Here is a 230,686-nt window from a genome sequence, read left to right as displayed (position 1 = left end):
CGTTCCCGACGAGGCCTTAATCATTGGAGATTCGCTCAGCGCGGACATCAAGGGGGGACAGAATGCCGGCCTGGATACTTGCTGGTTCAATCCGGACGGCAAGCCGGCCGGCTCCGGCATCGTACCGACGTACGACATCCGCGAGCTGGATGAGCTGTACGGCCTGCTCGGCGTGGACAAGCCGTTCTGAAGCTCCGGAGCCGTTTTTTACCGATAGCGGCATTGCCCCGGCCGCCTGCTATCGCCTATACTGGTGGTAAAGGGAGGCTGGTAGCGATGGCAAATCACATTGCCGGGAATAGCTTCACCCATGCAGAGCCTGTTTAAGGGGCGATTCTTTGCATGGGGCTATTGAGGAAGGAACGAATACCAATCGCCCGATCGATCGTTTCCATAAATGGGCTTTGCACCTTATTTGCTTGAATCCAAAAAATAAGGGGCTGAAAAGCGATGGGCCAACCATTTATTCGAAACCATGAATTCAATCTTATTCAAAAACAAGTCAAGCTTCTGCAAAATACTTGTACGACCGTCTCCGATCCGAAGGTGGTGGAGTCGGTGCGGATGAGCGTGCATGCCGTTCTGGATGAAGCTTTCCAGGCTGCCGATTCCGATCAGCGCTTGCTGGTGCTGGGACTGGCGGAACTCAGCTCTCCGCAGCAATTCGCGCAAGGTGTGGAGGCGCTTGAGCACTACCGCTTGAGTTTCCCAGCCGTTACTGAAGGACAGCTGAAAAAGCTGTTCCCAAAAGCGAAAAAGCTCAAAGTGCCCGATTTGGACAAGATCGATTTCCGGAAAGTCACGTATCTCGGATGGACCGATATCGGCAGCGGCAAGATGTTCCTCGTGCATGAGCTGGACGGCAAGCCGGCCGGAATCGAAGGCAGGTTCTCGCCGGCAGGCACGAAAAAGAATACGTGCTTCCTATGCCGTGGCCACGGCGAGGTCGCGCTGTTCACGGCGGTGACCAAGCATCGGCCGCTGCATGCCTCGCCCGATTATTACAAGGCCATCGGCAACTATATGTGCCTGAGCAGCGACAGCTGCAATGCCCGGCTGACGGATTCGGCAGTGCTGGACCAATTTTTCCGGGAGGTGCTGACCAAATAATTCGCTGCACCCGTAGGGCATGTCCTTGCGGGTCTTCTACATGGTGCCGATCATTTTGGGATAGACGAAAGCGCGCGAGACAGTTAAGTGGGATATTAAGAAAAACAACCTTAGTCCGGTGCATCACCGTACTAGGGCTGTTTAAAGTTGATATAACTTATTTATTTTAACTTGTTTTATTAAATTCCCGTTCTAAATCTTCATCAGTAATCTCTATGTTCCCATAAAGTGAGGCATATGGATAGTAACTGTAATTTTGATCATTCAATTTATACTCAATTTTCGGCCGTATAATAAAAAACATATCTGAGGCGGGTTTTCCTTTAATTTTATTAATCGTTTTCAAAGTTGTTTTTGGGTTGATAGTATAGTTTGATTTTTCAAACTCAACAGATTTTAATTGAATCTTAACGTCTGAAATACTAATTTTTTCATTCGATTTATTGTAGAAGTTTAAACGGTACCCATCGAATTTTGGAAAGACAACTCCATAATCTTTTCCCATTTCTAAAAATTCCTTATTTGATGATTCGGGTTCTATATTAAATATCCAGTTTCCAATTGGAAATGTTATAGGATTACCCTTGGTGAAATTAATAGTTAGCTCATGAACTTCTTCTTTACCTATTTCCGGAAAGCTTAAGTTTAGTTCTATATTAGATATTGAATATTTTTTTGAAGGATTTGATTCATAGAATTTATAATTTTTAATTTTAACAAGTTTGTCTTTACCAAATTGAATCGAAGTTACATTCTCGGGTTTTATGACACTTTTTGAATTTCTTGTGTTTAAATATGAAATTGATAATGGATACTCAGAATCTTTTTCTGCATAGAAAGACGCGTTGTATTGTATAAAATGGGGCTTTTCCGTTACTTTATCTGAACACCCATTTATGATGACTGAAATTGTTCCTAATAACATAATAAAGAAAAATTTTTTAATGAGGGCCATTTTCTTCTCCAATCTTACGTATATAGACTCATCATCCGAATTTGGTTGACGAGTCTATATTACGATATTGCGATCTAATGATTACTTATAACTAACTAATAGATATGTTTGTGGAGTGGGTTCAATATATGTTGTGTATTCCCAAGGACCATAAATAATTTCTGAACAAATAGTAGTACATACTTGGTATTGTTTTTGATAATTAATTGATTGAGTATACACATCAGCTGCAAATGTAAGTTTACTTAACTTGTTTGAGTCGGCGGGTATTGTGGTCCCAAGTGCGTAAGTTTGGGAAACCTGTGCTGTTAGACCAAATTGTGCTTTAATTGCATCCGTTGCATCTGCTGTTACGGATGTTGAAAAGCTTAAGCTTGCGGTATTTGTCTTGGTCCATGTATAGCTACTTGCATTGCTCCAGGAATCAGACAAGTACCTAATTAAATATTTCGAGTTATAATATTTGGGTCCAAGAGCATTCATATCCCAGTATGTGAAGGTGTAGTTTGGTGTTATTTCTGGTTTACCCTTCGGTTCTTCTTTGTCAATTTTTCCAGTAAAGGAATATGCCGGGCCGGTAGTCGTTCCATCAGGAGAATTCCCGATTGTCACCTGATCTGCGGCTGAAACATGAGGCATATTTAAAAAAGATAAAGTCAATACACCCGTCGCCAAAACTTTTCCAATAAATAAATTTTTCATTAGAACCTTAAAGTGTGTAGCATGGAAACTAATAGATCCATGCTCGCTTCTTATTATATAATACAATTTATGGAATAACACTGATTTTATGTAATTAATATTCAAAAAGGTTATATATACCTATATAATGTGAAATAAAGGCCTTTAATTTCAGTTTTACGGTACTATAGACCTATCAATAATTTATGTCTGATCCATTAATGAGGTGAGGAAGAGGACAAGGTGCATAATAAGGCCATTTTACATTGATAAGCATAGAATGAGAAAGGAATATAATCAGATTTGAAGAATACCTAGGTAATCAATTAAAGAGTCTAAAACCATCATTTATTATAAATAATGATTGAGCCTACGAAGAAAAGGTCATTACATTAATTATGTTCACAGAAAACCCCGTTGAAAATAAATTCATTAATTTGTTTTATACGACACTAAGGTTTATCTTTATTATGGCAACCACGGGCAATCTGTTGAACGTTTCAATACAACATTTCCTACTATAACTCAATTAGGCAAAGCGTATAATAAATCAATTATAATTATCAGCAATCGGCTGTTAATACGGTAAAGGTAGTCTCATAAATAATGGCCTGTTCTATGCAACCGACAGATGCGTTTAAATCGCAATGCGATCTAAATGTGAGTCAAATGATAAATGAAGAAGGACAAAGTACGGAATAAGAATATTGCTCTTGCATTTTTGGAGTGTTGAACGAATCAAAATTTTTTCGATAGAAATAGATAAAGGAAGTGGACTCATGTTCATCCGCGAGCTTGAAGAACGCGACAATGCCGCCATAGCGTCGATCATCCGCCAATGCCTGATCGAGTTCGGAGGGAACCGGGAAGGACTAGCCTGGGCGGACAAGAGCTTGGACAATCTGAGCGGTTATTACGATGCCCCGGGGCGCAAGTATTGGGTCATTGAAAACGAAGGGACTATCGAAGGCGGATGCGGCATCGCTCCATTCGCGGATTCCAACGAGGTGTGCGAGCTGCAAAAGATGTATCTACTGCCCGGCGCAAGAGGCTCCGGCATGGCGGCGAAGCTCATGGAGGCCGCGCTGGACTTCGCAAGCGTCCATTATGAACGCTGTTATCTCGAGACGCTGACCTCGATGAAGGCGGCCGCACGCTTTTACGAAAAGCATGGCTTCACCGGGCTGGAAGCGCCTCTAGAAGGCTCGGAGCACTATGCCTGCGATGCCTGGTACATCAAGGAATTGCAGCCGTTGAAGTCGTAATGCCCGTCCTTCCAAAAACAACAACTAGCAAAGCAAGCTGAAGCCGAAAAAGGGGCTTTCCCATCCGTCATGAACATGACTGGGAAAGCCCCTTTGCTTATTTATAGACTCGGGTTACCCGTGCATCTCTGCAGAACCTGCTCGATTCCTCAGCCCGATGCCGGCAAAAACTGCGAGGCTGACGAACGTAACGATCGCGCAATAGAGGAACACCGTCTGCATTCCGGCGGCTTCGCTGGCGAATCCGCCCGCGTAGCTGCCGATAATCCGGGCCGCGCCGAGATTGAGCAGGGCGTTCAGCGTCTGCCCGCTCGCGCGCAGCTCCTGCGGCACTTCCTTGTTGATGAAGACGGACATCGTCACCGAGACGACGATGAAGATCATGCCGTGCAGAGCTTGCACGGGCAGGATGGCAAGCGGATTGTCGATCAACCCGAACAGCAGCCAGCGAACGGCTGCGGCTCCTGATGCAACAAGCAGAATGGATGAAATGCTGAACCGGCTGAACAGCCGGGACGACAGAAGCAGGAACGGCACCTCGCTCAGCGCCGAGATGACCATCGACCAGCCCAGCAAGCCGTTGTCTGCGCCCAGCTCCTTGTAGTATAGGGGGAAGAACGCATAATAGTATCCCAGCGTGACGTTGACGGCGAAGCAGATGCCGAGATAAAGGACGAGCTTGCGGTTTTTGAACAGCTCCCAGATCCGCATCCGCCGGCCTGCGAACTGATGGCCTCCGATCGTCGGATAGCGGAGCAGCAAAAGCAGGGAGACCAGCATGACGGCCGCATAGACCGGGAACATGCTGTCGACATGCGACTTGGCATAAGAGCCGAATACAATCGACATCAGCGCGAAGCCAAGCGTTCCTCCGAGCCGGATGATGCCGTAGCTGGATGCCTGGCTGCCGAGCGCTTCGAGCGTAATGGCGTCGCCGATGGCCCCGGTCGACGTCTGGAACAAGGTGAAGACGCCGATCAAAATCATCAGGTAGACGAAGGCATCCGAAAGCGGGTACAGCAGCATTGAGACGCCGCTGCCGATCAGCAGAATCTGCAGCACCCGGTTTTTGGTGCGGGACTTGTCGCTGACCGACCCCCACATCGGCTGCGCCAGGACGGCGATGAACGGCCCGATGCTGAGCAGGGTGCCGATCTGGGAGGCCGAGAAGCCCTTGTCCTGGAAATAGACCGGAATGAAGGTGCTGTAAAGGGCGTTCCCCATGAAAAGAATGAAGTAAAACGAGAAGAACAATGCGACGGAACGGTTCATATCAGGATTCCTTGACGTAAGTTCTCCATGCATGCTTCGGCTGCCAGCCGAGCAGCTTCTTCGCCTTGGCATTGCTGAACAAAGTCTCATGGCCGTCCAGCGGGTGGCGGACATCCTTCACATTCGGGTAGCGGGCGGCGAGAAGCTCCCGGCTCGGAATGGCGCTGCTCGTATCGTCGGCCGCCAGATTGAGCGCGACCGATCCCAATCCGTCTGTCTCGACAGCCAGGCGGCAGGCTTCGGCGATGTCCCGGGCATCGATATAGCTCCACATGATCGTCTCCCGCTGTTCCGGATCATGGATGAAGGAAGGGAAATCGGCGTAGCGCTCCGGAATGATGACGTTGCCGATGCGCATGGATACGACCTGCATCCCGGTGCGCCGGTGGAACATGTCCGCCGTCTGCTCGTTGACGACCTTGGAGAGGCCGTAGCTGTCCTGCGGCAGCTGCGGATGCTCCTCGTCGATCGGCACATAGGCCGGTTCGAGCCTGTTGACGGCAAATACGATGCCGTAGGAGGACTCGCTGGAGGCGATGACCGCCTTGGCGATGCCCAGGCCGGCAGCCGCTTCCAGAACGTTGTATGTCGATACGACGTTGTTCTCGAAGGTGACTTCAGGCGTCCGGATATGGGCGGCCGGGATCGCGGCCAGATGCACGACGGCATCGGCCCCGGCGAGAACGCTGTAAACCTCGCCAAGGTTGGTGAGATCCGCGATCAGGGTAGGGCAGATATGTTCCTTGGGACGGACAGCATCGACGTTGAGCACGTCGTAGCCTTGATCGACAAAATGCCGCAGCACATGCTGACCCAGCATTCCGCTGCCACCGGTAATGACCACTTTCGGCATGATGATACCTCCTGAACGGTAACGATAGAATGAGTTAAAAACGCTTGCAAAGCTTGTCTTCATTATAGGCATTGGTAGCCGATTCCGATAGTAGTGAAGAAGTTTTACGTTAAGTATCACTGGTATACCTACTATACTTTTATGTATCGGATCCATCCTGGCATCGGATTTAAGAAAAACCTTATCTTTTGCCGAGCGTGGCTTAAGCTTTCTCTCTTATGCTTATCGGACAACCGAAGACGAAGGAGAAGCTCATGCCCATGACGATACGAAAAAAAGCGCCGATGCTTATGCTGCTGGCCGCATATCTGTACCTTTTGGTTAAAATCATTCTGTTCAAGTTTGGTCCTGTAGATCTCCGGTTATTGGGGGAGCAGCTGATGCATATCCCAGAGAGGGCGGAATCGATCCGGGGCCGCTTCGCGGCGACGGCGAACCTGACGCCTTTCCAATCCATCCGTCAAAATCTGCATCATCTTCAAAGCAGCCATCAATTCATCAACTTCACCGGCAATATCGCCCTATTCATCCCGCTGGGCTGGTTTGCCCGGCAGGAGACGAGACTGAACGCTCTCGGAGCGGCCGTCATGTCGGCAGCGGCAAGCTTGCTGCTGGAAAGCTCCCAGGCTCTGTTCATGATGGGAACCTTCGATGTGGACGACATCATCCTGAACGGATTTGGAGGGCTGCTCGGCTACGCGGTCTTGGCGGCGGCTGCTTCGCTCGGACGGAAGCGGCCTGCCGGGAAATCGACGCTGGCCGGTCCGGAAGGCAGCGCCGGCTGAATTCCGAGGAGAAGAGGAAGCGCTTGATTGCTGCAGACAGCGTCTAACGGTTGAAGATATGTGCCTGAAGGCGGAGCGAGCATGGAAAGCAGGGACTTGAACAAGACAGGGACAGGTACCTGGAGGTGCTCCAGTGACCTGGAAGTGCGGACTTACGGCATCATTCGATAAGCTCCATAATCGGCTTATGACAAGTCAAGGAGCTGAACGAAATTGAAGGAAAGCCAGGACAGCAAACGCAAAGTCGCTCTGGTAACAGGAGCTTCTGGAGTAATTGGCCGCAACCTGATCGAACATCTGGCATCCCTGCCGGACTGGGAAATCATCGGAGTGTCGCGCAGAGGCGGCGAACCGTCGGCCCGTCTCCGCTATATAGCCGCAGACCTGCTCGACCCCGCCGATTCAAGAGAGAAGCTCGGGGGATTGAGCGGCGTCACGCATATCTTCTATGCCGCCTATCAGGACCGGCCGACATGGGCGGAGCTGGTGGAGCCCAATGTGGCGATGCGGATCTCGTCGTAGGAAATCCGTCTCACGATGCCGGAATGCTGAAGCTCCCGCAGCTGCTGGGTCAGCACCTTCTGGGTGATGTCCGGGATGAGCCGGAGCAGCTGGCCGTTTCGTTTCATACCGAAGGTGAGATGAAACAGGATGACGGGCTTCCACTTTCCGCCGATCGCTTCCAGCGCGCCCTCGACAGCCGTACGGAAGACTTTGGGCTCTTGCTTATTCATAACGGTCACCTGCGTTTCGAGAAATGGATATGCCTTCATGCTAACAAAGGTCGCAGGGAAGGACAACAGCCGAAAGACGTCAGGGGGCGGATCCGATGCCGGATCGATGCCGCACCCGAAATCCAGTGACCCTAAATAATGGGAATTTACTTTTATGGAGATAGGTTCATAATAAAATAGCATCCGTTATTAGTTTCCATTTTTCGATAGGGAGGTGCGAAGAGCCTGAAGGGCGAACAACTGAATCCTTTTGAAAGCGCTTCATAATTAAACGGAAGAGGAGGAAATGACATGAAAGCAAAAACGAGAATGAGAACGATTGCGATGCTTGCGATGGCCGTCGTTCTTCTGATCAGCCTGGGAGGTGTCCGCATGCCTTCAGCCCAAGCGGCGCCGACCTGGAACCTGTCCTGGAGCGATGAATTCAACGGAGCGTCCGGCTCCGCGCCGGATGGCAGCAAATGGGGCTATGACATCGGCGGCGGCGGATGGGGCAACAACGAGCTGGAATATTACACGAACAGCCGCAACAACTCCTACCTGGACGGCGGCGGAAATCTGGTCATCAAAGCGATCAAGGAAAACGTCGGCGGCATGTCCTACACTTCCGCCCGCCTGCTGACCAAAGGCAAGTTCAACCAAGCCTACGGCAAATTTGAAGCCCGCATCAAGCTTCCTTACGGCCAAGGCATCTGGCCGGCCTTCTGGATGCTCGGCAACAACATCGACTCTGCCGGCTGGCCGGGCAGCGGCGAGCTCGACATCATGGAGTACCTGGGCCATGACACCAGCACCGTTTACGGAACCGTGCATGGTCCCGGTTACTCCGGCGCCGGAGGCATAAGCAAGGCCTACAAGCTTCCGAGCGGCTCGTTCAAGGACGCCTTCCATGTGTTTGGAGTCGAGTGGGAGCCGACGCAAATCCGCTGGTATGTAGACGGCAATCTGTATCATACGTTCAACAAGAGCCAGCTCGGAGCGGGCCAGACATGGGTGTTCGACCATCCGTTCTTCATGATCATGAACCTCGCTGTCGGCGGCAACTGGCCGGGCAACCCGAACGCTTCGACGGTATTCCCTCAGACGATGACCGTCGATTATGTCCGTGTCTATACGCAAGGAACGTCGACCTCTTCGCCGATCGAAGCCGGAGCCGTCTACAAGCTGATCAACGTCAACAGCAACAAGGCGCTTGATATTTATGCAGCAGGAACCGCAGACGGCACCAATGTCCAGATCTACACGGACAACGGAACCGGAGCCCAGCGCTGGCAAGCAGTCGCGAATGCGGATGGAACGTTCAAGCTGATCAATCCTGCGAGCGGCAAGGCGCTTGACGTCGCTGGGGCGGGGACAGCCGACGGCACGAATGTGCAGATCGCGAATCAGAACGGCAACAACGCTCAGAACTGGAGAATCATCGACAATGGGGACGGCAGCTTCAAGGTCATCGGCGTCGGCAGCAACAAGGCGCTTGATGTCGCCTCGTCGGGAACCGCTGACGGCACCAACGTGCAGATCTGGACCGACAACGGCACGGGTGCGCAGAAGTGGCGCTTCGTGAAGGTATAAGCAGGACAACGAATGCCAGAAAGAACGCTGCGGACTGCGGCGTTCTTTTTTTGTCTGCATAAGCTGAAATTCCGCGCTTGAAGTACGGCAAGAGTCATCCTCGGGCGACTCCATCAGATTGGCGATGAAGAAGCCGGACGCTCTCCTTGTATGCCCGGTATTGTTGAGAGCCATGGAGAGATACACCTTCAAGGCCCGATTGCCGGGAAATTCCGCTACTCCCTGACGCAGAACACGCACAGCCTCGGAATAACGCCTCCAATATCGGTATGTGCTTCCCGGTCCGGTCCTGAGAGTCCTTGCTCCAGAGCCTTTTCATCCTATGGAATGGCCTTGATCACTACCAGATGTCAATCACGCCGGATAGGGAACATTCGCCTATAACAGAGTCGGCATTGCCAACCGCTGCGTATTGATGGAAGATAAAAGGAGGAGCATCATTCGCCGCAGCTTGCGGCGGCCGAGATGGCCAAAGGAGGAGGCAGGTTCATGGGAGAGATGGACGAATCCCGCATTGACGCATTCATGGAGCAGGAGGTCAGGGACGGACATTTGCCGGGAGCCGTGCTTGCTGTAGCCGCCCAGGGACAGCCTGTCCTGAGGAGAGCCTACGGCTGCAGAGCCGTCTATCCGCAAAAGGAAGCCATGGAATGGGACACCGTATTCGATATGGCTTCCTTGACGAAGGTGCTGGCCACGCTGCCGGCCATTCTCAAGCTGGCTGGAGATGGCAGGCTTTCTATCGACGACACGATAGGCGGCCATATCCGCGGGTATGCGGATTACGCCGAGCATCCCATCACGATCCGTCATCTGCTGACCCATACATCCGGCCTTCGAGCCGGACTGCCTATGAAGGAAGTGATGGCGATGAACAGGGAAGAGCTGCTGGAGCGCGTGCGGAGCGAACGTCCGTTGAGCACGCCGGGCAAGGAGGTCGTCTACAGCGATCTCGGCTTCATTCTGCTGCAGCTTATCGCGGAGCAGGCGGCCGGGGAACCGTTTACTTCGTTTTTGGAGAGGGAGATCTACGCTCCTCTGGGGATGAAGGATACGGGGTTTCTTCCGTCATTCGAACCTTCCCGATACGCCTCCACGGAATACTCCGAGGTAGCAGGAGCTTACAAGCGCGGCGTCGTCCATGACGAAAAGGCGGAGCGGATGGGAGGAATAAGCGGGCACGCGGGATTGTTCTCCACCGCGGAGGATGTGCTGAAGTTCGCATCCATGATTCATGCCGGAGGAAGGCATGAAGGAAGGGAGATCTTGGCGGAATCATGGCTGGCAGAAGCTCGGCGGAACCAGACTCCCTTCGCCGGCGAATTCCGCGGCTTGGGCTGGCAGCTGGCCAATCCGGACAGCCCGAATTCCGCAGGAAGCCTGCTGTCGGCGGCATCCTATGGCCATACCGGCTTTACGGGGACGAGCATTTGGTTCGATCCGGAGCGGGAGCTGCAGATCGTCCTGCTGACCAACCGGGTCCATTTCGGCCGCACGGACGCTATTCTGCGGATCCGGCCCCAGCTTCATGATCTGATCTCGTCTTGTTTCTAGAGACGCGGATCCAAAAAAGCGATTTGGAGAGGCCCGATGCCATAGGCATCGAGGCCTTTTGTTTTCCTCCGGCGCCATCGTCGGGAAAAACATAGAATCGCACCTCTTTTCCGTAAGATCGCGACTCCATCATGGGGCAAATCAACCTTTATAATGAGGATGCATGTCCGTGAAAGGAGGATCGCCAACCAATCATCCCAGCAAAGAAGGTGATGGCAGCCCAAGAATTGAAAGCGCTTTGAATTTGGAATATACGGATTTGGCCGACCTGCTGATTCAGTCGTATTCAAGCGATTATGCCGCGAACCAATCGAACCCGAGGAGGACTATAATGCGTATCCGCACTAAATATATGAACTGGATGTTGGTGCTCGTCCTGATCGCCGCCGGCTTCTTCCAGGCTGCCGGCCCCATCGCTCCCGCCACCGCTGCAGGAGGCGCGAATCTGACGCTCGGCAAAACCGTCACCGCCAGCGGCCAGTCGCAGACGTACAGCCCCGACAATGTCAAGGACAGCAATCAGGGAACTTACTGGGAAAGCACGAACAACGCCTTCCCGCAGTGGATCCAAGTCGACCTTGGCGCCAGCACGAGCATCGACCAGATCGTGCTCAAGCTTCCGTCCGGATGGGAGACTCGTACGCAAACGCTCTCGATACAGGGCAGCGCGAACGGCTCGACGTTCACGAACATCGTCGGATCGGCCGGGTATACATTCAATCCATCCGTCGCCGGCAACAGCGTCACGATCAACTTCAGCGCTGCCAGCGCCCGCTACGTCCGCCTGAATTTCACGGCCAATACGGGCTGGCCAGCAGGCCAGCTGTCGGAGCTTGAGATCTACGGAGCGACGGCGCCAACGCCTACTCCCACGCCTACTCCAACACCAACGCCAACACCAACGCCAACCCCTACAGTAACCCCTACGCCTTCGGCCACGCCGACTCCGACTCCTCCGGCAGGCAGCAACATTGCCGTAGGGAAATCGATTACAGCCTCCTCCAGCACGCAGACCTACGTAGCTGCAAATGCAAATGACAACAATACATCCACCTATTGGGAGGGAGGAAGCAACCCGAGCACGCTGACTCTCGATTTCGGTTCCAACCAGAGCATCACTTCCGTCGTCCTCAAGCTGAATCCGGCTTCGGAATGGGGGACTCGCACGCAAACGATCCAAGTTCTTGGAGCGGATCAGAACGGTGGCTCCTTCAGCAATCTCGTCTCTGCCCAGTCCTATACGTTCAATCCCGCAACCGGCAATACGGTGACGATTCCGGTCTCCGCGACGGTCAAGCGCCTCCAGCTGAACATTACGGCGAACTCCGGCGCCCCTGCCGGCCAGATTGCCGAGTTCCAAGTGTTCGGCACGCCAGCGCCTAATCCGGACTTGACCATTACCGGCATGTCCTGGACTCCGTCTTCTCCGGTCGAGAGCGGCGAAATTACGCTGAACGCCGTCGTCAAGAACATCGGAACTGCAGCTGCAGGCGCCACGACGCTCAATTTCTACCTGAACAACGAACTCGCCGGCACCGCTCCGGTAGGCGCTCTTGCGGCAGGAGCTTCTGCAAATGTATCGATCAATGCAGGCGCCAAAGCAGCCGCAACGTATGCGGTAAGCGCCAAAGTCGACGAGAGCAACGCCGTCATCGAGCAGAATGAAGGCAACAACAGCTACTCGAACCCGACTAACCTCGTCGTAGCGCCGGTGTCCAGCTCCGACCTCGTCGCCGTGACGTCATGGTCGCCGGGCACGCCGTCGCAGGGAGCGGCGGTCGCATTTACCGTCGCGCTTAAAAATCAGGGTACGCTGGCTTCCGCCGGCGGAGCCCATCCCGTAACCGTCGTTCTGAAAAACGCTGCCGGAGCGACGCTGCAAACCTTCACGGGCACCTACACAGGTTCCCTGGCAGCAGGCGCATCCGCGAATATCAGCGTGGGCAGCTGGACGGCAGCGAGCGGCACCTATACCGTCTCGACGACGGTAGCCGCTGACGGCAATGAAATTCCGGCCAAGCAAAGCAACAATACGAGCAGCGCGAGCCTCACGGTCTACTCGGCGCGCGGCGCCAGCATGCCGTACAGCCGTTACGACACGGAGGATGCGGTGCTCGGCGGCGGAGCTGTCCTGAGAACGGCGCCGACGTTCGATCAGTCGCTCATCGCTTCCGAAGCATCGGGACAGAAATACGCCGCACTTCCGTCCAACGGCTCCAGCCTGCAGTGGACCGTCCGTCAAGGCCAGGGCGGTGCAGGCGTCACGATGCGCTTCACGATGCCCGACACGAGCGACGGCATGGGCCAGAACGGCTCGCTCGACGTCTATGTCAACGGAACCAAAGCCAAAACGGTGTCGCTGACCTCTTATTACAGCTGGCAGTATTTCTCCGGCGACATGCCGGCTGACGCTCCGGGCGGCGGCAGGCCGCTCTTCCGCTTCGACGAAGTCCACTTCAAGCTGGATACGGCGTTGAAGCCGGGAGACACGATCCGCGTCCAGAAGGGCGGTGACAGCCTGGAGTACGGCGTCGACTTCATCGAGATCGAGCCGATTCCTGCAGCGGTTGCCCGTCCGGCCAACTCGGTGTCCGTCACCGAATACGGCGCTGTCGCCAATGACGGCAAGGATGATCTCGCCGCCTTCAAGGCTGCCGTGACCGCAGCGGTAGCGGCCGGAAAATCCCTCTACATCCCGGAAGGCACCTTCCACCTGAGCAGCATGTGGGAGATCGGCTCGGCCACCAGCATGATCGACAACTTCACGGTCACGGGTGCCGGCATCTGGTATACGAACATCCAGTTCACGAATCCCAATGCATCGGGCGGCGGCATCTCCCTGAGAATCAAAGGAAAGCTTGATTTCAGCAACATCTACATGAACTCCAACCTGCGTTCCCGTTACGGGCAGAACGCCGTCTACAAAGGCTTTATGGACAATTTCGGCACTAATTCGATCATCCATGACGTCTGGGTCGAGCATTTCGAATGCGGCATGTGGGTCGGCGACTACGCCCATACTCCTGCGATCTATGCGAGCGGGCTCGTCGTGGAAAACAGCCGCATCCGCAACAATCTTGCCGACGGCATCAACTTCTCGCAGGGAACGAGCAACTCGATCGTCCGCAACAGCAGCATCCGCAACAACGGCGATGACGGCCTCGCCGTCTGGACGAGCAACACGAACGGCGCTCCGGCCGGCGTGAACAACACCTTCTCCTACAACACGATCGAGAACAACTGGCGCGCGGCGGCCATCGCCTTCTTCGGCGGCAGCGGCCACAAGGCTGACCACAACTACATCATCGACTGTGTCGGCGGCTCCGGCATCCGGATGAATACGGTGTTCCCAGGCTACCACTTCCAGAACAACACCGGCATCACCTTCTCGGATACGACGATCATCAACAGCGGCACCAGCCAGGATCTGTACAACGGCGAGCGCGGGGCGATTGATCTGGAAGCTTCCAACGACGCGATCAAAAACGTCACCTTCACCAACATCGACATCATCAACGCCCAGCGCGACGGCGTTCAGATCGGCTATGGCGGCGGCTTCGAGAACATCGTGTTCAACAACATCACGATCGACGGCACCGGCCGCGACGGGATATCGACATCCCGCTTCTCGGGACCTCATCTTGGCGCAGCCATCTATACGTACACGGGCAACGGCTCGGCGACGTTCAACAACCTGGTGACCCGGAACATCGCCTATGCAGGCGGCAACTACATCCAGAGCGGGTTCAACCTGACGATCAAATAGGCTGCAAAAAAAGGAAGCTCCTCGGAGCTTCCTTTTTTTGCTTGTACGCGGCGGGATGAGGGATAATGGCTTCGAGGAGCGTCGTCATCCGCAATCGATGTGAAAAGGAGAAATATGATGAAGGAGAAATTCAGTCCATCTCTGATTGAAAGAATGGAGAGCGAGGAACGGAAGGAGCAGCTGCCTCCCGGCAGGCTGCTTCAGGCTCTGAGGATCGGGAACGGCATGACGGTGCTGGATATCGGGGCAGGAACGGGCTACTTCTCCTTTCCGGCGGCATCTCTCACAAGCGGGCAAGTTGTCGCGGCCGACCCGCAACCGGAGATGATCGCGTATATGCAGGCCAAAGCGAAGGAAGGGAACCTGCCTCAATTGCGGCCGGTGCTGGCATCCGCAGAACGGCTGCCGCTGCAGGACCGATCCGTCGACCGGGCTATCGCCTCGCTGGTGCTTCACGTGACCGACACGGTCGAACAGCCGATCCGGGAGCTGGCCCGCGTTGTGAAGCCAGGCGGCCTGCTGTTCATCCTCGAATGGTTGAAGAAGCAGGATGAAGCCCGGATTCCGCCTCCGAGCCGTGTCGAGCCGCAGGAGATGGAGGAGATGCTGCTCCGATACGGCTTCAAGGTCATTAGGCTCGATTATCCGACGGATAGGCATTACCGGATGATCGCCGAAAGGGAGATGGAGAAGGGACGGTGAGAGAAGGTCCGTTGTTTCTCTATGCGCATTCGCATACAGGCTCAAATCGTGCATGGCAAGAGCGCAGCACCACCCCGCAGCGGGCTGCCGGGAGGGCGGCACAGCCGTGTGCGAGCAAGCAAAGGTTCCCGATCAAAGAGCCGTGTCGAAGACGCGGCTTCTTCAGGATGTACCGGTGAAACCCGATCGATGTCGGCTGCCTGGCCGTATCATGTTCGGTGCCGGGGGCTTTTTTTGGGCAGTGTCCGGAACCGGCCGCGGACAGCTTCGGCCCAATCATAGCCACGCTATCAAAAAGTTGTCCGCCTCAGGGAATGGTCTAAAGGATGGCCTCACGAATGTCGATATAATACTATCCCAACATGAGAGGTTGCCTATTAGAATGAAAAAATACCGGTTCTTGCCCAAACGAAGTCTGATTCGAACGAGCGTGCTGCTGCTGGCTGTCCTTTTGATCGGGGTGATGAGCCTGACCGCGGCTTTTGCCTATCAGAGCCAGAAAAATGAGTTCCACAACCAGCTGCGCGAATTGGGCAAGGCCATGCACGGTCAAGTACAGCTCAATGCTGGAAAAATCGCGGAAGCATCGGCCGTGCTGAACCGCAAGGAAGCCGCCACGACAGAAGCCTTCAAAGTGCTCAAGGCGCAGCTCGTCGCCATGTCCGCCGAAGATCTCGTCATCAGCAACGCCTATCTGATGCTGCCCGAAGCTTTGGAAGCCGGCGGCAAGCGAACCCTTGTCAATCTGCAGGGAAATACGGATGGCGACGCAATGCAGCCGGGCTCTGTCTACGAGATGTCCGATGTTTTTGAAAATGCCTTCAAGCAGGCGATGAAGGACGGCTACGCGTTGACGGTTCCTTATACCGATTCCGAAGGCGAGTGGGTATCGTATTTGTCTCCGATCAAGGACGGTCAAGGCAAGACGCTCGCCTTGTTCGGCGTCGATTTCCATTACGATGACGTCAAGACAAGCCTGTCCCGGATGTTGTGGAAGGATATTTTGGCCGGAGGCGGATTCACTATTGCTGCGCTCCTGCTCATCATCTATTTCGTGAACCGCACGCTCAAGCCGCTGAGGCAGCTGGCGGAAGTGTCGATGCTGGCGGCGCAAGGCGACCTGACCCAAGAAATTCCGGTCAAAAGCGAAAATGAAATCGGACAGGCAGCCGCAGCCTTCAACCGAATGATCGCCAGCCTGCGGGAGCTGACCGGCAACATCCAGCTGGCAGCGAGGAGCGTGTCCAGCTCCGCCAACCGGCTGCAGGACAGCTCAAGGCAAGCCGTGGAGGCGACGAATGAGATCGCCGCATCGACAGGCCAGGCGGCTGCCGGCTCCGAGCAGCAATTCCAGAGCACGAGAGAATGCCAGACGGCGATGACGGAAATGGCGATCGGTATTCAGCGCATCGCCGAATCCACCTCCATCGTATCGGAGCTCGCCGCCGAAACGTCGGAAAAAGCGGCAGATGGCGAAGGCGATATGGAGCGCGTCGTCGGGCAGATGAGAAAAATCGAAATCGATTTGAACGACACGGCAGCGATCATACGGGAGCTGGAGGAGCACGGGGGCAGAATCGGAGAGATCATGGCGATGATCTCGGAGATCGCGAGCCAGACCAATCTGCTCGCGCTGAACGCTTCGATCGAATCGGCTCGTGCGGGCGAGCATGGCAAGGGCTTCGCGGTCGTCGCCCAGGAAATCCGCAAGCTGGCCGAGCGTTCGGTGTCCTCTTCCAAGCAGATCACGGAGATTTTGTCGGCAATCGGCAGCGGCACGGGCGCGGCGGCGGATTCGCTGGAACGCTCGGCCCATGAAGCGAGGTATGGGACGGAAATCGCCCAGCAGACCGGTCTGACGTTCAGCTCCATCGTAAAGTCGATTCAGGATGTGAACAGCCAGGTGCAGGAGGTATCGGCTTCTTCGGAGCAGATGTCGGCTGGAACCGAGGAGATCGCCGCCTCGCTCGACGAGCTGGAAAGGATCGCGGTTACCGCGGCTAAGCTGTCTGGCAGCATCGCTGCGGCGGCGGAGCAGCAAACCGCGGCCATGGGCGAAGTAGCCGGCTCATCGGAGCAGCTGAAGCAAATGGCGGAAAATATGACCCGAATCGTGAGCAAGTTCAGGATCTGATTTCTTCATCCAGGGAACAGCCTTTTCAGCCGCGCGCCTTGCGCGGCTGTTTTTCTGCTGTCCGCATGGCTAGATTTCGAAGATGCGAGGACTTGGAATCCGCATAAATCTCGATGAAGCGAGGAAAGCGGGCCGTCTCAGGGTATAATAAGGAAATGATGCCAAAATTCGAATTCCAATGGAGATGTTATGAAAGAAACGGATAGCAAGACCAGCTATGGCTGGAACTTCGACAACAGCTACGCCCGCCTGCCGGAGCTCTTTTTTACTCGGCTCGATCCCAAGCCTGTATCTTCCCCGAGCTTGATCGTGCTCAACGAGCGGCTGGCGGCTGCCCTGGGACTGGATCCCGAGGCGCTTCGCGGCGGGCGGGGAGCTGAATTCCTCGCCGGCAATGCCGTTCCGGAAGGAGCGGAGCCGCTGGCCCAAGCCTATGCCGGCCATCAGTTCGGGCATTTCAACAGGCTCGGCGACGGCAGAGCGATCCTGCTCGGAGAACAGATCACTCCTGAGGGTCATCGGATCGATATCCAGCTGAAGGGGTCCGGACCGACGCCTTATTCCCGACGCGGCGACGGCAGGGCGGCTCTGGGGCCGATGCTGAGGGAGCATATCATCAGCGAAGCGATGCACGGACTCGGCATTCCGACGACGCGCAGCCTCGCCGTGACCGCAACGGGAGATGACGTTTATCGCGAATCCGTGCTGCCTGGAGCCGTCCTGACGAGGACGGCTGCCAGCCATCTGCGCGTCGGAACGTTCCAGTATGCCGCTCAGTGGGGGACGATGGACGAGCTCGAGCGTCTGTCCGACTATGCCTTGCAGAGGCATTACGCCGGACTCTGCAGATCGGACGACGCCGGCCGCCATCTCGTCCTGCTCCGGGGGGTCGTCGACCGCCAAGCTGCGCTGATCGCGAAGTGGATGCTCGCCGGCTTCATCCATGGAGTGATGAATACCGACAATATGGCGATCAGCGGGGAAACGATCGATTACGGGCCATGCGCCTTCATGGATGCCTTCGATCCGGCCACCGTGTTCAGCTCCATCGATTCGCAAGGGCGGTACGCCTACGGCAGCCAGCCGCACATCGGGGCATGGAACCTTGCCCGCTTGGCCGAGTCGCTGCTGCCGCTGCTGCATGACGACGAGGAAGAAGCGGTCCGGCTGGCCGAGCATGAGCTCAGAAGATTTTCCGATTCCTATGGCTCGCACTGGCTGAACGGAATGCGCGCCAAGCTGGGTCTGTGCAATGAAGAGCCTGAGGATCAAGAGCTCGTGGACGAGCTGCTGCGGCTGATGAAGGAGGAAAAGGCCGACTATACGAACACTTTCCGCTTCCTGACGACCGGCAAGCGGCTGCAGGGCGATACCCTGTTCGATTCGCAGGCATTCTCGGCCTGGATGGCCAAGCGGCAGGCGAGACTGGACAGGCAGCCGCAGTCGTCCGAGCAGTCCGCCGCTCTGATGCGCGCCAGCAATCCGGCGGTGATTCCGCGCAACCATCGGGTGGAAGAAGCGTTGGCGGCGGCGGAACAAGGAGATCTGAGCGTCATGGAAAAGCTGCTGTCGGCGCTGGAAAGCCCTTACGCCCATCGTCCCGGCCAAGACGAGTTCGCTGTTCCATCCGGACAGACCGCAGCCTCCTACCGGACATTTTGCGGAACCTGATTCCGGCTGCAGGACAGAGTCGAATTTTCGAAACATTACGGGCAGCATCAGCGTATAATCGCTTCAGTTTGGAAATTACAGGAGGAAACGCATACGATGAGCACCGATTCGACGAAAACCGGCTTTTGGCAGCTAGTGAAGAAAGGAAACACTTCGTCAGCGACAGCGGCGATCGGGAATACAGGCCTTGCCGTCGTCAAGGGCATCGCCGCAGCAACGACGGGAAGCGGCGCCATGTTCGCATCCACAATGCATTCCATCGCCGATGCGATCAATCAGGGGTTTGTGTTCGCAGGCAGCGTCCTGGCCGAGAAGAAACCGACCAAGCGCTTTCCGACCGGATTCGGACGAGTCATCAATCTGTTCTGCATGATCGCGGTTCTCGTCGTCACCGTCATGGCGTACGAAACGATCCGCGAAGGCTTTCATCTCCTGGCGCATCCTGTGCATTCGAGCGGCTTCTGGCTCAATCTGATCGTGCTGCTCCTGTCTTTGGCGGTGGACGGATTCGTACTCGTCAAGGCGATGAAGGAGATCATGCATGAAGCCCGGGTTGAAGCCAAGGGAACGGGAATCGTCGCCGCAGCCTTCCGCAACGTAGGCAGGGCCGCGCCTCCGACCCGGCTGGTCTTCTACGAGGATCTCGTCGCCACGACGGGCGCGCTGCTCGCGCTGATCGCGGTCATCGTGACGTCGCTGACGAGCTTCGAGCTGCTGGACGGCATCTCGACCATCCTGATCGGCTTCCTCATGATCGGCGTCGCCTTTCGGGTCGGCTACGACAATATGGTCGGCTTGATCGGCGTGGCCGCGCCTCGGGATGTCGAGGACAAGGTTGCCCGAATCATCCTGGCGCATCCTCAAGTTCTGGACATCTTCCAGATGAGGATTCTTCAGGAAGGCCGTTATTATCATGTCGACGGCACGATCGAGCTGGAGCCCGGCCTTACGCTTGCGAACGCGGACGACATCATCTTCAAGGTCAGGGACAGCCTGCTCAGCGATCCCGATATCGCGGATGTCGCCATCAGCATCATCGAGGATCAAGGCGTCCCCAACTGGAAGTTCGAGACGCAGGAGTAAGCATCGGCAGACTTGGCAGACATGCGGAATTCCCTTCCGCATGTCTTTTTATTTGGCCTGTTGATGCGGTCAAGAACGGTTCCGGCTCCGCCGCCGAATTCATTCCTCCAGCCGAAAATACCGATGGCGGATGAAGCGATAGTTCGATAGTATAGGGATTAAACGTCTTCAGCTCGTTATTTCACGGTTGGAAGGCTAAGTGTCAAACAAATTAAAAGAAGCGGCGGCAGAGCAGCCGTGTCAATGATCTCGGAGGAGTGGGCCTATGGAAGTCAATTTTTGCTCTGCGTGCGGGGATGCCATGGAGACGAGGGATATCAACGGAACGCCTAGAAGGGCCTGCGTTTCGTGCAGCTTCGTTCATTGGGGCCATTACAGCATCGGAGTCGGCGCCTTGGTGGAGCGCGGCGGCAAGCTGCTGCTCGTGCGGCGTGCCCAGGAGCCGGGAAGGGGATACTGGACCAATCCCGGCGGATACGCCGAACAGCTGGAGCAGCTGCATGAGACCGTGCAGCGGGAGGTGCTCGAGGAGGCGGGCATTCATGCCGTCGTCACCGGAATTGCCGCCCTGCGCGATCAGCCGCGGCAAATTCATAATGTGTACGTGGCGTTCTCGATGGACTATGTCGGCGGCGAACCGGTTCCCGATGGCGTGGAGGTCGATGCGGCCGGCTTTTTCAGCCTGGAGGAAATGGCGGAGATGCATGTAGCTCCATTCACGCGCTGGCTCGTCGACGTCGCCCTGAACGGCCGGTCGGACGGCTTGATATCGGATCCCGATCCCATCGTGCCTCTTGCCGGCTACGGATTGTTCCGCATCTGACTCCAAGCGGGAACCGCGCCTCGCCAACTTTTTATCCGAATGGAAAGCGGGCGACGGTTTCGTACATAGGAAGCCGATGCATATGCGTCCGGTACAAGACGACTTCGTCGACGGTCCAGGACATTGAGGCTGAGGAGCAGTCCGCAGGCCGGCCTTCGGTTCCTTTGGAATTCCCGGCATCCGACGCTCCCGGACGCAGCTGGAGCCTGGGCATCCGAAACGGCTCCGTTCCCCGGTAGTTTCGGGCAATTGTAAGATGGGGGCTGTAAGCCCGCTCTTCGGCCTTGAATCCAAGGGCGGAAACAGCTTCCGCGACGATGTTCCTTGCTTGATGCAGCCCTTCTCTATCGCCGCCGATTCCTGCCCAGAACACTTTCGGCCGCTCGGGAATGCCGAATGTGCCCGTGCCGCTCAAAGTCAGGACGAACGGCCGAATTGCGCCGGACTGCGCGGCCGAAGCCAGTACGGACCGCAGCTCCGACACTCGCTCCGGCAGCGTATCGCCGATGAATTGAAGCGTGATATGCAGATCCGCCGCATCCGTCCATTTTCGGAACGGATAGAGGATGCGCAGCTCGTCGGACCAAGCTCCGATCTCTTCCTTCAAAGGGCCCGGCAGAGGAACGGCGACAAAAACGCGCTGTCCGTCTCGGGCAGGTTTTGTTAGATCTCTCTGATGCAAAGATGCAGACCTCCTTTGGATGAATTCTCTTTCTATTGTAACCCAAACCCGGATTTCTCAGGCGAAGCGGGGAAACGAGCGGCCAACGAGGATTGTCCGGGAACACAATCCGAATGCAGCGATCATGTTCGAGCATCGCTCCGATTACGTCAGCGACAGCGATCTGCTCCGGTGCTACGAATGGGTGCGGCAAGCAATGGCCGGAGATGTCGAGAAGCCTGCCTAGCAATATCCGCAATCCATGCGGTCCTTCACGCTGTCAACCTATGGAGCTGGCTGCCGGAGCTGGAAGCGAAGCCCCCCATCATGATACAATATGTATCATGATGGGGGGCTTCGTCTATGCAGGCAAGAACATCGGTATCCGGTTCGGGCTTCAAATTAGGAAACGCTGTTATGAAGTGGCTTCTTCTCGTTCTATCCGTTTTCGACGCCGTCGCGACCGATGCGGGCATCCGGCTTAACGCCATACAGGAAGCCAATCCGTTCGCGGCTTTATTGTACGGGACGCATCCCGCGTTGTTTTACGGGTACAAGATTGTGCTGCCGTCGCTCCTTCTGCTCATGGGAGGAAGGACGAGCTCGATCCTGATCTCCCGATTGATTCTCTTCGCTGCGGCCGTTTACGCCCTGCTTGCCGCTTATCATCTGGCGTGGATCGTTCTGGCTGCCGGCACCGGCTGAGCTGAGCTCCCGCCGTCCGCCCATCGGCGGTCGGCGTGCCGAGGACAGCAGGTAATCGCCGCCATACTGGCAGTTTCCGCTGAATTTTGATAACCTAATTCCAAATAGCCCGGCATTTCCTTATGGCGAGAGGATCGACACTTCATGGAGAAAAAGCTTCTATATATTCGTGTCAAAGAAGAGATTGAACGGAGAATCAAGAGCGGAGAACTGATGCCTGGGGACAAGCTTCCTTCCGAGCCCGCATTGGCGAAGGAATTCGAAGTAAGCCGCCCGACACTCAGGGAGTCGCTGAAGATGCTCCAGAGAGAAGGCGTGCTGCTAAGCAAAAATGGCGTCGGCACCTACGTGAACGAGCAGGGCTCCCTCATCATGAACCCGCTCAACAAGCTGAGCAGCCTCGGAGAGATGATCAAGCGTGTCGGCTACAAGGACAGCGAAGCTTATGTGAAGATCTATTCGCAGGAGCCGGAGCCCGACTGGTCCGAAAAGCTGCAAAGCGGGGATCCGGTCGTCGTGCTGGAGAGGCTGAGAACGGCCGACGATCAGAAGGTGGCTTTTTACTACAACATCTTCCCGAAGGATATTGCGGCGAGTCATTTCGAAGAAGGCTTTTCCGGCGCGATTTTCGACTTCCTGCAGGAAAAGCTGGGCATCCGCATCTCGTACGCCCTGACCGAGATCTGTCCCGTCGGCGCCGCTCAGGAAAGGGACCGCAAAGCTGCCGAGATGCTCGGAGGGGACCTCATCCTGCTGAAGCAGCTTCATTTCGGAGAGGACGACCGTCCCGTCTTTTACTCGCTCGATTATTTGAAAAGCAGTGCTTTCAAGCTGTATGTCAAACGGGATTGAACGACTTTCCCATGAACCGCTTGCCCTCGACTGGGGCGATGCGGTTTTTTTATGTTCGTTCATAAAACCTTAACGACTCGATTATGTTCCGCAAACATTTGTTTTTTAAAGTTATAGATGTCAGACAGCTTGTCAGATGAATGAGGAGGATGGAGCATGCTAAAAAGTTGGGGGAAAAGAAAGAAGCATTCCTTGGGGCTGGTCGTGCTTGCTGCGGCAACCGTTCTGAGCGCTTGCGGACAGAACAACACGGGCGGAGCGGAGGCGAATGCGCTGAAAGGCGCTGCGGAGAGCAATCAAGCCGCGGCAGAGTCGGGCACGCCGAAATCGGACAAGCTTGTCGTTTATTCCGCCTTGAACGAGGACGACATGATTCAGCTGAAGCAGAAGTTCAAGGAGGATACGGGCATCGAGATGGAGTACTTGAATCTCGGCAGCGCAGGCGAAGCAAGCACTCGGGTCCAAGCCGAGAAAAGCTCGCCGAAGGCGGACGTGCTCGTAGGCGGTTCCGTGGAGTTTTACCAGCCGCTGGCCGAGCAGGGCATTCTGGAGAAATACACGTCCCCGAACGCAGCCGATATCGATGCCAAATTCAACGACCCGAACGGATATTGGCAGGGCTGGTACATGGGCGTTCTCGGCATCGTGCTGAACACCGAGAGATACCAGAAGGAGCTGGCGCCAAAAGGCGTTCAAGAGCCCAAAACCTGGGATGATCTGCTCGATCCGGCCTATAAAGGCCAATTCATCACCTCCAACCCGGCAACTGCGGGCGGCGGCTATATCTTTGTAGCGGACCAGCTGTTCCGTCTCGGCGAGCAGCAAGGTTGGGACTACTTGAAGAAATTGAACGCCAACGTCCACCATTACACGCCCAAAGCAGGCGACGGCATCCAGCTGACCGCTACCGGAGAGTTCATTGCCGGCATGTCCTGGGCACACGATATCGTGAAATCGGCCAAGCAGGGCTATCCGATTCAAGTCATCGTGCCGGAGCAGACCGCCTATGAGATCGGCGGAGCCGGCATCATCCATGGCGGAGCCAACACGGACAACGCCCGGAAATTCATGGATTGGCTGCTGACAAAGGAAACCGGAGAGCTCAATACCAAGATGTCGAACCGTTATTCCGTACGCAGCGACGTAGCGCCGCCGGAAGGAATGATCCCGGTATCCGAAGTGGATCTCGTCGATTACGACCGGGCCAAAGCGGCCGCCATGAAGGCCGATGTCGTGAAGCAGTTCACCGAAATGGCCGGAACGAAATAAAGGGCTGACCGTCGGCCTGGCTCGCGGGAACCTTCCAGCCTTGCGGCGAGCGGAGCGTTCCCGTCTCTTTTTCCGCAATGTCCTGGAACGGAGTGAACCTAAATGTCAGCATCAGCGTTATCGGACGCATGGAAGCAAGTCAAAAAAGTAAAACAGGAGCCCATTCTGGCGGCGGTCCTCGCAGCCGCCCTGCTCATTACCGGTTTTTTTGTGCTTTGGCCGATTGCCAAGGTGGTCAGCTATCCGCATCCAGCGGACTATGCCCAGCTGTTCACCAACTCCAGATGGCTGCAGGCGGCCCTCAACAGTCTGATGATGACCGTGTTGTCCACGTTCTCCTGCACGGCGATCGCTTTTTTGTTTGCCTTTACGGTTGCCCGGCTGGATGTGCCGCTCAAAGGGCTTTTTCGATTCGTGACGCTGCTTCCTATCGTTTCTCCGCCCTTTATCGTGGCTTTGTCCTATATTCTGCTCTTCGGCAGGCAAGGACTGGTCACCAAGCAGCTGCTTCACTTCAATGTGGATATATACGGGTGGCACGGGCTTTGGCTCGTCCAGACGATTACTTTTTTCCCTTACGCCTATGCCGTCATCTATGGCGTGCTGCAATCGTCCGCCGTCCATCTGGAGTATGCCGCGCATAATCTCGGCGCGACGAGATGGCAGGCGTTCAGGCATGTCTTTCTGCCGCTGTGCAGGCCCGGCATCGCCGGAGGAGCATTGATCACAGCGATGAACGTATTGGCCGACTTCGGAAATCCGATGATCATCGGGGGCAACTTCACGCTGCTTCCTACCGAGGCCTACATGCAGATGTCCGGCTGGTTCGACCTCTCCTCGGCCGCCGTGCTGTCGACGGCTCTGCTGCTGCCTGCTCTCGGCCTGTTCCTGGTCAACCGGCTATGGGTCGGAAGAAGCTCCTACATCACCGTAACCGGCAGAGAATCCAGCCTTCAAGCCTACCCGGCCGCTCCAGGGGTCAAGTGGACCCTGTTCGCATGCTGTCTGTCGATCTCCTTATTCATCCTTGCCGTATATGGGGTGCTGGTTTATGGCGCTTTCACGAAAACCTGGGGCTACGACTGGAGCTTCACCTTGGACAATCTGAACTACGTCACGGCAAAACAGCAGGAGCTGTACAACAGCATCCGCTATGCGCTGCTGTCTTCGATAGGGGCCGCGGTGCTGGGCTTGATTCTTGCTTACATCGTCCACCGCAAGCGGATCGGCATCAACCGGCTGCTCGACTTCCTGGCCATCCTTCCCGGCGCCGTCCCCGGTGTCTTCCTCGGCCTTGGCTTCGCGCTGACCTTCAATCAGCCGCCGATCCAGCTCAGCGGAACATCCGCCATCATGATTCTGGCCTTGATGTTCTGGAATTTGCCGACCTGCTACAGCGCTTGCTCTGCCGGGTTCCAGCAGATCGGCCGTTCGCTGGAGGACGCTTCGCACAACCTCGGAGCGGGGAGCTTCCGCACGCTGCTCGGCATTCTGCTTCCGCTGCTCAAGGGACCGTTCCTGTCCGGAATCTCGGTATCGTTTCTCCGGTCCGTCACTTGCCTGAGCGTCATTATCTTCCTCTATTCCGCCCATACTTCGGTCGGCACGGTATCCATACTCGGTCTCGTTCAAAGCGGAGCATGGGGTGGAGCCTCGGCATTCACTGTCGTCCTCATTTCGATAGCCTTCGCCGTGCTTGCCCTGTCGCGGCTTATCCCGTTCACCCAGGATCGGAGGAAACGATGAATCCATCTCAAGCCCATATTCAAATTGAACATGTATCCAAATCATTCGGCTCGTTCGCCGCTATCCGCAACGTAAGCCTTGATATTCCGGCAGGCAGCTTCACGACGCTGCTCGGGCCGAGCGGCTGCGGCAAAACGACCCTTATGAGGCTCATAGCCGGATTCAACGAGCCGGACAGCGGCATTATCCGGATCGATGGCCGGCCGGTAAACGGACTTCCTGCTTTCAAGCGCCAAACTCCGCTCGTCTTTCAGGATTACGCGCTCTTTCCCCATATGACCGTGGAAGAGAATATCGCTTACGGCTTGAAGCTTCAAAAGGCATCCCGCAACGAAAGCCGGCGCAAAGTGGACGATATGCTCGGCATGTTCGGGCTGGATGGCCTGGGAAGCCGCTTGCCCAAAGAGCTGAGCGGCGGCCAGCAGCAGCGGGTCGCCTTTGCGCGCGCGCTCGTAACCGGACAGAAGATTCTAATGATGGACGAGCCGCTCAGCAATCTGGACGCCAAGATGAGGGTCGAAGTCCGGCAAGAGCTGCGCGAGCTTCAGCGCCGGACCGGCATTACGGCCGTATTCGTCACTCATGACCAGGACGAGGCTCTGTCGATGTCGGACCGGATCGCCGTATTCGAGCAAGGAAGCATCCGCCAGGCCGGAACTCCATGGGAAATCTATTTCAAGCCCAACGATGCGTTCGTCGCTTCGTTTGTCGGTACGGCCAATTTCATTCGAGGGCAAATAGCGGAGATAAAAGGCGGCGATCTGATCGTCCGCTGCGAGCCCTCGGTGATCCGAATCCCTTCCCATGGCCGGCACTATGTCGTCGGCGAAGAGATCGCGATGGTGGTGCGTCCGGAATGCATCTCGATCGGCGCCGACGGGGAAGGCGGTATTGAAGCCGTTCCTTGCTGGAGCGGCGAGATCCAGAGCAGCAGCTTCCTCGGCCGGATGATCCGGTATGAGGTCCGCTGCGGCTCGGCCACCTTCCTGGTCGATGATGCCGATCCGAGTGCGCGCGGCTTTCTGCAGGGCAGTGTCACCTTGCGGCTGGATCCGGAGCGGATCCATGTTCTCCCTGGCAGCGGAAGGAAAGAGTAAAGAGGAGGAATTAGTTTGCCATTGCATGCTGCCGTTCATTTCCTGAACGTCGGGTGGGGAGACGCCCACCTGATCCACGCCCCGTCGGGGAATGTGACCTTGATAGACGGTGGAGACGGCCTTCTCGCCTCCCACCGTGATCATCCGCTCTCCTGGCTGAAAAGGGAGGGCTTCGAACGACTGGATTGGATGATCCTGACGCATCTTCACGAAGACCATCTGAACGGCCTGCTGGATGTGGCCCGGAGCCTTCCAGTCGTCCAAGCCGTCCTTCCTTACGAAATTCCCGTGATGGACATGGAAGCCCCGGAGTCGGAGGCAGCGGGCTTGGAACTGAGCTCGCCACAATCCCGGGTCCTCGTCATCCTGGCCGCTTACAGGGAGCTGATCCGGCTGCTGAGAGAGCAGGGGACGGCGATCCGGTGGAGATCCGAATACGGGTCCGCAGGCGGCTCGACGATATGGGAGGAAGGTCCTTATCGGCTGGATCATTTGTATCCCTGGGCGGCAGATCCGCTTCCAGGCTTGGAAGTTCTCAGAGAAGCCGCTCGCGGTGGGAAGCTTGCATCGGAAGAATGGCTCGCGCAGCTGGAAGGCTTTTTTGACCGCTCCAACGACGACAGCTCCGTCTACCGGCTGGAAGAAGCCGGCGCAGAGGGGAAAGGAATCCTGTTCGGAGGGGATCTGCTGGCAGCCGGCTGGGAACGCCTCTCCGAGCGGACCGATTTGAGCTGCTGCGTGCTTAAAGCTCCTCATCATGGCCTGGACGATGCTTTCGATGGCCAGCTGTTGTCGGCTGCGGCTCCTGCGCATGCCGTCATTCCTATCTCCATCGACCGCTCGCAGCCGATGGAGGAACGCTGGAGCGAGCTGTGCTCCCCGCGCGGAACCGCCTATCACCTTACAGGCGCGTCAGCGCCTATGGAGAAGAAGAGATTGATCTCCGGATCCATCGAAGCGTGGATTGGAGGATGACGATGAACGCAAGGTACGATCGGGAGCATGAGGAGCAGCTGCTGGCATCAGCGATTGCGTATGCGAGAGAAGCCGGAGAGCAGATTGTGCGGCGGATGAAAGAACCTTATACGCTCGGAGACAAGGTCAACCGGAGCGATCTGGTGACGGAAGTCGACCTGCTGAGCGAGGCCCTTATTCGGAAAAGGATCGGCCTCGATTATCCGGACCATTGGATTCTATCCGAGGAGCAGGACGGTTCCGGGGATTGTTTCGGCTTTATCGGCGCTCCCCCTCCGGGTTGCGGGTGGATCGTCGATCCGATCGACGGAACCGTCAATTTTGTGCACGGCATTCCGCATTTCGCTGTCTCCATCGGTATCGTGAAGGACGGAATTCCCCTTCACGGAGTCGTGTACAACCCGGCAACAGGCGAGCTGTTCCAGGCTACAAAGGGAAGAGGGGCTTTTCTCAACGGAATCCGGCTTCAAGCCGATTCGGAAGGGGATATAGCCTGCTCGCTGCTTGCCACTGGATTCCAGGCTTCGGATTGGAGGCAGGATTCCTTCGCGGCTTCCCAGGTCGCGCGGGTCGCGGGCGTTTCGCGAAGCGTGAGGATATTGGGGGCTGCCAGCCTGGATTTATGCCATATTGCAAGCGGCCGGCTGTCGGGATTTTGGCATGACGGGCTTTACCCTTGGGATGTGGCGGCAGGCCTGCTGATCGTGCAGGAATCAGGGGGTGTCGTAACCAATGACCGGGGCGAGCCCTTTGCTCTGCAGCACAAGAGGCTGGTCGCCTCCAATCCGAATCTGCAGCCTTCGCTGCTTTCTCTGCTGTTTACATAAGCTTGAGAAGCCGATGACGCAAACGTTACAAACGGCCTTTATGATGAATAATCTGTCTGACATCAAGATGTCAGACAGCAATACAAATCAGGAGGTAATAGGGATGAAGCAGCTTCGCAAATGGTTGGGATTGGTGTTGGCAAGCGTCATTTCCTTGTCGATGGCGGGACTTGGAAATCCGGGCCACGCTCATGCGGCTTCGGAACGGGAGCTCGCCGCTTACTGGGCGCCGGAGTTCTACCAGGACGTCAACGACACCTACGGGTACCGGGCCGATTATGTGACGAATTTCAATTATGACGGCGATTGGGTCGGCAACAACAACTGGGAAAATATCGATCGCTTTCCTTTGAAATCGTACATCTATTACTCGGTCGTCGAGACGGAGAGCCATTACTTCATCGGGTATTACGACTACCATGCCCGCGACGACGGCCCCTTGAGCCTGGACAAGCACGAAAACGACCTCGAGGGCCTGATGGTTGTCGTGCGCAAGGACGGAAGCGCGTATGGATCTTTCCAGCTCATGGAGACGGTGGCGCACAACCAGATGTATCAATACAGCAATCTGCCTCTGACAAACGGATCCGACAATCTGGACGGTGGCGTCCTGTTCAACGGCTCCCATGCGAAGGTATTCATTCAATCCAACGGCCAAAGTCCGATCGGGGGACACGGCAACCACGCTTACGACGGCACCGGAGCACCTGGCGGAGACGGCATCGTCTATTATTACGGAGCCCGTGCCGATGTCGTCACGGACGCTTCGGGAAGCTATACGAAACGATACAGCTACGACTTGCTTTCCTTCGACGACTTCTGGAACCGCCGCTATGACATTGGAGACGGCCGCACCTTCGGCAGCTGGGGCAAGCTCGACGGCGACAATTATCAGCCTGACTCCGCCGCCATGCCTTGGGTTTGGGACGATCTTGACGACGGCCCGACATTTGCCGGCGATTTTCTCAGCGATCCCGCTCATATGGTGGATACGCATTTGAACGGGCTTGGCAACTTCTCGCATGTATATGTACGCCATCCGTATTATTCCCATCGCATTCAAGTCCAAAAAATGACCAGCTTGGCGAACCGGGATCCATTCGGAGGAAGCAGCGACATCTATGTCAAAATCCGCGCCAACGGAAGCGGGGTTTCCGACGACAGGCTATGGAAGAAGAACGATGCGCCGATTGGCCAATCCTTCTCCGTTGCATGGGGAACGCTGGACGCTACCTTCGCGAATCAATACAGCTCGGCCTATAACGACCGCTACGTCAATGTTCCTGCCGGCAGCGCCATTTCCATCGAGATCAATGATTCCGACGGAACGAGCGGCGACGATGCGATGGGCTCGCTGACGGCCTCTCCTCAGCCGGGCCAGGTCGTCACCTGGTCCGATGCTCTAACCAGCAGCGGCGAAGCCAGAGTGACGGCAACCATCTGGGCGGTCAACTAACCGGCCTGAAGGCAGGCTGCACGCTTGACCCCGCATGAACGCAATTCTCTTCATGGGCAACTCCCTAGCGAAGAAACGAAAAAACCGCGGATATCCGCGGTTTTTTCGTTTGGTCACTTCGGCAAGGATTTGCTCTTGGGTGCCGCACTGAGGGAATAGATCTGCTCCTCGATCACGTCGCTCGCCTTGCCCAAAAACTCTGTAATGAGCTTGAGCTCTTCCGCCGTATAGGAAGCAGCCAGCTCGACCATCTTCGCATGCAGCGGATCGTACGTCTCGCTGACTTCTTCCTTATCCTCATATTGGGGAACGATGATCACCTTGCGGCGGTCCTTCGGATCGGTCTGCCTGCGCACGAATCCGTTTTTCTCGAGCCGATCGATCAGCGCGGTGACGCTGCCCGTCGCAAGACCGGTGAGCTTGGACAGCTCGCCTGCGGTGATCGGGCCTTTTTCGTGGAGAATGTCGATGGAAAGATAATCGTTATTGTACAGCCCTAGAGAAGAGGCGACATATTGCTGGTAAAGGACGGTACGGGTGCCAAGGCTCCGCATCCGCAGGGTGAATTGCTCCTGCTCCGCGGTCGGCTGGTCATTTCGTTCGCTTGACAAAAGGGAACCCTCCTTTTACTATACATATATCTCGATTACCAAGATATTAGTCAGACGAGATACTTGATGAATTTAGATTAATTGTACCAAAACGAGATTCAATTGCAAAGAAATCCGGAATGGCCGAGATGGGAAGCGGGGAGCCTGCCGCTAACGATGGAATTGGGGAAGATGGAACTGCAAGAGATCGACGAGAGGAAGAGAAGCCATGGAAAAACCTAACAAAGTCGGCGTAATCATCGCAGCCCTGCTGCTGGCCACGCTTATGGCATCAATGGACAACACCATCGTCGCGACGGCGATCGGAACGATCGTAGGCGATCTGGGCGGCTTCGACAAGCTGATGTGGGTCACATCCGCCTATATGGTCGCAGAGATGGCCGGCATGCCGATCTTCGGCAAGCTGTCGGATATGTACGGCCGCAAACGATTTTTCATTTTCGGCCTCATCGTTTTCATGATCGGCTCGGCCCTATGCGGCACGGCGGAGACGATCGTGCAGCTGAGCATCTACAGGGCGATCCAGGGAATCGGCGGCGGCGCGCTCGTGCCGATCGCCTTCACGATCATGTTCGACGTAGTCGCGCCGGAGAAAAGAGGGAAGATCGGCGGCCTGTTCGGCGCTGCATACGGCATCTCCAGCATATTCGGTCCGCTGATCGGCGCCTACATCACGGACTGCATCAACTGGACCTGGATTTTCTACATCAATTTGCCCGTCGGAATCATCGCTTTCTTCATGATCGTGTTTTTCTACAAGGAGTCCGTCGAGCACGCCAGGCAAAGGATCGACTACTTCGGCGCCTTCACGCTGGTCGCCTCCATTCTCTGCCTGATGTTCGCGCTTGAGCTCGGCGGCAAGGAGTACGCCTGGAATTCCGGCATGATTCTCGGCCTGTTCCTCGCCTTTGCCGTTCTCATCATCGGTTTCGTCTTTATCGAGAAGCGGGCCGAGGAACCGATCATTACGTTCGGCATGTTCAGGAACCGCCTCTATTCCACGAGCACTATCATGGCCGTCTTCAGCGGCGCCGCATTTATCACGGCATCGGTGTACATCCCCGTGTTCATTCAAGGCGTATTCGGCGGCTCGGCCACGAACTCCGGACTGGTGCTGCTGCCGATGATGGTCGGTTCCGTCGTAACCGCGGCTGGAGGAGGCTTCCTGCTGGCCAAGTTCACCTACCGCTCGATTATGATTTCGACACTGACGCTGCTGGCCGCCGGCATTGCGCTGCTCGCTGGGCTCGCATCCAATACTTCCCGAATCGTCGTCACCCTGCTCATGATTCTGGTCGGTCTTGGCATCGGCTCTTCGTTCTCCGTCCTCAGCAATGCGGCGATCCATGGGTTCGCAGCCAAGCAAAGGGGATCGGCCAGCTCGACGCTCAGCTTCAGTAGGGAGCTTGGGATGACGCTTGGAATTACCGTGTTCGGCATCGTCCAGAGCCATTTGTTCCTGAACAAGCTGTCCGCTTCCTTCGGCGGCCCGGGCGGAACGTCGGACAGCGTGGATCTGAGCGATCCCAGCAGCATCCTGACTCCGGATACGAGGGACAAAATCCCATCCGATATTTTGGACAAAATTACGGATGCGCTCTCCTCCTCGCTCTCGCACACATTCGCCTGGGCGATCATTCCGGCCGTCATCGCTCTTGCCGCCGCATTCGCCATGGGCAGGGAACGGTTCGATCCGGCAGCCGAAGAAGAATATACGGCAGCCCACTGAGCAGGCCATGGCGGCCATAACGCCGATGGGGCTGGGCGAACGGGGTTCTTCCGGGTAAACTGGGAAGAGATAGGCGGGAGGTGGGAGTCTTCATGCTGGAATGGATCAAGTACACGCTCGAGGATATGGACAAACAGCTGCAGCGCATCCTGAAAAGCATGAACCATCTCGACGAGGAGCAGATATGGCAGCGGCTGAAGTCTTCGACGAACAGCATCGGCAACCTCTGCCTGCATCTGGCCGGAAACGAATATCAGAGCATCGCCAGCTCCATCGGCGGCAAGCCTTTCATCCGGGAGCGCTCCAAGGAATTCACTGCCGAGGGCGGCAGGACGAAAAAAGAGCTGGGCAGCCTGCTGGTGGAAACGAGAGCCGAGTCGACGAAAATTCTGTCCTCTTTGACCGGGAGCGATCTCGGCAGGGAAGTCCGGATTGTCTACCGGCTGGAAGACTGGAACCGGATGCTGAAGGTTCAAGCGGACGCGGAGACGGCCTTCGAGACGAGAGAGATCGGCCGGTTGCTGATCCAGGTGGCCGCCCATTACGGGTATCATGCAGGCCAGATCGTGCTCCTCTCCAAGCTGCACAAGGATATCCCGGAGCCTATTGCCGGGCAATACCATTAATTCCTTACTATGAACTCCTCCTGCTGCAGAAGATCAAAAAAGTCATCCATTATTATGCCGCTTTCCGAAGCGGCTTTTTTAGTTTCCATTCTTTTGCTGCGAACAATTGAACCTGTCCTAAAGAGTGGCGTGAAAGAAACATTATTTACATGCCTAAATTAATTGAGCGCCAAGAAAAAACGTTTCTCTAGACCCACTCGCTCCTTTCTTGTTACCATAACCAGGTTGATTGGAAGAGGGAGTCGAGGGGAGTCAGACCTACAGATGGAAGAGCAGCAAAAGAGATACGATAATCTAAAATTGGGAGAGCGCGGGGCGGTCATAAGCATTCTCGCCTATATCTGCCTGTCGGCGCTCAAGCTGATCATAGGGTATGCATCGAATTCGGAAGCGCTGCGCGCGGACGGATTGAACAATGCGACCGACATCGTCGCCTCGATCGCCGTATGGATCGGACTGAGACTCGCTCAAAGGCCTGCCGACGAGGATCATCCGTACGGACACTGGAAGTCGGAGACGATCGCTTCCCTGGTCGCGTCGTTCATCATGATGGCGGTAGGCTTGCAGGTGCTCTACGAAGCCGTCATGTCCATGTTCGAAGGCAAGGAGCAATCTCCGGATCTGATTGCCGCATGGACGGGTCTGGCCAGTGCCGCCGTCATGTACTTCGTGTACCGGCACAACAAAAAATTGGCGGCGAAGATCAACAGCCAAGCCGTCATGGCGGCCGCGAAGGACAATATCTCCGATGCCTTTGTCAGCATCGGCACCGTCATCGGCATTATCGGCTCCCAGTTTCATCTGCCATGGCTCGACCCGCTGACCGCCGTTCTGGTCGGATTCATCATCTGCAAGACGGCCTGGGACATATTCCGCGAAGCGTCGCATCATCTATCCGACGGCTTCGATGAAACCCGTATTCGATCGTTCAAGGAAATCGTGCTGAACGTTGCCGGCGTCCGCGGAGTCAAGAGCATCCGCGCGAGAAATTACGGAAACAACGCGGTTGTCGACATTGTCATTCTTGTAGCCGCCGATTCCGATTTTCAGACGGCGCATGATATCGCGACGGAAGTGGAGGAGGAGCTGATCCGTACCGAGGATGTGTACGAGGTTCATGTTCATTACGAGCCGACCCGGCCCTCCAAGCCGAAACAAATTCGAGAGACCTAAAAAAGCTCGCTCCTGCGTGGACCGCCTGAGGCGGACATTCGGGAGTGAGCTTTTTTCCGGCAGCGCTTTGAGCCGGCTGCCGTACCAGGAAGACGTTATCGCAGTCAGGTGCCGAACCGCTTGCGGTAGCCGCATTTTCGGCATAATTCCTCGACGGCTTCGCGGCGGGAAAACCCGTCGTACAGCTTGTTCGCGCGGTCGCCCTCGATAATCTCGGCGAACGGCTTCTGGTTGATGTTGCCCAGGTTGATGATTCCTTCGCCGTCCAGGCAGCATGGAACGACCGTTCCATTGGCGAGAATGGCGGCTTGGTTGCGGAGGCCATGGCAAAATCCTTTGCCGTCGTCCTCTTCGGCGTCCAGATCCGGCCATTCGAATTCGTGGTCCTGGTTCAGATAGAGCCGTTCGGCGATTTTGAGTCCCGAGCCGCGCTGGAACTTCTCTTCGATCTGATAATCCAGATTGAACTCCCGCTCAATGATCTCGAGCACCTGGCGGTTGCGCTTGATTTCCTGGTTGGTCGCGTTGTCCGTACGCAGATTCCAGAGCCGGAGCGAGAATAGAATGTCCGTCGACTCCAGAGCCTCCTTGATGAACGACAGGATCGTCGATACATACGCTTCTTTGTTGGTAGAGCCGATATGGCCGTCGAAGCTGTGCAGGGAAAAATTCATCTGGCGAAGCGCAGGCTTGTTCAGCAGCTTGGCTTTATTTTTCATGATCAACGTTCCGTTGGTCGTAATATTCACCTTGAAGCCGCGCTCATGGCTGAGATCGAGCAGCTGATCGATTTTGGGATGAAGCAGCGGCTCTCCCTTCACATGAAGATAGATATAGTCGGTATGAGGCTTGATTTCGTCCAGTCTCTTGACAAAGTCATCGACCTTGATGAAGCTGGCCTCCCTCTTGGTCGGAGGGCAGAACGTGCACGCGAGGTTGCATACGCTCGTAATTTCAATATAGAATTTTTTGAATTTCTTCAAGACGGATCCTCAATTCTCTCTATGCGGATGCAAGTTGATGATTTCAGGACAGATATGAATCTATCATAGCATCTTCATTCTCTATAATCATCTTAATCTATAATTCTGGCTGCCGCTGAGCCGGACGGAGAAAAGAAGGCCGTCAGGAAGGGGGTGTGGAGACCGAAGGAGAATATATTGCTGTTGGACCAACTCCCAAACAGGCCACGCCTAGCCTTGAAAAGGAGAACATGGACTTGCTATGAATAGCCGGACTATACGGCTGTACGAGCCTTCCGATGACCGATGCCGTTGCAGGTCACATCGCGCCGACTACGACAAGGCTCTAGGGCTGTATCGGCAGTCGGGCCGAGCAGCGTCAAAAAAAGAGAGGTGCTTACCGATGAATGAACAACATCCTGCCCGTTTCGTGAATCCGGACAAGCTGGCTCCTACTTTCGGTTATACGCATGTCGTAGAGACGACTTCCCGCAGAACCGTGTACGTCTCGGGGCAAGTGGCATTCGGAGAACAAGGGCAGCTGATTGGAGATGGGGACCTTGCCGCCCAGACGAGACAGGTGTTTGAAAATATCGCCGCTGCGCTTGAGGCCGTCGGCATGACCTTCCGGGATGTCGTGAAATTGACCTTCTTCATGACCGATATTTCCGGCATGCCGGTCGTCCGAGAGATTCGGGATCAATTCATCGACACGACTCAGCCCCCGGCAAGCTCTGCCGTGGAAGTCCGCCGGCTGATCCGGGAAGAGCTGATGATCGAGATCGAAGCCATTGCCGCCGGCAGCTGACCGTTAAGGAATTCCTTCTTCATCCATGGTATAATTCTTCTGATCGATAGGAAAAAGGACGTGAACAGCCTTGATAAGCATCACCATTCCGACACCGGAAGTCACCATTACCAAACAGAGCAATCCCGACCAGAGCCATATTTTCGGGTTTACGGATTTCCACCTGATTACGAGAGAAAAAGGCGGCATCTTCATGTTCTACAACGCCAAGGACGAGCTGCTGTTCGTCGGCAAGGCGCGGAAGCTGCGGCCTAGAATCAAGAAGCATTTCGAGGACTCTGTATCGCCTATGAAGAAGCATCGCGACGAAGTGGCCAAAATCGCGGTCTGCGTCGTAGAGGACGCGGTCGACCGGGACATTTACGAAACCTATATCGTCAATAAGTTCAAGTCGAAATACAATGTGGACAAGCAGTTCTACAACTGATCCACCCAACGAATCAACACGAAGCCCCCGTGCAAGATACAATCGTATCTTATGCGGGGGCTTTACGTTGTTCCTTATGCCGGCGGCGGAAGCCGAAAAGGCATGCCTGATAGGCTCTTGGTTAGTGCTCTTGGTTAGTGCTCTTGGTTAGTGCTCTTGGTTAGTGCTCTTGGTTAGTGCTCTTGGTCATTTCTTCGTCGTGGAACCTTGTTTTCGTGCCGTTCCTGGCAGGCGGCCGTAACGCAGTATTTTTCGGTACATTTGTTTGTCCGGCAGCGCGTTGAAGATGGATTTGTCCGGCTTGGAATTCACTTCAATGATCCAGGGACGCAGCTTCTCGTCGATGCCGACATCGACTCCATAGGCGCGGAAACGCGGGAAGTAGGCGCCCACATGGCTGCTTGCCTGCAGTGCAAGCCGGTTCAGACGCTTCTCGTAACCGGGACGGTCCGCCTTCGGCACATGGGAACCGAGCAGATCCCACAGCGGCATCGGCTTGCCTCCGCTATGATAGTTGGTCACGATTTTGCGGGGGAGGGCAAGCCTTGCGACCGTTCCCGTTACTTCCCATTCATGCCGGGAATTGCGCTGCACCATGATTCGAAGGTCGAAAGGCCTTCCTTTGATGCGCATAAGCGGGATGCTTTTCTGAACCAGATACCGTTTTTTTTGCGACGAGGAAACGAATGCGGCATAAGCTTTTTCGTACTGCCCGAATAGACGGCTTCGAGTGCCGTTCTGAAGCCGGAATTTTCCGTTCTCCAGGGACAGCTTGAAGATGCCGAAGCCTCCTGTGCCGAGAATGGGCTTCAAATAAACCGATCCATGCCGCTCCGCCATTCGCCGGACAGATTCTTTCGTGGCCGTTGCCGTAGGCGGCAAATGTTTGGCTAGCTCTTCCTTCTTCATCATAATCCGATGTTTGCCATACTTGTTGTTCCAAAAAGGCACAGGATCCCTCCGTCGTTGGTTGTCTCCTACCAACTATATTCGCGATAGAGAAGGGTGACCTGGACCATTCAACTAGCTGGGGAAAAAATATAGAATCAGTCCGTAGAGGAGAGGCACTTATCACGATGAAATCGATTGCAATCAAACCTGCGGGCGGATTCCCTTCCGGTACAGATCGGGCGACATGCCTGTGTATTTCTTGAACGTCTTGCTGAAATGGGATCCATGCTTGAAGCCGACCCGGTAGGCGATATCAGTGACCGGCCTTTGCCGGTCCATAGCGAACAGCACCTTGGCTTCATTTACACGTCGTTGGTACAAATAGTGGAACGGGGTGATGCCCGTCACTTCCTTGAACAGCTTCGCCAGGTAGTGCTTGTTCACATGCAGCTCCGCGGCCATGCCGTCCAGCGTAATGTCTTCCGCGAAGTTCGCCTCGATATACGAGATGACCCGCTGCGCGCCGGCTTGCTTGGCCGAGGCGGGAAAGGAGCCTTCTGCTTGAGGCTTCGAGGAAAGCTCGCGAATGAGCAGCAGCAGCTCGGTGAAGGCGAGGAGAAACCGGTCATGCGAGAGCGTGTCGCTGGCGGCATAGAGCAGGCAGAGACGCTGCAGCAGCGGCTCCAGCCTTTCCCGGTCGGATCGCTCCACGGAGAGGCGCATGTTCTTGCTTTCCTCGAACGGCTTCAAAATGTCGGTCTGGATGAATGGTGGCCGCAGCAGCTGGCCGGCAAACGAAGGATTGAAGTGGATGATCGTCCGAATGTAGCCGACCTGCTCATCCACTTTCGGATAATGCAGCGTCGTGCCGTTGAGAAGAATGAGATCGCCGGGCTCCAGATCATAGATTTTGTCTCCGATCAGATAGGTGCATCTGCCGCTGTGGAAATAGTAGATTTCGTAATCCAGATGGGAATGGAAGGTTGCAGGTATCCGCGAAGTATTATGAAGCGCTTCAATGGGAAGCTGGAACTGCTCGCGCAGCGTCATTTTTAGACGGCTCCTTATCGGGAGAGTTTCCTATTACCTTACCATAGCTTCCTTCTCATGACACCAATAAGATATAAATGAAAGGCCGAGCAAGCCAATGAAGAACATGCCGGGCAAGACCTTGCAATGTTACACTGGCCTTAATGCGAGAGATTTCGAAGATGAAGGAGAGCGACCACGATGATGACTTCAATCGGGCAACAAGCTTCCTCCGTGCGCGCCACCGTCATGCGGCTGGCCCGAACGATGCCGGTAACGGATATGCATACGCATCTATACGCACCTCAATTCGGAGACTTGCTTTTATGGGGAATCGACGAGCTCTTGATCTATCATTACCTGATCTCGGAATCATTCCGCTGGTCGGATGAAGACTACGACGCATTCTGGTCCAAGTCCAAGAAGGAGCAGGCCGACTTTATCTGGCAGCATCTGTTCCTCGATCATTCGCCCGTAAGCGAAGCCGCCAGCGGAGTCGTTTCCGTTCTGCATCAGCTTGGCCTGCCGGTCGCTTCCCGCAATCTGGACGACTATCGGCAAGCTTTCGCGGATCGGACGGCGAGAGAGCAGACGGACATCGTCATGAGGATTGCCGGCGTCAGCAGGATCGTCATGACCAACGATCCGTTCGATCCGGTGGAACGGGAGGTGTGGCTTGCCGGAAAGGGCTCTGAGGATGACCGCTTCCTGGCCGCCCTGCGGGTAGACGCTCTGCTCAATGATTGGCCGAATGCGGTGATCCAACTGCGCGGTCTCGATTATGACGTGCAGGAGGAATGGACGGAGCGGACCATAGAGGAGACCAGACGTTTCCTATCGGAATGGGTGGACCGGATGAGCGCGCTGTATTTGGCCGTATCCATGCCGGGCGATTTCGCCTATCCTGCCGACGATCATCGCAGCCGGATGATCGATGAAGCGATGATCCCGGTCTGCACGGACAAGGGCATTCCGTTTGCGCTCATGATCGGCGTCCGCAGACGGGTGAATCCGCAGCTTCAGTCGGCCGGCGATATGAGCATGCGTTCCGACAGCGGAGCTGTGGAGGCGCTATGCCGTAAATATCCCCGACAGAAGTTTCTCGTCACGATGCTCGCACGGGAAAACCAGCATGAGCTTGCCGTGCTGGCCCGCAAATTCAGAAACCTGATGATATTCGGTTGCTGGTGGTTCCTGCATATCGACTCCATGGTGGAGGAGATGACCCGGATGCGGATCGAGCTGCTGGGCACTTCCGTCATCCCCCAGCATTCGGATTGCCGGGTGCTTGAGCAGCTGATCTACAAATGGGGATATTCCAGGACGATCATCGGAAATGTTATGGCCGACAAATACGAACGGCTGCAAAACAGCGGCTGGACTCTCACCGAGCAGGAAATCGAAAGGGATCTGAACGACTTGTTCCATAAGAACTTCTGGCGCTTTCTCGGCAAAGCCTGACCTATAAGCGATCTTATTGCCAGGTTCAGATGATTCCGGTCAGCAGGCCTCCTGCCGCTCCGGCGATGACCACGATCCAAGGCGGCAGCTTCCATGACGTCAGCATGAGATAAAGAATGGAAACGAGAGCAAAGTCGGCGGGGCCGGCAATGGCGGCAGTCCACAGCGGATCGTACAATGCGGCCAGCAAAATGCCGACTACGGCAGCGTTGATGCCGGTCATCGCCCCTTGAACCCGTGGGCTTCGGCGAAGGGAATCCCAGAACGGCAAAGCGCCGGCGACGATCAGGAACGCAGGCAGGAAGATCGCGGCGGTAGCGACTGCCGCTCCGGATAGGCCTTTGGCCATCGCTCCCAAGTAAGCGGCGAAAGTAAACAGCGGTCCCGGGACGGCCTGCGCCGCACCGTATCCGGCGAGAAAGTCTGCTTGGCTTACCAAGCCTGCCGGAACCACTTCCCGCTCCAACAGAGGCAGCACGACATGGCCGCCTCCAAATACGAGGGAGCCTGCGCGGTAAAAACGATCGAACAGCGAAATCCATCCGCTCGGATACAGCCGGCTCAGCAAGGGGAGGAAGAGAAGCAATCCGACGAAGAGCGCCAGACATGCGGCAGAGAATCTGCGGCTGATCGGGACCGCCAGGCTCGGAACATCCGTACCATCGGATTTCCCGTACAGCCCTATTCCGGCCAAACCGGCCGCCGCGATCAGCAGAACCTGACTGAATGCCGCTTGCCACATCAGCGTAATGACCGATACGAGCACGACAATGGTTGCCCTGATCCTGTCAGGCGCCAGCTTCTGTCCCATGCTTGCAATCGCCTGGGCCACAATGGCCACGGCTACGATCTTCAAGCCGTGGATCCAGCCCATGCCTCCAATATCGAATCCCTTCAGCAGAAGGGCGAAGCCTGAGAGCGCGATGACGGATGGAAGCGTAAAACCGAGCCAGGCAACGAGGCCGCCTAACAAGCCGGCTCGGACAAGGCCGATTCCGATGCCGACCTGGCTGCTCGCGGGACCGGGGAGCAGCTGGCATAGCGCGACAAGATCGGCATAGCTTCGTTCGTCCATCCACCTGCGCTTGATGATGTATTCGTGATGAAAATAGCCCAAATGGGCGACCGGACCGCCGAAAGCGGTCAAACCCAGCTTCATCGACACTTGAAGGACTTCCATGAGAGCCCGCTGTTTGTTCAGCGGAACCATTTCTGCGTTCGTACCTGGATCCATCCGTTTCACTCCGATAGATTCATAGCATTCTCGATCGCGATTGACATGTCGACGAATCGGTTCTTCCATTATGGCATGAACGAGCCGAGGATAGATTCTCGACTTTTCTATAGAAGATTAAGATTTTGTATAGATGTCGATTCGAGAACATGCATGGCCAAACGGAGAGCGGGAGATGGGGGCTGGAAGGAAGCCGTGTCGGCTTCACGGAACGATCAGAGAGCTAGTTCAGCCTCCCGCTGCGGATCAGCTGCCGCATGCGCGCATGTCTGTAGACGAAAAACAAATATACGCCGATATAGGTGGGCCAAGTCAGAAGGCCATTGCTGAAATGAAGCTCATCTTGGAAGACGGCTGTTGTTCCCGACGATCCGGCATGTACCGCCATCGTATGCCTCCATGTTTTGATGATCGTGCCGGATTCATCCGTCGACAGGACCCGGCTGCGATCATCGATGGAGAGAAACGAAATCGTATGGCTGCCGAGCGGAATGAGCTTGAACAGATCCATTCGGAGTGGATATGCCCGCGTCGACCATTGTTCAGGCAGCCGGTCCCCGCCGAGCGGCTTGAAGCCCATGAGCGGAGAGGCGACTTTTTGAAAGGTGAGAGGGGATTTCAAATGGTTCCACAGGACGTCAGGAGAAATGGGCAGATTCGATTTCATGGAGATGATCATGGTTAAGGTTCCTCCTGGCTGGTCCGGATCAAGGATGAATGCTGCCGAGCCAAAATAAAGCGGGCCGCTGGAGCGGCTCGCTTTTTTGTCGATTCATCTTCAAGAGCCGCTGCTCCGAGTTTACATGGCGAACCGGATCGTCGCAACCGACGCGGGCGGTAGCTTCACCGCAAACCCGGACTCAATCGGTTCGATGCTGTCGAGCGGCTTCAGGACAACCCGCCCGGGATTTGAAAACGTATTGGCGGCATGGATGGAGTCGCCGGCCAGAAGCTGTCCGCTGCATTCGTATCGAACGCTCGATCCGCGCAGCTCCAGCGCAATGTCCGCCGGCTTCTCCGGATGGAGGTTGTACAGGCTCACATGGATAACGCCGTCTTTGCGGGAAGCCGTTGCCCCGACCTGCGGCATCGCTGCCGAGTCCGGGCCTGCCGCATACGATCCGAACTCTCCATGCAAGGCGAGCGCTTCGGCATCCTGATGCACGGCGTATATCTGGAACGCATGGTAAGTCGGCGTCAGCAGCAGGCGGTCGCCCTCGGTCAGGACGACAGCCTGCAGCACATTGACCATCTGGGCGATATTGGCCATCCGGACCCGGTCGCAATGCTTATGGAAGAGGTGAAAATGAATGGCGGCGACGAGAGCGTCCCTCATCGTATTCTGCTGGAAGAGAAAGCCGGGATTGCTTCCCGGCTCCGCATCGAACCAGTCGCCCCATTCATCGACGATGAGCCCGACCCGCTTTTGCGGATCGTACCGGTCCATGACGGTGCTGTGGCGCGTCAGAAGCTCATCCATATGGAAAGCCCTGACGAGAGTACGGGCGTATTCCTCGGCGCCGAACTCCGTTGCCGAGCCTTTCTCCTGCCACGTTCCCGGAACGGTGTAGTAATGCAGGCTGAGGCCGTCCATTTGTCCGGCGGCCTTCTGCATCAGCACCTCGGTCCAGCGGTAATCGTCGGAATTGGCTCCGCCGGCTATTTTGTACAGCTTGTTGTCCCCGTATTGGCGGCAGTACGTCTGATATTGGCGGTACAGGTCGGCATAATGCTCCGGCAGCATATTGCCGCCGCAGCCCCAGTTCTCGTTGCCGACGCCGAAGTAGGCGAGCTTCCATGGCTTATCCCGGCCGTTCTGCCTGCGCAGATTGGCGAGAGGGGACTCGCCGTCGAACGTCATGTACTCCAGCCACTCCGACATTTCCTGTACCGTGCCGCTGCCGACATTGCCGCATATATAAGGCTCGGCTCCGATCAGCTCGCATAGGCGGAAAAACTCGTGCGTTCCGAAATGATTGTTCTCGACGACGCCGCCCCAGTGGGTGTTGATCATCTCCTTGCGCGACTCGCGGGGGCCGATGCCGTCCCGCCAATGGTATTCGTCGGCGAAGCAGCCTCCGGGCCACCTCAGCACCGGAATATGGAGCTTACGCAGCGCTTCCAGAACATCGTTGCGGATTCCGTCCGTATTCGGGATGGGAGAGTCTTCTCCGACCCAGAGACCTTCATAGATGCAGCGCCCGAGATGCTCGGCAAAATGCCCGTATAGATTGCGGTTGATCGTACCCGTTGTCCAATCGGTATGTACGACGGCTTTCAACATGGTGATTCTCCTCTCAAATTTGAGCGTGCGCTTCTGCTTGAACGGCCAGTACCCAGCTTGCGCGCTTGCCGGCCGAAGGGTGCGGACAATGACTCGTCTTGAGCCTGGCGCGGATGGCAACGAGGCAGCCGCAGTGCATGCAAGTCGTCCCATAAGACAAGCTCTCGCATGAGCCGCACGCGGACAGCCGCTGTTCGTACAGAAATTCGGACACGCTGTCTTCGGGACGAATCTTGGCCAAGATTCTCGCTAGATGCGATTCCGGAACGGCGACGCTCTCGCGGCAGCCTTTGCACAAGCTTTCGCTGCCGGCTGCCCTATCGGCCTCTCGGGCGATGTTTCGGTCTCGGGTCTGCATGCTCTCCGACATGCTTCCAGCCTCCTTTTTGTATACGCTTTCTCTATCGTTCTGGTATGATTATATCGGTCTACAGCGGCTTTAAACCATCCATTATGATCTTCTAAAAACTGACCTATCGTGCTGAGAGAGGAGAATGTCAGCCTTGTTCCATCTGGTCAGCTGCGGATACCATTATGTACATCCAGGCGGGCTTGCCATCGATCGTCCCCGCGGCGCGGGCAACTTCGCGTTCGTCTTCTTCCGCAGCAAGTCGGAAGTCATCGTGGAAGGAGTCCGCACGGTCGTCCCGTCCGGCACCCATATTTTGTTCCATCCCGAATCTTCCCATCGTTATGCCGGAATCGAGCCGCCTTTCGTCAACGATTGGCTTCACTGCGAGGGCGCGGGAATGGAGGAATGGCTTCGGGATATCCACTACCCGATCAACCAGCCCGTAAAGGCGATCGATTCCCACCTCATCTCCAGATGCATCATCGAGCTGCAGAGGATCAGCAGCCATGGAGGACAGCTTGCAGCCTCCATACTGGATCTTGAACTCCGAAGCCTGTTCATGAAGATCTGCAATTCGAAGGGAGGCTGGACGCTTCCGGAAGGGCAGAACCATTACTACGGAGCATTTGTCGACTTGCGGAGCGAGCTCCATAATTCGCCTCAGATCCGAGTCTCCGTGGAAGAGCTCGCAGCGCGCGTCAATATGAGCAAATCGTACTTCCAGCATGTGTACAAGCAGTTTTTCGGGGTGTCGGTCATGGCCGACATCATCAGAGGGAGACTGGAGTATGCCCAGTATCTGCTCGTGAACAGCCGTCTGTCTGTAGCGGAGATATCGGGAATATGCGGATACGACAATGACACCCACTTCATGCGCCAGTTCAAGAAATTCATCGGCGTCACACCGAGGGGATACAGGGTGTCCAGTCTCGAAAAGAAGCCGTAACCGCTGCGGCGCTCCGCAACTGAATTCCGGCATAGCAGCTTACGCCTGCGCTCCGCTCAGCGATCGCCGATCGTCCGATGCTTCCTGCGGAATTCCCGCGGCCGGCAGCCGGTATGCTTGGCGAAGGTGCGCACGAAGAAGGGGAAGGAGCCGAAGCCCACTTCCTCGGCAATGGAGCCGACGGGCTCGTCGGTATGGATGAGGCGCAGCTTGGCCTGCTCGATCCGATACCGGGTCAGGTAGGACAGCGGGGTGCAGCCGAATACGCTGCGCATGCAGCGGGAGATGTAGTTCGGATGAAAGTGGACCGCCTGCGCCAGATCTCCATAGGAGATCGGCTCGCGGTAATGCTGGCGAAGATAGGAAGCCGCCTGCTCCGCTATCGCAAGACGAGGGTTCGCGGGCGGCTGCATAACGGCGCCTTGAAGCAGCGTCAGCAGCATGTCCTGGAATAAGTTCTGCTGCTTCAGACGGTCGAGCGCGGAAGGCTCGTCCAGCAGCTGGTTCAGCTGGCGCAGCAGGCTGTAGACGGAATCGGGCTGGAAGATGCTGCCGAACCGGGGAAGCTGAAAGGCGAATTGATGGATGCGGATGAAAGGATCGTCGGTCGTCACGGCGTGCGGCTCCACACTTTCGGCCGTCTCGCTCCAGGCTCCGAGAGTATGCAGATGAACCCAGAAAAAATGCGTTTCAGTGCTGCAAGGCCTGTAGGAGCGGTGAGCGCGATCCGGCCTCAGCAGCAAGTATTGGCCGGCAGCCACATCGAACGAAGACTGCTCTTCGGCGACATAGAGGCAGCCCTTCGCGACGACGAGAAGGTCGAACACGCCGATGTCCCTCCGCGCGGGATGGCTGCGTCCAGGCATATACGAATCTTCGCCGCTGAAGATGTAATGAGGCAGCGGCGGCGCGACAAAACGTATTTCCGACATAACCGTCTCCTTCATGCAAAATCAATTTGTCCAAGTAAATGCTTATTATATCAGAGCTTGTTGCTTCCGCTAAAGTCCAGATCGGACAAATAGATGTTGTCTTTCGATCTTATCGGCATGCATCGGCCTATGCTATATTCCCCTGGTAATCCTACCGAAAGGGGAATCGGGAATGAGCTTGAACAGTTCGGCATACGAGGCGCTGCCGCTTGGCCGCGTTCTGCCGCTTGGCTGGATGAAGGATCAGCTGCGGCTGCAGGCGGACGGCCTGACGGGTCATTTGGAGGAGCATTGGGACGATGTCGGTCCCGGCAACGGCTGGATCGGAGGCTCGGGGGAAAGCTGGGAGCGCGGGCCCTATTACTTGGACGGGCTCGTACCGCTCGCCTATCTGCTTCAGGATGAGCGCCTGATCGCCAAGGCCCGGCGCTGGATCGAATGGTCGCTGGCCAGCCAGCGGGAGGACGGCTCCTTCGGCCCGGACCGGATACAGTCTGTCAACGAGGATATCGATAAAAGCCAGGATTGGTGGCATTACATGATCATGATGAAGGTCATGATCCAGTACGAGGAAGCGACCGGCGACAACCGCATCGTTCCTTTCCTCATCCGATTTTTCCGGTATATGCATATGAACATGCACCACCATCCGCTCAAGAACTGGGCCGTTCCGCGCGGAGCGGAGCTGATGCTTGCCCTTCACTGGACATACGGCAGGACCAAGGAGCCTTTTCTTCTGGAGCTGTCGCAAACAGTTTCGGAACAAACGACGGACTGGACCGCCATTCTGGATCGTTTTCCGTTCTGGCGGAAGGTCGAGCACTGGGATCACCGCACGCATGTCGTCAACGTGGCGATGGGAATCAAGACGCCGGGCCTGCTCTACGAGCTGACAGGCGACGAGAAGCTCCGATCGGCCGTCCACCGCGGCATCGACAGCCTGATGGCTTATCACGGCCAGGCCCATGGCATGTTCTCCGGCGATGAATGGCTGTCCGGAACGCATCCTTCCCAAGGCGTGGAGTTATGCGCCGTCGTCGAGTACATGTTCACCTTGGAGCAATTGGTTCGCATTTTTGGGGATGGACGGTTCGGAGACATCCTGGAGAAGGTCGCCTTCAACGCGCTTCCTGCAGCGATATCGGCCGATTGGACTTCCCATCAATACGACCAGCAGGTCAACCAGATCATCTGCAACGTAGCCAAACGGGACTGGAGCAACGGCGACGAGGCCAATCTGTTCGGCCTGGAGCCGAACTTCGGCTGCTGTACGGCCAATATGCATCAAGGCTGGCCCAAGCTGGCCGCGCATGCCTGGATGTCGGACCGCCGAGGCGGACTTGCCGCCGTCTCTTACATTCCATGCATCGTGAAGGCCGTTGTCGGGAGCGGCAGCGAAGCCGAGCTGACCGTCGGCGGCGGGTATCCGTTCCGCGAGAACGTCTCCATCGGATTGTCGCTCGCCGGACCGGAGAAGTTCGCCCTGCATCTGCGCATCCCGGCTTGGTGCGCGGAGCCGGCGCTGTCCATCAACGGCAAGCATGTGCAGCTGCAGGTTGACCATGGCTTTGCGCTCGTGGAGCGGGAGTGGAACGACGGCGATGCCGTCGAGCTGAGTCTGCCGATGAAGGTCGAGCTGATCTCGCGCAATCTGTATGCGCTCAGCGTGGAACGCGGCCCGCTTGTATACGCGCTTCCCATTGGCGAGAACTGGCTGCCGCATATCTCTCGGGAGAAATTCAGCGATTGGGAGATCTATCCGACGACAGCATGGCGGTACGGGCTTGTCGAAGGCGCGGGCTTCGAATTCGCGAGCGGAGAGATTCCTTCCCAGCCTTTCCTCGCGGAGCAGTCTCCCGTCAAGCTGAAGACCAAGGGCAGGCTCGTCCGCAATTGGCCGATGGCAGGGAACAATGCGGATTCCCCGCCTCTGAATCCCGATGCGGAAGGGCAGAAGGAACAAGAGATCATCCTCGTTCCTTACGGCGGCGCGAAGCTTCGGGTCGGGGAGTTTCCAACCATTCGATCGCAACCGGATCGAGCTCAGCGACCGGCAAGCAGGGCAGAAGCTCATCTATGACGCCGGGACTTCCTATCGGCTATGGATGATTTGGAACAACGAAGCGGCCGAAGGCTTCTTCTGTCCGGAGCCCCAGATCAATCTGGTCAACGCTCCGAACGTCGGCATGGATCCCGAAGCCATCGGCCTCGTCTCTTTGAAGCCGGGAGAGATATGGGAAGAGACTTCACGCCTCTACGTCCTTGAAATGTAAGCCGCAAGGAAAGGACGATTGGCTGTGACAAGAGCTTGTTTTCGGAAGGACTAAAGCGATTCACGCAGCCAGACGGCCATCTCGCCAGAACGCCGGTTGCCCCAGAGAGCATAAGGGACAAAGGTGAGCCTGCAGGATTCGACAACGGGTGGAGAGTGACGATACAGGGAAGTTTCCTCCTCCAGCGGAGCACGCAGCCTCTCGCCGCGAGCCTGCAGCAGTACTGCTCCGGTGCTCCACTCAGAAGGAACCTCCGTAATCTCGGAAACTGAAGGCAGCGAGAGCGCGGCCAGAGGGGCCTCGTTGTCGGCTTCCTCCAGGCAGTAGATCATCGGACCGCGCTGCAGCGCTACCTTGCCGACATCAGCCCGAAGCTGCGGATGGCTGTAAATCCGCCGGGGCTCCATGGCAAAGCCGATGTCGATGACGTCGCCCTGCTCCCAGCGCCTGTACAGATAAGCATACCCGCTCCTGATGTCCGGATCGGCCTCCTGCCCGTTGATTTCGAGGCGGAGGGTGCTGGACCAGGCAGGCATCCGAAGCGCAATGGAGAACGGGTTGCCGGCTGGGAGATCCGTGATGGTCAGGCTCGCTTCCGGCTTCCACGGAATTCCGCTCTCCAGCTTGATGGCCGCCTTGCCGCCGACGAGCTGGACTTCAGCCTCGCTGCCGATATACAGATGAACATAAAGGTTCTCGTTATCCGATGTGAAAATATAATGTCCCAGGGAAGAGAGGAGCCGCGCGGCATTGGGCGGACAGCAGGCGCAGCCATACCAGGCTTGCCTTTCCGTTTTGATATGGTGCTTGCCGGGATTCCCTCTGCTGGCCTCCGGCCAGACTTCCATCGGGTTGACGTAGAAATAATGCTTGCCGTCTGCCGACATGCCGGAAGAGACCGTGTTGTACAGCGCAAGCTCCATAATATCTCCATACTCGCTGCTGACTTCGAGCAGAAGCATGCGCCGGGCAAAGAAGATCAGCCCGATCGAGGCGCATGTCTCCGAATAGTTCGTGTCGTTGGGCAGATCGTAGTCGATTGTAAACGCTTCCCCGATGGGAGTGGACCCGATGCCGCCCGTCACGTACATCTGCTTATGGACGATGCTGCTCCACAGCTTCCTGCAGGCAGCCAGCAGTCCTTCGTCCTGGCGCAGCCTGGCCAGGTCGGCCATCGCAGCGTACATATAGACAGCCCGGACGGCATGGCCGACCGCCGTTTCCTGCTCCCTGACGGGCAGATGGGCTTGATGGTAGTGCAGAGAGGGCGGGGTTTTCTGTACGCCTGGATGCCAGTGGCTGGTACGGCCGCGCTTTTCCCATTCCAGATGGAAGAAGTCCGGCTTCTGTCCTCGCTCGTCGATGAAGAAGCCGGCCAGATCCAAGTACTTCCGCTCGCCTGTGGCTTCGTACAGCCTGACGAGCGCAAGCTCGATTTCCTGGTGGCCGTCATAGCCGCGGAGCTTGCCCGGCTCGGGTCCGAATACGAAGTCGATATGGTCCGCGAGCTTGACGGCGATGTTGAGCAGGTCCGTCTTTCCTGTGCAGGAATAGCGGGCCGCAGCGGCTTCGATGAAGTGTCCCGCAGAGTACAGCTCGTGGCAGTCGGCCAGATTGGTCCACCTCTTGCCGGGTTCGGCCACCGTGAAGTAGGTATTGAGATAGCCGTCGGCCTGCTGGGCGGCTCCGATGAGCCTGGCCGCTTCTTCCACTTGACGCTCCAGCTCCGGGTCGAAGGCCGATCCGAGTTGATAGGATGCGGCTTCAAGCCATTTGTAGAGATCCGTGTCCTGAAAGACGAAGCCTTCGAAGCGTCCTTCCTGGAGCCCTGCTGCAATACGGAAGTTCGCTATCGCCCGGCTGGGCTCGGCGCCTGCGATCCGGTCATGGAGAGCCTCCCACTGATAGGGAAGAACGGTATTCCGCACCAGTCTCTGATAGGGGGTCCAGTAGCCATCCTCGACGCGGACGCTCGTTCCAGGCTTCGTCGCGTTATTATCGCTCATCGTGGAATTCTCCTTCATGCAAGGATTCGCGGCCGCTGCTGCGGCTCGCTGATTCCATCATAAAAAAACGGAGACGCCTTTGTCGGCAGGCAATCCCGTAGATTAAGTGTCAAAAACGGACTTCATGGCGGAAAGCCTCGGAGGTGGAGGATGGATTATTTGCCCTTGCATTTGCGTCAGCCTTACCGGTTTCATGAAGGGGGAAGGTTTATTTCCGACGAGGATTGGTCCCATATGGATCGAATCATTGAGGACCATGAACTGATGATCGGGGTTTCCGGAGTCGTATTCCTGGAAGTGGACGGCCGCTTGCTGGAGCTGAGGGAAAGCGACATCCTGATTTTGTTTCCAGGGCAGCGTCACCGCGGGTACAAGCTTTCCGCTCCTGGCGTTTCCTTCTACTGGTTCCACTTCGATCCTGCCGAGCCGCCATCGGGGGAGCCTCAAAGCCTGATCCCTCGCCATGCGCGCTGCTCCTTTCCGAGCCGGGTTCATATTCTGGCCAGGCAGCTGCTTCACGCGGCCAGTGGAGGATATGCCATCGCGGCTGCGGGCGACTATTTTCTGACCTCTCTGCTGATCGAGCTGGGAGAGCAGCTCCATGATTCGGCCGGGCTGCAGGAGACGGATCCGCGGCTGGCCGAGCTGCTGGCCTGGATAAGGCTGCATGCTCATGAAAGGCCGATCTCCCTCGAATTCGCAGCCAGTCGGATCGGCTACAACAAAGACTATCTGGCCCGCCTGTTCAAGCACAAGTTCGGGGTCAGCCTGCTGGCCTATGTCCACGCCTTGAAGCTGGACGCCTCCAAGAATCTGCTGGCAGGCAGCCGGCTCGGAGTCAAGGAAGTAGCGGAAAAAGTCGGGGCAGGGGACGACAAGCAATTTTCGAAGTGGTTCAAGAAAAAGACCGGTTTGACCCCGACAGCCTACCGGCTTTCCTTTTCTGGCACGACGCTGAACAATCGTTGAGGCTGAATCCATATGGGATAATCGATGTCTTTCCATGCATCCGACCAAGCAAGAAACCGTCGTCTTCGGTCATGCCTGCAAATGCTTTTCCAGCCACCCTGCAGGTGTTCAATCATTAAAAGCTAGGCTTGTTCTCCTTCGGCCGCCGCAGCCCGCTCGGCTCCTTGGCCCCGAAGCTTGCGGACAAGCGGGGGAAGAGAAGTCAAATAAAACGCGCTGACAGCCACCGTGCATAGGGCAACCGAATAATGCAGCCAAGCAATGGAGATCCAAGCCGGAAAAGCAAAGGCGATAAACCCGAGGGAAAGCGAATGGCCGAGCATCATGACCGGTTCGATCAAAGCGTTGACACGGCCCATTCGATCCGGAGGCACCAGCTCCGGCATCCAGCTCCCGAGCGCGATGTTGATCGGGGCGATGGCGATTCCGGCGAAAAGGATGAGGATGAAATAGATTTCGATTCGCTCGGCCATTCCGAGTCCGGCAATAAGCAGGCTGGAGAGGAATAGGCCGCCGATCAGAATCGGAGCTCTCGTCAGGCGGCGTATCATCCATGGGCCGAGCAGGCTGCCGATGAGGAAGCCAATTCCGAGGAAGACCGTAATCAGCGAGGAGTGGACGACGTATTGATCGGGACTCAGCTTGTATTTCATGGCAAAGAGGGGGAGCACGGCGAACACGCCGTTGACCAGGCCGAAAAACAGAAATCCGCTGATCAGGACCACTAACAGCCGATTGCCCATCAGATACCGGAGGCCTTGCCAAAATTCCTTGAGAAGCAGGGAGAAGCGGAGATCTCGGAGACGGCTCATTCCGTTCGGAGTGCGGGCATGGGCAGGGAAATCCCCCCTCGAAATCAACAGGCCGGAGACGAGGAAGCTGACGGCATCCACGATGATAGCGCCTTCAATTCCGATGAAATGATAGGCGGCCGCGCCGAGGCTCATGCCGAAAAGCATGAACATGCCCAGCACCATTTGATTGAGGCCCGATGCCTGTACATAAGCGTCCTGAGGGATGCTGCCTTGCAGCAGCCCCATTTCGGCGGGACCGAAAAACTTGGAGATCGCGCTGCGGAGAAACAAAACCAGAAAGCAGGCGAACAGCAGGTCGGAATGGACGAACAGAAGCAGCAGCGCGGTAAGGCCCGCCCGTATCCAGTCGCTGTACGCCGCGATGATCTTGCGGTCGAATCGATCCGCAATGACGCCGACGATCCAGAATACCGCCAGTGTCGGCAGAGAGTACATAAGCTCGGCCGTCGTCGCCAGCGAAGGCTTTTCGCTGTACCGGTCGACCAGATAGAAGGCGAATGCCATATTGCCGACTACGCTGCCCAGCTGCGATGAGAAGGCCGCGAAGAACAGCTTGTTGAACGTCGAATTGCGAAACAGCGTCTTCATAGCGTTTCCTCTCTGGATGGCCGGCGGCTGTCCGTCGCAGGCCGAAGCAGAGACTTCAAATAGTCCAGAAGCGCTTCGATCTGCATCGGGGAATTCGCCTTGGCGGCTCCAACCGCGTAGGTATGCGTTACAATGCCCTCTTGAAAAGAAGCGGCAAGCCGGGATATGTCCAGCACGCCCAGCACGGGATTGAATTCCCCGCGGTCGATGCCGGTTTGGAGAAGCTCAGCGAATTGAACGATGCCCTTCTCGTAGCGGCGGCGAAGAAGCTCGCGGCGCGCCTCATCTCTCCAGCCGACCAGGAAATACTCGTAGAATGCCGGCATGAGGCCGCGATCCGATGAACTCGCCCATTCATTCAACCGCATGGAATACGAAGCGGAGATCAGCTCCCATACCGATGTCGACGATGCCTCAAGCCCTGCAAGGTACCGTTCGTGATCGGCATCCTGATGGTCCAGGAGCGCCTCAAAAATTTCCTCCTTGGTCGGATAGTACAAATAAATCCATCCTCGGCTCATTCCGGCTTCCTCGATGATATCCTTGAGTGTCGCAGCTCCGAACCCTTTCTCGGCAAATACGCGCTTCGCCGCTTCAAGGATTTGTTGCCTTCGACGTTCTTTGCGTTCGTCAGATAGTTTGGGCGACATTCCTGTATCCTCCCACAAAATGAACTTCGTGTCATTTTGAGTATAGGGAAAACGGCTTCCAGTTTCAACTCTGTTTTCCATCCAAAACCAGTTGGCGGCATAGACAGCCATGATACAATGGTGATATTTGGAGATGCCAAGCCTGGATATATCCGGAAGGAGAGTGTTGATCATGTCGAAAATCTTGACCCGGTCCGAGGTCGACGCAGAGACGACTTGGGATTTGCGCGACATTTTTGAATCGAAGGAAGCCTGGGAGCAGGAATGGAATGCCATTGTGCAGGATCTGCCTTCCGTCACGAAATACGAAGGCACGCTGGGCGAAGGCGCGGACAAGCTGCTCGCCTGCCTGGTCGCGCAGGAAGAGCTGCAGAGCCGGATCAGCCGGGTATACGCGTATGCCCATCTGCATCAATCCGGAGACAGCATCGATCCGGACAATCAGATGAACGCCGCCAAAGCGCGCGATCTTTCCTCGCAGGCCGGCTCCGCCTTTTCCTTCATCAAATCCGAAATCATCTCGCTCCCGGACGGAACGGTCGCCGCATACATGAGCGAGCAGCCCGCTTTGCGGGATTTCGAGCGGAGCCTCGGCCTGCTGCTGCAGACGAAGCCCCATCGGCTGACGGCGGAGACGGAAAAGGTTCTGGCTTCCTTCGGCGAAGTGCTGGGCGCGCCATACCGCATCTATGAACGCGGCAAGCTGACGGATATGACCTTCCCGGCCGCGAAGGACGGCAGCGGGAATGAGCTGCCGGTTTCGTTTGCGCTCTATGAGAACAAATACGCGGAATCGCCGGATACCGAGCTGCGGCGCAATGCGTTCAAAGCGTTCAGCGGAACGCTGCGCAGCTACCGCAACACCTTCGCCGAAGCCTACGGCACCGAAGTGAAGCGGCAGGTGATCGAGTCGCGCCTGCGGGGATATGATTCCGTCACGGACATGCTCTTGACGCCGCAGCAGGTCACGACCGAAATGTACGCCAACATCCTGGACATTCTGCAGGAAGAGCTGGCGCCTCATATGCGCAAGTACGCGGCGCTCAAGAAGCGGGTGCTTCAGCTGGACGAGATGACGTTCGCGGATCTGAAAGCTCCGCTCGACCCCGATTTCAGTCCCGGCATTACGTTCCAGGAAGCGGGAGAGCTGATCAAGGAAGCTCTTGCCGTCCTTGGTCCCGAGTACGGCGAGATCGTGTCGGATGCGTTCCGGGACCGCTGGGTCGATTATGCGGACAACGCCGGCAAGAGAACCGGCGCGTTCTGCATGTCGATTCCCGGCGTCCACTCCTATATTCTGATCAGCTGGGCGGACAGCATGAGAGGCGCATTCACGCTCGCCCACGAGGTCGGGCATGCAGGCCATCTGATGCTTGGAAGCCGTTATCAGCGCCCGACGAACGCCAGGCCGTCGCTTTACTTCATCGAAGCGCCATCGACGATGAACGAGCTGCTGCTGGCGGACCATCTGCTGTCGCGCTCGGAGGATCCCCGCATGCGCCGCTGGGTCATATCCCAGCTGCTCGGCACTTATTTCCACAACTTCGTCACCCACCTGCTCGAAGGCGAGCTTCAGCGCCGAGTCTACGGCCTCGCCATGCAGGACGTGCCGATCACGGCCGTGAAGCTGTGCGAGCTGAAGGGAGACATCCTCTCTTCGTTCTGGGGCGGGGATGTCGTCATCGATGACGATGCCAAGCTGACCTGGATGCGCCAGCCGCATTATTATATGAGCCTGTATCCTTACACTTATGCGGCTGGACTGACCGTATCGACGGCGGCAGCGCAGCTCATCCGGGAGGAGGGACAGCCCGCGGTGGATCGCTGGCTGGAGGTTCTCAAATCAGGCGGCTCGATGAGTCCGCTTGAGCTGATCCGGCTCGCAGGCGTCGATATGTCGAAGCCCGATCCGATCCGTACCGCCGCAGCCTATGTCGGCTCCCTGATCGACGAGCTGGAAAGCTTGTACTGACCGGCCTCGCGCTGCGGGCCAACGATAAAAAAACCAGCTTTTGCCGACGGGATCGGCTGAAGCTGGTTTTTTTTGTCATGCATAGGATGAGCGGAACTCCGTCGGGCTGAGTCCCGTTTCCTTGCGGAAGCATTTGGCGAAATAGTGGGTGTCCGGGTATCCGGTCCGTTCCGCGACATCCTTGATGCTGAGGGAGGTGGAGGCAAGCAGCTTGCGCGCCATGTCCATCCGTTTGCGGCTGATGTATTTGGCCGGCGGCATCCCGAAGTGCTTCTTGAAGTACGAAATGAAATAGTTCGGGTGGAGATGAAGGGAAGCCGCCAGATCGTTGATGCTCAAGCTTTCCTGCAGATGGGATTCCACATAGTCCTGGATGATGCGGATTCTCTGCATGTCCTCGCTCCGATGGGTGAGCACCTGCACCGGGATGCTTTCCAGAAAGGAGGACAGGATTTCCAGCATGACCGCCTTCTCCCGGAGAAGCGAAACGAGGGAGGGGCTGGAATGCAGCTCCGCCAGCTCGGCGAACAGGCTCTGCATCCGCTGCGGGTCCGGCGCATCAATGCAGAGCGGGGCGTCGATCCACTGGAACAAGTCGAACGGGCCGACGCCGGCATTGAAGTGGCACCAGTATTTGGAGAAAGGCGGCTTGTCCGCGACAGCCGAATACGACTGCTTGACGAAGGCCGGCATCAGGCACAGCTGGCCCGGCTTCGGAAAGCACTCCCGGCCGTCCACCTGGAGCCAGCCTGTCCCGTCCAGGATGAAGTAAAGCCGGTTGAATTCCGGCACGAAGTCCAGATCCCGCCAGTCCGCCGTGCACTGGGTGCGGTGGGCGACCTGAACCCGAACCTGCAGATTGTCGAGCAATTCCAGCAGAGTGGATTCTTCTTGTCGAAGCATGATTCGTCCAGCCCCATTGCTTAGTTTTGTCCCCTAATCCCTTAGGAACTTCCATTCTCCCCCTCGGAACCGCGAACTATAATCAGTGTATCAGATTCCGGGAGGGACATCGATCATGACCAATAACCACAAGCCGGCTTTGCTCACAGACGAACAAATGAAAGCCTTTATCCGCGACGGAGTGCTGCTGCTCCAAACCGACTTTCCGCAGGAGTTCCATGACGGCCTGGTGTCTCAATTGAACGAGGTTTACAACGAGGAAGGCAATCCCGGCAACAACATTCTGCCCCGGATACGGGACCTGCAGAAAGTATTCGACCATCCGGTCGTGACCGGCGCGCTTACCAGCGTGCTCGGTCCCGATTACCTGCTGCACACCCACCGCCACGGCCACTTCAACGCCTCTCCGCAGCCGGGAGGCTGGCATAAGGACAGCTACTGGGGCTATGACCGGATGAGAAACCATCATCCCTGGTGGGCGATGATCATGTATTTCCCGCAGGACACCCCTGTTGAGCTCGGACCGACAGGGATCTTCCCGGGCACCCAGCTGCTGGAGTCCCGCATGTTCGAGGACGAGAATCCGAAGGAGGAAGTGACTGCGCAGGGCGGCGCCGGCACCTTCGCTCTCATCCATTACGACATCTGGCATCGTTCCACAGCCAACGTGCTTGGCCAGCCCCGTTATATGCTGAAGTTTGAATTCATGCGCACGACGGCGCCGTCGGCTCCTTCCTGGGACTGCCGGAATCCGATCTGGGCGCCTTCGAAAGAAGCGGCAGCCGCGGAATCTCATCAGGCTGTCATCTGGGAAGAGACGTGGAACTGGCTCTTCGGACGAATCGGCAGCCTGGCCGATACGCAGCCGGACGATGCGGAAGCCGTTGAAAGGCTTGCGGCCGCTCTGGCAGGATCGGATGAGCGCTCAGCCCTCAACGCGGCTTACAGCCTGGCAGCCAGAGGCCAAGGAGGAATCGCCGCTCTGGAGGAGGCTCTCCGGCAGGAGAACAGCCGAATTTCCCGATTGGCTGCCTACGGCCTGTCGGCTGCCGGAACAGGATCGGTCGCCGGCCTGCAGGCAGCGCTTGACAGCTCCGACGCCGCGACGGTCTGTCATGCCGCATTCGCCCTTGGCGAGCTGAGAGAGCTAGCCGGAGCTGCGGTACCGAGGCTTGCCGCGCTGTTATCCGGACAGTCGGCCGAGGTTCGCCGCCAGGTCGTCGATTCACTCGGAATGATCGGAAGTCCGGCGGAGCGCATCGTGCCGGCGCTCATCCGGGGCTTGCGCGACGAGGACAGTCAAGTCCGGTTCATGGCGGCTCTCTCGCTGCTGCGCTTGAAGGGAGCGGCGGCGGATGCCGTGCCTGAGCTGGCTGAAGCTCTGCAGGATCCGAACCGCTATGTACGAGGACATGCGGCGGAGGCTCTTCGCTACATCGACAGCCCGGAAGCGCGGGAGGTTCTGTTCCGCGAGCTGTTCAACCTGCGCTGGTGCTCCGATACGACCAAGGCCAGCACGTTCTGATCGCAGGCTCTGCCTGACTGCACAACTCAGCCCGATGCGGATGAAAGGAAGCAAGGTCACGAAGGGATGTTCAGGAGCGGCATAAGGCCGCTCCTGTTTTTTTATGCGCCTGTAGGAAAATCAACGGGCTTTATCCAATTGTAATATAGAGACTAAGAAAGGGTGGGGAACAAATGAAGGCTAGACATGAGGTGTTGTTCCAACAGCTGCACGCTTATCGAAGGGAGCTCCTGGAGCTTGCCGCGGAGGTGACGGAAGCGCAGGCCGAGGTGATTCCGGCTGGCTTCAACAATAACATCCGTTGGAACCTGGGCCACATTTTCACGGATCAATACGCCTGGATTCATGCGCTCACTCAAGAGGAGCAGCCGGTTGCCGCAGGCTTCAATCTGTGGTTCGGATACGGCTCAAGCCCGTCCTCGTTCACGACGGAGACGCCTTCCTTCTCCGAGCTTCTGCAGATGCTTGAGCAGCAGCCTGCCGAGATTCAAGAACGATATCGGGATCGACTGGATGAGGAGTTCCCGCCGACCGAAATGGGGATGCACACCGTCGAGCAGGTGCTTATCCGTACGATTTTTCATGAAGGGCTGCATATCGGAGCTATTCAGGCTCTAAAGAGACAAGCAGTCGAGAGAGCGCAATAGGACAGACGACAAGACTGCGCAAAAGAGCAGACGACAAGACGGAATGGACATGAAATCTCAACGAAACGATGCCTTTTAAGGGATCCCAGCCTGCAAAAAAAAGACATTATTCGCGGTTAAATGTTCGTTTCCGAATCAGGAAACGAACCGCCGAAAATCATCGCCAGTATCCACGAGCCGGACAAAAGCTTGATCGGAATGGAGGCAAGGGAGGCCGCTTCAACCCCTGGGAGATTTCGGAGCTTTGGGTAGGGGAGCTGCGCCGCTCTTTCCGCGCACGCCGGTAATTTGATTATGATTCGCTGCGGGCTGGGAAGAGAAAATAATGCAGATGGAGCGGCATCCGCTTAAGACAAGTATATCCGCTGCAGCCGAGGTCCCAGCCTGCTGAGCACCTCGTTCACAATCGTTCCGGCGGATGCCGCCACCTCTTCGGCCGCAATGGCTTCGGCTCCGTCCCGGCCGATCAGCGTAGCGGCATCTCCTTGCCTGACTCCTTCGATCTCCGTCACGTCGACTGTCATCTGATCCATCGAGATGCGTCCGACGATTGGCGCGCGCTTGCCATGCAGCAGAACCGAGCCGCCTGTCTCCGCCAGCCTTCTCGGGATGCCGTCGGCGTAACCGATCGACAGGGTAGCCAGCACAGTGGCGCGGGAAGCCGTGAAGCCCCGATTGTATCCGACCGCTTCCCCGCATTCGACCCGGCTCACCCGCGTCACGCTGGCCTTGAGGGAGAGAACCGGGCGCAGCTCGATATCGGCCGGAATCCGGCCTTCCGGAGCGGAATTCAAGCCGTACAAGGCAAGGCCTGGACGCGCTGTGTCGAAGCTCCATCCGAAGCCGTTGAGAATGCCGCTGCTGTTCTGGATATGGAGCCTGCCCGGGTCATGTCCTGCGGACCGGATTTTCGCCGCGACTTCCAGCAGCCGTTCATATTGGAGCCGGGTAAAAGCCCGGTCTTCCTCGTCGGGACTGTCCGCGCATGCCAAATGGCTGAAAGTGCCGATGACATGCAGATGGCTGTGTCTGTACATCGATAAAATTTTTTCCGTATGGCCGAACGGCTCTCCGAGGCGGTTCATGCCGGTATCGATCTTGATATGGACGTTGATTCTCTTGCCGGATGCCTGCAGGCGCTCGGCATCTTCCGCGCTTACGACGGTCTGCGCGAGATCGGCATGAAGAAGCTCGTCCAGCCGGTCCGACGGGGTGTAGCCCAGAACGAGAATCTCGCCTTGGATGCCTTGCCTGCGCATGGCGATCCCTTCGTCGATCTCGGCCACGGCAAAGGAAGAGATGCCGGCACTGTACAGCCGCTCGGCTACCGGTGCAGCTCCATGGCCGTAAGCATTCGCCTTGACGACAGCCATCAAGGTGGTGCCCGAAGGAAGGATGCGCTGCAATTCCTTCACGTTATGGTCCAGATTGGCCAGGTCGATCTCGGCCCAAGCGCGGCTGCGCGCGGCGGTTGTGCTTTTGAGCTTGGTGAGCATGATGACACCTCCTAACGATAGAGCCGCAGACGTTGCAGCGACCGCGATGAAATGGATCAGGCTGTTGCCGATGAGCAGAGCCTGCAAGCCAAGGAGCTTGGCTGTTCCGCGAACGGCAACGATCATCCATGGATGAACGACGTAGATCCAGGTGCTCAGCTGCCTGAGAAGAAGGCTTTTCTTGCCTCCCAGCCTCAATAGCAGATGGAAGAGGCTGTACATGGCAGGAACCAGAAAGACATACATGGCGCCCAGACGGGCGAAGTCCGCTTGCTTCAGCCAGATCCCTTCAATCAGAGTGAGCGCGAGGAAGAAGAGGAATGCAACGGCCAGCTTGGGAGCGGAAGCGGGCGGAAGAGGCCGTTGCGCAGCGCCGGCTCCCATCGCAATGAACAGCGGAGCGAACCAGATGCCGTTGCGCGTGTAGTCCGACCAATGGAACGAGGAGTTGAAAACCGCGGCAAGAGCGGGGCTTACGGACGCCGTAAGACCAAAGTAGCTGTCTCCAAGCAAGCCTATGGCATACAGTCCGGCCGCAATGCCTATGACAGCCTTGCCGGGAAGCGCGGCCTTCAGCCCAAAGACGATGCCGACTCCGATCATGAGAGCGGGCAGGTACCAGAGATGATAGAAGGTGCCGTTGAAGAAGAGGCCGCTGACATAAGAACCGAAATTCCGGGATGAGTTGAAATCCCCTGAATACACATTAAGGGGCAGATAAAGGAGAATTCCCAGCGCGTAAAGGAATCCGATCCGGGACATAAACTGTTTCAACGCGGCCCATCGGGACGGCTTGCGGGGCAGCGAACGGAAGAAAAAGAAGCCGGAGGCCATGAAGAAAAAGGGAACGGCAACCCTTGACAGAAGTCCGCTGAGCAGGAAATCGGCAAACGGACTGTACGTCGTCAAAGGGCTGGTATGGTTGGCAACGACGAGCATGCCGGCCAGGAGCTTGAACCGGTCGAGGCTGCCGAACCTGGCTTCAGCCGCCATGCCGTTTTCCGCCCGGATACGTCACCGTCACGACGAATCCGCTGCAGTTGTCGCCGGATATGCGCCAGCTGCCTTGATGCGCCGCCGGAATCGGAACCGAGGTCAGCTCGCCGGCGGCGGCCGCATAATAGATTTCAAACCTGTTGCCGACCGCGAGATGGTTGTCTCCGCCCGCAAACTGGCGGATGAACCCCGCATATTCCTCCAGGCACATATTCTCCCTCTCCATGATGGCCGCATGAGGAAAGCCGACATAGCGGTAGTGCCATGGCTCCCCGGCAATTCCCGTAAGCGATGACTTGCTCTCCTTGTATCTCTCGATGAATCCGTAATCGGCCGCCAGTCTCTTGAACCGTCCGCACGCTCCATCGGTGGGGAACGATGGACGGATATAATCCATGCCGTCGGACGCCAGGCCGACATCGACGGCAAGGCCGGTCTGGTGCTCGCTTGCGCCTGGCCTTGCCACGTAGCTTTCCGTAAAGGCGATCCCGTTTTTCCGTATGGAATTGTCGTACAGGTTCTGCTGCGCCTGCTTGGAACGGTAGCCGCTCACGACCGCGATGCTGTCCAAGCCCCGGCATGCTGCCAGCAGGGCGGCCAGCTGCCGTCCGCATTCGCTCTCCAGGGAACGGGTCGGCTCTTCCGCGTTGAAGGCCTGGATCATGCCGGATGGAAGCGGCGCCAGCTTCATCTCTTCCGTCCTGACCGGATAATCCCGATTGACGAGAATCAGATAGCCTTCATGCATCTGCTTCAAAGGGACCCGCACGCTCTCTGCCAGGGCTGATGCCGGTTCGGATCGCCATGGCGGACTTGTATCGGCCTTCATATACGCGGTTCCTTCAACGCATCATGGATCAAGCGGTCGAGCAGCTCGGGAAAGCCGATTCCCGCTTCGCGCATCATGCCGGGATACCTGCTCTTCTCCGTAAACCCCGGAATCGTATTGACTTCATTGAAATACAGCCGTCCGTCCTTCCCGAGGAAGAGATCCACCCGGGCGAGTCCGCTGCATCCCAGAATCCGGTAGATGCGCAGCGCCATTTCTTTTGCTTCCCGGGCTGTGCCTGCGTCGATGCGGGCAGGGAGATGGATGGAGGCCGTGCTCAGCGAATATTTTTCCGCATGGTCGAAAAACTCCCCGTGCAGCGCGATTTCATCGAGCTCTCCGGCAATCGGATCCTCATGGCCGAGTACCGAGCATCCCAGCTCGAAGCCCTCGATATGCCGCTCGATGACGAGGCGGCTGTCGTGAGCCCAAGCTTTCCCGATTCCGGCCAGCAGCTCGTCCCGCCCGTGTGCCTTGGTGATGCCGATGGACGAGCCTGACCGCGAAGGCTTGACATAGAGCGGATATCCGAGCTGTTCCGCAGCCGCGACGATATCTTCCATCGAATCGCCGGCTATGGCGCTGACAGATGGAGGGACGTTGATTCCGTCGGACTGAACGATGATTTTCGCCATCGTTTTGTCCATGCATACCGCCGAGGACAGCATGCCGCAGCCTACGAACGGAATGCCGGACAGCTCGAGAAGGCCTTGCATCGTGCCGTCTTCTCCGTTTTTGCCATGCATGACAGGGAAGAGGGCGTCGAGCGGGGTGAATCGGAATTCCGTGCCTGCAAGCTCGATCAAGCCTGGAAAAGCGCGGTTGGCGGACAATACAACGGGTACGCAGCTTGGATGCGACCTCCAGCGGTCCTCGCGGATCGCGCTGGAATCGCCGCCGTACCGGTACCATTCTCCTTGTCTGGTAATGCCGATCTTAACGATTTCATAGCTGTTCCGGTCCAAGCTGTCTATGACCGCAGCTGCGGAGGAAAGGGAAACTTCGTATTCAGTCGAGCGGCCGCCGAAAATGATTCCGATCATGGATCTTTTCATATGATTGTTTCACTCCTATGCATGTTTGCAAGCAGGACGATGGGCTTATTGTTCTCTTGCATGGATGTAGGAAAGACGGAGATAAATAAAAAAATGTATCAGGCGGAGTCCAAACAGACTTATAATCCAATCCATTTCATCAAAGGTCGAGCCCTTTTGCCGCGCCATTCGGGCTTTACGCCAAAAAAGGCCCTCTGCCTCGAACAACAAGCAGAGAGCCTTTTATGGAATTCAATGTGGCGTGCAGTCAGGTCAGCTATGTCTGGACGGTTTCCAGTCATATCTTTTTTTGCCTTCCGAAGCGGCCGGTTTCGCCGCTTCAATCGATTTGCCGGTCGCTGCAGCTACGGAGGCCTGCTCGTCCGATTGAGGGAGATCCACCGTACCGCTGCCGCCAGGAAGGACATGACGAGCGGTCACAAACGTGTTGTCCCAAGTACTGCCGGCAAAAGTCGAGACGGTGACGCCGATGCCGACACGGTAAGTATGAAGCAGCTTGCCGTCTCCGATGTAGAGGCTCACGTGGTTGATGACTCCGTCCCGATTCGTATCCGAGAACACGAGATCGCCCGGCTGCAGCCGGTCCTTCGCGACCGGCGTGCCGACAGCGGCTTGCTGCCTGGACGAGCGGGGCAGATCGATGCCGTTTTTCTTGAAAATATATTGCATGAACGAAGAGCAGTCGAAAGCATCCGTTGATCCGGAACTTGCCCCGAATTTGTACGGCACGCCCAAGTATTGCATTCCCGTTGCAACAACAGCATCGGCTGTGGAAGCATTCGCATTCCCATTTGCAGCCGCAGCATGAGTCGTGTTCGGATCCAAAAGCATAGCTCCGGAAAAGGCCATGGACAGGCTCAGCGCAACGCCTAGCAGCTTGGTTCTCACTCGATGGTTGCGAGGTTGCATGGTTGAGTTCCTCCCGCTCGGTATAGTAGGTTGATGATGGCTGTCGTGATCGCCTGGGAACACCATAACACAGCCGTAATCCCCACTACTTCCCAATGTGGACGAAAGTCCTGACCGCCCTTGCGGTTGAGCCCGTTTGTTAGAAAACCATGAGAAAAAAATCATCCAGGCCGTATTGACGATGAGAAAAAAGCCGGATCGCCAAGGCGGAGCCTGAAAGGGAAGCCGCCCGGAAATCCGCGCATCCTTGCGCTTCCCGCCAAAGAACGGCTGGAAAAGCTGTAGGCAGACAAGCCCATCTCTTTTATACTTAGTGGAAATATGGAAATCCTAACCGAAGGAGAACAAACATGTCCGAGAAAATAGCCTGGTCAAGCGGAGAATGGCTGACAAAGCCGTTGTCCTGGGAAGAAATCGATGGCAAGCTTCATGTGGAGGCAGTGGAAGGAAGCGACTTCTGGCAAAAAACGATGTACGGATTCCAGCGCGACAGCGGCCACTCCCTGCTTGCTCCATGGAATGGCGACAAGGCCATCGAGGTCGGATTCCGCCTTGACGGCATGGATCATCTGTACGATCAGGCAGGACTCATGCTGTGGAGCCATTCGGAGCAATGGATAAAAGCCGGCATCGAAATGAACGACGGCATCCCGCATGTGGGAGCCGTAGTCACTTCGGGACTGTCGGACTGGTCGCTTTCCCCGGTTCCGGAATGGGCGGGGGAAGTCGTGACGATCCGGGCATCCCGGCTGGAGGATGCGGTCATTGTGAGAGCGAGAACGGAGCGTCATCCCTGGAGAACGATCCGCGTCAGTCCTTTGCCGAGCCGCGAAGATTGGCAAGCCGGTCCCTTCCTCTGCGCGCCTACGAGCGGAGGACTCAAGGTCGCCTTCACCCGATGGGTGCTGGCCGAGCCTGATACGGATGTCCATGTCGAGCCTGTCGAGGACTGATCCCATCCGCCAGAAGCCCAGGGATCCCGCCTCGTTCCGGAGGCAGGATCCTTGGGCTTTTGTCTCATCTACGTAATCTGCTGCTCCATTGCCATCAGGCCTTCTTCTCCAGAACAAGCGGAGAGATCGGCAGCGTATGCCGGATATCCAGCAGCTCTCCATAAGCCGTTATGAGGACATCGGCCATGGCAAGGTCCTGGTTGCCGGATCCCGGATTGCGGAAGCCGATGCATCTCATCCCTGCGCTCTTCGCCGCCTGGACTCCATTGCGCGAATCTTCAATGACGAGACAGGAGGCAGGCTCCGCATTCAGCAAGCTCGCCGCGCGAAGGAAAATATCCGGCGCCGGCTTGCCTCGATCGACTTCCTCGCCGCTGACCACGACGTCGAAGTACTTGCCGAGCCCGGTGCGCTCCATGATGATCTCGATCAATGCCCGAGGGGAGGAGGAGGCGACAGCGAGCGGAACTTGCCTTTCCTGGAAATACCTCAGCAAGCATTCGACATCGGGCATGGCCTCGAGACGTTCGTGCCGGGCCAGAGCCGTCAACACCATTTCCTTGTGATGGGACAAAACCTGCTCGAGTCCGGCGTGGATCCGATGCTTGTCCAACACCCGCCGCCACATCGTTTCCAGCGTAATGCCGACATAGCCATGATGCTCCTCTTCATCGACGGAAGCGCCGAAGTGGAGAAACGAGCTTCGCTCGATTTCGAAATAAATCGGCTCGCTGTCGACGAGCACGCCGTCCATATCGAACAGCACCGCCTGTATCGGGCTTTCTTTCCAATCGGATAGACTCCATGCGTTCATGGCTTTCTCTCCCTTGATTCCCAGATTGATTGGTACGGATCAGCTGGATTGAAGAATGACCTTGATCGCATGGGAGGACGCACTGAGCGTTCTTTCGTTCAAGTCGCATCCGAGAGCGTGAAAGGCTTCCTTGTACCGGTCCAGCGGAAACGTATGGGTAATGATTTCTTTGGCGGGAACGATGCGCTGCTCGATCAAGTAATGGGCGGTCGAAAAGGTTCCCAATGAATCGATGGAGCCGATGATTTTCAAGCTCCGGTCCACGATTTCCTTCGGATTGAACGTGCTTGTGCCGTCTCTTAAGCCGACCAGCATCAGGTAGCCGCCGTTCGCCAGGTTGGAGATGACCTGAGTGCCGACCACGCCTGTCGTATCTACGATCAGGTCGACCTGCCGCCCCGACGGATCGGCCGCCTCGACGGCTGCCTGGAACGAATCATAGGCTTCCCAGCGAGCCGGAGCGATCGAGCCCGCCTTGAGCAGCCTTTCCTTGGAAATGTCCACCAGAGAACCCGTTACGCCTTTCGATGCGAGCGCATGGCTGTACAGAATGCCGATCGGCCCGGCACCCAGAACGATCGTCCGGAAGCTGGGAAGAAGGTTGATTTGGTTGATGCCGGTCAGAATGCAGCTGAGCGGCTCGGTCAAGGTCGCCTCCTCATAGCTGACATGGTCCTGCAGCTTATACAGAAAGCGGTCTTCGGCCACATAATAGTCGGTGAAGGTGCCGTCGGCGCTGACGCCCGTTTCCGTGACGGATTTATGGGCGCAGTGATTTTGCCGTCCCGTCCTGCACATCCCGCACTGGCCGCAGTAGTAGGTCGGATCGATCACGACCCGGTCTCCTGGCATAAGCGTCGTGACGGACTTGCCGACAAGGACCACTTCTCCCGCCGATTCATGGCCGAGGATGATGGAGGACGACGCCTGATATTTCCCGCTCACGATTCCGAGATCCGTGCCGCATACGCCAGTGGCCTTGATGCGGACCAGCACCTGGTTATCCTTCTCGATGGCCGGTACGGGCCTTTCTTCGAGAGCGACATCCCAAGCCGAATTGTACACCAATGCTTGCATCCGTTTCTCCTCCTCAACTGTATTCAAGACTGTCCAGAACCGAGTCCAATCTGCCGACGATTTCCACGAGCTCATCCGCGGTGACCGTCAGGGAAGGCCTCACCTTCACGACGTTGCCGAAGCCGTACCGCGATCCTCTCAAGATGAGGCGCTGATCGCTGAATGCCCGCTCGATGGCCGCATTTGCCTTCGCCACATCGGGAGCGTCCTCGCTGTCGACGATTTCAAGGCCCCACATAAGCCCTACGCCGCGCGCTTCGCCGATGCACGAGTGCTTTTCCGCCAGCTCGCCCAGCAGCTCGCCCAATATTTCGCCTTTCAGCTTCACCTCGTCAAGGAAGCCCGGCTCGGACACGACATCCAAGGTTGATTTGGCGGCTGTAACCGAGATCAGATTGCTGCCGGACGTGAAGGAATGCTCATGCTTCTCCAGCACATCCAAGCGGGATTGCATCAGCACCGCCGCCACCGGCACGCCGATTCCGCCGAGCCCTTTGGCAAGGGTGATCATATCGGGACGGATGTCGAAGAGCTCGCTTGCAAACATGTAGCCGGTGCGGCCGATGCCGGTCTGGACCTCGTCGGCGATAAGGATGAGGTTGTATTCATCGCATAATTTGCGGAGGCGCTCGAAGTAGCCGTCAGGGGGGATGATATTCCCGCCATTGCCCAGAATGGGCTCGATAATCATGCAGGCGACCGATCCCGAGCTCGCATATTCGATATGGTCGGAAATGGCTTCGATGCATTGAAACCCGCAATTCGGGCGCGAAGCGTTGAAGGGGCACCGGTAGCAATAGGGAGCGGGCACATGCAGGGAATTCGCGGCGGCGGAGTTGGGGAATTTCCTGCGCCGGAAAGCGTTGCCTGAAATGCCTGTCGCAAATTGGGTTTGGCCGTGATGGGACAAGAACAGGCTGATGATATCCGTGGACTCGGTATACTTCTGAGCGATTTTCGTCGCGCATTCGTTGGCGGTGGAGCCGGTGATATCCCGCATCCAGCCGGCATTGATTCCGTTGGGAGCATATTCGACCAGATGATCCAGCACTTCATTCACATAAGGCTCGGTAAAAGAAGAGGACATATGGGTAAGGTTGCCAACCTGCTCCTGTACTTTTTCCACGACATAGGGATGGTTGTAGCCGAGAGAAAGGTTGAAGGTGCCGGATACTCCATCGAGGTATTCGGCTCCTGAATCATCGATCAGCTTGATTCCTTTTCCGTACCTGAACCGGTCTTTTGTCAAGGTTTGCATGATTTTACCTCCACTATGAATAAGGATGATTTCGTCGGAGCCCCACGTAGTTGCGCATCACCTCCTCAACAATGACCTTCCGATTGAAATCCGAAGTCCCTACAGCTCCTTGCCCGGCTGGATCAGGGGAACGCTTCTATGCTCGGCGCTCCACTTGTCGGCTAGACCAATGGACAAAAGCAGCACAGCACTAAAGCCCGCAAACAGCCAGATCGTATGGATGGCGGCGCCTTGGGCCATGCTCCAGCCGATCAAATATTGCAGAACCGCGCCGCCTATCCCGCCCGAAGCGATCAGGATGCTGGTTGTTTTTTCGGTCTGTCCGGGAAGCAGCGTATTGGCATACACGAGAGCGATGGAGAACAGCCCCGACATGCATAGACCGACTCCGAACACGAGCAGATAGGGAGCCCATTCGCTGGAGATGACGGCCATGGCGGAGAGAAGCAGAAGCGTTCCAGCTGCGCTCCAGAACAAGAAAGGGATATATCGGATCGACTCCGCGATTCTCCCTACGAACAGCCGGCCGATCACCATGGCAGCCCACAGAATCGTAACGCTCAATGAAGCTGCGGAATCCTTGGCATGAATCGTCTCGATGAAAAGAGAAGGAAGGAAATTCATGAGTCCCAGCTCCAAGCCCATATAGACGAAAAAGAAAGCCGCGAATAGAATCAAGATCCGAAGGCTCCTTCCTGAATACCGGAGCTTCCGATGGCCGGGTTCCGCCGGAACGGCTTCATGAATACCTGCCGAGCTTGAGCCGGGAACCTTGCTCCAGAGCAGCAGCAGCAGGATGGTCATGGCCGAAAGGGTGAAAAAGGTGAAGCGCCACAGTTCGAGGAAGATGTACAGGCTGGCCAAGGCCGGAATCAGCAGCGCGCCGACACCGAAATAAACGTCCAGCTTGGTCATCGCAACCGCTTTTTGTTCTTCCGCGAATTCAATCGTGAAGGCTCCGATGGTGGATTCGATCATGCCGGAGCCGAAGCCTGCGGCTATGGTCATGATGAGGATCCAGGTCCAATCGGGCAAAAAGCCCATCACGAAATACCCAACGGCAATGGATGCCAAGGCCAGGATCAGCAGCCTCTTCCGTCCTAGCCGGGCCGACATGACAGGAGACGCCATCACACCAGCCAAAAAGCCGAGAAACTGCAAAAACAACAACGTTCCGCCATCGCTGTAAGAGCGATTGTAGGCGGTCAATAGCTGGGGCAAAAGAGAGCCCAAAACAACGCTGGTAACACCGATCAGGAAGTAAAATCCGCAGCTTAAACGAAAAATTCTTCTCAACAATCAATCCTCCCGCTCTTTTTTTAGTTTACAAATGAATAACAATACCAGTTGTTATTTCATTTCAAAACTAGTATGTATTGTACATTTAGAACTTGTCCAAATCATATAGACCGATTGAATCAAAATAAAAATCGATTTTCATGTCGAAATGAATCGTAAATAGATGGATTAATATCACATTAATATTATTTCTTCACATGTTGTCGACAGAGCGCGAAAACCATTGGCCGAGCCTTCCTTCCTGAGGTTGACCAGACTGAATGGCATTTATAAAACGGGGAAACCAGTGCGGTTTCCTCTCATGCCGGTGTCATAAGCGGAAGAAAAATATCCAACTGGGACTGAAGGCTCTTGTGCAGCAAGGCCGGGGCACAGGAACGCAGCAAAGGAATAGAACCGGCTTGATTCAGCGTGGAGCGCCGACGATGGCGACCCTATTCGACAAGGGCGATGACGGGCCGAGCGCTTCGAGGGCGCATGCCGACAACGCAGCGGACGGACCGCAGACATAGTCTTGTCCATAGGCAACAGACAAAAACGTTCATCGCATGCCGTCGAATGCATGAACGGGATGTCGATGCAGCTCGCCTGAAAGGCTCAAGAACGAAAAAGCGGATGCCCATAGGGGCATCCGCTTTTTCGTTACTTCCATGGATGATGACCAGGAAGAAGGATCGGTTCCGGTTCAGTTCATGCGTGCAGCAGGCTAAAGACGGGAGGGCTTCGTGTATTTTTGATTGAACAGGGTTTGAAGGCCTCTGGCAAGCAGCTGGAATCCCAGAATAAGGACGAGGTAAGCGGCGAGAGGAACAAACAGGATCCATGGGTAGACGTCCAGGCTGCTCCGTCCGGCCGCGATCAATCCGGCCCATTCATTGGTGCGGCTGTTGTATTCGATCGGATCGAAGGTCATGACTGTTCCTCCAACGAACAGATGGAAGATGGCCAATTGCCCGAACAGAGTCAAGACGAGCACGATTTCCTGGACGATCAAGATCAGGAAGCTGTCCTTCAAGTGGGGAAAGAGATGGGCGCCGATCATTTTCCGGTGGCCCGTGCCGATTGATCGAGCAGCGAGGATGAACGGCTTTTCTCGAATAAGCTCCGTTTTTTCCTTGATCGAGATGACAACCGACGGAATCCCGACGGCGGCAAGCACTGCTCCCATCACGACGCATAACCGAATCGGCGAAAGGCTGGAATTGATCGATAATCCGGCTAGCAGCAGCCAAATGACCAAAAAAATCGGAATTCCATTCAGCAGCTTCCAGGTTGTCGCCGGCTCTCGGCGTTTTGCGGGCTTCCTGGCGAAGTAACCCAGCAGCATGCCCGCGATTCCGCCGAAAAACACTCGGGCAAAAGCAATCGCGACGGCTAAGAAAATCGTGTACTTGGCGCCAACCAAAATCCGGGTCATCAGGTCATAGCCGTAATAGTCGGTTCCAAGCGGATAATCCTTGCCTGGAGGAAGCGGCGGCGCAACAATCGTTCCTTTTCCGCTGCTGTCGACTGCATAATGAATTTTCAACGGCTCGTCCAAATCATGCCGGATAAAAAACTTGCCGAAAATGGCTGCGCCTATAATTGCCGTTGTGAGAATCAAACCTGCCAGCAGCGTTTTGTTCATCGAGACAACACCTTTTCCCATCCCCATAGATAAGTTTTCAGCAACGTATAAATAACGGCGTATAGAAGAAGCAGCGTGAGGAGTCCATTCACGACAAGCGGGAATTGGTATCCGCTATAGGAGTAGACATTGCTGAACAAGAGCATCGTCAAGCCATGCAGATTATACAAATACTCCACGATAAAGATATTCCCGATCAAAATTCCCAGAAACTTATGCAGATCCGCTCGTATGAAAGGAAGCACATTGGGAAGAGCATGATAGAAAACGATGTAGAGTTTCCTTAATCCGCGGGCTTTGGCAAAGCCGATATAATCTTCGGCCAGCGTATATGTCATCTGCATCGTTACGTTTCGAATCATATAGCTGGCCGGAATGAGAATCGACGATACGAGGGGAAGCACGATCGCAGGCTCCTTGACCGATAAGGTCGCGATTTGAAAAAGGACGACTCCGGTTTTCGATGCCACGAATACGACCAGAAATTGAAGGAGAAGGATGGATACAAAATCGGGCATCGCGCCCAAAAATTCCACGGTCCGCTTCAGCCATTCCGCACGGGATAACGAGAAATAGATTCCGATCAGGACGCCAATCGTCGTCCCGATCAGAGCTCCGCAGGCGAGATAACCGAATGAAATGATGAAATAGCTTCCGATCTGCTCCCAGAAGGAAAGCGTGTTCTGTCCGGATAGAAACCGGAAGGAATCGCCGGTCGGGATGCCGGAAAAATACGCCTTGATGCTTGCTGCGCCCTGAGGCCAATCGAGCCGGATAGAGTGGCTCCCGTCCGGCTGCAGCAAGAGAGGCAGCTCGGCCATGATCAAGACGAGGATGAAGACCATTGGAATGCTTAAAACAATTCGGTTCATTTTTGACATCGCTATCGCTGGATTCCCTTCCTTTGGAAATTCTATTAAGTATATCTTTTAAATCCTTGAAAAGTCTAGATCCGTTTCGTTTCTATCGGCGGGAAGCCGTTTCCCGCTTGACTCTCTTCCATCTCTATCCTCTTGTGATAAAATAATCTAGCATTCAAAAGAAATAAAAGGGGAAATGTCGTCGATGAGAGAGTCGGGATGGAACAAAATTCGGAAAACGGCCTTGTTCGGCCTTTGCTTGCTGATGCTCGCAGCCGCAGGCTGTCAGGCGGTCGGAGGCCTGGACTTGAACGGCGCTATCGCCAAATCGCTTGCGACGCAATCCGGCGAAAGCCGGGGCAGCTTGATGCTGAGCGTGGATTTCAGCCGATTCGCCTTTGAAGATGTCAGCGCTCGCAGCGAGCAGGCAATGAAGCTGCTGGAAAATGTGCAGGTGCGCATCGATTCATGGAAAGTCGAGAACGAAAAGCGTCAATCGCTTCACGGCGCGCTGCTGTTCGGAAGCCGCAGCATCGGCTTTTCCGCACAAGCGGATGAACAGCAGGCCGTTATCCGGATCGAAGGACTTAAAAAGCCCTTGGTCATCCCTATGAATGACGAGGATTACAGCTACGGGGACAGCCTCGGCGCTTCCGCTGTCGGAATCGGCGGCTCGGTAGACCCGCTGCAATCCGCGCTGATCAGCCGCGAGCTGGTGGATAAGGCAGGCGGATTCTGGATCTCCAAGCTGCCGAACCCCGAACGCCTCTCCGTGCTTCCTGTATCCGCTGACGTATACGGCGGAGGCCAAGCAGCCTGGAAAGTGACGACAGAGTGGCAGGGCATGGAGCTTTGGAGCTGGCTCAAAAAATATGTAGCGGAGTTGGCGTCCGATCCCGACGGGCTGAATGAGTCCATCAGCGCCCTGTACGATGTCATGCTGGCGCATCCCGAGCTTGAAGCGGCCGATGACAACGGCGAGCCTTTGACCGCAGCGGGCAAGGACGAGCTCGTCGCCAGCGCGGTCGAGTCCATCCGCGACGGCCTTGCATCCGGTCTGGACAGCATGGACCAGGCGGAGGAGGAAGGGGGGCTCGAGGATCTGTTGACGAAGGGCTCCTCGCTCAAGGCGGAGCTGCTGCTGGATTCCTCTCTGCATATCCGCAGCTTGAGCGCTGCAGCCGTATGGCAGCCGGAGCAAGCCACGGTGGAGCGGGAGAAGCTTCCGATCCAAGGAATCAGCCTGGTTATCCAGCGGGAACAGTGGCATGTCAATGAAGAGGTGGCCGCGGACAAGCCGGCAGCCGGCAAGGACAGCTGGACTTCGGAGCGCTGGGCGGACGCCCCGAGCTTCCGGATCATGCAGGATTTCGATAAAGGAAGCGCCGCATACGAGATCCTCAAAAACGAGCTGCAAGCCGGCCGGCAAACGGCTCTGTTCTTCCCGTTCGGACCGGATTCGTTCATCCTGACGGCATCCGGCCAATCGCTGGTGCCGCTGAGAAGCGTTGCGGAGCGCATGGGAGGAACCCTTATGTACGATTCCTCAAAGAAGAAATGGAGTCTGCAGGATGCTGCGACCGGCAAGACGGCTTGGTTCCAAAAAGACAGCCGGTCGATTCAGATCGACGGGAAAAACGCAGAGCTTTCCTATCCGGCAACCGTCGTGAGGGGCAGCCTGTACGTCCCGGCGAGGGATATTGCCGTCATCCTCGGAGCTTCGATCAGCGTTCAGAAAGAAAGCTACACCCAATATGTCACACTTGAGCGCGAGGTCGGCTAAACGAGCTGCCGCAGCGCATGCCAGACGATTCGCCCAAGGCTTAACTCGCCCGTTTTGCAACCGATCGGTGATAGGGTTTCCTGCAATGACAAAGAAAGCGTTTCGGGATCAGGACAAGTCTTCCACGGCTTCCTGAACCGAACGCGTTCTTTTTTGCTTGCCCTCGCAGAGCGGAGCATCACATTAGGGGCCAATGGCATTTCGCCGCATCGCCGGCAGGTGACCGATCATGAGCTGCTTATCCATTCCATCGCCGGCAGGTGGCCGATCATGAGCTTATCTGTTGGCGATGCGGCGAGATGAAGCCGGCGCGGCCCAACGAACGTTCACATCCGCGCCGTCGTCAATTGCTCCACCGTGCCTGCATGGCCTTCCGGCCATGTCACTTGAATGGCGATGTCGGATGGCGCTTCGATCCGAAGCGAAATATACTTCCCTGCAACCCGCCAGCTGACGTTGATCTCGCCTCCGTCCGGCAGCGGCACGACGCCTTCGGCCCAGCTCAAGCCTGCAGGCTGGGGAGCGATCTCTACGGAACGCCAGCCTGCCGACAGCTTGCGGACGCCAAGAATGGACGCGCCGAGGAAATACCCGGGAGCGGCCGACCAGGCATGGCAGTGGCTGCGGGTAAGCAGATCGGGATTGGCCCGGTTCTCCGCGAAATCAGGATACATCTCCCAGCAGGTCGTCGCGCCATGCTCCAGCATCCGGCCATAGTGAAGGCGGATGTCGTCCAGCATGAGCTCATGGCGGCCCAGCTTGGAGAGCGCCTCATAATAGAAGAAGCTCATAAACGGGCTTCCGATCTGGACCCACTCAGCCGGCGGCTCCGCCAGGTATTGCTCCAGAGCGGCCAGGCGCTCTCCGTCCGCCGCCTCGCACAGGTAGGCAGCGACTTGAGTCTGCATGCTGAATACGGATGACCGCCTCCCGTCGGCATGGATGCAGTCCAGATAGGCCTGCTGCCGCTCATCCCAGAGGCTCTCGTTGACAGCGGCCTGCAGGGACGACGCCTGCTCCAGCCAATGATGGGCCGTGCCGGATTCGCCCGCGGTTTCGGCCAGCCGGGCCGCCTGGCGAAGCGCCTTGATCATGAACAGGTTCTGATGGGTGACGATGCCTTCGCCGGGCTGGTCGATCGGAGCCCAGTCGAGCAGGTTCCAGCCCCGCATGTTCAGCAGTCCTGAGCTGTCAATGTGGGAGGAATAGGCTTCGATCGTCCGGAGGATATGCGGCAGGATTCCGCGGGCGAACTCCAAGTCTCCCGTATGCTCCACGAACTCCTCGCAGGCGATGATCCAGAAGAACGTCCAGTTGGGAATGACGCTGCTCCAGCCGCTCGGCACCTGGTCCAAATACAGCGGCGTATCGGAGGCGGAGCCCGGAACCAGCTTCAGGCAGCGCTTCACGATCTCGGTCGCTCCGAAGACATAGTAGTTGACCAGCGCCTCGTTGCGCGCGTCGCCTACCCAGAACACCTGCTCGTACGAAGGGCAATCGACGAACGTATCTTCCATGCACAGCCTCGTCGTCCTGCGGCTGATGCGCCAGATCTCGTTCAGAAGGGCATCCGAGCAGCGGAAGCTGCCGTTGTCGGCTGCGGGATAAGAGCTTTGGAGGATATGAATCTCCTGCAGCAGAACGGGACGGTCTGCCGATCTTACGGTCAGGATCAAGTAGCGGCAGCCCCGCCGGACGGGGGACAAATAGCTCTGCCTGCCCTCGCGGCATATGTAGCGCAGCGTGTTGTCCAGTCCGTACGTATGCTGCCTGAAGTCATGCTGGATATGCTCGATGCCGTAAATATCCACGACCGTTCCTGCCGCAGCATCCAGCTCGAATCCGATGAAGCCGGAGCGCTGCTCGCCGAGATCGACGACAAGCTCGCAGTCCCAGCCGGGAAACAGCGGCAGCTCGGCCGGCTCCGGCACGGCCAGCACGGCGTTCTGAAGTGAGGCCGGCACGGCCAGCCGCTCATGCTCGCGCTGCCAGACGCTGAGCCCGAAGGCATCCTGCCCGGTAATCAGGCTGGGATCGATGCGGCGAAGCCAGCCTCTCAGATCGGGATCGTCCATAGAGACCTTGCCTCCCTTCAGGCGCGCATAGAGCGGATGATCGGTATCGAGCTCTCTGCCGGCTCGGTGATCGACATGCTTGACGGCGTCGAACGGTCCGATTGCGGCAAAAGGAGCCGTCGGGAAGGTCATTTCCGGTAATCGCGCAGCAGAAGCGGGATGGCGCCGCTCTCCTCCAGGCGCTTGCGCCGGAGCCGCAAGAGCGAACGGCACATCCGCATCCACGCCAAGATGGAAGCTGCTTCCGTGGTCGCCGGAGGTAACGTCGATAAGCAGCGTATGGGGGCCGGCGGCAAGCTCCAGATCGTAATAGCGTTCCGGCTGGACGCCCCGGTACGCATCGATGGAGACGCCGTCCACGACAATGCCCCCGGGCCGAGCTCCTCCGGGAAAACCGATCGTGACACGGCCCTTGTCCTCCAGCTGGAGCACAGAGGCCAGATATCCGCAATAGCTGACAGGGTTGGCGTGGCCGGCACTGTCCGGAACCATGATTGTCCGCAGATCGATGGCAGCCATGAAGGCAGGAGGCTTGACGCGGCTCAGCCCGGCAATACGGGATGGATATCGCTTCTCTTCCGTCAAGAACGGGATGTCGCGGGATACGAGCTTTTTCCAGGGTCCTTCTCCGGCAGCGCAGACAGCCGCCGCAGGCGACCAGTCCATGAGCCGGGATGCTCCCGTCGTCCAGCCTTCGTCCTGCCCGCCGGCATCGATGACTTCGGCGAATGCCTGCTGGCAGGACATCCGTGGCGAGCTGGGCAGCTGGCCTCCGAGCAGGGCGGTTTCCCAGTCCCCGCCGGTAGGCAGGCTGATCCCTGAGGGGGTTTCGAGCTCCGCAATGAGACCGCCTTGCCCGCGCACATAGCAGAAGTTCGAGATGCCGAAGTGGAGCACAAGCACGGCAATCGCGTTGCGTTGGCCGGGCTTCAGTAGGCGGCCGATATCGTAGCTGTCGTAGGACTGCTCCTCCGGCCAACACCTCACCGGCCCGCGGCCGGTCAAGGCGCCGTTCACATAGAGGACGTAGCGGGAGTCGGCGCTGATGTGAAGGGCGGCTTCCTTCTCTGCAGAGAGAGGATGGTCGAAGCTGCGGCGGAAGCAGCGCCATTCGTTCCGCGGACTCGCTTCCAAGCCTCCCCAAATCCATTGGGCTTGCCAGGTGCGCTCGGTCATGATTGCTCCGCTTCCTTTCGGGCTGGGATGGCCAAGCATGGCCTTGATGGCGTTGTCTTTTTCTTATTGTAAGCGCAGGCATTTGTAGAAAAGGGGTTGATCAGGCCAAATCGGTTGGTTATCCTGACAAAAAGGAGGGATTCGGATGGCGCAGCAGTCGGTTGCGGTCACGCCGGCGCATCTGTTCTTCGACGACAACCGCCCTTACTATGTCAACCGGGTATCGGAATCGTTCGAGCTGCAGCTGCACCGGCATGAATTCACGGAGATTTGTCTGGTAATGGAGGGAACGGGAGTGCATTACGTCGGGGAGCATTCCATGGATGTGCAAGCCGGGGATGTCTTTGTCCTTCCGCTCGGAACCCCTCATGTGTTCCGGCCCCGATCGACATCCTCCCGGTTTCCGCTCCTGATCGGCAACTTTATCCTTGTTCCCGGACAGGCGGAAGCAGCCCTGAGCAGCTTCCCCGGCCTGGACGAGCTGCAGTCGGCCCGGAGGGCGCTCAATCTGCTGCCCGGCTCACCGGAATGGTTCCGGTTGAAGGATGACAGGGGGGTTGTCCGCCGCATCATGGAGGAAGGACTGGAAGTGCTCCGGGATCAACGGCCGGGAGGAACGGCAAGACTGCATGCTCTGTTCATCCTTCTGCTGGCGGAGCTGGAGGAGCATTGCCGTGGAACAACAAAAAGCTATTGCCGGGAGAGCGGGAGCCGCCCCGGAATCGAAGCCGTTATCCGGAAGCTGCGCAGCGATCCTTGCATCCCGTTCCGGGCGGAGGAGCTTGCCGGCGAGGCGGGACTCAGTGTCCGGCATTTCCACCGTCTGTTCGCCGAAGCGGCCGGCAAGCCTCTCAGCCGCTTCGTGCAGGAGCTGCGCATTCGTGAAGCATGCCGTTTGCTCCGCAGCACCTCAATGGGCGTCGAGCGGGTCGCGGAGGCATGCGGCTACCAGGACCGCAGCTTCTTCTCGGTCCTGTTCCGCCGGCATACGGGGCTGACTCCGCGGGAGTACCGGGTGCAGCGATAGCCCCGTTCAACTCCGCAGGTAAATAGGACCGCTACGAGCCGAAAGACAAGCCGCTTCCGATGAAGGAAACGGCTTATTCGGCATGCGCAGAATGGGGCGGACGCGCCTGTCGGCGGAATACGCCCGGCGGGACATGCATCATGGACGTGAACGTGCGGGAGAAATAGTGGACGGAAGAAAAGCCGGCCATCTCGGAAATCTCTTTGATCGGCAGCTCGGATTCGTTCAGCAGGCGTGCCGCCTCGCGCACGCGCTCCCGGCGGATATAACCGGTGAAGCTCTCATGAATGCCGCCTGAGAACAGCCTCGACAGATGGCGTTCGGACACATTGAGCATCGCCGCCATCTCGGGCAGCGAGAGAGGCTTCGACAGATTGTCCCGGATGTACAGCTTGGCCCGGCGCAAAATCATGTTGTCGCGCGGGATGCCGGGTTTTGGCGCGGCTGCCGGCTCTCCGAACAGCGCAAGGAAAGACAGCAGAAGTGCGGAAGCGGCTGGCGCAACCGCTGCTCCGGGGAGATTGTACGCGTTCTCTTCGCGGAGCAGGAGAGATTCCCAGAGCAGCGCGGTCGGCGTCCGGGAGCCGTCTTCCACCCAGACTCTCTCTGCTTCGGCCAGAGCACGGAATGCGGCGAGAATTTCCGGATCCGTCTTCGCTTCATCGGGCTCAAAAGCGACAAACAGAAGGCTGAGGCCGTCTTCCGTAACAATCTGATGGGCGACGCCGGGACGGGAAAGGAACAGAGTCCCGCTCTGAAGAAGGTATGGCCTTCCATTGTCCGTATACGTCCCCTTCCCTCCGAGCACATAGCAGGCCTCGAAAAAGGAATGCTTGTGAACCGGATTGCTGTGCAGCCGCTCGTCGACTCCCCAATAGTAGATGACAAAGCGGGCATTCGGATGGATCGCTTCCATGATCCGGCTGTTCAGCATGACATCGCTTGCCTGATATCGGTACATCGGCTTGTCCTCCAGTAAATGTTGGCGTCAACGTGCAAAAACCAGACGTCTATTCGCAAAGACGTCCATCGGGACTTTGACTATGATTATAAGCAAGAACCGCTTGAAATCAATCTTTACTTATAAGGAGGAGCATGCATGATCGGTCAGCACGATGTGGATTTTTACAAAGAAAACGGGTATCTGCTCGTCAAAGGAGTATTCGGCCAGGCGGAAGTGGAGGAGATGCGCGGGGCGGTGGAGCGGATCATCCAGCGCGCCGCCCAGGCCGAGCGGGACGAAAACTCCGCCTGGCAAGGCGACTTCCTGCCGCCGGCGGAGCTGAAGAAGCTGGTGCTCAAAGGTTTCCACGATGTCCATTACCATGAGGCCTGCTTCACGCGGGCAGTCGTGCACCCCAATATGACAGCGATCCTGTCGCAGCTCATCGGACCCGACGTCCAGCTTCACCATTCGAAAATGCTCGTCAAGCCGCCGGAAAACGGGGCTGCCTTCCCTATGCATCAGGATTATCCCTACTTCCCTCATGAAAAGCATTCCATGCTGGCGGCAAGCGTGCACCTGGACATGGCGGACGAGAAGAACGGCTGCCTGAGGGTCGTACCGGGCTCGCACACGCAAGGCGGCCTGCCTCATGTCGGCTCTTACTATTTGAACCACAAGGAATATCCGATATCGGACGGACTGCCATGTCCTGCGGAGGCGGGAGATGTGCTGTTCTTCAACTACCTGACGATCCACGGCTCGGATGCCAACCGCAGCGAGCGCACGAGGCGGAACGTGCTGTTCCAATACAAGGATGCTTCCGATTATCCGACGGAAAATGTCCATATCGACTGGGGCTCGGGTCTTATGGTATGCGGAGGCAATCCGCGGTTCGACAAGGCGAAGCCGGACTTCAGCATCAAGGGTTAGGCTCCCGCAACCTGTACACGACGGCTTCGGCTGGGCGGATGCCCATATTTGCGCTTGTACATTTTCTCGAAATGAGTCAGCGTATTGAAGCCCGAAGCATAACAGATCTCGGATACGGGCAGGGAGGATGCCTGCAGCAGCGACCGGGAAAATTCGAGGCGCAGGTCGAGCAGATGCTGCTGGAAGCTGACGCCGAGCTGCTGGCGGAAGCATTCGCTGAAATAATTGGGCGAGAGGCTTGCAGCCTTGGCAGCCTGGCTGAGCGTCAACGGCTCGCGGAAACGATGCTGGAGATAGAACAGAGCCTGCTGAATGCTGGGGTGCAAGGGAGCTGCGGAAGCTTCGCCTCTGATCGCGTCCTTCTCGTCCCGGCACAGCATCAGCAGCAGACATCCCAGAAGGTTCCGCACGATCAGCTCTCCGGTCCTGCTGCTGCGGCTGTCCTCCTCATCCAGGATGGCGAACAGCTCTCCAGCCCGCCGATCTTCAAGCTTCATCAGCATGGGCGACAGCATGCGCCCGTTGAATAGAAGCGTCCGGATTTCCTCCGAAATCATCGATTCCTTGAAGATCAAATTGTAGATCTTGAGCGTAGACGCTTCCAAGGGACGAATTTCGTGAAAATCGGCCGGAGTCAGCAGGAACAGCGTTCCCTCGCCGATCGGGATGTCCGTTCCGTTGACACGGTTGACGCCGTTGCCGGAGCGGACATAGGTCAGCTCGTAAAACTCGTGCCAGTGCAGATGGCATGGCGTATCGAGCTCCTGCCGGAACAGGCAATGGGACGATTCCGCCATGTACTCGTCGATCGTCAAGCGATCCGGATGCTCCTTCAGTTCCATGAAGGGATCAGCTCCTTCGTTTCATTTATCCGGATTATACCGGAAGAGCGGGAAGACCGGAAGATATGCGTATCATTCCGTAAGCGAGGAGGAGAGGCCCAGAGGGAGGCAGAGCTACAATAAGCTCGAAGCCAGCTCAAGGGAGGAAGTCATCGACATGGAATCTACGATATTGAACCAAGAAGAAGTCGAGTCATACGGGGAGCGCGGGTATTTGCTTCATAAAAAGCCGCTGTTCAGCGCCGAAAAAATGCGTACGTTGACGGATATTTTCGAGGAGCAGCTCGCCATGAAAGGAAGCAAGCTGTCCGACGAGCTGGACACGCCTCATTTCCGCGACGAGCGGCTGCTCGACTTCCTGCTCAGCGATGAAGTCCTCGATCTTGTCGAGCCGATCATCGGCCCCAACATCGGACTGTGGTCCAGCCACTTCATCTGCAAAGACCCCTATGTCGGCCGGGCGACTCCATGGCATGAAGACTCCGCTTACTGGAAAGGCAGATTGAGCTCTTTCGACAAAATCGTAACCGTATGGCTGGCCATAGACCGAAGCTCGAAGGAGAACGGCTGCATGCGGGTGCTGCCAGGCACCCATGGCAACGGATTTTCGGACTATGAAGCTATTGACGGGACCAAGAATACGTTCTCCACCCAAATCAAAAACGTGGACGAGTCGAAGGCCGTTTATTTCGAGCTGGAACCGGGAGAATGCTCCTTGCACGATTCCCGGATCATCCACGGGGCGGCAGCGAACAGGAGCGAGTTCCGCAGATGCGGATATACGATGCGGTATTTTTCGACGGAAGCGGTAGTATACCCCGATAAAAATCCGGGCTTCAAAATATGGCTGGCAAGGGGCAGGAATATTGGCGGCAGCCATTTCGTAAACGAATAAGGAGTGAAGCTGGAATGCAAATCAAGCTCTTCCAGGCGTTGTGGGGGATGGAAGGAACCTATTCGGAGCTGATGAAGCGGGCAGCGAGGGAGGGTTATGCGGGAATCGAGGCGCCATTGCCGCCTCTTAATCTGGAGAGGGAATTCAAGGAGCAGCTCGCTGCACACAGGTTGTCCTATATTGCCCAGATCGTCACATCCGGGGATCACGCGACCTCGTTCGCCGCCCAGGCGGAACGCGCCGCTGCCTTTGATCCGGTGCTTATTGTTTCCCATAGCGCCAGAGACTTCATGCCCTTTTGGGAGCAGCTTCTATTCTTCGAAGGCGCGCTCAAGGTGGAGCGCTCGATCGGCATCACAGTCGGTCATGAGACGCATCGCTCCAGAGCCATGTTCACGCCCTGGAATACGTCGGCTCTCCTAAGGGAACTGCCGGATCTATCCATCACGGCGGATTTCAGCCATTGGTGCTGCGTAACCGAAACGATGCTCGAGGAGTTCGAGGAGGACTTGCGGCTTGCCATCGAACGGACGGTGCATATCCATGCCAGGCTCGGCCACCCGGAAGGCCCTCAGGTCGCCCATCCCGCCGCACCCGAAAACAAGGATGTTCTTCAAGCCTTCAAGTGTTGGTGGGATGCTGTTCTAGCCGGAAGAGAGCGCAGCGGCGCAGCCGTGGCGACGGTAACGCCTGAATTCGGACCGGTCGGTTATATGCCGTCGCTTCCGTTCACGCGTCAGCCGGTAGCGGATCTCCGTGAAGTCAACGATTGGATGGCAGGCTGGATCAGAGAAACGTATCCGTCTTCCTGAAGAGGACGCGTTGCATTTTGGAACCACGCTGCTGAAAGCGCGTAGTACCGATAAATCCAAAGGAGGAATGAAGACATGATCAAACGTTTTATTACTAAACTGTTAGGATCGGCCCAGCATTCCAAGCATGGACGCCATCGGTACAGCTCCAGCAGCGGTAAAAAGCATTACGGCCACAGCCGGCTCAGCTCATCCGATCGCGCGTATGGACATAAAAACAACGGACACAGCTATTACAAAAGCCGTAAAAGAAGCTCCAGCTGACTGTAATGTGCATCTACACTGCATCTGCATCAGGATGAAGCCCCTGCAAGCTTCATTCTGATGCCCGAGCCAACCGTATATCGGTTGGCTTTTATTGTTCCGAATGCGCCGTCCGACATTGCTCCAGATCGCGCATGAAGGCATCTATATCCTCATAAGGAGCTTCAATTTGCAGAAGTCTGCGAAGAAGCTGCCGAGTTGCAGAAGTCATATCCAGCTCATGCTCCCATCCCGTGTCGGCCATCTTCGTCGGATGATAGCTTGAGTACAGCATGAACAGCAGCAAATGGCCTATATCCGACAGATCGGATGCGGGTTCGGCATCTTGAGCCAGCCTGGTGCCCGACCGGAAAGGCGGCTCCGGCGACGCAGCTTCGCCGATCCGCCTGGCCAAGCCGAAATCAATCAGATGAATCCGATTTTTGCCGGCAATGACATTAGGGATGCGGATATCGAGATGCACATATCCTTGCCGGTGGACATAAGCGACAATATCCGTCAGCCTGCTGATGAAATCCAAAGCTTCTCTTTCCGAGAACAGGCTGCCCCGCTCGAAGATCAGCTCCTCCACCGTCTGTCCTCCGGCAAACTCGCTTGCCATATAGAGCTGGTTCCTATCGACGAGCAAATCCCAGGCGCGCGGAATGGACGGATGGCGCAGCTTGTCCAGCACCTTCATCTCCCGCCGCAGCAGCTCCCGGCCGACCTCTCCCTTGCTCGGCTTGGCTTGCTTCATCGCCGCTTCTTGTCCCCGCTGCAGATCCAGGCAGCGGTAGGTCAAGCCGTAGCTCCCGATGCCGAGCAGCTCGACAATGCGGTATCGGTCTGCAATGACATCGCCTTCCTGTAGGGGATAATCTATCCAGGCTTGATAAAAACCTTTCACATATTCGATTAGGTTCATTTCTATCTCCTCATCCAATTGCCAACTAGCTCAATGAATTCGGCTGGTGCCGCATTCATTTCTTTGATTGTATTTGTCGGCTTCGATTGCTTTAACAGCAATACGATTAATCTGGAGGATGTATTCATTTCTTTCAGGCGCGTGATGCAGGCGGCAGGAATGGGGGCATACCAATCATTGGAGAGGTCGTCGGCGGTACGAATGAATCTCTGTCCAAGGCGACAATCATATGCCACATCTGAACGAACACCGCTGAACCGTCTGTCGTCCTAACAGGAGGCGAATCAAGCTTTTCCGGACTTTGTAGTTCCTCGATCTGAATCTCATCGACGGCCCCATCCCCGTACCGAGCGGCTTTATTTATTCCGCCCGCATTCATCACACTGAATGCGGGGCAAGGTCTCACTATTTTTTCTCTTCAGCGAGGCTTTTAAGTTCCTCTTCTCCCTTGAGGATCGAGAAATAGCCGAATATGTCTCCGATCACGTTTAATGTGAGTCCAATTTTAGCTAAATCCAAGGAGGAAAATTCGTCGATCCAAGAGGTATTCGGATTGGATTTGGCCACACCATCACCCCATGAGTCCATTTTTTTCAACATATGTCGATGCTGCCCCGCGTTCCTATGTACCCGCCTATTCAAAGGATTTAATGGGCAGCACGGCCTGCTGAATGATCCTTATTCAAGAAATGGCAGCCTGTTTAGTGTCAATAGACTCCATATCCAGGTAAAGAAAGCATTTAAGAGACAATCAACATAAAACAAACCCATCTCAAAAGGCTAAGCTTTTTGGGGTATCGTCTAAGGTTTTCTAAGTGATAAATGTAGAATAACTTTGATAAGATTGTTATTGTAACCGCTTACAATAAAACATGAAAGGGAGTGAGAGCGGAGGCCCGTGCGGTCTGCATGGCATCCAGGTCATACTAACTTGCTCGTTATCTAATGGAGGAGGAATGAATGATGAAACCAAGATCGGTGAAATTCCTATTCGCGATGTTCATCTGCTTCGTGCTTGCCTTGCCTGCAGGGATCGCAGAAGCGGCCACAACGATCACTTCGAACCAGACGGGCACCCAGGACGGGTATGACTATGAACTGTGGAAGGATTCCGGCAATACGAGCATGACGCTCAATAGCGGAGGCACGTTCAGCGCCCAGTGGAGCAACATCAACAACGCCCTGTTCCGCAAAGGAAAGAAATTCGACTCGACCAAAACATACTCCCAGCTGGGCAACATTTCCATCACCTACAACGCTACGTTCAATCCCGGCGGCAATTCTTATCTGTGCGTATATGGATGGACGAAGGATCCGCTCGTGGAATATTACATCGTCGACAACTGGGGGACTTATCGTCCGACCGGCACCTTCAAGGGCACCTTCTCCGTTGACGGGGGAACCTATGACATCTACGAGACGACCCGGGTCAACCAGCCGTCCATAATCGGTACGGCAACGTTCAAGCAGTATTGGAGCGTCCGCCAGACGAAACGCACAGGCGGCACGATTTCCGTCAGCGAGCATTTCAAAAAATGGGAAAGCTTAGGCATGCCGATGGGCAAGATGTACGAAGTCGCGCTTACCATCGAAGGCTACCAAAGCAGCGGAAGCGCGGATATTACGAGCCACACGCTGACGATCGGCGGAGGCGGTGGAGGCGGAACTCCTGGCACAGCGGCCAAAACAGAAGCCGAGTCGATGACGAAAGGCGGACAATACACCTCGGCAATCAGTTCCCCGTTCAACGGAGTCGCCTTGTACGCCAATAATGATCTGGTGAAGTACACGCAGAATTTCACGACCGGCACCCACAGCTTCTCTCTCCGCGGCGCTTCGAGCAACTCCAATATGGCCAAGGTCGACTTGAAGATCGGCGGCGTGACGAAGGGAACCTTCTACTTCGGAGGCAGCAGTCCTGCGGTCTATACAATCAGCAATGTCAGCCATGGAACCGGGAATCAAGAAATCCAGCTCGTCTGCACCTCCGATGATGGGACATGGGATGCATACCTGGATTACTTGGAAATCAATTGAGATCCGAACAACCGGACGGCTCATTTAAACTCGGGAGGTGGAGAGTTCATGATCAAAGCCAAAGCAGGAAAGTGGGCCGCGATCGGGACGCTTGTCGTATTTTTGTTCACGGGTTCGTTGGCGATATCAGGCACTGAAGCTTTTGCCGCCAGCTGCACGAACGGCTATGTCGGCTTGACGTTCGATGATGGCCCGAATCCAAGCAACACCGCGACGCTTCTGAACACGCTGAAGCAAAATGGCCTGCGGGCGACGATGTTCAACCTTGGCCAGAATGCTCAAAACAACCCGTCCCTCGTCCGCGACCAGCAGGCGGCAGGCATGTGGATCGGCAACCATTCCTGGTCCCATCCGCATATGACGCAGCTGAGCAGCGCGCAGATGTCGACGGAAATTGCGAGTACGCAGCAGACAATCCAGTCGATTACGGGAACGGCTCCGAAGCTGTTCCGCCCGCCGTACGGAGAAACCAATGCGACGTTGAAATCCATTGAAGCCCAGAATGGACTAACCGAAGTCATCTGGAACGTCGATTCCCAGGATTGGAACGGCGCGACGACGGCCCAAATCGTGGCGGCTGCGGGCAGGCTGCAGAACGGCGATGTGATCCTGATGCATGACCAGTACCAGACGACCATTCAAGCCATTCCGCAAATCGCACAGAATCTGCAGAGCCGCGGCCTATGCTCCGGCATGATCTCGACGAGCACCGGCAGGGCGGTCGCGCCGGATGGCGGCAGCGGAGGCGGAGGCGGAACACCCGGCACAGCGACCAAGATGGAAGCAGAGAATATGACCAAAGGGGGGCAGTACACCTCGACGATCAGCTCGCCTTTCACCGGCGTCGCCTTATATGCCAACAATGATTTGGTGAAATACACGCAGAATTTCACGACCGGTACCCACACTTTCTCTCTCCGCGGAGCTTCGAGCAATTCTGCGATGGCTCGAGTCGACTTGAAGATCGGCGGCGTGACGAAGGGGAGCTTCTACTTCGGAGGCAGCAGCCCCGCCGTCTATACGCTGAACAACGTCAGCCATGGAACCGGAAACCAAGAAATTCAGCTCGTGTGCACAACCGACAACGGAACATGGGATGTTTACTTGGACTACTTGGAGATCAATTAATGAGGCATGAAATATCATGTAAGGAATGAATAAGTTCAGATCATGAGCTGAAGTTTTGCGCCTCTTGCGGCGGGTTGCCGCAAAGAAATGATTGTCATCCTGGATAACCGTCCCGGCGAGCTCTTTCGCCGGGATTTTTTCATGATCATGGCGCATAAGAGCGCCGGTGAGCCTGACGGGCAGAAGGGGATGCGTTCAAGCCATTCGACATGCTCCAAAGCTCATGAAGGAACAGTCGAAGGAAATCGTTGTCGCCGTGGAGAAATGATTGTTATACTAGTCGGCCATGTCACGCCAATTGGGCGAGAAGAGGCCATAAGGAGGCATGTCCATGTTTGAGTATGAGTATTTGCATCATGTCAGCCTTTCTGTCCGGAATTTGGAGCAGGCGCACAAGTTTTATTCCGGACTCCTGGGTTTCACGCAGCTCGAGCGGCCTCCGTTCGATTCCAAGGGCGTTTGGTACGCGGTCGGCACACAGCAGCTTCATCTGCTGGAGAACCCTCTAGGAGAGACGCTGCGGCAGGGGCCGATCGATACGATCGACGGGCATTTTGCCGTTTGGGTGAAAAGCTTCGCGAATACGATCGCGGAATTGGAGGCAAAGGGAATTCCTTATGAAGCGAGGCCAGGCAGCCTGGCGGGATTCTCGCAAATATTCGTACTCGATCCGGACCACAACATCATTGAGTTCGACGCCGCTTACGGTTCTTGATTCGACTCACGGTATAATCGAAAATTCATCCCGTGATATAATGAACTATATATTATCATAAATAGGGATGGTGCAGATGTCGGAGCAGCAAGTATACGTCCGGTTTCCCGAAGAAGCCGACGCCCGCGATTTGTCTGAGCTTTACAAGCGCAATCGGGAGTTCTTTGAAAGATTCTCTCCAAGCAACAAGGATGAGTACTATACGGAAGAGCATCAGCTCCAAGCGATCAAAAAGAGCAAGATTGATATGACGGAGGATCGTAAATACGAATTTGTCATCTGCAGCAAAGAGGATGACCGAATTATCGGCAGTGCGGGGCTTACTTTTGTGGCGCGGGGACCGCTGCAGAGCTGCATGATCGGATATAGCCTGGATCAGGCTTATAATGGCAAAGGCTATATGACGGAGGCCGTCATGCAGGTGGTTCGTTATGCCTTTGAAGAGCTGAAGTTCCACCGCATCGTCGGGGAAGTCTCCCCCCGGAATCCCGGATCGATTCGTGTGCTTGAAAAAGCCGGCTTCCACAAAGAAGGCATTTCCCGCAGCAATCTGAAGATCAACGGGGTATGGGAGGACCATCAGGTACTGGCTATTATCAATCCGTCCGGGGATGTTTAGGACTAATCATTTTTAATGCCTATCGGATGGCTCTTTAATTGGGAACGTTTTCAAAAATTTCCGAAAAATTCGAACTCCAGAACGGATTGCAATGGTATAACACAAAACCGCGCCAAGCGCGGTTATTTTTTTAATGATAAAAATTCCATCAGTATATATTCACATGAAATATCGATAATGCAATGCCAGACATTTTTTTGCGAGCCGCGATCTGGATGCCCGCGAGGTCTTGTGCGATTTGCTGAATCGCTTAGGATCGTAGTCTGATATTGGTCATGTCATGCGCATCACAGGCATTTTGAAGAGTTATAGGAAGTCAAAGACACGATTAAAACTGATGTGCATGAAACCAATTGGAGTATTGGGAACACAGTGCATGGAATCAATTGAAGCACTAAACAAGATGAAGTCTAGCCTCATTTTAATGAAGTTATTCACAAAACTCGTATTTTGTACATATGTCTCAAAATCAGCTCAACTCCTTGTGTATCAGCCATTTAGATATATTGTTACACAAAATATGAATTGTTTTGGGATTCATCAATAAATAAGTTACCAATCCTCACTCTATCCCACTCATACTTCACTTCGATGAATTTTCCGTTTCATTCTATAAAACGACATATCAAAAACAGACTCAACACAATCTCACCTTTATGGGATCCGATCTCCTAGTTAACTCCAAGTCAAGCAGCGGCGTTAACCGTTTCCGTCCGCAATTTAACAGAACGGCTCTTGCTTTTGTGGGATCATTTCCTTGAACAAGGCGTTTGACGCCCAACTCCGCCGCTCGCCTTTCCCGCAGCGCAAGACCCTGCTGCACCTGATCGTGAAGCAAAACACCCTAGATGACCGGAAACGCGTCGAAAACGTTGAGCTCGTAGCCTGGGGCTTTTCTGGACAATGGAAAAGCCCCTTCCGCCATGTTGCCAGTAGAAGGGGCTACGCTTAACATACTAATCTGACTCACAAATCCAGAACATCGGCTTCTTCAACATTGCCTGGATTGTCCTTCATTCATTTAAGAACTTCATTTTGATTGGGTGATGCCTCGGTCACAAACTGCTGAAGAGATCTGCTACACATGCCGCTCATTCCCAGGAGTGCTGGAGCTGACGCATCAAGAGGCGGAGTACCTCCGTGAGCAGTTGATTGATGATTACATCCAGTTCTTCTTCGGTGATCGCAAGCTGAGTCTGTACCTGTATGCAGCATCTTCCAAAATCACGGGTACCTGGTCGAGAATGGCCGTATGGAAATGCGCTATCCGAGCCGCGCTCCTGAAGCTGAACATCCCGCCGGCGTCACCAACGTCGTTTTAACCAGCCGAGCGCTGTTTTTTTTCGTTGCCGTCGGAAAAGATGGCCATCGCGTAAGCGATGCCTTTTAAAAAAACAGCCACAGTTAAAGTACACTGTGGCTGAATAACTATTTTCTTTTTGAACTTAAGACGACACTAGTAAGTAAGGAAATTTGAATCGATATAATTATGACTACAACATATACACTTTGAATATCGGTAGATATATTTGCAATTGATGATATTATAAAGTATAAAATGAAACTGAGTAATAAGGAGGATAAGAAATATAGAATGTTTTTACCCATTTCACCCCTCCTATACATCGGTTGATTTACCAACTGAAATGTATCAAATAATCTTTTTCCTCGGTTTGAGCCATTGGAACAACGGACAGTCCGAGATTCAGCTTATAGTTGCGCCAACCTGCCCTTTTGCTTAACGACAGAAGGAGCAGCAGCAGCGGCGGCAAACTATTCCTGGATCACTGAACTAAAGTTCTCCGTTAGTTCAATAGGACATGGCTACGTTAAATATCGAATAACCCTCTGCCAATCAAGTTTGCAGTAACCGGCTTCTTTCCGATTTCTCGTGACCATATAGACAATTGACCGATGTGGTGGATTTCGTGGGCGATCACGTGCCGCATTACTTCGCCGTATTTATGGGATTCCCGCTCCCCTTCATCCGTGATATCGATCATCATGCGGTCTTCCAAACTATCATTCCAATCATACACAAATGGAGCGAGTTCCAAGTGGCAACGGCCGGAAAAATCTTTTATTTGCTGCAAACTTGCCACTTCCTCGAACTGAGGGATTGTAATCGCTTTTTCTTGTATTCCACCGCATATCCAGCCATACTCAACTGCCACAATGTGATACAGAGTGGAAAGGATGTATCCTATGCCGCCGGTGCGTCTTTTCATCAACTCTTCCTCGCTCACTGTATCGCACCAGTCAAACCAATCTTTGCGAACTTGCCAGTTATACTGAAATAGTTTCAACATCTCGTGGCCTCCTGCGCACCTTAAACTTTGTTTACTCCTCGAAATAATAGCGTTATCCTGCCCTTTAGCTTAACGACAGCTAACTCTGTATAAATTTCTTGTCCCTTTTTATTAAGTGACCTTTATATTGAAAAGTGCCCCGCAAAACTGCCCCACCATACTTTAAAGAATTGATATACTTCATTATACGCATCTAAAGCATCTCGCTTTTAACGAGTATTCCACGCGTTTCCCGTTAGTTAACGAAACATAGAGCAGTTGCAGCTTGAAAAATGGCGTAAAGTTATTAATATTGAAAACTAATTGCCGGGTAGTTGAATGCCGCGCCAGCTGCTTACATCGCATTGGCCATATTCATTATCACCCACAGCAATCATCGTGCCGTCCAATTTTAGACCGACTGTATGGGCACAACCAGCCGCAATCGCCACAATATCGCGCCAATCACTTACATTACATTGGCCATACTCATTCCAACCCACAGCCGCCACAGTACCGTCCGATTTGAGGCCGATGGTGTGATTACTGCCCACCGCTATCGCCACAATACCGCGCCAGACGCTTACATCGCATTGGCCATGTTTATTCAAACCCACAGCCGTCACCGAACCGTCCGATTTAAGACCGATGGTATGAAGATAACCCGCCGCGACCGACACAATATCGCACCAGCCGCTTACATTGCATTGGCGATACCGATTATTACCCACAGCCGTCACCGTGCCGTCCATTTTAAGACCGATGGTATGCCAGTCACCCGCCGCGACTGCCACAATATCATGCCAGCCGCTTACATTGCATTCACCTTCATTATTTCGACCCACTGCTACTACCGTCCCAGCCGATTTAAGCCCAATGGTACGACGCCAACCCGCCGCAACCGCTACAATATCACACCAGTCGTTTACATCGCATTGGCCATGCTTATTCCAACCCACAGCCGCCACAGTACTGTCAGATTTAAGACCGATTGTATGAGCATTACCCGTGTTCGTCGCCATATGAACATTACCAGCCGCGACCGCCACAATATCGCGCCAGTCGCTCACATCACATTGGCCATATTTATTATCACCCACAGCCGTCACCGTTCCGTCAGATTTAAGCCCAACGGTATGACGACGACCCGCCGCTATGGTATCTTTAGGCCAGCGTTTCACCTTTAACGCCGCCTGTCCGAGCCAGTCACCTTCAATGTTCACTTGTTTATCACCTTCTATTTTTTGATTACATATTCCATTAATCTGCTCTTAACGAGGCTTCCATATATTTCTTGGCAAGCTCGTCAGTTTCCTTTATTTAACTAACGTGTCCTGTTACTTCAATCATCGGCTGCAGGTACCGACAGAGCCGGCAACGCTTCAAGTCATTGGTAATTCTGATCGCATTTGGACCATCAAGAATCAACAAAGTCCCATCCATTGCAGCCGATCTCACTTCAACCATATTAGTTCTGAATCTCAAGGTTCATTTTCGACTTCCCTTCTTGCTTGGGCCTCTAAAAGGAGTTCTTACAGTTTGTCCATTCAGTCTTTATCCCTGCACAATAAGAATAAGCAATCTTACGTCAGGTAGAACATCCATTGCATTTATAGGTCCAGCTCGTTAAGCTTTTAGTGAATACATAGACGATAGGCGCAGCTCAATCAGATTTTAGTGAATGCATAGACTTGGAGGCTCTTTCAATGATCATCAGTGCTGTGCCTTGGCGAGAAGTTTTTACGGACGAGGCCGCTCACACCATCACGGGCGATGTAAACATATACGAGTCATTCCCGATTCCTCAGTTGGAGTCGGAGCGTAGGATTTGGGTTTATTTGCCGAGGAGTTATAATGAAAGCAATCGAAGCTACCCGGTCTACTACATGCAAGATGGCCAAAACATGTTTGATCAAGCGACGTCCTGGGGAAGCGAATGGGGTGTCGACGAGACACTGGAACAGATGGCACTGGAGGATCCAGCGCTGGAGGTGATCGTGGTCGCTATCGATCATGGGGGTGATCAACGCAACCATGAATATAATTTTACAACCAATGCGGAGTATAAGTTCGGAGGCAAAGGCGAGGCGTATGCGGATTTCCTGGCGAAAACACTTAAACCCTATATCGACAGCCACTACCGGACTCTCCCTGAAGCGGAGCATACCATCATTGCCGGAAGTTCGTTTGGCGCTTACATCTCGTTGTATGCGGCTATTCGCTATCCGGATCAGTTTGGCCGTGTAGGCGGGGTTTCCTTTGTCATGTGGCACGACAGTGGCGGAATCATCCAACTGATTGAAGAGTCGGATCTCTCCCCTGCGCTTCGCGTCTATCTAAGCATTGGAGAGCTGGAAACCGACAATCCCGATTTCAATCGGGCTGCTCGCGAGCATGTCGCGTTGACCTGCCAGACCTTGATCTCATCTGGGGTTCCGGAAGAGCAAATCCGATTCGACTTTATTCCTGGCGGAACCCATCACGAGTCCACATGGAGCGTGCTGTTTCCTGACATGCATCGATGGCTGCTGCAGCCATAGGACGGTTATAAGGAAGGAAAAGCACCCCCTCTTGTAGATGAACGATAGCTTTTCATTTACAAGAGGACATTTTGATGTCAACCCTTTTTTTGGATAATCGCGACTTACGCTGACATTAAGCGGCATTCCGTTTGTAAGCCCGCACCGCAAACAGATAAGCGACGATCATGATTCCTAAGCACCACGCTAAAGCGACCCAGATTTCGTTGCCCGCCGGTTGATTGGACAATAGTGCACGTATGGTTTCAACGATAGACGTCACTGGCTGATTTTCGGCAAAGGCGCGTACAGCCGCCGGCATCGTATCGGTAGGGACAAAGGCCGAGCTGATAAAGGGCAGAAAAATCAACGGATAGGAAAAGGCGCTTGCACCTTCCATCGTCTTGGCGGACAGTCCGGCAATGGCCGCGATCCAGGTCAGAGCCAGCGTAAACAGCACGAGGATGCCGGCAACCGCAAGCCACGACAGTATCCCTGCCGACGAGCGGAAGCCCATCATGAGCGCGACGAGAATGATGATGATAATAGTCATGACGTTGGATACCACCGAGGTCAGCACATGCCCCCACAGCAAGGCGGAACGTTCGATCGGCATCGAGCGGAACCGCTCGATGATGCCCCGCTGCTTATCCATGAACAGGCGGTAAGCCACATAGGCCACTCCGGTGGCGATAGCCATAAGCAATATGCCAGGCAACAGATAATTTACATAGTTGTCCGTACCGGTCTCGATCGCGCCGCCGAACACATAGACGAAGAGCAGCATCATGGCGATCGGAGTGATGCAGACGGTGAAGATCGTGTCCATGCTGCGGAAAATATGACGCATGGAGCGTCCGATCATCACGCTCACGTCGCTGAAAAAATAAGTTTTTTCCGTTTCCATCAGATGGCCTCCTTCTTGCCGATGATGGCGAGGAATATTTCCTCCAAGGTCGGCTGTTTTTCAACGTACTCCACCTCCGTCTTCGGGAACAGCTGTTTCAGTTCCGCGAGCGTGCCGCTGGCGATGATCCTGCCCTCGTGCAGAATGGCCATTCGGTCCGCAAGCTGCTCGGCTTCCTCTAAATACTGAGTGGTCAGGAATACCGTCGTTCCGCCGTCGGCAAGCTCTTTTACAATCTTCCAAACCTCGATGCGCGCCTCGGGGTCAAGGCCGGTTGTCGGCTCGTCGAGGAAAATGATCCGCGGTTTGCCCACAAGGCTCAAGGCGATGTCCAGCCTGCGGCGCATGCCGCCCGAATAAGTGGACGGCTTGCGGTCCGCCGCGTCCATTAAGCCGAAACGGTTCAGCAAATCGTCCGCAATTTGACTTGGATGATCCAGATGGCGCAGCTTGGCAATCAGGATCACATTTTCCCGTCCGGTCAATATCTCGTCAACGGCGGCAAATTGCCCGGTAAGACTGATCGCATGCCGCACATGCTGAGGTTTTGACGCGACGTCGAATCCGTTTACGGTGGCGATGCCTCCGTCCTGCCGTTGAAGCGTAGTAAGGATATTGACAATGGTCGTTTTGCCCGCGCCGTTGGAGCCAAGCAAGGCGAATATCTCCCCGCGCTTCACTTCCAGATCGACGCCCTTCAGGACTTCCCTGTCCTTGAAGGACATGCGCAGACCCTTCACTTCAATTGCTTTTCCCATCCCGATCCCCCCGTTTATTTTTGTTTTCGGCCATTTTTTTCATCGCCTTGTTGACCTCTAGAGCAACAGATTCTTGATAGATGTCCGCGTACGTTTTAGAACCCTTGATCAATTCGTCGCAGAATGCCGCTACATCCCGGCCTGTCACCTCAAGCACGCCTTTCCCCAAGGCGGCCCCCTCTTCAAACAGGTCGACAATCCCCGAGAGCAAACCCGTCCCCTCGGTCAGCTCGATCGGGCCGACCTTGAAGTAATAGTTTTCAATCTCTTTGTATACAATCTGATAATCCGGCGGGAGCGCTTTGACACGCGCCTTATGCGCACGCCACTCTTTTTTGCCTTTGATGATGTCTTGTATGCTCATAATCATCCCCCTAATTTGCCTATTTTTTTTGCGACAGCAGCATTGAGCTGCTCGCGCCACTTGTCTTGATGGGACTTCGCTCCTTCTTCGCCGGCCAGCGCCGAACAGAAGCCTTTGATATCGTCGCCCAAAACCTCCTGGACACTTTGACCGTTTCCCGCCGTTTCTTCGAGCAAGCCGAGCACACCGTCAAAAATGGGCATGAGGTTGCGGCCGGTGAAATCTGAATTTGGCCAAAGATAAGCATTGATTTGCTCCCATGCCTCTTGATAATCAGCCGGCAGCTTTTTAACACGCGATTCAAAAGCCTTCATTTCTTTCGTCATGTCGCTGCCCGTGATTTTTTCCCAAAAGTTCATTGTTTGTTCTCCTTCAACTCATTGATTTTTGAAGATACGAACTCCCATTTCTCCCAGAACTTCCGCAGCTCCTCGCGCCCGGCGTCGTTGATTGCGAAAAACTTCCGTGGCGGCCCCATGTCCGATGGCTTCTTGGTGATTTCCACCAGCTTGTTCTTCTCAAGCCGGATCAGGATGGTATACACCGTCCCCTCCACAACATCTGCAAATCCGAGGGCATTCAGCCGCCGCGTAATTTCGTACCCGTAGGTTTCCTGGCGGCTTATAATTTCAAGAACACAGCCCTCAAGCGCTCCTTTAAGCATTTCCGTCAAATTTTCCAGCATAATCACCCTTTGCTATTCAGTACGACTGGTATCAAGTGTCACTTACTACCACTACAAAGTATCACGAAGTAGCAAGAATGTCAACGGCCTTTGAGCAAAAATCTCAACTGTCTCGGCTATGCCGTACAGCCTCTCCAATATTTAATATGGCTATCGATCCCTCCCCCTGCCAGCAGCCCACTCCCTAGAGGAGATGTCCTTCATAGGATAGTAAGGGTTCAAGCAATGCCATCATAGGAGCAGATGGAGCTGGGCATAAGTGAGATCCAAAACGAAACTTACCGGACAAGTGATCTTTAAGGGCGATCCCGGGTACGAGGTAGCGCGTAAAAATTGAGATCCCCATACAGACCGATTTCCTAAAGTGTTTGTTTTTACGAAAAGAACGCAGGATGTGGCTAATGCCATCAAATGGGCCAACGAAAACAAGGTTCCCATCCGTCCGAGAGCCGGAAGGCACTCCTTGGAGGTCAATCTCTCGCAAGTCAACGGCGGTATTGTCATCGATGTAAGCAAAATGAGGAAGATTCGCTCGATAAAAAATAGAGCAGCGTGATTGTAGGATCAGGCAATACAGTGGGGAGAATCGCTAAAACGCTTGCGCCGCTAGGCTATATCGCTCCATTTGGAGACAGTCCGACGGTGGGGATTGGCGGAATCACACTCGGCGGAGGAATAGGACCTTTGCAGCGGACTGTCGGCCTCGTCAGAGACAATCTGATCGGGCTTGAAATGGTGGACGCAAAGGGCAGGGTCATCCGCGCCAACAAAAAGCGCAATTCCGATCTCCTGTGGGCTTCCAAAGGCGGCGGCGGCGGAAACTTCGGCGTATACACCAGGTACAAATTCAAAGTCCATTCCGCACCGGAGAAGGCTACGGTATATCGCATCACCAGTTCTCCAGCGGCTTCGGCCGGCATCCTTTCCCGGATAAAGCGATCATGTCCATGCGGAAGTTTTTGGAGCAGGTTGAGGGGCAATTCGCAGGATTTTTCTTTCTCAATTGGGGTGGAGCCGCAATTCGCGTAGCTCCTAGATCTACGGCGTTCTACTGGCGGAAAGCGAAGTTTTAGGTCGAGTGGAACAGCTCCTGGGTCAAAAAGTCCGATGCGGCCAAAAATATTGCTCTGGCAAAGCATTCCGCCGGCAGGCAGAACATAAGCCATAAGGCAAGTCTGGCAACCGACAGAAAGCAATGAGCATCCTTTTCCCTGCGCCCCATCTTAAATTCAAGACAGGGCTTTTTTTACTGAGCCGTTAATATCAGCGGTCCGTCCGAAGTGATGGCGATCGTATGCTCATATTGCGCCGACAGCTTGCCGTCGGCCGTCCTCGCCGTCCACTGGTCGTCATCGATGGCGATGCGGAACGTGCCTTCGTTGACCATCGGCTCAATCGTAAACACCATGCCTTCCTTCAACCGAATGCCTTTGCCGGCTACGCCGATATGCTCGTAATTCGGCTCCTCGTGCAGGCTGCGCCCGATTCCGTGCGCCAGAAGATCGCGTACGAGCGAATACCCGTTCGACTCCGCATGCTGCTGGATCGCCGACGTGATGTCGCCGAGCCGGCCTCCGGGGAGAGCCCGGGCGATTCCCAACTCCAAGCATTCCTTCGCCACCTTCATCAACCTGCTCGCCTCCGGCCGCACAGTGCCCACCGCATAACACCAGCAAGAATCGCCGAACCATCCGCCGTATTCCACGACGATGTCGAGCTTCAGCAAGTCCCCGTCCTTAAGCGCCCGCTTCGAAGGGATGCCGTGGGCTACGACATCGTTGAGCGAAGTGCAGGTTTCGGCGGGAAAACCGTTGTAGCCTTTCGTGAACTGCTTGCCGCCAAGCTTGGTCATATGCCGGGCAACAAAGTCATTGATTTCGCGTGTGGTGATTCCAGGCTCAATTATTTTAGCCGCCTCGCGGTGGCAGTCCGCAACGATTTGGCCCGCTGTCTTCATTTCTTCGATTTCCCTAGGCGACTTTATCACGATCATCCGGGCTCATTCCCTCCCTATCCAGCCTATAAGTTTAAAAACCTGACGATATCTCTCGCTTCTTCGCCAAGTTTGCCGCGGCGAAGCGAAAGAGAGGCGCAGCCGACCAAGGCGGACAGCAGCATCTCCGCGCGATGCAGGCGGTATGGCGGCTCCGCTGCAGCACCGCCGGAAGCGGCTGCCCCGTCCGTTTCAAGCCCGCTGTCCATAAGCGCGGCGAGCGGTACGAGCACATCGCGTCGGAAGGCGGCCGCGAGCGCGGCCGAGCGCGCATCGGGCAGCGCGGTAAATTCCTCGCCGGCCTGCTTATACAGCAGGTACAAGGCCCGGTCCTCAGCCCAAAGCTGCAGCAGCCGCATTCCGGCAGCGGCGACGGGGCCAAGCTCCTCGGCAGCGGCCGCTTCGCGGCTTCTGCTTTTGGAGCCCGCGGCAGCATGGCTGCCGGTGTCCACCTCAGCTATGCTCAGATGTCTTGCCCCCGGCGCCTCCCCAGAAGCTGAAGCGCGCGCTTCCAGCGGGATCTTCAGCATGGCTTCCGGCCGGTTCTCCAATGGAGCCTCCACTGAGCCGTCGAGCCATCCCGCCGCGCGTTCCATCGCGTCCCAGAGCAGGTCATGGAGCAGATCCCCCTTATTGGTGTAATAATGGTATACCGTGCCGTAGCCGAGTCCCGCTTGCTGAGCCACATCCCGGATTTCCAACAGGGGTCCTTTCGTCAAAAAAACGTCGGCAGCGGCTTTCCTTATTTGCGTCAGACGACGCAGCCGAATTTCTTCGTTCTGTTCCTTCGTGCGTGGAGTCATCTCGTCCGTTCCCCTCTTTTATTTTTGACCTGCTGTAATGTCAATATAAAACAACGGCTTGCATATATCAAGAGATCCGCCTTATTGCTGTTGCCCTAGGAGCGGATTCCGCTATAATCCCACCGGACAAGCCTAAGCCCGGTACTACGAAAAAGGCCTAAGCTGTCGTGCAGCCTAACTCCATCGTTTCGAACGGCCTGGCCTGTCAGCTGCATAAGGCCATCTCAACCGTGAATAGCGGCCAGCCTAGCAGTCGTAGGCATGATCGTCAATCACCTGGAAAGCCTTCAAATCTCGGTTTGGATTAAAATCAAAAAGAGCTCTCCGCTTAGGTTTTCTAAGCAAGAGAGCGTGATGGCTGTCCTTCATCCTTAAACAGCTTGGTCAGGCCGGGAGCGAACTTGACCTGCGGCTTCTCGCCTCGTGCGCCGAGACGAGCAGCAGCGAGGCGCCGAGGGCGGCGCAGAACAGATACATCGCCGAATAAGAGGTCAGATCCGCGACCGGACCCATGGCGATTGCACCTAGAGAGACGCCAAGATCGGCCATGGCGATGAACAGCCCCATGAGAATGTTGCGGCTGTCCTTCGGCAGGATGAAGCTCAAATACGTTGTGAGCGTCGGATATACCATCGCCTGCGCGATGCCCATCAGGAACGCGCCTGCGTAAAATAGCGCGCCGCCCCCGTAAGCCGCCAGGCCGACGCAAAGCGCCGCAGCCGCCAGACTGAGCAGGATCAGGCGCATGAACGCGGGATGCCACTCTCCATCGGACGGTATCCGCTTGCGCAGCCAGAAGCGGGCGGCGACCACCGTGCCGGCCTGCAGCATGAGGTACACGGCGGCGCTGGCGCCGCTCACCTTCGCCGCATACAGCGGGATGAAGGTCGTCGCCGCGCCGAATATGACCGACGCCCCGAGCATGAGCAGGCTGCAGCGAAGCAGATGGGGATGTCGAACCAGCTCTCCGAACCATCGCAGCATGCCAGCTCCCTCGCCGGGCTTTCCGTCCTTCGTCTCTGGCTTCGCCTCCTGTGCGGCCGATTCTCCAACGCGGGCGGTGAAGCCGACCGCACCCGTGAGCACGCCCAGACCGATCAGCACGATGGCGAGCAGAGCCGGATTGTCCGCCTCCCACAAGCCGATCGCCAGCAGCGGACCGACGATGCCGGGCATCGTGGCGCAGAGCGAGTACATGGAAATGCCTTGGGACCGCTCCCCTTCCGGAAGAGCGTCGATCAGTCCTAGCTGGAGCGCCATGGAAAAGAAGGCCGTGCAGACGCCTTGAAGGACGCGGGCGGCGAAATATCCCTCCAGGCCCGTGAATGCGTACAGGGCGAGCGCGAGCGCATTGAGCGCCAGGATGGCCCGGAGCACGGTGATCGGACCTTGCTTGCGGATGATGTGCCCGGCCCATGGACGAAGCAGCATCGTCGTGGACAGATAGGCGCCCATGACGATGCCGATCACCGCATTGCTGGCGCCAAGCGAGCCTCCCTTGAGCGGAATGATGACATTCAGGATGGCATTGGCGCAAAAATAAAGCGCCGTCAGCAGATAAAGCCGCATGAACGGCCAGGACAACGCCCCGTTCATTCCCTCTCCTCCTTTGTTATGGCCGCATGCTGTCGCGGAACTAGCGCATGGCCGAGCCGGAACTTATCGAGCAGCTCGCGCGCGTATGGGGTTCTCAGCTCGCCGAGCCGTTCCGTCTCGATTGTCTCGATGATGCGTCCTTCATGCAGCACGGCGATCCGATCGCACAGGTAAGCCGCAGCCTCCAGATCATGCGTGATGAACAGATAGCCGGTTCCGTAGATGCCGCGAGCCTCCCGCAGCAGCTCCAGCACCTGCACCTGCACGGGCGCATCCAGCGAGCTGACCGCTTCGTCGAGCACAATCCAGCGGGCTCCGGTCAGCAGCGCCCGCGCCAGGCAGATCCGCTGCGCCTGGCCGCCCGACAGCTCATGGGGATAACGCTCCAGATAAGTGACATCCAATCCGACCTGCTCCAGCGCGGTCTCCAGCTTGCGGCTGCTTTCCCGCTTGGAATCGCCTGAGCGCCGGCTTCCTCCCAGCGCCTCCTGCAGCGCCTGGCGGACCGTGAAGAACGGGTGGATCGACGAGCGGTAGTCTTGAAACACAGCGCTAACCGCGCCTCGGCGCGACCGGCGTCCCAGCTCCTCTCCGTCGATCCGGACCGAGCCTGCGTCCGGTTGCTCCAATCCGAGAATGAGGCGTCCGAGCGTCGACTTGCCGCTGCCGCTCGCTCCGATGATGCCGACACATTCACCCGGCCGGCACTCAAGCGACACCTCCTTCAGCACCAAATGCCTGCCTGGACCTCGCCAACCGTTACTGGAGTACGACTTGGCGATCTTTTCAACGCTCAGCATGTGTTCGTCCTCCCAGCGCTTGAGCGAAGCGGCCGCTCAAGGCATGCTTCGACTCCACGAGATAGCGGGTATAGGCATGCCTCGGCGAAGTCAGCAGCTCTGCGGCCGTCCCCCGCTCCACCGTCATGCCGCCGCGCAGGACAAGCACCTCGTCGGCAATCCGCTCGACGGCGGACAAATCATGCGAGATCAGGATCATGGAGCAACCGGCCTGCCTGCGCAGCGAAATCAGCTGGCCGATGGCTTCCTGGCGGGAGGCCGCATCCAGCGCGGTCGTCGGCTCATCGGCGATAACGAGCTCCGGCTGGAGCACGAGCGTCAGCGCGATCATGAGCCGCTGCAGCATGCCGCCGGACAGCTCATGCGGATATCGATTCAGCACCGCCGTTGGACTTTGCAGCAGCAGCAGCTCCATCGCCTCCGACAACCGCTCTCTGCTCTGCTCGCGGCTCCACCCGAAATGAGCCTTCAGCACCGAATGCAGCTGCTTGCCAAGCCTCAGTCCTGGATCGAAAGCACGCATGCCGTTCTGCAGAATCATGCCGATCTGCGCACCCCGCAGCCCGCGGATCCGGTCGTCGGACAGCTCCGTCAGCTCCGTGCCCTTGAACCGGATGCTGCCGCTCTGCCGCAGCGCCGGACCGTTCAGCCTCATGATCGCCTTGCAGACGATCGACTTGCCGCTGCCGCTTTCCCCGACGATCGCCAGGCAGCTTTTTTCCTTCACACAGAAGGACAGCTCCGGCACAATCGCCGCGCCGGATCCGGCATGCGCGATACTGAGCCGGCTCACCTCCAGCACATCCATGTTCATGCGACCTCCCTTCCGATTAGAGCCGCCTCGGCCCTTTCCGGCTGATGGCGCTTGGACGAGCCCGCTTGCGGATCGACAGCCTGCTGCATCGCATCGGACAGGAAATTAACCGCCGAAACGGTAAGGACAATCATCAGCCCCGGCGCCAGCATGAGCTCCGGCCGCGAAAACATCGACTGCCTCGCTTCGCTCAGCATCATTCCCCACTCCGCTTGAGGGGCCTGGATGCCGAGGCCGAGGAAGGAAAGCCCCGACACCTGAAGCAGCGTCGAGCCGAAGGAGCTGCTCGCGACGACAGCCAGCTCGGGCACGCAGACCGGCAGGATATGGCGGAACAGAATCGCCAGCGATCCGGTGCCTAGCGTCCGGGCGAAGCGCACATAGTCGGCATCTGCGATCTGGCGAACGGATGAGCGTACGATCCGCGCGAACCAGGCCCATTTCATCAGAATGAACGCCAGCAGGATGTTCTGCAGCCCGACGCCGAGCACGCCGATTACCGCGAGCGTCATGACATAGCCGGGAAACGAGAGCATCACATCGCATAACCGCATGAGCAGCGCGTCCGTCCGGCCGCCGGCGTAGCCTGCCGCCATGCCGACTGCCGCGCCGATCAGAACGGAGGCGAGCACGGCAGCAAGCACGAGCAGCACGCTCGGACGGATGCCGTATAGAATCCGGGACAGCACGCAGCGGCCGAGCTGATCGTTGCCGAGCAGGTAATGGAGCGACCACGGGCCATAACGCAGCGCCATGTTCACCTCATCCGGCGGATGGGGCGCCAGCCACGGAGCCAGCATGCCGGCAGCGGCGATCGCCGCCAGCACTGCAAGCGACAGCAGCGCCAGCCGGTCCGACAAGAGCCGTGAAATTCGTTTCATTTAGAGGTCCTTTCTCAATCGGGGATTCAGAAGCCCGCTTAGGACTTCCGATACGGTGTTGAACACGACAAACGATGAAGCCAGCAGCAGCACGAACGCCTGGATGACGGGATAATCGCGGCCGAGTATCGCCTTGACGCTCAGATTGCCGAGACCCGGCCAAGCGAATACGTTTTCCACGACGACCGTGCTGCCGAGCAGGATCGGGACCGCCATGCCGAACATCGGCACAGCCACCTGCAGCGAATTGGCCAACACACGCCTTGTAATGGCCCTCTCCGTCAAGCCGTTGGCGCGTCCGTACAGGACGTAATCCTCGTTGCGCCCGGCAATCATCGAGCTGCGGATGACGCGGAAGTAGACACCTGCATAACCTACTGCGAGCACAGCGGTCGGCAGCACGAAGCTGGCGGCCGAGTCCATGCCGCTAGTCGGCAGCAGATCCAGCTTGACCGAGAACAGCCAGACGAGCCAGGCAGCCAGCCAGTACGGAGGCATCGCGGTCAGCAGGAAGGCTGCGCCTCGGGTAGCCCTGTCCGGCCAGGCGTCCTCGCGCAGGGCGCAGTAGACGCCGAGCGCGACAGACAGCAGGATGATCGCAGCCGCCGAAACCGCCGTCAGCTGCAGCGTATGCATGAAGGCAGGGCCAAGCAGGCTCCAGACCGGCTTGCCGGTCACATAAGAGAGGCCGAAATCCAGCTGCACGCTGGAGGCCAGCCAGGAAGCGTATTGCCGCAATAGCGGCCGGTCCAGGCCGAGCTCCGCTTTTTTCTGGGCTATCAGCTCCGACGTCACTTGCGGCACGCCCTGCGCGTGAAGGACCGCCTCTGCGGGATCGACCGGAGCGAGCTGTTGCAGCAGGAACGCCAGGAACGATATGACAAGAAGCAGCGGGACTGCTGTCAGCAGCCTGCGTGCCGCATATCGGATCATGCGTGCTTCCTCCTTCTACTTGAAGTGCATAAGCTCGAACGGAAGCTCGAATTGCGTCTGCTTGAACGCAACGCCCTCCAGGTCGTTCGGGGCGAGCACCGCCATGCTGCCATGCGTAATCGGAATGAATACGGCCTCGTCATGCACCGTTGTCAGAATCTCCTTGTACAGGGCCTTGCGCTTCTCCTCATCCCTGGTGCCGGTTACCTTTCCGATCTTGGCGTACAACTCCTCCACCCCTTCGATGCCGCCGGTCGTACGGGCGTAAGAGGACTCCGCCGTAAAGGCGGAAACCGTGCTCTGTGGATCGTAGGCAAGCCCCCAGGTCTGGTTGAACAGCAGGTCGTAATCGCCTGAGGCCCGGCGTGCCGCGACAGAGGAGGACTGCTCGCCGATCAGCTCCAGCTTCATGCCGATCGTTTTGGCGGCGCTCTGAATCAGCTCGGCTTCCGTTTTTTGCGAGGAGGAGGCGGCATCGTAATAGAGCTTGAGCGCGAGCTGCCTGCCATTCTTCACACGCGTCTCGCCTCCGTTCTCCAGCTTCCAGCCGGCGTCCTCCAGCAGCTCGGCCGCATGCTTCAGATCGTAGCCGCGCTTGGCCAGCGGGATGTCGGCATATTCCACATTGCCCGAGAACAGGCTGTCTGCCGGCGATTCGGCCCCATGAAGAATCTGTCCGGCGATCGTCTCGCGATCGACGGCATGCCATAAGGCTAGGCGCACCGCTCTTTCATGCACCGGACCTGTGCTGCTGCTGTTGGCGGCAATCATCTTCGTGTTCATCGGCTTGCTGCGAAGCAGCTGGTACCGTCCGCTGTCCACAAGGCTCTGCATCGCCTCGACGTCCACGCCGTCCGCGCCGCGGTCGTCGGTGAAGATGAAGTTCACTTCTCCTTTTTGCAGCGCCAGCAGCGTCGTTTCTCCCGATGGCAGCACTTTCGCGGTAATCCGCTTGACCTGCGGCGCGCCGCCCCAATAGGACTCGTTGGCCTCGAACACGGCATACTGCTCCGGCTTCTGGTCGGCAAGACGATACGGGCCGGTGCCGTCGTAGCCGGCGACGCCGTCCTTGGTCTGCCCGTTGATGAAGTCTTTCGGCGAGAGGAACACATACGGACGGGTCATCGACAGCTCCAGCAGCGTTGGATAATAGGGCTCGTCGAGCAGGAGCTGAACCGTATACTCATCCGTTGCGCGGACTTCCTTGATCTTGGTCGACAGCTTGATCCAGGCATGGCGTTCGGCATTGGCCTGCACGGCGTCGATGTTCACTTTCACCGCTTCCGCGTTGAACGGAGATCCGTCATGGAACGTCACGCCATGCCGCAGATGGAACGTATAGCTCATGCCGTCCTCGGAGATGTCCCAGGATTCCGCGAGCAGCGGCTTGATGCCGTCTTCGGTCTTTTCGACGAGAGATTCGTAGATCATGCCCTGCGCAGGCATCGAGCCGGAATACAGATGAGGATTCATGTCGTTGATGTCCTTGGAAGAAGCATAGATGATTTCCCGTGCTTGGCCTTGCTTCGCCGCTTCAGCAGCAGGCTCGTTCCCGCTGCCGGAGCAGCCGGAGGCGAAAATCAGGAATAGGATGAAGATGGCGGATAGGGCGTTTCTCGAATGTTTCAATGGATTTCTTCCTCCTGGATGGGCGCCGAAGCGCCTGAAATTGGATCAAAGAATAAGCGCGACCTGTCCGGCAGGCCGCGGACGATCAGCTCCAGCTCGGCTTCATGGCCGCCCGGATAAAACGCCTCCGAGAGAGCTTGGGCAGCAAGCTGCGCTCTCGCCTGGGCGAGCCGGCTCTCGTACAGGCCGAGCAGCCGATCGATCGTCGGAGTCGGAACGCCGAGCCGCCGGGCGATGCCCTGCAGGATGGCCGTCCGGTAGTAATCCTCCTTGGGCATGCGCGGCACCTCCCATCGGCCCTCGTCGTTCACGGCCAGGCTGCGGATGGGAACCGCCGAAAAATCGAAATAGCGTCCTTGCCCATCCGGCTCGGAGAAGGGATCGATCAGCAGCGAGGCATAACGAATGTACAGCAAATACTGCTGATGCACGGCATCCAGCTCCGGAAAGCGCTCCAGCTCTTCGCTCGAGAGGCTTTGCGGACGTACCGGGTAACACTCCTCCGTCATGAACCGGAGCAGGTTGATCGGCCGCAGTCCTATCGCTTGAACGATGGCGCTGATCTCCAGCCAGCAGGAGCGCATGTCGCGGATCAGGGACGGCGTTATCGGCCCTTCCGGATACAGCTTGTATACATAGGTCTGAACTCGGTCAGATTCCAGGGAGAACACCGCCTCAAGCGCAAATTCGTTCATGAACAGCGGCGGATGCACATACAGCGAGATGTTCCGCGTTTCGGCGGCAAGAGGCGATTCCAGCGCCTCCATCGCGATGCCGGAACGGGCGCAGGCTCCCTGCAGCTCCTCCATGACTGCCGACGAGCGGCCGCATGAGGAGCCGATGAATACCTTGCGCTTCACGCCTGTCGTCACGGCGCGGGAGCCGGGCCGGCCATCCGGCCAGCGGGTATCGCCCAGGTAAGTCGAAAAGCTGACGACCTCGGGCCGTGCAGCGGGCTGCAGCCTCTGCAGCAGCTGGCCGACGAGACTGCCCGAGCCGAAGGTCGGCGAGACGAGCACGAGGCAGCGGGCAGCCTTCAGCACGGACGGCGGCAGCTGCTCCAGCACCGGGACATAGGCGTCCGCCGTCACGGCCAGCACGAGCGTCGGCCACTCGCCCTCGATGCGGTCGTAGCCCTCGTGCCAGGCATCGAGCATGCATGTTCCACCCAGCTCCCGGTGGGCCGCATTCTGAACGTCCGCGACCAGCGCTCCATCCCCCTGGGCGAGAGCGGCAAAGAAGGATCTCGAACGGGGCGAGCTTCTCCCCGCAATGCCGACCCGGATGGACAGCTGCCTGCGCAGCAGCACGGCCAGCTGAACGGCCGCAGGTCCCGTACCGAGAATCAGCGAGTCCCCGAGCGCGCTCATCGCGCACCCCCGTCCAGCTGATGACTCACGGCAGCCTTGCGGTACAAGGCGATGTCGAAAATCCGCCCCGGCTTCAGCAGGCTTTCTGCCAGCCGCCAGCGGCTGTCCGCAGCCTGGCGGATCGGATAATTGAACAGCGATTTCAAGCCGCCGCCATAACGCATGGCCACAACGGTCTGTTCTCCGGTGAGCGGATGCAGCCGTTCGAGCAGCTCGTACTTGACGGGGACCGTGGAGCTGAAGATGATATGGGTCACCGTGCTGAGCCCGTCCAATTGTTCGACCGAGCTTGCCTCCAGCCGGATCGGGAGCTCCGGTCCGAGTCTGCTCACGACCTTGCGGCCGAGCTCGACCGCCTCCGGGTCGATGTCGATGCCGACGACCTGGGCGCCTGTGCGGCGGGCAATCAGCAGCGGCGTCATCGGGAACGAGCCGGAGCCGACCATCAGCACCCTGGACTCCGGCGTTACCGTGAAGCTGCCGAACTCCTCCTCGATGCAGGCCTCGATGTTGCGGAAATAACCGCTGTCATTCTCTGCGCCTTCCAGCAGCTTGAGTGCGCGGTATTTTTCCATCAGCGCTACGCAGAGCGCCGAACGCTCCCGCAGCCGATAGGCCAGCCGCTCCGTTTCCTCCGGCTCCCGGCGTATGAGCTCCTCCCACATAAGCGTGTTGCGCGGCTCCAGAATGAGAGCGGAGTAGCGGTCGATGACCGCCTCAAGCTCGGCCGAGGAGCCGGCCGTCCCGTCATAAGCAGCTGCCAGTGAAGCGAAGCCGTCGGCGTATTCGGACAGCGTCCGGTGAAAATCAGTCCATACGATCAATCGTTTTCTCTCCTTTCCTTACGTCAAGCCGTTATGTAAGCCGTGCCGCGGGCGACGATATTGACGAGCCCGGCTATGTTCAGCCTCCTGATGCTCCCCCCTTCGCTCTCCGCCTCGACCGCGATCGTGCCGCCGGGCTGTCGAAGCGAAAGCGAAACGGAGCGTCCTTTCTTCCAGCACAAGTAAGCTCCGACAGAGGCGGACCCCGAGCCGCAGCCGCGTTCCCAGACGAGGCTGTCGAGGGAAGGAATATAGATCAAGGGCTGCATCTCCGACACTCCCGGACGGTACAGCATGATGCCGATCAGTCGATCGTCGAGCATCGCTCCGAGCAGCCGCGCCAGCTCGCAAGCCTCGGTACGAATCGATTCGGAGAAGGACTCGACCTCGAGCACCAGATGCGTAGACTCGGCATAGCATACCAGCCCGACGCTGCGGGCCTCTCCGCCGAGCGTGATCGATTTGGTCTCGATGCGCCGGGGAAGCGGCATCTCCACCTGGCAGCGGAAGCGATCCTCCGCGCGGCTCGCCTCGCAGCGGACCAGCCGTTCGGCGCCTGAAGCCTCCAGCTCCACCGTCATGACCTTTCCCGGGGGCAGCCCGCTGTCCTCGGCGATCAACGCCGCCAGCGCCATGCAGGCGTTGCCGCAGAACTCTCCCCCAGCCATGCTCAGGCGGGCGGATGCAGAGCACTGTCGCGGCTTCTCGATGAAGCCCACCTGCTCGGCGAACACATTGTCATAGGCCATCATGCGGGATGCGACCGCTGCATGAGCTTCCTGCGGAAGCGGCGTGTTGACGAGAACGGTCATGTTCTGAGTCGGATTGAGCTTGACGAATTCAACTTCGAGGTTCATCGCCTCTCCTCCGGTTTGATAGTAATTATTACTAATTAATACGTAATTATTACTAATAATAGCTAGAGTACCCGGTTGCGTCAACACATTTCTGTCAGTCCATTCCAGCTCCCGAACGGGATGAGGCGAAAAAAAGAGGCCGTTGCCCCGCGCCTCGCCTAATGCCCCCCCGATTCTGCCGAAACAACCTTCCTCCAACAATTTTTGTTTTCAACCTATTCCTCCAATCGCGTATCTAGTCCTGTCGGGCCTCCATTTTTCAGCTTTCAATTCCATGAAGCACGAGGCACATAGGTGAACATTCAAAGGGTTTCTTCAAAAGGTTCTCCTCATAGAAATGTTTTCGGCACCGGGCCATACGGGCAGCAAAAAAAAGCAACCGATCGTAAGGACCGGCTGCCTTTGCTTCATAATTGAGCTATCAGGGTCTAATCAATACTTTGAGCGCTTCACGCTTGTCCATGGCTCGATAACCGTCCGGAACCCCATCCAGGTCAACGGTTGCATCAAATACACGGCCAGGTTCAATAGTTCCGTTCAGGATGTCGGGCAATAACTCCTCCATATAAGCACGCGTTGGCGCCGGTCCCCCCGTAAGCGTTATATTGCGTCCAAAAAGACTGGCAAAGCCAACGGGAGCATCGTCATACTGAGGCACGCCGACCCGGCTTATGACTCCGCCAGCCCGCACGACTCCTATGCTCATCTCATAAGCAGGCATGAGTCCGACACATTCAAGCACGACGTGAGTGCCTTCCCCGTTCGTCATCTCCCGAACCTTCGCCACACCTTCTTCTCCGCGTTCGGGAACAACATCCGTGGCGCCAAATTCAAGGCCCAGATCCGTCCGTACCTTGTGGCGGCCCATGAGAATGATCTTCTTGGCGCCGAGCTTCTTCGCCGACAGGACGGCAAGAAGACCGACGGCTCCATCGCCGATAACCGTCACCGTCGTATGTTCATTCACTCCTCCCTTCAGCGCCGCATGATAACCCGTTCCGTATACATCCGACAATGTCAGCAGGGAGGGCAGCAAGGGAGAGCTCTCATCGATTTCGTCAGGCAGCTTGAACATGCTTCCCTGTGCTTGAGGCACTCGAACAAACTCCGCCTGGCAGCCGGTCATAAACCCGCCGTGTACGCATGAAGTCATCAAGCCTTCCTGGCAAAATGGACAGGTAAGGTCGCCATAAGCGAAAGGAACGACAACCAAATCCCCTTTTTTGAATCCGGCAACCTGCGATCCCATTTCTTCAATGGTCCCAATCACTTCATGCCCCATCGCTTCGCCTTCTCCATGCTCATGGGCATGCATGCTGTGATAAGGATGCAGATCGCTTCCGCAAATGCAGGCGGCAACCACTTTCAAAATGGCATCCGTCGGCTTTTGCAAGGTCGGAACGGGCGCTTCTACGACGCGGACATCGCCAGCAGCATACATCACATTTGCTTTCATATCCTGATTCAACCCCTTTTTCACTAAATCTTTTTGTTTGGATTGGAGCGGTCGGCAATCACCCGCAGTTCAATGCTTATTTGCCGGTCCTTCTCTTCTCTGCTTCCGGATAACGGTCGCCGACAATTTGAATGCTGGCGATTTCTTCATTGATCTGCAGCATCTCCCGCTCCGTAAAGACGATTTCAGCAGATGCGGCATTTTCTGAAATTCGGCTGACAGTTGTCGTCCCCGGAATGGGCACAATAAAGGGCTTCTGGGACAGAATCCATGCAAGTGCTATTTGGGCAGGGGTTGCATGCTTCTGTTCGGCCACTTTATTCAAAAAATCGACGATCGTTTGATTCGCCTCCATGGCATCCTTGGCAAACCGGGGAAGCTCCCCTCGGTTGTCATTCTCGGAAAAAGAGGCATTCTTGTCTATTTTTCCGGTGAGAAATCCCCGTCCAAGAGGACTGTAGGCAACCAAGCCAATGCCCAATTGTTCGAGCGCGGGGAAAATGCTGTTCTCTACTTCCCGCCACCAGATTGAATACTCGCTCTCTACTGCCGCCAGCGGCTCAACGCCGTGGGCGCGGCGGATGGTTTCCGCACTCGCCTCCGACAACCCCCAATGGAGGATCTTCCCGTCTTTTTTCAGCTGCTGCATCGTCAGCGCCACTTCTTCAATGGGTACATTCGGATCTACACGATGGATATAATAGAGATCGATGTAATCCGTACGCAATCGTTTCAAAGACCCTTCGACCGAGGAGATGATGGATTCCGGCCGGCTGTCAGGCTCATTGGACGTACCCGTAATCTTAAAGCCGCCTTTTGTCGCTATCTGCACCTTGCTTCGATGGCCTGCAAGCGCTTCGCCGACAAGCTCTTCATTGGTGTAAGGCCCATAAACCTCAGCGGTATCATACATGGTAATGCCGGCATCGATAGCGGAATGCACGACACGAATCATTTCGCTGCGATCTTTTGCCGGACCCCGATGATAGTTCAATCCCATGCATCCAAATCCAAGCACGGAGGTTTCCAAACCGCTGGTTCCCAATTTTCTTTTCTTCATCCGATCTCTTTCCTTCCTTATTTGAATTTGTATATCAAGTCTTCGAACTTGCTTGAAAACAGGAAGCTTAAAGCATAAATCCCCTTCGAAAAGAATCCTAAACGTCTTTCATTAAACCATATAAGTTGTTTATTCAACTTATGTCTATTATTATAGGAGCATGGAAGCGGAATACAAGGGTTAAATCAAACGGATTTGTCGAGTTCACAACAGATATTCCCGTTTTGTTTATTAAATTGACTGCACAGGGAGAATAGACAGATGGCAAAAGTAGATCGAAGAATTTTGAAAACGCAGGACTCGTTGAAAAAAGCGGTTATAGAACTGATGGCGGTTAAAAACTTCGATGCCATCACCATTCAGGATATTGCCGATCGGGCCAACGTGAACCGAGGCACCATCTATCTTCATTATCAGGATAAATATGATCTCTTGGATAAAGTCATTGAAGCACACATCGATGAATTAAAGGAAATCGATACATGGGCCTGCAAGCTGGATTGGGCCGATGCTCTGGTGCCTTATTTTGAGTACTTCGAGAAGAATTATTTGCTCTTTTCAACGATGCTAGCCGGCAAAGAAGCCCCCTCTTCGTTTAGAACCCGTCTTCTTGATTCTTTTATGGAAGGATTCAAGGGTGAAATCGAACACGAAAGCGGAAAAAACAAGGATTTAAACGAAGATGTGATGCTGCAGTATGCCGGTACTGCTTATGTCGGGGTTATTGAATGGTGGATCCGCAATAAAATGCCCTATCCGCCGCAAGTCATGGCCAAGCAAGTCGGAGCCTTGCTGGAAAGAAGCCTATAGCCGATCGGATTGGAATCCTGCTGGTTGACCGATGCGGTTTCTTAGGAGGATAAATATCAGGCTCAAGCTCAAAAACAGGAATCCACCCGCGATTACAGCCTGCGTACCCATGCCTGTGATCAGCCATCCTCCTGCAGTTGTCCCGATGGTAACTCCGATGTTCCCGGATGCCAAAAACAGTCCATTTGAGAATTCGGGGGCTTCAGGAGCTGCAGATGCAATGCAGTATTGCGAAATATTGTTTCCTACAGCCACTGCGATTCCAAAGACAAACATAATGAGGGCCATAGGTACGGCAAGCCTTCCCATCATAATGAACAGAAGGTAGACAGCTCCCAATACGAAAGGAAAAGATACGACCGATTTGGCGGTGCTTTTTGTAAGCAGCCTGCCAGCCAAGATGTTGCCTATTATACTTGCCCCTCCGAATACGAATAACATGAAGCTGATCGCTTTCCCCGGTATATGGGTAATGGCTGCAAGATAGACGGCAAGGTAGCTGCTGACTCCATACATGGCGGCATTTATAAAAATGACGGCCGCAATGGACAGCCAAGTAAAGGACCGTTTCAATGCATTCAGCTGAGACCCATAGGAGAGCTTTTCCTCAACAGGCATGGAGGGCACAAATAGGATCGCAATAAATGCAATAACATTCACGATCGTAAAATACAGCATGGCCATTTCAATTGAAGCTGAACTGGCTATATAGCTGGAGATTGGCGATCCAAGCACCATTCCCCCCGTTACGCCCATGAATACGATTGAAATTGCCTTTTGCGCTTCTTCCTTGGGAACGGATGCTGCTGCTGCCGTTAATGCTATCGAGACATAGACAGGATGCAAAAAGGCTGGAATAATACGGGCAAGCAATAAAACGGAAAAGCTTGAAGCTAATAGGGAGACAATGTTGCCAAGAACGAAAGTGCCCAGTACAAGCAGCAGTACTTTTTTGCGATTGAAGCCCGAAAACAGCAGCGGAACAATCGGTCCGGATATGGCAACGGCAAGTGCAAAAAGACTTACTAGCAGCCCTGCCTTTGATATACTTACATGAAAGTGGTCCGCAATCGAAGGCAAAATGCCGACGATGCCCATTTCCGTATTTAAGATGCCGAAAACGCCTATCGTCAATAAAATCAATACCAACTGATTTTTTCTAGCCATGAGTTTGTCTCCTTCTTTCAGCAACCAAACAGTTATCCAACACATGAACAATTATCGATTTTAATTGCTTTATAAACATATGTTCATTATAGTAGCCGGGCATTCAAATACAATGAATAAAACACCGGATTATGTTGAGAATTCAACATCAAGCTGGAAGGAGTCGTTTATCCGAGAAAGCATGGTGGATCGTACCCCTGGCAAAAGTGGATGGCGAAATCGGCCGGATTTGTTGGCCAAGCATGGGTGAGGACTATGAATGCAATAAAAAAACAGCCGGTCAAAATGACCGACTGCTCTTATGGATTGCATTCATGGCGATACCGCTTTGAGAATTGCCGCTGCTGCACGCTGCCGATGACGGCCACCCCGAGCGCAGATCCTAACCGGTTCTGCCCTTGGAACAGCATCCTATCAAAAACAGCTGCACCGAAAGTGTTTTACTCTCCAGCTTCTCCGATCAGCTGCAGCTCGATTTGCTTCATCTCGTACAAATAGCCCTTCTGCTCCATCAATTCCGCAAAAGTACCCGTTTCCACGATTCTGCCTTGGTCCAGAACGACAATACGGTCCATCGCCTCTAAACCGGCAAGCCGATGACAGATCAGGAGAAGCGTATCGTCCGCAGCCTGTTCGAAGAGATGCCTCATGACGCGCTGTTCGGTTACATCGTCCAGCGATGACGTCGGTTCGTCCAGAAGCCACAACCGGCCTTTGCGGAGCATCGCCCGCGCCAGAGCAAGCCGCTGCTTCTCTCCATCCGACAGATTCTCCCCTTTTTCAACTACCCTATCGGTCAGCGATACATGCTGCAAGTGCATCTTGGCGAGCATATCCGTCAATTGCCCGTCTTCATAGCCGTCTCCATCCAGCAGCAGGTTGTCCCGGATCGTGCCCCGAAAGAAATGGCCTTGCTGCAGCACGACATTCGCCCCTTGCCAAATGCCCGTCTCCTCCAGTTCCGTCAGCGGAACGCCGCCCATCTTTATCTCGCCGGCCGTCGGCGGACGCAGCTTCAGCAGCATGTCGACGATCGTAGACTTTCCCGATCCGCTCGGCCCGACAATGGCCGTTTTGGACCCGGGCGGAAAATGCAGGGAAATATCCCTCAGCGCAGGCCGCCGCTCCCCTTCATAGTAAAACGAAACGGCCGACAGCTCCATTGAAACGGCATGAGCGGCAGACAACGACCGGCATGGCTGCGCTGCGGGCTCAGCTGGCGGCTTCAGCGTCTCCGTGAGCCGTCCGGCCGCATGCTCGCTATCCTGCTTATAGGCGGGCAATACCGACATGGCCGCCGCTTCTTCAAACACGGTGAGCGAGGCCATCACCAGCATCGCCAGGAAAACGCCGGCAAGCGATCCATTCTGGATCAAATAGGCCCCGAGCGCCAGCACGCCCCAAGTAATCAGATACGTAACAAAAGCATGCATGAGCTGGCCGCGCAGCAAATGTCCCGCCGCTCGCCGCTGCTCGGCTGCCAGGGCAGCGGAAGCTTCCTGAAGCTGCTGCTCCCTCTGCGCCAATTGTCCGTACAGCTTCAAATCCCGGAAGCCGTACAAGACTTCCGTTACTTCCGCCGATAACAACGCCCGCTGCCGGCGGACGCGTCCATGGATCCTCCGCTGGCCCAGCAAGACGATTCCCGGTACCGCCAATGCCGTCGCCAGCATTCCGATCACGAACAGACACGCCATCCAGAAGGAAAAGGCCGAGGTGAACAGCATCGTGGCCAAAAAAACCATGACGACAATGATCGGCGGGTAAGCGACCCGCAAAAAATAATGCTGCAGGCTTTCCACGTCCCCGACGATCCGGGAAAGCAGGTCGCCGCTGCGGGTTTTGTTCAGCAAACCGGGCGTCAAAGGAATAAGCTTGGCAAAGTAGGAGGTTCGCAGCCGGCTCAGCATGGAGAACGTCGCCCGGTGGGAATACAGCCGTTCAGCGTACCGGCTTGCCGCCCTGATGAGGCCGAGCAGCTTGACCAGCGAGGTGAGGACGATCAGCGTATACAGCGGCGGTGCAAATACCGTCTGCGAGATCAGATATCCGCTTGCAGAAAAGAGGCCTACGCCTGCAATGCCGGCGATAAAACCGCCTAGAATCGAAAGGAAGATATCCTTGCGCTCCTGAATCATCGCCTTGGACAGAATAGCCAGCCCGCTCATACCGCCATGCCCCCTTTTCGTTGGACGCGAACCATCTCGGCATACGGTGGGAGCCGCTTCAGAAGCTCTTCATGGCTTCCGGAATCCACCACCGCTCCATTTTCAATGAACAGCAGCTTGTCGGCATCCCGAATCGTATGCAATCGGTGAGCAACCGTAATCATCGTCGCTGTTTCGGCCAGCGCCGCTATCGAGCGCTGCAGGATACGCTCGGTATGCAGATCCAGCCCTACGGTAGGTTCGTCGAACAAAATAAGCGCGGGCCGCTTTAAAAAGGCCCTTGCCAAGGCAAGCCGCTGCTTTTCCCCGCCGGACAGCCCTCTGCCTCCTTCTCCCACCAGCGTATCGAAGCCCTGCTCGAACTGGGCGGCAACCGCAGCAAGTCCGGCTTCCTTCGCCGCCTGCTCTATTTCGGTCCTGGATACGCTGCGCCCGGCTCCAATCGCAATGTTTTCAGCAAATGTGCCGGCGAAAATATACGGATGCTGCGTAATATAGCTGACATGCTTGAACCAAGAGGCCTCATCATATTCGACAAGAGGACATCCGTTTACCAGAATCTCCCCGGATGCCGGGTGCAACAAGCCGGACAGGAGATTCAGCAGCGTCGTTTTGCCGGAGCCGCTTTTGCCGACAATGGCGGTGTGCTCTCCCGGGCCGATCGCGATTCGGCCTGTCTTGATCTCAAAAGATTCCGGCGCATAGCTGAATCGGACATGGCTCAGCTCAAGAGCCGGCGGCAGAGCCGATCCAACCGCAGGAGCTGCGCGGCATCCGTCCTTACTCGCCATCGCCTGGGTTCCGGCTGTCGCGGCGGCCCCCTCCCCGCTATCGGCCAGACCGCTTCTGCTGCTTGCCCCCGCAAGCATCTCGTCGACCTTGCGCACCGCTCCCATGCTCGTTCGGCCGCTGTGAAAAGCCGTTCCCGTATTTTTCAGCAGGCTGTAATACTCCGGAACGAGCAGCAGCAAAAAGAAAGCGGTGTGGAAAGCAAGAGAGTCGAAAACGAGCAGCTGAAGGGCCAGCTCCAATGCGACAATGCCGATGCTCAGCATGACGATCGACTCCAGCATGAAGGTGTTCGTAAACGCGATCTGCAGAATGCCCATCGTGGCATCCCGGTAGCCGATGCTGCTGCGTTCGATTTCCTGCTGCTGGCGGCGAGTCCGTCCAAACAGCTTCAATGTGACGAGTCCTTGCAGGGAATCCAGGAATGTACCGGAAAATTCGGCCAGCTGCTCATATTTCTGCTCCGATTTGGCCTTCGTCTTCAGTCCAACCAGAATCATGAATAGCGGAATGAACGGAGCGGTAAGCAGCATGATGAAGCCGGTATTTGCATGCTGGAAAAACGCAACGGCTAAAATCATGAGCGGGATCATGGCCGCTTCCATCATCCGCGGCATGTACTGGCTGAAATAGCTGTCCGCCTCGTCCACGGCATCCAGTGCGATGCTGACCTTGCCTCCTGTCTGGCCGGAAAGGGCCGACGGCATGTCAGCATGGGTCAAATGACGCAGCACCGCTGCCCGCATGTTCCGCTTGGCGTCGGCGGCCATAAGCAGGCCGATCTTGCCGTTCCCATACGACAACAGGGTACGCGCGGCCATCGCGGCCAGCAGCGTGACGAGCAGCAGGACAACCGATGAAAAGGAGGCTCTCTCCACAAAAATCCGTTGGACGGCTTCCGCGAGCAATGCGGCCTGGCTGATTATAGCTGCGCCAAGCGCCAGCGAGAGGACGGCAAGGAGAACCATGTTTTTTCTTTGCGCAGACATTTGCTGTGACATCAGGCTCGTTTTCCGCTTCACACCATTCTCCTCCTTGATCTAAGGCCTGTAAGGATGTGAACCATTGGGTTTATTTCTTCCCTTTGACATAATCCGCATCGAACAGGAACAGCTTGAAGACAAGAGCCAGCGAAGGAATCAGCAGGCACAGGCCTCCAATGAAAGCGACGACAAGCGCAAATCCCATCGACGGCGAGGTAGCGCCGCCTTGAATCGTGATGTACGGGTCGAGGATATACGGGTAATGCCCGATTCCATAAGCGAAAAAGGCGGAGAAAAATTGCAGCATGATGCATATGAAAGCCAGACCGTACCGGCGTCCTTGATATAAAAGCCACATAGCGACCATGAAAAAGGCAACGGAAAGCCCGAGCAGCCACCATAAATCCATCATGTTTTGAAAATGCCGCTCATTATGCTGGCCCAAAAAAATAAACGCCGTCAATGCGGTAATGATCGTCGGGGTGCTCCAAAACAGGGCATAGGTCCGCAGCAGCTTCAGAGCGGAATGATCCTCTGCGCGCGAGGCGTAAAAGGCCAGAAAAGAGCTGCTGATGAACAAGACGGACACGATCGCCAGGCCGACGATGCTCCAGGACAACGGATTTGTGAACAGCGCCCAGTAATCCAGAGAAACGGCGTCCGCCTCCTTCAAGATAAAGCCGCCTTCTGACACGGTCAGAGCCACCGACAATGAAGCCGGAATCAGCAGCCCCGTCGCTCCGTACAGAAACAGATAAATGATGTTCGTTTTGGAGCCATAGTTTTCAAAGGCGTAAAACGAGCCTCGAATGGCGAGCAGGATGACGGCGATGCTTCCCGGTACAAGCAGCGCGGAGCCGTAATAATAGGCCGTATCGGGGAAAAAGCCGACGATGCCGATATAGAAAAAGACAAAAAATACGTTTGTAATTTCCCAAACCGGAGATAAATATCGGGAAATGAGACGATTCATGACGTGATCCTGCTTGGTCGATCGAGCATAAAAGGCAAAAAAGCCCGCTCCGAAATCAATGGAGGCAACGATCAGATAGCCGTACAGAAACAGCCACAGCACCGAGATGCCCATCAGCTCGTAACTGATCATGCCCTCTCGCCCCCTTCCTTGGATGAATCCCGCTTTTCTTTCATCCATGTCTCCATCTCCGCTTCCGCCGGCTTATGATGGAACAATCGGCGCAGCACGAGCACGCATACGACGGCTAAGGCGATGTACAACAAGAGGAAAAGGAAAAACAGCAATCGTACGCTTGGCGATGTCGTGGCTGCTTCTTCGACACGCATATACCCTCGAATAATCCATGGCTGCCTCCCGAGCTCCGCATACAGCCAGCCGAACTCCACGGCCAGAAATGACAGCGGCGCGGTCAGCGCCAGGATGCGGAGCAGCCACTTGTTGAGCTCGTTGCGTTTTTTCCAGAATACGAACAAGAAATACAAGCAGGCTATTGCCAGCAGCGCGAATCCGATTCCGGCCATGAAATCGAACAAGTAATGAACGAGAAGCGGCGGACGCTCATCCAAAGGGAATTCCTCGAGGCCTTTCACCTCGGCATTAAAGTCTCCGAAAGCGAGGAAGCTGAGAAGCTTCGGCAGATGAATGGCTCCGATGATTTCATGCTCCGCGTTGAGCCATCCCATCAGGATCAGATCCGCGCCTTTTTCCGTCTCGAAATGCCACTCTGCCGCTGCCAGCTTCTCCGGCTGATGCTCGGCCAAAAACTTGGCCGATACATCTCCGGCCAGCGTGTTGAGAAGGCCGAACAGCAGGACAGCCGCCATGCTGAGGTTCAAGGCTTTTTTGTGATAGGCGCTCCTGCCTTTTCTAAGCATCGTAAAAGCTGCGATGCCGGCCAATAGGGCGGCTCCAGTCAGGTAGGCCGAGCTTAAGACGTGGAAAACCTTGGAGAACGTCGCCGTATTCAGCATCGCCTGCACCGGATCGACCGCCGTGAAGTGCCCCGCTTCCATGACGAAGCCTCCGGGCTGGTTCATGAATCCGTTCACCGTTGTAATGAATACAGCGGACATGCCTGCCCCGGCGACGATCGGAATCGTAAGCAGCCAGTGGATATACGGATTTTTGAACCGATCCCATGTGTACAAATAGATGCCGAGGAAGATCGCTTCAAAAAAGAATGCGAACACTTCCATGAAGAGCGGAAGAGCGATGACATTGCCGGCCAGCTTCATGAAATGGGGCCAAACCAGCGCCAGCTGCAGGGAAATCGCCGTGCCGGTTACGACACCGACAGCGACCGAAATGATGAATCCTCGCGACCATCTTTTGGCCATCAGGATGTAGTGAGGATCCTTCTTGCGGATTCCGATGAACTCTGCGATTGCGATCATCAACGGGATGCCGACGCCAATCGTCGCAAAAATGGCGTGGAACCCCAACGTCATGCCCGTCACCATCTTGCTCCAAAATACCGTGTCTACTGCCAACCTTTATCGCCTCCGAGTATGAGAATATTTTCACAAAGTATGAAGCGAACAAACGCTTCCATCCTTTCCTTGCTTTTATCTCTGTTTGCTGCAGGGAATTGACAGCCTTGGCGACCGACCGGCGGGAACCGTGGATGAAAAGCTGTCCAAAGACGACTGGCCATGCAGGATTAAATTCATTGTACCGTTGTCTGGCTGCAATTCAATGCCTGTCATTTCTTCGACCTTAAACGTTCAACAAAGGATCAACTCTTTCCGACAACTGCGTGAAAAATGAAAAAACCGCTCGATCGGGCTATTGATTCGACCGCTGACATATGCTGATGCCAGCCTGTTCGGAGCGTTGAAACCGGACGAAAAAAACGCCGTGGAGGATATCCTCCACGGTTTCTCGAACCGACAGGCCAGGCACCGTCCTTCCTCGTTCACGCCGGATTCATCTCGGTTCCGAGGGCATTCTCTTCGATCTCAAAGCCCAGGTCTTCAATCATTTGATAGTCGGCCATCGCCTCCTGACCTGCCGTCGTCAAATAGTCGCCTACGAAAATCGAATTGGCCGCATATAGGGAAAACGGCTGAAGGGAACGCAGATTCAACTCGCGGCCGCCCGCGATGCGGATTTCCTTGGAGGGGCACAGGAAGCGGAACAATGCCAGCACCTTGAGAGCCTTCATGGCCGGCGTCAGCTGCGAGCCTTCGAGAGGCGTCCCCGGAATGGGGTTCAGGAAATTGATCGGAATCGAATCCGCATCCAGCTCTCTAAGGGCATAAGCCATTTCCACTATCTCTTTGTTTGTCTCGCCCATGCCGACAATGACTCCCGAGCAAGGAGACATTCCGCTCCGCTTCGCCGCAAGGATTGTCTCGATCCGCTGATCGTAGGTATGTGTCGACGTAATGGACGGAAAGTTTCCTTTGCTTGTGTTCAGATTGTGGTTGTACCGGTGAACCCCTGCATCCGCCAGCTTTTCCGCCTGTCCTTCCTTCAGGATGCCGAGGCAGACGCAGATTTTGAGCGGCAGCGTTTCCCGTATTTCTTTGACCGCTTCGACAACCTGCCCGATCTCCTTATCGGTCGGACCTTTTCCCGATGCCACGATACAATAAGTGCCGGCCTTGCGCTGCATCGCCTCGCGCGCGCCGGCAAGCAGCGTGTCCTTGTCCAGCAGCTTGTATTTTTCGATCGGGGCCGCCGATACGATCGATTGCGAGCAGTAACCGCAGTCCTCCGGACAGAGGCCGCTCTTGGCATTGATGATCATGTTGAGCTTGACCTTCGTTCCGTAAAAATGCTTGCGCACCGTGAAAGCCGCCTGCAGAATCGATAGGATCTCATCATTCCCCGCCTCCAGAAGGGCAAGTCCTTCCTCCAGCGTCAGGCATTCTCCGTTCAACGCTTTTTCCGCAAATCGGTTCCAATCCTTTTTCTCGGTCCTAGCCATCCGCTTTGATCACCCTGTTCGTATCCTTCTATTGTTAACCTTAATTAAAAGGTATGTGGTTAACAATGATCCAGGCCATTGTATCAGTGGACCGGCAGCCTGTAAAGGAAATGTTAACCTGTCATAACATTTTTAAGTTAACACAAATGGCCGATGCGTTCCCTCCCAAAAGAAGCTGCAGCCGAAATGACCCCTTCGAGTCATGTTGAATAGGTTCCGGTTCCCTATACTTATGAAGGTCGATAAGGACCTAATTGAATGGGGGTTGTTCATACAGATGAAGATGGAGCCTGAGCTGCAGACATCGACGGGCAGCATCCGGACGGGCGGCAATCGCGGCTTGCTTCCCGCCCTGTATCAAACCGTCTGGAGATGGCATTTCTATGCCGGAATCATCTTTGCGCCGTTTCTCATCCTTCTTGCTTTCAGCGGATCCATGTACCTGTTCAAGCCGCAAATCGAAGGTTATCTCTACAAGGATCTGCTCACCGTTCGGGAAGTCGGCGCTTCCAGGCTTTCGCCCGATCAGCTTTCGGCAGCCGTCAAGCAGCAGCATCCGGGCCTGAGCATCCAGTCCATTACCCTGCCTGATGATGCGAAGTCGACGGTAACGTTTTCGGTCATGAATGAAGGGGCGCAGGCCGTTCTTTATGCCGATCCCTATGACGGAAAAGTGTACGGGATGATGAACGCCGAGAAAACCTTCTCCTCCTTCTTCAAAAAGATGCACAGCCAGCTGCTTCTGAGCGGAACGCTGCCGAACCGTCTTGTGGAAATGGCCGCTTGCTGGGGAATCGTTCTCACGGTTACAGGGCTCTATTTATGGTGGCCGCGGGGCCGATTCAGCATCTGGGGAACGGTGCTGCCCAGGCTCGGCAAGCGGGGGAGCCGTCCATTCTGGCGTGATCTGCATGCCGTACCCGCATTCTGGCTGTCCCTGTTCATTCTCATCCTGATTGCGACCGGACTCCCTTGGTCAGGCGTCCTTGGCGGACAGATCGATCGGGCGGCCAACGCCACCAATACCAATACACCTCCCTACGCATACCTTTTTTCGGGGCAGCCGGAATCCATTACCGTCGCCAAGGATATTGCGGACAATATTCCATGGGCGGCCGAAAATACGCCCGTGCCGAATTCCATCTCGGGCGGTTATGTAAGGCTGTCTATGAACGAAATCGCCGCCATTGCGGAGCGTCAACATGTCCTTAAGCCTTATACGATAACCATGCCGAGGGGTGACTCCGGCGTATACAGCGTATCTACCGATCATGTAAAGCCGGGAAAAGAAGTCACTCTGCATGTGGACCCATACAGCGGCGCCGTCCTTACCGATGTCCGCTACCAGGACTTCGGTGTTATGGCAAAGCTGATCACCCTGGGCATCGCTTTTCATGAAGGCAGGCTGTTCGGCCTGGCCAATCAGATCATCGGACTAGTGACATGCCTCGGCCTTGTGCTTATTTCGGCCGGATCCTATGTCATGTGGCGCAAGCGAAAGCCTTCAGGCACATTAGGCGCCCCCCGCAAGCCCAAGGATAAACGCGTCATGATCGGCGTTCTGGCCATCATGGCTGTACTAGGCATCCTTATGCCGCTCGTCGGCCTCTCCATATTGGCCATCTTGATTGTCGACCTTGTACTCATTTCTCGGATCCCGGCTCTGCGCCGCTGGCTCTCTTCCTAGGAGGAATCGCAGTTGAAAAGAAAAAAACGCATAGCTGGAATGATGATCGCGGCGAGTTCCCTCCTGTTCAGCGGCTGCACGGCCGATATGTCCGGACGAGATGCCAACGGCTTTATTCCTCATCTTAGCGTGGATATGAAAGTGCCTACTGACCTAAAGCTGGGCATGGACAAGACGTTTTCCATCCAGGTCGAAGAAAACGGCAAGCCGTACGAAGGCTTTTACAAAGCCCAGTTCCAATTCTGGCCGGAGGACGGCTCCTCCCCTCCTCTCACCGTTCCGGGCGTGATGTCCTCTCCGGGTTGTTATACGGCTTCACCTGCTTTCGATAAGGAAGGGGTTTACAGGGTGAAATTCAGCGGTATATCAGCGGAATATGAGATTATGCCGGCAAAGCGCTTTGCGATCGGCGCACAGGCCTCCAAGCATTTGACCGAGCTTGAAAAGCAAGAAAACGATGCCCCCTCCACCCCTGCTGCCGGCGGGCATCATCACGGACAGAAAGAATTCAGAACGAGGTCATGGAAGGAGCGAACTCAATCATGAAATGGTTCATGGGGATTGTCCTTCTTCTAGCGGCTGTGCTGGCTGTCTATTTGCTCTCGTTCCGCCTGCCTGAACCGCAGCGGACGGCAGTCCAGGAAAACGCGGCATTTCCGAGCACGCCCGCAGATGCGGCAGCTGCGGCAACCATCTACAAGTCCAGCTGCCTTCCATGCCATGGAGGCAATCTCCAAGGAGGCATGGGGCCTTCCCTGAAGACGATCGGAAGCAGCTGGAGCAAAGAGCAGCTATTCCGGCAGATCAGTCAAGGAGGCGGCGGCATGCCCGGCTTCAAATCCAAGCTGGAGGAGAACGATATCGTCAACCTCACTCTATGGCTGTCTGAACAGAAGTAGGGGGATGCCATGAAGCGGCCAACCATTCTGGTCATCAGCGAGAAGCCTTCCGTCCGCAATCAAGTCATGCGCAGCGGCTTGAAGGCGAACTGGACGGTTCGCGTCGAAGGGGACGGAGCAGGCGGACTTCTCCAAGCTCTTCAGGAGCCTTACGATGTCGTCCTCGCCGAATCCAATCTTAAGGATATTGACGGCTGCACGATCTGCAGCGAAGTTAAAAAGCAAACGGAAGCTTCTTTTATTCTGCTCCGAGCCGAGGAGCAGAAATCGTCTTCTATCCAGGCGTTCGAGAATGGCGCGGATGATTGCCTCAGCTGGCCGATCAGCGAAAAGGAGCTTGTCCTGCGGGTGAATGCCCTTGTGTACCGATCCTTTGCCGTGCTTTCTCCCCTCCATAAGTCGAGACGACCCTATTTGCTGAAGCTTGATCCGGCTCACCTGATCTGTTGGATCCACAATAAGCCGGTCGTACTGGCGCCCATGGAGTACGAGCTCCTCTCCTGCCTGAGAAACAGTCCGAATCAAGTGCTTTCCAGAAACGAGCTCTTGATCCGCACACGCTCTTCCGCTTTTCGAAAAAACATGCGGAGTCCATCTATTCATGCCAGGACGATCGATACCCACATCATGAATCTGCGGGCCAAGCTGGAAGAAGCTCTTCCGGGATCTTCGAAATGGATCCAGACGGTTCGCGGAGAAGGGTACCGGTTGATCGAGAGACTTCAGCGGTGACCGGCATGCCCAGGCTAGAACCGATGACGATCCGGCGGCAGGACGTCGCGGTCTATGAGACCTTGCTCGTAAGCGTACCGCGTCAGCTGGACCCGATTGGCGAGCTGAAGCTTGGCCAGGATGTTCTTCAGGTGATTTTTGACGGTATGCTCGGAGATCGTCAGCTCCTCCGCAATCTTTTTATTGATCAGCCCTTTGGCCACGCAGGAAAGAATTTCACGTTCCCTGTTCGTTAAAGGCGACACGGCGGAATAATCGGCAGGATAGGCTTGAAATTCCTTTAAGACCATGGAAGCGAGCTCTTTGGACATGGGGGTTTCATCGGATACGATCGCTCTTAGATAGCTCAGCCAGGTTCCGGGTTGCAGGTTTTTGAGCAGGTATCCCTGCGCCCCTTTTTTTACTGCCTCGAACAGATCGGATATATCATCCGAAACGGTCATCATCACGATCTTGATCCAGGGGTAGACCATCTTGATCCGTTTTGTCGTCTCCAGGCCGTCCATTCCAGCCATGCGGATATCCATCAGAATCAAGTCCGGCTGCAGCAGCCTGACCAGCTCCAAGCCTTCCTTCCCGCTTGAAGCTTCTCCCACGATGACAAAAGCGGAATCTTCCTTTAAAAGCTCTCGAACGCCTTCGCGCGCCATGGAGTGGTCATCCACGACAAGCACCTTTACTCTTGTTTGCATCGTCTTCTTCACCTGCTTCTTTGTCCTTGTTCCCCCATTGTGCAGCAGCGGGATGAAAAGAACATGACTCTTTGGAGTCACCGGGCAGCAATCTCAAGCATTCATTGCGGCTAGAAAATGGATACGATAAAAAAACCCGCTTCGATCGAAGCGGGTTTTTCGGTATTCATAATGCCTCAGCAAGGGATTTCTCGATGTCCGCGACACTTTGAAATTGTCCTTGGACGATGCGGGCGATCTTTCCTTCCGGAGAGATCAGAATGGAAGTCGGAAGCGCATTCGCCCGATAAGCGCTGACCGCTTCCCCCGTTATATCCACGAATACGGGCATGTCGATATGGTTGGCATCCATAAATTCACGAATCGTTCCGCGGCTTTCCCCTACATTGACGGCCAGGACGGCCGTCGTGTTTCCAGTCAGAGCCGAGCGGGCTGCTTCGCTGATCAAGGGCAGCTCCGTGACGCAAGGAACGCACCAGCTGGCCCAAAAGTGGACGAGCACCGCTCGGCCGCGATAGTCGGATAAATGAATGCTTTCCCCGGTCAGTGACTTGACCCCGATATCCGGAGCCGCCGAGCCTTCTTTGACCGAAGCGCCCGTCCCTTGCGGCCGGTTGTCGGCGATCGTGGCGACGGTCGCAAGAAGAGCCGCAGCCAGAAGAAGCAAAGTCAGCAGGATCTTTGGCCTTCGTTCGAAACGGAAGCGGCCTCTGTTCATAAATCCTCCTTATCCGCGACGCGTATCGCTGAACGCTGCATGCAGCCCGCCTGGTCCGTACTCCTCCAAAAAGGATGAAACAGCGCCCTGCTTGACGGCCGATCCTTCCTGCAGGAACAGGACGTAATTCGCGGAGGCTTCGGCTACAGGCAGCTGATGAGTCGAGTAAATCACGGCATGCCCATCCTCGGCGGCCCTCTTCACCAGCTCCACAAAAGCATCCATCCAGTAAGGATCGAGGCCGTTGGTCGGTTCATCCAGCACGAGCAAGGACGGGCGCGACAGCAGCGCCTGGGCAAACAGCAGCCGTTGGCGCATGCCTTTGGAAAAAGAGGCGACCTGCTTGTTCCTTACTCCCGTCAAGCCGACTTCTTCCAGGACCTCCGCGGTCCTCCCGCGGGACAGCCCCCGCAGCGAAGCCCAGAAGCTCAGCGTTTCCCAAGCCGTCAGCCCTCTGGCAAAAAAATAGTCGTCCGGCATATAGCCCATCTGTTCGGCGTAAGACCGGCGATTGTCCTTCCAGCTCAGGCCGTTCACTTCGATCCGCCCGGCCGTCGGCTGGAGGATGCCCATCACCATGCGCAGCAGCGTGCTTTTGCCCGCTCCGTTGCCGCCGCAAAGGGCATAGACGTCACCTCTTTGCAAAGACAAGGACACAGGACGAAGGATCGTCTGGCCTTTGATCGTTTTGCCGGCTCCCTCGATTCTAAGAACAGGTTCATCCACGGGAACGCCCCCTTTCCCAAGCCCAGGCTGAGACTCCGGACGCCGCCACGATCCAGAGCAGGCATACGGCGGCAAAAAGGATGGCTCCCAGCGGCTCGCTCATGACGTCTACCCATTTGTAATAATCGGGACCAAGGATAGAACCGCCGCCAAGCTTCACCACGACGAATAATCGCACCAGCTCGGCCGGATTGAGAAACGTCAGGAAGATCAACGCCGGCTTGATCCACAGATAGGGAACGAACCCAAGTCCCGCGATCAGCAGCGCCGGCCAGCCGATGACGGTGAAGAACCAGAAGGCGACACCGTAAGTGAGCGCCTGCCAGCGGTTGCGGGCCGCAGTCCCGATCAGGAGAGCGACGGCCAGGAAGAGCAGAATCAGAAGGACGGAAAATACAAGGAACAGCAGCAAGGTCCGGAGCTGGAAGCCTCCTCCTGCAAGCGCTCCGGCTACTCCGCTCACGCCGTACGCAAAGGCGGCGACCGTCATCAGGACAATGGCGAGCCCGGCATATTTGCCCAGGATGAACGACCATGTTCGCAGAGGGTAGGTGGACAGCAGCTGCCAGCTCCCTTCCTCTTTTTCCGCCGTCAGGGAAAAGGAGCCGATCAGCAGCGTCATGAGAGGCAGCAGATACAAGATCAGGCTTAACATGGAACCGGTCGTGCTTGTGTAGCCGGATATCGAGCTGCTCGAATGAATCAGCAGCAGGACGAGGGTGAACAGGGTGAACAGCGCTAGAAAAGAGTAGGCCCACGGGTTGCGGAAGCCGAGCTTGATTTCCCTTCGCGCAATATGCAGCATATTCATCGCTTAATGGGAATCGGAGCCCATATTTGCAGTCGCTCCCGCATTTGCGCCCATATCCATTTCACCGCCTTCATCATGCGAGTGTCCTTCTCCCATATCCATGCCCATTTGGGCTTTATTCTGCGTCCATTCATGCGAAGCCAGGTCCGCGGCTGTCATGAGCCGGCCTTTTCCTTGTTCTTTCGTGAACGCTTCCGCTGAAGCCTTGTCCTTGAAGCTGTAGATCCCGTACGCCATAGGCGACTTGAAATCGGCATCGTAGACATAAGCGGCTTGGTCATAAGGAATCCATTCCTTGTCATTGTAATCACGAACGTATTCGCCGCCGATCTTTGCCTCCGCGTTTTTCTCCTTCCACTCGTTCATGCATCCGATATCGTCGAATTTGAATGTCTTGCCCTCGGTTGTCGTCAGTTGAGTGGCGAAAGCATCGTCCTTGATCTGCATATTGCAAATGGCGCATTTGTCCACCGTCTCGTCGATCGGCACCGGCTCATAGGTTTGCTTGCCGCAACCGGCAGCCAGCAGGATGGTGAATAAGGAAACGAACAGCACGAGCGTAATTTTTTTCATGATTTTTTGACCCCCATTAGTGTAATGATCGTTAGTGCCGCCACGAGCAGAGCCGCTCCGGCTATTCCCGTCTCCGCTGCGCTCCATGGATTCGGCCGGCTATCGGTTGAAGCGGATGATGACAAAGCAGGCTCCATCCTGGGCTCGCGATCCTGCGTCCATTGCTTTGCATCCGCAGTGAAGAGACTTTCCAGAAACCTCATGCCCGGAGACTGGAAAAAAATCTGATAAGCCGGTATTCCTTTCGTCAGCCTTTGAAAAAAAGGATTCATGACGTACGGGATATCGCTGATCCCGTCGCCGCTGGGATCCAGTCCTTGAAAGGCATCCCAATAATTATGGAGCAGCTCGTTGTCCTTGCTGCCATCCGCTTGCGTTTCGATGACATTCGAGACGAAGCGGTTGTTCTCGAGCCGATTGCTCTGAGAGTCCAGCAGTTGAATGCCGACGAAGTTGTACGAAACGTCATTGTGCTCCCATACGTTGTTCCGGGACATCTCGATGTAAAGCCCGACGCGGTTTCCCGTCAGCTCGTTGCCTGCGACCCGGGTATTCTGCACATCGAAGAACAGCATGCCTTGCGAGTTGACGCTGCCTTTCTGCCGAGTAAAGACGTTGTCGGTCACCTCGGCTCCCTTCACGATCATGGCCATAATGCCGGTAACGTTGAACTCGCAGCTGTTGCGCCTCATGATCGTGCCGTTGGTATACATGCAATGAATGCCGTACCGGGAGTGGTCGATCTCGTTGCTTAGGACGGCATTGTCATGGCTGCTCTCCATGTAGATCCCGTCGAACATGCCGGTCACCCGATTTTCCTGAATGAGATTGCCGTTGGACTGAAAAAGGTCGATTCCATTTCGCTTGTCGGTCTGGCGAGCCGATTTTCCCTTGAGATCATCCGTGGGAGCGACGACCGAGCCCCTGATGGTGGATCCGTTGGATTTGCGAAGCTGGATGCCGTAAGAGCGGGACTTGATTCGAAGCCCATCCACGACGACCCTGTCGGCGGATATGAGTACGGCCGGAGCTTCGCCCGCAGCATCTTTTTCAACGGCCATTCCGTGCAGCTCCGCTCCTTCCGCGGCCAGCTTCACGACAGGAGCATCCCCGCCCGATCCGGTCAAGGTCACGCCTTCGGCTTGTACGATCAGTCTTTTCGAGATGACGATCGCTTCCGCGTACTGTCCGGGCGGCAGTGTTACGGCTTCTCCCGGCTTGGCTGCATCCAGCCTGTTTTGAAGCGAAGCCGCTCCAATCTCTGTCGGGGAAGCCGCTGCCGAATCGGCATGCCCCGATGCTCCCGGCAAGCATGCCGTGCATACGGCCAGGACGGCTGCTCGTCTGACGAGCCTTCCTAATCGGCAATCATGGTTGAACTGGATAGCCAGGAAACTCCCCCCTCTGTGCAAAGCCCGTTTCTCCCCTTCCATGATCATAAAAGAAACGGAGATTTTGCACATAACCCTTTCGGGCTATGAGCAATGACGATCCCGTGACAGGCTGTCTCGATATCCATGCTTGCTTGATGGAAGAACCGAATGCAGGGGAATGGGCATGCCGCAGCCGGTATGGACTCAATCCGCTAAGCAAGCCGTTCATTCCGTGCTTGAAACGGCGAGAACATCCAGCAAGCTCGGACAGAACTCCGGCTCAATCGACTGTGCGCAAGCAACAAAAAAGAGAGCGCCGGATCGGTGCTCTCTTTCCTTTTTTCTTTTTTGTTAATGTCATCAACAATCCGGATCAACCATCGGGAACATACAATTAATTGGATTAATGATCTACACCCTTAAGTATCAAACAAACCTTTAGGTTCGCGGCTCGACCACTCAATCGGCTTTCCCTTTGGCGTCAGTCGACCGCAGCAGAGCTTTGATCTCTTCCATATCCCTCTTCGTTTCGCTGCGAAAGCTTGCAAAATCCGCCTCGAGGCGATGCAGATGCCCTTGCATATCGTCGATTTCCAGCTCGGCCTTGTAATTGATCGCATAATCGATTATGCTCTCGCGCTTGTCGCGGGCCGCTTGGCGGTTCTGGCTCATCATGATGATCGGAGCCTGGAAGCCCGCCAGGAACGACAGCACAAGGTTGAGCAGGATGAAGGGCGGCCCGTCAAAGCGGATCGCCTTTGTCAGCGCCAGGCTGTTGATGACGATCCATAAAGCCAGCACGGCAAAAAAGATAACGATGAACCGCCAGCTTCCGCCGAACTGGGCGATTCGGTCCGCAAGCTTGTCCGGCCAACGGGTATTTTTGTCGTACTCCTCGTTCACCTTGGAATGGATCACATGCTCGAACTCGGCTACGAATCCGTTCAGCCTGGACGAATACGTACTCAGATCGTCCCTTGACAGCTCGGCCTCCATTTCAGCCTCTATTCCTGCAGCATCCATAGCCTTTGTTTTCGCCATCGATCATCTCTCATCTCCGCTCTTTGTCATCTCATCATGGATCTATAGAGACAGGGAAGAAATCCAGAAGCTTCCGTCGCGCGAATAATCCCGGAAAGGACCCGGCACGATCATATCGATGGCATCCAGCTCTTCGCTCGTCCATTGAACGGCCAGCGCGCCCAGGTTCTCCTCGAGCTGACCGCGGCTTTTGACGCCGATGACGGGAATGACGTTTTTCCGCTGCAGCAGCCAGGACAGGGAGAGCTGGCTCAGCTTGACGCCTTTTTGATCCGCAAGTGCCGCCAGCTGCTCGACGATTTCCAGTTTCTTTTGATTGCGCGGTTCAGCCAGATTCATGCGCTCGCCGCGGGAATCGGCCGGAAGAGGCTGATTCTGCCTGTATTTGCCCGACAGCCAGCCGCCGGACAGGGGCGAATACACAATCGTGGCCAATCCATGCCGCTCCGAGGCGGGCAGTATTTCCTGCTCGATCGTCCTGTCCAGCAGGCTGTAGGAAGGCTGATTCGAGACGAACCGCTCCAGGTTCATCCTGTCGCTGGTCCAGAGCGACTCCACGATCCGCCACCCCTCGAAGTTGGAGCAGCCGATATAACGAACCTTGCCCTGCTTGACCAGATCATCGAGCGCTCTCAGCGTTTCGTCCAGCGGAGTATGGGGATCCGGACGATGGATCTGATACAGGTCGATGTAGTCGGTGCCGAGCCTTTTCAGGCTGTGCTCGACCTGCTTCATGATCCGGTAGCGGCTGGCCCCTTCTCCATTGGGGCCGTCCTCGGTCCTCACCTTGAACTTGGTCGCAACGACGACCTTCTCCCGGCGTCCCTTCAAGGCTTTGCCGATGATCTCCTCCGAGGTGCCCTTGCCGTAGGTGTCGGCTGTATCCAGGAAATTGATTCCGGAATCCAGCACCTGGTCAATGACCGCGAGAGAGCTTTTTTCATCCATATCCCAGCTGCCGTAAGTCATCGTTCCGAGGCAGAAGCGCGAAACCTCCAGTCCCGATCTTCCCAAGTACGTATAGTCCATGATTGCATTCCTCCCCCAATGATTAGTTGAACACGAACCAGACCAGAGCGACGACGCTGAGCACGGCCGTCACGGCATACAGCATGCTGAGCCTTGCCCATTTTTTTCCATGCGCGCGGTCGTAAGCAGGGTTTCCATTTCGATTTTCCTTGGAAAAGCCAACCGCCAATGTAGCGCCGATCGCCGCCAGAATGACGGCCCCCACGAGAATATAACTGAACATGACAATCCCCTTATCGATTTAAAGTTAGGCTTGATAAGCGACGATGCCGTTGACGACCGTCATCAGCGCCTTGGCATGAAGCAGCTCGTCGGGATCCATGCCGTCATGGATCCGGCGGTCGACGACGGTGAAGTCGGCATGCTTGCCGATCCCGATCGAGCCCCTCCGGTCCGACTCCCCCGCCGCGGCCGCGCTGCCGTGCGTGAACAGCCCGATGGACTGGGAGATGCTCAGCTTCTCCTCCGGCAAATAGCCTTCATGCCGCTCGCCGGGCTTGCGCCTCGTAACGGCGGCGTGGATGCCGAGGAACGGATTCAGCGGCTCGATCGGCGCATCGCTGCCTCCGGAGCAGGGCAATCCCGTCTGCAGCCATTTCTTCCAGGCGTACAGATAGCTTGTCCGCTCCGGGCCGACCCGGTCCATGACCCAAGGGAAATCGCTCGGCACGAACCGCGGCTGCAGATCGACGGCCAGATTCATCCTCTTCATGCGCTCCACCGTAGCCGGCTGCACGATCTGGGCATGGATGAAGCGGTCCGGGAGCTTGGCGTCCGCGGCCAGCGGATGCGCCTCCAGCACATCCGCCATCATCTCGGCGGCTCCGTCCCCGATCGCGTGGAAGGCGATCGGATATCCCTGCCGCCGCGCCCTGCCGACAATCCCTGCCAGCTCCTCCGCTGTATGCATCGCCAATCCCAGCGCGGCGGGCGCGTCGTGATAAGGCTCCCGGAGCAGCGCCGTGCGGCCGCCGACCGCCCCGTCGGCGAACAGCTTCACCGCTCCGATCCGCAGCCAGTCGCTGCCGCTGCCCGCCCGCATCCCAAGCTCCTGGATCTCGTCCAGGAAGCCGTGGAACATCAGCTGATGGGTCCGGAAAGCCAGGCCTTCCTCCCTCAGCTCGCTCTGGATGCGCAGCATCGCTTCCACGCTGCCGAGCAGCCGGAGATCCTCGGTGTGGGCGGCCGTAAGTCCGAGCCGGAGCGCGTCCTCGCTGGCCCGCCTCATCGAGCTCTTCAGGAAATCGTAATCCGGTGCGGGCTGGACGGCGGCGAATGGAGCGGATGCATTCTCGTAGATCCAGCCGTTCAATTGACCGCCGGCATCTCTGCCGAAGGCGCCCGATTCCGGATCGGGAGTGTGCGCCGTAACGCCGGCTCTGCGGAACGCTTCCGAATTGCCGAGAAACGCATGGAAGCAGGTTCGAGTGAGATAGACGGGATGCCGCTCCGTGATTTCATCCAGCTCTCTCCGATGCGGCGCCGTTCCGTCCGGGAAGTTGTTCTCGTTCCAGTTCAGTCCGAGAATCCATTCGCCCTCCGGCGTGGAGGCGGCCCGCTCGGCAATCATGTGCAGCATCTCTTCCCTCGATGCCGCTTCGGTAAAGTCGAGCATGCCGAGCTTCATGCCATGCATCCCGAGATGCATATGGGCATCGACCAAACCGGGCAGCACCTGCGCCCCGTTCCAATCGACTTTCGCGTAAGGACGCCCGCTGAGCTGAAGCTCCAGCTCGGAAGCGGTTCCAATCGCCCGGATGATGCCATTCTCGACGTAGACCGAATCGGCCGCGGCCGATTCCGTCATGAACAGATTGCCGCGTACGAATAAGACGGCAGACATGGCGACCCCTCCCCGTTTTTTTCTTTCATTATACCAAATCGCCGCTGCCGCAAAAGACAAAAAACCGCCACGCGCGTGACGGTCTTGTGCCTGATGGAGGGATGCTTATGGCGACTATTTCCGATGCAGCTGCCTGTATTCATCCTCGAGAATGGCCATGAGAATGGAGTCATGATAGGCATGCCCATAATAGAGCGCCTCGCGCTGTACGCCTTCGCGCTTGAAGCCGAGCTTCTCGTAGACATGCGCCGCCCTTTCGTTGAACGCGAATACGTTCAGCTCGATGCGATGCAGATTGAGAATGCCGAATCCGTAATCAAGCATGAGCCGCAAAGCCTCGCTTCCGTAGCCTTTTCCCTGATGGGACTTGTCGTTCAGCGCGATCCGTATGCCCGCATTGCGGTTGTTGCGGTCGATGTCCTGAATCGCGATGTCTCCGATCAGTTCATCGGTATCCCGGAGAGCGATCAGAAGAAGGACGGAGGATGCATCCTTCTCCTTGCCATGGAGGTAATCGACGATTTGTTCCCTCGTATAGTGCTTCTGCGTGCCGGTGAGCATCCGTGTCTCGGAGTCGTACAGGCCGGCGTAATACCAGTCGGCATCCCCTGCTTCCACAGGTCTCAGATAAACGGATTTTCCTTCCAGAAATCGGACGGGTTTCATGATGGCTGTTCTCCTTTTCGACGAACTCATTATTTCAAAAGATTACCAGCCCGTGTGCGGCCCGTCCAGAACCGAAATCGGTTAAACCCGTTCTCTACCATCCTTCTGGAACGGAACATAGACGAAGGACGCCTTGGCAGGCGTCCTGGCCGAAAGGTCGATCCGGGAAATCAATGAAGCGGCAGCCTGCAGCTTGGCTAGCTCTTCGTCCAGCAGCTTGCGGTACAGATCGGCGCTCATTTTCCTGCCGTCCTCCAGATTTCCTTCTGGATGGCGGATCCATTGCCACAGCTGCGCCCTGGAGATTTTGGCCGAAGCGTCATCCTCCATGAGGCTGTTGATCGGCACGGCGCCCGTTCCACGCAGCCAGGCTTCGATATAGTTCAAGCCGACCGACAGGTTCAGGCGGACGCCGGCTTCGGTAATGGGCTCTCGTGGCGCTTCAAGCAGCTGCTAGGCACCGACGATGCCGTCCGGGTGGATGAAGAGCTGGCTCGCCCCCGGCATATGTTCGTTGAATCCCCCCTCTGCCACTGCGACAAGCCCGGGATGGGCGACCCAAGTGCCGTCATGGCCGATCCGGACTTCCCTCAGCTTGTCGAGGCGAACCTTTTCAAGCGCCCGTTCGTTGGCGGCGGGATTTGTTTTTGAAAGGAATTTGCGCCGCCATGCCGCCGATGCAGACGCTCCCCGCCGGTGGCAGGTCTGGACCGCAAGCCGCGCATAAGCGGCCATGAACGGCGAGTCCATCTTGAAGAGGCTGCGGTCGGGAAAAACAAGCACAAAAAACCCCGCCTACATCGCGGGTTTTCCATCGGACTGATACCGATCATCGGCATGCATCGGCCAGAGGCGGCTATTCCATCAAACGCGCTGTCAGCATGGACTGCGCCACTTGTCGCCGTCATGCAAGTAAGCATCCTTGATCGCCCGGTATGCCGTTCCTTCGCTCACCGATGCCCAAGGCATCGCCGCAACAGACTCTACGGACTGTTCTACCAATCCGTGCCGCCAGCCTGCGTCCTGTCAGGCAAGGCTCTATTTCTCGCCTGCGACGGCGTCATGCCGACATATTGCTTGAACAGCCTCGTAAAATAATTGGGATTGCTGCAGCCGACGCGTTCCGCGACTTCGGTGACGGACAAGCCGGTTTCCAAGAGCAGCTTGGCCGCCTGCCGCATCCGGCAGCGGTTCACAAAATCGGTGAACGTCCTTCCGGTCAGCCTCTTGAACATCTTGCAGAAATGGTGCGGGCTCACGCTCACCATCCTGGCCGCTTCCCTGACTCCCATGGGCGCGCCGCTGTCTTCCACGTGCCGAATCAATTCCTTGAACCTTTCCTGCCGGAATCCGGCTTCCCTTGCCCGTCCCGCCTGTCCCGGAGGCAAATGAGTCCGAGCCAGCCATGCAAAGGCAAGAAACAGATAGGTTTTGGCGATCATCCGCCCGGAAGCGGAGAACCCTGTCCCGGACTCCGCGACAGCCATGTCGATCAAGCGCCGCGCTTCTTCTCCGCATCGGCCCGGATAGGCAGGCAGGGAAGCTCTTCCATCCAGATAAGGGCTGAGCAGCGTGTCATAGTCCTCTTCCTTGGCCCAATCGCTGAACAGCGCCCCGTTGAACACGATAGAGACATACTCCACTTGCTCCGAGCCGCGGCTGAACCCCGTATGCAGATCGCCCGCCTGCACGACGAGCAGCGTTCCCGGCTCGGCCTCGCATACCTGACTGCCGATATGGAATACGGCCCGTCCCCGCCGCATCACGATGAACTCGAAATGTTCGTGCCAGTGCAGGAACAGGACGCATTGGCCAGGCTTCGTTTCTCCCGAAGCGTTGAAAAACAGTTTGAATGGATAGCTGCGGTCCAAAGGGTTGTTCTCCCAATGCTCCCGGTTCATCTCCATCGGCTTCACCTGCACAAGATAAGAGTGGTTTTGCGCAATTTAGGATCGAGAATACAGGGCTGGAATGCGTTATAATTCACTTGACAGCGTTTACTATAGCTCACAATCAGAGTGAATGACAAGCCCGATAGGAAGGGCCAGGCTGGAGGAGGCAAATACAAATGAAAGAGAAGATGTTTCGAATTGTCGTCGCCGGATGCGGCGGCATGGCGAATACTTGGGTGGAATACGCCATGGGCAGGCAGGACGCGGAGATTGTCGGACTTGTCGACATCCGTCTGGAATCCGCTGAGCGCATGGCCGAGAGGCATGGGCTGAGCTGCGGGAAGTATGTGTCGCTTGAGGAAGCAATCAAGGAAAACGAAGCCAATCTCGTGTTCGATGTCACCATCCCGGCCAGCCATCATGAGATCGGCACAGCTGCGATGAAGCTTGGCTGCGACGTATTCTCCGAGAAGCCGCTCGCTGAATCGCTCGATGGCTGCCTCGATCTCGTCCGGGTATCGGATGAGACGGGACGATCGCATGCCGTCATGCAGAACAGACGCTTCGACCCCAATATACGGGCGTTGCGGAGCCTTATCAAGGAAGGAACGATCGGCAAGCCCGGTTTCGCCGGAGCGGACTTTTTTATCGGCGCTCACTTCGGCGGCTTCCGGGATGCCATGGAAAGCCCTCTCATTCTGGATATGGCCATCCACACGTTCGACCAGGCGAGGCTTATTCTCGGCGCCGATCCTATCTCCGTCTATTGCCATGAATTCAACCCCGCCGGCTCCTGGTATGCGGGAAGCGCGGCTGCCGTCTGCATATTCGAAATGTCCGACGGCTCCGTGTTTAACTATCGGGGCTCCTGGTGCGCAGAAGGCGCCCCCACCTCGTGGGAAGCTCAGTGGAGGATTACAGGCTCTGCGGGAACGGCGATATGGAACGGCTCGGACAGCCCATATGCGGACATCCTCGCCCCTCAGCAGGAGGAGCAAGCCTTCTTGAAGGCGACGAAGCGGATCGAAACCTCCCCTGCAGCCGGCGGCGCGTCCTGGCATCACCGCTGCCTGGACGAATTGTTCGACTCCCTGCTGCAGGAACGCCCCGCCGAAACGGACTGCCGGGACAATCTTCTCAGCATGGCTATGGTGCTCGGCGCGATGGAAAGCTCAAGAAGCGGGCGGAAGGTGCTCCTGTCGGAGCTTCTCGGACGCTAGCGCCGGCTTCACCTCGATCCGATCGGGTCCTCACAGGATCGCCTCTCCAATCTATCCGTTTTAGACTATCACCGGCTGACTTCTCCGATCATGGGATTTTTGAGAGCGCCGGAATGGCTGATTCGAGCATTGACCTTGATTTCCACAACCGGCTTCATGTCGAACAGCGAGGTATCGTTCCCAAGCGCTTTCCACGCCCGATTGGCTTTTTTATACATGGCATGCTCCAAATTCAGAAGGTCCGTCTTGGTGCGAACGGATTGCTCGACCATCTGGCGGACCTCTTCTTCAATTTTCCTGTTGGATGCTGCCTCCAATTGGGACAAAGACATATACTTCTCGTCTTGCCGCGACGATAGATACCCTTTGGTCTGGATTTCGACCTCGAATGTTGGAATCGGGCCCGGGCGGACGGAAATGCTGGATTTCGGATCCAGAAAGATAATCTGCACATCCGTTTTGTCCTCCGAAGGCACAAGCAGCGAAATCCGGTTCGACTCTTGGGCAAGCCAGCGCATTCCCTGCAGCTGCTTGATCGGAACGAGCGATTGCAGCCGCTTTTCCTTGATAAAGTAAGCCCCGCTTACATACGGCTTTTCCTCTTTTCCTTTCTGATCCTTCCACTGCGTCTTATTAATGGACACCGCCGGTATATAAGCGGTCTCTCCCGGCTCGAAAGCGCTGCGCATCAACTCGAACAATTGCACGGGCTCAAGCTGAGAATTCTGAATGAAGATGGACTTGGGCTCATGCAAAATCGTATTCAGCGCCGATTGCCGGAAAAATCCGTTCATCATGAGAATATCCTCCATCTTGTCCTTCGTCCCGTATACCCATGGCGTCAGCCTGATTTCATGGTAGCGGGGCAAGCTGTCGAATACATGCTCGAGTCCGTGCCGGATAGCTCCTTCGCCGAAGATGACAGCCGTCATATGCGACCAGACAATCATGGATTGGCTCGTTTTATAGATTTGAAACATCGCGTCGTTCAGCGTGGAGCCCTCGCCATGGCCGACCCAGATCATCGGGCTTTGATCGTTCGCATTGGGTTCCGTTTTGGCGACGGATGCAAAATCGAGCATTTGATAATACCCGACGTACTTGCCGTCTACATAGTCGATTCCGATCGCGGTGACGTAATTGAGATCCTGAGGATCGACGATATCCGTGTTTCCCGAGCAGGATGTCAGCGTCAGCAGGACCGCGATTCCGCCCAGCGCGCGCCGCAGCATAGATTATCCCTTCTTCCGTTTTTTCAGCATCGTTGCCATATAATTGCGCCTTTGGCGCGGGTTCAAGGCCAAGGCGGACATCCATTCCCGGAACTGCAGGGAAGCGATCGGCTCCAAATAGTTGAGCCCGAACGAATCCAGCCGGCAAAGATAGATCAGGATGCCGATGCCGGACAGCATGAATCCGTACACGCCCAAGTAAGAGGAGAAGAACAGGACGAACAGCCGGATGACGCTCACTGTGCCGGATAGGGATTGGTTGACGAGCACGAACGTCGCGACTGCCGATGTCGAGATGACTACGAGCATCGTAGGCGAAGCCAGTCCTGCACGGACGGCGGCATCGCCGATGATGATGCCGCCGACGATGCCCACCGTTTGGCCGACCGCTTTGGGCAGCCTGACCCCCGCTTCCCTAAGAAGCTCGAACAAGATCAGGAGAGTAAGCGCCTCCAGCGCCAGCGGAAGCGGAATGCCGCTTCTGGAGACGACCACCGTCGCCAGCAGCTGGAAAGGAATTTGGGATACGTTCACCGAACCTATCGCGACCCAGAAGCCGGGCAGGAAGATGGCGATCAGAAACCCGACCATCCGGATCAGCCTCTGAAGCATGACGAAATGATACGGGTAATGCACATCCTCCGGCGACTTGAGCACCTCGAAGAAATTGATTGGACCGATCAGCACCATCGGAGACCCGTTGACGATGACGATGAACCTTCCTCTAAGCAGGCATTCCGTAGCAAAATCGGGCCGGGCAATGTAATCGAGGAGAGGAAACAGGGAAAAAGAACGGTCCGACAGCCACTGCTCCAGCTGGCCGCTCCCAATGATGCTCTCCGTCTCGAAGCTGGAGAGCCGCTTCCTGATTTCGTCGATTAGGACCGGATCGGCTTTATGCTCGAGATAGACCAGGTATACCTTCGTGCGGCTCAAAGACCCGATATCGAACTGCTCGCTGAATAGATGGGACGTCTGCAGCCTTTTGCGGATCAGGGCCAGGTTCGTATTCACCTCTTCGGTGAAGGCGTCCTTGGGTCCTTTGATGGAAATTTCCGTATTGGACTCCGCAGGCTGCCGCTTCGGAATATCCGCGATGTTGAGGGCGTGGAACCTGCGCTCTCCCGCCTGATGAAAGAGGACATAACCGGTGAAAAGCAGATCGATCATCCAGCTGGCGGTATCCGCCTCGATGATGGGCGGGGACACCGGCGGGCCGCCCTGCTCGCTCCCCCCTTGGTCGAGCCAAGCGATAAGCGGGTTCATATATTCGTTCAGTTCGGCATGATCGATCATTCCATCGCAGTAGAAAACAGCGAACCTGGATGCATATCCTTCCGGAACGGGAGCGAAGCATAGATCCGAGTAGACCGAAAGCTCTTGCTTCAGATGCTCCCCCTTCAGCTTGCCCGCCGCCAGCAGCTCCTCCAGATGCGCTATCGCCGGCGGCTGTTTTGGCTCCTGCTTATCCTTCATTTCGGCTCAACCCTCTTCCAGGCGGAATGAAGCTGGCGATGAACAAGATCAGCAGCATAGCCAGACCGAACAGGACGAGACCCGGATAATAAAGGAACTCCATGAATTGCTGCATTGTGATGTCGCTGATCGGCAGCAGGATCATGACGACCAGGGCGAGCGCTATTCCCGTTGTCCACCACTGACGGAATCGGATCGATTTCGTCTCGAGAATATCCGTCAGCAGGAACAGCATCAGAGCGACCCGCACGAGAGAGCCGGCCATCAACTGCAGGATGGCCAGGAAATCGACATGGGAAATCCGCTTGCCGACAATGAGCAGCCTCCATTGCTCGAAGGCGGGAAAGCGCAAGCTGCCGGCCACCGACGGTCCGAACGAAGCGAGGCTGCCCGTTACGGGTCCAATGACCAGTCCGCATAACAGCGTGATCAGGATGACGAGGCTGGTATAGTTGAGAGGCTTTTTGAGCTTGTGCTGAAGCAGAAGCAGCAGCAGCAGATCCGTCGTACCGCCGACGACGATCATGCTTCCCTTGAGCACAGGACCGGCTCCGTTGGCCAGGACGGGCATCAAATAACCGTAGTCCTTGGCGTAGAATGTAAACGCCGATACGAAATGCCCCAGAAGCCAGATGATCGGCAGAAGCAGGGCCGACATTTGAAACAGCGTGCTTCCTCCTTTGTAAGAGGCGCCCAGGGCGAACAGCATGAACAAGACGGTAACAATCCAGATGGGCGTAAAAGGCAGGAAAAAAATCGTCACGACCTCGATCATATCGAAGAGGGCAATATACCCCGCGAGAAAATAGTTCAATGCCATAACCGCGATAAGCGGAACGGCGATCCAGACGCCCATCCGCGATTTCAGCCAGCCGTACAGCTTCTCCTTGCCGATGGATTTCGATATCCGCACAAAGAACAGGCCCCATGCAAGCAGAAATACATATGCGACCAGGACGCTGATCCAGGAATCCCTTCCGGAAGTCTTCAGCAGCTGCGGCAGGATAAGAACATGATTCGATATGCCGAGCGATAACAGGAGAAGGAAAATGACCTGCGTCCGCGAGTACATGTAGTTTTCGCCTCCTATGCAGCAAGTAACGCTTAGAGTATCCAGTTTCATCCATGGATATTCGGCAGCAGATCCTCTCCTTGCTGGCGGCTAATGCCTTCCCGTTGCCGAGCCAAAAAAAAGAACCGCAGCTTCGGCCAAAGGCGGAAGCTGCGGTCGGCAGGCAATCTCTGCTGAAACATACAAGCGGCTATCCACGCTTCACCCATGTCGGTATTTTGCCGGCAACGGAATCCATCGCCTCTCGCAGCTGCTTGTTGTCGATATGCGTATAGATTTGAGTCGTCTCGATGCTGGCGTGCCCGAGCAGCTCCTGCAGCGTCCGGATATCCGTGCCGCTGCGGATCTGCATCGTGGCGAAGCTATGCCTCAGCTTATGGCTCGACAGCTTTTTCATCGACAGCTCCGGCAAGCTGGCCTGCAGCCGGGAGAGCGTGGAATCCGCCATGTTCTGAATCATCCGGATCGACAGGCGCCTGCCCAGCTGAGACACGAACATCGGCTGCTCCTTTCCTTGCTTCATCTTGAGCTCGGAGGTTTCCATCATTTGGAGCAGGAGCCGCGCGAGCGATGACGGCAGCGGCAGATAACGCCATTTGCGCCCTTTGCCCAGCACGGACAGCATGCCTTCGGACGTCAGGTCGTGTCGGTTGAGCCTGTGGATCTCTCCGACCCGAAGTCCGGCATAGGACATCAGCAGCAAGATCGAAAGATTGCGCTCGCGATGCCTGCCTTCGACATGCTCGAACAGCAGCTGCAGCTGCTCCTCCTCCAGATAGACCGGGATGCGGTTTTTCTGCTGCCTGGATTTGGCTGTAAGCGCGGCCGGATTCACATTCAGCTGCTCCATCTCGTTGAGCGCCTTGTTATAGGCTCTCAGCGAGGACAGCTTCCGGTTGCGCGCTTCATCTCCTGCCCCCGCTTCTCTCGTGCGGGACAAATAACGCATGATGTCGAGCTTGGTGGACTGCTCCAGCGGAGCGGGATGCATCATCGAGAGAAATTGGCCGACATCGGCTTTGTAGGCTCTTTCGGTCGAAGACGTCATGCCCTGGTTTTTCATCCAGATGCCGAACAGCTCGAGCTCCGTTCCATAGGTGTCCTGAAGCTCATGATTCGTTGCGTACAAGTCCTCCAACCTCCCGCTTTGAATTCATTTATCGCTTTAAAATCGAAGTTGCGTAAAATATGTATTTCACGCCATTTTGAGGCAAGAAAAATCGGCAATCCTAAGGCTAGGAATGCCGGATATGCTGCAGCGTCTGCGTGAAGATTTGCTCCACATGGTCGTCGTCCAAGGAGTAAAACACGGTTTTGCCTGCCTTGCGGCGTTTGACGATGCGCATATTGCGCAAATATCGAAGCTGATGGGATACAGCCGACTGGTTCATGTCCAGCAGCACGGTCAAGTCATGCACGCATAATTCGGCATGAAGCAGAGCTCCTACCAGCCGCACTCGAGTAGGATCCGAAAAGGCCTTCATCCAATCGGCCAGCTGGCCGGCGGAATTCTCGTCAAGCATCGATGCCCGCACCGCATCCAGATTGGCTGTCGATCCTTCCCCGGAGTCCTCGTCCATCAATTCGGCCGTCTCCAACCGCCCGTCACCGGAAGCAGGCCGCTCAGCCGAAGAATAGAATGTTTCATCGGTCATTCTTCATCACTCCGGTTTCTCTAAGGTGGTTTCATTATATCAAACGGGGAGTTAAAGCGGAACTTTTACGGATAATAAAAAAAGAGACGCTCTATGGGCTGTTTGCATTGACACTCCAATGGTTTAATCATATTATATGAGCAAGTGATCATATGTTATATTAATTCTCTTTTTGGAAAGTAGGTACCGACGATGACGGAATACCGGGTAAAAGGTCTCAGCTGCGGCAATTGCACGCTCGAGCTCGAACGTGAAATTCGCAAGCTTCCTTACGGCGATACGGCTACTCTTCATTATTCCTCGGCTCGGCTTGTCATCGACGAGCGGGTGCCGCTCGATAAGCTGCGAAAAATATTGAAATCGGACGGAGCGGCTTTGATCGGTTCAGCCGCGGCGGCTTCAAGCCCTCATGCTGGAGTTTCCTCTTCTTGCGTATTGCCGGAATCAGGCCAAGGCCATTCTTCGGAGCATGAACACGGCAGCAGCGAAGATAGCCATAACCATAACCATAGCCAATCGAAATGGAACAGCACTGCTGGCGTAGCGGCGGCTGCTTCAGGCGAAGCCCCAGACACCGGCAATGCTCAAGCAGGTTCTCACACCGGCAGCGATGGCCACGGACACGATCACAATGACGGCCATCATGATCACGATCATGGAGATGGAAGCCGCTTGACCCTGTATCTCATAGGCGTCTCCTTCCTGCTGTTCGCTCTGGCGGCATGGTCGGGCTCCCTCCTCTCCGACACGATGCAAATCGTCTTTTATGTCGCGGCGATAATTTTGAGCGGCTGGTCGACGTTCTGGAGAGGACTACGCAATTTGCTGCGCTTTCGCTTCAACATCGATACGCTCATGACCGTCGCGCTGGTCGGGGCGGCAGCGATTCAGGAATGGAAGGAAGCTACGCTCGTCGCCATCCTGTTCGGCATCAACGAGCTGCTTGAAGGCCTCGGCATGAGCCGTGCCCGCCGTTCCATGGACCGGCTGCTGCAGGCTGCGCCGAAGGAAGCCGTGCTGCTGGCCGACGGCGGCCAGCAATCCGTCCCGGTAAGCCGGCTTCGCGAAGGCGATCTCGTGCTAGTGAAAGCAGGCTCGCAGATCCCATCGGACGGCACGATCGTAAGCGGTCAGAGCTCTGTCAACGAAGCGGCGATTACAGGCGAGTCGCTCCCTGTCGACAAGAAGATCGACGATCAGGTTTTCGGCGGCAGCCTCAACAACGAAGGCATGCTGACAGTCCGGATCGACCGGGCTTACCAGCAGTCCTCGCTGGCCAAAATCCTGCAGCTCGTGCAGGAAGCCCAGGAATCGAAAACGCCGACAGAGCTGTTCATCAACCGCTTCTCCCGATACTACACGCCCTTTATTATGCTTGTTTCCCTGCTCGTCATCCTCATCCCTCCGCTGCTGCTCGGCGGTTCATGGAACCACTGGCTTTATGAAGGGCTGGCCGTCCTTATCGTAGGATGTCCATGCGCTTTGATCCTCTCCTCGCCCGTTGCTATCCTGGCCGGAATCACCCGATTGGCGCGCGAAGGAATTCTGGTCAAAGGCGGAGCTTTTTTGGAGCAGCTCGGCAAGATCGACTTGATCGCCTTCGATAAAACCGGAACGTTGACCAAAGGCCGGCCGCATGTCGCGGCCGCGGAAAGTTGGGATGACCGGTTCCTGCCGATCGCGGCCGCGATCGAGAGCGGTTCGTCCCATCCGCTTGCGGGAGCGGTTCTGAATTATGCCGAGCAGCACTCCGTGCATGTCGAGCCGCTGGAATCCGAGACGGCCGCAGGACGCGGGCTGAAGGCGTCGAAGGACGGAGCCACCTATACCCTCGGCAGCCAGCAGCTCATCGAGAGCCTCGGCCTTACCGACTATGACAACATCAGAGCATCGGTCGATTCGTTCTTAAAGCAAGGTTATACGCTTGTGCTCGTTGCCGACGATACCCGCGTGCTGGGCATGTTCGGCATATCTGACGAGCTGCGGCCGGAAAGCCCGGCGGTGCTGCAGGGGCTGCGCCGAGCCGGCATTCGGCGCACGGTCATGCTGACCGGCGACAACGCTCAATCCGCAGACCGCATGGCAAAAGCAGCCGGCTTGACCGATGTGTATGCCGGCCTGCTGCCGGAAGATAAAGTCAAGCGCATCCAAGAGCTCAAGTCGTCCGGCAAGGTGGCCATGATCGGCGACGGCATCAACGACGCTCCTGCGTTGGCGGCGGCCGATCTCGGCATTGCCATGGGAAAAGGCACGGACAGCGCCATTGAAACGGCCGATCTGGTACTCATGCAGGACAATCTGACGAAGCTTCCTTCTGCTGTCCGGACCGCAAAAACAACGAACCGGATTATCCGCTTCAATCTTGGCGTAGCTCTCGGCCTCAAGCTCATCGCCCTCTTGCTCACCATTCCGGGCTGGCTGACGCTTTGGATCGCGATCCTGTCGGATATGGGCGCCACGATCTTCGTGTCCCTGGTCAGTCTGACTTTGCTCCTTCCTGTACGAAAAAAAGATAAAGCCTAATCATAGACATCATTTAAGGCGCCTTTCCTCCAGGAAAGGCGCCTTTATCATTCCGATATGATGCAAGGCACGAGAAGAGCGGCTTCGATGCGATCCGTATTTTAATTCCAGAGCCCCCAGATACTTCCCGCAACGGTTTGTCCATGAGCCTTTATCGATCTTCATTTCAGCATCTTTCGACTTCTCTACCAAACGGAATCTTCCAAACATTGCCTTTCAACAGTCAAATAAGGTACGCTGGATACGGTCTGAAGCGAAAACGCAGGGGAGGCAAGGCTTGTGGAGCAGGAACCGATCATCACTCTTTCCAATATCTCCAAATCTTATCATAAGCGAAAAATATTATCTTCCGTCCATTTATCCATTCATCCCGGACATGTCTATATGCTGCAGGGAAGCAATGGCTCCGGCAAAAGCACGCTCATCAAAATTGCCGCGAACCTGGTCGCCCCTACTTCCGGAATCCGCAAGGTAGCCGCGCATAAAACCATTCGGATCGGCTACGCGCCCGATCATCTTCCCAAGCTTAAATTGTCATCGTCCGAATACCTCCGATATATGGGACGGATTGCCGGCATCGACAAGCATGTCTTAGCGGACAAAATCCTCGAGCTCCATCGGCTTTTTCAGCTGGATCCCGGTTCCTCCGCCTATTTGCTCCACTATTCCAAAGGGATGCTCCAAAAAGTAAACCTCATGCAGGCTTCGCTGCAAAAGCCGGATCTGCTTTTGCTGGATGAACCGCTGTCCGGCCTGGATGCGGAATCGCAGGCTCATCTGCTGGAAGCGCTGCAGAAGATTCATATGCAAGGCACAGCGGTTGTGGCAGCCGTGCATGATTCCTTGCTGATCGAGGCTCTTGGCGGCACCATGCTGCAACTGAAGGAAGGCGTCCTTTCGGTGGAATCGAACGTTCCATCCCAGGCGGCGGCAGCGCCCTCCCACAGCCAGGTCGAAATCAAAGGCAGAGCCGAGCCGGACATGCTGGCACAAATTCTGATGAGATATCCGCAAGCCAGACGTCAGCTGGCCGAGTCCAACGATTTGCTCGGGTCCGATGATTTCATTGTTCATCTCCCCTATGGACAGTCGCAGCAGCTCCTCCTTGCGCTGCTGCAAGCCGGGGCGGTCGTCGACGTCGTGATACCGATAAAGGAGGGCTGAAAATGCGCCACCTGCTGGCCTACCATTGCCGCTGCCATCTTCGTTCTTACCGCTATGCGGCGCCGCTCTCGCTGTTCTTGCTGGCCCTTTTGTTCATCTACGCCCAGGTTCCGAATCCGGTCATGGGCAGCTATGCGTTTTCCTCTTCCTTCTTGTTCTTGATTATGATATGGGTCTGCATCGGAGTCATGGAAGGGGAAGAAGCCAATCAGGACATGCTCCTCTCGCTGCAGGCGGGTTCGTTCCTGCGGCTGTTCGCTTCCAAGCTGCTCTACGCGTGGTGCTTTTCGCTTCCCTTGGCAGCATTCGCCGTTCTGTACCCTGCCCTGTTCCACAAGTTCGCCAGAGCTCCCGAGGTGTCCGAATTAGCCTTTTCATTCGGCAGCCACATCGTGATGTCGGTGCTTGGCATCGGAATTGCATCGTTGTTCAACAGCCGGTTGATATCTTCCCGCTCGATCTCCTATCTGCTGCTGCTGGCCGTCATTGCCCTTTCCTTCTCGGGACAAGGCATTCTGGACCAGCTTCCGGCGCCGGCAAACGGATTGGCCTGGCTTGCTCCTCCGGCCTGGCATATGGTACGCACATTGACGCAGTATGACGGCGCAGCCACCTCCGTTCGATTGGCCGCGATTGTCTATCCCTTGCTATACGGCGTTGCCGCGGCTGCATGGGCGTGCAAGCTCATGAACAACCGGAAGCTCGACCTTCCATTGAAGTAATGTTGGAAACAAAAAAGCCCCGCTGATCAGCGGGGCTTTGCATTCATTAAGGAACGAATTGTTGAACGATCTTCGTTACGATTCCGTCCTTGACGGTGATGTGATACGGGAAATAGCTCAAATCAAGCACATCGGTCTGTGGATAAAGCTGGGCGAATTTCTCGAGCGAGATCGGCTCGTTCCACTCGGTATCAGCAGCGTCGTTTCCTTTGTCATAGATCTGCATAAGCACTTCGGCATAGGGAGCAACCTCGTAGGTTTGGACGGAAGGATCGTCGTTGACGATGTAATAGCCGTCCGGAGCTCCGTCCAAGCCGGAATCCGGCTCATGCTTGAGGAACTGCTCATCCGCCTGAGCGCCTTCGTACCAGTCGATCTTGTCGGCGGTTATGTACCATTTGCCGTCTTTATGAGTCAATCCATTAATATAGTCCGTTTGGGTGTCTGCGGTCTTCTTCACGGGCTGATAATCGCCGCCGACCGCGTTGGCCGTGGAGATGAAGTAGAATACGATTGCCGCTGCAGCCATCATGCTGAACATCGTTTTTTTCATTGGGGTTCGACTCCCTTTCTCTTCGCAGGCCGATTCATTGGCATATTACCCGTTCTCGATCGCCCTGAATCATTTGCCCTCGTTCCCTATTATAAACGGCTCATCTCCCCAAGAAGTTGCAACAAAGTTACAAAAGGCTGTAACCTGTATTTAAAGACTATGTTCTTGTCCAAACGGATTCCAGCGCGGACAATAAAAAGGAGCTGCCAGACGACAACATGAAGGTTAAAAGAAGCGCAGGCGCCGCGGTATTTATCCTCATCTACGCGGCCATTACCTATTATATTGGATGGTCCGCATCCGCATTCATGAAATCCTACCATCTCCAGACGGGCTGGATATGGCTGCCCGTCATTTTCTTCGCCCTTTCCTACTTTGCGGCCATGGGGTTGATCCGCGTCTGGGATTCGGCGCTCATTCGCGGAGTCAAAGTCGTTTCTTCCTTCTATGTCGCGATTCTCGAATACTTGATTCTTCTTCTTCCCGCTGCCGGACTGATCGGCCTCGCATGGAACGCCGCAGGCGGCGATACGGATGCTTACGTCCAAGCAGCCGGATGGACGGTGCTGGCGCTGCTCGCGATCCTGCTTTTCTGGGGCTCCCGGAACGCATGGAGCCCTGTCGTCAGAGAACATACGCTTGAAATCGCCAAATCCGTGCCGGGACGAACCGGCATCCGCATCATGGTCGCATCGGATATCCACCTGGGCAACATCGTCGGCAACAGGCATCTGCGCAAGCTCGTGCGCAAGGCCGAACAGCTGAAGCCGGATCTGATCCTGCTCCCCGGCGATGTCATCGACGACAGCGTCAAGCCGTTTTTACGCAACAAGATGGCCGATACGATCTCCGGGCTCAAAGCTCCGCTCGGCACTTACGCCGTGCTCGGCAACCACGAGTATTACGGAGGCCATATCGATGAGTATGCGGCAGCCATGGCTCAAGCCGGCATTCCGGTCCTGCAGGACGAGCTGGTCGAGACCGGCGGCGTCTTCATCGCCGGACGCAAGGACAAAACAGCCGAAAGTCCGGCCTTCGGCGGCCGTCTTTCCGTCCAGGAGCTTGTGCGCGGCGCCGATCCATCGGCTCCCCTGATCGTCTTGGACCACCAGCCCTACGCCTTCGACAAGGCAGCGGCGGCCGGAGCCGATCTCCTGCTGTGCGGGCATACCCATAGGGGCCAGTTCGCTCCCAATCATCTCGTCACTCGCCGCCTTTTCGAGCTGGATTGGGGATATATGATCAAGTCCCGCATGCATGTGCTCGTTTCTTCCGGATTTGGCACCTGGGGACCGCCCATCCGGCTGTTCAGCCGCAGCGAGATTCTGCATATTACCATTCATTTTGTTTAAGCATGGACTTGAACACGATTTTCAGGTACAGGCCTTTTTCCGGCCTGTTTTTTTATTTTCTGCAATATGGTTTACATAACTATTCTTACTTATAGATGATTGTTGGAAACGTCCGGGCTTGATAAAATAAAGGTCTAGACTGGAGGCCGTTCATGCCATGAATATTTTAAAAATAAAAGACCGTCAGGAGCTCGACCGGCGCGTCCCCTCCATGCCCTGGTATGTGGAGAAGTTCATCAACTACAAGCTGCCGGACCTCTCCCCCTCTTCCTTGCTTGAATATGTACGGGATTACGAAACCTTCTTCGGCTGGATGATCGCCGAAGGCTTGGCCGAAGGCCCAGCCCTGCGGGACGTCGCTTTGCTGGAGCTGGAGAAGCTGCACATGGACAGCATCGACCATTACCGGATGCACCTGGCTTCCCGCCCCGAGCACGCCAATACGCGGACGACGATATCCCGGAAGCTGAGCTCGCTCCGCTCGCTTTTCCATTACTTGAGCCAAATTGCCGAGGATGACGACTTCTACCCGCTGCTGAAGCGGAACATCATGGCCAAGGTCGCGATCAAGCGCACCCACAAGCCCAAGGATACAGCGGCGAAGCTGGAGGGAAAGCTGCTCCAGGAGGAGGAAATCTCCGAATTCCTGCATTATGTCCGTGTCGGCTATGGCGCCGATGTGGCGAACAACAAGCAGGCTTTGGCCGCCTACGAGCGTAATTCCGTCCGGGATGCGTGCATTGTCAGCCTCATCCTCCACTCCGGACTGCGCGTCTCCGAGGTCGTCAATCTCAACGTCGACGATATCGACCTCAAGAAAAAGCTTACCTACGTCTACCGCAAAGGGAGCAACGACGACACGTTCAAGACGCCTGTCTATTTCCGCCAGGAAGCGCTCGACGACTTGGGCGGCTATATCCAGCTTCGAGACAGCCGCTACAAGGCGCCCCGCCGCGAGAAGGCGATGTTCCTCGCCATCGCGAACGGCAATCAGGAGGGCTCGCGCATGACGAAGAGAGCCATCCAGCAGATGGTCCTCAAATATGCCAAGCGGTTCGGCAAGCCTTATTTGTCCGTCCACAAGCTCCGGCACTCGTTCGCGACCGACTATTATTTGCGCAACGACCTGTACAAGACGCAGGAGCAGCTCGGCCATGCTTCCCCGGATACGACGCAGATCTACGCGCATCTGACCGACAAAACGATGTCCGAGGCGATCGACCGGAACAAAAAAGAGGAATAGTCCGCGTCTCCGCGGGCTGCTCCTCTTTTTTTGCCGCCTTAAAGCTGCGGCGCCTCCTCCAGCGCATAATCGAAATCCTCGATGTCGAACACAAGCACCGGCACCTCGGCCTCGATCAGCTTATCCTGGAACTCGTACTGATCCGACAAGAGCGGAATCTGAAGCTTGGATGCCGTAAGCAGCAGCTCCGTCTCCACAGGGTCGAAATAATCCCCGTAATGCGCATTGTCTACGGCATTCACGACCGTGAATTGAATCCGTTCATCCAATATAAGCGGAGAGCTTTCCCTCCACGGCACTTGGAGAGCCCTCTCGATTTTTTTGCGGTTCAGCGAATCCTCGAAAAACTGGATCAGCTCGGCCACTTTGCCGCGCACGAACACATCCTCGGCCGGATCGTCCATGATCGGCTCCTCGCTGTCCTTCATTTCGTAGAGCTCCAGAATGGTGGAATAAGGCAGCACGAAGTCGACCGGCAGGCTCGGAACGAGCAGCTGTCCGTAAGTCGCAACCATGACCGCTTCAATGACGAATCTCCGCCGCATCCCAGATCCCCCCTCACCCAATAAACTTTTGAAATCAATGAATTCATTATACATGAAATAGAGGCTCCGTACACAGAGGCGCTTGCTCAGCTTGCCCCTCCCCGGCTTGAATTGTACAATATAGGTTACAGTTGCATGATCGGAGGTCGTCAGCAAGTGCAAGAAGAAGAAATCATCATCGTCGGAGCAGGCCCATGCGGCTTGGCCGCAGCGGTCGAATTCCAGAGCCGCGGCATCGGCTCCTTGATCATCGAGAAAGAGAATCTGGTCCATTCCATCTCCCAATACCCTACTTACCTGCAATTTTTCAGCTCACCCGAAATGCTCGAGATCGGAGGCTTGCCGTTCACGACGGCGATGGACAAGCCCTCGCGTCTTGAGGCGCTGAATTATTACCGGACCGTGGCGCTTCGCAGCGGCGTCCGCGTGAACGCCTATGAAGCGGTCACTTCGATTACAGCCCGGCCGAATGGAGGCTTTGTGCTGGAAACCGACAACCGCTACGGGGAAAAGCAAGTTTATTCCGCCAAAGCCGTCGTCGTGGCGACCGGATATTTCGACCATCCGAACCGGCTCGGAATTCCGGGAGAGGACATGGGCAAAGTGTCCCATTTCTTCCGGGAAGCTCATCCTTATACCGGCATGGAGGTCGCCATCATCGGAGGCAGCAATTCCGCCATCGATGCCGCGCTCGAGCTGAACCGCGCCGGCGCCAAGGTGACGGTCGTCTACCGCAAGCCGGACTATTCGCGTTCGATCAAGCCGTGGGTCCGACCAATCTTTGAAGGCCTGGTCGCCAAGGGCAAGATCTCCATGCTGTTCGGCTCCCAAGTCATCGAGATCAAGCCGCGCGCCATCGTCGTTCAGGATGAGGCCGGCATCCGCGAGCTTCACAACGACTTCGTGCTTGCTCTTACCGGCTTCCATCCCGACCGCGAATTCCTGATGTCGGTTGGCGTCGCCATCGAGGCAGAGGGCTACCCCCGCTTCGACGAGGAGACGATGGAAACCAATGTTCCCGGCATTTATCTCGCCGGAGTCGTTGCTTCCAGGCATCAAGCCAATGAAATCTTCATCGAGTCAGGGCGTTTCCACGGACAGCGCATAGCGGATCATTGGCTCCGCACACGGTGAACCAGGGTTTACGTTTTTTCGAGTTCAATTCAGGGCTGATTGGGGATTTCTCCCCTTTTGGCCGTGGTTTGAAACTTTGCCTCACTTTGGTTTACATAATTATCTTTACTTGTTCAAATTATTGATTCGCGTCATTAAGGTTTCTTTCCAGCTGCTGGAAAGTTCAGGGATGGCCGCCAGCATGTCCATTTCCGCTTTATCGGTTTTGTGCAAATAATAGATGACATTGGCTGCCGCCACAGTCATCCCGTGCTCCGGCCTGCTGACAAGCGTCAAGCTGTCTCCGGCCTGAATGTCCCCTTCCCGTAGAACGCGCAGATAGAATCCTGTCTTGCCTGTCTGCTGCACCTTCAGCGGCAGGTCGGCTTGTCCATGCCGCAGGCCGAGCTTGAAGCATGGCTGCCGCGGCTGGCTTACTTGCAGCAGCGCCGTTCCGGCCGCCAGAATATCTCCGATGACGACATCCTGCTCCGTAGTCCCTTCCAGCGTGACGTTTTCCCCGAAAGCACCGGCCTCGAGCCGCTTGCCCATTTCCCTTTCCCAATAAGGATAATGGTCATGAACATAAACGCATAGGGCCTTGTCAGGTCCCCCGTGATGCTCAAGATCCCCTTGGCCGTCGCCTTCCGGGCCTGTCCATCCGACTCGGACCGCTCCCTCGCGCGGAGTTTTCCTTATTCCCGTCGTAATCGTCTGTCTGCCGTGGGCCATCTCGGCCGGCAGCCCGGTATTGACCGATGTGATCGTTCCCAATTCCATGGGCTCCCCTCCTTTTTCAGGCTCCATTATAAAGGATGGACGGAGGGAAAGAAATGGCTGCAGGTGCGAAACCCTCCCATTTCGACATTCGGTTCGCATTGACGACAACGGCTGTCGAACTTTTCTCCATCTTGTTGCTTTATGCGCTTCCCCGGGAAATAGAGAGCGGGAAATTTCCCGCTCTCTCGATGCTCTGCCCCGCAAGCCGTATTCCGTTTTTATTGGGGATGATACCTCTCCGTCCGCAGCAGCTCTTCCTGGCTAAGTCTCATTCCCTTCTCCATGCCCTCGTAACGATGTCTGCCCTTGAGCAGGAACATGCCTCCGGAGACAAGCAGCCATGCTGCCGCAGCAGCGGCTGCGGCAGGAGCTGCGAATGCCGCGGCGGCCATCAGCGCCGCCAGCGCCGCGACGGCGAGCGGCTTCGCATAAGTGCCCGCTCTTCCGAGCGACCAGAGAGGCTGCATGGCCGCCAGCTTATCCTTCCCTTCCCGTGTCATGGACAGGACGAGCGGTATCAGCTGGGCACTGTGCTGCAGCACAATCGCCAGCGCCAGCAAAAAGAGGACGGCTCCCGTCATCGCATTCATCAGCATGCCGGCCGCCAGCGCCAGCAGAGCCGCGCAAGCTGCGGCAGCGCATGCACCCCAGGCGAATGTCCTGCCCTTGCGAACAATGGAGGACAGCTGCCTGCTGAACGGCAGCGCCTCATCCCTCGAGAGGCTTCCGGCCAGCCTGCTTGCAGCGAACAGCACCGATCCGCCGGATACGCACAGGCTGACTCCCACCGCTGCGGCCGCTGTTACCCTCCAGCCGCCGCCCCAAGGCGCTGCCGCCTGCAGAAAGAAATCATGCTCCGCTCCAAGCGGAAGCTGGAGAAGCGCCATAGCAGCCAGACCAAGCAGGATGAACCCGCCGACGTATACATAAGCCCCCGACAGCACATGCCCCCAGGGAAGCCTGATTCTCGGCTCGACCGTCTCTTCCGACAAGTGCTCCGCCGTCGCCGACCCCATGAACATCCGGTAAAGCAGAAGCAGTCCCATGATCCATCCCGCTCCGACGGCTCGCGGCTCCCCGGCAGCCGCGAGCGACCGGGCGGAATAAAGCTTCTCCAATCCGAAGGAAGGCCATAAGTAGGCCGTCATGACGGCAATCGCCGCTGCGACCGATGCGATTTGCAGCAGCGCCGCGCTATTTTGCAGCATAGAAAAGCCGTAATTGCCGAACAGGCACAGAGACAGCTGGACCAGCATCAGCACGGCAAACAGCATGGCAACGCCTGCTGCATGGCTCCATCCGTTCCATGAAGCCAATAAGCCCTGCATCCAATCCGCTGCCGCCAAATTCACGAAGGCCAGCATGCTGATTTGGCCGCCAAGCTGCAGCCAGCCAGTCAGGAAGCCCCTTCCCTTGCCGCCCAGAAGCAGCGCCGCATGGTAGCTGCCCCCGGCTGAAGGAACCGCAGACATGAGCTCTGCTTGCCCGGCATGGATCGAGAGCGCCAGCAGGCCGAGGACGGGCCAGGCCCATACAAGCAGCCATTCGCTGCCTGTATTCCATGCGTAAGCGTAGAACAGCGCCGCTCCTCCAAGCAGCGACAGGGCATTGAACGAGACGCCGAAGGCGGCGAACGGTCCGAAAGCTCGTTTGAGCTGCTGCGGTATGCCGAGTCTGTTCAGCTCCCTTTTGTCCTGCATGAACTGGATGTAAGCGGCGTAGCGAGTCATGGAGCGATACCCGCTTCTTCTGAGTCCGTTCTCCGCCGCAGCTGCGGCAGCAAGCCAAGCGACCGCCACCAGGCAAAACAAAGCAAACCCCGTCCACATCAACATGCTTCATGCCCCCTGTCCGTATCGAATATCTATCCGTCGTCTCCAAGCAGGCGCCCGCGGCAAACAACCCGTCGCAATTCAACAGGCGCGGGCAGACCGGTAGTCGAACCGTTAATTTTCATTCATTACGGATAAAGGGCCTTCGTCGGCGACAATGTCGGACAGGTCATAAACGGAAATCGGAAAATAAGGGAAGCCGTACACATAAGGGGTAATTTCGTAAATGCTGAACCAAATCACGAGGGCACGGTCCGCGATGTAGTAATCCTGATCGGCCCGGATGCCCTCGAACGGCTGCAGCAGCTCGATCTGCCGGCTCTTGATCTGCGCCGCCACCAGCTCGCTCAGCCTGGCTCTGTAATCGGATCCCGGCTTGAAGAGGCTGGCGAGCTTGCGGTTATGGCCGTCTGCAGTCATGAAGGTAAGCGACTGCTGCAGCGTCAAGCCATGGGCTCCGCCCGTGAAGGCATAGTTGAAGAGAGAAAGGCTGAATACGCCTCTCTCATTGGTTTTGACTTCATAATAAGCGGTCATTTGGGAGGAAGGGTCGGCCAGGGAGCCTTGATCTTCGATCATCTGGCGGACGGACCTGCGGATGGCGGAATTCATATGCGCCGCAGCCAGCTCCCCGCCTTCCAGATGGACGACGGGAATGAACAGCTCCGTGCGGAGCCTGGTAACCTTGGTCGTATGGACCGATAAGGGAGGCTCGAATGCCATGGGCGCCACCTGCTTCCTGCATGGGATCTTTGCTCCTATCCTATGCGCGGCCGATCCCCATTCATGCTCTAGAGCAGCATTTTCTCCTTGCTCGTCAGCCGTCTGCCGCTCACTTGCAGCACCAGCTTGCCGCCGCTCAGTCCCAGAATCCGGTCGGCGAACCTCTCCGCCCAGTCGCCTTGGTGAAGAACGGCGATGACGATGAGCCCTTGATTTTTGCACAGCTGCTTGAGGTCCGCCAGCACTTGTTCCCCGGCATGGGGATCGAGGCCGGAAATCGGCTCGTCCAGCAGCAGCACCTTGGCGCCGTGCACAAGAGCGCGGACGATCGCGACCCGCTGGCGCTCGCCTCCGCTCAGCTTGTCCGCCTTGCTGTGCGCCTTGTCGAGCAGTCCGACCTTCTCGAGCATATCCATGGCTCCCATATAATCGTCGTTGCGTACCATGCCGGTGGCGCGGCGCAGGAGCGAAGCCTGTGCGGCCGATCCGATCAAGACGTTTTTGAGAGCGGTCCGGTTCGCGCTGAGGAAAGGCTTCTCTTCGACGAGCGTCACCTCCCTGCGAATGCGCATCCTTCCGATGGCTGTAGTCGGTATTTGCCTGCCGTCTATCTTATACGAGCCCGATGTCCAGCCTTCCTGGAGAGCCAGGCATTTAAGGAGCATCGACTTGCCGCTCCCGCTGCCGCCTTTGACCGCGATGAATTCGCCTTCATCCGCGCGGAAGCTGATGTCGTCCAGCACGAGAGGTCCCGCCGGAATCTGTTTCTTGAGATGGGCTATATGGATCATGGAAGTTGAAGCACTCCTTTGGCCGCTTCCGGAACTTGGCCGGCAAGCTCTGGGTTGTCCAGCTTATTTCTTCAGTGTACGGGATAAAAATTCCTCTTTCCACCCGAACAAATGTTTGCTATAATAAAAACAGAACAAACGTTCCTAAACCTCTCTTTCCCGAAGGAGTGAGTTCCGATGAGCTGTCAGCATTTTCGCTTTGTTGAACGTCATCGCCCTTTCCGCGATTTGACTTTCAAGTTCTATGACGACGGGCGTCTCACCATTATTGACAACGAATCCGAATCCATCGTCACTCCCAACGATCTTCGCGGCGACAGCCGGGACTTCTATGTCCGCAAGCGGATCGCTTTTATCAAGAAGGATCTGCAGATCAAGGTGCAGAAGTACGCCTGATTGTGCCGAACCGGTATTCGTTCTTCTTCAATCTTCTCATCCGATTGAGTTTCCTTTCTTCAATCGTCCTCATAGATCCGCACCATGGCCTAGCCCCCTTCGGGGCTTTTTTTCGTTCTCATTCCTTCATGCCTGCCGCTTAATGCAGCTGGCAGCGGCTTCAACCCCCAAGGCTGGAATTGACGGCGCGCATTCCCTTGCTGTAGATTGGATAAAAATAGATTCACGCAAGCCTACAAAAGGGGTTAGACCATCATGAACGCGCCAATCCGACAAACGATTCTGTTCGATCTCGACGATACGCTCATCCACTGCAACAAATATTTCAACCTGGTCATCGATCAATTCGTGGATGCCATGAGGACCTGGTTCCACGCTTATCCGGACATGACAGAAGCGGCAATCCGCCGCAAGCAGGTCGAAATCGACATCGCCGGCGTGCAGGCAACCGGGTTCAAGAGCGACCACTTTCCGCAATCCTTCCTCGACACCTACGTCGACTTTACCCGGTTGACCGGCAGGCCGGAGGATTCCAACGAGATCGACCTGCTCTGGAGCATGGGACAGAGCGTCTACGAGCAGGAGGCAGAGCCCTATCCCGATATGGAAGAGACGCTTCTGCGCCTGAAGGACGAAGGTCATGACCTGCATCTATATACCGGTGGCGAGCCGGAGATCCAGCGGCGCAAGGTGGACAGGCTTCGCCTGGACCGCTACTTCGGAGACAAGATCTACATCCGCCAGCACAAGAATATCGCAGCGCTGGAGCAAATTTTGGCGGAAGGGCATTTCGACCGTCACAACACTTGGATGATCGGCAATTCCATCCGTACGGATGTCGTGCCTGCATTGACCGCAGGCATCCATGCGATCCATATGGAAGCGCAGACCGAATGGGAATACAACAACATCTCCATCGAAGTCGCGCCTCAAGGCGCTTTCCTGCAGCTCCATCATCTAAGAGATGTTCCGGACGGCATCCAGCGTTACATCCTGGGCCACTAAAAAAACGAAGGGCAGGGTTCAACCGGTTTTATCGGTTAAGCCATGCCCTTCGTTTTTTGTTTGCCTTCGCTTCGGCTTGCCGCTTGCGGCCGCTCATTTCTTCATGCCCATGAACAAGATCATGGCGTGGACCGGTTTCCATACTTGGCGGCTCGCTCTGCCCTTGTAATCGGTCCGGTTGGGCTCGACAGACTGTTTCCAGATCGAATCCGCGTGTTTGCTCTCGTGGCTGGACTGGTGGAATCGCTTGATTTCCATTTCGTTTCGGTAAACATGTTCGTAGCTCATTTTTATTGACACTCCCTGTTGTTTTCGTCGGCCTGGTTTTGATTCTTCCCTGCCGTTGAATCAAGTATCTCATGACATAACAGGAACAAAAAGTGTACAATAATTTCAAATGACTTCCTCTTTTTCAGCATGGAAAGGGCTTCCATTCCTTCATGCCGATTGCATGAAGGGTCATATCGAGCAAAAAAGGAGAAATCTGCGCGCATGCTCAACGCCGAACGATACTTGCTGCTGCTCAACCGATTCCAAATCGAAGAGCCCGACACTGAAGCCGAGACCGCTCTGGACGAGCTCGCCGAGCTGTTTCACTGCACCGAGCGCAATGTGAAGCTCATCGTGCGCAAGCTCGAGGAGGAAGGGTGGATTCGCTGGGTTCCGGGCAAAGGAAGGGGCAACCTCTCCAAGATCCATTTCCTGAAAAGCCGGGAACGCTTCCTGCTTGATATCGCCAAAGAGCTTGCTTCGGAGGGGGATTACCAGAAGGCCTTCCAGCTGTTTCAACTCCATGGCCAGCATACTTCCGTTCGCGACCGCTTTGTCGAATGGCTGAGCGGACATTTCGGATCGGATCGGATCGAGGAAGGCTCTCCCGCGCAGCGGGATGTGTTCCGGCTTCCCGTCTACCGTCCCCCTTATTCCCTCGATCCCGGGAAGCTGTTTTTTGCCTTCGACTCCCATCTGATCCATCAAATATTCGACCGGCTGCTCGGATTCGAGGCTGAAACCAAATCGCTCGTTCCCGGTCTGGCCCATTATTGGGAAAGCAACGATTCAGCAACGGCCTGGACCTTCCATCTTCGCAAAGGCGTCCGCTTCCATCATGGCCGGGAGCTGAATGCAACCGACGTCTGCTTCACGCTGAGCAGGCTGGCCGACGGGCAGCCCAACCGCTTCCTGCTGGAGTCGGTCGAAGCCATCACCGCTTTGGATGCACGGACCGTCCGGATAACGCTGAACAAGCCTAACCGCCTTCTCCCCCGCCTGCTGTGCTCCGGAGCGGCCTCCATTCTCCCGGCCGATCTCGTCCAGGAAGACGAGAGCCGCTACTGGATGCTTCCCTCCGGCACAGGTCCCTTCCGGGTCGACTGCTGGACATCCGACCGGATCGACTTGTCTGTCCACGAGCAGTACTACCAGGGAAGAGCCTATCTGGACGAGGTTCAGATCGCTTTCATGCCCGAGGACATCCCGCCCGAATTGAGGCTTAAATGGGGGCAGATCATGGCCAGCGATTCCCGCATGGCTTCCAAGGATGAGCAAGGCTGGGGCATGATCAGAACCGTCCATCAAGGATGCACGCTGCTCAGCTGGAACCGGCTCAACGGAGGGCCGCAGCAGTCGCTCGCCTTCCGGCTGGCCGTCGGACTTTCCATGGACCGGGTCGGCATGATCGGCGCCGGCGGCGAATTGAGCTATCCGGCGTATGGCTTCTTCCCCGTTCCCGGCGCGGAACTGTCGGCAGAGCGCTACGAACCGGATACAGCCATCCGGATGCTGAAGGAAGACGGTTATGACGGCGCTCCTCTCAAGCTGCTGACAACGAACCAGCATGCCAAGGAAGCGCTTTGGATCAAGGAACGCTGCGGGGAGATCGGCATCCCCGTGGACATCCGCTGCGAGCAGCACAAAATCGTGCATACGAGCGATCTCGTCAAGGAGGCCGATTGCATCCTGATGAGCCTGGTCATGGCCGAGGAGGAAGTCGGAGAGCTGGAGACCTACCTCCAGGAGCACAGCTATATCCGCCAGCATCTGGATCCCGCTCTGGAACGCTGGATCCGCCGGGTGACCGATGCCATTCTCGCTTCGGATCGGCGCGATACGCGGCGCACCCTGTTCAGCCAAATCGAGCAGCGGCTCGTTCAAGAAGGCCAAGTGCTGTTCCTGCAGCATCGCTCCCTCAACACCTATGTGCACCCTTCGGTCCGAGGGATCGGCATCAATACGTTCGGCTGGATGGACTTCAAGGATATTTGGCTAGTCTCGGATAGTCCGGCATGAAAAGATGAAAAAGAACCTCATCCCATCTTCTTGGACCAAGAAGGCGGATGAGGTTTTTTGTTTGATGGCATTAATTGTCCGTCATGTCCATTCCACGACGGTATCGCCTGTCCGGGCATCCTTGAGCCGCAGACGGCCTTTGGCGCTGCCCTCCGCACGCGGGAAGGCGGCTGCTGCCGTGCTCCCCTTGGCGAGGAGCGATTGCAGCATGGCCGGCGTCAGCGTCCGGCCATGCTGCTCCTTCCAGAGGACGAACTTGCAGCCGTCACGGAACCGGGAGCAGCCGTAGCCCCGCTTGCCTTCGACGATGCTGCCGCCGCAGCTCGGGCAAGTTCCCAGCGGCTTCAGACCGGCGGAAGTTGTCCGCCCTGGCGAGGAGGCTTGTCCGGATTGGTTTGCTTGGCTGGATGAGGAGGCTCTTCCTGCTCCTGATGATGGAGAGGCTGCCGCTATTGAAGCTGCACGCGCACGTTCACTCTGCGGCAGATTCGAAGCCGATGCCGCAGCGGACGATCGGGCGGAGCTGGCATTCTCCGGCTTCCCGCTGCGTCCAGCACTTGAAGCTGCCGAAGGGCTTGAGCCTGTCCCGGAGCGGGAAGCCCCGGCGGCTGTGCGGCCCGCTCCTGCTCCGAAGCGGGAAGCGCGGGAAGCTCCGCTCCGAGCAGCCGCTTTGCCACGCCGCGAGCCGCCGCCCTTGGCGGCCGGCTTGCCACGCTCCGGCTCAGCGAACGTCCCGGCAGGCGCAGGCGTCTGCTCCGCTACCTTCTGGACGATCATCCGGGCGAACTGTTTGACCTGCTCCATGAACTTTTCGTCGGATGCCTCATCCCGGGCGATCTGGCTCAGCCGGCGCTCCCACTGACCGGTCATGACCGGCGAAGCCAGAAGCTCTACCCCGGCTCCCCGGATCAGCTCGATGGCTGCGCAGCCTTTCGCTTCAATCTCCAGCTTTTTGCCGCTGGCACGGATATAACCTACCGTCTTCAGCCGCTCGATCGTTGCCGCGCGCGTGGCAGGCGTTCCCAAGCCGCTGTCCTTCATCGTCTCGCGCAGCTCTTCGTCTTCCATGGCTCTGCCGGCGCTTTCCATCGCTTTCAGCAGCGTTCCTTCCGTATAGGACTTGGGCGGCTGTGTCGACTTCTCTTCGGCTTTGGCCTGCTTGCACAACACCGGCTGCGATTCGTCGACATGGAAGGAAGCATCGGTAAGCTCCTGCTCTTCATCGTCTCCGTCCTCGTCCGGCTTGGCCTTTCCCTTGCCGCGCTTGGGCTTGTCCTCCGTCTCCGCAGCTCCCTGGGTAACCTTCCATCCGGGATCAAGCAGCTGCTTGATGCGGGTGCGGAACGTTTCTCCTTCCACCTCGGTCAGCACCGTATGGTTGAGATACAAGGCCGGTCCATAATAATGGGAGAGAAACCGGCGAACGATAAGATCATAGATCTTTTTTTCGTCCGGACTCAGCGCGCCTGGTTTTTTGGGTGTCGGCAAAATGGCATGGTGATCCTCCACCTTGGCCGGATTGCAGACGGCTTTGTTGCCTTTATGTACCCGGGACCTGTCCGCCCCGGCGGCAAGCTCCGCATACTCGGTTCCCCGCAGCATGTCGAGCGCCTTGCCCATGACGGGAACCGTTTCCTCCGTCACATAATTCGAATTCGTTCTCGGATACGTGATGACCTTATGCTTCTCGTAGAGGGCTTGCGCCACGTCAAGCGTCTTTTTGGCGGGAAAGCCGTATCGCCCGTTGGCTTCGCGCTGCAGCAGCGTAAGATCATGCAGACGGTAAGGAAACTCCTTGCTCTCGGCCTTGTCGTAACGGACGATGGCTCCTTTTTTCCCTTTGACCTTGGCTGCGATCGCTTCCGCCTTGGCTCCGTCCGTCAGCTTGTCGCCTTGCCAGATGCCGTTGTACTTGGAGCTTTTTTGATCAAAAGAAGCCTTGATCCTGTAATACGTTTCCGGCTTGAACGCCTCGATCTCCCGATGGCGGTCGTACAGGAGCGCCAGCACCGGAGTCTGAACCCGTCCTACCGACAGCAGCGACTTATGGCGGATTGTGAAGGCGCGCGAGGCGTTCATCCCGATCAGCCAGTCGGCCTCGCTGCGGGCCTGAGCCGCCTTCGTAAGCGGCGCGTACTTCTCGTCGCTGCCAAGCTGCTCGAATCCCCTGCGGATCGTCTCCGGCGTCAAATCGGATATCCACAGACGGTCTACGGGCTGATGAAGCTTCAAATACCGTCGGATCAAATGGAAAATAAGCTGGCCCTCCCGCCCCGCATCGCATGCATTGACGAGCCGTCCGCATTGGCGGGCGAGCTCGCCGATGACCTTGAGCTGATCGCGGGTGCGGGGATTGGGAGACAGCTTGAATGTATCCGGGATGATGGGAAGATCCTGCGCCTGCCATTTTTTGTACCGGGGATCGTAATCATCCGGTTCCGCGAGGCTGACCAGATGCCCGATCGCCCAGGTGATGATATAACGCTCGCCTTCGAGATGCGTGCGGTGGTTCGTCGCCCTGGGCTCGATCGCGGACGCGATATTGCGGCCCATATCCGGCTTTTCTGCGATAATCAATGTCTTCAAGGAACCGCCTCCTTCTATTCCGGGTGGTCCTTGGCCAACAATGCCGTCAAGCGGCAACCTTTTCCTGAAGCATCGCGAAAATCTGGCGGACGCCGCGGGACCATTTGGGATCTTCCGCGTATTTGCGGTTGATCCATGTCAACGGGTCGGCATTCGGCGGCCTGTTCTTGCTCAGATTGACGACGGTCTTGGCTGCGATCCGCGAAGACTCCTCGATGCTGGTGTTGAAATCCTGCCAGCTGTAATGAACATTGAACGGATTGTTGGCCATCTTGGCCGCGCGCTTGTGATCGTCGGGCACGAAGCTCTGTTCTTGGCCGGTAATGGCGAACAGAAGCAGCGGATGCACGTTGTACTGCTTGGCTGCCGCGATAATGGCGTTCATGTAACGGGGCTTGGCTAGCATCGACGAGCGGCTCTCCAAATAAGCCCTCAGGCGCTCCACTTCAATATCGGCATATTGAAGCGACTGTGGAAGCTCGTTTTTGGTTAGCGGCGCCGCAGGCGCGGATTGCGGCTTCTTGGCGACGGGCTGCGCCTTGGGAGCCGGGACGGCCGCCTCCGCAGCAGCCGCGACGGGAATCTCGGCGGCATGATGATGGAACAGCGACCAGCCATATACAAGTGTACCTCCAAGAAGCATGACGGACAATACCGCCATCATCAGAACCCGGGTGCTGCTGCTTCCCAGCATGGAGGATTCTCTTTTAGCGGAGAGATCGGAGACGGTCTCCGGCAAGTTGAGATGATCCGCCACGGCCGCCAGCAGCGCTTCGTCGCGTGAGGCCGCGAACGGCTTGACGCGCCTGAGAATGCGCTCGAATTCGGAATGCTCGAGCGACACGTCCAGCTTTTTTTCCACCCAGTTCATCAGAGGACGGGCGATGCGCTGATCGCGGAAGTTGAGGCTCAGGCAGGCGGCAAAAATATCGTCGCTGTTGACGATGCCTTTTTTGGAGATGATATGGGTACGAATCAATCTTGCCGTCAGCTCTTTTTTGATGGTTTCGGCGAAATCAGGGAGCTGTTGAAAGATGATTCGGCAAATGGCGTCGGATAGAATTTCAGAACGTTCACTTTGAGGTTTGTCAAAGTATTTCACATCAATAAAGGTTCTGATATGGTGAATATCCGCCGGCGTCAAGACAGATGCGCCTTCGGTTGCGTTCACGGGCAGCCTCTCCTTTAGGTATATAGACTTATGGACAATACGAATATTGTATCATAGGTCCCAATGGAAAGGCGGCTCCACATTATGGCTCTGCTCAGGACTTTCCTCCTGCTCTCCTCCTGGGCCCCATTCCAACTGCCGCTGGCTTTCCTGTCTTCGTTCCTTCCGAAATGGAAAAAGAAAAAGCGCCGGAGAGGCGCTTTTTCAAGCCATGCAGAAGCATTTAAGGCAGCATCGTCGTTCCCATCAAATAACGGTCCACTTCACGGGCGGCTTCGCGGCCTTCGTTGATGGCCCAGACGACGAGGCTTTGTCCGCGGCGCATGTCGCCTGCGGCGAATACCTTGTCCACGCTTGTGCGGTAGTCGCCTTTGCGGGCTTTGACGTTCGTGCGGCGGTCCTGCTCGACGGAGAACGCATCTACAAGCGTGGATTCCGGACCTTCGAAGCCTACGGCGACGAAGACGAGATCGGCCGGCCATACTTTTTCGGTGCCGGGAATTTCCTTATAGATCTTGCGGCCGGTCTCGTCGACCGTCCGCTCGATCTGAACCGTATGAAGTTCCTTGAGCTGGCCGTTCTCGTCGCCGACGAACTTCTTCGTCAGGACGGAGAAGGCGCGGGGATCTTCGCCGTATACAGCCTTGGCTTCCTCATGGGCGTAATCGAGCGTATAAACGTTCGGGAACTGCGGCCACGGGTTGTTGATGCTGTCGCGCTGAAGCGGAGCCTTGGCATGCGTGCCGAACTGGGTGACGGACTTGCAGCCATGACGCAGGGCGGTGGCCACGCAGTCGGTGCCGGTGTCGCCGCCTCCGATGACGATGACATCCTTGTCCTTGGCCGAGATGTAGTTGCCGTCTTCCAGCCCGGAATCCAGGTAGCTCTTGATCGTTCCGTTGAGGTAGTCCATTGCGGGGTAGATGCCCCCGAGGGTGGAGCCTTCGATGTCTACTCCGCGCGCCTTGGTGGCGCCGCCGCAAAGGACGATGGCGTCAAAGCCTTCCAGAAGCTCCTCCGCTCCGATATCCTTGCCGATCTCCGTGTTCGTCACGAAGCTGACGCCTTCGGCTTCCATCAGATCGACGCGGCGCTGCACGATGCCCTTGTCGAGCTTCATCGTCGGAATGCCGTACGTGAGCAGGCCGCCGATTCGGTCCGCGCGCTCGTAGACCGTCACCGTGTGGCCGGCTTTGTTGAGCTGGGCGGCGCAGGCCATGCCTGCAGGTCCGGAGCCGATGACCGCAACGCGCTTGCTCGTGCGCATCTTCGGAGGCTGCGGGACGACCCAGCCTTCATCGAAGCCGCGGTCGATAATCGCCTGCTCGATCGTCTTGATCGTAACGGAATCGCCGATCAGGCCGACCGTACAGGAGCCCTCGCAAGGCGCCGGACATACGCGTCCGGTGAATTCCGGGAAGTTGTTCGTTTTGTGGAGGCGCTCCAGCGCTTCGCGCCATAGGCCGCGATAGATCAGATTGTTCCATTCCGGAATCAGGTTGTTGACAGGGCAGCCGGAAGCTCCGCCGGCAATCTCCATGCCGGTGTGGCAGTACGGAGTGCCGCAATCCATGCAGCGGGCTCCCTGCGTGCGCAGCTGTTCATCCGGCAGATGCTTGTGGAATTCTTCCCAATCCTTGACCCTCTCGAGCGGGCTGCGGTCCGCAGGCAGCTCGCGCTTGTATTCCATAAAACCAGTAGGTGTCGACATCTTGCCCATTCCTCCATCCGTAAGGTCCCTATCGTTACGTCATCTGTCTGTCGGCTCTAAAGGACGCAGCCCCGAATGCCGCTGCCGGAAAAAGTATAAAGTTGCATTCCGGCGCATACTTTGTACCTCATCGTAGCATTGTTGACCGGTTGATCATAATGGAGTAAGCGTACAATCATTTGCACTTTGTCGCATGACAGCAATAAAGACTAATCCTTCACCCGTTCATAACGGTTGAAGCGGTAGGCGACTCCCAGCTTCTCGTCGCCCTTGCCGGGATAGGAATCCGCAAGTCTCCATTCTTCCTCGCGGAAGGATGGAAAGAAGGCGTCCCCGCCTCCGAATGAAGCGTCGATCTCCGTTAGCAGCAGGCAATCGGCATGAGGCAGCAGCAGCTCGTAGATCTGCTCGCCGCCGATCACCATCAGCTCCTCCCCCGCCGGCTCCAGCTGCAGAGCCTCATCGAGGGAATGCACCGTCTCGGCTCCTTCCGGCGTGAAGCCGGCGTCCCGGGTCAGGATCACGTTGCGCCTGTTCTTGAGCGGCCGGCTGCCGAACGACTCGAACGTTTTGCGTCCCATCAGCACCGTCTTGCCCATCGTCCGCTCCTTGAAGTAGCTCATGTCTTCGGGAAGCTTCCATGGAAGGTCGTTGCCGCGCCCGATAAGGCGGTCGCGGTCCATGCAGGCGATCATCGTAATCATATGGCGACCTCCGCCTTGATTGTAGGATGATGCTGATAGCCTACGATCTCGAAATCCTCGTAGCGGTATTCGAAGATGGATTCCGGACGCCTCTTCAGCACCAGCTGCGGCAGCGGATACGGCTCCCTCGTCAGCTGCAGCTTCACCTGCTCCAGGTGATTGCTGTAGATGTGGACGTCTCCGCCGGAATAGATCAGCTCTCCAGGCTCCAGATCGCATTGCTGCGCAATCATATGGGTCAGCATCGCATACTGGGCGATGTTGAACGGAAGACCGAGGAACGTATCCGAGGAACGCATCGTGAACATGCAGTTCAGCTTGCCGGCAGCCACCTGGAACTGAAAGACGAAATGGCATGGCGGCAGCTTCATATTGTCGACCTCTGCCACATTCCAGGCGCTCACCATATGGCGCCGCGAATCGGGATTGGTGCGGATGGAATCCACGACTCTCCGGATCTGATCGTGGACGTTGCCGTCCTTCCCTTCCCACGCCCGCCACTGGGAGCCGTACACAGGCCCGAGATCGCCGTTCTCGTCCGCCCATTCGTTCCAGATCCGCACCCCGTTCTCCTGCAGATAACGAATATTGGTGTCTCCGCTCAAAAACCACAGAAGCTCATGGATAATGGACTTCACATGCACCCGCTTGGTCGTGACCAAAGGAAATCCCTTCGACAAATCAAAGCGGAGCTGCCTGCCGAAGACGGCAATCGTTCCCGTGCCCGTCCGGTCGGAACGCTCCGTGCCGTTGTCAAGAATATCCTGCAAAAGCTCCAAGTAATTTTTCATGCAACCTTCCCCTTTGTCCCAATCTGTCTATAACCCGCTTTGAAAACCTTTTTCCTATTCTACCATCAGCAGGCGAGTTTTGTCTCCATTATGCAAGGAAATGTCGCAAGAAAACGATCGAATCGGCCTATAATCCTTTGGCGCGGTAACGATTAGGGGCAATAAAGGATTTTGGGCAGGAAGGAATAACCAAATAAGAAAAACCTCGTAAGCAGCTATAACGCTCCAAGCGCATCGATGCGTTGCAGCCGCTTTTACGACCCCCCGGCGCGTCGCCCCTCCTGCCTGCTCCCCAGACCAAACAAAAAACAGCCGGCACGCGGGGCCGGCTGTTGCTGCATGCCGCCAGAAATCGGCAGCGGATGTATTACTTGACGAAAACGTGGATCGGGTGGCCGAGAGCCACTTCCGCCGCATCCAGCACGATTTCGCCGAGCGTCGGGTGGGCATGGATCGTGAGGGCGATATCTTCAAGCGTAGCGCCCATCTCGATGGCCAGGCCGAGCTCGGAAATCATGTTGGAAGCTTCGATGCCCGCGATGTGGGCGCCGAGCACGAGGCCGCTGTCTTTGTCGGCGACGATTTTGACGAAGCCTTCTCCAGCGTTCAGGGAAAGCGCGCGTCCATTCGCCGCGAACGGGAATTTGCCGACTTGGACGTTGTAGCCTTTGTCCTTGGCTTCCTTCTCGGTCAGGCCGACGCTTGCGCATTCCGGATCGGAGAAGCATACCGCAGGCATGCACTTGTAGTCGACTTTGCTCGGCTGTCCGCCGATGACTTCAGCCGCGACGCGGCCTTCATACATCGCTTTGTGGGCAAGCGCAGGACCGGCAACGATATCGCCGATAGCGAAGATATGCGGAATGTTCGTGCGTCCTTCGTCGTTGACTTCGATAAGGCCGCGGTCCGTCATCTTGATGTTGATGAGATCAAGGCCAAGCTCTCCGTCCGTGTTCGGACGGCGTCCGACCGTTACGAGCAGGTAGTCGGCCGTGATTTTCTCTTCCTTGTCGCCGACCGTGTACGTAACGGTGACGTCCTTGTCGGTCTGCTCGGAGCTTTTCGCCATCGCGCCGGTGATGATGTCGGCTTTTTTGGCTTTGAGCTTTTTCGCCACGAGCTGGGACATGTCTTTGTCGAAGCCGGGCAGGATGGAATCGGATCCTTCGAGAATCGTCACCTTCGTGCCGAACTTGCTGTACATTTGGCTCAGCTCGATGCCGATGTAGCCGCCGCCGATGACGACGAGGCTCTTCGGAATCTCAGGCAGCGTCAGAGCGCCCGTGGAGGACACGATGCGTCCGCCGAACGGGAATGCCTTCAGCTCGATCGGACGGGAGCCCGTCGCGATGATGCAGTTCTTGAACCGGTAGCGCGGCGCTTCCTGATCGTTGAAGACGCGGGCTTCGTTTTCGTTGATGAACATGACTTCGCCGGCAAAGTACTGGACTTTGTTCGCTTTCAGCAGGCTGGCTACGCCGCCGGTCAGCTTCTTGACGACGCTGCCGCGGAACTCCTGAATCTTGGACCAGTCGACCTTCACGTCGGCGGCCGTAATGCCGATCGCTTCGGAATGGCTTACCGTGTCGAATTGATGGGAAGCCGAGATCAGAGCCTTGGAAGGAATGCAGCCGACGTTCAAGCAGACGCCGCCTACATATTCCTTATCTACGCAGAGCACGCTCTGGCCGAGCTGAGCGGCGCGGATCGCCGCTACATATCCGCCTGGGCCGGCACCAATTACCAGTGTATCGATATCGAGAGATGGATCTCCTACTACCATGAGTTATACCTCCATAACGAGCAGCTGAGGGTCGCCCAGAAGCTGTTTAATGTAGTTAAGGAAATTCTGAGCCGTCGCACCGTCGATGATGCGGTGGTCGAAGCTGAGGGACAGAGCCATGACGGAAGCAGGAACGATTTGGCCGTTCTTGATGACAGGCTTGTCGGAAATGCGGCCTACGCCAAGGATCGCGACTTCAGGGAAGTTGATGATCGGCGTGAAGAACATGCCGCCGGCGGAGCCGATGTTCGTGATCGTGATCGTGCTGCCTTTGAGCTCGGCGCCGGTAAGCTTGCCGTCGCGGCCGCGGATAGCCAGGTCGCGGATGGAATCGGCGATCGTCCAGACGTTTTTGCGGTCGGCATGCTCGATGACCGGTACGATGAGGCCGTTGTCGGTATCCGTCGCAATGCCGATGTTGTAATATTTGCGGAGCACGATTTCCTGGGACTCCTCATCCAGCATCGCGTTCATGATCGGGAACTCGCGGCAAGCCGCTACGAGTGCTTTCACGATGAACGGCAGGTAAGTGAGCTTGACGCCTTTTTTCTCGGCGACGGGCTTCGCTTTTTGGCGAAGCTCGACCAGAGCGGTCACGTCGACTTCATCCATCAGCGTGACATGCGGAGCCGTATAAGCGGACTTCGCCATCGCGCCGGCGATGATTTTGCGGATGCCCTTGAACGGCAAGCGCTCTTCCGGACGGTCTCCGCCTTGGGATGCCACCGGAGCGGCTTTCGCTTCTCCAGCGCCTTTGGCAGCAACAGCCGCGTTGTCGGGAGCTGCCGCCGGAGTCGATTTGCCGCCGCCTGCAGCGAACTGCTCGACATCCTCGCGGGTCACCTTGCCGTTTTTGCCCGTGCCTTGGACGGCCGTGATGTCCACGCCTTTTTCGCGGGCAAGCTTGCGTACGCTAGGAGTGGCAAGCACGCTGCCCTTGGCTGCGCCTTGGGCCTTGGCCGGCTGCGCGGCGGGAGCCGCGTCCTTCGCCGTCACTTCGGCATCGGCTTTGGCTGCGCCTGGAGCGACATTGGCCGCTTCGTCCTTCGCTACTTCCTTCGCGCTGTCCTCGGCAGGAGCCGCGCCTTCCGGAAGATCGCCTTCGGCATCGATGATCGCGACCACTTCGCCTACATGGCATACCTGACCGTCCTTCGCGAATACTTCAAGCACGGTGCCGTTGACCGGACAAGGCACTTCCACGACGGCTTTGTCGTTCTGCACTTCCATAATGATGTCATCGTCGGTTACTTTGTCGCCCGGCTTGATATGCATGGTCATGATTTCGCCTTCATGCAGACCTTCGCCGAGCTCCGGGAACCGGTATTCGAATTTTGCCACGGATGTACCTCCTTTTGCGTCTAGAGCTTGGTGATGGGCCGCGGAGCTGGGACAAGCCCCTGCAGAGACGGGCCTGCCCGCTCCTCGCCATCGGAACCAGCCGGCAGTCCGGCCGGATGGATTAGAAGTCGAGGACTTTCTTCACGCCGGCGATGATGCGCGCAGGCGTCGGAAGCCATTGATCCTCGATCTGCGCATACGGGTACACCGTATCCGGTCCGGCTACGCGCAGGACAGGAGCTTCCAGATGGAGAATGGCCTTCTCGTTGATCTGAGCGATGACCTCGGCAGCAGCGCCGGAAGTTTTTTGCGCTTCCTGCACGATGATGACGCGGTTCGTCTTCTTGATGGATTCCACGATTGTATCGATGTCAAGCGGCATCAGCGTGCGCAGGTCGATGACTTCGACCTTGACGCCTTCCTTCTCCAGCTCCTCGGCTGCTTTCACAGAGGTGTGGACCATCATGCCGTACGTAACGATCGTCACGTCGCTGCCCTCGCGGACGACGTTGGCCTTGCCGAGCGGAATCGTGTACTCTTCTTCCGGCACTTCGGCGCGGAAGGCGCGGTACAGGTTCAAGTGCTCCATGAAGAAGACCGGATCGTTGTCGCGGATGGCGGAGATCATGAGGCCCTTGGCGTCGTATGGATTGGAAGGAATGACGACCTTGATGCCGGGAGTCTGCATCGCAAGGCCTTCCAGGGAATCCGTATGCAGCTCGGCTGCCTTCACGCCGCCGCCGAACGGGGTGCGGAATACGATCGGCGAGTTGTAGCGGCCGCCGGAACGGTAGCGCATGCGGGCCGCTTGAACGAACATTTGATCCAATGCTTCATAGATGAAGCCGACGAACTGAATTTCAGCGACGGGGCGGAAGCCTTGGACGCCGAGGCCTACCGCCATGCCGGCCAGAGCGGATTCCGCGAGCGGCGTATCGAATACGCGCTCCTCGCCGAATTCCTTCTGCAGTCCTTCCGTCACGCGGAAGACGCCGCCGGTATGGCCGACGTCCTCCCCGAACAGCATTACATTATCGTCACGCTTAAGCTCGGTCCGCAGAGCGTCGCGGATTGCTTCAAGCATATTCATTTGAGCCATGTTAACAGGTTCCTCCTTCGGTGGATCGGCCGCTTGGCCGCTTAGAAATCGGCTTTTTGCTCTTCAAGATGCGCAGGCGTGTTCTCGAACATCGAGTCGATCAGGCCGCCGACCGTCATTTTCTCGGTCGCCTCGGCTTTTTTGATCGCATCGTTCACGGCTGCTTTGGCTTCTTCTTTCACGCGAGCCGTATCTTCCTCTGTCCAGAGGCCTTTTTTGTCCAGATATTTGCCGAAGCGGATGATCGGATCCTTTTGGGTCCATTCGCTTTCCTCGTCCTTCGTACGGTACTTGGTCGTATCGTCGGAGAGGGAATGGGGACGGAAACGGTACGTCAGCAGCTCGATCAGCGTCGCGCCTTCGCCGTTGCGTCCGCGCTCGGCAGCTTCGGATACCGCTTTGACGACAGCCAATACGTCCATGCCGTCAACCTGCACGCCTTTGATGCCGGCAGCGAGAGCCTTGTGGGCGATCGACTGGGCAGCCGTCTGCTTGGAATAAGGAGTCGTAATCGCGTAGCCGTTGTTTTGCACGACATAGATCGCAGGCAGCTTATAGGCGCCCGCGAAGTTCAGGCCTTCGTAGAAATCGCCCTCGGACGAGCCGCCGTCGCCGGTGTACGTAATCGCAACGCGCTTCTCGCCGCGCTTCTTGAATGCCATCGCAACGCCGGTCGCATGGAGGATCTGAGCGCCGATGATGATTTGCGGCATCAGGACGTTGACGCCTTCGGGAATCTGGCCGCCATGCTGATGGCCGCGGGAGTACAGGAACGCTTGGTACAGCGGAAGGCCGTGCCAGACGATCTGAGGCATGTCGCGGTAAGCCGGGCAGATGAAGTCTTCCTTGTTCAGTGCGTATTCGCTTCCGATCATGGAAGCTTCCTGGCCGGATACCGGCGCGTAGAAGCCGAGACGGCCTTGACGGCCGAGATTAACGGCGCGCTCATCCCAAGTGCGCGTGAAGACCATGCGGTACATCAGTTCCTTCAATTGTTCGTCGCTGAGCTCCGGCATGAGATCCGGATTCACGACTTCGCCCTCCGGCGAAAGAATCGTAAGCGGCTCTACGTTATCACTGTGGACTTCGTAAGAATGCTTGTTCATGAGCTTGCTCATCAGGGAGGTTCACCTCGATTTGTTATTTGAATCTTGATCTGCTCTGTTATAGAATTATTATAAACCTGTTACCTTGAAACGGTCAAAAAAAATTGCGTGAAAGCGGCGATTTTTCATGATTTTCAAGAAATATGTGCATGAATTGTATGTGTAACAGCCTTGCAATTTCAGTAGTACAGGATAGTACAACAAGCGTTTTCATAAGCGGCGGACGTTCTGGATGCCAAGGAACGGCGAGAGCCGGCTGCGACGGGATGGGATTTCCAGCCGCGAGATCTCCATTTCAGAAAAATGAAAAACAGCTGCAGGCCGGAACGGCGGGGCGCGGGACATCTCCTTATTGTTTACCCTAAGCTCCGCTTCCCCATGCAGCCCAAGGAGGACATAAGCATGACCGACGACAAATACTTGAAACGGACCATCGTGAAGGAAACGGTGCCGAGCGCCTTCCTGGATACGGGCTCCCGCGATCTGAGGATCTACCTTCCCCCCGGCTACAACGAAGTGCTGAGCTACCCGGTCGTGTACGGCCAGGACGGCGAAGACCTGTTCAACTTCGGACGGATCGCGACGCTCGCCAACAAGCTGATCATCGACGGCGAGATCGAGCCCTTCATCATTGTCGGAGTCGACGTGGACAAAAAGAAGCGCACGGCCGAATATTCCCCGGACGGCAGCCTGCACGAAGCCTACGTCCGCTTTTTCGCGGAAGAGATGCTTCCCTTCGTCGAGGAGCGCTATCCGGTCCGGCGCGAGCGCTCGGAGCGGCTGCTCGTCGGCGATTCGCTCGGCGGCACGGTGTCCCTTCATCTCGCGCTCCGGTATCCGGATATTTGGAGCCGCGTCCTCTCGCTGTCCGGCGCATTTTATGAGGCCTCGCAGCAGCTGGCGGCGCTGGAGCAGGAGCTTGGCTGGCTGCAGCTGTACCAGTATGTCGGCTTGCAGGAAACCGACTACCAGACCGATACGGGCATCTACGACTTCGTCACGCTGAACCGCGAGATGCGGGAGCTGCTCGAGGCCAAGGGCGCCGGGATCCTGTATACGGAAAAAGACGGCAAGCATCAATGGGGCTTCTGGCAGCGGGAAATTCCCGACGGCCTCAAGCATTTCATGGACTGATCAGCTGTCATGGCGCAAAAAAAAGGGAAACGGCCGGAAAGCCGCTTCCCTTTTTTTTATTCGCCTTTGGCGTGCTGCCGCCCACTTCTATACGCGCGCATGGCCGGCAAGTCTGGCCTGATCGTTCTTGATTAAGCTCAGCAGCCGGTCGCAGCCGACGTTCACGAGGCGGAACGTCTCCTCGAAATCGCCGGTATAATATGGATCCGGCACCCCGGCACGCTCCTGCCCCGGAAGCAGCTCCATGAAACGAAGCAGCTCGCCGTCCGGTTCGATGGACCACTCCCGCAGCAGCTCCCTCACATCCTGCTCGTTCTTCTCGTCCATGCAGACGATATAGTCGGCCTGCTCCAGAGCCTGCCGGCTGACGAGCGTCGAAATCATTCCCTGGCAGGAGATTCCGGCCGCGTCCAGCATCCGGCGCGTGCCCTCATGAGGCGAATGGCCGAGATGCCAGTCTCCGGTTCCGCAGCTGCCGGCTTCGACGATTCCGCCAAGCCCCTGTTCCTCCGCCTTGTGCCGGAGAACCGCCTCGGCCATCGGGGAACGGCAGATGTTGCCGAGGCATACGAACAGAACCTTCGTCTTCTTGTTGTCCGCCATCAGAACAGCCCTCCCTTTCTCATGTCTCCCGAGGCGGGACGCAGCGACCTTCTCGGCAGCCTCCACTTGAATATGACCGAGAACATGCGCATGACGATGATCAGCACGAACAGGACGATCAGCCCGACCGTGCTTCCCGGCCATCCGAGGCCGATCGCGGCGCCGGCGAGAATGGCCCATACCGCGTAGATCTCGTCGCGCAGCACGAGCGGCTTGCGCCCGGCGAGCAGATCGCGGATGATTCCGCCTCCAATGCCGGTAAGCGTGGCGGCGACCATGACCGCGCTGAGCGGATGCTTCATGCCCGTGGCGTACAAGGCGCCCTGTATCGCGAACGCCGACAGGCCGATGGCATCGAACAGCGCCTCCATCCTGCGCCAATGCTGGATCCAGCCGACCGGCAGCAGGAAGGCGATCGTCATCGCCGCCAGCGCAACCTTGATGAGAAGGCCCTGGGTCCATAACGTCGTGACCGGAACCCCGATGAGCAGGTTGCGGATGACGCCGCCTCCGAATGCGGTCACAAGTCCGAGCACGAAGACGCCCAGAATGTCATACTCTTCCTCCATGGCGACGATCGCTCCGCTGACCGCGAACGCAATCGTGCCGATAATGCTGAATACGGCAAAAATATCGGTGTACAAGTTCTAACGCCCCTTAAGTCTCCATCATCCTACCTATAATAGCCGCGAGGGATGCAGGACGCAACCGTCATTGCGGCATCGTCTCCGGACAAGCTATAATGTCGGCAGATTCAATCCCGAAAGGATGGAAAACCTTGGAACCGTCAACCTTCAATGGCCGGGTCGTCATCGTATCCGGAGGCAGTCTCGGCAGCTGGATTCTGGATTTGATCCAAGAAGGCGACCGCATCATCGGAGCCGACGCCGGAGCGCTGTTTCTCGTGCGCCATGGCATCAAGCCTCATCTGTCGCTCGGCGACTTCGACTCCGTAAGCCCGGAGGAGCAGAAGGATATCCGCGCCGAAAGCCTCGAGTCGGCTTCCTTCGATCCCGTCGACAAAAACTACACGGATACCGAGCTTGCCTTCCGACGTGGCCTTGACCTGAAGCCGTCGTCGATTCTCCTGCTGGGCGCGACGGGAAGCCGCCTTGACCACACGCTCGCCAATGTGCACTTGCTGCGGTTGTCCGCGGAACAGGGCATTCCCGCAGCCATCGAGGACGCTGCGAACCGGATCCGCGTGCTGCCGCCGGGCTCATCGATGGCATTGGGCCGCAGCCGCTTCGAGCATATCTCGCTGCTGCCGCTCAGCATGCGCGTAGCCGGCATCAACCTTGCCGGATTTCAATATCCGCTGACCGACGCAAGCCTGGAGATCGGCCAGTCGCTCGGCATCAGCAATGCTTTGGCCGCCGAATCCGGCACCGTATCGTCGGCGGAAGGCTGGCTTCTCGTCATCGAGAGCATCGGCTGAGATCCCGTTTGCCGACTTTGGCCGTTCGCGGTCTGCTGTTCGCCGTTCGCCTTCGGCCGCTTGCCGCTTGCCTCCGGCTTGACACCGGTCATTCCTTGCCGCCGTCGCCCGGCGTCTCGATGCTCAGCCCATCGACATGCTTGCGGGACATCAGCTTCCTGGCCTTGCGGTTTTCCTTCGAATCGAACACGATGTCGAGATCGTACTCCGTTCCCGGATAGAGCTGCTCTTTCTCGATATACAAGGACAGCCGCTTGCGGTTGAAGCTTCTCTTTTCCTTTTGGACCTGAACCCCGACCTCTCCCCGCTCATCCGCTTCACGGAAGACGATGCCCGTTCTCCGGAGCGGGTAGATCCAAACGCAGTCTCCGACGCGGAAATGCACCTTCTCCTTCCCCTCCGCTTTTTTGGCATTTCCCGCCGAAGCGGGCTCCGCCTTGCTTCGCTCCCTTGCTCCAGTCCGTTCCGGATCGCTTTGCCTCCTATCGAGAGGCTTCATCGAAGGAGCTTCCGAAGCTCCTTCCTGCCGCTGAAACTCCGGAGACCGATGCGGCCTCAGCTGCTCCGCACGGTCGAGGATGGACTTGGGCAGTCCGTATCGCCTCGCGATCGCCAGCGCGTAGCTGTCCCCCGCTTCTCCCGGCTCCAGCCGGTACAGCGGCTGCAGAGATTCCGGATCGAAGGCCATGCGGGCGTTCATGCAGCGTCCGGTGCGCGCGGCATACGCTTTGATTTCATTGAAATGAGTCGTCACGGCAAGCTTCGAGCCTCGCCGTCCCAGCTCCTCCAGCACGGCGATGGAAAGCGCGATCCCTTCACCCGGATCCGTCCCTGCGGCGAGCTCATCGAGCAGGACGAGCGTCCTCCTTCCAGCCGTGGCCAGCACTTCCCGCAGAACGGCCAGATGGGCGGAAAAGGTGCTGAGCGACTGCTCGATGCTCTGCCCGTCTCCTACATCGGCCAGCACATCGTCGAACATGCCGATCGACGTCCCTTCGGCCGCCGGCAGAAACAAGCCTGCCTGGGCCATGAGCACGAACAGGCCGATCGTCTTGAGCGCCAGCGTCTTGCCTCCCGTGTTGGGACCGGTAATGTACAGCTGATCCCATTCCAGGCCGAGCTCGGCATCGATAGGAACAGCTTTGTTCCCGAGCAGCGGATGGCGCCCGGACACGATCCTGAGAGCGGGTTCGGCTTCAAGCGCGGGCTCCGTCCCGCTGTACGAGATCGCCAGCTTGCCTCTCGCGAGAATGAAATCGAACATCGCCATCGTCTCCAGGTTGATGCCGAGCTGCGGCCCATGCTCCTCCGCCAGCTCCGACAGCCCGGCCAGGATGCGCAGCCGCTCCTGCTCCTCCGCCGATTTCCATGAAGACAGCTCCGCCTGCAGATCGGCAATGTCGGCCGGCTCTACGAACAGCGTCTGGCCGCTGGCGGATTCATCCCATACGGTTCCAGGCACCAGCTTGCGGTGCTCGCGCCGGACCGCGAGGACGAACCTGCCGCTGCGCTGGCTGATGACGGCTTCCTGAAGGGCATTTCGATATTTGGCCAGCGAAGCGTCGAGCTTCCTCCGTATTCGGTCCTCCGCCACTCCGTAAGCGCGCCTGATCCGGGACAGCTCGGGCGAAGCATGGTCATGCAGCCATCCTCCCCGGATGCAGCGATCCAGCTCGGCCCGCAGCTCCGGACAATCGCGCATGGAAGAGGCGTAGCCGGACAGAAGCGGCGCGGCATCTCTCTTGGCCTCCATGTAGCGCTTCATCTGCGCCACGGAGCCGAGCCATGCCGACAAGCCCGACAGCTCGCGCTCGTCGTAGATTCTGCCCTTGCCGAGCAGCGCAAGGAACGGACCGATGCCTTCCATCGCGGACAGCGGTACGCTCGCTCCCGACGCCAGCAGCGACTCCGCTTCGGCCGTCTCGCGGAGCCACTGCGCCGCCTGTCTCCCTACCGGGCTTGGACGATGCTTCTGAGCCAGCCTGAGGCCGGGCTCCGATACGGTGAAGCCGCACAGCTGCTCATGGATGGCGTCGTATTCCAGTCTTGCCATGGATGCTTGATTCAACTTGATTTCCTCCCCGAAAATGCTCATGTCCATATCGACCCAGCCGCTAGAAGGCGTTCAAGGACACAAAAAAACAGGAGGGAACGCGGAAGCGCTCCACTCCTGTCGGGCTAGGTACCTGCTGCCGTCTTTCCCCAGTACGCCTCCAATGACCGGCTGCCGCAAGCCTCGGTGAACAGCTTGCGGCGGCAGGTGCATGGGAAACGAAAAAAACCGTGCTCGAAGGAGCACGGAATACCGGTAAGACGATTGTCCGCAGACCATCGCTCAGGGTGAGTATCCACATGTTCTCAACTCTTCATAAGCGCACCCGAAAAACCTAGTGAATGAATCCATTCATAAGGGTAATGACTTCGAGAAGCGCCATATAAAATTTAAGAGTTAAGAACACCTGTAATCATCAATAGCTCCCCTTTGGATGAAAGTCGGCTGGAATCGTATAGCTCCCACGAGCATACAAACAAAATCGATTTTCGTCAAGAGCTTCCGCCGCCCGAATGCCGTCTCCCGAAAACCCCTTTTTGTTTAGTAGTGAATTATATTCGGAGCCGCCTTATAATGGAACCAACGCTGCATCGCAGGAGGTACGAGATGAAATTAAGGCTGCTGACCCCTTACCTGGCTTCAAGAGGCTGGCTCTACACCGCCTCGCTGCTGCTTATCGCCGCCGGAAACATCATCCAGTCCTACTACCCGCACATTCTCGGAGAGTTCATCGACCGTCTCAAAAACGATGATATCGCGATGCCCGACATCCGAATGTACGCGCTCATGCTCGTCGCCATCGCCGTCTGCTACGGCTCCATGGCCGGCCTCGGACAATACCTCATCATGAGGCTCGGCAGAGGCTTCGAGCGGCTGATGCGCAAGCGTCTGTTCCGCCACTTCACCCGGCTGAGCGAGTCCTACTACGCCAAGCACGGCGTCGGCCAAATGCTGAGCTACGTCATGAACGACGTCACCTCCGTCCGGGAAGCCATCTCGGTATGCCTCAATCAGACGGCCAACGCCGTCATCCTGCTCCTGTCGGCCTTCGTCATGATGGCCGCTTCGGGACTTCCTTGGGGACTCATCGTTCCTTGCGTGTCCCCCCTGCTGCTGATTCCGTTCCTGGTCGTCTACTTCGGACCGCGGATCCGCAAGCGCTCCCGCATCGTGCAGAACGCCCTCGCGCGCATGACCGAATCGGCCGAGGAGCAGTTCGGCGGCATGCGCGTCACCCAGAAATTCGCCGCCGAGGACGTCATGGCGGAGAGATTCGGCGGCACCGTCGACCGGATCAGGGAAAGCCAGCTCGGACTGGTGCGGATGTCTTCCTTTTTCCAGGCGTTGCTTCCGTTTCTCGGCGCCCTGTCGCTGGTCGTCACGATCGCTTACGGCGGCTATCAGGCTCTGAGCGGAGCCATTACGATCGGAATGTTCGTCTCCTTGACGCTTTATGTTCGGCTGATGATCAATCCTCTGCAGCAGATCGGCAACGTCATCAACACGATGCAGCGGTCCCGCGCCAGCCTTGAGCGGCTGCAGGAGCTTCTGTCCATCATCCCGGATATCAGCGATGCGGAGCAGTCCGTCCCGCTCTCCGGATCCGGAATCGAGCTGCGCGGCCTCAGCTTCAACTACCCCGGCTCGCCCATGGAGGCGCTCCATGATATCCAGCTCTCTGTTAAGCCGGGCATGACTGCGGGAATCATCGGCCGGACCGGCAGCGGCAAAACGACGATCGCCAAGCTGCTGCTGCGGATCTACGAAGCACCCCCGCGAACGATCCGGATCGGCGAAACCGATATCCGGGAGCTCGGCCTCGGCAGCCTGCGCGAGAATATCGCCTATGTCCCGCAGGACGGCTTCCTGTTCAGCACGACGATGCGCGACAACATCGCCTTCTCCAGGCGCAATGCCGAGCAGAGGGAGGTCGAGGACGCCTCCCGCCAAGCCGGCATCTACGAGAGCATCCAGCAGTTCAGCGAGGGCTTCCAGACCCGCCTCGGCGAGCGAGGCGTCACGCTTTCCGGCGGACAGAGGCAGCGCACGAGCCTGGCCAGAGGGCTCATCAAGGACGCTCCCATTCTCATTCTCGACGACAGCGTCAGCGCTGTCGATGCCGTCACTGAAACGGCCATCATCCGCAATATCCAGCAGCTCCGCCAAAACAAGACCACGCTGATCATCGCGCATCGCATCAGCGCGCTCAAGCATGCCGATGTCATCTTCGTCATGGACGAAGGCCGGATCGTCCAGCAAGGAACGCATGAAAGCCTGCTGGCGGAGAAAGGCATCTATGCGGAGCTGTTCGCCCTGCAGCAAGGAGGGACTTCACATGGCCAAATCGGCTGAGCATGCCGAAGCAGCGAAGCAGCAGCAAAACCCGGCCCGCTCCAAGGAAGCCCGAAAAGGCATCATGATCTATGCCAAGCCGTATCGCAAAGCGTTCGCAGGCGTATTCTTCTGCACGCTGATCGCGGTATTCGCCGACCTGCTCCAGCCTTATCTCGTCAAGATCGTCATCGACGACCACCTCATGAAAGGCAGGACGGAATTTCGGCCGCTGCTGCTCATCGGCGTCCTGTATCTTCTTCTGTCCATTCTCGCGCTGCTGTTCTCCTATCTACAGAACAACCTGATTCAGCGCACCGGCCAAGGCATCGTGGCAAGCCTCCGCAAGGACTTGTTCCGCCATATATCCCGGCTGTCCCCGTCTTTCTTCGACCGGACGTCGAGCGGCAGCCTCGTGACGCATGTATCCAGCGACACGGAGACGGTCAGCCAATTTTTCACCCAGGTGCTGATGAGCCTCATGCGCGACGGGATGACGCTGCTGCTCATCATCGTGCTCATGTTCCAGCTCGATCCCGTGCTCGCTTCCTACAGCATGGTGCTGCTTCCCGTCATCGGCATCATCGCGTTCTCCTTCCGCAGCTACATGCGCAAGACGTACCAGCTGTCGCGCAGCCGGCTGTCGCGCCTGATCGCCTTCACGGCCGAGAACCTCTCCGGCATGAATCTGGTGCAGGCTTTCCATCAGGAGAAGGAGCAGGAGCGCCAGTTCGCCGAAAAGAACGAAACGTACTTCGAGGCCAATCTGAGGGAAATCCGCACGAACGTGCTGTTCAACCGCTCCTTCGACCTGCTGGGCAACCTGTCGGTCGCCTTCATCGCCTGGCTCGGAGGCCGCGCCGTCCTGGGCGAAAGCCTGGAATTCGGCATCCTGTATGCGTTCATCACGTATATCCGGCAGTTTTTCCAGCCCATCAATGCGATTACCCAGCAATGGAATACGCTGCAATCCGCCTCCGTATCGATGGACCGGATCTGGGGTCTGCTTAGCACCAAGCCCGATCTTCCGGATGAAGGAAAAGCCTCCTTCCCGGTCTTGAACGGGGGCGGCAGTCCGAAGGTCAGCGGCGCCATCGATTTCCGCAACGTGACGTTCGGCTATGGGGACGGGGAGCCGGTCATCAAGGCGCTGAGCCTGAGCATCCGTCCCGGAGAGAGAATCGGCATCGTCGGCACGACAGGAGCCGGCAAAAGCTCGCTGATCAGCCTTCTGTGCCGGTTCTACGACGTGCGGAAGGGTTCGGTGCGGATCGACGGCATCGACGTGCGCGAGCTCCCTCTCGCCACGCTCAGCCGGACGGTCGGGCTGGTCCAGCAGGAGCCGTACCTGTTCTCGGGCTCGATCATCGACAACATCCGCCTGTTCGACACCCGCTTCAGCCGGGAGCAAGCGATGGAGGCTTGCCGGTTCGTCGGGGCCGACGCTTTGATCCGCCGTCTGCCGGACGGTTATGACACGATGCTGAGCGAAAAAGGCAGCGGACTGTCCACCGGAGAGCGGCAGCTGCTCAGCTTTGCCCGCATCGTGCTCTATCAGCCTGCCATTCTCGTGCTGGACGAGGCGACGGCGAATCTCGACTCCAGCACCGAGCAGCTCGTCCAGCGGGCGCTGGACGCCGTTGCGGCGGGAAGGACGACACTCGTCATCGCCCATCGCATTTCGACTGTCATGGATGCGGACCGCATCATCGTCATGCGCAGCGGCATCATCGCCGAGCAGGGCAGCCACGAGGAGCTGGTCCGGCAGCGCGGCTATTACGAGCAGCTGTTCCGCCATTCCCAGGGCCGCCCGGAAGAACGCGGAGCCGGCTAGACAGCCCGTAGACCAAACAAGCAGCCCCCGACGGATGCGATGCCGCATCTTCGGGGGCTGCTTGTTTGTCGAGTTCAATTAATCGAGAATACGGCGCATTCCCGCCTCGGCGAACTTCACGTTGTCCGGCAGGCCGTACTCACGGCGCAGATCGATATCATGCGACATATGCGTCAGCAGCATTTCGCCCGGCTGCAGCTCCTCCCGCAGCTCCAGAGCTTCCGTGACGTCGTATACGGAGCGCCCGGCGTAAGGATAGGGCTCGCGGTAAAAGCTCGTCCCGAGCACGATGAGATCGGCGCCGCGCAGCGGCGCCTTCTGCATTTCGTCAAGGCCGATGGAATCCGAGCAGTAGACCCAGGCGTATCCGGTCTCGCCATGGTCGAACCGATAGGCGTACGAATAACCGTTGAATCCATGATGGACGCGCCAGCTTCGAATGCTCCAGCAGCCGATCACGAGCGGCTCTTCGATCGGCGTGAAATCGATCCATCGGTCCAGCCAGGGAAAGCGGGCCCGAATATCGGGGATGACCTCGGCGGGAGCGTGTGCCTGGCCCCTCTGCTTCGTCCATCTGCATGCATCCGCCCACTCCACGAGGCCGCCGATATGGTCGAAGTGCGCATGCGTGATCAGCATTCTCCTGATCGAGCGCAAACCTGCCGCTTCCATCTGCCTGCCCCAGTCGGGTCCGCAGTCGATCAGCGTCACATCGTCCGGAGAGCCGCCGCCTTCCAGTCCGTCGATCCGCACGAGGGAGCGCAGCCTCCGGTTCCTGCCGGTCTTCCTTGCTTCCTCGCACACGGAGCAACTGCAATAAACCCGCGGCACTCCAAGCGAATCGCCGGTGCCGAGGAAGGTCAGCACGGCCGGTGCCGAAGCCATCAGAGCGGAAGCAGGGCGATAAATTCCCGTTCTCGGATGCCCTGAACCATGTCGTACCATTCCCGAGGCTTGCGCTCGATTGCCGAATAGTAGGTTTCCAAAAACTGAGCGGCCAGAGCTCCCGGAATCTCGTCACGGAGCTCGTCCGTCGGCAGGAAGCCGAGGTCCAGGCCGCTTACCGCTCCGCCTTCCAAATCCCAGGAAGGATGGACATAGGCGAGATCCAGTCGCTTGTAGCCGATATGGGACAGCACCTCGCGCCTGACGATCGGATTCATCGGGCTGACGCCTCCGAATTCATGCCCGGTGCGGTAAGGATCGTAAATCTCCGCGAACATGCCGAGCGGCTCCGTTGCGGATTCCTTGGCCAGCCGATCCAGCTCCCGCTCGCGGCTGCGCATCAGGAAACGCCCGATGCCGAGGCCCGGCCGGCCGATGATCGTAAAGTCCGTCATGGCGACCCGCATGTCCGGATAATAGCGGTATTCCGTGGCGCCGACCGCCTCGCCCTCATGCAGGGCGACGCAGACATGGATGGACGGGTCGAGCAGCGGCTCCCGCCACAGGTCGTAGGCGAGCACCTCTTCCGGCGGAAACACCTCCTGCAGCAGGCGGTGGAGCTTGGGGAACTGCGGATCATCAATGGACACGATGCGGTGGAATTCCATGTATACGGCCAACTCCTTCTTTTTTTTGATCAGGTTTCTTTCTTAAGACTCCTGGATGAGGAACGGATTGCGCCATTCCATCAGTGCGGCATAGTGGCAGGATTCCTCATCCTCCAAATAGTTCTCCGCAATCCCGGCCGGCATCCTGCCGCAGCGGAGCAGAAAAGACAAAACCGGGTCATGGAGGTCGCCCTTCAGCACGGCGGCCACATACTGCTGCGGCTTCAGCTCGGCGGCATGACGATGGTAGCCCGGCAGCCGGCCGCCGCCAAGCAGCCTTGCCTTGCCCAGATGCACGACTGTTTCGTACATCGTCTGCATCAGCCACTTGCCGATGCCGCTCTTGCGATGCTCGGGCCGGACGCATATATCCACGACATAGAGAGTGTCCCCCTCCGGATCGTGATTCCGGATATAGCCGCTGTCGGTGACGGTTGCCCAGTCATGGTTTCCGGCGAGGCTTCCGTCCGTCAGCATGCCGGTCATGGACCCGACGATCTCCCCTTCCACGACAGCGCATAGGGCTCCTTCCGGGAAGCGGGCTGCATGCTCGCGGATCTGCTCCCGGTTCCAGAGCAGCTCCTGAGGATAAGGAGGCGGGAAGCTCGCTTCCTGCACCCGGATCAATCCCTCCGCATCTTCAAGGCCGTAGCGGCGAATCGCCGCTTCTACCGGCTTGCCTGCGTGGATCACGTACAGTTTTTTCAGCATCTGATGATTCCTTCCTTCTCCCCGGCTTCTGTCAGCTCCAATCCCCATACAGATCCGTACGCCGGTCTCTCCACGTCGTCACGGAGCCGCTCCGGCGGACGTCCTCGAGCAAGGACAGGTCAAGGTCGGCCACGATCAGCATATCGCGGTTTTCCGTCCCTTCGCACATGATGCCCTTCGGAGGGAACGGAATATCGTTCGGAGTGATGACGGCCGCCTGGCCGTAATTGGCTCTCATGAAGTCTACCCGGCGCAAGGAACCGACCGTTCCGGTCGTCACGATATAGACCTGGTTCTCGACGGCCCGGGCATGGCAGCAGTAGCGCACGCGGTAAAAGCCGTGGCGGTCATCCGTGCAGGAAGGACAGAAGATGACGTCCGCCCCTTTGGCACGGGCCATGCGCACGATTTCGGGAAACTCGATGTCGTAGCAGGTCAGCATCGCGATCTTGCCGTACGGAGTGTCGAACACTTCCAGGCCGTCTCCGGCGGACATGTTCCATTCCTCCACCTCTGTCGGCGTCAGATGGATTTTGGCTTGCGTGCGCATGCTCCCGTCGGGTCCGAACAAATACGCCGTGTTTCTCAGCTTGCCCTCCGCCGTGCGGACGACGTGGGTGCCTGCGATGATGTGCATGCCGTATTCCCGGGCAAGGCCGGCGAACAGCCCTTCGTACGCCTCCGTGAAGTCCGGCAGCGACTGTATGCCGGGCGCTTTGCCGTCCTCTCCTCTGATGCTGAGCAGCTGCGTCGTCATAAATTCGGGGAACAGCAGGAACTGGGTTCCATATTCCGAGGCGTTGCGGACATAATGGGCGGCTTGAGCGGCGAATTCGTCAAAGGAATCGATATCGGCCAGTTCATACTGGACCGCGCTTACGCGGAATTTCATCATTAACCTCCTTTAATAAACAGCCAACCAATTATGAGAGGATTCTCACCGTATTCTCATAAAGCCTTTTACATCGCGGTTTGGTTGGGTTTTCTTTCTTTCTGGAAATGATTAGGATACAAAAGGTGTGTTATGATCCTTTTTGTAAGCAACACTACATAATCAACGTACACCATGATGGAGGGACACCACAAGACATGCGCACAAGCAAATGGAAAAAGACGATCATGAACATCGGCCTCTGCGCTGTCATTGGAGTGTCGGGACTCGCTCTTGGCTCTGCATCGACAGCACATGCCGCGACGCCGCAGGCGGAAAAGCTTCTCTCCTACGGCAAGCAGTATTTGGGCGTTCCTTACCGCCTCGGAGCTCCTAGCGGCGTTACATACGCATTCGACTGCTCTTCGTTCACCCAATACGTCTACAAGAAAACCGGCGTCTCCCTGCCAAGGACTTCTAGCGAGCAGGCCGCCAAGGGAGTCAAGGTGACCCGCGGCTATCTCAGCAAGGGCGATCTCGTCTTCTTCACCGGCAGCTCCGGCAAGAGCATCGGCCACGTCGCCATCTACGCCGGCTCCAACAAGATTCTGCACACCTACGGCAAGACGGGCGTGACGATCTCCAGCCTCGGCACCTCCTACTGGAACAATCACTACGTCACCGCCAAGCGCGTCCTGTAGAGAATTCCTTACGAACGATGATAAAAGCCGCATCGCCTTCGATACCGAGGGCGTGCGGCTTTTTTGCTTCCATTGCGGCCAAAGGGCCGGCAGCGCTACCGGCCGCCGTTGCCTTTCAGCGTCTGCGGGAATTGGAGCGTAATCGTCGTTCCTTTGCCCGGCTTGCTGAATACGTCGATCTGTCCTTCATGGAGCTCGACGATCCTCTTGGCGATCGAGAGGCCGAGCCCGACGCCGCCGGTCGTGCGGCGCCGCGCCCCGTCCACGCGGTAAAACCGCTCGAACAGATAAGGAATCTCGTTCTCGGGAATGCCGATGCCCTTGTCCGTCACATGGACGCGAACGGACTGCTTGACCGCGCTCACCGTGACGTCGATCGGCTCCTTGCTGTACTTGATGGCGTTGTCCAGGAGGATGACGAGCAGCTGGCGGATCTTGTCCTTGTCGCCCGACATCTTCAGTCCGCCTGCGGAAGTATGGACCCGGATCGGACGCTGGAACGTCGCCTGCAGCATGCCGGCCAGCTCGTCGACCATCTGCACGACGTCGAACGTCTCCAGATTCAGCCAATCCTCCTGCTCCGCTTCGGCCAGCATGAGCATCGATTTGGTGAGGTTCTGCAGGCGCTCCGCTTCCTTGGCGATCGCATCGATCGCCTCTTCGCGGATCGCGGCGTTGTCGCGGCCCCAGCGCTTCAGCATGCCCGCGTAGCTGACGATGACGGTCAGCGGCGTCTTCAGCTCATGCGACGCGTCTGCGACGAACTGCTTTTGACGGGCGAACGTGCGGTCCAGCCTCTCGATCATCTGGTTGAAGGCGCGGAGGAGCTGGAGCAGCTCGGCCGACTCCTCCTTGTCCCCCATCTCGATCTTGCGCAGCTTGCCGCTGCGGTCGATCTCCCTCATCGTCTGCACCATCTGCTGGATCGGGGCTGTCAGCCTCGAGGTGAACCAGTACGTGCCGAAGATCGCGAACAGGATCGCGCCGATGCTGGTCACGGACAAGGCCGCTACGAGCACCTTCATGTAGCTGTCCTGAAGATTGAGCTTGCGCTCGATCTCCAGCATGCCGATGATCTCGGAATCCTGGTAAAGCGGCACCTTCATGAACAGAACCCTCGTGCTGCCGACAAACCTTTCCCCCGACTCCCGGTAGGCGACGAACTTGACCGGCAGCGCCAGCAGGTCCGTATCGGAGCCCTGCAGATTGACCGTCTTGCCTTCCGGACTGATGATCCGGATCAGCTCGTTGACGTTGTAGAACTCCCTGAGCAGCCCTTCGTCCGCGAGATGCGTCTTGTCGTTCAGCTTGTTGTTCTCCAAAATCAGGTTCACCTTGTTCATCATGACCTGCTGCTCGCTGCGCGTCGTGATCTTCGTCATGAACAAGTAGACGAAGATGTTGAACAGGATGAGGATGAAGATGAGCCAGAAGATCGTGAAGAGGGTGAACCGCTTGCGGAGAGTCATGCCTCCGGCTCCTTCATCATGTAGCCGACTCCGCGCACCGTATGGATCAGCTTGTGTCGGAAGCCCTTGTCCAGCTTCTGGCGGAGGTACCTAATATAGACGTCGACGAGATTCGTCTCACCCATGAAGTCGTATCCCCATACTTCCGACAGGATTTCTTCCCGGGACTTCTCTTCGTTCTTATGCTGCGCCAAATAGACGAGCAGCTCGAACTCGCGCGGCGTCAGGTCGATGGCGAGCTCCTTGCGGAACACCTTGCGGGTGCGCAGCTCGACCGTCAGATCGCCGATCTTGAGCAGATCGGAACCTTCGGATTCCTTCGGATTCTGCTGGAAGATGCGCAGCAGATTGCGCACGCGCGCCAGCAGCTCCTCCATCGCGAAGGGCTTGGTGATGTAGTCGTTGGCGCCGTGCTCGAATCCGCTGACCTTGTCGGGCACCGTATCCCGGGCTGTGATGAGAATGACGGGGATGGGATTGCCTGCCTGGCGGAGCCGGCGCAGCACCTCGATGCCGTTCAGCTCCGGCAGCATGACGTCGAGCAGGACCAGGTCCCACTCTCCCGAGGATGCCTGCAGAAAGCCGCTGCGCCCGTCCGGGGCGTGGCCGACATGATAGCCTTCATGCTCCAGCTCCAGCTGGAGGATGCGCGCGATGCTTTCTTCATCCTCGATAACCAGCACACGTTCATTCATTCTTGGATGTCACCTGCTTTCCGGTAGATTGGCGGCGCCGCCGCCTGGCTGTCAAGCCGGCTGTCGAGATCCGGAACCGCGGTCGACGGATCCTGACAGCCGGATACTCATGATGCCCGCTTGAACAGCATGCCCTATATCAGTTCTGCGCCTGACGCTCCATCGACCAGGCCTCTACATCCCATGTCTTCGTTACCCAGTCCTCATAGAAATCAGGTTCGTGGGAGACAAGGACGATCGTGCCCCGGTAGGACTGGAGCGCGCGCTTCAGCTCGGCTTTGGCTACGACGTCCAGATGGTTCGTCGGCTCGTCGAAGAGGATCCAGTTGCTTTCGCGCAGCATCAGCTTGCACAGCCGCACCTTGGCCTGCTCGCCGCCGCTCAGCTGGCTCAGGCTGCGGGTGATATGCTCGTTCTTGAGGCCGCAGCGGGCAAGAGCCGCGCGGACCTCATGCTGGTTCATGAAAGAGAACTCGTTCCATACATCCTCGAGCGGCGTCAGCCCCGGAGCCTTCGCCTCCTGCTCGAAATAGGCCGGCAGCAGGTAATCGCCGCGGTACACCGTTCCATCGAGCGGCTCGATGCGGCCCAAAATGGTTTTGAGCAGCGTCGACTTGCCGACGCCGTTGCAGCCGACGATGGCGATCTTGTCGCCGCGCTCGATGAGCATGTCCATCTTCGGCAGGAGCGGGCTCGAATAGCCGATGGAAAGGCCTTTCGCCTCGAAAATCGTCTTGCCGCTCGTCCGCCCTTCGTTGAAGCTGAACGTCGGCTTCGCCGCTTCTTCCGGCTTGTCGATGCGGTCGATCCGGTCCAATTGCTTCTCGCGGCTCTTCGCCCGGCCGGAGGTGGAGGCCCTGGCTTTGTTGCGCTGGATGAAGTCTTCCTGCTTCTTGATGAACTCCTGCTGCTTCTCGTATGCTCCCAGATGCTGGGCTTTATTCATCTCGGCCATTTCCAGGAATTTCTCGTAGTTGCCCGTGTAGCGGGTCAGGCGGGAAAACTCCAGATGGTAGATGACGCTGACGACGGCGTTCATGAAGCCGGTGTCATGGGAGATCAGGATGAACGCATGGGGATAATTGCGCAGATAGTTCGCCAGCCAGGAGATATGCTCATCATCCAAATAGTTCGTAGGCTCGTCGAGCAGAAGGACCGTAGGCTTCTCCAGCAGGAGCTTGGCCAGCAAGACTTTGGTCCGTTGTCCGCCGCTGAGCGCCGTGACGTCGCGGTCGAGGCCGATGGCGCTGAGCCCGAGGCCGTTCGCCATTTCGTCCACCTTCACGTCGAGCAGGTAGTAATCCCCGATCTCGAGCTCCTCCTGAATCTCGCCCATGCGTTCCAGCAGGACGTCCAGGTCGGCGTCCGGCTCGCCCATGGCGGCCGTCACCTCGTTCAGCTCCTTCTCCAGCTCCAGCAGCGGCCCGAAGGCGTCGCGCAGCACGTCGCGGATCGTCTTGCCCGCTTCCAGCTTCGTATGCTGGTCGAGGTAGCCGTATCGGATTTTGGGTGTCCATTCCACTCGGCCCTCGTCCTTCAGCTGCTTGCCGGTCAGGATGTTCATCATCGTCGACTTGCCGGTGCCGTTCGCGCCGACCAAGCCTACGCGCTCGCCTGCGAGCAGTCGGAACGACACGTCCCTGAACAGGACGCGGTCTCCGAATGTATGCGATAAATTTTCAACGGTCAGTAAGCTCATGTAAGTTCCATTCTCCATTCCTGTCTTTATGCAGAGAAAATATCCCGATTAGGGTTCCTAATGGGATATTGTATCACATTATGGGGCTGCTTGGCTTCCCCTTCCGAGAAGAGGCTTGGGATCGCCATGCTGGAAGCGGATTCGAACCCGCCGCTTGCGGCAGCTGCGGCCGGGTGACTAGGCCGCCGCCGTCTTATTGTTGAGAAAGAACAGCATTGAAGCCGCCAGCAGAAGGAGCAGAATGCCGATGACGACGCTCGCTGTTCCGTTTTCATAGGAAATGATCAGCATCAGCTCCCAGCGGGTTCTTGGCCCGGAATCGGGGCCGCTGCTGGAAGGATACGCATACGCAACGGGCAGAAGCCCGAATAGAATCAAGGCGGCGCCTAGAGCCGCCATCAAGATGTAGCCTGCTTTCATATCCGCACCTCCCGGTTCTCTACTTGTCATATTACCATAAATTGGAGAAAGTGCGAACGGCTGCGCAGACCCTTAGAAAGGAGGCCAGCCTTCCATAAACGGACTCGCGGCACGAATCTCCTTGCAGGAAATCGGTTTGGTCCTCTCTATCCCGGAAGCAACGCCGACAAAGCTCCCAACGCCTGACGGAGCGCAGCGGCCGCATTCCCTTTGCGCGGCAGCGGCATTCCTTCCCAGAGCAGCGCGTACCATTCGGACGGCTCCAGATAAGGAATTACGATGGCCGGCTTTTCCGGGAGCAGCGCCAGCCATTCCGCCCTTTCCGGGAACGGAGCGTCCTTGCAGGCCGCCCACACCGTACGGAGCCCCGCAGCTTCCCGCATCCGCAGCAGCCGGTTCAGGGCGGCGATTCTCGCTTTGCTCCAACGTGCGGGATTGGGATCCGCGCAGACGACGAGCAGCCCGGAACCGGAAGCCCACTCTTCCGCTAAGGCGGCCTCATGCCAGCGGGACGACCAGTCGACGATGACGGCGCCTTCGCCGCCTCCGGAAGCCATCAGCCGGAAGCGCGCATCCTGATCGGCAGCCGCGGCGGGAGCAGGCTCGGGATGGAGCACCTGCCAGGATGCGCGGACGCCTCCGAGACGCCGGTAGCGGGGGTCGGGCCCATCCGGGGCAGGAGGCAGCGCCGGGCTTCCGATCAAGGCGCAGTATTCGGGCTCTCCCCCTGGAGCCTCGATCAGCTGGAAAGGCCGCCCCTTCTCCTCCAAATACCGGGCCAGCATCAGGCACAAAAACGTCGCCCCGCTCCCCGGTGAGAGAGACAGCACCGACACGGTTCCGGGCAAAGCGCCTCCGGCAAAGCCGAGCGCCGCCGCCTTGCCGTTGTCGGCCAAGCCCGCACCAGCGCTGTCGGCCCATAATCGGATTTCCCTGGCCGCCTCCTCCATGGATGGCAGCCGGTCTTCCGGCCGCCGCTCCAGCATGTTCAAAAGCCATGGAGGCAGCACTTCCCCTTCCCTCCTTCCGTGGAAGCCTTCGCGGCATTCGCCGCCGAGCATCAGCCAGCGCACGAGACGGCCAAGCCCGTAAACGTCGGTGCGGGAATCGCTCTGCCCTCCCGATTCCTGCTCCGGAGCCGCAAAACCCGGCGTTCCCAGCCGGCGCGTATCGAATCGGCTGCCCGGCTTGTAGCTGCGCGCGATGCCGAAGTCGATGAGCCTGACCCTTCCCTCCTTGTCGATCATGACGTTGGACGGCTTCAAGTCCCGGTGGATGACAGGCGGCTGCTGGCGGTGCAAGTACGACAGCGCCGAGCAGAGCTGCAGCGATATCGCCGCCGTTTCGTGGAGTTCGAGCCCTCTGCCCCGCGCCTTGACCGCCTGCTGGAGAGTTTGGCCGTCGATGTAGTCCATGACGAGCATCTCGCCGGAGCCCGGGCTCGGAGGATAATAATCCAGCAGCTGAGGCAGGTGGGGGTGCTCGAGCCTCATGAGCATGAAGGCTTCCTCCGCCGTCAGCGCAGCCCGGTCGGCCGCATTTATTTTTAACGCCCTTAATTTATTGTTCAGCCGGGTATCTTCCACGGCGTACACTCGGCTCATCCCCCCGCGCCCGATTTCCGCCGCCACTCTATACCGGCCGCCTACCAAGCTGCCTGCGGCCAGGCCATCCCAATTCGAATGAATGTCAGCCGTATGTTCTTCCATGCCCTTCAGCCTCCTTCGCCATGCGGCCTGGAATGCAAAAACCCGGCTATGGCGCAGCATCTCCAAAGAGAGCCTGCGCATAGCCGGGATGCTTTCCCGCTTGCCGCTTCGTATAAAATGGATCCGTTATTTCTTCTTCAAATACAGGGTCATTTCCTCCCTGTTGTGGAACAGCTGCCTGGCGCCGAGAATGTCGAAAGCCGCGGACAGGCGGCTCTTTACTTCCCGGATCGTCTGCAGCGGCTTGCGATGCATCAGCTTGACCGTCACAATCGCCGTTCCGCCCTGCTGCAGTGCCGGTACGAGATCGAGGACGAGCTTCGTCATCTGCATCGGGCTCCAGCTCATATCGCAGACGAGCAGATCGAAAGCGCCGGGCTGGAAGCTTACTTCAGCCGCATTTTTGCGGAGCACGGTCAACGTCCGGTAAGCGAGCAGCGACGGATGGAGCTCGGCGGGATCGATAGCGGTCACCCGCAGCCCGCGCTCCAGCAGGAGCGACGTCCACCCTCCCGGAGCCGCGCCGATGTCGACCGCGTTCCGGAAGGAGGCGTAATCGAGCCCGAACTCTCTTTCCGCCTCCAGAAGCTTGAACTTGGCCCTGGAGATCTGCCCTTCCTCCTTCTGGAAGCGTACCGCTCCGCCCGGCCAGTCGGACAGCATCTCGGCAGGCGTTCCGATGCCGGCATACAGCGTATCCCGGGATGCATATACCGCGACAAGAATCTCGGGATGCTTCTGTTCCGGCTCCGCCCCGCACTGCTCCAGCATCGCGGCCGCGACGGCTTTTGTATCCGCCGCTGAATAAGGATAAGGGCTTCCTTCCGCTTTGCGTACGTGGACGCCCGCGCGCTTGCCCTCGAGCTTGCCGCGGGAGAGCCGGATCCAGTCGCTGAGCCAGTCCAGGTCGTCCGCATCGGCCGAAATCGACCGAACAACGTCCACGGGCTGCAAATGCCTCAGGAAAATCGGCTGTTCCGCCTTGATGGACGCCAGCACCGCCTCTTGTTCAAGCGGCACTTCAAACAGAAAAGCTTCCCCCGGGGAAAGCTGCGTGATGGAGATGCTTTCGAATTGCCTGCGAAGCTCTTCCATCGCATAGGATGCATAACTTTTATTCGCCGTTCCGATCCACTGGCTCAACCTGCTGCACCATCCGTTCCTACTTTGATCCAAGGCCTGCCATGCGCCCATTCCACCGTCAGCGGAAGCTCATAGGCATCGCCGAGCACGCGTTCCGTCAGCACTTCCTCCTTGGGTCCGGAAGCAATCAGCCTTCCGTCCTGAAGCAAGGCGACATGAGTAAACATAGGCATGATTTCTTCCATATGATGAGTGACATAAATGACGGTCATGCTGCGGCTTCCAAGCTTGCCCGTCTCCGCGAGCAGCTTCTCGCGCTCATACAGGTCCAGTCCGGAGCAAGGCTCGTCCAGAATCAGGATGGCCGGGTCGCTCATTAGCGCTCGCGCCAGCAGCACTTTCTTGCGCTCCCCTTGCGACAGCGTTCCGAACGGCTGCAGGGCGGCATGGCCGAGCCCGCATTCCTCAAGGAGTCTCAGCGCCTTGTCCTTCACGTATTCCGGGATCTCTTGGTAAAAGCGCAAAAAAGCATACTCTCCCGTAGCCGCCACTTCCCATACAGGGTCGGCAAGAGCCAGCTTCTCCACGAGCGACTGGCTGATGTAGCCGATCCTCTTTCGCACCTCGCGGACATCGCATTCCCCGTACCGGTTGCCCAGCACCTCGACCGTTCCGGATGTCGGGAACATATAGCCCGTCAGCATTTCGAGAAGCGTCGTTTTGCCGGAGCCGTTGCGGCCCAGCACGACCCACTGCTCGCCCGGCTGAACGGTCAGGCTGACATCCTGAAGAATCTCGCGTTCCTCTCGCTGCAGCCTCAAATGCTGCAAGGATATGATTGCCATGCTGCTCACCCGTTCTTCTCTTGAATTGATGCGGCACCGGCCGTTCCGCCGCCTGCCGCCCTGGCAAGCGTCTCTTCCGGCATGGAGGCATAGGAAAGACGGCTTCCTGCCGGAAGCGAGTCCGACAGGAGCTTGTACATCATTTGCCTGCCTTCCGTACTGGATGTATGCAGATAAATTTCTTGCGGATAACGGCCGCTCTCCGCGATATAGCGGGCAACCTCGATTCCCGTGGGCTCGCCCCATCCGAGGTCGAAATCCAGGGAGAGGATGCCGATGTCCCCGGAAGCGATGAGGGCGATGCATTCCTCGGCATTCCGGGCATGGACGAAGCCTTCCGGACAACGGCGGAAATCATCTAAATAGACATGGATCAAGTCCGTTCCTCCCATGACTTCATGATCGACAGCTGCTCCCGGTGCGTGCCGTCTGCGCCGGAAGCCGTCTCCAGGACGGCGGGAATGCCGGGGAGGGCTTCAAGCAGCCACCGGAGTCCGGCGTCGCCTACAACGCCTTCTCCCAGCCGGGCATGGCGGTCGCGCCGCGAACCGCTGCCGTAGGCGGAGTCGTTGAAATGAAGGGCGGCGATATGGTCCAGGCTGCCGGCCTTCTCCGCGTCGGCATGCCACTGCGCTCCGGGGTCGCCTTTCCATATTCCGCTGGCGAACAGATGGCAGCTGTCGAGGCAGAAGGCGATCTTGGAAGGCTCGCGGCAGAGCGAGCGCACTTGCGCCAGCTCCTCCAGCGTCATGCCCATGAAGCCGTGATTGCCGGCTTGATTCTCGATAAGAAGCTTGCATTTGCCGTCCCAGCGGCTTGTGATGTCATCCAGCGTCCCGATCATCAGCCGGTAGCCTTCCAGCGGATCCGCGCCTTTGTAAATGCCGAAATGGACGACGACGCCAAGCGATCCGCATGCCTCCGCGATGTCGAGATCGTTGAGCAAAGATTCGGCTGTCCGCTCGCGGACGGAAGCATCCTCCGAGGCCAGGTTGTTCGGATAAGGAGAATGGGCGATGGACGACAGTCCATGCTCCTGACACCATTCCTTGCAGCGCTGGGCGTCGCGGCGATCGAACGTTTTGACGCCGAGACTGCGAGGATTTTTGGGGAAGTATTGGAAAGAGCCGCAGCCGAGGGCCGAAGCCCTTTCCGCCGCGGCCCGATATCCGCCTCTGGTGCTGAGATGGCAGCCGATCCGGTTGTCTGGCATGGCTCAGGATTCCTTCTGGCAATCCGGACAAAAGAATACTTTGCGCGAAGACATTTCATGCTGCTCGATCGTCCCGCCGCAGCGGTAGCATTCGCCGCCCGGACGGTCATAGACTTTGCAATCGTCGTTATAGCCGCCTGTCGACTCGTCTCCGGCCTGGAACGGATGCTCCATATAACCGCCTCGGGTGCGCGCCTCCAGCAGCATGGAATGCATCGCGTCGTACAGCCGCGAGAAGGACTCCTCGCTCAGCGCGCCGAGCTTGGCGTCCGGGCGCAGCTTCGCTTCCCAGGCGATCTCGTCGGAATAGCAGTTGCCGATGCCGGCGATGACGCTCTGGTCCACCAGCACCGTCTTCAGGGCGCTCCGCTTCTTGGCCTGGAGCCTGGCGGTGAACGCGGCCAGCGTCAATCTCGGATCGAAAGGCTCGGGACCGAGCGCGGCCAGCTTCCCTTCGGTTTCCTTGGCGGAGAGCAGATGCAGGTAGCCGAGCCGCAGCCCGATGAAATACAGGTTGCCGCTGTCGAGGTCCAGCTGAACCTGAACGGTTCTGTCGGGCCGCTCTTCATCGGAACCGTAGAACATCCAGCCCCCCAGCATGAGATGCAGAAGCAGCCTTTCTCCGTTGTCCAAATGAAAAATCAAATGCTTTCCGCGCCGCTCGACGAACCAGATCGTACGGCCCTCCAGCCTGGAGACGAACTCTCCGGCCGGAAGATTGACCGACTTCTCCCGCTCGACGGCGACCTTTCGAATCCGCTGCCCGGCGACGGAAGCGCCCAGCAGCATCCGATAGTGGTCCATTTCAGGATATTCCGGCATGAAGTCTCGCTTCCTTTCCCTCGTGTTGTTCTTTTTATCGCCCTATGTACTTCAATATATACGATTGCAGATCGGCGAGCGAGCCGCAGGCGGCATCGGGCTCGGCATCCGCCGCTTCCGCGTAGCGGGCATAATTGTCCGGGGTCGTCAGTCCCGTCAGCACAAGAATGGTGCCGCAGCCGCTGTTCTTGCCCGCGGCGATGTCGGTCGCCAGATTGTCGCCGACGACAAATGCCTCTCCTGCCGTCAAACCTAGCCTTTCCAGCGAATAATCCATCAGGATCTTCTCCGGCTTGCCGATGACGACAGGCTTTACTCCCGATGCGGCGGCAAGCATCGCTCCGATGGAGCCCGCTCCCGGAAAGAGCCCTCCATGGGAAGGCAGCAGCAGATCGGGGTTCGTCAGGATGAATTCCGCTCCCGCCAGCAGCTCTCTCACCGCTTCGGAAGCCTTGGCGTAGGAGAAGGCGCGGTCGATGCCCTGGACGACGAGATCGGCATCCCGATCGACCAGCATCAGGCCCGCCTGCTCCAGCTCTGCCGCCAAGCCTTCTTCTCCGATCAGGAACACCCTGCCGCCCGGAAAGCGTTCGGCCGCATATCGCGCTGCCGCCTGGGAAGAGGTACATACTTCGTCCGCTTCCGCATCCACGCCCATCTCCCGCAGCCTCTTAGCGACGGCCTCGGGACTGGAGGAGGAGTTGTTCGTCACATATTTGTAGGGAACTCCACCATCGCGAAGCGCCCTCACAAGAGAACCGGCCCCATCGACAGCCTGCTCGCCCCGATAGATCGTTCCGTCGAGGTCGAGCAGGAGGCCGCCGATCGGCCGGTCCGGCGCCGGCATTCCCGGCAAGCTGTACGTTTTCGTCATCTGTCAACCTCCAGCATGGCGCCGCCCCCTCCGCATTTGCGGCGGAGCCTGTCGCGCCGCTTGAGCAAGGCTTCCTGCCCGGCCCGCTCCTTGGCGCTGCGGTAAGCATGCGGCCTGCACGCGAACAGCCCGATCGCTTCTTCCGCATAGGCGAGAGCCGAGTGGACATCCTTGCGCTTGTGTTCGTAGAACATGGCCAGCTCCACATGGGCGTCCACATTCGGAATAAGCGCCGTCCTCATGCAGGCGGCGGCTTTCTGCCACAATACCACAGCCCGGTCCCAATTGCCAGTTTTCTTCGCCCTCATCGCCAGCGAGTGCCAAGCCGAAGGAGCCGGCTCCTCCGAGGCTTCCACCATGGCGAAAAGACGCTCGGCGTCAGCCGTCCGGCCCATCTTCTCCAGCCATAATCCGGTGCGCAGCCGCTCTTCGTTCTCCTCGGGCATCGGCATCCGCTCTCCGATGGCCCCGGCGAGCAAATGGCCGAAGCGGATGCCCAGGCAGGCAAGGGTGACCATATCCTGTTCGTTATGGCGGAATACGCCCTCCAGCACATCGGGATCGCCTTCCGCCAAATAGTGGAAGTAAAGCGCCGGCGCCAGCGATCCCGGCACATCGTCCGTTCGGAAGATGCCGAGACGCTCTTCTTCGACATGGCTGAGCTTGCAGGAGACAAGCGTGTTTTTCCATATGCTTCTCGACGGGTGAAGAAAATCAAGATGCAGCAGCTCAGGCGTCCCGCGGAAGCCGTTCATGATGAACCGGGATTGAACGAGCGGCCAGTCGAAGGAGCGCCCGTTGTACGTTCCGAGCCAGCGGAAGCGCGGCAGCAGGAGCAGCAGCTCCTGAAGCATCGCCCTCTCCTCGGCGGGATGGCGGATCAGGAACTGACGCAGGATGAAGGCTCCATCCTCGAAATACGCCAGCCCCATCATGAACGGAACGTTGCCCGTTCCGGCTCCGAGGCCGGTCGTCTCCAAGTCGAGGAAGAGGACGTTCTCGGCATGAGGCGCTTCGCCTGCCTCCGGATGGAAGGCGCCGAGCTGTCCCGCCGTTCCGGCCCATTCCGAGAGAAAATGATGCCCGCTGCGGTGGCTGAGCGGCAGCGTGATCCGCCTCTCCAGGCAATCGCCGGCTTCGTTCGCGACGAGCTTCACGCCGTGGCGGTCCCATTCCGGGCCGGCCGAAGCCAGCCCGCCCGCTGCCGCTTCGGATGCAGATGGTTCCTGCACCGGCTGTTTCTCCGGAAGATCAGCGGATGCAGGAGACGCGGCGGCTTGATCCTCTGCGTCTGCAGGCTTGATTCCCTTCAACCGGTTCATTTTCTCGCGCAGGCTGCTCATGAGCCGCCTCCTCTCTTTTCGCTTCCGCTGTCGGCCATGGATCCATGCCGCTCTTGCCGGGCTTCCGGCACAAGTTTTCCGGCCTTCACGAGCCTATTCTTCATTGCCCGCCTTGCGAGCCTGTCCGCCTTGACGATCCTGTAAGCTTTCATAACCGCTCCAGAAGCCGGAGGCTTCTGCGCTTGAGGTCGCTTCCTTCCATTTCCGTGCCGATGCAGGAAGGGCATCCATCCTTGCACGGGCATCCGGAAATCATGTTCAGCGCCGCGTCCCGGACCTCGTCGAACCGCTTGTACACCTCGTCCGCCAAGCCGATGCCTCCCGGATAGTGGTCATAGACGAATATCGTCGGCAGCTGCGTATGCGCCGCCTTGATCTGCGGCACGACATGGATGTCGTTCCGGTCGCACATCGCCAGCACGGGGACGATATGCTTGAGCACATGGGCGATGCCGAGCAGGAGCTGCTCCAGCGTCTTGGCGCCGATATCGTCGTCGACCTGCCTGATCTCGATCCAGGCCGAAGACGTATGCAGCTCCTCCTCGGGAAGATGGATCGGCCCAGAGCCGATATTCTCGAACGTCGACATCTTGATCTTCTTGAAGATCGTCGGGATGGCATTGACGGTGACATCTCCGAAGTGCAGGGAACCGGCCCGCCGCTCCTTCGTCTTGTCGATTTCCAGCACCTTAAGGTTGATGGCTAGATTCGCGTCGGTGTAATACTCCACGTCCACTTCGCGCACATAGGCCTTTTTGTGGTCCCAATCGAGCTTCTCCACCTGGAACTGGACGCCCTCATGAAGGTAGATCGCCTCGTCATGCAGCAGCGTCATGGCGCTGAACCGGTCCATCTCCCCGATGATCCGCACGTTGGCGACGTCGGACTGGTCGACGATGACGACGTTCTCCTGGGATGCGGAGCGCAGGCTGATGCCGCTCGCCGGGAACGACTGGTTGGCCCAGTAGAACGTATCGGCGTTTTTGTGCAGCACTCTCTCCTCGACCAGATACTCCATGATGTCGGCGACATCCAGAGGACCGTATTCCTCATGCTCCTTGAAAGGCAGCTCGTAAGCCGCGCACTTCAAATGGTCGACGAGGATGATCAGATTTTCCGGGTTGATCCGCGCCGCTTCCGGACTCCGCTCGAAAAAGTAGTCGGGGTTGTGGACCATGTACTGGTCGACCGGCGTCGATCCGGCCACCATGACGATCAGCGACTCTCCATGGCGCCGTCCCGCCCGGCCTGCCTGCTGCCAGCTGCTGGCGATGCTGCCGGGGTAGCCCGTCATGACGCATACCTGGAGCTGTCCGATGTCGACGCCGAGCTCCAGCGCGTTCGTGCTGACGACGCCGAGAATATCGCCGCTCCGAAGCCCCTTCTCGATCTCGCGCCGCTGGTTCGGCAGGTAGCCGCCCCGATAGCCGCGGATCGACTTCGGGCCGATCTCTTTTTTCACAAGCTCCTGGATGTGGCTAAGAATGATTTCGACCCGGACCCGGCTTCTGGCGAAGATGATCGTCTGGATCTTGTTCTTCAGGAATTCCTTGGCTAGATTGTTGACCTCGACGGTCGCGCTCCGCCTGATGTTGAGCGCCTGGTTGACGACGGGCGGATTGTAGAAGACGAAATGCTTCCGCCCCCTCGGAGCGCCGTTGTCGTCGATCAGCCTCATCGGGCTGCCGGTCAGATGCTCCGCAAGCTCCCGAGGATTCGCGATCGTCGCCGACGTGCAGATGAATACCGGACTGCTGCCGTAGAACGAGCAAATCCGCTTCAGCCGCCGGATGACGTTGGCGACATGGCTGCCGAACACGCCGCGATAGGTATGCAGCTCGTCGATGACGATGAACTTCAGGTTCTCGAACAGGCTGACCCACTTCGTATGATGGGGAAGAATGGCGGAATGGAGCATGTCCGGGTTGGTGATGACGATATGCCCGGCCTTGCGCACGAGCTGCCGGATCGCCGGAGAAGTGTCCCCGTCGTACGTGTAGCTTTTGATGTCGATGCCCATTTCCTGGATGATTTCATTCAGCTCGCTCTTCTGGTCCTGGGCGAGAGCCTTGGTCGGAAACAGATACAGCGCCCGGCTCGAATCGTCGTCCGCGATCTGCTGCAGCACGGGCAGATTGTAGCAAAGCGTCTTGCCCGAGGCGGTCGGCGTCACCGCAACCATGTTTTCCCCTTTTCGGACCGCCTCGTACGCGCTGCTCTGATGCGTGTACAGCTCCGCGATGCCCCGCTTGCCGAGGGCGTCCTTGATCCGCGGGTCGACGCTCTCGGGCATCGGCCGGGTCCGCGCCTCCTGCGGTTCGATCTCATGCCAATTGGCTATATGTTCATTTTCGCGCAGCTCCTGAATCAGCTCGGAAAGAGTTTTCTTTTTCATCCTGATGCCGTCACCTCTTCTAGTGACATTTTAGCGAATATCTGTTCGTTTTGCCAGAAGAATAGAAAGAGAGTCCGAGAGAGACGGGAGCCTGGAGCGTCCTTCCGCGCTCCTCATCATTCGTATCGTTTATATTTTATTGTATTAACTATTAATATCGGCAAATATGGATTCCATTTTCGTTGCCCGCACAGCCATCAATTTCGTTGCGGCATTCTCCTTCTTCACGGCGCATACGAGCCGCCGAAAGGCAAACGGCCATTTTCCGCCGATGCGGAAAATGGCCGTTCCTGGAACCTTATCGACGGCAGTCCTGCCGCCTTCCGGCTCAAATCAAGCAGTAGCCCCCCGGCTCCTCTTCACCCTGTCTGGGAATAGGCAAGGTCAGCAGGTCGGCTCCCGCATAGGATTCTGCAAATATGCCGCGCGCCTCGGCGACCAGCGCCGGCATGTCCTCATCTCGGTAGCGGCTGCTGAAATGCGTCATGACGAGTCTGCGCGCACCCGCTTCGGCGGCTGCCGCAGCCGCCTGCAGCGTCGTGGAATGGCCGTAGGCTTTCGCTTTGGCCGCCATCGCCCCTTCAAACGTCGCCTCGTGGACAAGAAGATCCGCATCCTTGGCCAGGCGTACGATCGCCGGGCAAGGAGTCGTGTCGCCGAGTATGGTGACGATCCGCCCCGGCAATGCAGGTCCGAGCACGTCGCTGCTGCGGATGACGCGTCCGTCGTCAAGCGTGATGTCCTGTCCTTGCTTGAGCAGCCCGAGCTGAGGGCCGAACGGGACGCCTAATGAACGTGCCTTGGCGGAGTCGAGGGCGCCGGGCTTGTCCTTCTCGACGATTCGGTATCCCCAGCTTGCGACGCGGTGGTCCAGCCTGTCCGCTTCGACGGCATACAGCTCATCCTCGTAGACGATGCCGGGAGCCAGCTCGGTGATTTCGAGCTCATAGTCCAGATGCGAGGCTGTCAGCCTGAATACGGCCTGCACGTACTCCCGGATTCCTTCCGGCCCGAACAGACGGAGCTTGCCTGCCCCGGGGTGGTAGGAGCGGCTGCTGAGCAGTCCGGGCAAGCCGTTGACATGATCTCCGTGCATATGCGTGATGAACACGGCTTCGACCTTGCTCATCTTGAGCGGAGTGCGCATCAGCTGATGCTGGGTCGCCTCTCCGCAGTCGAACAGCCACACCGAGCAGCGCGGCTGCGGAAGCGTCAGGGCAACGGAGGTCACGTTGCGCAGGCGCGAGGGCCTGCCGGCGCCGGTTCCCAATAACGTCAGTTCCATTTATGGCGGCTCCCCCTTCCATTCCAATTCCTTTAGGCTTTATCGACGTTGAAATATTTGGCTTCGGGATGGGCGAACACCATCGCGGACACGGATGCTTCCGGCTCCATCATGAAGCCCTCGGTCAGCTCAACGCCGATATCCTCGGGATGAAGAAGCTCGAACAGCGGGCCCTGGTCCTCCAGATTCGGACAAGCCGGATAGCCGAACGAAACCCGGACGCCCTGATAGCGGGCGCCGTGGCGCTGCTTCATGGTCATGTCCGGAGAATCCGGGATGCCCCACATATCCCTCATCATATGGTGAACGCGCTCCGCCATCCCCTCCGCGACTTCGAGAGCGACCGACTGCAGGGCGTGGGAGCGCAGGTAGTCGCCTTTGTCCTTCCATTCTCCGGCCAGATCGCGTACGCCTTCTCCCGCCGTCACGACGAGGAATCCGACATAGTCCATGATGCCGCTGTCCACGCTCTTCAGATAATCGGCCAGGCACAGGTAAGGCTCGACCTGCTGGCGCGGGAAGCTGAAGCGCTTGAGAATCCGGGAAGGATCCTGCGGATCGTACACGACGATATCGTTGCCTTCCGATTGGGCCGGGAAAAACCGGTACATGCCGTGAGCCCGGATAATTCCTTCTTTAACCGCTTCATGCAGAATGGAATCGACCGTATCCTTGAGCTGCATGACCTTGGGCTCGCGAGCGGCCAGCAGCTCCTCCACCTTGCCGCGCACGCCGAGATGATGGCCGAGCAGCATCTGCATGTTCACATAAGGAACGATATGCGGGATAGGGACGTTGCGCAGAATATGGCGGTCCAGATCCGGCGGCAAATACACGGGAGCATCGCGGTTGACGGTAGAGCGGGCCGCGCGGCTCTGCTGCGGCAGCTGCGGCTTCTCCTCCACGGCGACGGCGCCGCTGGCCTTCGCTTCGGCATGCTCTTCATTCAAGCGGGCGCGATGGTCTTTGTCCATCAGCTTGTTGGCGAGGTCGAGGCCTTCCATGGCGTCCTTGGCGTAAAGCACCAAGCCGTCATATTCCGGACCGATCCGCGTTTTCGTGAACTTGCGGGTCAAGGCGGCACCGCCGACCATGATCGGGACGTCGATATCGGCATTGCGGAGATCCTGGGCCGTGATGACCATCTGCTGCGCGGACTTCACCAGCAGCCCCGAAAGGCCGATGGCGTCCGCCTTTTCCCTGCGCTGGGCTTCGATCAGCTGCTCAGGCGGCACTTTGATGCCCAGGTTGACGATATGGTACCCATTATTGGAAAGAATAATTTCGACCAGGTTTTTGCCGATGTCGTGGACGTCGCCCTTGACGGTGGCAAGAATGATCTTGCCCTTGACCGACGACTCTGTCTTCTCCATGTGAGGCTCGAGATGGGCGACGGATGCCTTCATGACCTCGGCGCTCTGAAGCACCTCGGCGACGATGAGCTCGTTGTTGTTGAACAGCCGTCCGACCTCGTCCATGCCTTTCATGAGCGGTCCGTTGATGATCTGCAGAGCGGAATATTTGCCGAGAGCTTCGTCCAGATCCGCGAACAAGCCTTCCTTGGTTCCTTCCACCACGTAGGAAGCAAGCCGCTCTTCCAGCGGCAGATTGGACACCTTCTCCTTCTTCTCGACCTTCTTCTCCCGGAATGCGGCGACGAATGCGGCGAGCGTCTCGTCGTTCGTGCGGTAGATCAGATCCTCGGCCAGCTTGCGCTCATGCTCCGGAATGGAAGCGTACCGCTCCAGCTTCTCCGTATTGACGATCGCGTAATCGAGGCCTGCCTTGGTGCATTCGTAGAGGTAGACAGAGTTCAGCACCTCGCGTCCGGCTTCCGGCAGCCCGAAGCTGATGTTGCTGATCCCTAGGATCGTATGGCATTTCGGCATCGCCTGCTTGATGAGCCGGATGCCTTCGACGGTTTCCTCGGCCGATCCGATGTACTGCTCGTCGCCCGTCCCGACAGGGAACATGAGCGGGTCGAAAATGATATCCTCCGGACGGAGTCCGTATTTGTTCACGAGCAGGTCATAGGACCGCTTGGCGACCTCGAGCTTGTCCTGCCTTGTGATGGCCTGTCCGCGCTCGTCGATCGTTCCGACGACGACGGCTGCCCCATATCGGTGGATGATCGGCACGACCTGCTCGAATTTCTCCTCGCCGTCCTCCAGGTTGATGGAGTTGATGATCGCTTTGCCCTGGCTGTATTTGAGCGACAGCTCGATGACCGCGGGATCGGTCGTGTCGATGACGAGCGGCGCCTTCACGAGCTTGACGACGATCTCGAGGAATTTCTTCATGTCCTCGCTCTCGTCGCGGTCCGGATCCTGGAGGCAGACGTCGATGACATGGGCGCCCTTCTTGACCTGAGCGCGGGCGATTTCAGCCGCCTCCTCGTATTTGCCTTCCACGATGAGGCGCTTGAACTTGCGCGAGCCGAGCACGTTCGTCCGTTCGCCTACCATATAGGGACGGTTGTCGGATTCGATGTAGACCGTCTCGATGCCGGATACAGCTGGAGGATGGCTGCCTCCGCGGCCGCGCGGGGCGTACCGGCTCATCGTTTCCGCCATCGCCCGGATATGCTCCGGAGTCGTACCGCAGCAGCCGCCGGCGATGTTCAGCCAGCCGTTCTCGGCGAATGCGCCCATCTTGAGGGCAAGCGACTGGGGAGATTCATGGTAATGGCCGTTTTCGTCCGGGAGGCCCGCATTGGGGTAACAGCTGACGGCCGCCAGCGAGATCTCGCTCAGCGTGCGGATATGGTCGCGCATGAATTCCGGACCTGTCGCGCAGTTGAGCCCGATCGAGATCGGATTGAGATGCTCCAGGGAGATGTAGAAGGATTCGATATTCTGGCCGGCCAGCGTCGTGCCCATCGGCTCGATCGTGCCGGATATCATCAGCGGCAGCGTCTTTCCCGTCGCCTCGTAAGCGTTGCGGATCGCAATGCTGCCCGCCTTGACGTTGAGCGTATCCTGGGATGTCTCCAGCAGCATGCAGTCGACGCCGCCCTCGATCAGGGCGACCGCCTGCTCGAAATAGCTGTCCACGAGACCTTCAAAGGTGACGCCGCCTGTCACCGACAACGTTTTCGTCGTCGGACCGATCGCGCCCACGACGAAGCGCGGATGCTCGTCGGTGGAATATTTGTCCGCCGCTTCCCTCGCGATGCGCGCTGCGGCGAGATTAATCTCCCGGGCCCGCTCCGGAATGTCGTACTCGGCGAGGACGATGCTGGCTCCACCGAACGTATTCGTCTCGATGAGATCCGCTCCCGCCTCCAGGTACTGCTCATGGATGCTGCGGATGACCTCGGGCCGGGTCAGCACAAGCATTTCGTTGCACCCTTCCAGCTCCTCGCCGCCGAAGTCATCGGCCGTCAGATCGACCTGCTGGATCATCGTGCCCATGGCCCCGTCCAGAATCAAGATTCGCTTCTCAAGCATTTCCTGCAAACTCGGCTTCGACAATCTTCTGCACCTCTCCGTCAAAAATCGTTATCCTTTAGTCTATCAGATGATCGCGGGAGTGAAAAGAACTGTAATCGACAACCCCCGAAAGTTGATTTATAATAGAAATTAGCGCTATATTCAATTCATTTCAATGGGAAAAGAGGGAATTGCCGATGGCTGAAATCCGCATCCGCAATACGAACGATCGCATTTCCGGCGATGAGCAAGTAAAAGCATTTTTGGATTCCCAGGAAGTGCTTTACGAGCACTGGGACATGAGCAAGCTCGACGCGTCCCTGCAGGAGAAGTTCACCCTGAGCGACGACGAAAAGGCCTCCATCCTGGAAACGTTCGACTCCGAAATCCGCGATCTGGCGGGCCGCCGAGGCTATCAGATCTGGGATATCATCACTCTGTCCGAGTCGACTCCGAATCTGGACGAGCTGCTCCAGAAATTCGAGAACGTCCACACGCATACCGAGGATGAAATCCGCGCTATCACAGCAGGCAAAGGCATCTTCATCATCAAGGGCTCCGACGACGTCGGCTACTTCGACGTAGAGCTAGAAGCCGGAGACGTCATCTCCGTTCCGGAGAACAAGCCGCATTTCTTCACCCTGATGGAGAACCGCAAAATTGTCGCTGTCCGTCTGTTTATTGAGAAAGACGGCTGGATCGCCCATAACTACTCCGATCCTGAATTCCAGAAAGCTTGATTTGCCGGCGCCAAAAAGGCTGCCGCCCGTCGTCTTCGGTTGAAGACGGGGCGGCAGCCTTTTTATTCGGGGATGACCGTTCCAGTCGCCGATTCGCGGTTCGCGCTGCCGGCGCATTCCCGCAGCCTCCGCTTGGGACGCGGAAGCTTGCACATCGGGAACTGTCCTGCGACGCCTTATGCAAGCAGCGGAATGAGCTGATCCAATCTCGTAATTTCATGGCTGGGCACGATCTCCGGATTTTTCGCCTTTCCGCCCCGGTTGATCCATACCGATGTCATCCCGATCGTGTTCGCTCCGAGAATGTCGGTCGTAAGCTTGTCTCCGACCATGATGCCATCCTCCGGATCGACTCCGAGCAGTTCAAGAGCATGGCGGAATATGCCGGCATCCGGCTTGCCTTTGCCGTAATTGCCGCTGATGACGATCTCGTCGAAGTAGGAGGTCAGCTCAGGCACGCCGAGCAGCTTCTCCTGCTGCAAATCCGGGGATCCGTTGGTCAGCAGAAGCAGCTTGTACTTGCCTTTGAGGGAGTCCAGCACCTCGAAGGTTTCCTCGTATACGATCGGCCGCTCGCGGCGTTCCTTCGGGAAGCGCTCGGCCAGCTCCGCTCCAAGCGCCGGATCGTCGACCCCGATGGCCGCGAGGCCGCGGGTCCAAGCATCCTTTCGGTAGCCTGGAGCGAGCTGCTCCAGCTTGCGGAACGATTCCAGCTCCCCCTCCGAAAAGCGGGCCCAAAGCCCTTCCAGCGGATTGATGCCGATTTGCTGCGTGAACGGGAACGTTTCATACGAGCTGTACAGCTCTCTCGCCTCCCGCTTCACTTCCTCCTCCAGCCGCTTCGGATCGACGCCCGCCTGCTCCTTGGCCCATTCGCAAGTGGCCTGGAAGGCTTCGTCCACGCTCCGCTCATCCCACAGGAGCGTATCGTCCAGATCAAAAAGTACCGCTTTCTTCGCCATCTCTTTCTTCCTCCCGAACCGTTATGTCCAAGCTGACGGCTGCAAGCCGGATGTCATTTCTGCGTAAAAGGAATGCCGTTGCGGGCGGCGAACTGCTCCAGGCTGACCGCCATACGGTCCGTAGGATATCGGTTCAGCACCCGGGAGAACACCCAGTTCGCACCTTTGACCTGCTCGATGACGACATAGCTTTTCATGACCGAGATGCCTTTGATGGCTTCTTTATTGAGACGCTTGTCGCCGGTCATGCGGCGCGTCTGCACAAAATCGGCTCCGACCGCCAGATAAGGGCGCCGCAGGAAGAACATCAAAGCCAAGAAGACGTACATCGCCACGACGATCCAGTTCCAGTTCGTCGCTCCTTCATCTTTTGGAAGGATCAGCACATACAAGGCGACGAAGAGCACCAGCATGATCGGGGAAATGAAGTTGCGGCCTTTGAACCGTTCCGTACGATCCCCGGACGCCGCAGGCTTGATCGCGGTCTGTCCCCTCTTTTTTCTAGTTGCATTGATTTGCGCCGAATTGCGGCGTACTTTGCGTTCCCAGGAACGAGACAATAGGGTCACCTCTGCCATAGATTTTGTTGGCCTTATTAGGACGGCTTGTCGGTATTACGTAAGCGGGCGGCTTCCCGTTTCGCGCGGAGACGCCGATGGCCGCCTGTCAGAGAGGCCTGCGGAATTTCTCCAGGAATCGCGTCGGATATTCCGAAGGCAGGCGGCTCGCCTCGTCCAAAGCTTCGAATTGCTCCTTCGTCAGCTCCCAGCCCGCAGCTCCCATGTTTTCTTCGTACTGCGCGTAAGTGCTCACTCCGAAGATCGGCGATGTGATGCCCTTCTGCTGGATGAGCCAGCGGAGAGCCGTTTGCGCAGGCGTCTTGCCGGCTTGCGCGGCGACCTCCTTAAGGACGTCCAGGATGCGGAAATTAGGATCTGTATTCCGGTATTGCCAGGAACTCTCGCCGGCATTCGCAGTCAGCCTGCCTTCTGTCGGCTCCTCGCGTCCGTAACGGCCGGTCAGGAAGCCCCCGCCAAGCGGCGCCCATGGAATGATGCCGACGTTCTCTTCCAGGCAGAGCGGCACCATCTCGCGGTCCATTTCGCGATTCAGGAGGCTGTATTGCGGCTGCACGCTGATGAAGCGCGACCATCCCCGGCTGTCGCTTATCGCGAGCGCCTTCATCATCTGCCAGGACAAGTAGTTCGAGCATCCTATGTACCTGATTTTGCCGGCGGAGACGAGATCGTCCAGGGCGCGCAGCGTCTCCTCCAGCGGAGTGGCATGATCCCATACATGGACCTGGTAGAGGTCGATATAATCGGTGCCGAGCCGTTTCAAGCTCGCTTCCACGTTCTGAACGATATGCTTGCGAGACAGTCCGGCTCCGTTGATATGCTCTTCCGTCTGCATGCGGACCTTGGTGGCCAGCACATATTCGTCCCGATTGCCTGCGATCGCCCGTCCGACGATCTCCTCCGATCTGCCGCCGGCGTAGACGTTGGCCGTATCCAGAAAATTGCCGCCCTCGCCGCGAAAATGGTGGATCATGCGAGCCGCTTCTTCTTCAGGCGTCGTATTGCCGAACATCATCGTTCCGAGACACAGCTCCGAGACGGCTAGCCCGCTTTTGCCGAGCAATCGGTATTCCATTTTATTGGCCCCCCTTGTTCTCGTCATCCACCCATTCAATGTTGTCCAGCTGCTGCTTGAAATTGCGCTTGAAATTGGCCAGATACTGCTGTCTGAGCTGCGTCCGTTCTATGACTTCCTCAGGCGTCAGCCCGACAGATTTGTGCTTGCGGGAAAGCTCGTTGATCCTTGCGATCAAGGCATCGATATCCACTCGTCGTTCACCTCTGTTCATTGACGTTTCCTTCTAACTTTGAACTACGGAGAAGAGCTTGTCAAGAAAGCCAAAAAACCCCGGCGATGTCTCCCGGGGCTGATATCTATCGAAATGAAATTAGACTCTCAAAACGGGCGAGGCCTAAAAGAAGCCGTTCAAGATTGCTTGGGAATGATCAAGGTCTGACCCGCCTGCAGATCGGAATCCTTCAGGCCGTTGCGCTGCTTGATCATGAAGACGCTGCGCCTGATGTCATGGGAAAGGCCGGAATTCCCGGCGATGGACCAGAGAGTGTCTCCGCTCGTCACCGTGACGGTCAGCTCGCCCTCAGCTGCGGGGGCGATTCCAGAAGAGCTCGCTCCGGAAAATCCCCAAAAGCTGGAGAAGACCAGAAGGAACAGGAGGATTGACGCTGCATATGGAAGCAGGCGGCGCGGACGTCTGCTCCCGGCTGTCCTTGCCGAGACAGCGGAGGAACGGGGGATGAATCTGGAATCGCCGGGAACTGCTCCGGGACGGAAGCATTCCTTGAGATAATGATGTTCCTGCTTCTTCACTTGCCTGCGGACCGTTGCCTCAGAGCCTCGCTCCGGCGTGCTGTATCCAGATAAAGTCATCATGACCGTTCACTCCCCAAACGTTTGTTCTTATTCCCAGAATAACACGAACATTTGTTTTGGTCAACGCTTATTTGGAACGTATGTTCGCCGATCGGAATCGCCCTATGCGAACGGCTGTTTCTCGAACTTATGTTTGTACGAACTCGGGTTCTGTGCTATACTTTGCCTACATATTTCTTTCTACTAATTTCTAGTTTTGGAGTGATTGCGATGTCTAAAGTGTCCAACCGCCAGCAGGCCATTCTTGACTTCATCAAGAACGAAGTCCGGGACAAAGGCTATCCACCTTCAGTACGTGAGATCGGCGAGGCGGTAGGCCTGGCATCCAGCTCCACGGTGCATGGCCATCTGGACCGCCTGGAGAAGAAGGGCCTGATCCGCCGAGACCCTACCAAGCCGCGCGCCATCGAGATTCTCGACGGCGACGATGCCGCCATGCTGCCCTTTCCCGTCTCGATCAGCCGCGTTCCCGTCGTCGGCAAGGTAACGGCCGGAGTGCCGATCATGGCGACCGAGAACATCGAGGAGTACTTCCCTTTGCCGGCTGACTATGTCGGCGATCACGAGGTGTTCATGCTGAGCGTCGTCGGGGAGAGCATGATCGAAGCGGGCATACATAATGGCGATTACGTCATCGTCCGCCAGCAGCCTTCCGCCAGCAACGGCGATATCGTCGTAGCCATGACGGAAGATGACGAAGCGACGGTCAAGACGTTCTACAAGGAACGCGACCATATTCGGCTTCAGCCCGAGAACGCCTCCATGGAGCCGATCCGGCTCAAGAATGTGACGATTCTCGGCAAGGTAATCGGATTGTTCCGCAATCTTCACTGAGGCATGTCCCTTTTGGGCCAATAGGAAGTCCCTTCCATTACCCCTCCATATCCGGCTTTATTCACCCCTTCGCGCACTCTGACAGAGTGCGCGTTTGTTTTTCAAAGGTTCTTATTTTTCACTGTTGTTCGCTGCTTTTCGCATTGTCATCGAAACTTTTCGTGGAAAAACTCGTTCAGGTAAATATGCTTGGAGCCCGGGTATTGAAAGCTCATGTAGAATCCCGAGGATTCAAGATGAACTCCGGTCAAGTACCGGCTTCGCACATAGGGCCTGATCAATCGGCGGAATCTTTCCTCCTGCCCGCTTCGTATCAGAACCGCCGCCTCCTTGGCGAAGGTGCCGCTGCCGGCCAGCTTCCGGTAGAGCGGCAGCACGGCCGCCGATAGCCTGCGGAGCACAGCTGCCGAAAAAGCGAATTGCGCCGTTCCGGGCGGAATGGTCGTCGCATTCGTGTACGCTCGAACAGGCGGTGGATAGTTGAAGTCCACGAAAAATCCGATGCCGTTCGTACTGAACGAATTGACCGGCGCAAGCGGAGCCTCCTCCTTGAACAGCTTCAACAGCGTATCGAGATCCGCCGCTCGTACTGCAGCGCTCCATTCCTCGGCGAATGGACGGCTTCGAACGAACCGGGCATAAAGCGGCAGCATGCTGGAGGCTGTCCGCGCGAGCACAAGCCCTGACACCCCAGCTCTCGGCTTTGATTGTCTGGCCACGCTCTTCCCCCCTGTTAACGAATCCTAACCGGAATGTTCCGGCAAGATGCCTATGAGTATGAGCCTATGCCGCCCTAAGATTGTCCGAGAACAAGAAAAAACGGCTTGTCCGATCGGACAGCCGCCGTCAAAGCTTATTGGGTTGATCTGCACTCTCTCATAATTGCTTTGTCATAAATACGCTATTTGGGTCTTCCTCATAGCCAGAGAACGGCCCGCATTCGATAAAGCCGAAGGACGCATACAAATCGCGGGCCGGAACAAAGGCATCCATGGAGCCTGTCTCCAAGCTGATTCGAGCATAACCCCTTCGTTTGGCTTCCTGGATAATATGATCAAGAAGCTTTCGGGCAACGCCCTTGCGCAAATGTCTCGAAGCCGTCCTCATGGACTTGAGCTCGCCATGGCTGGCGTCGAGCTCCTTGAGAGCGCCGCATCCGAGCAATTCCCCCTCTTCCCAGACGCTCCAGAAAGTGATTTCCGGCTTTTTCAATTCATTCAAGTCCAACGCGTGAATGCTTTCAGGAGGAGAATTTTCGGCCATCCCCCGGAGATGCTCCCCGATCAAAGCCCGGACATCAGGCCCGTTTAAGTCATCCAACATAATTCTCATCATTTCATTCTCTCCCCTGTCCAATCCATTACCTGTATTATATCGGTGTCCGGGTAGGGGAAAAAGGGAGAAATTAAAAAGCAATTTTCATCTTTTCAATCCTTTTCATCACCTAAATAGATTACGCTGATTCGCTGCTGGAACCACAGTGGCAGGCAGGCTCTTCACTCCAGTATTTCCTGCTGCACAAACGTAGCTGTAAACAAAAAAAAAGCCCTCCGACTAGTAAGTTCAGCGGGCTTTCTATATATGTTACAACGAAAATTAACTTAAGCAATCTGAATGATGACAAGATGTGCAGAGACGGATCTGGTTCCACCAGCAAGAGGAGTTATCGTTAATGCAGTTGAGTTCCCGGCTGGATTACGAACCGTGAGGATAGAATTTATCACTGTCGTTTGGACAAGGGCCGTGCCTACGATCTGCGATGTGCCCGTTGCCCTCCCAACTACCGTGTACGCGAGATCGGCGCCGTTAAGTGTCAATATGAGTTGCCCCGCCTCGGTCACACTCACCTGGAACAGAATCTGATAGGTTCCAATCGCAGCCAGGTTAAATGTAGTTGGACCTGTTCGTGTAATGGCAGTACCGCTTGTTGGCCCATTTTGAGGAAAGCTGACATCAGTACCCGGTGCGACTGTTGCAGCATTATCGGGTGGCATCAAGGCGAAAAAGTCTGAAAAAGCGAGTACTCCGCCTGTTGCTCCTGTGGTTCCAGTAGCTCCTGCTGCTCCTGTGGCCCCTGCTGCTCCTGCTGCTCCTGCTGCTCCTGTTGCTCCTGCGGTTCCGGCCGGGCCTGTTGCTCCCGTTGCTCCTGTTGCCCCAACTCCTGGTCCAGTCGCTCCCGTCGCGCCCGCAGGGCCTGTTGGCCCGATAGCTCCAGTTGTCCCTATTCCCGTTGGCCCTGCTAGACCTGTTGGCCCCGTTGCTCCTACTGGACCTGCAGGTCCAGTAGGACACGGCAGACAAATGCCTTGCGGTCCTGTTGGTCCTGGAGGCCCTTGCGGTCCTTGCGGTCCTGGAGGACCTGGAGGACCCGGTAATCTTCCCATTAATGTACACTCCCCTCTTGTTGTGGAATCGCTCATAGGATGTATCTTTATTTGCAAGCTATTCCATTTATTAAAGCTTTATTCCTACAAGAAAAGTCAAATCGAGCTTGGATATGGGTATTGAAGAGCGTCCGTTTGACTTTCGGTTGAAGGTTGAGTTGTACTCCTTTCCACACCCTTAGGCCCGGTCAGGTCAAGCTTGGTTTCTTATGTCCGGAGATCCCCTTCAGGATCAACTTTTTTATTCCTTCAAATAAAATAAAATCAAATCATTTGTTCTGTAAGAAACAAATCGGTCCAGTCCAACCATTTCGTATTTGTTAGAAGGTTTATACTCAACACATCCATCGGAAACGTGACCTTTGCACAGGAGCCTGCAATCACTGGCACTCTCATCATATGGGACAGAAACAATTTATCATTCGAAGAGCCAATGTGGCTAAGAACCGCATGAACCGTATTTAGGGTGACTAACGGAGAACTTTAGTTCAGCGATTCAGGAGCAGTTTGCCGACACCGCAGCTGCTCCTTCTGTCGTTAAGCTAATAGACAGGATAACGCTATTATTTATCGAATGGTAGGAGTAACAAAGTTTAAGGTGCGCAGGAGGCCACGACATGCTGAAACTATTCGAGTATAACTGGCAAGTTCGCAAAGATTGGTTTGACTGGTGCGATACAGTGAGCGAGGAAGAGTTGATGAAAAGACGCACCGGCGGCATAGGGTACATCCTTTCCACTCTGTATCACATTGTGGCAGTCGAGTATGGCTGGATATGCGGTGGTATACAAGAAAAAGCGATTACAATCCCTCAGTTTGAGGAAGTGGCAAGCTTGCAGCAAATAAAAGATTTTTCAGGCCGTTGCCACTTGGAACTCGCTCCATTTGTGTATGATTGGAAGGATAGTTTGGAAGACCGCATGATGATTGATATCACGGATGAAGGGGAACGGGAATCCCATAAATACGGCGAAGTAATGCGGCACGTGATCGCCCACGAAATCCACCACATCGGTCAATTGTCTATATGGTCACGAGAAATCGGAAAGAAGCCGGTTACTGCAAACTTGATTGGCAGAGGATTATTCGATATTTAACGCAGCCATGTCCTATTGAACAACGGGATACGTTAGCTCAATGAACCGCCCCCCATGTAGGGCGGTTTTCTTTAGGTTGAAAATCAACATTAAGATTTAACATTGCCTAGAACAAAAAAGCCCGCCGACCACAAGGCCAGAGGCTATTTCATCGGCTCACTTCAAACTGAGCAATGCTTCTACATTTCGGATATTTGCTGCAGCCGTAGAAATCGCTCTTCGGTCCTTTCCGCCGGACCATAGGCGCTCCGCACTTCTTACACGTTTCTTCTTCAGGGAAAAGACTTTTGCTGTTGACCAAGTACACAGCTTTGCACTAAAAATTTCAGAATGGTTCATCCAGTAACGTCCCATTAAATGCATTAAAAGTAACTGATGGATAAGCAGGCATTTTACTTGTCGCATCAAAAGTAGTATTACCACCGTATGTCTCAACATATCTGTATAAATCGCTGTAGAAAAATCATAAGAAAAAGGATAGTTTTTCTTTTCAGCAGCTGAAGCACTAAAGGGTGATACCACAATTGAAGGTCATCCAAGAAATGCTCGGACATCTATGCCCACATCTCCAAAAAAATAGAGGATGCCAGCATGGAGAAGTTCGAAGCCTTCACCAAGGGCATCCTCAACAATTTTGAAGTTCGGGGGCAAACGGGGGGCAGCCAGAAATAATACACTGATTCCTTGAAAATGCCCCCCGATAAAAATCTCTACAATCCCTTGATACTACTGGGATTCCTCTCTTAGTACAGAGTCAGGTACTGATCGCGTTCCCACTCATGCACCTGCGTTTTGTACATGTCCCACTCGATTTCCTTGAGCTCGTAGAAATGCGCCAGGGCGTGGTCGCCGAGAGCTTCCGTAATAATCTCGCTGCGCAGCAGCTCGTTCAGAGCTTCGCGAAGATCCTCCGGCAGGCTCGGGATGCCGTCCTCCAGACGCTCTTCGTCGGTCATGACGTAGATGTTGCGGTCGATCGGAGCCGGCAGCGGCAGCTTGTTCTTGATGCCGTCCAGGCCGGCCTTCAGCATGACGGCCAGAGCCAGGTATGGATTCGCGGCCGGATCCGGGTTGCGCACTTCGACGCGGGTGCTGAGGCCGCGGGAAGCCGGAATGCGGATCATCGGGCTGCGGTTGCTTGCCGACCAGGCGACGTAGCTCGGCGCCTCGTAACCCGGCACCAGACGCTTGTAGCTGTTGACGGTCGGATTGGTGATGGCGGTCATCGCGCGGGCATGGCGCAGAAGGCCGGCCATGTAGTAACGCGCCGTCGGGCTGAGTCCCAGCTGATCGTCCTCGTCGTAGAAGGCGTTCTCTCCGCCGCGGAACAGCGACTGATGGCAGTGCATGCCGGAGCCGTTGACTCCGAACAGCGGCTTCGGCATGAAGGTCGCGTGCAGGCCGTGCTGGCGGGCGACCGTCTTGACGACGAGCTTGAACGTCTGGATCTGATCGGCCGCTTTGATGGCGTCCGCGTATTTGAAGTCGATCTCATGCTGGCCTGGAGCGACCTCGTGATGGGAGGCCTCGATCTCGAAGTCCATCTCCTCGAGCGTCAGCACGATTTCGCGGCGGCAGTTCTCGCCGAGGTCCATCGGCGCCAGATCGAAATAACCGCCCTGGTCGTTGAGCTCGGTCGTCGGCTCGCCCTTCTCGTTCGTCTTGAACAGGAAGAATTCGGGCTCAGGACCTACGTTCATCGCAGTGAAGCCCATTTCCTCGGCTTCCTTGAGCACGCGCTTCAGAATGCCGCGGGGATCGCCGGCGAACGGCGTGCCGTCCGGCATGTAGATGTCGCAGATCAAGCGGGCGACGCGATCCTGCGTAACCCACGGGAATACGACCCAAGTGCTGAGGTCGGGATAAAGATACATATCGGATTCCTCGATACGGACATAACCTTCGATCGAGGAGCCGTCGAACATCATTTTATTGTCGAGAGCTTTCTCAAGCTGGCTGACCGGAATCTCGACGTTTTTGATCGTGCCCAGCAGATCCGTGAATTGGAGACGGATGAATCTGACGTTCTGTTCCTTGGCGATGCGCATGATATCTTCTTTGTTGTAACTCACCGTATCTACTCCTCACATCATAAAATAGGTTATGGCTAGCGTTTGTTCGGGAAAAAGCGGCTCAGCTGGCCTTGGATAAGCGATGCTTTGCCAGGACGCTTCTCTTGCAGCTGCTGCTTCAGGAGCAGGCGAAGCTGGGAATCGCTGAGCTCGCGGCGCTTCACTTCGGATATCTCCGTCATGATGGTCGCATCCTCGGATTCCTTGGAGACCGGGTTCATCACCTGCTTGATTCCGGCGATGTTGACTCCCTTCTCGATGAGGGATTTGATCTCCAGCAGCCTTTCCACGTCGTTAAAGGAAAACAGCCTTTGGTTGCCCGAGGTGCGCGCCGGGACAATCAATTCATGCTGCTCGTAATAGCGGATTTGGCGTGCGGTCAGGTCCGTGAGCTTCATCACGATTCCGATCGGAAACAAAGCCATATTGCGGCGTATATCGTCAGCCATGTTCACATCAACCTTCCAATCGCGATAAGTTATGAACCTATTGTAATCGCGCGACATAAAGGTGTCAAGTCATGTTAGGTTCTTGTGTAAGTTTAACTAACAATAATACCCTGCTGCTCCAGTCTTTGAAGCGACTGCAGCAAGGCGTACTTGACATGGGAGTAGGTCAATCCGCCTTGCATGTAGGCGATATAAGGCTCGCGGATGGGCGCGTCGGCAGACAGCTCCAGGCTTCCTCCCTGGATGAACGCGCCGGCCGCCATGATGACCGGATGCTCGTACCCCGGCATGTCCCATGCCTCCGGCACGACATGCGAGTCGACAGCAGCCGCAGCCTGAATGCCTTGCACAAATGCCGTGAGAGCGTCGGGCGAGCCGAATCGGATCGCCTGAATGAGATCCGTGCGCGGATCGTTCCAGGCCGGGGAAGTTTCGAACCCGAGCTCTTCGAACATCGCCGCCGACAGCACGCTGCCCTTCAAGGCCTGTCCGACGAGATGCGGCGCCAAAAACAGGCCTTGATAAATGCCGCGCAGCGTATCCAGCATCGCTCCGACCTCGGAGCCGATGCCGGGCGCCGTAAGCCGGTAGGCGGCAGCCTGGACGGCATCGGCCTTGCCTGCTATGTATCCGCCTGTCGCGGCAAGTCCGCCCCCGGGATTTTTGATAAGCGATCCTGCGATGAGATCGGCTCCGACCTCGGTCGGTTCCGACAACTCCGTGAACTCGCCGTAGCAATTGTCGACGAAGACGAGCACATCCGGCTTCATGGATTTTACTCGGCGGACCATCTCTCCGATCTGATCGACGGTGAACGAAGCTCTCCAGTCGTAGCCCCTCGAGCGCTGAATGCCGATGACGCGGGTCCGTTCCGTGATGAGCGTCTCCACCGCTTCCCAATCGACGCCGCCATCCGGCGCCAGCGCCGCCTCCTTGTAGAGGATTCCCCAATCCTGAAGGGATCCGGTGCCGTCGCCGGGCTTGCCTATAACCTTGTGCAAGGTGTCGTAAGGACGTCCGGTCACGTATAACAGTTCGTCCCCGGGACGGAGCAGTCCGAACAGCGCCGTGCTGATCGTATGCGTGCCGGACGCAAAATGAGGCCGCACGAGAGCGGCCTCGGACCGGAAGACGTCGGCATACACGAGATCGAGCACTTCGCGCCCCCGATCGTTGTAGCCGTAGCCGGTGGATCCGTTGAAATGAAAATCGCTGACCTTATGCTTCTGAAACGCTTCGATGACCTTCCATTGATTGCGCTCGGCGACGAGATCCAGTTCCGCGAATCGGGATTGAACCTTTTTTTCTGCCGCCTGCGCAAGCTTCATGAGCTTGTCCAACTTGTATTCAGTCTCCTTGCTGTGTCGTAATTCCGGCGCTGGTCCGCGACTGGCGGTAAGGCTCCAGCTGATGTCCGTTCACTTCGTAATCCGCGCGGTTGAGCTCCACCGTCAGCCATAGGACGTCTCCGTCCGCTTCCCGCTCCAGCACCTCGCCGCAACGGTAGGCAAGCGCGATCAGGTCCCCGCGGTCGGCCGGCAAGGCAAACGACCGGGTTTCCCCCGAAAGCTCGTCCTGAATCGCCTGCAGCAGACGGCTCCGGTCCGCAGCGTCGTAGGCGCTGATGAGCAGCTGCCGAGGACCGCTGGACGGAAGCAGGCTTCTGAGCGCTCCTCCGACCAGATCCTTCTTATTATACACGAGCAGGAGCGGCTTGTCCGATGCCCCGAGCTGCTGCAGCAGCTCCTCGACGACCCGCATCTGCTCGCGCCGCATCGGGGACGAGCTGTCCACGATATGCAGGATCAGGTCCGCCTCCGCGACTTCCTCCAGGGTGGCGCGGAACGCGGCTACAAGATCATGGGGCAGGTTCTGGATGAAGCCTACCGTATCCGTGAGCACGACCTCGTTGCCGCTTGGCAGGACCAGAACCCGGGAGGTCGGGTCCAGAGTTGCGAACAGCCGGTTCTCGACCAGCACGTCGGCGAGCGTAAGCTCATTCATCAGCGTCGACTTGCCTGCGTTCGTATATCCGACAAGCGCGACTTGGGTTACGCCCGTCTTGCGGCGCCGCTCCCGGTGAAGCTCGCGGGTGCGCGTCAGCTCCCGCAGATGGGCCTTGAGATCGGAGATGCGTCCCCGGATATGCCTCCGGTCGGTCTCAAGCTTGCTCTCCCCCGGCCCGCGCGTGCCGATACCGCCGCCGAGGCGGGACAGATTTTTGCCGTGTCCCGACAGGCGCGGCAGCAGGTAGCTCAACTGAGCGAGCTCGACCTGGATGATGCCTTCCCGGGTTTTCGCCCTTCCGGCGAATATATCGAGAATAAGCTGGGTCCGATCGATGATTTTGGCATCAAGCGATTGTTCGAGATTGCGCACTTGCGCACCGGACAGCTCCTGGTCGAAAATGATCGTTGTCGCTCCGAGCTCTTCCTTGACGGCGCGGATCTCCTCCACCTTGCCTTTGCCGACGAGCCATTTGGGATCGGGCGCTTCCTTGTTCTGAATGACAGTCGCAAGCACTTCGACGCCGGCCGTATCGGCCAGGTTGGCGAGCTCTTCGAGCGAATGCTCCGGATCCGAAGGGCCGCGCTTCGCCTCCTGGGTGACCAGACTGACGAGAATGGCCCTGTCGGGCACGCCATGATCCGTTTCATAGGTTGTCGTATCCAAGCTTTGCGAAGCTCCTTTCGCCTTATCCGAGTTCACCAGGCTGCTTGACCTTTCCCTCCCAGCGCATGTCTTCCGGACGGATGCTCATGAGCTCCTGCCTGCCGGGACTGGCCGACGCATACTGGTTGAGGAGCCTGACGGCCTGGTGGCGGATGGATTTTTCAATCAGATTGCGGACATAGCGGGCATTGCTGAACGAATAGAGCGTAGCCGTCTTTTCCTGCATCAGATGGCTCCTCAGCTTGAAGACGGTCTGAGGGAGCAAGGAATAGTCCCGGTCTTTGGCCATCAGCTCAGCGATCTGTATGAGCTGGTCCACCGAGTAGTCGGGAAAGTCGATCTGGATCGGAAATCTCGAAGGCAGTCCGGGATTCGTTAGAAGAAAATGCTCGATCTCGAGCGGGTAGCCGGCCAGAATGAGGACGAACTGGCTGCGATAGTCCTCCATCGCCTTGACGAGCGTATCGATCGCTTCCTTCCCGAAATCCTTCTCCCCGCCTCGCGCCAGGCTGTAGGCTTCATCGACGAACAGGACGCCTCCCAGCGCCTTTTTCACGAGATCGCGGGTTTTTTGCGCGGTATGCCCGATGTATTCGCCGACAAGATCCGCCCGCTCGACCTCGATGAGATGTCCCTTGGACAGCAGGCCCATCTTCTGGAACAGCTTGGCGACGATGCGGGCGATCGTCGTCTTGCCGGTGCCGGGATTGCCCTTGAATATCATATGATAGACTTGCGCTCCGCCAGAGAGCCCGGCTTCCGAGCGCATCTGGCTGATCAGGAGCAAGGCATAGATTTCATAGATCAGCGATTTGACCCCTTCCATGCCGACCATATGCTCCATTTCCTTTTGGATTTCGGCATAGGGATCGGCTGCGGGAGCCTGCCTGGCCGCTCCCGCAGGCTCGGGATAATCGACCTGCTGGGCGGCTGCGGAGGATGCTCCGAGACCGTACGTCTCATGGCTTCGCAGCACGACATTTATTTGGCGGGAGGGCCTTGCGCCCTGATGTCCCGAAGCGGCGTGTCCGTTCATCCGCGGCATCACCTGTCCTTCCTGCAATTGAATGGCTCTACAAATTGTATTCGGGACAGCAGAGCCATATTAACAGAATCAGACAGACTTCAGATCGGACTATGAACGGTTGCTAACGGCCTTCATGCGGACTTGAGCCCGACCAGCATGAGCAGCTTGTCCAGCTGCCACTTGCCGTACGCAAGCGTCTCCCGGGTTTCGTTGGCTGCTGCGTTGAGCACTTTGGATTTGACGGAGCTTACGACCGGGTCGGGAAACCCGAGGAACCGCGCCATGTCGAGCGCCCTGGAGGCATGATACTCATGCGTAATGATCAGATAGGACTTGATGCCGGCAGCCTCGCCGGCCTTCCGGCTGAACACCAGGTTCTCGTATGTGCTTGTCGCCCGGTTCTCGAGAATGACGGCATCCTTGGGCACGCCGCGCGAAACGAGATAGACTCTCATCCCCTGTGCTTCGGTGAGCTTGGAGCCGTTGCGGTCGAGACCTCCGGAGACGATCAGCTTCTGCACTCTCCCGGCTTGGTACAGCTTCAGCGCCTGATCCAGCCGCTCCTTGAGTCCAGGGCTCGGCGCATCGTTCCAGAGAGCGGCTCCGAGCACGATTCCAGCCTCCCGCTGCGGCACAGGATTGGGTGGAGAATAATGCGTGATCTGCCAGAACAGGTACCCCGCTGCAAATACGCCGAGAGCCCCGACAATCAGGCAAGCGCGCACAAGGCGGCCCAGCAGGCCGCCATGTCGGTTTTTTTTGCGCCGGGCGGCAGGCTTCTTCGCCGTCCCGGTCTTTTTTGTCGGCTTCGGCTTGTTCGTCCCCGCCTCTGCCGCCTTCATGATTCGCTGACCTCGCCCATTCGTTCGGCCAGCGTCTTGCGGTGGCGCAGGCTGAGCGTAAAGTAGCGGAAGCGGCCGTTCTTGATGGCGGCAAGCAGCCTTCCAGCCGTCTTCCGGGCCATCGCCGCTTCCTTGCGCGTCACATCGCCGTCGCGGATCGCATCCTCCAGCTCATCCTCGTCCATCAGGAACACTTCTCCCGTAGGAAGCACGACGATATCCAGATAAAGATCGTCGAACCAGGGAACCTGCTGGTCCGTCAGGCCTTGCGTCTTGCAGATATCGATGTACCACTGCACGACCTTGCCCTTGTCGTCGAACATGGTCGTGACGACGAAGTGCTCGCCGCGGGGAAAATGCTGCATCCAGAGATAGCCCCGGTCGGCCAGGCAGAGCCTCCGTCCGTTGTACTCCTTCCAGAGCGGCTCCCGGAGGTCGTGAATCCGGTAAAACGTGACCAGCCCTCTGAAATCCTCTCCGTCAAGCGTCAGGCAAGTGTAGCTTTTGCGCAGGATACGCCGCCAGTTGGCCCGATCCGAAAATTTTCGTTTCATATGGAACGTACCCTTTCCCTTAAGATGCGGCAATGGCGCTGCGACTATGCTCGGTTCGCCCCTGCCTTTTTTCCGTGTTTCCTTTAGTTGACAGCTTACCACATCTTACTGTCCATCTCCAGCGGTAACGCCAAATAAGACCAACCTGCCTTGGCCATGTCAAGGCGAAAACAGCCGCTTCAAAAGAAAATATCCCCGCTCCGGATTGGGAGCGGGGACAGGAACGATCTTATTGGACGACCGAGTTGAACGACATGATCCATACGGAGCCGGCAACGATCGTGATGACGATGACAAAGCCGAGCACCAGCGCCATGACGTTGTACCGAGGCTTCTCGCCTTCGTTGATATGCATGAAGAAGAAAAGCTGGACGAGAAGCTGCAGAATCGCTGTGACGAGAATGACGAGCAGCGTCCCCGTCCGGGACATCAGGCCGTTGAATACGACGAGCATCGGGATGACAGTCAGTATGATCGAGATGATGAATCCGATCGTATAAGACTTGAGCGACCCGTGGTTATGCTCCTCGTGATGGCCATGTCCGTGGCCGTGGGAATCGGAATGCGGGCTCATCTACATCACCCCCATGAGGTAAACGACGGAGAACAGGAAGATCCAGATCACGTCGAGAAAATGCCAGTACAGGCTGAAGTTCGAAATCTTGCGCTTCGTTACCGTTGTAATTCCGTGCTTGCGCAGCTGGAAGATCAGCCCGATGCACCAGAAGATGCCGACGGTAACGTGGATTCCGTGGGTGCCGACCAGGGTGAAGAACGCCGACAGGAATGCGCTCGTGCCGATGTTCGCTCCTTCATGGACGAGGTTCACGAACTCCGTGACCTCGAGGTAAAGGAACGCCGCTCCGAGCAGGAGCGTCATGATCAGCCAGAAAATCATGCCGCTCAGCTTTTTGGCCTGCATCTGGAGAACGGCCAGGCCGCTCGTGAAGCTGGACGTAAGCAGGAGGAACGTCGAGGCGACGAATCCCGGAATCTCGAACAGCTCCTTGCCCGAAGGTCCGCCGTTCGTATGGCCGACCAGGACGACATAGGTCGCGAACAAGGTGCCGAACAGCAGAGTATCGGATACAAGGAACAGCCAGAAGCCCGCTGTCTTGAGCGACTCCTGTTCCTGGGTATGATGCTCGTGGACCTCAGGAGAGACGATATGCTGCTGCATTAGTACGACCTCCCTAATTTCCGTTCCGTCTCGATGACCTCATCGACCGGAATGTAATAATCCACATCGTAGCTGAATGACCGGGCGAACAGGCTGCCGAAGACGCCCAGTGCGCCGACGATGATCATCCAGGTCCAGTGGAACGTGAAACCGAAGCCCACGAGGAAGAAGAAGCTTGCCATGACGAATGGAATGGCGGAGTTCTTCGGCATATGGATCGGCTCCAGCTGCTGCTTCGGACGCTCGATTCCTTTCGCCTTGTCTTCCTTCACATGGAACCAGTCGTCGGCATGCTTCACCTGAGGCACAACCGCGAAGTTGTATACCGGAGGCGGAGATGGGATCGACCATTCCAGCGTTCTGCCGTTGCCGCCCCATGCATCGCCGGTTGCCCGTTCGCCCTTGCGGACGCTGTAGGCGATCTGCCATACCTGGAACAGGAAGCCGATGCCCATCATGAAGGCGCCGATCGTGCTCGTGAAGTTGAGCGCAGCCCAGCCGCGGTCCCAGCCGTACGTGTAGACGCGGCGCGTCATGCCGTCAAGGCCGAGGAAGTACTGCGGGAAGAAGCAGACGTAGAAGCCGATGTTCCATGTCCAGAACGCCCAGCGTCCGCGCTTCTCGTCGAGCTTGAAGCCGAACAGCTTCGGCCACCAGTAGTAGATGCCGGCGAGGTAGCCGAACACGACGCCGCCGATGAGCACCTGGTGGAAGTGGGCGATCAGGAAGTAGCTGTTGTGGTACTGGAAGTCTGCCGGTGCGACGGCGAGCATGACGCCCGTCGCTCCCCCGACCAGGAAGCAAGGAATGAAGCCCATCGTCCAGAGCATCGGACTCTGGAAGCTGATTCTCCCTCGGAACATGGTGAAGAGCCAGTTGAACACCTTGACCCCGGTCGGGATGGCTATCGCCATCGTTGTGATCGCGAAGAACGAGTTGACGTCCGCGCTCGAGCCCATCGTGAAGAAGTGATGAACCCAGGTGAAGAACGACAGGACGCTGATGACCATCATTGCGAAGACCATCGACTTGTAGCCGAATATCGTCTTCTTCGAGAAGGTGGCCACGATCTCCGAGAAGATGCCGAAGGCGGGAAGCACGACGATATATACTTCGGGGTGGCCCCACATCCAGATCAGGTTGACATACATCATCGACATGCCGCCGCCGTCAAGCGTGAAGAAGTGGGCCCCGAAATAGCGGTCCAGGAACAGCAGCGCCAGCGTGATCGTCAGAATCGGGAAGGCGAACAGAATGGTGATGCACGCCGAAAGCACGGACCAGGAGAACAGCGGCATTTTCATCAGCTTCATGCCTGGCGCGCGCATTTTCAGAATCGTGACGATGAAGTTGATGCCGGTAGCGAGGGAGCCGATACCGGAAATCTGGATGCCCCAGATGTAGAAGTCCTGGCCGACGCCGGGACTGCCCGAGAGCTCCGACAGAGGCGGATAGCTGAGCCATCCCGCATCGGGAGAGCCGCCGATGACGAACGATACGTTCAGCAGCATCGCACCCATCAGGAACAGCCAGAAGCTGAGCGCGTTCAGGAACGGGAACGCGACGTCGCGGGCTCCGATCTGCAGAGGCACGACCATGTTGAAGAGAGCGAACATCATCGGCATCGCCATGAACAGGATCATGATCGTGCCGTGCGTGGTGAAGATGGCGTTATAGTGGTCCGCCTGCAGGAACTCCACGTTCGGGAGCGCCAGCTGCGTCCGCATGAGCAAGGCGTCGACGCCGCCGCGGAACAGCATGAGCAGCGAGGCGATCAGGTACATGATGCCGATTTTCTTATGGTCGACCGTCGTCAGCCATTCGCGCCAGAGCCATTTCCACTTCTTGAAGTAGGTCAGGACGAAGACGATGGCAATGCTGACGAGAGCGATGGATACATCCGCGCCATAGATGAGCGGATCGCCGGTGACGAAGAAATCGGCGGCAAAGTCTTTTATCGAATCCAACATGGATGAATTTCCTCCCCTTGGCCGCCTAGTGGTTCATTTCGGGCTGCGATAGGCCCGATGTCTGATTTGCTGCATCCGGCTCGGAGCCGGAGCTTTCGTTGCTGCCGTCCTTCACGGGATAGGCGCCGCGGATATCCAGGCCGTTGGCCGGATGATGATGCCCGCCGTTTTTGATGACGATCGAGTTGAACAGGTTCGGGTCCATGGAGCCGAAGGTTTGAATATCCGCCGTTCCCTTGACCGAGAGCTTGTTGTAGGCGGCGTTGTCCAGCTTCGCCGTCTCCTGCTGCGACTTGCTTACCCAGTCGTTGAAGTCGTCCTGAGACATCGACTTCACGGTGAAGTTCATCTTGGCGAAGTCGGTGCCGGTGAAGTTGGCTCCGGAGCCGAAGTATTCGCCTGTTTCATCCGCCTGCAGCCACATCCTCATCGCCATGCCCGGCATCGCATACGTCTGGCCGCCGAGCTGCGGAATCCAGAAGGAGTTCATCGCCGCGCTGGACGTCAGAACGAACTGGATCGGAGTGTTCTCCGGAATGTTGATGTAGTTGATCGTCGCGATGTCCTGATCCGGATACTGGAACAGCCATTTCCAGTCCATCGACGTCACCTGAATCGTCACCGGCGCTACATGGGCGGTTTCGGCCGGCGGCTTGACGAGCTTGTACGTATCCCGGACCGTGAAGTATCCCAGCAGCACGACGATGACGATCGGGATCCCCCACCAGATCGCCTCCAGCTTCGTGCTGTGAGACCAGTTCGGCTCGTACGGCGCCTTGTTGTCCGGCTTATCGCGGTACCGCACGATTATGAACGCAAAAATGCCGAGTACAGGCACAATAATGACCGCGCACAAAATGACGGAAATCCAGATCAGGTTTTTCTGAATCTCCGCGACCGGACCTTTCGGATCCAGCACCATGAGGCTGCCGGACCATACCACCACGATGGCCACAGCAGCTATGGCGAGGGCAATCCCGAGCCCCCATAGCCACTTGTGTGAATTTTTCATCGTTTCATCTCCTTTTGGCCATCTCCATCCTGCTATTACCCATTAACCGAGTATGCTCTTGACAGAACATTTCCTCTCTCGTGTTACAGCATAGCAAAAAGGACGCCTTTCGGCGCCCCCGTTAACGAATCCGTCTTATTTTTGTGCGATTTCCGTAAAATGTTGTTCATTGAATGTCCTTATATTTGCGAAATATTACCGTCCCCTGCCGGGACGCTCCCCGCCTTCGCCGGTATGGCTTCCGATATACTCGTCCGCCAGCGGGAACATGAAGGAAGCGATATAAACGACGGGCGCGGCTATGAGGCAGCCTACGCCTGCCATGAGCGCCATATTGCCGTCATTGAACGGGTACAGGAAGCCTGCGCACAAAACCGCCCCTGCCGCCAGCACCGCCCAGGCGTAGATCCTCAGCCATCTTCCCATTCCAGCCGCGCCATGCTTGCCCATAATGGAGATCCCTCCTCTGCTAGTACAGCATATGAGGGAAATTCACATCATGTTCACACATTCGGCGGAACATCAGGCAAAGGGAATCAGCTTTCCTTGATTTCGACGTTTTGGATGCTCACCGATTGAGTCGGCTTGCTGGGCTCGCCTTGGGCATTTTTCTCGACCGGAGTGGCGGCAATCTTGTCCACGACATCCATTCCGCCCGAAATCTCGCCGAAGATCGTATAGTTCGGAAGCTGGCTCAAGCTCTCGACGCTTGGACCCGTGCCGATAAAGAACTGGCTGCCTCCCGTGTCGGCTTGTCCCGTATTGGCCATCGCCACGACGCCTTTCTTGTAGACATGGCCGTTGTTCAGCTCATCCGGTATCGTATAGCCCGGGCCGCCTGCCCCCGTGCCCGTCGGATCTCCCGTCTGGATCATGAAGTCCTGAATGATCCGGTGAAAAACGATGCCGTCAAAATAGTTGTGCCGCGCCAGAAAGACAAAGCTGTTGACCGTTTCGGGCGCATCCTTCGCGAAAAGGTCGATCGTGAACTCGCCATCCGTCGTAGTGACGACCGCCTGATAGGTTTTGGAGGTGTCGATCGCCATGTCGGGCTTTTTGCTCCAGCTTTTGGCGGCCGATCCGCCGGCATCGCCAGATGCATTGCTGGCCGGCGTACTGGCGCCTGCGCCAGAGGATTCGTTGCCCGCATTCTTCGCTCCGCAGCCCGCCGCAACAATAGCGGTGCCGAGCAGGAGGATGGACAGAGCTTTAAGGTTCTTTTTCATGTTGTCATGACTTCCTTTTCCGTAAAGGTTATGGTTTCGGAATGCGGCATCAGGTGGAAAGGACATCGGAGCTTGAGTGGAATTGGCTCTGGTGTCATATGGAACGGGCATCGGAGCTTGCATTGTCGCAGCTCCGATGCCCGATTGCACTAAGGTCCGGTCGATTCAGCCGGAACCGAAGGTAGTGCGGCTGCATCGCCGGAGGAGGTGCCGGACGTTCCGTCGCCGCTGCCCGTCCCCCCGGCATCGGCCGGAGTCGAGGTCGGCGTCGGGGTCGGCGTCGGCTGGGAAGTCGATTCCCCGCCCTGCTGTCCGCCTCCTTGGCCGTTACCATTCCCGCTGCCGTTGTTTCCATTGCCGTTGCCGTTATTGCCGCTGCCGTTTCCATTATTGCCATTACCGTTGCCGTTATTTCCATGGCCGTTCCCGTTGCCATTGTTTCCGTTCCCGTTGCCATTGCCGTTGTTTCCGTTTCCCTCGTTCCCTTCCCCGCTGCCGTCATTCCAGCCAGGAGTCGGCGAAGGGCTGATCTCGACTGTTGGAATTTCAATCGCGATCCGGGCCGAAGGAGGTCCTTCCAAGCCGGATTTGCTGTCATAGGCCGTCACGTAATATTCGTACGACATGCCGGGCGCCACGTTCATGTCATCGGCGCTTCCCGCAGCGGCGGAATCAAGCGCGCGGCTGAATTCAGCCTGGGAGGAATCCTTGCGGTAGATCCGGTAGCTGATTCCATCACCCTCGACAGGAGTCCAGCGCAGCGACACGAGCATTTGGTTCGGATCGTAGGAGCCCGTCAGATTCTTGACCTGATCAGGCGCATCCGAAGCCGGCGGCGTCGGCGTCGGTTCCGAAGGAGCTTTCCCGAACGAGCCCTTCGGCACGTCCTTCATCGCCTTGGACATGACCTTCGAGAACAATGCGGCCGCTGCGGAACTGCTCTTCTTGAGCAAATGCTCCTTGTCGGTCTTGTCGTAGCCCATCCATACCGCGGCGGTCCACTCCGGCGTATAGCCGACGAACCAGGCGTCGCGGTTGTAGCTGGATTTGAGTCCGCTGATGCCATGCTGCGTCGTGCCGGTCTTGCCTGCCAACGGCCGGTCGATGGCCGCTCCGCGGCCTGTTCCGCCCGGGCCGACGACGCCTTGCAGAAGCTCCGTCATGTAAGCCGCCGTCTGCTCCTTCATGAGCTGCTTGGGCTTCGCTGCGGCATACTGGTATCTCGTCTCCTGAGAATGGTCGACGATCTTGACGATCGTATGAGCGTCCACCGACTTGCCGTCATTGGCGAATGCGCTGTACGCTGTCGCCATCTGCAGCGGGGTTACGCCATGAGACAGCCCTCCCAGCGCGATCGCCAGATTGCGGTCGTCCTTGTCCAGCGGCATGCCGAGCTTGCCGGAGAAGCTTACTCCCTTGCTGACACCGATTTCGTTGAGCAGCCATACCGCGGAGGCGTTGCGGGACTCCATGATCGACTGGCTCATGCTGACAGGACCGATGTACTTGTTTTTGTTGGAATCGGTAGGACAATAGCTGCCGTAGCATTTCTTGTCGTCCCGCAAAGTCGATCCGGGCGTGTAGTCGCCCGTCTCCAGCGCCGGCCCGTATACGGTGATCGGCTTGAAGGAAGAGCCAGGCTGCCGCGGAACCGTGACGCGGTTGAGTCCCTTGCGCACGTAATCCCGGCCGCCGATCATCGCCTTTATCGAGCCGTCGCTATGGTCCATGATGACCATGGCCGCCTGCTGCTTCTGCTCGTCCGGACTTTTCTCGAAGTTGCTGTCGTCGTCGAACTCGTCCTCGATCGTCTGCTGGGCCGTGGCGTTCAGCGACGTGTAGATCTTGTATCCGCCCAAGCGGATCTCATCCTCGGACATATCCATGACCTGCATCGCTTCCTTGACGGCAAAATCGACATAGGTGAGGAATTTGTTGCGGTCGCTGCCGGAATTGAACTCGCCCGGCGGCTTGTAGACGACCGCCTTGGCTTGGTCCTCCTCCTCTTGCGTAATATAGCCCTGGTCGTTCATCAGGGTAAGGACGACGGCCCGGCGCTGCGTCGAGCGCTCGATGTCATCCTTCGGATTATAATAGCTTGGCGCCTTCGGAATGGCGGCAAGAGTAGCCATCTGCCACAGCTTGAGGTCTTCAAGGCTGCTGTTGAAGTAATATTTGGCGGCGAGCTTCACGCCATAGATGCCGTTGCCGAAGTAGATCCGGTTCAGGTACATCGTAAGAATTTCGTCCTTGGTCATCTGGTTTTCCAGGGCAACGGCGATCGAAGCCTCCGTCGCTTTGCGGAAAAACGTCTTGTCCTGGTTCAGGAACAGGTTGCGCGCCAGCTGCTGCGTGATCGTGCTCGCGCCTTCCTTGGCGCTCCGCGCGATGACGTCCTTGACGAGCGCGCGCCCGATGCCGAGCATGTCGATGCCGGAATGCTCCTCGAAGCGCTTGTCTTCCGTCGCGATGAACGCGTCGCGAAGCAGCTCCGGAAGCTCCGAGAACTCGGCGTTCTGGCGGTTGACGCTGGCCAGGCTGGCGATTTTGTTGTTGCTGGAATCATAGACGACGGAAGCCTCCGTCAAGCTGAGCACATCCTTGTTGGCGGCGAGGATGCGCTCGCCGTTGAGGATGACCAGCAGGTAGCCGACGATGCCGGCGACGACGGCGAGAGCTCCCGCGAAAAACAGGCCGTAGAACCATTTCCGCTTGCGGCTGATCCGGCCTTTTTTCCTCTTGCCCTTCTTGCTTGCCGGCTGCGCCGGATAATCCCCTTTTTTTCTCTGGTCTGGCATGTCTATCGTTCTCCTTCCGGTCGGTCTCTTCTGTCCCGATATAGGTATACCCTTGGAAACAGAAGAACAACCCTGCCGGAGAGCGGGTTGTTCTTCGGACCGATATTTCCTTAACGAAGCTGCTGCAGGAAAGGTTTCACCGCACTCGCGGCGGCATAGCCTGTCCTAGGATTCCGAGGAGCTGTCCTGCGGCTGCATGAGCGATACGTTGCGCTGAGGCGTGAACGTCGAGATCGCATGCTTGTACACCATTTGCTGGCGTCCGTCGGAATCGATGATGATCGTGAAATTATCGAAGGCGCGGATAACCCCGCGGATCTGGAAACCGTTGGTGAGGTAAACCGTGACCGGGATGCTGTCCTTGCGGAGCTGGTTCAGGAACGTATCTTGAATATTAATGGATTTGTTCATTGGAAGTTACCCCCGTCAAAAAGGATTGTTAGTGGTATATTCAAGATCGACTGCAAACTTTCCTGCTAGTATAGCATGGATAAGCTCCAAATTGTTGTGAAAATTTTCCCCGGCGTCGATCCAATGAATGTCCTTCATATGCCGGAACCAGCTCAGCTGGCGCTTGGCGAATCTTCTCGTATCCCGCTTGAGCAGCTGGACGGCTTCCTCCTTCGTCGTCCCGCCTCTCAGCCAGGGAACGAGCTCCTTGTATCCCAGCCCCTGCATGGCCACGGCGTTCTCCGGCACGCCTTGCTCCAGCAAGCGGGCGACCTCCTCCGGCAGCCCGGCCTCCATCATGAGATCGATTCTCTCCTCGATTCTGCCGTACAGCTCCGCACGGTCCATCTGCAGTCCCAGAATAACCAATTCGTAGGGCGACTCTTTTTTCTGTCCGGCGAGCTGGCTGCTCATCGTTTGCCCCGTCACATGGACAATTTCCAGCGCCCGGATGACTCTTCTCACATCGTTGGGATGCAGCTTGGCCGCGGACTCGGGATCGGCGGCAGCCAGCCTGGCATGCAGGGCATCGACGCCATCGGCATCCGCGAGCTTCTGGAGCTCCGCACGGAAGGCTTCGTCCGAGCCCGCCTCGGAGAACTGGTATCCGTAGCAGACCGACTCGATGTAGAGTCCGGTGCCGCCGACAATGAATGGAAGCTTGCCGCGGGCTGCGATCTCCGGAATGAGGCGGCTGCACGCTTCCTGGAAGTCGGCGGCCGAGTAGGGCTCGTCCGGATTCCGGATATCGATGAGATGGTGGGGAATCCCCTCCATCTCATCACAGGGAATTTTGGCCGTGCCGATGTCCATTCCCCGGTAGACCTGCATGGAGTCTCCCGAGATGATTTCCGCGTTCCATGCCTTGGCAAGCTCCAGGCTCAGCTTCGTCTTGCCGACGGCCGTCGGCCCGACCAGAACGAGAAGCGGCTGTTTAGTCAATTCGAATCACTCCGTATCCGACAGCGGATGTCTTTTTCCCCGGACAGCGCTCGAAGCCGAGCCGCTGAAACTCCGGGCTGTTGTTTTTTTCCTTGAGCAGCACCGTTCTTCTCGCTACCCGAACCGCTTCCCGGACGGTCTCCGCCGCAAGCGCGCCGTGGTTCGCCAAGCCGCGCAGAGGCTCGATCGAGCTTGATTCCTGCACAGGATCGCGGAACATGGGATCGAAGTAGACGATATCGAAGCTGTCGTCCGGCAGCGACTTCAAATAGTCGGCATGTCCGGCGAGCACCGGCCGGATGCGCCGGAAAGCCTCATTGACGTCCTTGAGAGGCGTCTCATAGCTCAGAAGCCCTTCCCGGACAACGGCATGCAGCACCGGCTCGCTCTCCAGCGCCGTCACGCTCCCCTCCGGTCCGGCCGCATACGAGAAAACGATGGAATCGCCGGCAAGTCCGGCCGTGCAGTCCAGGACGCTGTCTCCAGGACGGCAGCCGGCCAGCTCCACCAGCGGATCGGACTCTCCCTTGCGCAGCCGCTTCACGCGGACGTAGGCCATGCTGGGATGGAAATAAAAGGGCGGCTCGTCGGGGCCGCCGTAATAACGAAGCTGCGTGCTCGTGGCGACCAGCAGCTCCTTGTCGCCGTAAGCTGCGGCCAATTGGCCGAGCGTGCGTCCTCTGCGGCTGACGAGCCGCGCGCCCAGCTCCTCCGCCAGGCGGGCGGCAGCGTCGAGCATGTCTCTGCTTGGCTGATCCGTCGTCGTGACGATCATGACATCACCCGTTTGAACATTTTCTCCAGCTGATAGTTGGAAATATGGACCAGAATCGGCCTGCCGTGCGGACAAGTATAAGGCTGCGCGCAGGCGGCCAGCCGGGCGAGAAGGGCTTCGCCTTCCTCCCGGCTCAGCCGGTCGTTCGCCTTGATGGAAGCTTTGCAGGAGCACATGATGGCCGCCTCCTCCCGCAGCTTGGCGATGTCCACCGCCCGCTTCTCGCGCAGCACCCACTCCGCCATCTCCTCGACGAGCTGCTGCTCCTCGCCCTTGGGGAACCAATGGGGATGGGAGCGGACGAGGAACGATTGGGGACCGAACGGCTCCAGCTCCACGCCTGCTTCCGCCAGCAGCTCCAGCCTCCCGGCCAGCTGCTGGGCGTCCGCGCTCGTATATTCCAGCGTGAAGGGAACGAGCAGAACCTGGCTCTCGCTGCCCGGCTCCCCGAACTTGCGGTAATAGTATTCGTAATTGATCCGCTCGTGGGCGGCATGCTGGTCGATCATGTACATGCCTTCCTCGTTTTGCGCGATCAGATAGGTGCCGTGCATCTGGCCGACCCAGCTGAGCTCCGGGAAGCCCGTCCCGCCTTCGGGGGCATCGGAGAGGCTGCCCGCCGCTCCGGGGAAAGATTCCGACGGACTGTATGAACCCCAGGATTCGGCAAAGCCGGCTTGAGGGGACAAAGCCAGCCCGCCGACCTCCGGCTTGGGGCCGGAAGCGCCGCTGACAAGGCCCGCGGGCTCGTCGCCTGCCGGACCGGAAGCGGAGGCATTGGCTCCGCCTGCCAGGGCGGAAGCGGAAGCGGCGGAATAAGCTCCGCCGTCCTGCTCCCGCACGGCTCCGGCGCGGTCTGCCGCCATGCCGGAGGCAGGCGCGTACAGCCGCCGAGCGGCGTCAGGCGGAACGGCGGGACTCCCCGAGGCGGCTGCCGCCGGGCGCCAAGGACCGGCCGCAGCGCTGCCCGGAGGCGGGCCCTGGCGTCCGCCGCCGGCTGGGCGGGACT

The 230,686-nt window shown here is 57.0% G+C and carries 212 protein-coding genes and 4 pseudogenes (1 of these 216 only partly in view); 72 read left to right on the top strand and 144 right to left on the bottom strand.

All coding sequences use genetic code 11. The features are described from left to right. Positions 1-190 carry the end of a YjjG family noncanonical pyrimidine nucleotidase gene (locus VE23_RS04435; protein WP_021881563.1) on the top strand. Its footprint begins 512 nt before the window's first position, so only the last 190 of its 702 coding nucleotides appear in the window; the start codon falls outside the window, past its left edge; its stop codon occupies positions 188-190. Positions 191-450: 260 nt separating this feature from the next. Beyond that, positions 451-1,110 carry a FusB/FusC family EF-G-binding protein gene (locus VE23_RS04430; RefSeq protein WP_049867399.1) on the top strand — a complete coding sequence of 220 codons (660 nt, stop codon included), beginning with the start codon at positions 451-453 and terminating at the stop codon, positions 1,108-1,110. Between the two features lie 166 nt (positions 1,111-1,276). Here the strand turns inward: VE23_RS04430 and VE23_RS26350 are convergent, their stop codons facing one another. Further along, complete coding sequence (locus tag VE23_RS26350) at positions 1,277-2,065, bottom strand: hypothetical protein (RefSeq protein WP_157053905.1); 789 nt, start codon at positions 2,063-2,065, stop codon at positions 1,277-1,279. An 81-nt stretch (positions 2,066-2,146) separates the two neighbouring features. Continuing rightward, positions 2,147-2,872, bottom strand: a complete 726-nt coding sequence (locus VE23_RS26345) for a hypothetical protein (RefSeq protein WP_232316802.1) — start codon at positions 2,870-2,872, stop codon at positions 2,147-2,149. Positions 2,873-3,525: 653 nt separating this feature from the next. Here VE23_RS26345 and VE23_RS04420 point away from each other — a divergent pair. Further along, complete coding sequence (locus VE23_RS04420; RefSeq protein ID WP_049867397.1) at positions 3,526-4,011, top strand: GNAT family N-acetyltransferase; 486 nt, start codon at positions 3,526-3,528, stop codon at positions 4,009-4,011. A gap of 114 nt (positions 4,012-4,125) precedes the next feature. Here VE23_RS04420 and VE23_RS04415 read toward each other — a convergent pair whose 3' ends face one another. Then, positions 4,126-5,283 (bottom strand): MFS transporter, encoded by a 1,158-nt coding sequence (locus tag VE23_RS04415; protein ID WP_049867396.1) that lies wholly within the window; start codon positions 5,281-5,283, stop codon positions 4,126-4,128. Between the two features lies 1 nt (position 5,284). After that, positions 5,285-6,136, bottom strand: a complete 852-nt coding sequence (locus VE23_RS04410; RefSeq protein ID WP_048744327.1) for an NAD-dependent epimerase/dehydratase family protein — start codon at positions 6,134-6,136, stop codon at positions 5,285-5,287. Positions 6,137-6,396: 260 nt separating this feature from the next. On the opposite strand from VE23_RS04410, the gene VE23_RS04405 reads away from it, so the two are divergent. Beyond that, positions 6,397-6,921, top strand: coding sequence for a VanZ family protein (locus tag VE23_RS04405; RefSeq protein ID WP_049867395.1), 525 nt, complete (start codon positions 6,397-6,399; stop codon positions 6,919-6,921). A gap of 213 nt (positions 6,922-7,134) precedes the next feature. Further along, positions 7,135-7,434: pseudogene (locus tag VE23_RS04400) on the top strand (NAD-dependent epimerase/dehydratase family protein); the annotation flags it as partial. On the opposite strand, the pseudogene VE23_RS25690 reads toward VE23_RS04400, so the two are convergent. Then, a pseudogene (locus VE23_RS25690) lies at positions 7,431-7,655 on the bottom strand (winged helix-turn-helix transcriptional regulator); the annotation flags it as partial. The pseudogenes VE23_RS04400 and VE23_RS25690 sit on opposite strands and share 4 nt — an antisense overlap. Before the next feature lie 291 nt (positions 7,656-7,946). Between VE23_RS25690 and VE23_RS04390 the strand changes: the two are divergent. The 8 genes from VE23_RS04390 to VE23_RS04355 all read left to right on the top strand — a co-directional run bounded on the left by VE23_RS04390 (position 7,947) and on the right by VE23_RS04355 (position 20,960). Next, a complete protein-coding gene (locus VE23_RS04390) occupies positions 7,947-9,227 on the top strand; it encodes an RICIN domain-containing protein (protein ID WP_127505586.1) in 1,281 nt (426 codons plus the stop codon). Between the two features lie 489 nt (positions 9,228-9,716). Then, on the top strand, positions 9,717-10,781 hold the full coding sequence (locus VE23_RS04385; RefSeq protein WP_232316800.1) for a serine hydrolase domain-containing protein: 1,065 nt from the start codon (positions 9,717-9,719) through the stop codon (positions 10,779-10,781). A gap of 331 nt (positions 10,782-11,112) precedes the next feature. After that, the gene (locus VE23_RS04380) at positions 11,113-14,547 is read left to right on the top strand and encodes a discoidin domain-containing protein (protein WP_442950534.1); all 3,435 of its coding nucleotides are present in this window, start codon (positions 11,113-11,115) and stop codon (positions 14,545-14,547) included. A 114-nt stretch (positions 14,548-14,661) separates the two neighbouring features. Then, entirely contained in the window at positions 14,662-15,249 is a 588-nt protein-coding gene (locus tag VE23_RS04375) for a class I SAM-dependent methyltransferase (protein WP_232316798.1), read from the top strand. A gap of 382 nt (positions 15,250-15,631) precedes the next feature. Continuing rightward, a complete protein-coding gene (locus VE23_RS04370; RefSeq protein WP_048744334.1) occupies positions 15,632-17,383 on the top strand; it encodes a methyl-accepting chemotaxis protein in 1,752 nt (583 codons plus the stop codon). Between the two features lie 189 nt (positions 17,384-17,572). Beyond that, positions 17,573-19,054: a protein adenylyltransferase SelO gene (locus VE23_RS04365; protein ID WP_049867391.1), complete on the top strand. Its 1,482-nt coding sequence runs from the start codon at positions 17,573-17,575 to the stop codon at positions 19,052-19,054. 96 nt (positions 19,055-19,150) lie between these two features. Continuing rightward, positions 19,151-20,137: a cation diffusion facilitator family transporter gene (locus tag VE23_RS04360; protein WP_049867390.1), complete on the top strand. Its 987-nt coding sequence runs from the start codon at positions 19,151-19,153 to the stop codon at positions 20,135-20,137. A gap of 265 nt (positions 20,138-20,402) precedes the next feature. Then, positions 20,403-20,960 carry an NUDIX hydrolase gene (locus VE23_RS04355; protein WP_049867389.1) on the top strand — a complete coding sequence of 186 codons (558 nt, stop codon included), beginning with the start codon at positions 20,403-20,405 and terminating at the stop codon, positions 20,958-20,960. A gap of 31 nt (positions 20,961-20,991) precedes the next feature. On the opposite strand, the gene thpR is transcribed toward VE23_RS04355, so the two are convergent. Beyond that, the gene (gene thpR, locus VE23_RS04350; RefSeq protein ID WP_049867388.1) at positions 20,992-21,642 is read right to left on the bottom strand and encodes an RNA 2',3'-cyclic phosphodiesterase; all 651 of its coding nucleotides are present in this window, start codon (positions 21,640-21,642) and stop codon (positions 20,992-20,994) included. Positions 21,643-22,038: 396 nt separating this feature from the next. Between thpR and VE23_RS04345 the strand changes: the two genes are divergently transcribed. The 8 genes from VE23_RS04345 (at position 22,039) to VE23_RS04310 (ending at position 30,548) form a co-directional block, all read left to right on the top strand. Next, positions 22,039-22,326 (top strand): DUF5658 family protein, encoded by a 288-nt coding sequence (locus VE23_RS04345; protein ID WP_049867387.1) that lies wholly within the window; start codon positions 22,039-22,041, stop codon positions 22,324-22,326. 144 nt (positions 22,327-22,470) lie between these two features. Continuing rightward, entirely contained in the window at positions 22,471-23,178 is a 708-nt protein-coding gene (locus tag VE23_RS04340) for a GntR family transcriptional regulator (RefSeq protein ID WP_048744346.1), read from the top strand. Between the two features lie 156 nt (positions 23,179-23,334). Further along, entirely contained in the window at positions 23,335-24,447 is a 1,113-nt protein-coding gene (locus VE23_RS04335) for an ABC transporter substrate-binding protein (RefSeq protein ID WP_049867386.1), read from the top strand. A 102-nt stretch (positions 24,448-24,549) separates the two neighbouring features. Beyond that, positions 24,550-26,193 carry an ABC transporter permease gene (locus VE23_RS04330; RefSeq protein WP_049867385.1) on the top strand — a complete coding sequence of 548 codons (1,644 nt, stop codon included), beginning with the start codon at positions 24,550-24,552 and terminating at the stop codon, positions 26,191-26,193. After that, on the top strand, positions 26,190-27,290 hold the full coding sequence (locus VE23_RS04325) for an ABC transporter ATP-binding protein (protein ID WP_049867384.1): 1,101 nt from the start codon (positions 26,190-26,192) through the stop codon (positions 27,288-27,290). Before VE23_RS04330 ends, VE23_RS04325 begins: the two co-directional genes overlap by 4 nt. A gap of 15 nt (positions 27,291-27,305) precedes the next feature. After that, positions 27,306-28,265 carry a ComEC/Rec2 family competence protein gene (locus VE23_RS04320; RefSeq protein WP_198156133.1) on the top strand — a complete coding sequence of 320 codons (960 nt, stop codon included), beginning with the start codon at positions 27,306-27,308 and terminating at the stop codon, positions 28,263-28,265. A gap of 2 nt (positions 28,266-28,267) precedes the next feature. Then, on the top strand, positions 28,268-29,092 hold the full coding sequence (locus VE23_RS04315) for an inositol monophosphatase family protein (RefSeq protein ID WP_049867382.1): 825 nt from the start codon (positions 28,268-28,270) through the stop codon (positions 29,090-29,092). Positions 29,093-29,195: 103 nt separating this feature from the next. Further along, positions 29,196-30,548, top strand: coding sequence for a hypothetical protein (locus VE23_RS04310; RefSeq protein WP_049867381.1), 1,353 nt, complete (start codon positions 29,196-29,198; stop codon positions 30,546-30,548). Between the two features lie 113 nt (positions 30,549-30,661). Here the strand turns inward: VE23_RS04310 and VE23_RS04305 are convergent, their stop codons facing one another. After that, positions 30,662-31,102, bottom strand: coding sequence for a MarR family transcriptional regulator (locus VE23_RS04305; protein ID WP_048744463.1), 441 nt, complete (start codon positions 31,100-31,102; stop codon positions 30,662-30,664). A 265-nt stretch (positions 31,103-31,367) separates the two neighbouring features. Between VE23_RS04305 and VE23_RS04300 the strand changes: the two genes are divergently transcribed. The 3 genes from VE23_RS04300 (at position 31,368) to VE23_RS04290 (ending at position 34,687) form a co-directional block, all read left to right on the top strand. Beyond that, positions 31,368-32,888: an MDR family MFS transporter gene (locus VE23_RS04300; protein WP_049867380.1), complete on the top strand. Its 1,521-nt coding sequence runs from the start codon at positions 31,368-31,370 to the stop codon at positions 32,886-32,888. A gap of 92 nt (positions 32,889-32,980) precedes the next feature. Further along, a complete protein-coding gene (locus VE23_RS04295; protein WP_048744364.1) occupies positions 32,981-33,514 on the top strand; it encodes a DinB family protein in 534 nt (177 codons plus the stop codon). Between the two features lie 264 nt (positions 33,515-33,778). After that, positions 33,779-34,687 (top strand): cation diffusion facilitator family transporter, encoded by a 909-nt coding sequence (locus tag VE23_RS04290; protein WP_049867379.1) that lies wholly within the window; start codon positions 33,779-33,781, stop codon positions 34,685-34,687. A 104-nt stretch (positions 34,688-34,791) separates the two neighbouring features. Here the strand turns inward: VE23_RS04290 and VE23_RS04285 are convergent, their stop codons facing one another. Next, complete coding sequence (locus tag VE23_RS04285; protein ID WP_021877983.1) at positions 34,792-35,670, bottom strand: radical SAM/SPASM domain-containing protein; 879 nt, start codon at positions 35,668-35,670, stop codon at positions 34,792-34,794. 382 nt (positions 35,671-36,052) lie between these two features. Between VE23_RS04285 and VE23_RS04280 the strand changes: the two genes are divergently transcribed. Then, the gene (locus VE23_RS04280; RefSeq protein ID WP_049867378.1) at positions 36,053-36,457 is read left to right on the top strand and encodes a RidA family protein; all 405 of its coding nucleotides are present in this window, start codon (positions 36,053-36,055) and stop codon (positions 36,455-36,457) included. A 70-nt stretch (positions 36,458-36,527) separates the two neighbouring features. Continuing rightward, a complete protein-coding gene (locus tag VE23_RS04275; protein ID WP_048744370.1) occupies positions 36,528-36,884 on the top strand; it encodes a nucleotide excision repair endonuclease in 357 nt (118 codons plus the stop codon). Between the two features lie 186 nt (positions 36,885-37,070). Here the strand turns inward: VE23_RS04275 and VE23_RS04270 are convergent, their stop codons facing one another. Together VE23_RS04270 and VE23_RS04265 are read right to left on the bottom strand one after the other, a co-directional pair. Beyond that, a complete protein-coding gene (locus VE23_RS04270; protein WP_021877322.1) occupies positions 37,071-37,835 on the bottom strand; it encodes a YheC/YheD family protein in 765 nt (254 codons plus the stop codon). Positions 37,836-37,976: 141 nt separating this feature from the next. Next, on the bottom strand, positions 37,977-38,825 hold the full coding sequence (locus tag VE23_RS04265) for a helix-turn-helix transcriptional regulator (RefSeq protein ID WP_049867377.1): 849 nt from the start codon (positions 38,823-38,825) through the stop codon (positions 37,977-37,979). Positions 38,826-39,008: 183 nt separating this feature from the next. On the opposite strand from VE23_RS04265, the gene VE23_RS04260 reads away from it, so the two are divergent. Continuing rightward, a complete protein-coding gene (locus VE23_RS04260; protein ID WP_164762941.1) occupies positions 39,009-40,265 on the top strand; it encodes a glucuronate isomerase in 1,257 nt (418 codons plus the stop codon). Between the two features lie 25 nt (positions 40,266-40,290). Here the strand turns inward: VE23_RS04260 and chrA are convergent, their stop codons facing one another. From chrA to VE23_RS04240, 4 genes are all read right to left on the bottom strand, one after another. Then, positions 40,291-41,499 carry a chromate efflux transporter gene (chrA, locus tag VE23_RS04255; protein WP_232316796.1) on the bottom strand — a complete coding sequence of 403 codons (1,209 nt, stop codon included), beginning with the start codon at positions 41,497-41,499 and terminating at the stop codon, positions 40,291-40,293. A gap of 223 nt (positions 41,500-41,722) precedes the next feature. Next, the gene (locus tag VE23_RS04250) at positions 41,723-42,178 is read right to left on the bottom strand and encodes a hypothetical protein (RefSeq protein WP_049867376.1); all 456 of its coding nucleotides are present in this window, start codon (positions 42,176-42,178) and stop codon (positions 41,723-41,725) included. A 120-nt stretch (positions 42,179-42,298) separates the two neighbouring features. Continuing rightward, positions 42,299-43,783, bottom strand: coding sequence for an alpha-N-arabinofuranosidase (locus VE23_RS27605; RefSeq protein WP_049867375.1), 1,485 nt, complete (start codon positions 43,781-43,783; stop codon positions 42,299-42,301). 13 nt (positions 43,784-43,796) lie between these two features. Beyond that, the gene (locus tag VE23_RS04240) at positions 43,797-44,153 is read right to left on the bottom strand and encodes a DUF6171 family protein (protein ID WP_174806331.1); all 357 of its coding nucleotides are present in this window, start codon (positions 44,151-44,153) and stop codon (positions 43,797-43,799) included. Positions 44,154-44,286: 133 nt separating this feature from the next. On the opposite strand from VE23_RS04240, the gene VE23_RS04235 reads away from it, so the two are divergent. Continuing rightward, positions 44,287-45,081, top strand: a complete 795-nt coding sequence (locus VE23_RS04235) for a helix-turn-helix domain-containing protein (RefSeq protein ID WP_232316793.1) — start codon at positions 44,287-44,289, stop codon at positions 45,079-45,081. A gap of 56 nt (positions 45,082-45,137) precedes the next feature. On the opposite strand, the gene VE23_RS04230 is transcribed toward VE23_RS04235, so the two are convergent. Next, positions 45,138-46,013: a helix-turn-helix transcriptional regulator gene (locus tag VE23_RS04230; RefSeq protein WP_049867374.1), complete on the bottom strand. Its 876-nt coding sequence runs from the start codon at positions 46,011-46,013 to the stop codon at positions 45,138-45,140. 172 nt (positions 46,014-46,185) lie between these two features. Here VE23_RS04230 and VE23_RS04225 point away from each other — a divergent pair, with 172 nt between their 5' ends. Then, positions 46,186-48,093 (top strand): beta-L-arabinofuranosidase domain-containing protein, encoded by a 1,908-nt coding sequence (locus VE23_RS04225; RefSeq protein WP_049867373.1) that lies wholly within the window; start codon positions 46,186-46,188, stop codon positions 48,091-48,093. Next, positions 48,041-48,286, top strand: a pseudogene (locus VE23_RS25685) (aldose 1-epimerase); the annotation flags it as partial. The gene VE23_RS04225 and the pseudogene VE23_RS25685, both read left to right, overlap by 53 nt. A gap of 50 nt (positions 48,287-48,336) precedes the next feature. On the opposite strand, the gene VE23_RS04220 reads toward VE23_RS25685, so the two are convergent. Beyond that, the gene (locus tag VE23_RS04220) at positions 48,337-50,292 is read right to left on the bottom strand and encodes a glycoside hydrolase family 127 protein (RefSeq protein ID WP_157053902.1); all 1,956 of its coding nucleotides are present in this window, start codon (positions 50,290-50,292) and stop codon (positions 48,337-48,339) included. A gap of 234 nt (positions 50,293-50,526) precedes the next feature. Between VE23_RS04220 and VE23_RS04215 the strand changes: the two genes are divergently transcribed. After that, positions 50,527-51,261: a helix-turn-helix domain-containing protein gene (locus VE23_RS04215; RefSeq protein WP_198156132.1), complete on the top strand. Its 735-nt coding sequence runs from the start codon at positions 50,527-50,529 to the stop codon at positions 51,259-51,261. 122 nt (positions 51,262-51,383) lie between these two features. On the opposite strand, the gene VE23_RS04210 is transcribed toward VE23_RS04215, so the two are convergent. Both VE23_RS04210 and VE23_RS04205 read right to left on the bottom strand, forming a co-directional pair. Beyond that, entirely contained in the window at positions 51,384-52,664 is a 1,281-nt protein-coding gene (locus VE23_RS04210; RefSeq protein ID WP_049867370.1) for an MFS transporter, read from the bottom strand. Next, complete coding sequence (locus tag VE23_RS04205; protein WP_049867369.1) at positions 52,661-53,314, bottom strand: TetR family transcriptional regulator; 654 nt, start codon at positions 53,312-53,314, stop codon at positions 52,661-52,663. Before VE23_RS04205 ends, VE23_RS04210 begins: the two co-directional genes overlap by 4 nt. A gap of 172 nt (positions 53,315-53,486) precedes the next feature. Here VE23_RS04205 and pepF point away from each other — a divergent pair, with 172 nt between their 5' ends. Continuing rightward, entirely contained in the window at positions 53,487-55,286 is a 1,800-nt protein-coding gene (gene pepF / locus VE23_RS04200) for an oligoendopeptidase F (protein WP_049867367.1), read from the top strand. Positions 55,287-55,361: 75 nt separating this feature from the next. On the opposite strand, the gene VE23_RS04195 is transcribed toward pepF, so the two are convergent. Continuing rightward, on the bottom strand, positions 55,362-56,189 hold the full coding sequence (locus tag VE23_RS04195; RefSeq protein WP_049867366.1) for a helix-turn-helix transcriptional regulator: 828 nt from the start codon (positions 56,187-56,189) through the stop codon (positions 55,362-55,364). 115 nt (positions 56,190-56,304) lie between these two features. On the opposite strand from VE23_RS04195, the gene VE23_RS04190 reads away from it, so the two are divergent. Together VE23_RS04190 and VE23_RS04185 are read left to right on the top strand one after the other, a co-directional pair. Beyond that, the gene (locus VE23_RS04190; RefSeq protein ID WP_049867365.1) at positions 56,305-57,714 is read left to right on the top strand and encodes a HEAT repeat domain-containing protein; all 1,410 of its coding nucleotides are present in this window, start codon (positions 56,305-56,307) and stop codon (positions 57,712-57,714) included. Between the two features lie 173 nt (positions 57,715-57,887). After that, a complete protein-coding gene (locus VE23_RS04185; RefSeq protein WP_021877307.1) occupies positions 57,888-58,361 on the top strand; it encodes a DinB family protein in 474 nt (157 codons plus the stop codon). A 347-nt stretch (positions 58,362-58,708) separates the two neighbouring features. On the opposite strand, the gene vanT is transcribed toward VE23_RS04185, so the two are convergent. The 4 genes from vanT to VE23_RS04165 form a co-directional block, all read right to left on the bottom strand. After that, a complete protein-coding gene (gene vanT, locus VE23_RS04180) occupies positions 58,709-60,850 on the bottom strand; it encodes a serine racemase VanT catalytic subunit (protein WP_049867364.1) in 2,142 nt (713 codons plus the stop codon). Continuing rightward, a complete protein-coding gene (locus VE23_RS04175; protein WP_049867363.1) occupies positions 60,840-61,682 on the bottom strand; it encodes a M15 family metallopeptidase in 843 nt (280 codons plus the stop codon). Before VE23_RS04175 ends, vanT begins: the two co-directional genes overlap by 11 nt. Beyond that, complete coding sequence (gene vanG, locus VE23_RS04170; RefSeq protein ID WP_049867362.1) at positions 61,679-62,737, bottom strand: D-alanine--D-serine ligase VanG; 1,059 nt, start codon at positions 62,735-62,737, stop codon at positions 61,679-61,681. Before vanG ends, VE23_RS04175 begins: the two co-directional genes overlap by 4 nt. A 252-nt stretch (positions 62,738-62,989) precedes the next feature. Further along, positions 62,990-63,646, bottom strand: a complete 657-nt coding sequence (locus tag VE23_RS04165; RefSeq protein ID WP_049867361.1) for a C40 family peptidase — start codon at positions 63,644-63,646, stop codon at positions 62,990-62,992. A 350-nt stretch (positions 63,647-63,996) separates the two neighbouring features. On the opposite strand from VE23_RS04165, the gene VE23_RS04160 reads away from it, so the two are divergent. Continuing rightward, positions 63,997-64,599 carry a DUF1349 domain-containing protein gene (locus VE23_RS04160; RefSeq protein WP_021877302.1) on the top strand — a complete coding sequence of 201 codons (603 nt, stop codon included), beginning with the start codon at positions 63,997-63,999 and terminating at the stop codon, positions 64,597-64,599. A gap of 94 nt (positions 64,600-64,693) precedes the next feature. Here VE23_RS04160 and VE23_RS04155 read toward each other — a convergent pair whose 3' ends face one another. The 6 genes from VE23_RS04155 to VE23_RS04125 form a co-directional block, all read right to left on the bottom strand. Then, on the bottom strand, positions 64,694-65,413 hold the full coding sequence (locus tag VE23_RS04155; protein WP_049867360.1) for an HAD family hydrolase: 720 nt from the start codon (positions 65,411-65,413) through the stop codon (positions 64,694-64,696). 39 nt (positions 65,414-65,452) lie between these two features. Beyond that, entirely contained in the window at positions 65,453-66,490 is a 1,038-nt protein-coding gene (locus tag VE23_RS04150; protein WP_049867359.1) for a zinc-dependent alcohol dehydrogenase, read from the bottom strand. 13 nt (positions 66,491-66,503) lie between these two features. Continuing rightward, positions 66,504-67,748 carry an aspartate aminotransferase family protein gene (locus VE23_RS04145; RefSeq protein WP_048745405.1) on the bottom strand — a complete coding sequence of 415 codons (1,245 nt, stop codon included), beginning with the start codon at positions 67,746-67,748 and terminating at the stop codon, positions 66,504-66,506. Positions 67,749-67,847: 99 nt separating this feature from the next. After that, entirely contained in the window at positions 67,848-69,044 is a 1,197-nt protein-coding gene (locus VE23_RS04140) for an MFS transporter (RefSeq protein WP_049867358.1), read from the bottom strand. A gap of 709 nt (positions 69,045-69,753) precedes the next feature. Next, entirely contained in the window at positions 69,754-70,674 is a 921-nt protein-coding gene (locus tag VE23_RS04130; protein WP_049867356.1) for an ABC transporter permease, read from the bottom strand. After that, a complete protein-coding gene (locus VE23_RS04125; RefSeq protein ID WP_048745411.1) occupies positions 70,671-71,546 on the bottom strand; it encodes an ABC transporter permease subunit in 876 nt (291 codons plus the stop codon). The genes VE23_RS04130 and VE23_RS04125 overlap by 4 nt, the downstream gene beginning before the upstream one ends. Positions 71,547-71,739: 193 nt before the next feature. Here VE23_RS04125 and VE23_RS04120 point away from each other — a divergent pair, with 193 nt between their 5' ends. After that, positions 71,740-73,317 carry a copper amine oxidase N-terminal domain-containing protein gene (locus VE23_RS04120; protein ID WP_049867355.1) on the top strand — a complete coding sequence of 526 codons (1,578 nt, stop codon included), beginning with the start codon at positions 71,740-71,742 and terminating at the stop codon, positions 73,315-73,317. A 326-nt stretch (positions 73,318-73,643) separates the two neighbouring features. Here the strand turns inward: VE23_RS04120 and VE23_RS04115 are convergent, their stop codons facing one another. Beyond that, positions 73,644-76,568, bottom strand: coding sequence for a family 78 glycoside hydrolase catalytic domain (locus VE23_RS04115; RefSeq protein ID WP_232316791.1), 2,925 nt, complete (start codon positions 76,566-76,568; stop codon positions 73,644-73,646). 145 nt (positions 76,569-76,713) lie between these two features. Here VE23_RS04115 and VE23_RS04110 point away from each other — a divergent pair, with 145 nt between their 5' ends. Continuing rightward, positions 76,714-77,595, top strand: coding sequence for an AraC family transcriptional regulator (locus tag VE23_RS04110; RefSeq protein WP_049867353.1), 882 nt, complete (start codon positions 76,714-76,716; stop codon positions 77,593-77,595). A gap of 73 nt (positions 77,596-77,668) precedes the next feature. Here the strand turns inward: VE23_RS04110 and VE23_RS04105 are convergent, their stop codons facing one another. Further along, on the bottom strand, positions 77,669-78,556 hold the full coding sequence (locus tag VE23_RS04105; protein ID WP_048745955.1) for a helix-turn-helix domain-containing protein: 888 nt from the start codon (positions 78,554-78,556) through the stop codon (positions 77,669-77,671). Positions 78,557-78,694: 138 nt separating this feature from the next. Here VE23_RS04105 and VE23_RS04100 point away from each other — a divergent pair, with 138 nt between their 5' ends. Beyond that, positions 78,695-79,471, top strand: coding sequence for a phytanoyl-CoA dioxygenase family protein (locus VE23_RS04100; protein WP_021877292.1), 777 nt, complete (start codon positions 78,695-78,697; stop codon positions 79,469-79,471). On the opposite strand, the gene VE23_RS04095 is transcribed toward VE23_RS04100, so the two are convergent. Continuing rightward, entirely contained in the window at positions 79,468-80,313 is an 846-nt protein-coding gene (locus tag VE23_RS04095) for an AraC family transcriptional regulator (RefSeq protein WP_049867352.1), read from the bottom strand. The two genes, VE23_RS04100 and VE23_RS04095, sit on opposite strands and share 4 nt — an antisense overlap. A gap of 157 nt (positions 80,314-80,470) precedes the next feature. On the opposite strand from VE23_RS04095, the gene VE23_RS04090 reads away from it, so the two are divergent. From VE23_RS04090 to VE23_RS25680, 3 genes are all read left to right on the top strand, one after another. Next, entirely contained in the window at positions 80,471-81,208 is a 738-nt protein-coding gene (locus VE23_RS04090; RefSeq protein ID WP_048745987.1) for a phytanoyl-CoA dioxygenase family protein, read from the top strand. A 14-nt stretch (positions 81,209-81,222) separates the two neighbouring features. Next, a complete protein-coding gene (locus tag VE23_RS04085; protein WP_048745959.1) occupies positions 81,223-82,020 on the top strand; it encodes a sugar phosphate isomerase/epimerase family protein in 798 nt (265 codons plus the stop codon). Between the two features lie 75 nt (positions 82,021-82,095). Beyond that, positions 82,096-82,284, top strand: coding sequence for a hypothetical protein (locus tag VE23_RS25680; protein WP_021877289.1), 189 nt, complete (start codon positions 82,096-82,098; stop codon positions 82,282-82,284). A gap of 91 nt (positions 82,285-82,375) precedes the next feature. Here the strand turns inward: VE23_RS25680 and VE23_RS04080 are convergent, their stop codons facing one another. Both VE23_RS04080 and VE23_RS04070 read right to left on the bottom strand, forming a co-directional pair. Further along, positions 82,376-83,188: a serine/threonine protein kinase gene (locus VE23_RS04080; RefSeq protein WP_048745960.1), complete on the bottom strand. Its 813-nt coding sequence runs from the start codon at positions 83,186-83,188 to the stop codon at positions 82,376-82,378. Between the two features lie 405 nt (positions 83,189-83,593). Next, entirely contained in the window at positions 83,594-83,788 is a 195-nt protein-coding gene (locus tag VE23_RS04070; RefSeq protein ID WP_021877286.1) for a hypothetical protein, read from the bottom strand. A 363-nt stretch (positions 83,789-84,151) separates the two neighbouring features. Here VE23_RS04070 and VE23_RS04065 point away from each other — a divergent pair, with 363 nt between their 5' ends. The 5 genes from VE23_RS04065 to VE23_RS26340 all read left to right on the top strand — a co-directional run bounded on the left by VE23_RS04065 (position 84,152) and on the right by VE23_RS26340 (position 89,077). Beyond that, positions 84,152-85,225, top strand: a complete 1,074-nt coding sequence (locus VE23_RS04065; RefSeq protein ID WP_048745963.1) for a glycoside hydrolase family 11 protein — start codon at positions 84,152-84,154, stop codon at positions 85,223-85,225. A gap of 48 nt (positions 85,226-85,273) precedes the next feature. Beyond that, positions 85,274-86,353, top strand: coding sequence for a polysaccharide deacetylase family protein (locus VE23_RS04060; protein ID WP_021877284.1), 1,080 nt, complete (start codon positions 85,274-85,276; stop codon positions 86,351-86,353). 331 nt (positions 86,354-86,684) lie between these two features. Next, complete coding sequence (locus VE23_RS04055) at positions 86,685-87,068, top strand: VOC family protein (RefSeq protein ID WP_048745964.1); 384 nt, start codon at positions 86,685-86,687, stop codon at positions 87,066-87,068. Between the two features lie 76 nt (positions 87,069-87,144). Then, entirely contained in the window at positions 87,145-87,687 is a 543-nt protein-coding gene (locus tag VE23_RS04050; RefSeq protein WP_049867351.1) for a GNAT family N-acetyltransferase, read from the top strand. A gap of 1,252 nt (positions 87,688-88,939) precedes the next feature. Further along, a complete protein-coding gene (locus VE23_RS26340; RefSeq protein WP_157053901.1) occupies positions 88,940-89,077 on the top strand; it encodes a hypothetical protein in 138 nt (45 codons plus the stop codon). A 439-nt stretch (positions 89,078-89,516) separates the two neighbouring features. On the opposite strand, the gene VE23_RS04040 is transcribed toward VE23_RS26340, so the two are convergent. Next, positions 89,517-89,996, bottom strand: a complete 480-nt coding sequence (locus VE23_RS04040) for a DinB family protein (protein WP_048745969.1) — start codon at positions 89,994-89,996, stop codon at positions 89,517-89,519. A 299-nt stretch (positions 89,997-90,295) separates the two neighbouring features. Beyond that, on the bottom strand, positions 90,296-91,192 hold the full coding sequence (locus tag VE23_RS04035; protein ID WP_048745988.1) for an RCC1 domain-containing protein: 897 nt from the start codon (positions 91,190-91,192) through the stop codon (positions 90,296-90,298). Between the two features lie 489 nt (positions 91,193-91,681). On the opposite strand from VE23_RS04035, the gene VE23_RS04030 reads away from it, so the two are divergent. Then, positions 91,682-92,515: an alpha/beta hydrolase gene (locus tag VE23_RS04030; RefSeq protein WP_048745971.1), complete on the top strand. Its 834-nt coding sequence runs from the start codon at positions 91,682-91,684 to the stop codon at positions 92,513-92,515. 115 nt (positions 92,516-92,630) lie between these two features. On the opposite strand, the gene VE23_RS04025 is transcribed toward VE23_RS04030, so the two are convergent. The 5 genes from VE23_RS04025 to VE23_RS04005 are packed head-to-tail and all read right to left on the bottom strand — an operon-like array spanning position 92,631 to position 95,208. Then, a complete protein-coding gene (locus VE23_RS04025) occupies positions 92,631-93,401 on the bottom strand; it encodes an ABC transporter permease (protein ID WP_048745973.1) in 771 nt (256 codons plus the stop codon). Beyond that, positions 93,401-94,159: an ABC transporter ATP-binding protein gene (locus VE23_RS04020; protein ID WP_048745975.1), complete on the bottom strand. Its 759-nt coding sequence runs from the start codon at positions 94,157-94,159 to the stop codon at positions 93,401-93,403. The genes VE23_RS04025 and VE23_RS04020 overlap by 1 nt, the downstream gene beginning before the upstream one ends. Next, on the bottom strand, positions 94,143-94,523 hold the full coding sequence (locus VE23_RS04015; protein WP_049867350.1) for a DUF1048 domain-containing protein: 381 nt from the start codon (positions 94,521-94,523) through the stop codon (positions 94,143-94,145). The genes VE23_RS04020 and VE23_RS04015 overlap by 17 nt, the downstream gene beginning before the upstream one ends. Before the next feature lie 2 nt (positions 94,524-94,525). Next, positions 94,526-94,882, bottom strand: a complete 357-nt coding sequence (locus VE23_RS04010; protein WP_048745979.1) for a DUF1048 domain-containing protein — start codon at positions 94,880-94,882, stop codon at positions 94,526-94,528. Further along, positions 94,879-95,208, bottom strand: coding sequence for a PadR family transcriptional regulator (locus VE23_RS04005; RefSeq protein WP_048745980.1), 330 nt, complete (start codon positions 95,206-95,208; stop codon positions 94,879-94,881). Before VE23_RS04005 ends, VE23_RS04010 begins: the two co-directional genes overlap by 4 nt. Positions 95,209-95,572: 364 nt before the next feature. On the opposite strand from VE23_RS04005, the gene VE23_RS27600 reads away from it, so the two are divergent. Next, positions 95,573-95,764, top strand: a complete 192-nt coding sequence (locus tag VE23_RS27600; RefSeq protein ID WP_021877272.1) for an FAD-binding oxidoreductase — start codon at positions 95,573-95,575, stop codon at positions 95,762-95,764. Further along, a complete protein-coding gene (locus tag VE23_RS25675; protein WP_021877271.1) occupies positions 95,761-96,237 on the top strand; it encodes an FAD-binding protein in 477 nt (158 codons plus the stop codon). The genes VE23_RS27600 and VE23_RS25675 overlap by 4 nt, the downstream gene beginning before the upstream one ends. 217 nt (positions 96,238-96,454) lie before the next feature. On the opposite strand, the gene map is transcribed toward VE23_RS25675, so the two are convergent. The 13 genes from map to VE23_RS03935 form a co-directional block, all read right to left on the bottom strand. After that, positions 96,455-97,201 carry a type I methionyl aminopeptidase gene (gene map, locus VE23_RS03995; RefSeq protein WP_048745982.1) on the bottom strand — a complete coding sequence of 249 codons (747 nt, stop codon included), beginning with the start codon at positions 97,199-97,201 and terminating at the stop codon, positions 96,455-96,457. 26 nt (positions 97,202-97,227) lie between these two features. Then, positions 97,228-98,004: a TetR/AcrR family transcriptional regulator gene (locus tag VE23_RS03990; RefSeq protein WP_021877269.1), complete on the bottom strand. Its 777-nt coding sequence runs from the start codon at positions 98,002-98,004 to the stop codon at positions 97,228-97,230. A gap of 384 nt (positions 98,005-98,388) precedes the next feature. Then, entirely contained in the window at positions 98,389-99,600 is a 1,212-nt protein-coding gene (cntE, locus tag VE23_RS03985; RefSeq protein WP_021877268.1) for a staphylopine family metallophore export MFS transporter CntE, read from the bottom strand. Next, positions 99,597-100,400 carry an ABC transporter ATP-binding protein gene (locus VE23_RS03980; RefSeq protein WP_021877267.1) on the bottom strand — a complete coding sequence of 268 codons (804 nt, stop codon included), beginning with the start codon at positions 100,398-100,400 and terminating at the stop codon, positions 99,597-99,599. The genes cntE and VE23_RS03980 overlap by 4 nt, the downstream gene beginning before the upstream one ends. Next, complete coding sequence (locus tag VE23_RS03975) at positions 100,387-101,214, bottom strand: ABC transporter ATP-binding protein (RefSeq protein WP_021877266.1); 828 nt, start codon at positions 101,212-101,214, stop codon at positions 100,387-100,389. The genes VE23_RS03980 and VE23_RS03975 overlap by 14 nt, the downstream gene beginning before the upstream one ends. After that, complete coding sequence (opp1C, locus tag VE23_RS03970; protein WP_049867348.1) at positions 101,211-102,095, bottom strand: nickel/cobalt ABC transporter permease; 885 nt, start codon at positions 102,093-102,095, stop codon at positions 101,211-101,213. Before opp1C ends, VE23_RS03975 begins: the two co-directional genes overlap by 4 nt. Continuing rightward, the gene (gene opp1B, locus VE23_RS03965; protein ID WP_049867346.1) at positions 102,096-103,028 is read right to left on the bottom strand and encodes a nickel/cobalt ABC transporter permease; all 933 of its coding nucleotides are present in this window, start codon (positions 103,026-103,028) and stop codon (positions 102,096-102,098) included. 15 nt (positions 103,029-103,043) lie between these two features. After that, on the bottom strand, positions 103,044-104,657 hold the full coding sequence (gene cntA, locus VE23_RS03960; RefSeq protein ID WP_049867345.1) for a staphylopine-dependent metal ABC transporter substrate-binding lipoprotein: 1,614 nt from the start codon (positions 104,655-104,657) through the stop codon (positions 103,044-103,046). After that, positions 104,654-106,027 (bottom strand): opine metallophore biosynthesis dehydrogenase, encoded by a 1,374-nt coding sequence (locus VE23_RS03955; protein WP_048748505.1) that lies wholly within the window; start codon positions 106,025-106,027, stop codon positions 104,654-104,656. Before VE23_RS03955 ends, cntA begins: the two co-directional genes overlap by 4 nt. Beyond that, positions 106,024-106,851 (bottom strand): rRNA methyltransferase, encoded by an 828-nt coding sequence (locus VE23_RS03950; protein ID WP_049867344.1) that lies wholly within the window; start codon positions 106,849-106,851, stop codon positions 106,024-106,026. Before VE23_RS03950 ends, VE23_RS03955 begins: the two co-directional genes overlap by 4 nt. Before the next feature lie 23 nt (positions 106,852-106,874). After that, positions 106,875-107,708 carry a diaminopimelate epimerase gene (locus VE23_RS03945; protein WP_049867343.1) on the bottom strand — a complete coding sequence of 278 codons (834 nt, stop codon included), beginning with the start codon at positions 107,706-107,708 and terminating at the stop codon, positions 106,875-106,877. 421 nt (positions 107,709-108,129) lie between these two features. Beyond that, positions 108,130-109,164 (bottom strand): zinc-binding dehydrogenase, encoded by a 1,035-nt coding sequence (locus tag VE23_RS03940; RefSeq protein WP_049867342.1) that lies wholly within the window; start codon positions 109,162-109,164, stop codon positions 108,130-108,132. Between the two features lie 76 nt (positions 109,165-109,240). Next, positions 109,241-110,224, bottom strand: coding sequence for an aldo/keto reductase (locus VE23_RS03935; protein ID WP_049867341.1), 984 nt, complete (start codon positions 110,222-110,224; stop codon positions 109,241-109,243). Positions 110,225-110,485: 261 nt separating this feature from the next. On the opposite strand from VE23_RS03935, the gene VE23_RS03930 reads away from it, so the two are divergent. After that, positions 110,486-111,034 (top strand): TetR/AcrR family transcriptional regulator, encoded by a 549-nt coding sequence (locus VE23_RS03930; protein ID WP_049867340.1) that lies wholly within the window; start codon positions 110,486-110,488, stop codon positions 111,032-111,034. Here the strand turns inward: VE23_RS03930 and VE23_RS03925 are convergent. From VE23_RS03925 to bioB, 6 genes are all read right to left on the bottom strand, one after another. Beyond that, complete coding sequence (locus VE23_RS03925) at positions 111,029-112,201, bottom strand: MFS transporter (protein WP_049867339.1); 1,173 nt, start codon at positions 112,199-112,201, stop codon at positions 111,029-111,031. The two genes, VE23_RS03930 and VE23_RS03925, sit on opposite strands and share 6 nt — an antisense overlap. A 440-nt stretch (positions 112,202-112,641) precedes the next feature. Continuing rightward, positions 112,642-114,369 carry a thiol reductant ABC exporter subunit CydC gene (cydC, locus tag VE23_RS03920; protein WP_049867338.1) on the bottom strand — a complete coding sequence of 576 codons (1,728 nt, stop codon included), beginning with the start codon at positions 114,367-114,369 and terminating at the stop codon, positions 112,642-112,644. Next, a complete protein-coding gene (cydD, locus tag VE23_RS03915; protein WP_049867337.1) occupies positions 114,366-116,180 on the bottom strand; it encodes a thiol reductant ABC exporter subunit CydD in 1,815 nt (604 codons plus the stop codon). Before cydD ends, cydC begins: the two co-directional genes overlap by 4 nt. 49 nt (positions 116,181-116,229) lie before the next feature. Then, entirely contained in the window at positions 116,230-117,246 is a 1,017-nt protein-coding gene (locus tag VE23_RS03910) for a cytochrome d ubiquinol oxidase subunit II (RefSeq protein WP_048748511.1), read from the bottom strand. Then, positions 117,243-118,607 carry a cytochrome ubiquinol oxidase subunit I gene (locus tag VE23_RS03905; RefSeq protein WP_021879632.1) on the bottom strand — a complete coding sequence of 455 codons (1,365 nt, stop codon included), beginning with the start codon at positions 118,605-118,607 and terminating at the stop codon, positions 117,243-117,245. Before VE23_RS03905 ends, VE23_RS03910 begins: the two co-directional genes overlap by 4 nt. Positions 118,608-119,032: 425 nt before the next feature. Continuing rightward, a complete protein-coding gene (gene bioB, locus VE23_RS03900; RefSeq protein ID WP_021879631.1) occupies positions 119,033-120,049 on the bottom strand; it encodes a biotin synthase BioB in 1,017 nt (338 codons plus the stop codon). A gap of 277 nt (positions 120,050-120,326) precedes the next feature. Between bioB and VE23_RS03895 the strand changes: the two genes are divergently transcribed. Genes VE23_RS03895 through VE23_RS03880 form a run of 4 tightly spaced genes read left to right on the top strand, consistent with a single transcriptional unit; the run spans position 120,327 to position 123,367 of the window. Next, a complete protein-coding gene (locus VE23_RS03895; RefSeq protein ID WP_084781264.1) occupies positions 120,327-121,736 on the top strand; it encodes a PepSY-associated TM helix domain-containing protein in 1,410 nt (469 codons plus the stop codon). Positions 121,737-121,748: 12 nt separating this feature from the next. After that, positions 121,749-122,282: a hypothetical protein gene (locus VE23_RS03890; RefSeq protein ID WP_049867336.1), complete on the top strand. Its 534-nt coding sequence runs from the start codon at positions 121,749-121,751 to the stop codon at positions 122,280-122,282. Then, the gene (locus VE23_RS03885) at positions 122,279-122,635 is read left to right on the top strand and encodes a c-type cytochrome (protein WP_049867335.1); all 357 of its coding nucleotides are present in this window, start codon (positions 122,279-122,281) and stop codon (positions 122,633-122,635) included. The genes VE23_RS03890 and VE23_RS03885 overlap by 4 nt, the downstream gene beginning before the upstream one ends. 9 nt (positions 122,636-122,644) lie before the next feature. Then, the gene (locus VE23_RS03880) at positions 122,645-123,367 is read left to right on the top strand and encodes a response regulator transcription factor (protein WP_048748188.1); all 723 of its coding nucleotides are present in this window, start codon (positions 122,645-122,647) and stop codon (positions 123,365-123,367) included. 14 nt (positions 123,368-123,381) lie between these two features. On the opposite strand, the gene VE23_RS03875 is transcribed toward VE23_RS03880, so the two are convergent. The 15 genes from VE23_RS03875 to VE23_RS03810 form a co-directional block, all read right to left on the bottom strand. After that, the gene (locus tag VE23_RS03875; RefSeq protein ID WP_048748189.1) at positions 123,382-124,059 is read right to left on the bottom strand and encodes a response regulator; all 678 of its coding nucleotides are present in this window, start codon (positions 124,057-124,059) and stop codon (positions 123,382-123,384) included. 166 nt (positions 124,060-124,225) lie between these two features. After that, positions 124,226-124,777, bottom strand: a complete 552-nt coding sequence (locus tag VE23_RS03870; RefSeq protein WP_049867334.1) for a TlpA family protein disulfide reductase — start codon at positions 124,775-124,777, stop codon at positions 124,226-124,228. A 9-nt stretch (positions 124,778-124,786) separates the two neighbouring features. Next, positions 124,787-125,503 (bottom strand): ABC transporter ATP-binding protein, encoded by a 717-nt coding sequence (locus VE23_RS03865; protein ID WP_049867333.1) that lies wholly within the window; start codon positions 125,501-125,503, stop codon positions 124,787-124,789. Then, positions 125,496-126,314, bottom strand: a complete 819-nt coding sequence (locus tag VE23_RS03860) for an ABC transporter permease (RefSeq protein WP_048748191.1) — start codon at positions 126,312-126,314, stop codon at positions 125,496-125,498. Before VE23_RS03860 ends, VE23_RS03865 begins: the two co-directional genes overlap by 8 nt. A 3-nt stretch (positions 126,315-126,317) precedes the next feature. Next, positions 126,318-126,887 (bottom strand): nitrous oxide reductase accessory protein NosL, encoded by a 570-nt coding sequence (locus VE23_RS03855; protein ID WP_048748192.1) that lies wholly within the window; start codon positions 126,885-126,887, stop codon positions 126,318-126,320. Next, positions 126,884-128,299, bottom strand: a complete 1,416-nt coding sequence (locus tag VE23_RS03850; protein ID WP_198156131.1) for a right-handed parallel beta-helix repeat-containing protein — start codon at positions 128,297-128,299, stop codon at positions 126,884-126,886. The genes VE23_RS03855 and VE23_RS03850 overlap by 4 nt, the downstream gene beginning before the upstream one ends. Positions 128,300-128,719: 420 nt before the next feature. Continuing rightward, a complete protein-coding gene (locus VE23_RS03845) occupies positions 128,720-129,301 on the bottom strand; it encodes a DUF1003 domain-containing protein (RefSeq protein WP_021878201.1) in 582 nt (193 codons plus the stop codon). 42 nt (positions 129,302-129,343) lie between these two features. Further along, positions 129,344-130,330 (bottom strand): aldo/keto reductase, encoded by a 987-nt coding sequence (locus VE23_RS03840; RefSeq protein WP_048748194.1) that lies wholly within the window; start codon positions 130,328-130,330, stop codon positions 129,344-129,346. 22 nt (positions 130,331-130,352) lie between these two features. After that, entirely contained in the window at positions 130,353-130,553 is a 201-nt protein-coding gene (locus VE23_RS03835; RefSeq protein ID WP_021878199.1) for a hypothetical protein, read from the bottom strand. A gap of 24 nt (positions 130,554-130,577) precedes the next feature. After that, on the bottom strand, positions 130,578-132,173 hold the full coding sequence (locus VE23_RS03830) for an amidohydrolase (RefSeq protein WP_049867331.1): 1,596 nt from the start codon (positions 132,171-132,173) through the stop codon (positions 130,578-130,580). Between the two features lie 114 nt (positions 132,174-132,287). Then, positions 132,288-132,839, bottom strand: a complete 552-nt coding sequence (locus VE23_RS03825) for a GNAT family N-acetyltransferase (protein ID WP_373864512.1) — start codon at positions 132,837-132,839, stop codon at positions 132,288-132,290. A gap of 81 nt (positions 132,840-132,920) precedes the next feature. Then, positions 132,921-133,265 carry a hypothetical protein gene (locus tag VE23_RS27735; protein WP_442950545.1) on the bottom strand — a complete coding sequence of 115 codons (345 nt, stop codon included), beginning with the start codon at positions 133,263-133,265 and terminating at the stop codon, positions 132,921-132,923. A 27-nt stretch (positions 133,266-133,292) separates the two neighbouring features. After that, on the bottom strand, positions 133,293-133,622 hold the full coding sequence (locus tag VE23_RS27730; RefSeq protein ID WP_049867329.1) for a hypothetical protein: 330 nt from the start codon (positions 133,620-133,622) through the stop codon (positions 133,293-133,295). A gap of 93 nt (positions 133,623-133,715) precedes the next feature. Next, positions 133,716-133,841, bottom strand: coding sequence for a hypothetical protein (locus tag VE23_RS27595; RefSeq protein WP_269745980.1), 126 nt, complete (start codon positions 133,839-133,841; stop codon positions 133,716-133,718). Further along, positions 133,835-134,746 carry a helix-turn-helix transcriptional regulator gene (locus VE23_RS03810; RefSeq protein WP_048748196.1) on the bottom strand — a complete coding sequence of 304 codons (912 nt, stop codon included), beginning with the start codon at positions 134,744-134,746 and terminating at the stop codon, positions 133,835-133,837. The genes VE23_RS27595 and VE23_RS03810 overlap by 7 nt, the downstream gene beginning before the upstream one ends. 161 nt (positions 134,747-134,907) lie before the next feature. Here VE23_RS03810 and VE23_RS03805 point away from each other — a divergent pair, with 161 nt between their 5' ends. Next, positions 134,908-135,951, top strand: coding sequence for a Gfo/Idh/MocA family protein (locus VE23_RS03805; RefSeq protein ID WP_048748197.1), 1,044 nt, complete (start codon positions 134,908-134,910; stop codon positions 135,949-135,951). Between the two features lie 68 nt (positions 135,952-136,019). Here the strand turns inward: VE23_RS03805 and VE23_RS03800 are convergent, their stop codons facing one another. From VE23_RS03800 to VE23_RS03780, 5 genes are all read right to left on the bottom strand, one after another. After that, positions 136,020-137,183 carry a Ger(x)C family spore germination protein gene (locus tag VE23_RS03800; RefSeq protein ID WP_021878192.1) on the bottom strand — a complete coding sequence of 388 codons (1,164 nt, stop codon included), beginning with the start codon at positions 137,181-137,183 and terminating at the stop codon, positions 136,020-136,022. A gap of 3 nt (positions 137,184-137,186) precedes the next feature. Next, positions 137,187-138,659 carry a spore germination protein gene (locus VE23_RS03795; protein ID WP_048748199.1) on the bottom strand — a complete coding sequence of 491 codons (1,473 nt, stop codon included), beginning with the start codon at positions 138,657-138,659 and terminating at the stop codon, positions 137,187-137,189. Then, entirely contained in the window at positions 138,649-139,731 is a 1,083-nt protein-coding gene (locus tag VE23_RS03790) for an endospore germination permease (protein WP_048748200.1), read from the bottom strand. The genes VE23_RS03795 and VE23_RS03790 overlap by 11 nt, the downstream gene beginning before the upstream one ends. A 190-nt stretch (positions 139,732-139,921) precedes the next feature. Next, positions 139,922-140,860: a tyrosine-type recombinase/integrase gene (locus tag VE23_RS03785; protein ID WP_049867328.1), complete on the bottom strand. Its 939-nt coding sequence runs from the start codon at positions 140,858-140,860 to the stop codon at positions 139,922-139,924. Positions 140,861-140,966: 106 nt separating this feature from the next. Further along, complete coding sequence (locus VE23_RS03780) at positions 140,967-141,311, bottom strand: ArsR/SmtB family transcription factor (RefSeq protein ID WP_048748211.1); 345 nt, start codon at positions 141,309-141,311, stop codon at positions 140,967-140,969. 267 nt (positions 141,312-141,578) lie between these two features. Between VE23_RS03780 and VE23_RS03775 the strand changes: the two genes are divergently transcribed. The 3 genes from VE23_RS03775 to VE23_RS03765 all read left to right on the top strand — a co-directional run bounded on the left by VE23_RS03775 (position 141,579) and on the right by VE23_RS03765 (position 145,795). After that, positions 141,579-143,909, top strand: a complete 2,331-nt coding sequence (locus VE23_RS03775; protein WP_049867327.1) for a heavy metal translocating P-type ATPase — start codon at positions 141,579-141,581, stop codon at positions 143,907-143,909. A gap of 279 nt (positions 143,910-144,188) precedes the next feature. Beyond that, positions 144,189-145,073 carry an ATP-binding cassette domain-containing protein gene (locus VE23_RS03770; protein ID WP_049867326.1) on the top strand — a complete coding sequence of 295 codons (885 nt, stop codon included), beginning with the start codon at positions 144,189-144,191 and terminating at the stop codon, positions 145,071-145,073. 2 nt (positions 145,074-145,075) lie between these two features. Beyond that, a complete protein-coding gene (locus VE23_RS03765) occupies positions 145,076-145,795 on the top strand; it encodes a hypothetical protein (protein WP_049867325.1) in 720 nt (239 codons plus the stop codon). A 46-nt stretch (positions 145,796-145,841) separates the two neighbouring features. Here VE23_RS03765 and VE23_RS03760 read toward each other — a convergent pair whose 3' ends face one another. After that, positions 145,842-146,348: a hypothetical protein gene (locus VE23_RS03760; RefSeq protein WP_049867324.1), complete on the bottom strand. Its 507-nt coding sequence runs from the start codon at positions 146,346-146,348 to the stop codon at positions 145,842-145,844. Positions 146,349-146,566: 218 nt separating this feature from the next. Between VE23_RS03760 and VE23_RS03755 the strand changes: the two genes are divergently transcribed. Then, positions 146,567-147,700, top strand: a complete 1,134-nt coding sequence (locus VE23_RS03755; protein ID WP_049867323.1) for a metallophosphoesterase — start codon at positions 146,567-146,569, stop codon at positions 147,698-147,700. A gap of 157 nt (positions 147,701-147,857) precedes the next feature. Beyond that, positions 147,858-148,943: a tyrosine recombinase XerS gene (gene xerS, locus VE23_RS03750; protein ID WP_049867322.1), complete on the top strand. Its 1,086-nt coding sequence runs from the start codon at positions 147,858-147,860 to the stop codon at positions 148,941-148,943. Between the two features lie 38 nt (positions 148,944-148,981). Here the strand turns inward: xerS and VE23_RS03745 are convergent, their stop codons facing one another. Further along, complete coding sequence (locus VE23_RS03745) at positions 148,982-149,488, bottom strand: hypothetical protein (RefSeq protein WP_021878179.1); 507 nt, start codon at positions 149,486-149,488, stop codon at positions 148,982-148,984. Positions 149,489-149,623: 135 nt separating this feature from the next. Here VE23_RS03745 and VE23_RS03740 point away from each other — a divergent pair, with 135 nt between their 5' ends. Continuing rightward, positions 149,624-150,622: a YpdA family putative bacillithiol disulfide reductase gene (locus VE23_RS03740; protein ID WP_048748206.1), complete on the top strand. Its 999-nt coding sequence runs from the start codon at positions 149,624-149,626 to the stop codon at positions 150,620-150,622. 105 nt (positions 150,623-150,727) lie between these two features. Here VE23_RS03740 and VE23_RS03735 read toward each other — a convergent pair whose 3' ends face one another. The 4 genes from VE23_RS03735 to VE23_RS03720 form a co-directional block, all read right to left on the bottom strand. Next, positions 150,728-151,381 carry an MOSC domain-containing protein gene (locus VE23_RS03735; RefSeq protein ID WP_049867321.1) on the bottom strand — a complete coding sequence of 218 codons (654 nt, stop codon included), beginning with the start codon at positions 151,379-151,381 and terminating at the stop codon, positions 150,728-150,730. A 218-nt stretch (positions 151,382-151,599) separates the two neighbouring features. Beyond that, positions 151,600-153,216 carry an amino acid permease gene (locus VE23_RS03730; protein WP_049867320.1) on the bottom strand — a complete coding sequence of 539 codons (1,617 nt, stop codon included), beginning with the start codon at positions 153,214-153,216 and terminating at the stop codon, positions 151,600-151,602. Positions 153,217-153,327: 111 nt separating this feature from the next. Beyond that, positions 153,328-153,936 carry a DUF3298 and DUF4163 domain-containing protein gene (locus tag VE23_RS03725; protein WP_021878174.1) on the bottom strand — a complete coding sequence of 203 codons (609 nt, stop codon included), beginning with the start codon at positions 153,934-153,936 and terminating at the stop codon, positions 153,328-153,330. A gap of 68 nt (positions 153,937-154,004) precedes the next feature. After that, positions 154,005-154,727, bottom strand: coding sequence for a phosphonate ABC transporter ATP-binding protein (locus VE23_RS03720; protein WP_049867319.1), 723 nt, complete (start codon positions 154,725-154,727; stop codon positions 154,005-154,007). 177 nt (positions 154,728-154,904) lie between these two features. Between VE23_RS03720 and VE23_RS03715 the strand changes: the two genes are divergently transcribed. Then, positions 154,905-155,123: a hypothetical protein gene (locus VE23_RS03715; protein WP_021878172.1), complete on the top strand. Its 219-nt coding sequence runs from the start codon at positions 154,905-154,907 to the stop codon at positions 155,121-155,123. A 255-nt stretch (positions 155,124-155,378) separates the two neighbouring features. Further along, positions 155,379-156,128 carry an HAD family hydrolase gene (locus VE23_RS03710; protein ID WP_049867318.1) on the top strand — a complete coding sequence of 250 codons (750 nt, stop codon included), beginning with the start codon at positions 155,379-155,381 and terminating at the stop codon, positions 156,126-156,128. A gap of 93 nt (positions 156,129-156,221) precedes the next feature. Here the strand turns inward: VE23_RS03710 and VE23_RS03705 are convergent, their stop codons facing one another. Next, a complete protein-coding gene (locus VE23_RS03705; protein ID WP_021878170.1) occupies positions 156,222-156,416 on the bottom strand; it encodes a hypothetical protein in 195 nt (64 codons plus the stop codon). Positions 156,417-156,620: 204 nt separating this feature from the next. Between VE23_RS03705 and VE23_RS03700 the strand changes: the two genes are divergently transcribed. Further along, positions 156,621-158,417, top strand: coding sequence for an ABC transporter substrate-binding protein (locus VE23_RS03700; RefSeq protein ID WP_048745865.1), 1,797 nt, complete (start codon positions 156,621-156,623; stop codon positions 158,415-158,417). A gap of 81 nt (positions 158,418-158,498) precedes the next feature. Here VE23_RS03700 and VE23_RS03695 read toward each other — a convergent pair whose 3' ends face one another. The 9 genes from VE23_RS03695 to pdhA all read right to left on the bottom strand — a co-directional run bounded on the left by VE23_RS03695 (position 158,499) and on the right by pdhA (position 170,709). After that, complete coding sequence (locus VE23_RS03695; protein WP_049867317.1) at positions 158,499-161,003, bottom strand: DNA topoisomerase 3; 2,505 nt, start codon at positions 161,001-161,003, stop codon at positions 158,499-158,501. Positions 161,004-161,049: 46 nt separating this feature from the next. Then, entirely contained in the window at positions 161,050-162,174 is a 1,125-nt protein-coding gene (locus tag VE23_RS03690) for a glucosaminidase domain-containing protein (RefSeq protein WP_049867316.1), read from the bottom strand. A 223-nt stretch (positions 162,175-162,397) separates the two neighbouring features. Next, a complete protein-coding gene (locus VE23_RS03685) occupies positions 162,398-163,885 on the bottom strand; it encodes a glutamate synthase subunit beta (protein WP_049869623.1) in 1,488 nt (495 codons plus the stop codon). Between the two features lie 209 nt (positions 163,886-164,094). Continuing rightward, complete coding sequence (locus VE23_RS03680; protein WP_021877481.1) at positions 164,095-164,589, bottom strand: dihydrofolate reductase; 495 nt, start codon at positions 164,587-164,589, stop codon at positions 164,095-164,097. Then, positions 164,586-165,380, bottom strand: coding sequence for a thymidylate synthase (gene thyA / locus VE23_RS03675; protein WP_049867315.1), 795 nt, complete (start codon positions 165,378-165,380; stop codon positions 164,586-164,588). The genes VE23_RS03680 and thyA overlap by 4 nt, the downstream gene beginning before the upstream one ends. A gap of 367 nt (positions 165,381-165,747) precedes the next feature. After that, a complete protein-coding gene (gene lpdA / locus VE23_RS03670) occupies positions 165,748-167,163 on the bottom strand; it encodes a dihydrolipoyl dehydrogenase (RefSeq protein WP_021877479.1) in 1,416 nt (471 codons plus the stop codon). A gap of 3 nt (positions 167,164-167,166) precedes the next feature. Further along, positions 167,167-168,504: a dihydrolipoamide acetyltransferase family protein gene (locus tag VE23_RS03665; RefSeq protein WP_049867314.1), complete on the bottom strand. Its 1,338-nt coding sequence runs from the start codon at positions 168,502-168,504 to the stop codon at positions 167,167-167,169. Between the two features lie 121 nt (positions 168,505-168,625). Then, positions 168,626-169,603 (bottom strand): alpha-ketoacid dehydrogenase subunit beta, encoded by a 978-nt coding sequence (locus tag VE23_RS03660; protein WP_021877477.1) that lies wholly within the window; start codon positions 169,601-169,603, stop codon positions 168,626-168,628. Positions 169,604-169,644: 41 nt separating this feature from the next. Further along, on the bottom strand, positions 169,645-170,709 hold the full coding sequence (pdhA, locus tag VE23_RS03655) for a pyruvate dehydrogenase (acetyl-transferring) E1 component subunit alpha (protein WP_048745914.1): 1,065 nt from the start codon (positions 170,707-170,709) through the stop codon (positions 169,645-169,647). A 402-nt stretch (positions 170,710-171,111) separates the two neighbouring features. Between pdhA and VE23_RS03650 the strand changes: the two genes are divergently transcribed. After that, positions 171,112-171,843 (top strand): alpha/beta hydrolase, encoded by a 732-nt coding sequence (locus VE23_RS03650; RefSeq protein ID WP_048745869.1) that lies wholly within the window; start codon positions 171,112-171,114, stop codon positions 171,841-171,843. A gap of 87 nt (positions 171,844-171,930) precedes the next feature. Here VE23_RS03650 and VE23_RS03645 read toward each other — a convergent pair whose 3' ends face one another. Both VE23_RS03645 and VE23_RS03640 read right to left on the bottom strand, forming a co-directional pair. Beyond that, positions 171,931-172,446, bottom strand: coding sequence for a low molecular weight protein-tyrosine-phosphatase (locus VE23_RS03645; protein WP_049867313.1), 516 nt, complete (start codon positions 172,444-172,446; stop codon positions 171,931-171,933). After that, positions 172,446-173,090, bottom strand: a complete 645-nt coding sequence (locus VE23_RS03640; RefSeq protein WP_048745872.1) for a trimeric intracellular cation channel family protein — start codon at positions 173,088-173,090, stop codon at positions 172,446-172,448. Before VE23_RS03640 ends, VE23_RS03645 begins: the two co-directional genes overlap by 1 nt. Before the next feature lie 134 nt (positions 173,091-173,224). Between VE23_RS03640 and VE23_RS03635 the strand changes: the two genes are divergently transcribed. Next, entirely contained in the window at positions 173,225-173,884 is a 660-nt protein-coding gene (locus VE23_RS03635; RefSeq protein WP_232316789.1) for a thiamine diphosphokinase, read from the top strand. An 88-nt stretch (positions 173,885-173,972) separates the two neighbouring features. Here VE23_RS03635 and VE23_RS03630 read toward each other — a convergent pair whose 3' ends face one another. Next, complete coding sequence (locus VE23_RS03630; protein ID WP_049869622.1) at positions 173,973-175,952, bottom strand: endonuclease MutS2; 1,980 nt, start codon at positions 175,950-175,952, stop codon at positions 173,973-173,975. 591 nt (positions 175,953-176,543) lie between these two features. Between VE23_RS03630 and VE23_RS03625 the strand changes: the two genes are divergently transcribed. Together VE23_RS03625 and VE23_RS03620 are read left to right on the top strand one after the other, a co-directional pair. Continuing rightward, positions 176,544-178,289, top strand: coding sequence for an ABC transporter ATP-binding protein (locus VE23_RS03625; RefSeq protein WP_048745876.1), 1,746 nt, complete (start codon positions 176,544-176,546; stop codon positions 178,287-178,289). Beyond that, the gene (locus tag VE23_RS03620; RefSeq protein ID WP_049867311.1) at positions 178,273-180,102 is read left to right on the top strand and encodes an ABC transporter ATP-binding protein; all 1,830 of its coding nucleotides are present in this window, start codon (positions 178,273-178,275) and stop codon (positions 180,100-180,102) included. Before VE23_RS03625 ends, VE23_RS03620 begins: the two co-directional genes overlap by 17 nt. Positions 180,103-180,180: 78 nt before the next feature. Here the strand turns inward: VE23_RS03620 and VE23_RS03615 are convergent, their stop codons facing one another. Genes VE23_RS03615 through VE23_RS03600 form a run of 4 tightly spaced genes read right to left on the bottom strand, consistent with a single transcriptional unit; the run spans position 180,181 to position 183,258 of the window. Continuing rightward, complete coding sequence (locus tag VE23_RS03615; RefSeq protein ID WP_048745877.1) at positions 180,181-180,987, bottom strand: MBL fold metallo-hydrolase; 807 nt, start codon at positions 180,985-180,987, stop codon at positions 180,181-180,183. Then, on the bottom strand, positions 180,987-181,655 hold the full coding sequence (locus VE23_RS03610; RefSeq protein WP_049867310.1) for a GNAT family acetyltransferase: 669 nt from the start codon (positions 181,653-181,655) through the stop codon (positions 180,987-180,989). The genes VE23_RS03615 and VE23_RS03610 overlap by 1 nt, the downstream gene beginning before the upstream one ends. A 42-nt stretch (positions 181,656-181,697) precedes the next feature. After that, the gene (locus tag VE23_RS03605) at positions 181,698-182,366 is read right to left on the bottom strand and encodes a GNAT family N-acetyltransferase (protein WP_049867309.1); all 669 of its coding nucleotides are present in this window, start codon (positions 182,364-182,366) and stop codon (positions 181,698-181,700) included. A gap of 31 nt (positions 182,367-182,397) precedes the next feature. Beyond that, positions 182,398-183,258 carry a carbon-nitrogen hydrolase family protein gene (locus VE23_RS03600; RefSeq protein ID WP_049867308.1) on the bottom strand — a complete coding sequence of 287 codons (861 nt, stop codon included), beginning with the start codon at positions 183,256-183,258 and terminating at the stop codon, positions 182,398-182,400. Between the two features lie 197 nt (positions 183,259-183,455). Here VE23_RS03600 and VE23_RS03595 point away from each other — a divergent pair, with 197 nt between their 5' ends. Further along, entirely contained in the window at positions 183,456-183,938 is a 483-nt protein-coding gene (locus VE23_RS03595) for a C40 family peptidase (protein WP_049867307.1), read from the top strand. Positions 183,939-184,033: 95 nt separating this feature from the next. Here VE23_RS03595 and VE23_RS03590 read toward each other — a convergent pair whose 3' ends face one another. The 15 genes from VE23_RS03590 to metH form a co-directional block, all read right to left on the bottom strand. Continuing rightward, positions 184,034-185,407, bottom strand: a complete 1,374-nt coding sequence (locus VE23_RS03590) for a HAMP domain-containing sensor histidine kinase (protein WP_049867306.1) — start codon at positions 185,405-185,407, stop codon at positions 184,034-184,036. After that, complete coding sequence (locus tag VE23_RS03585) at positions 185,404-186,102, bottom strand: response regulator transcription factor (RefSeq protein WP_049867304.1); 699 nt, start codon at positions 186,100-186,102, stop codon at positions 185,404-185,406. Before VE23_RS03585 ends, VE23_RS03590 begins: the two co-directional genes overlap by 4 nt. A gap of 139 nt (positions 186,103-186,241) precedes the next feature. Beyond that, positions 186,242-187,801: an ABC-F family ATP-binding cassette domain-containing protein gene (locus tag VE23_RS03580; protein ID WP_048745880.1), complete on the bottom strand. Its 1,560-nt coding sequence runs from the start codon at positions 187,799-187,801 to the stop codon at positions 186,242-186,244. Positions 187,802-187,978: 177 nt separating this feature from the next. Continuing rightward, entirely contained in the window at positions 187,979-188,221 is a 243-nt protein-coding gene (locus VE23_RS03575; RefSeq protein WP_021877462.1) for a hypothetical protein, read from the bottom strand. A gap of 146 nt (positions 188,222-188,367) precedes the next feature. Then, the gene (locus VE23_RS03570) at positions 188,368-189,930 is read right to left on the bottom strand and encodes a serine/threonine-protein kinase (RefSeq protein WP_049867303.1); all 1,563 of its coding nucleotides are present in this window, start codon (positions 189,928-189,930) and stop codon (positions 188,368-188,370) included. Positions 189,931-190,056: 126 nt separating this feature from the next. After that, positions 190,057-191,073, bottom strand: a complete 1,017-nt coding sequence (locus VE23_RS03565) for an SAM-dependent methyltransferase (protein ID WP_232316788.1) — start codon at positions 191,071-191,073, stop codon at positions 190,057-190,059. Beyond that, positions 191,070-191,852: an ABC transporter ATP-binding protein gene (locus VE23_RS03560; protein WP_049869621.1), complete on the bottom strand. Its 783-nt coding sequence runs from the start codon at positions 191,850-191,852 to the stop codon at positions 191,070-191,072. The genes VE23_RS03565 and VE23_RS03560 overlap by 4 nt, the downstream gene beginning before the upstream one ends. 11 nt (positions 191,853-191,863) lie before the next feature. Next, positions 191,864-192,235 (bottom strand): cyclic-phosphate processing receiver domain-containing protein, encoded by a 372-nt coding sequence (locus tag VE23_RS03555; RefSeq protein WP_049867301.1) that lies wholly within the window; start codon positions 192,233-192,235, stop codon positions 191,864-191,866. Further along, a complete protein-coding gene (locus VE23_RS03550) occupies positions 192,232-193,071 on the bottom strand; it encodes a deoxyribonuclease IV (RefSeq protein WP_021877457.1) in 840 nt (279 codons plus the stop codon). Before VE23_RS03550 ends, VE23_RS03555 begins: the two co-directional genes overlap by 4 nt. Before the next feature lie 3 nt (positions 193,072-193,074). Then, on the bottom strand, positions 193,075-193,893 hold the full coding sequence (locus VE23_RS03545) for an Fpg/Nei family DNA glycosylase (protein WP_049867300.1): 819 nt from the start codon (positions 193,891-193,893) through the stop codon (positions 193,075-193,077). A gap of 34 nt (positions 193,894-193,927) precedes the next feature. Beyond that, complete coding sequence (locus VE23_RS03540; protein ID WP_021877455.1) at positions 193,928-194,767, bottom strand: HAD-IIA family hydrolase; 840 nt, start codon at positions 194,765-194,767, stop codon at positions 193,928-193,930. After that, positions 194,764-196,110, bottom strand: coding sequence for a ribonuclease H-like domain-containing protein (locus VE23_RS03535; protein ID WP_048745883.1), 1,347 nt, complete (start codon positions 196,108-196,110; stop codon positions 194,764-194,766). Before VE23_RS03535 ends, VE23_RS03540 begins: the two co-directional genes overlap by 4 nt. 148 nt (positions 196,111-196,258) lie before the next feature. Further along, complete coding sequence (locus tag VE23_RS03530; RefSeq protein WP_049867299.1) at positions 196,259-198,505, bottom strand: DEAD/DEAH box helicase; 2,247 nt, start codon at positions 198,503-198,505, stop codon at positions 196,259-196,261. A gap of 328 nt (positions 198,506-198,833) precedes the next feature. Then, the gene (gene rnz / locus VE23_RS03525; protein ID WP_049867297.1) at positions 198,834-199,790 is read right to left on the bottom strand and encodes a ribonuclease Z; all 957 of its coding nucleotides are present in this window, start codon (positions 199,788-199,790) and stop codon (positions 198,834-198,836) included. 32 nt (positions 199,791-199,822) lie between these two features. Next, positions 199,823-203,263, bottom strand: coding sequence for a methionine synthase (gene metH, locus VE23_RS03520; RefSeq protein WP_048745887.1), 3,441 nt, complete (start codon positions 203,261-203,263; stop codon positions 199,823-199,825). A 155-nt stretch (positions 203,264-203,418) separates the two neighbouring features. Between metH and VE23_RS03515 the strand changes: the two genes are divergently transcribed. Then, positions 203,419-203,961, top strand: coding sequence for a 1,2-dihydroxy-3-keto-5-methylthiopentene dioxygenase (locus VE23_RS03515; RefSeq protein ID WP_048745889.1), 543 nt, complete (start codon positions 203,419-203,421; stop codon positions 203,959-203,961). A 176-nt stretch (positions 203,962-204,137) separates the two neighbouring features. Here the strand turns inward: VE23_RS03515 and VE23_RS03510 are convergent, their stop codons facing one another. The 5 genes from VE23_RS03510 to VE23_RS03490 all read right to left on the bottom strand — a co-directional run bounded on the left by VE23_RS03510 (position 204,138) and on the right by VE23_RS03490 (position 207,392). After that, positions 204,138-204,923 (bottom strand): HAD family hydrolase, encoded by a 786-nt coding sequence (locus tag VE23_RS03510; protein ID WP_049867296.1) that lies wholly within the window; start codon positions 204,921-204,923, stop codon positions 204,138-204,140. Between the two features lie 53 nt (positions 204,924-204,976). Continuing rightward, positions 204,977-205,492 (bottom strand): hypothetical protein, encoded by a 516-nt coding sequence (locus tag VE23_RS03505; protein WP_232317051.1) that lies wholly within the window; start codon positions 205,490-205,492, stop codon positions 204,977-204,979. A gap of 97 nt (positions 205,493-205,589) precedes the next feature. Then, positions 205,590-206,576 (bottom strand): aldo/keto reductase, encoded by a 987-nt coding sequence (locus tag VE23_RS03500; RefSeq protein ID WP_048745891.1) that lies wholly within the window; start codon positions 206,574-206,576, stop codon positions 205,590-205,592. A gap of 1 nt (position 206,577) precedes the next feature. After that, a complete protein-coding gene (locus tag VE23_RS03495) occupies positions 206,578-206,790 on the bottom strand; it encodes a DUF896 domain-containing protein (protein ID WP_373864513.1) in 213 nt (70 codons plus the stop codon). A gap of 137 nt (positions 206,791-206,927) precedes the next feature. Further along, entirely contained in the window at positions 206,928-207,392 is a 465-nt protein-coding gene (locus tag VE23_RS03490) for a LysM peptidoglycan-binding domain-containing protein (RefSeq protein WP_021877445.1), read from the bottom strand. 210 nt (positions 207,393-207,602) lie between these two features. Here VE23_RS03490 and lexA point away from each other — a divergent pair, with 210 nt between their 5' ends. Continuing rightward, positions 207,603-208,226, top strand: a complete 624-nt coding sequence (gene lexA, locus VE23_RS03485) for a transcriptional repressor LexA (RefSeq protein WP_048745894.1) — start codon at positions 207,603-207,605, stop codon at positions 208,224-208,226. Positions 208,227-208,372: 146 nt separating this feature from the next. Here lexA and VE23_RS03480 read toward each other — a convergent pair whose 3' ends face one another. Continuing rightward, positions 208,373-208,945 carry a hypothetical protein gene (locus tag VE23_RS03480; RefSeq protein ID WP_069202424.1) on the bottom strand — a complete coding sequence of 191 codons (573 nt, stop codon included), beginning with the start codon at positions 208,943-208,945 and terminating at the stop codon, positions 208,373-208,375. Between the two features lie 157 nt (positions 208,946-209,102). Then, complete coding sequence (locus VE23_RS03475; protein ID WP_048745923.1) at positions 209,103-209,558, bottom strand: GNAT family N-acetyltransferase; 456 nt, start codon at positions 209,556-209,558, stop codon at positions 209,103-209,105. A 1,669-nt stretch (positions 209,559-211,227) separates the two neighbouring features. On the opposite strand from VE23_RS03475, the gene VE23_RS03470 reads away from it, so the two are divergent. Continuing rightward, positions 211,228-211,707 (top strand): DinB family protein, encoded by a 480-nt coding sequence (locus VE23_RS03470; RefSeq protein ID WP_049867294.1) that lies wholly within the window; start codon positions 211,228-211,230, stop codon positions 211,705-211,707. Between the two features lie 148 nt (positions 211,708-211,855). On the opposite strand, the gene VE23_RS27260 is transcribed toward VE23_RS03470, so the two are convergent. From VE23_RS27260 to VE23_RS27255, 19 genes and pseudogenes are all read right to left on the bottom strand, one after another. Beyond that, positions 211,856-211,948, bottom strand: coding sequence for a topoisomerase DNA-binding C4 zinc finger domain-containing protein (locus tag VE23_RS27260; RefSeq protein ID WP_084781259.1), 93 nt, complete (start codon positions 211,946-211,948; stop codon positions 211,856-211,858). A gap of 502 nt (positions 211,949-212,450) precedes the next feature. Then, positions 212,451-213,779: a type I glutamate--ammonia ligase gene (gene glnA, locus VE23_RS03465; protein WP_021882093.1), complete on the bottom strand. Its 1,329-nt coding sequence runs from the start codon at positions 213,777-213,779 to the stop codon at positions 212,451-212,453. A 35-nt stretch (positions 213,780-213,814) separates the two neighbouring features. Next, entirely contained in the window at positions 213,815-214,228 is a 414-nt protein-coding gene (locus VE23_RS03460) for a MerR family transcriptional regulator (protein ID WP_048745897.1), read from the bottom strand. Positions 214,229-214,320: 92 nt separating this feature from the next. Further along, the gene (locus VE23_RS03455) at positions 214,321-215,556 is read right to left on the bottom strand and encodes a methionine gamma-lyase family protein (protein WP_049869620.1); all 1,236 of its coding nucleotides are present in this window, start codon (positions 215,554-215,556) and stop codon (positions 214,321-214,323) included. Between the two features lie 19 nt (positions 215,557-215,575). Next, a complete protein-coding gene (hflX, locus tag VE23_RS03450) occupies positions 215,576-216,901 on the bottom strand; it encodes a GTPase HflX (protein WP_049869619.1) in 1,326 nt (441 codons plus the stop codon). A 22-nt stretch (positions 216,902-216,923) separates the two neighbouring features. Beyond that, positions 216,924-217,937, bottom strand: coding sequence for an AAA family ATPase (locus VE23_RS03445; RefSeq protein ID WP_048745926.1), 1,014 nt, complete (start codon positions 217,935-217,937; stop codon positions 216,924-216,926). Positions 217,938-218,059: 122 nt separating this feature from the next. Then, positions 218,060-218,770, bottom strand: a complete 711-nt coding sequence (locus tag VE23_RS03440) for a YdcF family protein (RefSeq protein WP_084781257.1) — start codon at positions 218,768-218,770, stop codon at positions 218,060-218,062. Next, positions 218,767-219,324: a DUF402 domain-containing protein gene (locus tag VE23_RS03435; RefSeq protein ID WP_048745902.1), complete on the bottom strand. Its 558-nt coding sequence runs from the start codon at positions 219,322-219,324 to the stop codon at positions 218,767-218,769. The genes VE23_RS03440 and VE23_RS03435 overlap by 4 nt, the downstream gene beginning before the upstream one ends. Before the next feature lie 229 nt (positions 219,325-219,553). Beyond that, complete coding sequence (gene cyoD, locus VE23_RS03430) at positions 219,554-219,898, bottom strand: cytochrome o ubiquinol oxidase subunit IV (protein ID WP_021879844.1); 345 nt, start codon at positions 219,896-219,898, stop codon at positions 219,554-219,556. Next, complete coding sequence (gene cyoC / locus VE23_RS03425) at positions 219,899-220,504, bottom strand: cytochrome o ubiquinol oxidase subunit III (RefSeq protein WP_048745903.1); 606 nt, start codon at positions 220,502-220,504, stop codon at positions 219,899-219,901. After that, positions 220,504-222,474: a cbb3-type cytochrome c oxidase subunit I gene (locus VE23_RS03420; RefSeq protein WP_021879846.1), complete on the bottom strand. Its 1,971-nt coding sequence runs from the start codon at positions 222,472-222,474 to the stop codon at positions 220,504-220,506. Before VE23_RS03420 ends, cyoC begins: the two co-directional genes overlap by 1 nt. A gap of 25 nt (positions 222,475-222,499) precedes the next feature. Beyond that, entirely contained in the window at positions 222,500-223,486 is a 987-nt protein-coding gene (gene qoxA / locus VE23_RS03415) for a cytochrome aa3 quinol oxidase subunit II (protein WP_049867293.1), read from the bottom strand. Between the two features lie 195 nt (positions 223,487-223,681). After that, a complete protein-coding gene (locus VE23_RS03410) occupies positions 223,682-223,936 on the bottom strand; it encodes a hypothetical protein (RefSeq protein ID WP_049867292.1) in 255 nt (84 codons plus the stop codon). An 86-nt stretch (positions 223,937-224,022) separates the two neighbouring features. Then, positions 224,023-224,712 carry a peptidylprolyl isomerase gene (locus VE23_RS03405; RefSeq protein WP_048745905.1) on the bottom strand — a complete coding sequence of 230 codons (690 nt, stop codon included), beginning with the start codon at positions 224,710-224,712 and terminating at the stop codon, positions 224,023-224,025. Positions 224,713-224,861: 149 nt separating this feature from the next. Beyond that, entirely contained in the window at positions 224,862-227,510 is a 2,649-nt protein-coding gene (locus VE23_RS03400; RefSeq protein WP_049867291.1) for a transglycosylase domain-containing protein, read from the bottom strand. 165 nt (positions 227,511-227,675) lie between these two features. Then, on the bottom strand, positions 227,676-227,921 hold the full coding sequence (hfq, locus tag VE23_RS03395; RefSeq protein ID WP_021879853.1) for an RNA chaperone Hfq: 246 nt from the start codon (positions 227,919-227,921) through the stop codon (positions 227,676-227,678). 15 nt (positions 227,922-227,936) lie between these two features. Further along, entirely contained in the window at positions 227,937-228,902 is a 966-nt protein-coding gene (gene miaA / locus VE23_RS03390) for a tRNA (adenosine(37)-N6)-dimethylallyltransferase MiaA (protein ID WP_049867290.1), read from the bottom strand. After that, entirely contained in the window at positions 228,895-229,677 is a 783-nt protein-coding gene (locus VE23_RS03385; protein ID WP_021879855.1) for a class I SAM-dependent methyltransferase, read from the bottom strand. Before VE23_RS03385 ends, miaA begins: the two co-directional genes overlap by 8 nt. After that, positions 229,674-230,686 (bottom strand): annotated as a pseudogene (locus VE23_RS27255) (DNA mismatch repair endonuclease MutL); the annotation flags it as partial. The gene VE23_RS03385 and the pseudogene VE23_RS27255, both read right to left, overlap by 4 nt.

The sequence above is a fragment of the Paenibacillus sp. D9 genome (genome assembly GCF_001188365.1).
Lineage (GTDB): Bacteria > Bacillota > Bacilli > Paenibacillales > Paenibacillaceae > Paenibacillus_O > Paenibacillus_O humicus.
The sequence above is the reverse complement of the archived record's forward strand: the minus strand, read 5'-3'. Positions and strand labels throughout refer to the sequence as shown.

Coding starts and splice junctions, on each gene's coding strand:
- VE23_RS04430 (WP_049867399.1), top strand. CDS start 451: ATGGGCCAACCATTTATTCGAAACCATGAATTCAATCTTATTCAAAAA.
- VE23_RS26350 (WP_157053905.1), bottom strand. CDS start 2,065: ATGGCCCTCATTAAAAAATTTTTCTTTATTATGTTATTAGGAACAATT.
- VE23_RS04420 (WP_049867397.1), top strand. CDS start 3,526: ATGTTCATCCGCGAGCTTGAAGAACGCGACAATGCCGCCATAGCGTCG.
- VE23_RS04415 (WP_049867396.1), bottom strand. CDS start 5,283: ATGAACCGTTCCGTCGCATTGTTCTTCTCGTTTTACTTCATTCTTTTC.
- VE23_RS04410 (WP_048744327.1), bottom strand. CDS start 6,136: ATGCCGAAAGTGGTCATTACCGGTGGCAGCGGAATGCTGGGTCAGCAT.
- VE23_RS04405 (WP_049867395.1), top strand. CDS start 6,397: ATGACGATACGAAAAAAAGCGCCGATGCTTATGCTGCTGGCCGCATAT.
- VE23_RS04390 (WP_127505586.1), top strand. CDS start 7,947: ATGAAAGCAAAAACGAGAATGAGAACGATTGCGATGCTTGCGATGGCC.
- VE23_RS04385 (WP_232316800.1), top strand. CDS start 9,717: ATGGGAGAGATGGACGAATCCCGCATTGACGCATTCATGGAGCAGGAG.
- VE23_RS04380 (WP_442950534.1), top strand. CDS start 11,113: ATGCGTATCCGCACTAAATATATGAACTGGATGTTGGTGCTCGTCCTG.
- VE23_RS04375 (WP_232316798.1), top strand. CDS start 14,662: ATGATGAAGGAGAAATTCAGTCCATCTCTGATTGAAAGAATGGAGAGC.
- VE23_RS04370 (WP_048744334.1), top strand. CDS start 15,632: ATGAAAAAATACCGGTTCTTGCCCAAACGAAGTCTGATTCGAACGAGC.
- VE23_RS04365 (WP_049867391.1), top strand. CDS start 17,573: ATGAAAGAAACGGATAGCAAGACCAGCTATGGCTGGAACTTCGACAAC.
- VE23_RS04360 (WP_049867390.1), top strand. CDS start 19,151: ATGAGCACCGATTCGACGAAAACCGGCTTTTGGCAGCTAGTGAAGAAA.
- VE23_RS04355 (WP_049867389.1), top strand. CDS start 20,403: ATGGAAGTCAATTTTTGCTCTGCGTGCGGGGATGCCATGGAGACGAGG.
- VE23_RS04345 (WP_049867387.1), top strand. CDS start 22,039: ATGAAGTGGCTTCTTCTCGTTCTATCCGTTTTCGACGCCGTCGCGACC.
- VE23_RS04340 (WP_048744346.1), top strand. CDS start 22,471: ATGGAGAAAAAGCTTCTATATATTCGTGTCAAAGAAGAGATTGAACGG.
- VE23_RS04335 (WP_049867386.1), top strand. CDS start 23,335: ATGCTAAAAAGTTGGGGGAAAAGAAAGAAGCATTCCTTGGGGCTGGTC.
- VE23_RS04330 (WP_049867385.1), top strand. CDS start 24,550: ATGTCAGCATCAGCGTTATCGGACGCATGGAAGCAAGTCAAAAAAGTA.
- VE23_RS04325 (WP_049867384.1), top strand. CDS start 26,190: ATGAATCCATCTCAAGCCCATATTCAAATTGAACATGTATCCAAATCA.
- VE23_RS04315 (WP_049867382.1), top strand. CDS start 28,268: ATGAACGCAAGGTACGATCGGGAGCATGAGGAGCAGCTGCTGGCATCA.
- VE23_RS04310 (WP_049867381.1), top strand. CDS start 29,196: ATGAAGCAGCTTCGCAAATGGTTGGGATTGGTGTTGGCAAGCGTCATT.
- VE23_RS04305 (WP_048744463.1), bottom strand. CDS start 31,102: ATGCGGAGCCTTGGCACCCGTACCGTCCTTTACCAGCAATATGTCGCC.
- VE23_RS04300 (WP_049867380.1), top strand. CDS start 31,368: ATGGAAAAACCTAACAAAGTCGGCGTAATCATCGCAGCCCTGCTGCTG.
- VE23_RS04295 (WP_048744364.1), top strand. CDS start 32,981: ATGCTGGAATGGATCAAGTACACGCTCGAGGATATGGACAAACAGCTG.
- VE23_RS04290 (WP_049867379.1), top strand. CDS start 33,779: ATGGAAGAGCAGCAAAAGAGATACGATAATCTAAAATTGGGAGAGCGC.
- VE23_RS04280 (WP_049867378.1), top strand. CDS start 36,053: ATGAATGAACAACATCCTGCCCGTTTCGTGAATCCGGACAAGCTGGCT.
- VE23_RS04265 (WP_049867377.1), bottom strand. CDS start 38,825: ATGACGCTGCGCGAGCAGTTCCAGCTTCCCATTGAAGCGCTTCATAAT.
- VE23_RS04260 (WP_164762941.1), top strand. CDS start 39,009: ATGACTTCAATCGGGCAACAAGCTTCCTCCGTGCGCGCCACCGTCATG.
- chrA (WP_232316796.1), bottom strand. CDS start 41,499: ATGGATCCAGGTACGAACGCAGAAATGGTTCCGCTGAACAAACAGCGG.
- VE23_RS04250 (WP_049867376.1), bottom strand. CDS start 42,178: ATGATCATCTCCATGAAATCGAATCTGCCCATTTCTCCTGACGTCCTG.
- VE23_RS27605 (WP_049867375.1), bottom strand. CDS start 43,783: ATGTTGAAAGCCGTCGTACATACCGATTGGACAACGGGTACGATCAAC.
- VE23_RS04240 (WP_174806331.1), bottom strand. CDS start 44,153: ATGTCGGAGAGCATGCAGACCCGAGACCGAAACATCGCCCGAGAGGCC.
- VE23_RS04230 (WP_049867374.1), bottom strand. CDS start 46,013: ATGTCGGAAATACGTTTTGTCGCGCCGCCGCTGCCTCATTACATCTTC.
- VE23_RS04225 (WP_049867373.1), top strand. CDS start 46,186: ATGAGCTTGAACAGTTCGGCATACGAGGCGCTGCCGCTTGGCCGCGTT.
- VE23_RS04220 (WP_157053902.1), bottom strand. CDS start 50,292: ATGAGCGATAATAACGCGACGAAGCCTGGAACGAGCGTCCGCGTCGAG.
- VE23_RS04215 (WP_198156132.1), top strand. CDS start 50,527: ATGGATCGAATCATTGAGGACCATGAACTGATGATCGGGGTTTCCGGA.
- VE23_RS04210 (WP_049867370.1), bottom strand. CDS start 52,664: ATGAAGACGCTGTTTCGCAATTCGACGTTCAACAAGCTGTTCTTCGCG.
- VE23_RS04205 (WP_049867369.1), bottom strand. CDS start 53,314: ATGTCGCCCAAACTATCTGACGAACGCAAAGAACGTCGAAGGCAACAA.
- pepF (WP_049867367.1), top strand. CDS start 53,487: ATGTCGAAAATCTTGACCCGGTCCGAGGTCGACGCAGAGACGACTTGG.
- VE23_RS04195 (WP_049867366.1), bottom strand. CDS start 56,189: ATGCTTCGACAAGAAGAATCCACTCTGCTGGAATTGCTCGACAATCTG.
- VE23_RS04190 (WP_049867365.1), top strand. CDS start 56,305: ATGACCAATAACCACAAGCCGGCTTTGCTCACAGACGAACAAATGAAA.
- VE23_RS04185 (WP_021877307.1), top strand. CDS start 57,888: ATGAAGGCTAGACATGAGGTGTTGTTCCAACAGCTGCACGCTTATCGA.
- vanT (WP_049867364.1), bottom strand. CDS start 60,850: ATGGCGGCTGAAGCCAGGTTCGGCAGCCTCGACCGGTTCAAGCTCCTG.
- VE23_RS04175 (WP_049867363.1), bottom strand. CDS start 61,682: ATGAAGGCCGATACAAGTCCGCCATGGCGATCCGAACCGGCATCAGCC.
- vanG (WP_049867362.1), bottom strand. CDS start 62,737: ATGAAAAGATCCATGATCGGAATCATTTTCGGCGGCCGCTCGACTGAA.
- VE23_RS04165 (WP_049867361.1), bottom strand. CDS start 63,646: ATGCAACCTCGCAACCATCGAGTGAGAACCAAGCTGCTAGGCGTTGCG.
- VE23_RS04160 (WP_021877302.1), top strand. CDS start 63,997: ATGTCCGAGAAAATAGCCTGGTCAAGCGGAGAATGGCTGACAAAGCCG.
- VE23_RS04155 (WP_049867360.1), bottom strand. CDS start 65,413: ATGAACGCATGGAGTCTATCCGATTGGAAAGAAAGCCCGATACAGGCG.
- VE23_RS04150 (WP_049867359.1), bottom strand. CDS start 66,490: ATGCAAGCATTGGTGTACAATTCGGCTTGGGATGTCGCTCTCGAAGAA.
- VE23_RS04145 (WP_048745405.1), bottom strand. CDS start 67,748: ATGCAAACCTTGACAAAAGACCGGTTCAGGTACGGAAAAGGAATCAAG.
- VE23_RS04130 (WP_049867356.1), bottom strand. CDS start 70,674: ATGAACAAAACGCTGCTGGCAGGTTTGATTCTCACAACGGCAATTATA.
- VE23_RS04125 (WP_048745411.1), bottom strand. CDS start 71,546: ATGAACCGAATTGTTTTAAGCATTCCAATGGTCTTCATCCTCGTCTTG.
- VE23_RS04120 (WP_049867355.1), top strand. CDS start 71,740: ATGAGAGAGTCGGGATGGAACAAAATTCGGAAAACGGCCTTGTTCGGC.
- VE23_RS04115 (WP_232316791.1), bottom strand. CDS start 76,568: ATGACCGAGCGCACCTGGCAAGCCCAATGGATTTGGGGAGGCTTGGAA.
- VE23_RS04110 (WP_049867353.1), top strand. CDS start 76,714: ATGGCGCAGCAGTCGGTTGCGGTCACGCCGGCGCATCTGTTCTTCGAC.
- VE23_RS04105 (WP_048745955.1), bottom strand. CDS start 78,556: ATGTACCGATATCAGGCAAGCGATGTCATGCTGAACAGCCGGATCATG.
- VE23_RS04100 (WP_021877292.1), top strand. CDS start 78,695: ATGATCGGTCAGCACGATGTGGATTTTTACAAAGAAAACGGGTATCTG.
- VE23_RS04095 (WP_049867352.1), bottom strand. CDS start 80,313: ATGGAACTGAAGGAGCATCCGGATCGCTTGACGATCGACGAGTACATG.
- VE23_RS04090 (WP_048745987.1), top strand. CDS start 80,471: ATGGAATCTACGATATTGAACCAAGAAGAAGTCGAGTCATACGGGGAG.
- VE23_RS04085 (WP_048745959.1), top strand. CDS start 81,223: ATGCAAATCAAGCTCTTCCAGGCGTTGTGGGGGATGGAAGGAACCTAT.
- VE23_RS25680 (WP_021877289.1), top strand. CDS start 82,096: ATGATCAAACGTTTTATTACTAAACTGTTAGGATCGGCCCAGCATTCC.
- VE23_RS04080 (WP_048745960.1), bottom strand. CDS start 83,188: ATGAACCTAATCGAATATGTGAAAGGTTTTTATCAAGCCTGGATAGAT.
- VE23_RS04070 (WP_021877286.1), bottom strand. CDS start 83,788: ATGTTGAAAAAAATGGACTCATGGGGTGATGGTGTGGCCAAATCCAAT.
- VE23_RS04065 (WP_048745963.1), top strand. CDS start 84,152: ATGAAACCAAGATCGGTGAAATTCCTATTCGCGATGTTCATCTGCTTC.
- VE23_RS04060 (WP_021877284.1), top strand. CDS start 85,274: ATGATCAAAGCCAAAGCAGGAAAGTGGGCCGCGATCGGGACGCTTGTC.
- VE23_RS04055 (WP_048745964.1), top strand. CDS start 86,685: ATGTTTGAGTATGAGTATTTGCATCATGTCAGCCTTTCTGTCCGGAAT.
- VE23_RS04050 (WP_049867351.1), top strand. CDS start 87,145: ATGTCGGAGCAGCAAGTATACGTCCGGTTTCCCGAAGAAGCCGACGCC.
- VE23_RS26340 (WP_157053901.1), top strand. CDS start 88,940: ATGGAAATGCGCTATCCGAGCCGCGCTCCTGAAGCTGAACATCCCGCC.
- VE23_RS04040 (WP_048745969.1), bottom strand. CDS start 89,996: ATGTTGAAACTATTTCAGTATAACTGGCAAGTTCGCAAAGATTGGTTT.
- VE23_RS04030 (WP_048745971.1), top strand. CDS start 91,682: ATGATCATCAGTGCTGTGCCTTGGCGAGAAGTTTTTACGGACGAGGCC.
- VE23_RS04025 (WP_048745973.1), bottom strand. CDS start 93,401: ATGGAAACGGAAAAAACTTATTTTTTCAGCGACGTGAGCGTGATGATC.
- VE23_RS04020 (WP_048745975.1), bottom strand. CDS start 94,159: ATGGGAAAAGCAATTGAAGTGAAGGGTCTGCGCATGTCCTTCAAGGAC.
- VE23_RS04015 (WP_049867350.1), bottom strand. CDS start 94,523: ATGAGCATACAAGACATCATCAAAGGCAAAAAAGAGTGGCGTGCGCAT.
- VE23_RS04010 (WP_048745979.1), bottom strand. CDS start 94,882: ATGAACTTTTGGGAAAAAATCACGGGCAGCGACATGACGAAAGAAATG.
- VE23_RS04005 (WP_048745980.1), bottom strand. CDS start 95,208: ATGCTGGAAAATTTGACGGAAATGCTTAAAGGAGCGCTTGAGGGCTGT.
- map (WP_048745982.1), bottom strand. CDS start 97,201: ATGATCGTGATAAAGTCGCCTAGGGAAATCGAAGAAATGAAGACAGCG.
- VE23_RS03990 (WP_021877269.1), bottom strand. CDS start 98,004: ATGACTCCACGCACGAAGGAACAGAACGAAGAAATTCGGCTGCGTCGT.
- cntE (WP_021877268.1), bottom strand. CDS start 99,600: ATGAACGGGGCGTTGTCCTGGCCGTTCATGCGGCTTTATCTGCTGACG.
- VE23_RS03980 (WP_021877267.1), bottom strand. CDS start 100,400: ATGCTGAGCGTTGAAAAGATCGCCAAGTCGTACTCCAGTAACGGTTGG.
- VE23_RS03975 (WP_021877266.1), bottom strand. CDS start 101,214: ATGAACATGGATGTGCTGGAGGTGAGCCGGCTCAGTATCGCGCATGCC.
- opp1C (WP_049867348.1), bottom strand. CDS start 102,095: ATGAAACGAATTTCACGGCTCTTGTCGGACCGGCTGGCGCTGCTGTCG.
- opp1B (WP_049867346.1), bottom strand. CDS start 103,028: ATGATCCGATATGCGGCACGCAGGCTGCTGACAGCAGTCCCGCTGCTT.
- VE23_RS03955 (WP_048748505.1), bottom strand. CDS start 106,027: ATGAGCGCGCTCGGGGACTCGCTGATTCTCGGTACGGGACCTGCGGCC.
- VE23_RS03945 (WP_049867343.1), bottom strand. CDS start 107,708: ATGAACCTCGAAGTTGAATTCGTCAAGCTCAATCCGACTCAGAACATG.
- VE23_RS03940 (WP_049867342.1), bottom strand. CDS start 109,164: ATGAAAGCAAATGTGATGTATGCTGCTGGCGATGTCCGCGTCGTAGAA.
- VE23_RS03935 (WP_049867341.1), bottom strand. CDS start 110,224: ATGAAGAAAAGAAAATTGGGAACCAGCGGTTTGGAAACCTCCGTGCTT.
- VE23_RS03930 (WP_049867340.1), top strand. CDS start 110,486: ATGGCAAAAGTAGATCGAAGAATTTTGAAAACGCAGGACTCGTTGAAA.
- VE23_RS03925 (WP_049867339.1), bottom strand. CDS start 112,201: ATGGCTAGAAAAAATCAGTTGGTATTGATTTTATTGACGATAGGCGTT.
- cydC (WP_049867338.1), bottom strand. CDS start 114,369: ATGAGCGGGCTGGCTATTCTGTCCAAGGCGATGATTCAGGAGCGCAAG.
- VE23_RS03910 (WP_048748511.1), bottom strand. CDS start 117,246: ATGATCAGTTACGAGCTGATGGGCATCTCGGTGCTGTGGCTGTTTCTG.
- bioB (WP_021879631.1), bottom strand. CDS start 120,049: ATGGCTAGGACCGAGAAAAAGGATTGGAACCGATTTGCGGAAAAAGCG.
- VE23_RS03895 (WP_084781264.1), top strand. CDS start 120,327: ATGAAGATGGAGCCTGAGCTGCAGACATCGACGGGCAGCATCCGGACG.
- VE23_RS03885 (WP_049867335.1), top strand. CDS start 122,279: ATGAAATGGTTCATGGGGATTGTCCTTCTTCTAGCGGCTGTGCTGGCT.
- VE23_RS03880 (WP_048748188.1), top strand. CDS start 122,645: ATGAAGCGGCCAACCATTCTGGTCATCAGCGAGAAGCCTTCCGTCCGC.
- VE23_RS03875 (WP_048748189.1), bottom strand. CDS start 124,059: ATGCAAACAAGAGTAAAGGTGCTTGTCGTGGATGACCACTCCATGGCG.
- VE23_RS03870 (WP_049867334.1), bottom strand. CDS start 124,777: ATGAACAGAGGCCGCTTCCGTTTCGAACGAAGGCCAAAGATCCTGCTG.
- VE23_RS03860 (WP_048748191.1), bottom strand. CDS start 126,314: ATGAATATGCTGCATATTGCGCGAAGGGAAATCAAGCTCGGCTTCCGC.
- VE23_RS03855 (WP_048748192.1), bottom strand. CDS start 126,887: ATGAAAAAAATTACGCTCGTGCTGTTCGTTTCCTTATTCACCATCCTG.
- VE23_RS03845 (WP_021878201.1), bottom strand. CDS start 129,301: ATGGCGAAAACAAAGGCTATGGATGCTGCAGGAATAGAGGCTGAAATG.
- VE23_RS03840 (WP_048748194.1), bottom strand. CDS start 130,330: ATGGACTATACGTACTTGGGAAGATCGGGACTGGAGGTTTCGCGCTTC.
- VE23_RS03835 (WP_021878199.1), bottom strand. CDS start 130,553: ATGTTCAGTTATATTCTCGTGGGGGCCGTCATTCTGGCGGCGATCGGC.
- VE23_RS03830 (WP_049867331.1), bottom strand. CDS start 132,173: ATGTCTGCCGTCTTATTCGTACGCGGCAATCTGTTCATGACGGAATCG.
- VE23_RS03825 (WP_373864512.1), bottom strand. CDS start 132,839: ATGAAACCCGTCCGATTTCTGGAAGGAAAATCCGTTTATCTGAGACCT.
- VE23_RS03810 (WP_048748196.1), bottom strand. CDS start 134,746: ATGGAGATGAACCGGGAGCATTGGGAGAACAACCCTTTGGACCGCAGC.
- VE23_RS03805 (WP_048748197.1), top strand. CDS start 134,908: ATGAAAGAGAAGATGTTTCGAATTGTCGTCGCCGGATGCGGCGGCATG.
- VE23_RS03800 (WP_021878192.1), bottom strand. CDS start 137,183: ATGCTGCGGCGCGCGCTGGGCGGAATCGCGGTCCTGCTGACGCTGACA.
- VE23_RS03795 (WP_048748199.1), bottom strand. CDS start 138,659: ATGAAGGATAAGCAGGAGCCAAAACAGCCGCCGGCGATAGCGCATCTG.
- VE23_RS03790 (WP_048748200.1), bottom strand. CDS start 139,731: ATGTACTCGCGGACGCAGGTCATTTTCCTTCTCCTGTTATCGCTCGGC.
- VE23_RS03780 (WP_048748211.1), bottom strand. CDS start 141,311: ATGGACGAGGACTCCGGGGAAGGATCGACAGCCAATCTGGATGCGGTG.
- VE23_RS03775 (WP_049867327.1), top strand. CDS start 141,579: ATGACGGAATACCGGGTAAAAGGTCTCAGCTGCGGCAATTGCACGCTC.
- VE23_RS03765 (WP_049867325.1), top strand. CDS start 145,076: ATGCGCCACCTGCTGGCCTACCATTGCCGCTGCCATCTTCGTTCTTAC.
- VE23_RS03760 (WP_049867324.1), bottom strand. CDS start 146,348: ATGAAAAAAACGATGTTCAGCATGATGGCTGCAGCGGCAATCGTATTC.
- VE23_RS03755 (WP_049867323.1), top strand. CDS start 146,567: ATGAAGGTTAAAAGAAGCGCAGGCGCCGCGGTATTTATCCTCATCTAC.
- xerS (WP_049867322.1), top strand. CDS start 147,858: ATGAATATTTTAAAAATAAAAGACCGTCAGGAGCTCGACCGGCGCGTC.
- VE23_RS03745 (WP_021878179.1), bottom strand. CDS start 149,488: ATGCGGCGGAGATTCGTCATTGAAGCGGTCATGGTTGCGACTTACGGA.
- VE23_RS03740 (WP_048748206.1), top strand. CDS start 149,624: ATGATCGGAGGTCGTCAGCAAGTGCAAGAAGAAGAAATCATCATCGTC.
- VE23_RS03735 (WP_049867321.1), bottom strand. CDS start 151,381: ATGGAATTGGGAACGATCACATCGGTCAATACCGGGCTGCCGGCCGAG.
- VE23_RS03730 (WP_049867320.1), bottom strand. CDS start 153,216: ATGTTGATGTGGACGGGGTTTGCTTTGTTTTGCCTGGTGGCGGTCGCT.
- VE23_RS03725 (WP_021878174.1), bottom strand. CDS start 153,936: ATGGCATTCGAGCCTCCCTTATCGGTCCATACGACCAAGGTTACCAGG.
- VE23_RS03720 (WP_049867319.1), bottom strand. CDS start 154,727: ATGATCCATATAGCCCATCTCAAGAAACAGATTCCGGCGGGACCTCTC.
- VE23_RS03715 (WP_021878172.1), top strand. CDS start 154,905: ATGAGCTGTCAGCATTTTCGCTTTGTTGAACGTCATCGCCCTTTCCGC.
- VE23_RS03710 (WP_049867318.1), top strand. CDS start 155,379: ATGAACGCGCCAATCCGACAAACGATTCTGTTCGATCTCGACGATACG.
- VE23_RS03705 (WP_021878170.1), bottom strand. CDS start 156,416: ATGAGCTACGAACATGTTTACCGAAACGAAATGGAAATCAAGCGATTC.
- VE23_RS03700 (WP_048745865.1), top strand. CDS start 156,621: ATGCTCAACGCCGAACGATACTTGCTGCTGCTCAACCGATTCCAAATC.
- VE23_RS03685 (WP_049869623.1), bottom strand. CDS start 163,885: ATGTCGACACCTACTGGTTTTATGGAATACAAGCGCGAGCTGCCTGCG.
- VE23_RS03680 (WP_021877481.1), bottom strand. CDS start 164,589: ATGATTACGATGATCGCCTGCATGGACCGCGACCGCCTTATCGGGCGC.
- thyA (WP_049867315.1), bottom strand. CDS start 165,380: ATGAAAAATTACTTGGAGCTTTTGCAGGATATTCTTGACAACGGCACG.
- lpdA (WP_021877479.1), bottom strand. CDS start 167,163: ATGGTAGTAGGAGATCCATCTCTCGATATCGATACACTGGTAATTGGT.
- VE23_RS03660 (WP_021877477.1), bottom strand. CDS start 169,603: ATGGCTCAAATGAATATGCTTGAAGCAATCCGCGACGCTCTGCGGACC.
- pdhA (WP_048745914.1), bottom strand. CDS start 170,709: ATGAACAAGCATTCTTACGAAGTCCACAGTGATAACGTAGAGCCGCTT.
- VE23_RS03650 (WP_048745869.1), top strand. CDS start 171,112: ATGACCGACGACAAATACTTGAAACGGACCATCGTGAAGGAAACGGTG.
- VE23_RS03645 (WP_049867313.1), bottom strand. CDS start 172,446: ATGGCGGACAACAAGAAGACGAAGGTTCTGTTCGTATGCCTCGGCAAC.
- VE23_RS03625 (WP_048745876.1), top strand. CDS start 176,544: ATGAAATTAAGGCTGCTGACCCCTTACCTGGCTTCAAGAGGCTGGCTC.
- VE23_RS03620 (WP_049867311.1), top strand. CDS start 178,273: ATGGCCAAATCGGCTGAGCATGCCGAAGCAGCGAAGCAGCAGCAAAAC.
- VE23_RS03615 (WP_048745877.1), bottom strand. CDS start 180,987: ATGGCTTCGGCACCGGCCGTGCTGACCTTCCTCGGCACCGGCGATTCG.
- VE23_RS03610 (WP_049867310.1), bottom strand. CDS start 181,655: ATGGAATTCCACCGCATCGTGTCCATTGATGATCCGCAGTTCCCCAAG.
- VE23_RS03605 (WP_049867309.1), bottom strand. CDS start 182,366: ATGCTGAAAAAACTGTACGTGATCCACGCAGGCAAGCCGGTAGAAGCG.
- VE23_RS03600 (WP_049867308.1), bottom strand. CDS start 183,258: ATGAAATTCCGCGTAAGCGCGGTCCAGTATGAACTGGCCGATATCGAT.
- VE23_RS03595 (WP_049867307.1), top strand. CDS start 183,456: ATGCGCACAAGCAAATGGAAAAAGACGATCATGAACATCGGCCTCTGC.
- VE23_RS03590 (WP_049867306.1), bottom strand. CDS start 185,407: ATGACTCTCCGCAAGCGGTTCACCCTCTTCACGATCTTCTGGCTCATC.
- VE23_RS03585 (WP_049867304.1), bottom strand. CDS start 186,102: ATGAATGAACGTGTGCTGGTTATCGAGGATGAAGAAAGCATCGCGCGC.
- VE23_RS03580 (WP_048745880.1), bottom strand. CDS start 187,801: ATGAGCTTACTGACCGTTGAAAATTTATCGCATACATTCGGAGACCGC.
- VE23_RS03575 (WP_021877462.1), bottom strand. CDS start 188,221: ATGAAAGCAGGCTACATCTTGATGGCGGCTCTAGGCGCCGCCTTGATT.
- VE23_RS03570 (WP_049867303.1), bottom strand. CDS start 189,930: ATGGAAGAACATACGGCTGACATTCATTCGAATTGGGATGGCCTGGCC.
- VE23_RS03550 (WP_021877457.1), bottom strand. CDS start 193,071: ATGCCAGACAACCGGATCGGCTGCCATCTCAGCACCAGAGGCGGATAT.
- VE23_RS03545 (WP_049867300.1), bottom strand. CDS start 193,893: ATGCCGGAATATCCTGAAATGGACCACTATCGGATGCTGCTGGGCGCT.
- VE23_RS03540 (WP_021877455.1), bottom strand. CDS start 194,767: ATGACGAAAACGTACAGCTTGCCGGGAATGCCGGCGCCGGACCGGCCG.
- VE23_RS03535 (WP_048745883.1), bottom strand. CDS start 196,110: ATGAGCAGCCTGCGCGAGAAAATGAACCGGTTGAAGGGAATCAAGCCT.
- VE23_RS03530 (WP_049867299.1), bottom strand. CDS start 198,505: ATGAAAAAGAAAACTCTTTCCGAGCTGATTCAGGAGCTGCGCGAAAAT.
- rnz (WP_049867297.1), bottom strand. CDS start 199,790: ATGGAACTGACGTTATTGGGAACCGGCGCCGGCAGGCCCTCGCGCCTG.
- VE23_RS03515 (WP_048745889.1), top strand. CDS start 203,419: ATGGCTGAAATCCGCATCCGCAATACGAACGATCGCATTTCCGGCGAT.
- VE23_RS03510 (WP_049867296.1), bottom strand. CDS start 204,923: ATGGCGAAGAAAGCGGTACTTTTTGATCTGGACGATACGCTCCTGTGG.
- VE23_RS03500 (WP_048745891.1), bottom strand. CDS start 206,576: ATGGAATACCGATTGCTCGGCAAAAGCGGGCTAGCCGTCTCGGAGCTG.
- VE23_RS03495 (WP_373864513.1), bottom strand. CDS start 206,790: ATGAACAGAGGTGAACGACGAGTGGATATCGATGCCTTGATCGCAAGG.
- VE23_RS03490 (WP_021877445.1), bottom strand. CDS start 207,392: ATGATGACTTTATCTGGATACAGCACGCCGGAGCGAGGCTCTGAGGCA.
- lexA (WP_048745894.1), top strand. CDS start 207,603: ATGTCTAAAGTGTCCAACCGCCAGCAGGCCATTCTTGACTTCATCAAG.
- VE23_RS03475 (WP_048745923.1), bottom strand. CDS start 209,558: ATGAGAATTATGTTGGATGACTTAAACGGGCCTGATGTCCGGGCTTTG.
- VE23_RS03470 (WP_049867294.1), top strand. CDS start 211,228: ATGCTGAAACTATTCGAGTATAACTGGCAAGTTCGCAAAGATTGGTTT.
- VE23_RS27260 (WP_084781259.1), bottom strand. CDS start 211,948: ATGGTCCGGCGGAAAGGACCGAAGAGCGATTTCTACGGCTGCAGCAAA.
- VE23_RS03460 (WP_048745897.1), bottom strand. CDS start 214,228: ATGGCTGACGATATACGCCGCAATATGGCTTTGTTTCCGATCGGAATC.
- VE23_RS03455 (WP_049869620.1), bottom strand. CDS start 215,556: ATGAAGCTTGCGCAGGCGGCAGAAAAAAAGGTTCAATCCCGATTCGCG.
- VE23_RS03445 (WP_048745926.1), bottom strand. CDS start 217,937: ATGAACGGACACGCCGCTTCGGGACATCAGGGCGCAAGGCCCTCCCGC.
- VE23_RS03440 (WP_084781257.1), bottom strand. CDS start 218,770: ATGAAGGCGGCAGAGGCGGGGACGAACAAGCCGAAGCCGACAAAAAAG.
- VE23_RS03435 (WP_048745902.1), bottom strand. CDS start 219,324: ATGAAACGAAAATTTTCGGATCGGGCCAACTGGCGGCGTATCCTGCGC.
- cyoD (WP_021879844.1), bottom strand. CDS start 219,898: ATGAGCCCGCATTCCGATTCCCACGGCCACGGACATGGCCATCACGAG.
- cyoC (WP_048745903.1), bottom strand. CDS start 220,504: ATGCAGCAGCATATCGTCTCTCCTGAGGTCCACGAGCATCATACCCAG.
- VE23_RS03420 (WP_021879846.1), bottom strand. CDS start 222,474: ATGTTGGATTCGATAAAAGACTTTGCCGCCGATTTCTTCGTCACCGGC.
- qoxA (WP_049867293.1), bottom strand. CDS start 223,486: ATGAAAAATTCACACAAGTGGCTATGGGGGCTCGGGATTGCCCTCGCC.
- VE23_RS03410 (WP_049867292.1), bottom strand. CDS start 223,936: ATGGGCAAGCATGGCGCGGCTGGAATGGGAAGATGGCTGAGGATCTAC.
- VE23_RS03405 (WP_048745905.1), bottom strand. CDS start 224,712: ATGAAAAAGAACCTTAAAGCTCTGTCCATCCTCCTGCTCGGCACCGCT.
- VE23_RS03400 (WP_049867291.1), bottom strand. CDS start 227,510: ATGCCAGACCAGAGAAAAAAAGGGGATTATCCGGCGCAGCCGGCAAGC.
- hfq (WP_021879853.1), bottom strand. CDS start 227,921: ATGAACAAATCCATTAATATTCAAGATACGTTCCTGAACCAGCTCCGC.
- VE23_RS03385 (WP_021879855.1), bottom strand. CDS start 229,677: ATGATCGTCACGACGACGGATCAGCCAAGCAGAGACATGCTCGACGCT.